Here is a 228,390-nt window from a genome sequence, read left to right as displayed (position 1 = left end):
GGCACGAAAAAGATCGCCAGCACCGTGGCCGAGATCATCCCGCCCACCACGGCTCGGCCAATGGCGTTCTGTCCGCCGGCACCGGCGCCGTTCGCCACCGCTAGCGGCAGGACGCCGAACACGAACGCCAGGCTGGTCATCAGGATCGGCCGCAGGCGCAGGCGCGCCGCCGATACGGCTGCCTCGAACGCGCCCATGCCGTCGCGGATGCGCTCCTGCGCGAATTCCACGATCAGGATGGCGTTCTTGGCGGAAACGCCAATCGTGGTGATCAGCCCGACTTGCAGATAGATGTCGTTGTTGAGACCGGTCAGCGTTGCCGCCAGAAGCGCGCCGACCACCCCCAGCGGCACCACCATGATCACCGCCAGCGGCACCGACCAGCTCTCGTAAAGCGCCGCAAGGCACAGGAACACGAAGAGCAGCGACAGCGCATAGAGCGCCGGGGCCTGCCCGCCGGACAGGTTTTCCTCATAGGACAGGCCGGTCCATTCCAGCGCGGTGCCCGGCGGCAGCTTGGCATGGATCGCTTTGATCGCGGCCATGGCGTCGCCGGTCGACGTGCCGGGGGCGGGGGCTCCCAGGATCTCCATGGCTGGCGAGCCGTTGTACCGGGTCAACTGGGTTGGCCCCCTGACCCAGGTGATGGTCGAAAACGCGCTGAAAGGCACCATGCTGCCGTTGCTCGACCGCACGAACAGCTTGTCCAGGTCTTCGGGTGCGGTGCGGTAAGGCGCATCGGCCTGGATGAACACGCGCTTGACCCGCCCGCGATCGACGAAATCATTGACGTAGCTGCCGCCCCAGGCCGTGGCTATCGTGCTGTTCACGGTGGAAAGATCAAGGCCCAGCGCGCCTACCTTGTCCTGGTCGACAGTGACTTTGAGCTGCGGCGCATCGTCAAGCGAATTGGGACGCACGCCCACCAGGCGCGGGTCCTTCATGGCCATGCCCAGCATCATGTTGCGAAGCCCCGCGAGACCCGCGTGACCGATGCCGGCCTGATCGACCAGTTGCAGGTCGAACCCGGTGGCATTGCCCAGTTCCTGCACGGCCGGCGGGGTCACGGCAAAAATCAATCCGTCGCGATAAGCGCCGAACGTGCCCATCGCGCGTCCGGCGATGGCCTGTGCCCGGTTGGCATGGCCCGGACGCTCGGACCAGGGCTTGAGCGGCACGAAGGCAATGCCGGTATTCTGGCCCGCCCCCGCAAAGCTGAAGCCGCCGACGGTGAACACGCCTTGCACGTTGCCCGCTTCCTGTTTCAGGAAGTGGTCGCGGATCGCGCCGAGGCCCTTGTCCGTGCGCGCAGAGGTGGAGCCGGCGGGTCCCTGGACCAGCGCGATGACGATGCCCTGGTCCTCGTCGGGCAGGAACCCGCCCGGCAGCCGCCAGAACAGCAGCACCAGCCCGCCGATGATCAGCGCATAGACCGCCATCGAGCGTTTCCAGTTGCGCACGGTCGATTGCACGCCGTGTTCGTAGCGGCGCTGGCCATTATCGAACTTTTCGTTGAACCAGCGGAAGAACCGCGCCAGCACGCCGTTGCTTTCGCTGTCCTGCTGGCGGTGAGGCCTGAGGATGGTGGCGCAGAGCGCCGGCGTCAGCACCAGGGCAACCATCACCGAAAGCACCATGGCCGAGACGATGGTGATGGAAAACTGGCGATAGATCACCCCGGTCGATCCGCCGAAGAACGCCATCGGCAGGAACACCGCCGCCAGCACCATGGCAACGCCGATCAGCGCGCCCGATATCTCGTCGATGGATTTGCGCGCGGCGTCGATCGGGCTCAGATGCTCGGTCACGATCAGGCGTTCGACGTTCTCGACCACCACGATCGCGTCGTCCACCAGAAGGCCGATCGCCAGCACCATGCCGAACAGCGTGAGCGTGTTGATGGAATAGCCGGCGGCGGCCATCACTGCGAACGTGCCGAGCAGCACGACGGGAACGGCAATGGTGGGGATCAGTGTCGCGCGCCAGTTCTGCAGGAACAGGAACATGACGAGGAACACCAGGATCACCGCCTCGACCAGGGTCTCGACGACCTGCCGCACCGACAGCCGCACGAAAGGCGTGGCATCGTAGGGGTAGATGACTTTGACGTCCGACGGGAACTGTCTGGAAAGCTCCGCCACCCGCGCTTTGACGGCATCGACGGTGCTCAACGCATTGGCACCGGGCGCCAGCTTGATCGCCACGCCTGCCGCCGGCTTGCCGTTCCATTTGGAATCGAAGCCATAGTTTTCAGCCCCGATCTCCACCCGGGCCACATCGCTCAGCCGCACCACGGCGCCGCCGGTGCCGGTCTTGAGGCGGATCGCGGCAAACTGGTCGGGCGTGGCGAGGCGCGACTGCACGGAAACCGTCGCATTGAGCATCTGCCCCTGCGGTGCGGGAAGGCCACCGATCTGTCCCGCGGAAACCTGGGCATTCTGCGCCCTCAGCGCGCTGGTCACATCCGCGATCGAAAGGCCGTACTGGTTGAGCTTGAGCGGATCGACCCACACCCGCATCGCGTATTGCGAACCGAACACCTGCGTGTCGCCCACGCCCGAAACGCGCGAAAGCGGATCCTGCAGCTTGGAAACGACGTAATCGGCAAGATCGGGGGCGTTGTGCGCGCCGTTTTCGGAATAGAGGCCGATCACCAGCAGAAAGTTCTGCGTCGCCTTGGCCACCTGCAACCCCTGCTGCTGCACTTCCTGCGGCAGCAGGGGCGTTGCGGCCTGCAGTTTGTTCTGCACCTGCACTTGGGCGATATCGGGATTGGTGCCCTGCTCGAAAGTCATCGTGAGCGTCACTGTCCCGTCCGATGACGAGGACGAGAAATAACGCAGATGATCCAGCCCTTTCATCTGCTGTTCGATGATCTGGGTGGTGGTCTTTTCCAGCGTTTCGGCGTCGGCGCCGGGGTAGGTGGCGGTGATCGAGACTGCCGGCGGCGCGATGGCCGGGAATTGCGAGATCGGCAGCGAACGGATCGCCAGCACGCCCGCAAGCATGAGGACGATGGCGATGACCCATGCAAAGATGGGCCTGTCGATGAAAAAGCGGGCCATGGCGCGGTTACTTCCCCTTGGCCGGTGCGGCCGGCAGGGCGGGGGCGTTGGGATCCCATGGCCGCGGGGTTACCGTCATGCCCGGTTGCAGCAGCATGCCGCCTTCGACAATCACCCTGTCGCCGGGGCGCAGTCCGCCGGTCACGATCCACTTATCCGCCGCGGTCCCCGCCGTCTGGATCTTGCGTTGCTCAGCCTTGTTCTGCGCGCCCACGACCATGACCACCGGATCGCCGTGCTCGTCACGGTTGACCGCCTGCTGCGGCACCAGCATGGCATTCTGCACCGTGCCCTGGGTCAGTCTTGCCCGCACGAACATCCCCGGCAGCAGCAGGCTGCGCGGGTTGGGAAAGACCGCGCGCAACACTTGCGAGCCAGTGGCCTCGTCAACGGTCACATCGGTGAACAGCAGATCGCCCTTGAGCGGATAGGTGCTGCCATCCTCCAGGATCAATTGCACTTTGGCCTTGCCGTCCTTCGTCAATTTGCCTTCGATGATCCGGCGGCGCAGCTTCAGCAACTGGGCGCTGGATTGCGGAATGTCGACAAAGACCGGGTCGATGCGCTGGATCGTGGTGAGCGCCGTCGTCTGAGCGGCCGAAGCCAGCCCGCCGGTGGTGGTAAGCGAGCGGCCGATGCGTCCGCCGATCGGCGCGCGGATCGTGGTGCGCGCCAAGTCGATCTCCGCCGAACGCAGCGAAGCCTGCTGTGCGGCCACTTCGGCACGGGCCTGGCCGGCAGTGCTGACCGCGTTGTCATAATCCTGGCGGGAAATCGCGTTGATCTTGACAAGATCGCCATAGCGGCGTGCCTGGGCCTCTGCGGCAACGATAGAGGCCCGGGCCTTGGCCAGCGCCGCGCGCGCGCTCATCACCTGGGCCTGATAAGGCGCGGGATCGATGCGATAGAGCGGCTGCCCGGCGCGCACCGTATCACCTTCGGTAAACAGCCGCGCCTGGATCAGGCCGTTGACCTGCGGACGCACGTCCGACGTCTCATAGGCGACGGTGCGGCCGGGAAGGTCTTCGGTAACCGATACGGCTTCGGGCTGCACCGCCAGAACCGCCACGGGCGGTGCGCCTTCATTGCCAGGTCCGCCCGGGCCACCCGCTCCTGGAGGCGGCGATCCACAGGCTGCCAAAGCGAGTGCCAGTGCCGGAGTGATGTGCCGCAAAAATGTCATGCAAAACCCTGCCGATATGTGTATGAGAGTGAGCGATCACTCACAGGTCGCTACTGCGCCGGGGGGCCAGCGGTCAATAAGGAAAATGCGGGAAGAGAGACTGGTCATGATTGCAGATTGCGCAACAGCGTGCCTGCCGGGGGGAAAAGCGGCAGAGCGGCGCAGAAGGATTATCTGCGCGGCACGCAAACTTTTCAGACAACACGGCTTTCATGCCACTGGCGTTGCCCAGATCGCCAAGGAATCGGCGGTTGCCATAGGCCAGATCTACCGCGATTTCGAATCCAAGGAAGCGATCATCGCGGCAATCGCAGGCGAAGACTGCCTCGCATTTCTGACGGAGGGCGATATCGTGCGCGGCGTTGCCGATCGGGACGAGGCGGCCGTGTGGCAGTGGTTGCGCGACTTTCTCGATGGCGATCCAGACGGCGCCAATCTCCTGATCGTCGATATCGTGGCCGAAGCCGCGCGCAATCCGACAGTGGCCGGCATTTTCGACCAATGTTATCAAAGAGTCCGCGCCGGGCTGCTGTGCGCCGTCGAAGTGCTTCTGCCCGGCGATGCGCTGGACGATCAGCGCGACACCATCGCCGACATGATCCTGATGCTGTCGCTGGGCTTGCTTCAGCATGACGTGATTCGCGGGCCGACCGAAGCGCGGCGGCTTGCCGATGTGGCCTTTGCGTCTCTCAGGGCGCAGATCCTCGCCATGCGCGACCGGCAGGCCGACGATGGGCCGGCAACCCAGGCCCGATGCCCGGGCAGCAGCGGCCGGGACCCGGGCACCGTTGCCGGAACGATCGCCGGCACCATCGCCAAATCCGGGGGCTGACCGGCGCTGCGGGTTTTCCGGTTATGCTGTAAAACATTGCTAAAAGCATATTTACCATCTCCCATCGGGCCTGCGCCTTGCTATGGAGGCGGGGAACCGACCCGATTTCAGGGCGAAAAGGGCTGATGTGCGCATAGCGATCCTGGAAGACGACGTGGCTTTGGCGGGGCTGGTGGAAATGACCCTGGCCGAAGCGGGGCACAGCTGCGAAGTGTTCGGGGACGGACAACTGCTGACGCGTGCGCTCCACCGGGTGACTTACGATCTGCTGATCCTGGACTGGACCGTGCCCGGCATGAGCGGTCTTGCCGTTCTCGAATGGATGCGGGGCAATCTGGACGTGCCACCGCCCTCGCTGATGCTGACCAGCCGTTCGGCCGAGGAAGACATCGTGACCGGCCTGTCTGCCGGTGCGGACGATTACGTGATCAAGCCGATCGCGCCAGCCGTGCTCAAGGCGCGGGTCAACGCCCTGGTCCGCCGCGCCTATCCGGCCGCCATCCCGGTTGTCGAGCAGTTCGGCCCCTACAGGTTCGATACGCGCGCCGATACCGTGGAACTGCACGGGCAGCCGGTGGCCCTTACCGCAAAGGAATTTGCGCTGGCGCTCCTGCTGTTTCGCAACATGCACCGCGCGCTGTCCCGGGCCTATATTTTCGAGGCGCTATGGGGCCGCAATCCCGATCTGCCCACCCGTACGCTCGACGCGCACATTTCCAACATTCGCACCAAGCTGAACCTGCGGCCGGACAACGGCTTCAAGCTGGCGCCGATCTATGCCTATGGATACCGTCTTGAAGCGCTTGCGAACTGAAGCCTTGCGCCCGGTTCTGGGCTTGGGCTTGGGCTTGGGCTTGAGACTGGCCCTGGCGCTGTTCGCAGCGCCCGTTCTTGCCGCGCCTCCGGCTGCGAGGCCGGCCCGGCCGCCCGCCCCGACGATGGCGGCGTCCGAGGACATGATCCGCTATCGGGTGCGGCCGGGTGATACCCTGTTCCGTCTGGCCAGTGACTATCTCGTCCGCACCGAAGCCTATCGCACGGTCCAGCAACTCAACCAAGTGGCCGATCCGATGCGCCTGCCGATCGGCAAGACACTGCTGATCCCGCGTGTCCTGCTCAGGCGCGAGGCCATACGCGGCACGGTATCGAGCTGGCGCGGCACCGTTCGCATCGATGGCCGCCCGGCGGAAGAGGGCATGCCGATCGGCGAGGGCATGCTGCTGGAAACCGGGCCAAAATCGTTTCTTGCCATCACCCTGCCGGATCAGACCAGCATCGCCCTGCCATCGCAGTCTGCCGTGCGGATCCAGCGTCTGCGCAAAGTCGTTCTCGATCGCCATATCGAAAGGCTATTTGCGATCGAGCAAGGCCGGGCGAGCGCGACCGTCACGCCGATGACCGACCCGACAAGCACGTTCCAATTCGCCACGCCCGGTGCGGTCACTTCGGTGCGCGGCACTCATTTCCGGATGCGTTACGACGCTGCAAGCCGGCGCGCGACCAGCGAGGTTCTGGAAGGCAAGGTCACGTTCGATCCGGCCGGGCGGCCCATGCAGCAGCTTCCGGCCGGGTATGGTTCCGCCAGCGATCTCGATGCGCCGATCGCTCTGCTCGCACCTCCGCCATGGATCGACGCGGGTGCCCCGCAAACCGGACCCGGCTTGCGCTTCGCCTGGCAGGCACTCGCCGGCGCGCAGACCTATCACGTTCAGATCGCGGGTGATGCGCAGTTTCTCAAAGTGCTGGATGAAACCACCGTGGCAGAACGCGCTGCCCGATTGGTCGCCGTGCCCGATGGCCACTATTTCGTGCGGGTCACCGCGATCGACGGGCATGGCCTGGAAGGCAGGCCCGCGGTCGCCGAATTCGATCGTCGGCGCGAAAACGGCCTGCGTCTGTGGGTGGACGAGACCTGGAACGGCCCGGTGCGACAATATCTGTTCCATTGGGAGCCGGCCCACGAAAGCCGGGCAACGTTCCGGTTCCAGCTGGCGCGGGCGGGGCAGGAGGACCGGCCGATGATCGACCGGCCCGATCTTTCCGGTCACATGCTTGTTGGCCTTGCCCTGCCGGCCGGCCGTTATCGCTGGCGGGTGCTGATGAACGAGATTGTCGATGACCGGACGATCGCCCGGTGGAGCGATTACCACGACGTGCGGATCGAGGCATCCTGGTGAGCCTTGCCCACCAGCGCAACCTGCGCGCTCAATGGTGGCTGATCCTGGTGGCGATCAGCGCTGTGGTCGTGGTGCTCACGCTCGATCGCACCATGCTGCGGCTCGACCATGCGGTTTACGATCATTTGCTCGATCTGAGCGCACCGGCGCCGGCGCAATCGGTCCTGCTGGTGAGAATCGATGACGAAAGCCTGGCCCGCCTGGGGCGCTGGCCCTGGAACCGGGCGACTCATGCCGCTCTGATCGATGCGCTAAAGGCCGGCCGGCCCCGGGTCATTGCCTATGACGTGCTGTTTACCGAGCCCGGCGATGCCCGAACCGATGCCCGTCTGGGCCAGGCGATCGCTGCGGCGCGGCCGATCTTTCTGCCGATGATTCCGCCCATGCGCGGGGATGGCGGCTTCGTAACGGCGCCGGTTTTTCCGATCGGCCCGGTGCGCAGGGCGGCCAGCGGAATCGGCCATGCCGGGATCGATCCCGATACCGATGGCGTGGTCCGTTCGGCCAGCGTGGCAGCTGCGGACGGGCGCGCGCGCCACCTGATGGCGCTGGCGGCGCAGGCGGCCGCTGGCCCGGCGCCGGGGCCTTTGCCGGTGGGGCCGCGGCTTGTGCCGTTCACCGCAGGCAGCGGCCCCTGGCAAGAAGTGTCGGCCGCATCGGTTCTCGCCGGGCATCTGCCGCGGGCGCTGCTGCGCGATCGCGTGGTGCTGGTGGGGGCGACGGCAACGGGGCTGGGCAGCCGCTACTCGACGCCCGCTGGGCGCGTCATGTCGGGGCTGGAAATCAACGCGCACCTGCTGCAGGGGCTGATGAGCCGGGCCATGATCCGGCCGGGCGGCCAGCCGGCCACGCTGGCGCTCGGCCTGGTTCCGCTGTGGCTGGCGATGCTTGCTCTGGGGCCGTTCCGCCGCTGGCCCGCGCTGGTGGTGGTGGCTTTGTGCGCCGGCGCGGTGCTGCTCGTCACCGCGCTCTGCCTCACCGTGCTGCGGCTGTGGCTGGCCCCTGGCGCGGCGCTCGCCGGCCTTGCCATGGTCTATCCGCTGTGGGGCTGGCGGCAACTGGCGGTGATCGAACAGTTCATGCGCGCGCAGTTGCAACGCCTGAACGACGAACCCTCTATCGTGCCGCGGCTCGTGCATTCGGCGCGGGCCAGGCAGGGCGTTGCCGGAACGCTCGCCCTGTTGCACGCGGCCATTGCCCGTAACCGCGAGATGCGCCATTTCGTGGCCGATCGGCTCGACCAGTTGCCCGATGCCATGTTCGTGGCCGATTTACAGGGCTGCATCGTGCTGGCCAACGCGGCGGCGCACCGGCTGTTTGCCGGGTTCGGACTGGATATCGCGCCCGGCGTCACGCAGGCGCAAGACTTGCTGATGGCTCTGAGCATGGCCGACAGCGGCAATCCACCGCCCTTTCCACCGCCCGTCGACACGCCCGCGACGTACGAAGTGCAGCGCGACCAGACACAATTCTATCTCGTCGGTATCGCCCCGCAAACGCAGGCCGATGGCTGGCGGGCGGGCTGGATCGTCCGTTTTGTGGATATCAGCGAGGCAAAGGCCGCACAGCGCCAGCGCGAAGACGTTGTGCAACTGCTGACGCACGACATGCGTTCGCCGCAAGCCTCGATCCTGGCGATTCTGGAAATGGCGGCGCCCGACCGCATCCATCCGGTCGAGGCAGACGCCATTCGCCATTATGCCGAACGCACGCTGCGCCTTGCGGATGGTTTCGTGCAGCTTGCCCGGGCCGAAAATCTGGAATTCGCGCGCGACGAGCTGGACCTTGGTGATATGTTGATCGACGCGGTTGACGATCTCTGGCCGCAATCCCGGGCCAAGGCGATCGAGATCGGGATCGTGCGCGAGGGGCAGGGGCCGATGCTCGTGCTGGGCGAACGCTCGCTCCTGACCCGCGCGCTTGTCAACGTGATCGACAATGCCATCAAATACAGCCCCAACGGGACGACCATAACCTGCACGCTCGCGCATGAACGGCGCGCCGGGGGCGGCGCATGGGGCCTTTGCGCGATTGCCGATCAGGGCTGTGGCATGGACGAAGACTTGCGGAGCCGGATATTCGAACGGTTTGCCCGCGGCCCGGTAGGGCTGGGATCGGACTCCAGCGGCGCGGGCCTCGGGCTAAGCTTCGTCCGCACGGTGATGATGCGCCATCAGGGGACGATCGCCTGCCAAACCGCACCAGGCCGCGGGACCACGTTTACCCTGGCGCTTCCGCTTAAGGCCTGAGCATACCTGCGTCACATCATGCGATGCAGCACCAGCCAGCCGATCGTAATCACGCCAGCCCACAGCAAGCCGTTGATTGTCATGATATAAGCCATTTTGCGACCACGGTCTTCTGCAACGGAACGATTCGCCCCGTCCCGCAAACACGCCCCTTCGATATTTGTATTCACCGCCCTTGTCCGCACCGCCAATACCCCGAGACCATCCCCCTCCGGTATCGCACATCGGCGCGCGACTTGCTTGTAAAATATGGTTAATTATTTTTTAAAGTCGATGATTTGCATCCGTTACGGTCAGGTTTTCCGCAAGGTGTGCGCTCAGGCTGGAACCTGGCGTGGTCTGCATCCTGCCGCCCTCAACGGCCATGAACACGCCTTCGTTCTGCGCCCGGCGCAGCAGGCCGCGCGCTCTGCGATCCGCTCGATCGAAACCACGATCATGATGCGGGAAGCTGTTCTGAAATGACCGCGCAAGGGGTGGGCGCGCAAGGGCGTCGCCCGCCCCGGCTTTGCGCCAGGAGCCGGAACCAGACGGCCCGCGCGGCGTAGTGGACCGGGCAGCCGCCCGCACTCCTGCCGTCTTTCCGGAGCCGCCGATGCGCCCGTTTGCCTGCCCCAGTTGCCGGCGTCTCAATCATTTCGAAGTGCGGGTCTGCCCCGATTGCGGAGCCACGCTGGGCTATGACCCGGCGATGGATCGCTTCCGCTATCTGGCGGACGAAGGCACGACGTGGAAAGACCGAACCGATAGCGCCGCGGATCTGGTCGTCTGCGCCAACAACAACGCTTTCGGGATCTGCAACTGGCTGACCACGCGCGATGCGCCGGACGGCATGTGCCGTGCCTGCCGCCACAACCGCACGATTCCCGGCCTTGCCGATCCGGCGGTACCGCCGCTCTGGGCCAGGATCGAAGAAGCCAAGCGCCGGCTGTTCCACACCCTGATCCGCCTCGGATTGCCTCTGGAGACCAAGGACCGGGAAAGAGAGGGCGTCCAAGGACTGGCCTTCGATTTCCTCTATGATCCGGCCGCCATGCGCGGCGGGGAAAAGAAGATCGTCACCGGCCATGACGAAGGCCTGATCACGCTTGACGTGGCCGAGGCCGACGATGCCCATCGCGAACGGATCCGGCTCGACATGGGAGAGCCTTATCGCACTTTGCTGGGGCATTTCCGCCACGAGGTCGGGCATCATTTCTGGTCTCGTCTGGTGGCGATCGATCCCGGCCGCCTGGACCGTTTTCGCGGGGTTTTCGGTGATGAGCGGGCCGATTATGCCGCCGCGCTGGCGGCCCACTATGCCGGAGGGGCGCAGCCCTGGACCGAGGATTTCGTCAGCGCCTATGCCACGAGCCATCCGTGGGAGGATTTTGCCGAAACCTTTGCCCACTATCTGCATATCGTCGACGTGCTGGCCACCGCGCGCGGTTTCGATCTTTCGCTGACGGCCTTCGGCGGCGAAAAAGGCGATGGCCAGGTGGCGGTCGATTTCGATCCCTATCGTGCCGATGCAGCCGCACTGGCGGCGGAAATGGCGCCGGTGTCCTTTGCGATGAACGCGGTCAACCGGGCGATGGGGCAGGCCGATCTCTATCCGTTCCACCTGTCCCCGGCCATTATCGGCAAACTGGCTTTCATTCAGGAAACCGTTGTGTCCAGCCGCACAGGCTGACCGGGGCGCCGGTCAACACTTCGAGGGCGTCATCTGCGGCGCAGGGTTGGCAACGCCGTCGCTCGAAGTGCTGCCGCCGGTGAGGTCACGGTCGTCACGCACGTACATGGCGGCATCCTTGCGGATCACCATCGGCGAAAAGATCGTGCCGAAAAATATCGGCCGATAGCGATAGGCCACTTCGGCAAACATGATGGCGTTGGGCTTTTCCACGGTCACCACGCTGCCGGTCTGGCCCATGCCCGGAAAGGCCGTGCCCGTGGCGCCGGTTCCCTGCACGCCGTAGCGCGAAACATAGGTCTTGCTTCCCCAGCAGCGCTGCCAATGGATCCATTGGCCGCCCGCCGAATTTACTTCCAGGCTGGAAAGGATGATACGGCCGTTCTTCGCGAAATCGAGATCGCGAGCGGTCAAGTCGGCGCCGGTAAAGACCTGGTTGACATCAAATTCGCGAAACAGCGCTGCGCCGCCCACGACCGATTGCTTCGCGCGCGAGGCATTGTCGGCCACCGAGATCGCCAACTGGTTGAGCCGCACGTGCAGGATCGCTAGGTTGACCATCTCCATGGAGCCGAGCGCAATCACCATCAGGAAAGGCAGGCTCACGCCGAGTTCCACGACGGTGACCGCGCTGCTGTCGCGGCAAAGACGGCCCAGCGGAAATTGGAGCAAAAGGCGCTTTAGCATATCTTTGCCACCGCGCGCATCGTCTGCGTGGCAAAAGGCTGGTTGCGCATGATCGTGTTCGCGCTCGCTGCCATGCTGGAAGGCAGGCCGAGCATGGAGGTAAGTCCGAACATCGGCCGATAAGTGACTGTCACGGTATAGAGGACGACGTCATTGGCGCCGCCCAGCCCGGTTGCGCCCATGTCGGCGTCCCAGATGCCGTTGCCATTGGCATCGTTGAAGCATTCGCCCAAGTCGTACTGCCCGTTCTTGTTGGTATCGGTAAAGTCTTCGGGCTGGCCGATATTGGTAAAGTCAGTGTAGTTCTTGCGGCTGAATCCAACTTTTGCCCAGGGGATCACGTGATGGATGCGTTTGGTGACCTGGGCATCGATGGTGCTCGATGTCGTTTGCGCGCTTTGCATCGAAGACGCTCGGCCCGCGGCATTGACGGTACCGGTCAGCACTGCCTGAAGGTAGAACGCCAGCCCCAGTTCGATCAGCACGACCATGATTAGCAGCAGCAAAGGCGCTGACAGGGCGAATTCCAGGGCGGTCACCCCTCGGGTGTCATGCCGCAGACTGCGCGCCCACAAGGAAAGCTTTTGCCGCATCACTTGTTCAACCGCAGATCGGCCACCTGGCCGGCGATATACTGGAACGTCTTGGTCAGTCCCGAGGTGTCCGCTGCATAGAACGCCTTGTCGGTCGTGCTGGCACAGGCCAGCATCTGCGGGGTCAACGACTGGCCGAAGCCAATCAGCCAGACGGTATAGCCCATGTTCTTGGCCAGCGTGCAGGCCGCGACGAAGCGGTTGTTGTGATAATTGATAAGGGTGTTCAGGTTCGAGGATTTGGGGGCTTCGCGTCCGTCATACTGGGGAACGCCCCACGCCGAGTATGCATCGGGCAAGGTATACATGTCGCCGTCGGTCATAAAGATGATGTGACGGCTGACCGAAGGCAGGCCTCCCGCATTGACGTTGCTGGCAAAAATCCCGTTGGGGTTGCCCAGGCGCGCGCCCCAGATCATGCCGATGTCATGAAAGGTATTGCCGTTGGCCTGCAGGCTGCTGATGTAGGTATCAAGCCAACTGGGTACTGTGTTGGGTTGAGTCGTGTCCACGGTGCTGAACAATCGCATTGGCTGGGGGCAGTAGTTCTCTTCGCCTGATCCTGCCGATGTCGTCGTCCAAGGCAGGGTATTGTTACCGATGTTGAACCTGAGTGCCGAAAGATAAGGTTTCCACTGCGTGGCATCGTTGCTGGGATCGGGGGCGGTGGTCACGTCCATATCGCGCGCGCCGGAAGGAATTGGCGACATCGACAATTGGCTCACCGTGGCGCGCTCTTCCAGGCAACCGGCCCAGGTCACGTTGCTGGTGGTCAGATTTCCGGCCGTGCCTGCGGCCGACATCGACGCCAGTTGTCGGGCATTATAATATGGCGCCGCGCTGGGGGGCTGGGCCGTCACATACGTGGCCGTGGTCTGGTTGAGCAAATTGGACAGCGTGATGCCCGTGGCCAGTGGCACCGGACTCAGGCTCTTGAACGCGGAAACGTCGATTGCACTGTTCATGAAAATATAGTTAGTAGCGAGATAGCGCGTCTGAGGTCCGGTTACGGTTACCGTTTTATTACGCACGCAAGTGCCCAGGGAGGAGCTGCCATTACCAGATGTTTTGCTCCATGATTTGAAGGAGTATGTAGTGATGGTCAGATTGGGCGATATACCAATCTGGACAGGATTTGAGGCTGAGGTTGGATACTGGTTGTTGCCATAACTGTTGCAGTTCGATTGTGTAATGTTAGAGCTGTATGTTTCGGTAGTGGCCGAAGACTGTATCGGGATGCTGGCGATTGTCGGCGTCGTGCTGAACTGCACCATCCTGGCAAGATATGGCGCACTATCGGCGAAATAGTTCGATGGCATCGCGCCCGATGTCAGCAGATCGCTGGCATTGACCGTTACCGAATACGGCACGAAGCCAAAGCGGATGCGGGTACGGTCCTTGTCGGTCACGGCTGTTGCCACCGTGGTATAGAACGCCCGGATTGCGCTGCGCAGACCCGCAATCTTGGAACCCGTTCCGCTCGTGCAGTTTGACCCGTCCGGCGCGCAGGCCATGGATGCGGTTGTATCCAGCACGAACATCACGTCGGCATTGGCCATCTGCAATTCGGCGCTGCACTGCACCGTGATAGGGATGCTGGTATAGCCGAGCAGTTTCATGATCGTGGTCGGCATCGTCGTCGTGGCCGTGCCGTTGACATGGCCGGTGGCGTCGGTCGTACTGGTGAGCACCCCCTGGCTGGCGTTGGTGGTGCCTTCCTTGAAATTGAAATCAAACATCTTCTTGGCTTTGGCCTGCTCAAGCGTGCCATATTGGCCCGACGCTGCCATGGCCTTGCGCCCGGCGAGTACGCCGGCGTCGCAAGCGTTCTGCAGGCTGGTTTTCGTAAGGTAAGCGCGCCCGATATCGGTCCCCAGGCCCGCCAGGGTGATCACCATGAAAGCGGTAAGCGTGACGATGGCCAGGGCGTTCCCGGCCCGGTCGGTCGCCAGGCGGCGCAGAACGCCGGGGTGGCGGCGTGGCCGGCCACTGGCCCGGTGATCGCGCCTGCCATTGCCCACATCGTGCCCCCAACGTTGACGCAACCACCTGAAACGCATAGCGAAATCCAAGCCTTCCCGCTGCCTTGGCGCACCGGACGCCACGCCTCGGGCCGATCATGCATCGGCAAGTGCTGCCGACCGGTTAACGACAGCGGAAGTTTTGGAAGGGATTATCATGCGGGAACAGGCGGTCGGGCGGCGAGCCGGGGTTCCGGTGGTTAACGGCGCCAAGCCCCGACAGTCGCGGCGTTGCCGGCACCGTCTTGCCCGGGCGCGTGCTTATCTGCCCGATCGTACCGGGTCGCCCTTGCAATCCCCGGTCAAATATGATTCTTGACAATATGAAACGACGCCGGCCCAATCTCAAAATGCCTCGTAACAGCGTGACGGAATCGCTGGCGCTCGTTGCGTTGCTGCTGATGGGTGCCTGGGCGGTTGCCGGGCCTAGCGGCCTTCTGGCGTGGAGCGAAAACGCCCATATGCTGGAAGCGCGACAGAAAGAGGTGGCGCGCCTGACGGCGGAGCGTGACCGGTTGCAGAACCGTGTCGATCTGCTCGATCCACGCCATGCCGATCCCGATCTGGTGGGCGAACTGCTGCGGTCCGATCTCAACGTTGCCCATCCTGACGAGATGGTCATTCCCCGCCAGGGAGCCATGCCCGCTCAATAATGCGCCCACCCAATACGCAGGCGCCAGGAACCGGCCGGCATGGCTTGCGTTGCGCGGGTATGAACGCATCAGACGGGCCAGGCGCACCCCCTTCGAGCATGCCGCGCCCGTCGGCCGAATGCGCCATCGAGAGCGGTGGCGAGAACGAAGCCAGCGTGGAACCGGGTGTCTGGTGCTATGCGCGGGCCACGCGTGCGCACGCTGTGGTGGATGCTGCCGATTACTTTGCCCTGATGCGCGATGCGATGCTGGCCGCGCGCCAGCGCATCCATCTGATCGGCTGGGATTTCGATACGCGCATCCTCATCGGCGACGGGCGGCGCTGGTGGAACCTGCCGCGCAAGCGCGTCGCCCCGGCGCGGCTGGGGGCTTTCGTGGTCTGGCTTGCCAATCGCCGCAGGAACCTCGACGTGCTGGTGCTGAAATGGAATTTCGGCGCTTTGAAATCCTTGCTGCGCGGTTCGATGGTGTTGGACCTGATCCGCTGGTGGCGCCATCCTCGCATCGGCTTCAAGCTGGACTCGGCTCATCCGCTGGGATGCAGCCACCATCAGAAGATCGCCGTCATCGATGATCAGTTTGCCGTGTGTGGCGGGATCGACATGGCTGGCGACCGATGGGACACGCGCGCTCATCTCGATCTCGATCCGCGCCGGCGCCGGCCGGGGGGGCAGCCCTACGGCCCGTGGCACGATTGCACTATGCTGCTCGAAGGGCCGGTGGCCGGCGCGCTGGGCGAACTGGCGCGGATGCGCTGGCACCAGGCGGGCGGGCGGGCGCTCGAACCTTGCCGGCCACAATCCGAAAGCGTCTGGCCCAACGGCATCGTCGCGCAATTCACCGACGTGGAAGTGGGCATCGCCCGCACCCGTGCCGCCTATGGCGGCATGGCCGAAGTGCGCGAGATCGAAACGCTGTTCTGCCGGCAGATCGCCGCATCACGCCATTTCATCTATGCCGAAAACCAGTACTTCGCGTCACGCCGGGTGGCAGAGGCGCTGGTCGAGCGGCTGGAGCGGCCCGATCCGCCGGAAATCATGCTGGTCATGCCGCAGGCTTCGGACGGCTGGCTTGAGCAGACGGCGATGGACCCGGCCCGGGTGCACCTGTTCGAAGCAGTGAAAAGCCACGATCTGCAAGGGCGTTTTTCGATCTGGCATCCCTTCACCCGGGGCGGCACGCCGATCTATGTCCATGCCAAGCTGATGATCGTGGACGACATGGTGCTGCGGATCGGTTCGGCCAACATGAACAACCGCTCGATGGGGCTCGACAGCGAATGCGATGTGTTCATCGATGCCGGGCGCCCCGGCAATGCCCATGCCGTGCCGGCAATCCGGGCGTTGCGCCATTCCCTGCTGGCAGAGCATTGCGGACTGTCGATGGAGCGGGTAGCGGCTGCTCTGGCCGGCGTTGGCGGCATGACCGCGCTTGCGGCCGAGTCGGCCAAGGGAGGGGGGCGGCACTTGCGGCCTTTTTCTCCCCGCGCGTTGACCGAGGCGGAACTGGCCTTGGCCAATTCCGAGGCGCTCGATCCCGAGCGGCCCGAAGAAATGCTTGCGTTCTATCGGCGCGGGCGGCTGTGGCGACGCGGCTGGGGCAAGCTGGCACGGTTCAGGTCCCGGCGTCACCGCGCGGCAAAGGATTGAGGGACGGGGTGATATGACCAATCTGCCTGGCTGCGGCCAAGATGATGATGCTGACGACGATAATGCCCGGGGCAAGGCGCCGGTGCCACCGCACGTGCAACAGGCGATCCGTACCTTGATCGAATGGGCCGGCGACGATCCCACGCGCGAAGGGCTTGTCGATACGCCCAAGCGCGTGGCGCGGGCCTGGCTGGAATATTGCCAGGGTTATGCCGAGGAGCCTTCGATCCACCTGACGCGCACGTTCGCCGAAGTTGGTGGCTATGACGAGATCGTCGTGCTGAAGGACATCCCGTTCCAGTCTCACTGCGAACATCATATGGCGCCGATCACCGGCAAGGCCTCGATCGCCTATCTGCCGCAGAACCGCGTCGTCGGCATTTCCAAGCTGGCGCGCGTGCTGCATGGCTATGCCCGCCGGCTACAAATCCAGGAACGCCTGACGGCAGAGGTTGCCCAGTGCATCTGGGACCATCTCCATCCCCAGGGCGTGGCCGTGGTGATCGAGGCGCAGCACGGCTGCATGACGGGGCGTGGCGTGCGCACACCCGGCGTCGGCATGGTGACCAGCCGGTTGCTGGGCTGCTTCCTGGCGGATTCGCGCAGCCGCAAGGAAGTGATGAGCCTGATGGGCTATTGATAAGGCCCAAGGACAGCGCCGGCCTTCGCACAAAAGGCCGGCGCATTCCCAAGTCTAGAAAATCAAAGCTTCTCGAGCAGGTATTCAGCGGCGCTGACTTTGAAATCGCCCGGCGCTTCCACGAACAGCTGCTCCACCTTGCCGTCGTTGATCAGGGCGGAAAAGCGCTGGCCGCGCAGGCCCATGCCATAGCCGGTGCCGTCCATGGTAAGGCCAAGCGCCTTGACAAGATCGCCATTGCCGTCTGCCAGCATCGTCACGTCGGACGAACCGTTGGCTTCCCCCCAGGCTTTCATCACGAATGCATCGTTGACGGCGGTGCAGGCGATTTCGTCGATACCCTTGGCCTTGAGTTCGGCCGCCTTTTCCACGTAACCCGGCAGATGCTTGGCCGAACAGGTGGGAGTGAATGCCCCGGGAACCGAGAACAGCGCCACGCGCTTGCCTTTGAAATAATCGGCCGATTGCACCGCCTCGGGGCCATCTTTCGTCGCCTTGACCAGCTTCACATCGGGCACGGTTTCGCCAACGGTGATCGTCATCCCCAAATTCCTTTCCATGGTCGCGCGCGCCACAAGGGCGTGGCGGCGTGCCGGATATAGGTGCCGGGCCGAACCGCGCAACCGCCCGGGGCGGCAGGGCGTGGCGAAATTCGCCTGTCGCGCGGTGCTGCCTGCAAGGCCACCCGGCGGATATAAAGAAGTCTTTATATAAACATTGCCCTGCGCCGGCGGACCGGCTAAGAGCAGCCCGTCAACGGGCCTGCGCGGCAGGCCCCTTCGCGTGAAGACGCTTATTGAAACGGAGATACCTCGTGGCCAGCGCGCTCGAAGCCAACAAGGATTATGTAATTGCCGATCTTGGCCTGGCGGACTTCGGCCGCGCCGAAATTGCCATTGCCGAAACCGAAATGCCCGGACTCATGGCGTTGCGCCAGGAATTCGGCGCGTCGCAGCCGCTCAAGGGCGCGCGCATCACCGGCTCGCTGCACATGACGATCCAGACCGCGGTGCTGATCGAAACCCTGGTTGCGCTGGGCGCCGACGTGCGCTGGGCCACGTGCAACATCTATTCGACGCAGGACCACGCCGCGGCCGCCATCGCCGCGCGGGGCATTCCCGTCTTCGCGGTGAAGGGCGAGAGCCTGGCCGACTATTGGGACTATGTCGGCCGCATTTTCGACTGGGGCGATGATACCGCCAACATGATCCTCGACGATGGCGGCGATGCCACCATGTTCGCGCTGTGGGGCGCGCGCGTGGAAGCGGGCGAAGACCTGTTCGAGCCGGGCAATGTCGAAGAGATCGAATTCTGCCGCGCGCTCAAGGCTTTCCTCAAGGCCAAGCCGGGCTACCTGACGCAGAGCGTGAAGGCCATCAAGGGCGTTTCGGAAGAAACCACCACCGGGGTGCACCGCCTGTACCAGATCGCCAGGGAAGGCAAGCTGCCGTTCCCGGCGATCAACGTGAACGACTCCGTCACCAAGTCGAAGTTCGACAATCTCTATGGCTGCAAGGAATCGCTGGTCGATGCGATTCGCCGTGCCACCGACGTGATGCTGGCGGGCAAGGTGGCCTGCGTTGCCGGTTTCGGCGATGTGGGCAAGGGTTCGGCCGCGTCGCTGCGCAACGGTGGCGCGCGCGTGATGGTAACGGAAATCGATCCGATCTGCGCGCTCCAGGCCGCAATGGAAGGCTATGAAGTGGTGACGATGGAAGACGCCGTCACCCGCGCCGATATCTTCGTCACTGCCACCGGCAACGAAGACGTGATCACGGCCGAACACATGAAGGCCATGAAACCCATGAGCATCGTGTGCAACATCGGCCACTTCGACAGCGAAATCCAGATTTCGGCCCTCTCGAACTACAAGTGGACCGAAGTGAAACCAGGCACCGACCTGGTCGAATTTCCCGATGGCAAGCAGATCATCGTGCTTGCCAAGGGCCGTCTGGTCAATCTGGGCTGCGCCACCGGCCACCCCAGCTTCGTGATGAGCGCCAGCTTCACCAACCAAACCCTGGCCCAGATCGAATTGTTCACCAAGAGCGAGCAATACCGGAACGAAGTCTATGTGCTGCCCAAGCATCTCGACGAAAAGGTGGCCGCGCTGCACCTTGAAAAGCTGGGCGTGAAGCTCACCACCTTGAGCGACAAGCAGGCCAGCTATATCGGCGTCACCCCGCAAGGCCCGTTCAAGCCGGACCACTATCGTTATTGATCGCAATTGATCACCTGGGCAGCCGCCCCGGTCACCAGCGCCCCGCATCCTTACCGATGCGGGGCGTTTCGCCGTGCCGCAGCGCCGCGCAATCGGGCCAAATTCTCTGTACGCCCGGTTGTGTTTCGGCCGGTTGCGGCCTAGCCATGGCGTGATGTTGCCCCATTCGCCCGCTGCCGATGCCATGACCGTTGCCGTGGCATTGCTGCTGGCCGGCTGGACGCTGGCCGCTGCCTGGGCGGTATTGGCCGCCCGCGCCCGCATGCGGCGGGCCGAACAGGCCGAGCGGCTGGCCCGCAAACTGGCCCGCATGGTCGACGAGGCCCCGGCGCTGCCCCTGCTGGTGCGGGCCGACGGGCGGATCGAAGGGTCCTCCCGCCTGGCCGGCTGGATGGGGCTCGATGCCATGCCCGGTTACCTGACCGAACTTGACGCCGGAGAAGGCCGGGGGCTGGATGCGGAAACGGTCGCCCATCTGACCCAGGCCGTGCGCCACACGCAGAAAACCGCGTCGCCTCTCGCGCTGTCCCTGGTGCCGCGCAGCGGCGCGACTGCCCTGGCAGTGCGCGGCAACCTTGCCGATCCCCGCATCGCGCCGGGCGGCTCGGCCTTGCTGTGGTTTTTCGATGCAAGCGACAGCGTGGCCGAAATTCGCGCGCTGCGGGCCGAGGCGGCGCAGGCCCATGCCGACTTTTCCGGGCTGGCCGGCCTGATCGAAGCCGCGCCGCTGCCTATGTGGTTTCGCGATCCGGCCATGCGGCTGCGTCTGGTCAACACCGCCTATGTGCGCGCGGTGGGCGCGGCAAGTGCGGCCGACGTCGTTGACAAGGGGATCGAACTGGTAGAGCCGGTCGACGGATTGAGCGCGGCGCACATTGCCGCCGATGTCTTCGCCCAGCGCCGGCCGGCCGAACGGGTGGTATCGGCCACGATCAACGGCCAGCGCCGCACCATGCGGGTCAGCGATCTGCCCATCGCCGGTGAAGGCGTGGCGGGCTATGCCGTCGATATCGAGCAGATGGAGGAGTTGACCCGGCAGTTCCGCCGCTTCCGCGACGCGCAGCGCCAGATGCTCGATACGCTCTCGGCCGGAATTGCCCAGTTCGACGCCGGCCGCAACCTGGTCTTTGCCAACCAGCATTTCCTGCGCATTTTCGGCATCAACACCGCCTGGGTCAACGATACCCCCCCGTTCGACCGCGTGCTCGATCGGCTGCGCGACGGCGGCCGGCTGCCCGAAGTGCGCGACTTCCCGGAATGGCGGCGCGAGCGCCAGGCCTGGTTCCTGGCGCGCGAGCCACGGGAAGAGCCCTGGCATCTCCATGACGGCACCCACTTGCGCGTGGTGGGACAGCCTATGCCCGATGGCGGGCTGTTGCTGATTTTCGAAGACCAGACCGAGCAACTGCAGCTTTCCGCCACGCGCGATACGCTGTTGCGCACCCGCACCGCCACTTTCGACAACCTGTTCGAATCGCTGGCCGTGTTCGGGCCGGACAGCCGCCTGCAATTGTGGAACCGCCGCTTCATTCACGATTGGGCGCTGGACGAGGAATTCCTGGCTACGCATCCGCGGGCCGATGCCTTGCTCAAACGGCTGGCCGGGCTGCTGCGGCGCCCGGCACAGGTTGGCGCCATCGGCCAGGTGATTCAGGCCGCCACGCTGGAGCGCAAGCAGACCACGGGCCGCCTGGCGCTGGCCGATGGGCGGCATCTCGAATTCGCTGGCGTGCCGCTGCCCGATGGCAATGGCCTGCTCACCGTGCTCGACATCACGGATTCGCAGAAGGCCGAAGCCGCGCTGCGTGAACGCAACGCCGCCTTGATGGAGGCGGACGCCGTGAAAACGCGGTTCATCGCCAATATGAGCTATGAATTCCGCAATCCGCTCAATTCCATCGGCGGCTTTGCCGAAATGCTGCAATCCGGGCTGGCAGGCGAATTGACGCCGCAAGCGCGCGATTATGTCGCGGCGATCCTTTCCTCGGTCGAACGGCTTGGCGAGCAGATCGAGAACGTCCTCGATCTGTCGCAGAGCGAGGCCGGCATGCTGCCCCTCGCGCGCGATCCGGTGGATATGTTCCCGCTTCTGGCCGATGTCGTGCGCGAACGGGCAGACCGGATCGGCCATGCAGGTCTCACGCTCGATCTGCGGGGAAGCACGGCTGTGGGCAAGGTGACGGGAGACGCGCGCCGGTTGCGCCGCGTGTTCGGCCAGTTGATCGACAATGCGATCGCCGCCACGCCCGGCGGCGGGCGCATTCTGGTGGAATGCACGCGCCGCGCGCATGATTTGCGCGTGGTGATTTCCGACAATGGCCGGGGCATGGACCCGGCAGCCCTGGCCCGCGCGATGGAAGGGCTGAAGATCGCTGCCGATGGCCGCACCGCGGAACGGCGCCAGGGGCTTGGCCTGCCATTGGTGCGCCAGCTGATCGATGCCCATGGCGGGCAGTTCGAGCTGGTTTCCGAACCTGGTATCGGCACCAGTGCCATCGTGACGCTGCCATGATGGCGCTTCCGCTTCCCGATCTGGCCGCCACGGCGGCGCTTGCCGGCCGGATCGCCACACGGCTGCGCGCGGGCGATGTCGTGGCGCTGGAGGGAACACTGGGCGTTGGCAAGACCACGCTGGCCCGCGCTTTGCTGCGCGCGCTGGGGCACGAGGGCGAGGTGCCGTCGCCCAGTTTTACGATTATCGAAACCTATGATCCGCCGCTGGTTCGACTGCCGGTGGTCCATGCCGATTTCTATCGCCTGCAAGACCCGGCAGAGGCGGCGGAAATCGGGCTGGACGACTATCGCCAGGACGCTGTGTTGATTGCCGAATGGCCGGATCAAGCCGGCGGTTTCGCGCACGAGGCCGATTGCCTGACGCTGCGTCTGGAAATCGCGGAAAACGGGCGGCGGGCCATTGTCTTGCCCGGCAAGGGATGGTTAGAGCGGCTGCCATGACCAGCGATCTTCCTGCCGGAATCGATGCCTTTCTGGCCCGTGCGGGCTGGGCGGGCGCCATGATCGATCCTCTGCCCGGCGATGCTTCGTTCCGCCGCTATTTTCGCGTGCGGCGCGGCGATGGCACGGCCATGCTCATGCATGCGCCACCGCCGCAGGAAGACCCGCAGCCTTTCCTCCGCGCGGCGCGCTGGCTGGATGGCAACGGCCTGCGCGCACCGCAGATCCTGGCCGATGATGCGGCGCAGGGGTGGGTCCTGCTGGAAGACTTCGGTACTGTGCGCATGCGGGAATATGTCGATGCCTGGCCGCAGGACGAAGAAGCGGTCTATCGCGCCGCCATCGACACGCTGGTGCAGCTTGCGCGCCTGCCAGCCGGGCCGTTCACGGCCTATGGCATGGCCGAATATCTGCGCGAAGCGCGCCTGTTCATCGATTGGTTCTGTCCGGCAAGGGGCCTTTACGTCGATGGTGCCGGCTGGCAGGGCGCGTGGGAACAGGTGCTTCGCCCGCTGCTGCCGGCGCAACGCCCCGGCGTGACCGTGCTGCGCGATTATCATGCCGAAAACATCATGCTGCTGGGCGGGCTCGATGCCCAGGGTCTGCTCGATTTCCAGGATGCGCTGGCTGGCCATCAGGCCTATGATCTGGTCTCGTTGCTGCAGGATGCCCGGCGCACGGTTTCACCCGAACTGGAAGCGCGGATGTTCGACTATTACCTGTCGAAAGTGCAGCCGGAGGGCGATTTCCTGGCAGACTATGCGCGGCTGGGCGCGCAGCGCAACGCCAAGATCGTGGGCATCTTCGTGCGCTTGTGGAAGCGCGACGGCAAGCCGCGCTATCTCGACTACATCCCCCGGGTCTGGGCGATGCTGGAACGCGATCTGGCCCATCCCGCGCTGGCTCCGGTGGCGGACTGGTTCGATGCCAACATTCCGGCAGAGCTGCGCGATCCGGCTGGCTGCCTTGGCGGAACTTTCGCGGCATGAACAGCGATGCGCGAAAGGCGCTGGTTTCCGACACGGCCATGGTGCTGGCCGCGGGGATCGGCAAGCGCATGCGGCCGCTGACCGTGACGCGGCCCAAACCGCTGGTGCGCGTGGCCGGAAAGGCCCTGATCGACCACGCGCTCGACAAACTCGCCGAAGCGGGCGTCAGCCGGGCGGTGGTCAACGTCCACTACCTGGCCGATCAGCTCGAAGCGCACGTACGCTCCCGTCGGATGCCCAGCGTTCTGGTTTCCGACGAGCGCGCGCAATTGCTGGAAACCGGCGGCGGGTTGATCAAGGCCTTGCCGCTGATCGACCGCGACACGTTCTTCTGTCTCAACAGCGACAATATCTGGCTCGATGGTCCGCGCAACGCTTTCGCCGCGCTGGGCGATTTCTGGGACGAGGACCGCATGGACGCGCTGCTGCTGCTGGTCAGCCACGCCCGGGCGTTCAACTATACCGGGCTGGGCGATTTCCATATCGATCAGATGGGCGTGGTTTCGCGCCGCGCCGCCGGCCGGGTGGCACCTTACATCTTCACCGGCATCCAGATCGTATCGCGGCGCCTGCTGCGCGATCCGCCGCAGGGCAGCTTTTCCACCGGGCGCCTGTGGGACCGGGCGATTGCGGAAGGGCGCCTTTACGGACTGCCGCACACGGGGTTGTGGTATGAAGTCGGCGCGCCTGAAATGATCGCGCCTACCCAGGCCGCGTTGACGCATTCCTGATGGCCGGCGCGATGGCAGAAAAAGGCCGCCCGCGCATCTATACCATCGCCGCGCATCGGGGCTTTGCCGATGCGCTCGTCGCCGGGCTGATCCCGCGCTATCGCGAGGATGGCTTCGGTCTCGCCCGGCTCACCCTGCTGCTGCCCAGCCAGCGCGCGGTGCGCAATCTGACCGAGGCATTCGTCCGCGCATCCGGCGCCGGGCTGCTGCTGCCGCGCATGGCCGTGGTGGGCGATCTCGATCTTGACGAAACGCTTGGCGCACTGCTCGATCCGCTCGGCGGCGGCGCGGTGGCGCCCCCTGCCTGCGATCCCGCCTTGCGCCTTCTTCGCCTGGCCGCGATCCTGCGCGAGGAACTGGCCACCATCGGCATCGTGCGTGGCGAGGCCGGCCTTCTGCGCCAGGCGCGCAGCCTTGCCCAGTCGCTCGACAGGCTGGCGGCCGAAGACGTGACCGCCGAACAGCTGCTGTCGGTCGACATGGTGCCCGACCTTGCAGAACATTGGCAGGAAAGCCTGCGCCTGTTCGCCCGGGTGCAGGTGCGCTGGCAATTCGAACTGGAGGCGCGCGGCCAGGTGGACGCCCCGGTGCGCCGCAACCTGCTGCTTTCCCATGCGGCACAACGCTGGCGGGCCGATCCTCCGGCGTTTCCGGTCATCGCCGCAGGGGTTACTTCCGCTGCGCCGGCGATTGCCCGTCTGCTGCGCAGCGTGGCCGATCTGCCCCAAGGCGCGGTCATACTGCCCGATCTCGATCTGGCGCTGGACCCGGCGGTGTGGGATGCCCTGGGCCAGGCCGGTGCCAGCGCGGAACCCGGCGGCGCGCCTTTCGGCCGGGGCGATCAGGTCACCCATCCGCAATATCATCTCAAGCTGCTGCTCAATCGGATGAGCGTTTCGCGCGATGAAGTGCGTCCCTGGCATCGTGCCGGCATGGCGGCCGCCCCGCCGGCGCGCAGCCGGGCGATTTCCAGCCTGTTTCTGCCGCCCGACGCCAGTACCGCCTGGGTTGCGCTGCCCGCCGGCGAGCGGCGCCTTTCCGGCGTGCGTTTGATGCACAGCGCCCATCCTGAAGAAGAAGCGCAAGCGATTGCCGTGCTGGTGCGGCAGGCCCTGGCCACCCCGGAGCGCCGCGTCGCGGTGGTGACGCCCGATCGCGCGCTGGCCCAGCGTGTGATCGCCCATCTCGGGCGCTGGAACGTCGTGGCCGACGATACCGCCGGACGGCCCCTGCCGCAAACGGTGGCCGGCCGCTTTCTGCTGCAACTGGCACAGGCCTGGGCCGAGCGCGCCGCGCCGGTCGCGCTGCTGGCCTTGCTTGGTCATCCGCTGGTCATGGCGGGCGAAGCGCGGGGCGCTTGGCTCGAACGGGTGCGCCAGCTCGATCTGGTGCTGCGCGGCCCGCGGCCCGGCCCGGGTCTTGCGCCGATCCGCGATGCCGTGCGGGCCACCGAAAACCGCCATCCCGGCCTTGCGGACTGGTGGGACGGCGTCGAACTGCTGCTGGCGCCATTGTTGGCAGGGCATGATGCGCTGCCGCTTGCCGCCACGCTGACACTGCTGGCCGACCTGGCGGAGGCACTGTGCGGCCCCGCGATCTGGGCCAATGCCGACGGGCGCTGCCTGGCGCAGTTCATGGAACAATGGCGCGACGCGGCGGCACAGGCCGGCGGCCTGCCCGTCGAACCGGCGGAAGTGCCGGCCCTGCTGCGCGATGCGATGGACGAGATCGCGGTGCGTCCGCCCTATGGCGGCCATCCGCGCCTGGCGATCTATGGCCTGATCGAAGCGCGGATGAGCAGGGCCGATCTGGTGATCTGCGGCGGCCTGACCGAAGGATCGTGGCCGGCCGCGCCCGCGCCCGATCCGCTGCTGGCGCCGCCCGTGCTGCGCGCGCTGGGCATTCCCGGCGCCGATTTCCGCATCGGCCTTGCCGCGCATGATCTTGCCGCGATGCTCGGCGCGCCAGAGGTGGTGCTGAGCTTTGCCGGGCGCGATGCCGCGGGGCCGGCCATACCGTCGCGCTTTCTGCTGCGCATCCGCGCCATGCTGGGCGAGGAGGGCGTGGTGTGGGAACGCGAGGCCGTAACGCTTGCCCAGGCGCTCGACACCGCACCCCAGGCTGCCGCCTATCCACGACCGCGGCCCAGCCCTTCGCCCGAACAGCGGCGGGTGGACATCGCCGTGACCGCCCTCGATCGCCTGCGGTCCGATCCCTATCAGTTCTATGCCTCGGTCATCCTCGGCCTCAAGAGCCTGGATCCGCGCGATGCCGATCCCACCCCGGCCTGGCGCGGCACGGCGGTGCACGCCATTCTTGAAGCCTGGCATCGCGCGGGCGCGCCGCCGGGCGAACTGGTGCCGCTGGCCGAGCGTGCTCTTGCAGAGATGAGCGCGCATCCCTTCATGCGCAGCCTGTGGCGCCCGCGGCTGACCGCCGCCCTGGCCTGGATCGAGGCGGAGCAGGAAGATTTACGGCGCGAGGGCCGCGAAGTGGCCGCGTTCGAATGCTGGGGCGAAACCCGGATCGACGGCATCCGCGTTTTCGGCCGCGCGGACCGGATCGATCGCCTGGCCGATGGCACCCTGGCGATCGTCGATTACAAGACCGGCACCCCGCCGTCGGGCCGGATGGTGCAGGAAGGCTTTGCCCTGCAACTGGGCCTTGTCGGCCTGATCGCGCAAGCCGGCGGCTTTCGCGACAAGGCTGGCCGCGTGACCGTGGAGGGCGAACCCACGCGGTTCGAATACTGGTCCCTGGCGCGCAATCGGGAGCGCGGGTTCGGCTATCGCGACGAGCCGATCCTTGAAGGGCGCAAGAAATCCGGCATTCCGCGTAGCGATTTCCTGCCCGAAACCCGGCGTTTCCTGAACGATGCCCTGGCGCGGTGGATTTTGGGCAGCGAGCCGTTCGTCGCGCGGCTCAACCCCGATCTGCCCGGCTATGCCGATTATGACCAGCTCATGCGGTTGGAAGAATGGCAGGGTCGCGATTTCCGCGGCAATTCTGGCGCAGCATGAGCCAGGTCTATCCGCTGGCCGGCAATCAGGCCCGCGCCGTGGCGCCGCACCGCACCGTGTGGCTCAGCGCATCGGCCGGCACAGGCAAGACGCAGGTCCTGTCCGCGCGCGTGCTGCGTCTTCTGCTGCAGGACGGGGTAGAGCCTGAAAACATCCTGTGCCTGACGTTTACCAAGGCCGGCGCGGCGGAAATGGCCACCCGCGTCAACGATGTGCTGGCGCGCTGGGTGCGGCTTCCCGAGGTTGAGTTGTTCCAGGAACTGTCTGCCATCGGCGCTGACGCCCGGCCCGAGATCCTGAAGCGGGCGCGCAGCCGCTTTGCCGCCGTGCTCGATTGCCCGGGCGGCGGCCTGCGGATCGAAACGATCCACGCCTTTTCGCAGTGGCTGCTGTCCGCCTTTCCGGTCGAATCCGGCCTCTTGCCCGGCACCCGCGCCATGGAGGACCGGGACCGCGACCTGCTGGTGCGCGAAGTGCTGGCGCAGATGCTGGTCGAGGCCGAGGAAGCGGGCGATGAAACCCTGCTCGATGCCCTGGCGCTGCTCGCGCTGCGCATGGACCAGGGCGCGGTCGTCGGCTTCCTGCTGCGCTGTGCCGGGTTGATCGATCTGTGGCAGGAACCAGGCGCCTGGCGCCCGCCGCTGCGGCCGCGCGTCAACCAGATGCTGGGCCTTGCTGCCGATGAAGACGGCAGCGGCATCGCCGCGCTTTGCGCCGACGAAGCGTTCGATATCGCTTCGGTGCGCTGCTGCATGGCGGCCAATGCCGCCTGGGGCACTGCCAGCGGCGCCGATGCGGCCAATGTGATGGGCGATTGGCTGGCGTCCGCGCCGGAAGCGCGCCTTGCCGGGCTGGACGATTTTGCCAGGCAGTTCCTAACCGCCAAGGGCGAGGCGAAATCGACCCGCAATCTCGAAAGGCACGAGCCCGCCTATGGCGATTACCAGGCCCGCGTGATTGCCGGGATCGCCGCGGTGCGCGAGCGTATCGCGCTGGTCAATCTCGCTGCGCTGCTCGATCCCGCGCTCACCGTGGGGCGGCGTTTCGCGCTTGCCTGGGAAGCGGCCAAGGCCCGCGAAGGGTTCATCGATTTCGACGATCAGATCCGCGCCGCCGCCGCCCTGCTGACCGAGCGCACCACAGCCGACTGGATTCGCTACAAGCTTGATCGCCGGTTCGATCATGTGCTGGTCGACGAAGCACAGGACACCAACGAGGCGCAATGGCGCATCGTTCTCGATGGTCTGGTGCAGGATTTCTTTGCCGGCGAGGGCCAGCGCGAACGCGATCCGCGCACGCTGTTCGTGGTGGGCGACTACAAACAGGCGATTTTCCGCTTCCAGGGCACCAGCCCGGAAAACTTCGCCAGGGCGCGCGAGCGGGTACGCCGCGAACTGGCGGGCCTGGCCGATGTGACGGCCGACCCCGAACGCGCGCTGCTTTCGCTGGGCCTGGGGCAATCCTATCGCACGGCAATGCCCATCCTGGCGTTCGTGGATCGCGCCATTGCCGCGATCGGGCCGGAACGGTTTGGCCTGCCCGAAGCGCCGGAACCGCATGTGGGCGATATGCGCCCTGGCCTGGTCCGGCTGTGGCGGCCGGTGGGCGGCCTCGCCGATGCGGGGGAGGACTTGCCTGACGCGGGGGAGGAGGGGGCCGAAAACTGGCTGTCGCGCCCCGATCGCGATCTGGCCGACAGGCTGGCACGCCAGGTGCGGCATTGGCTCGACATCGGCTTTCCGTTGCACAAGGGAACGCCGCGCAATGCCCGCGCCGGCGACGTGATGATCCTGGTGCGCAAGCGCAAGGACCTGGCCGGGCTGATCGTGGCGCGATTGCATGCGCGCGGCGTACCCGTGGCAGGCGTCGATCGTCTGCGCCTGGGCGCGCCGCTGGCGGTCAAGGACCTTATCGCCGCGCTGCGCTTTTGCGCGCAGCCGTTCGACGATCTCAATCTGGCCAATTTGCTGGTTTCGCCGCTGGTCGGGTGGAACCAGGACGATCTGCTGGCGCGGGCCTATCGCGCGCCGGGCGTGACGCTGTGGGCTCATCTCGTGCGCAGCCGCGAACCCGCCACGGTGCAGACGGTGGAACAGTTGCTGGAACTGTTGCGCCGGGCCGATTTCGAGCCGCCGGCGCAGTTGCTGCACTGGCTGCTGGTAGGGCCGTGGTCGGGCCGCTTCCGACTGGTGGCGCGGCTCGGGCGCGAGGCGAACGACCCCATCGACGAGTTGCTGAATGCGGCCATGGCCTATGCCACGGGCCAGGTGCCCAGCCTTGTCGGCTTCCTCCGCTGGTTCGACAGCGGCGATGGCGAATTGAAGCGGGAAGCGGGTCAGGCGGCCGATCTCGTCCGGGTGATGACCGTGCATGGCGCCAAGGGGCTTCAGGCGCCCATCGTGATCCTTGCCGATGCGGCCGACGATCCCGATGCCGCCATGGCGCGGGGCGTGGAACTGACGGAAGAAGGGCCGGGTCAGCGCCCGCGCGTGGTGCCGCTGCCGGTTTTGCGCAAGGAAGAGAAAGCCGCACGCGTTCGCGCGGCCGAGGAGCGGGTCCTGCAAGAGGAGCGGGCAGAGCACTGGCGCCTGCTCTATGTGGCGCTCACGCGTGCCGAGGAAGCCCTGTTCATCGCCGGGGCCTGGCCACCCGCGCGCAAGGAACTGCCGGTCGATAGCTGGTATGCCCGCCTGCAGCCGCTGTTCGGGCAAGACGATGGCGCGGACGGGAACGGGGGCTGGACGCATGATCCCGTCTGGGATGGCGCGTGCGACATCGGCGCGCTGGGTCCGCCCGTCTTGCAAGTGGCGCAAAAGGGCGAGACGGTGGACCTGCCACTGCTGCCGCCCTGGCTTACCACGCCGGTCGGCGCGGAACCGCGGCCTCCGCGGCCGCTCGCGCCATCGACGCTGGGAGAGGAAGACGCGCCCGATCCGCCCACGCGCCCTGGCCCTGGCGCCTTGCAGGCGGCACGGCGCGGCACCTTGATCCACAAGCTGATCGAGCGCCTGCCGGCCGTCCGCCCGCCCGAACGGGAAGCGGCTGCGCAGGCCTGGCTTGCACGGCAAGGCGCGGATTTCGATGCAACTGACCGGGCCGACATGCTGCGGGCCGCGCTCGCGGTGCTCGATCATCCCGACTGGCAAGCGGTGTTCGGTCCGGCTTCGCTGGCGGAAGTGCCCGTCGCTGCTGTGGTGGAAGGGCGCGTGGTATCGGGCACGATCGATCGCCTGCTGATCGCGCCCGACCGGATATTGATCGTGGATTTCAAGACCGCGCGGCGCCCGCCGGCAGACCTTGCCGAAGTGCCGCAGGCCTATCTGCGCCAGATGGCCGCCTATGCCGCCGCGCTCGCCGCGATCCACCCCGATCGCCCGGTCGAAGCGGCCCTGCTCTATACCCATGCGCCGCACCTGATCGCCATTCCGGGCGAGGTGCTGGCCCGGCACCGGCCGGCGTTGTCATAGCGGCGCGAGGTGGGCATAGCTTTGCAAGGGATACACGCAGCAAACCTTTCAGCCGCGCCCGTTGCCAAGCGCCGGGCACACCCTAGATAGTCAGCCAACCCAGCAACGGAGTTTCGTTCATGTCCACCAAAGCCGTCACCGACGCCAGCTTCTCTGCCGAAGTCCTTCAGTCCGACAAGCCCGTGCTGGTGGATTTCTGGGCCGATTGGTGCGGCCCGTGCAAGATGATCGCCCCGGCGCTGGAGGAAATCGCCGAGGAACTGGCCGACAAGGTGACCATCGCCAAAGTGGACATCATGGAAAACACCAATACCGCCAGCGATTTCGGCGTGCAGTCGATCCCGCTGCTGATCCTGTTCAAGGATGGCAAGCCGGTGGCGCAAAAGCTTGGCGCTGCCCCCAAGAGCCAACTCAAGGGCTGGCTCGAAAGCGTCCTGTAAGCTGGCGCCTTGTTCCTCCCCGTCATGCGGGGAGGCGGGCCAGGTTGCAGGCTGGTGTCGGGGCGGTTCAAAGCATCGCCAGTCGCGCCGCCATGGCCTCGAACAGGAACGGGCTGCTTGCCGCGATCAGGCCTTTCTCGTCCACCTGGTCCACGCGATAGGGGCGCCCGTCGGGCCGGGCGGCCTTGCCGCCCGCTTCGTTCACGAACAGCACGCCGGCGGCATGATCCCACGGCAAAGTGCGCTCGAAAATCGAAACGTCATTCATGCCCAGTATCAGGCGCGGATACTGTTCGGCTGCGCAGCGGGGAATGTCGACCACGTCGTAATGCGGCAGGATGTGCCGGCGCATGGCGTCGCGCCGGGCCGGGTCCATGAAGACAGTGGATATGGCCGCGACGGCTGGGTTGCGCCCGGTCGCCTGCGCCTGCACCGCCGTGCCGTTGACGAAAGCGCCGCGCCCTTGCTGCGCGGTGCACATCCTGCCCGAAAGCACATCGTAGATCCAGCCGGCCACGCACCGGCCATGCATGGCCAGGGCGATCAGCACGCCGAACGGCGGGCGCCCCGCGGCGAAATTGTTGGTGCCGTCAAGCGGGTCGATGATCCAGCACGGCCCCTTGCCCAGGCGGTCGAGCACGGCGGTGTCGGCATGGGCCGCCTCCTCGCCGACGATCGCCGCCTCGGGCAGAATGGCGGCCAGCCCGTCGCTCAGCAGGCGTTCGGCATGGGTATCGGCAACTGTCACCACGTCATCGGCCGCCTTGGCAATCACGTCGGCTTCGGCCAGCTGGCGATAGCGCGGCACGATCGCCTGCTGCGCCGTGCGGACGATCAGCGCGGCAACGGCGGCGTCGATCTCGGCCGACCAGCTCATGCGGGCGACCGGTTCACGTGAACGGCACGGCCGCGATAGCCTGGAAACCCGGGCGCGCCCGCAGGCGTTCCATCCAGGCTTCCACATGGGGCAGGGCCGGACGTTCGATAGGCAGGCTGAACCAGGTGTGGGCATAAGTGCCCATGGGAATGTCAGCCACGCCAAAGCCCTGGCCGGAAAGGAACGGCCGGCCGGCCAGCTCGGCATCGACCATGGCCATCAACGCGGCACAGCGCGCGGCGGACTGTGCGACCACGGGATCGCTGCCGTCCTTGCCGCCGCGCACGCAGCCCAGAAAGGCGTCGCGCTGCGCGTCGGCATAAAGAAACTGCCAGTCCATCCACCGGTCGCCCAGCGCGCGTGCCGCCGGATCGGCCACCCACATCTGCGGCGCGCGGGCGGCAAACAGATAGCGCAAAATCGCGTTCGATTCCCATACCGCCACTGTGCCGTCCTCGATCATCGGCACCAGGCGATTGGGGTTTTTCGCCAGGTATTCCGGCGTATAGCCAAACGGCCCGCCCATATCGCGGCGCTCGAAAGGCACGCCGCACTCGTGCGCCCCCCAAACGACCTTTTTCACATTGTGCGAGTTTATCCGCCCCCAGATGGTCAGCATGGCGGCTCAGCTCCGATAGTCGGCGTTGATCGAGATATAGCCGTGCGTCAGGTCGCACGTCCACACCGTGGCGCGCCCGTCGCCGAGGCCAAGATCCACTTCGATGGAAATGTCGCGACTTTTGAGGTGCGCGGCCACGGGGGCTTCGTCGTAATCGGCAAGCGGCTGCCCTTCGCGCGCGGCCCATGCGCCGCCGAACCCGATCGACAACCGGTCGCGGTCCGCTGGCTCGCCAGCTTTGCCCACGGCCATGACCACGCGCCCCCAGTTGGCATCTTCACCGGCAATGGCGGTCTTGACCAGAGGCGAATTGGCGATGGCCAGCCCGACGCGCCGTGCGCTGTCATCCGAAACCGCGCCGGAAACGCGCACGCTGATGAATTTCTGCGCGCCTTCGCCATCCCTCACCACCAGGTGGGCCAGTTCGCGGCAGACCTGTTCCAGTGCTGCGGCAAAGGCCTCCGCGCCGGTGTCGTCATAGTCGGTCAGCTGGGCATTGCCGGCCTTGCCGGTGGCAAAGGCCAGCACCGTGTCGCTGGTCGAGGTATCGCTGTCCACGGTGATGCACGAGAACGTACGCTGGTTCGCCGCCGAAAGGCATTGCTGCAGAAAGGCCGGGGCCACCGCCGCATCCGTGAAGATATAGCCCAGCATTGTTGCCATGTCGGGCGCGATCATCCCCGAGCCCTTGATGATGGCTGCCAGCGTCACTTCCCGGTCGCCGACCACGGCCGTGGCAGTGGCGCCTTTGGCAAAGGTATCGGTCGTGCCGATCGTTCTCGCCGCCTCTTCCCAGGTGCATGGCGTCGCCAGCAGCGCCGCTTCGATCCCGCTGCGGGCCTTGTCCTTGGGTAGCGGCACGCCGATCACCCCGGTCGACGAAACGAACACCTGTTCCGCCGCGCAGCCGAGATGGGCGGAGACCTGGGCCATGATCGCTTCCACGGCCTCGCGTCCGCGATACCCGGTAAAGGCATTGGAATTGCCGGCATTGACCACCAGCGCCCGTGCGCGACCCTGCGCCACGTTCCGCCGCCCCAGTTCCACTTCGGAAGAACAGCAGACATTCCGCGTGAACACGCCGGCCACGGCGGTGCCTTCGCACAGTTCCACATAGGTAAGATCGCAGCGGCCCCAGTCCTTGTACCCGGCACGCGCCACGCGCGGAGTCACGCCGGCAATGGCGGGTAAAGCCGGAAATGGCGAAGCGAGGGGGGAGACGGCGTCTGACATGGCCCGGTTCCCTAGCGATTTGGAACGCCTGCGTCCATTGCGGAGCGGGACCAACGTACCTTGCCGCGCCATTGACGCCAGCGCCGGCGAACGGCATCAAGCGGCGGTGCGGCAAGGGGTGGAACAAGCATGCGGCGTATGATGCGTCGGGCGGCCTGGCTCGGCGGGATGGCGGCCTGGGCCGCGGCTGCCCCCGTTCTGGCAAGTCCCGCCAGCGGCACTTATGGTCGCCCGGCAGGCGATCCCGGGGAATGGGTCACGCCAAACGACTATCCGGCGCGGGCCTTGCGCAACAACGAGACCGGTACGGTCGGCTTTCTGCTCAGCTATGATGCGCAGGGCAGCGTCAAAGGCTGCGAGATCATGGCCAGCAGCGGCTCGGCCGATCTCGATCAGGTTACCTGTCAGTTGCTTCTGGCCCGCGCTCGCTTCGTGCCCGGCGTCAAGGATGGCAAGCCGCAGAGCGGCACCTATCGAAATTCGGTGCGCTGGCGCATTCCCGAAAAAGAGACTGACGATCTGCCCGACCCAGGCAGCTATATCTTCTCCTATGTCGTCAATGCCGATGGCCGCGTTTCCGATTGCGTTTCCATTGCTCCTGACGGGAAACGAACGGCGCTTGGCCCGGGCGAAGGGCCGCCGTCCTGTGCCGACGGTACACCACTGCGGCCGGCGAAGGATGCCGCCGGCAAGCCAGTCGGCAAATGCGTGACAGTGACGACCTCCACGAAAGTCGAGGATTTGCCTTGAGCATTGTCTGGAAAACCGCCGATTGCGCTTTACGCGCGGCGAGGCGTTCCCTATCTCGGCACGCAATGCGTTTCCTGCTTGTCCTGTTTGCCCTGCTCAGCGGCCTGTCGCTGCCCGAAGTGGCCAATGCCACCACGCGTACCGAGGTTGCGGGCACGGCACAGGCCGGATTTGCGGTGGCCCCGGCCGCCGCGCATTGCGTCGTGCAAGCCGCGCGCGTGCAGGCCGCGCGGCCCGCGTTCGATGCGGCGCAGCGGTCCGTTGCCACCGCATTTGCGCCGCTGTTTCTGGCCCGGCCCACCACGTACCGCGGCGATCGCGCCCGCGAATAGGCCGCGCTGTTGCCCCGCTGCGGGCACCAACACCCGATTTTCGCGTTGCCGGCCAATGCGCGCTGATGGCGCCCGGCACTTGCCATACCCCTTCGCACGATAGGAAACCCGCCATGCTCGGCGCTCTCGCCAAGTCCATTTTCGGCTCGTCCAACGATCGTTACGTCAAGTCGCTCGACAAGCTGGTGAAGAAAATCGCCGCGTTCGAACCCGAAATGCAGGCGATGAGCGATACCCAACTGGCCGCGCAGACGGTCAAGTTCCGCGAAGCGCTGGCCAATGGCGCCGCGCTCGACGATCTCCTGCCCGAAGCTTTCGCCACCGTGCGCGAGGCGTCGGTGCGGACGCTGGGACTGCGCCACTTCGATGTGCAGATGATCGGCGGGATCGTGCTGCACCGTGGCGAGATTGCGGAAATGCGTACCGGCGAGGGCAAGACTCTGGTGGCGACGCTGGCGGTCTATCTCAACGCGCTGGAAAGCAAGGGTGTCCACGTCGTCACCGTCAACGATTACCTGGCCAGGCGCGATGCCGAAACGATGGGCGTGCTGTACAATTTCCTGGGCCTCAGCGTCGGCGTGATCGTGCCCAACCTCAACGAATACGAGCGGCGGCAGGCCTACGAGGCCGATATCACTTATGCCACCAACAACGAGCTCGGCTTCGATTACCTGCGTGACAACATGAAGCACGAACGCGCGCAGATGGTGCAGCGCCCGTTCAGCTATGCCATTGTCGATGAAGTGGACTCGATCCTGATCGACGAGGCGCGCACGCCACTAATCATTTCCGGCCCCACCGACGACAAGAGCGACCTTTACATTTCGGTCGATGCGGTGGTGAAGCAGATCGATCCGGCGCTTTACGAAGCGGACGAAAAGACCAAGAACATCACGCTCACCGAAGATGGCGTGGAATGGGTGGAGCGCGCGCTGGAGGCTGCGGGCCTGCTCGTCGGCTCCAATCTCTACGATGTGGAAAACACCATGGTGGTCCATCACCTGGACCAGGCCTTGAAAGCCAATGTCATGTTCAAGCGTGACATCGACTATATCGTCAAGGACGACAAGATCATCATCATCGACGAATTTACCGGCCGCATGATGGATGGCCGGCGCTGGTCGAACGGGCTGCACCAGGCGGTCGAGGCGAAAGAGGGCGTGAATATCGAGCCCGAAAACCAGACCATGGCCTCGATCACGTTCCAGAACTATTTCCGCATGTATCCCAAGCTTGCGGGGATGACGGGCACAGCCGCGACCGAAGCGACCGAATTCTTCGAAATCTACAAGATGAATGTAGTGACCATTCCCACCAACGTGCCGGTGCGGCGTGTGGACGAGGAGGACGAGTTCTACAAGAACACCGCCGACAAGTTCGGCGCCATCGCCCGGCTGATCCGCGAAAAGAACGAGATCGGCCAGCCCGTGCTGGTGGGCACCGTGTCCATCGAAAAATCCGAACTGCTGAGCGAATTCCTCAATCGCGAAGGCGTCAAGCACGCCGTGCTCAACGCCCGGTTTCACGAGATGGAAGCCCATATCGTGGCCCAGGCCGGGCGGCTGGGCGCGGTTACGATCGCCACCAACATGGCTGGGCGCGGCACCGACATCAAGCTGGGCGGCAATCTGGAATTCCGCATCGACGACGAACTGCGTGATCTGCCTGCCGGGCCGGGGCGGGACGCGGCGGTCGCCCGCATGGCGGCCGAGATCGAGGCCGAAAAGGCGCAGGTGCTGGCTGCCGGCGGCCTCTGCGTGATCGGTACCGAACGGCACGAGAGCCGCCGCATCGACAACCAGCTGCGCGGCCGCTCCGGCCGCCAGGGCGATCCGGGGCTGTCAAAGTTCTACTTGTGCCTGGAAGACGATCTGTTGCGCATTTTCGGGCCGGACACGCTTTTTGCGCGAATGATGAATTCCAACCTGGCCGATGGCGAGGCGATCGGTTCCAAGTGGCTTTCCAAAGCGATCGAGACGGCGCAGAAGAAAGTGGAAGCGCGCAATTATGATATCCGCAAGCAGGTTGTCGAATACGACGATGTCATGAACGATCAGCGCAAGGTGATCTATGAACAGCGCGCCGATATCATGGACGCCGAAGCGGTGGACGACGTGGTGGTGGACATGCGCCACGATACGATCAACGCGCTGGTCGGCGATGCCTGCCCGCCCGGCTCCTATCCCGAGCAATGGAACGTCGCGGGCCTCAAGGAACGCGTGGCCGATGTGCTCGGCCTGGCCCCCCCGCTCGACGATTGGCTCGAGGAAGACGCGGTGGAAGCCGAACTCATCAGCGAGCGGCTGATCGCGCTGGCCGATGCGCACATGGCGGCCAAGCTCGATACTGTCGATCGTGCCGCCTGGGCGAACCTGGAAAAGTCGATCCTGCTCGAACGGCTCGATCATCACTGGAAGGAACATCTTGCCACGCTCGATGCCCTGCGCCAGGTGGTGTTCCTGCGCGCCTATGCGCAAAAGACGCCGATCAACGAATACAAGCAGGAAGCGTTCGGGCTGTTCGAAAAGATGCTCGACGCGATCCGCGAAGACGTCACGCGGATCCTGATGATCAGCGAAATCCGCATGCAGCCGGTGCAGGATTTCCAGCTGCCCGAACTGCCCGATTTCCTGACCAGCCATATCGATCCGTTCACCGGCGAAAACGATGCCCTGCCCCCGGTGCCGGGCGCGGCGGCCATGCTCGGCGCGCTGGGCGGCGCGCAGCGTATGGCACCGGCAGGGGGCGAAAATCCCTATGCCGATCAGGGCATCAGCCGCAACGCGCCGTGTCCCTGCGGTTCGGGACAGAAGTACAAGCACTGCCACGGAATGGCGGCCTGACCGGAGGAATTGATCTTGGACAAGACCATCAAGCTCACGCTGAGCGAGGACGAAGTCGAAATGATCGTGGACGCCCTCGAGGTGGACCTAGAAGGCTATCTCGAATCCGCCAAGGAAGCGCGCGGCAACGGCAACCGCGCCGATGTCGAGACATTCACCGAGGCGGCCGACCGCATCGCCAAGCTGATCGCCAAGATCCGCGCCAAGCTGGACTGATCAGGGCCTCTCGACCACGTCGTTCCCTGACGTGATCCGGGATCCCGCTGCTTGAAATGAAAAAGCCGACCCGAAGGCCGGCTTTCGCGTCACTGGAACCAATGGCGGTCCAGAAATCCGCATGGTCGGGGAGAGAGGATTCGAACCTCCGGCCCCTGCCTCCCGAAGACAGTGCTCTACCAGGCTGAGCTACTCCCCGACCGGCGCGGGTTGGCCTAGGCCATCCCCGTTGGGCAGGGCCGCCCTATATGCGGGGGCTTGGGGCCGCGCAAGCCTTCTTTCGAAAACTTCTCCGCAGATGGCCTCCCTTCATGAAAAATCGATGGTGCACTCCATTCGGCACGATTTCCCCTGGCTTCGGATCGCCGATGGCATCTTGGCGGCCGGGCGGTTAAGGCTGGTGGCATGACAGCGCCTGGCGAATCCCGTACCGATCACTTCGAATGGCAATACCTGGACCTGATGCGCCGGATCTGGACTCAGGGGGACGAGCGGACCGACCGGACCGGCGTGGGCACGCGGGCGATATTCGGCACGCAATTGCGGTTCGATCTGGCGGAAGGGCGGGTGCCGCTGCTTTCGACCAAACGAATCTTCTGGAAAACCGCCACCCGGGAATTCCTCTGGTTCCTGACCGGCGACACCAATATCCGCAGCCTGTGCGCGCAGGGCGTCGAAATATGGACCGACTGGCCGCTCGACCGCTATCGCCGCGAAACCGGCCACGCGATCAGCCGCGCCGATTTTTCCGCGCGCATCGTCGCCGATGCCGCCTTTGCGGCGCAGTGGGGCGATCTTGGCCCGGTCTATGGCAAGCAATGGGTGGACTGGCCGGTTTACGAGCCGGCCGGCACCGACGGGCTCTATCGCCGCCGTGCCCAGGGCGTGAACCAGGTTGCCCAGCTTGTCGACGGCCTGCGCCGCAATCCCGGCGGCCGTCGCCATATCGTGGAAGGCTGGAACGTGGCCGAACTCGATGCCATGGCCTTGCCGCCCTGTCACAAGACCTATCAGTTTCACGTGGCCGGTAACCGCTTGTCCTGCGCGCTCTATCAACGCAGTTGCGACGTCGTGCTGGGCCTGCCATTCAATTTGTGGAGCGCGGCCCTGTTCGTGCACATGCTGGCCCAGCAATGCGATCTCGAGCCGGGCGAACTGGTCTGGATGGGCGGGGATACGCATCTCTATCTCAACCATGCCGATCTGATCGCCGCGCAGTTGCAGCGCGTGCCCTCGGGCGATCCGCGGCTGATGATCGCCCGGCGCCCGGAATCGATGTTCGCTTATGCGATCGAGGATTTCGAGGTGGCCGGTTATCATCCGCAGGGACACCTGGCGGCGCCGGTCGCGGTCTGACGGTGCCGCCGTTTCGTGCGGCTCTGCCGGTATCCACAACGGCGCACGAAATTTCTGCGTGGCGGTTTGTTGACACCCGCCGTTCCCCGGCATAGAGGCGCGTCACCCCAAGGGGAACGCGGGTGTAGCTCAGTCGGTTAGAGTGCCGGCCTGTCACGCCGGAGGTCGCGGGTTCGAGCCCCGTCACTCGCGCCACCCTTGGGGAAGGTATTGTTTATCAAGGGAAACCCGCTCGACCGCGGTTTTCTTGCCTGGCCCGCCAGCGGGAGATTGGCAATTGACAGCATAACCGCCGCGTCTTAGAGGCGCTTACCCCAAGCATGCGCGGGTGTAGCTCAGTCGGTTAGAGTGCCGGCCTGTCACGCCGGAGGTCGCGGGTTCGAGCCCCGTCACTCGCGCCACTTGGTCAATGTCTCAAAAGGCCTTCTTCGGAAGGCCTTTTTGCATGTCGTGGCGCTGAATATGGCGCCGCGTCAGCCCCAGTGGCCGGTTTCCATCCAGATCAGAAACCGGCGCAATGGCAAGAGCCACACCGTGCCCAGTACCAGATAGACCGGCACTTGCGCCAGAACCGGCAGGCGGCCGATCCATTCGCCCAGGCCCATGATCGCCCCGCCATAGATCGCCAGGGCAATGATCAGCGCCAGAATGCCGATCGGCTTGCGCCAGGTGGGCGGCGGCGGCGGGTTGAAGTGGGGGCGCCGCTCCATCAGAACGGACCGTAGAGCCGCGTGGGCGTTACCACCGCGCGCAGCGGGCGATCGTGCGGTTCGCGGGACAGATCGTCCAGGCATTGCGCGTCCCAGGCAAGGCCGATGGGCAGGGCGGCGGGATGGGCCGCCAGCCAGCGATCGTAATGTCCGCCCCCCTGGCCCAGCCGCGCGCCATCGGGGGCAAATCCCAGCAGGGGCACGAACAGAACCTCTGGCGTCAGTTCCGGGGCATCGGCGCCCGGCTGAAGAACCCCCCAAGGATCGGGTTCCAGCACCGTATCCAGCGGTGGCACCAGCCATTGACGAAAGCGCATCGATGCCGCAGGCCCGGCAAACCACGGCAGCGCAACGGGGTGCCCGGCTTCGTGGAAGAACGCGGCATAAGCGCTCGCCGGGGCTTCCCACGCGCTGGCGCTGTACAGGGCGACTACCGCACCGGCCGGGATCAGGTCCATGAGCGGAGCGGGCGGGCGGCGAAACAGCAAGGCGCGCGTGCGCGGGTCCAGGCTTTCGACATGGGCGCGGCGGCGCGCGCGCAGTTCCCGGCGCAGCGCCTGCTTGGCCGCAGCCCGGGTGTCGTCGCCGGGGGATCGCACTTCCGGGAATGGGGGTGACGGGCCCACCATGGGTCGTTCTCCGGGAAAATCCTCCGACGCCTCAACGTCAGGTGGGGACCATATGCCTGTGCCAGGGCCCAGGTAGGGACAGCCCCCTTGGATTTGCTTATAGCCTCAGGGATGTTTCATGCGGCACGTGCCGGGCAGAACCCGTCTCTTGCAATCTAGGGACTCGTGTCATCCCGCTCAAGGGGCGGGACCAGTTTTTGCGCTAGCTTTTCGATCCGCTCCGCCAGGCCTGCCATGCGCGCAGCAAGTTCGGGCGAAGGCCCGGATGGCGGCATGATCGGCACGGCTTCCGGGGGCGGGGCGGCAGGCGGCGCCGGGCGGCTATGGGCCTCGTGCAGTTCGTCGGCCAGCATCAGCGCGGCGAACAGCAGCATGCGCGCCTCGCTCTGGGTGGCGATATTGCCGATGCGGCGCACGCGATCGTCGATCATCCGGCCCAGCATTTCGGCGTGGCCCTCTTCGCCCGCGGCAACCGAGACGGTGAGCGAGCGTCCGCCAATGGCTAGAGTAACGTTCGTCATCTGCATGCTTGGTTTCCTGGTGCCTGGGGCCATGCCCTGTGCGTCATTGCGGGAGGCTGGAAAGCAGCAGGTCGAGCTGCTGCAATTCCTGGGTCACCCGCTCGCGCAATTTGCGATGACGCGATTTCAGCTCGCTGAGTTCCGCCTGCGCCGCGTTTTCGGCCTGCGTTGCACGCGCGGCTGCAATCTCCTCCAACCGGGCCAGCGCCCGCTCGATCCGTTCGATCGCGGTGATCAGATCGGCCGTGCCGTCGGCCGCGTTGCTGTCCAGGGTTGCCATAACGCACCCCGGTATCACACTGGCGGCGCCCTGCAAGGCTCTCGGGCCAGGGCGGCGGCAGGTTTGCGTGCTGGTGGTCCGAACCGCGGAACCGCGGCGTCCCGCTGGCGTAGCTTATGGCAGGACAAGGGCATATTCGCGGGGCGCGGCGGACGCTACGCTTGACGCTGGCAGGCCGGAGACCCAAAGAGGCCCCGATTTCCCCGAATCAGACGTGTCCGCCGGCCGGACGCGCGCGTAAGGAGACCAACCCGAATATGACAAGCGATCCGACCGCGCTGGCACCGATGGCCAACGCGATCCGCGCGCTGGCGATGGACGCAGTCCAGGCAGCGGAATCCGGCCATCCCGGCATGCCGATGGGCATGGCCGATGTCGCCACGGTGTTGTGGTCGCGCTTTCTCAAGTTTGATCCTGCCGCGCCCAAATGGGCGGACCGCGATCGCTTCGTGCTTTCGGCGGGGCATGGCTCGATGCTGCTATACGCGCTTTTGCACCTTTCCGGTTACCAGCAGCCGACGATGGACGACATCCGCAATTTCCGGCGCCTGAACAGCCCCTGCGCCGGCCATCCGGAAAACTTTCTGTTGCCCGGCGTGGAATGCACCACCGGCCCGCTCGGCCAGGGCTTTGCCATGGCGGTCGGCATGGCGATGGCCGAACGCCACCTGAATGCCCGGTTTGGCGATGATCTGGTCGATCATCGCACCTGGGTGATCGCGGGCGACGGCTGCCTGATGGAGGGTGTGAACCACGAGGCTGTCGGCCTGGCTGGCACGCTTGGTCTGGGGCGCCTCGTAGTGCTGTGGGACAACAACAAGATCACGATCGACGGCGATACCTCGCTGTCCACCAGCGAAGACATCCTGGCTCGCTATCGCGCCAGCGGCTGGCATACCGAGGATTGCGACGGCCACGATTTCGGCGATATCGAGCGGGCTATTGCCGCGGCCATGGCCGATGACCGCCCCTCGCTGATCTCGTGCCGCACGGTGATTGGCAAAGGCGCGCCCAACAAGCAGGGCGGGCACAACGTGCACGGCTCCCCGCTCGGCAAGGATGAAATCGCCGCCGCGCGCGAATTCCTGGGCTGGACGGCCGCGCCGTTCGAAATTCCCGAAGACATTCTGACCAACTGGCGCGCCACCGGCGATGCCGGCCGCGATCTGCGCGCCGAATGGGAAGCGCGGCTGGCGGTCCATCCGCAGGGCGGAGAACTGATGCGCCGCATGGCCGGTGCGCTGCCTTCGGGCGAAGAGGCAGGCCGGGCGTTCAGTGAATGGCTGGGCAAGAGCCAGAACATCGCCTCGCGCAAGGCGTCGGAACTCGCGCTCGAGGTATTGACTCCGCTGATCCCCGAAATGGTCGGCGGTTCGGCCGATCTCACCGGGTCCAACAACACCAAGACCAAGGCCACCACGCCGTTCGGCCCGGCCGATTACGCCGGCCGCTATGTCTATTACGGCATCCGCGAATTCGGCATGGCCGCGGCGATGAACGGCATGGCCCTGCATGGCGGGATCATTCCCTATGGCGGCACGTTCCTGATCTTTGCGGATTATTGCCGCAATGCCATCCGCCTTTCGGCGCTGCAGCACGCGCGGGTGATCTATGTGCTGACGCACGATTCCATCGGCCTGGGTGAAGACGGCCCGACGCACCAGCCGATCGAGACGGTGATGAGCCTGCGCATGATCCCCAATCTCCAGGTCTTCCGGCCGGCCGATGCGGTCGAAACCGCCGAATGCTGGAACCTGGCGCTGTCTTCGCCGCATACGCCCTCGGTTCTGGCGCTTACCCGTCAGAATCTCCCGCAACTGCGTCACGATGGCGCGATGCTCAGCGCGCAAGGGGCCTATCGCCTGGCGGCTGCCGTCGCTCCGCGCAAAGTGGTGCTGCTGGCCACCGGTTCGGAAGTGTCGATCGCGGTCGACGTGGCCAAAGCGCTTGAGGAACAGGGCATCGGGGCGGATGTCGTGTCGATGCCCAGCTGGGAATTGTTCGAGCGTCAGGATGCGGCTTACAGGGCCGATCTCATTCCCGCCGATGCGCTCAAGGTTTCGATCGAGGCCGGCACGACGTTCGGCTGGCAGAAATACGTAGGCGATGGCCTTGCCATCGGCATCGACACTTTCGGCGCGTCGGCATCGGCGCCGGTGCTTTACGATCACTTCGGCCTCACGGCGGCCAAGATCGTGCCGCAGATCCTCGCGCGGCTTGGATAGGGCCGGCGTCGCGCGCTTTATCCATCCTCACCCAATTCAGTTACCAATCTGAGGGAGTAAGAACATGGCGACCAAGGTTGCAATCAACGGTTTCGGGCGTATCGGCCGCAACGTGGCCCGCGCCATTCTCGAGCGGCCAGACTGCGGCCTCGAACTGGTTGCCATCAACGATCTGGCCAGTGCCAAGGCCAACGCCCTGCTGTTCAAGCGCGACAGCGTGCACGGGGCCTATCCCGGCACCGTGGACGTCGATGGCAACGATCTCGTGATCGACGGCAAGCGCATCAAGGTGACGGCAGAGCGCGACCCGGCCAAGCTGCCGCATGCGGAACTGGGCATCGACATCGCTCTTGAATGTACCGGTTTCTTCACCGATCGCGAAGGTGGCCAGAAGCATATCGAAGCGGGCGCCAAGCGTGTGCTGATCTCGGCCCCGGCCAAGAACGTCGACCTTACCGTCGTGTTCGGAGTCAACCATGACAAGCTCACCGCCGATCACGTGATCGTGTCGAACGCGTCGTGCACCACCAACTGCCTGGCACCCTTTGCCAAAGTGCTCAACGATACCGTCGGCATCGAGCGCGGGCTGATGACCACCGTGCACAGTTATACCAACGATCAGAAGATCCTGGACCAGATCCATTCCGATCCGCGCCGTTCGCGTGCCGCGGCGATGAGCATGATCCCGACCACCACCGGCGCCGCCCGTGCGGTGGGTGAAGTGCTGCCCGAACTCAAGGGCAAGCTCGACGGTTCGGCCATCCGCGTGCCCACGCCCAACGTTTCGGTGGTGGACCTGACGTTCCAGCCCAAGCGCGATACGACCAGGGACGAAATCAACGCGCTGCTCAAGGCCGCTGCCGATGGCCCGCTCAAGGGCGTGCTGGCGTTCAGTGAAGAGCCGCTGGTGTCGATCGACTATAACCATGACGCGCATTCTTCCACGATCGACAGCCTTGAAACGGCGGTGATCGACGGCAAGCTGGTGCGCGTCCTGTCGTGGTATGACAACGAATGGGGTTTTTCCAACCGCATGGTCGATACCGCCGGCGCGATGGGCAAGCTGATCTGATTGCCTGAATGATGGCCCGGCGCCGGCACTTCCGTTCCTGAGCGGACGCTGGCTGGCACCGGGCCTTTTCCTTGTCGGACAGGGAGATGAAGCCATGACTTTCAAGACTCTCGATGATCTGGGTGACATTGCCGGCACGGCCGTGCTGGTGCGCGAGGATCTAAACGTGCCGATGGCTGAAGGGCAGGTGACCGACGATACCCGCCTGCGCGCCGCGGTGCCGACATTGACGGAACTGGCCGACAAGGGCGCCAAAGTGCTGATCCTGGCTCATTTCGGCCGGCCCAAGGGCGAGCGTGGCGAGGCCAATTCGCTCAGGCAAGTGGTTCCGGCGCTCAGCCACGTGCTGGGCCGTCCGGTTGTGTTCATCGCCGATTGCGCCGGGGCAGAGGCGGAAGCCGCCGTGGCGGCCCTGGCCGATGGCGCGATCGCCGTTCTGGAAAACACCCGTTTCCACAAGGGTGAGGAAAAGAACGATCCCGCTCTGGTCGTCGCCATGGCCCGGCTGGGGCAGGCCTATGTCAACGACGCCTTTTCCGCCGCGCATCGGGCCCACGCCTCTACCGAAGGGCTCGCCAAGGTGCTGCCCGCCTATGCCGGGCGCGCCATGCAGGCCGAACTCGAAGCGCTGGAACGGGCGCTGGGCAAGCCGGTCAAGCCGGTGGCCGCCGTGGTCGGCGGGGCCAAGGTTTCGACCAAGCTCGACGTGCTGAAGCACCTTGTCAGCAAAGTCGATCATCTGATCATTGGCGGAGGCATGGCCAACACGTTTCTGGCCGCGCGCGGCGTGAACGTGGGCAAATCGCTGTGCGAACACGATCTGACCGGCACGGCCGAAGCGATCCTCGATGCCGCAGACAGCGCGGGTTGCACGGTCCATCTGCCTTACGACGTTGTCCTGTCAAAGGAATTTGCCGCCAATCCACCCAGCTTGCGCACCGCCAACGTGCACGAAGTGGGCGCCGAGGAAATGATTCTCGATATCGGCCCGGCCGCCGTCGAGGCCCTGGGCGACGTGCTCAAGACCTGCCGAACCCTGGTATGGAACGGGCCGCTCGGCGCGTTCGAGATCGCCCCGTTCGACGCTGCCACCGTGGCGCTGGCCAAGACGGCGGCGGCACTGACCAAGGAAAACTCGCTGGTTTCCGTGGCAGGGGGCGGGGATACCGTCGCCGCGCTCAACCATGCCGGCGTCGCGGCAGACTTCTCCTATGTGTCGACGGCGGGCGGGGCCTTTCTGGAATGGATGGAAGGCAAGGAACTGCCGGGCGTTGCGGCGCTTCAGGGTTGATTGCAACTTTTTTGCAGGCGCGTGTTGCGGTGCAGCGCGCGCCTGTTTATGGCGGTGTTCTGCATAGGTATGCACAACCGGATTCGCTCACAGCGGTGCAACGCGCCCGGCGCAGCCCACCAAACCGACAGGATCGATCATGAACCACGCTGAAATGACCGAGAAGATGGCCGCCGGACAGGGCTTCATCGCCGCGCTCGACCAGAGTGGCGGATCGACCCCCAAGGCGCTCAAGGGCTATGGCGTCGAGGAAAGCGCCTATGGCAGCGAAGAGGAAATGTTCGGCCTGATCCACGAGATGCGCTGCCGGATCATCCGTTCCTCGGTTTTCAACGGTGACAAGGTCATCGGCGCAATCCTGTTCGAACGCACGATGGATGGCACGGTCGATGGTCAACCTGTGCCCGCCGCGCTGATCGCCAAGGGCGTCGTCCCTTTCATCAAGGTGGACAAGGGCCTGGAAGACGAAGCCGACGGGGTGCAGCTGATGAAGCCGATGCCCGGGCTCGACGCCCTTGTCGCCCGGTCGAAAGCGCTGGGCGTGTTCGGCACCAAGGAACGCTCGGTCATCAACTCGGCCAACCCCGAAGGCATTGCCGCCGTGGTCAAGCAGCAGTTCGCCGTGGGCCGGCAGATCCTGGCCGGCGGGCTGATGCCGATCATCGAACCGGAAGTGAATATCAAGAGCGCCACTCGCGCGGCGTGTGACACGATCCTGCGCGATGAAATTCTTGCCGCGCTCGATGCGCTTCCCGAAGGCGCGCAGGTGATGCTCAAGCTTTCGCTGCCCAAAGTGCCGGGCACGTTCGACGCGCTTGTCGATCATCCCAAGGTGCTGCGCGTGGTCGCGCTGTCGGGCGGTTATGCCCGTCCCGAGGCCTGCGTGGAACTGGCCAGGAACAAGGGCATCATCGCCAGCTTCAGCCGGGCCTTGCTGGAAGACCTGCGCTACCAGATGAGCGATGCGGAATTCGATGCCGCCCTTGGCGGGGCGATCGACGAGATTTTCGCCGGGTCGACCCAGAAGCTGGTCACCGCCTGACCGCCCGCGGCGGTCGGGCCTTGTGCCCGTTGCCGCGGAAGTGGACGGGGAACGGCGAAGCGGTTACGGGCTGCGCCATGACCGACCTTGCCAGCCAGCTCTATCTTATCTCGCCGCTCGACGTCGGCGGCCGTTTTCCCGATCGCCTGGCCCGTGCGCTCGATGCCGGGCCGGTCGCGGCGTTCCAGTTTCGCGTCAAGGATATCGACGAACATGCCGCGGCAAAGCTGGCCGCGCCGCTTCAGCAGATCTGCGCAACGCGCGATGTGGCGTTCATCGTCAACGATTCGGTCAGCCTCGCCAAGCGGCTTGGCGCCGACGGGCTCCACTTGGGACAGGACGATGAAAGCCTTGCCGATGCCCGCGAGCGCCTTGGCCGCGGCGTGCAGATCGGTGTGACTTGCCACGATAGCCGCCATCTGGCGATGGAAGCAGGCGACACCGGGGCCGACTATGTGGCCTTCGGCGCGTTCTATTCCAGTGGCACCAAGCAGACCAAGCACCAGGCGCAGCCCGATCTGCTCGCCTGGTGGTCCACCTTGTTTGAGTTGCCCTGTGTCGCCATCGGCGGCATCACGCCAGAAAACTGCGCGCCTCTGGTCAGCGCCGGGGCCGATTTCCTGGCGGTGAGCGGGGCGATCTGGGCCAATGCCCAGGGTCTTGACGAAGCCGCCGCCGTGGCCGCGTTCCTGCACGCCATCGCCGATGCGCCGTCTCGCGGCGCAGGGGTGGACCAGGACTGATCGTACGGGCGGGAACCGTGGGCATTGCCGTGGGTTTGTTGCGCAGCAGCGCCGCGCAATTTGGACCGGTCTGCCACAACAGACCTGCCCCACGGAGATGCGATGATCTGCAATTGCCGGCTTGCCCCTGTCACAGCCGTTGCCCTGGCCGCATTCGCCCTTGCCACGTCCGCCTGCAGCCCGTCCGCACCCGATGCGGGAAATTCCGCCACTCCGAGCGCCACGTCCGCACTGCCCGGTGCTGACAGCATGGCTTCTGCCGATTCCGGCCCGGGCGAGGCTGCCAGCATGCACGACGATCGCCCGCGCCCGGAAATGCAGATGCAGGTCGTGCTTGAGCGCGCGGGCTTTGCGCCGGGCGTGATCGACGGCGCGCTTAACGAAGCAACGCGCAACGCCCTGCGCGCCTTTCAGCAGGCCCACGATCTTTCGCCGACAGGCGCGGTCGATGATGCCACGCGCGCGATCCTGGCACGCCACAGCAACATCCCCGCCACCCGCGTGGTGACCGTTCCCGCCAGCTTTGCCGCCGGGCCTTTTGCCCCGTTGCCGCGCGATCCCGCGGCACAGGCCAGGCTGCCCGCGCTCGGCTATGCCTCGCTCGATGAAAAGCTGGCCGAACGGTTTCACACCACCCCGGCGGTGCTTCACGCGCTCAACCCCGGCGCGCCGCCTTTTGCCGCCGGGGCAAAGCTGCGGGTGCCCAACGTCGGCGCCGACGCGATCGATCCGACAGCGGCATCCGACGCCACCTGGCGGCAGACCCTGGCAGACCTTGGCGTCGGTACCGATCAACCACAGGCCGCCCGCGTCGTCGTCAGCCGCGAGGCGGGCACGCTTTCGGTCTATGACAAGCAGGACAAGCTCGTCGCGCTGTTCACCGTCACCACCGGATCGCAGCGCGACCCGCTGCCGCTGGGCAAATGGAAAATCCTCGGCATCGACCGCAATCCCGATTTTCACTACAATCCCAAGTTGTTCTGGGACGTTTCGGATGCCAAGCCTAAAGTGCTGCTGCCACCCGGCCCCAACAGCCCGGTGGGGGTTGTGTGGATCGACCTGTCCAAACCGCATTACGGCATCCACGGTACGCCCGAGCCAGAGGCCATCGGCAAAAGCGAAAGCCATGGCTGCGTGCGGTTGACCAACTGGAATGCCGCGCGCCTGGCGCAGATGGTCGGCCAGGAGACCCGCGTCGAATTCGTTGCCTGATCTTTCCTTCGCCGTCTGCCCGTGCCAAACCCGCCCGCGAACAGCGGAAGGATGAACGGATCGTGGCAGACGGGTTGAGCCCCAGGGAACTGACGACCAGGGAACTGACAATACGCGGCGTGGCACTGGGCGCGGCCCTGACCGTGATCTTTACCGCGGCGAACGTCTATCTGGGGCTGCGCATCGGCTTGACCTTTGCCACGTCCATCCCCGCGGCGGTGATTTCCATGGCGATCCTGCGCATGCTGCCGGGATCGACCATTCAGGAAAACAACATCGTCCAAACCATCGCGAGTTCGGCCGGCACGCTTTCGGCCATCGTCTTCGTTCTGCCCGGCCTCGTCATGGTCGGGTGGTGGAGCGGGTTTCCCTATTGGCAATCGGTGGCGGTCATCGCCATCGGCGGGGTGCTGGGCGTGATGTATTCCGTGCCGCTGCGCCGCGCGCTGGTGACCGGATCGGGCTTGCCTTATCCCGAAGGCGTCGCTGCTGCCGAAGTGCTGAAAGTTGGCGCGGGCGAGGGTGGAAAGGAAGAGAACCGGCGCGGCCTTGCCGCCGTTGCCACGGGCACGGGGCTTTCCGTCGCTTATCCGCTGCTGGCCAAGCTGGGGCTTGTGGCCGAAGAGGCCGGCGGCGTTTTCCGCTTTGCCGGCGGGGCCACCATGGCGGGTGGCGGTCTTTCACTGGCCTTGGTCGGCGTCGGCCATCTTGTCGGCCTGGCCGTGGGTCTGGCGATCCTGGTCGGCGTGATCATCGGTTTCGGCGTGCTGCTGCCGATCTACACCGCCGGTGGCCCGCCCGCGGGCACCGATCTTGCCGATTTCGTTTCCGCGGTGTTCCGCAGCAGGATCCGCTTCATCGGTGCGGGCACGATCGGTGTCGCCGCGATCTGGACTTTGCTGCGCGTCATCGGGCCGATCATGCGCGGTATTGCCGGCGCGCTTGCCGCCAGCCGCGCCCGCGCGGCCGATGGCTATGCCGGATTGGCACTGACCGAGCGCGACCTGCCCATCGGGTTCGTGGGTGGCGCCATTCTGGTCCTGATGGTGCCGATCGCCTTGCTCCTGGCTGATTTTGCCGCCGGTAGCCCGATCGCGGCCCATCTTGGCACCACGCTGGCGGCGGCGGTGGTCTATGTTCTGGTGGCAGGTGTCTTCATTGCCTCGGTCTGCGGCTATATGGCCGGGTTGATCGGCGCATCGAACAGCCCGATTTCGGGCGTGGGCATTCTTGCCGCGCTGGGCATTGCGCTTGTCCTGCTCGCGCTGTTCGGCCACGTGACCGATCCCGCGGCGGGCAAGGCGCTGGTGGCCTTCGCCCTGTTCGTGACCGCGCTGGTCTTTGGCGTGGCGACCATTTCAAACGACAATCTTCAGGATCTCAAAACCGGCGAGCTCGTCGGCGCCACGCCGTGGCGGCAGCAGGTGGCGCTGGTGCTGGGCGTGCTGTTCGGGGCCATGGTAATCCCGCCGATCCTGACACTGCTTAACGGTACATTCGGCTTTGCCGGGGCACCGGGCGCTAGCCCCGATGCATTGGCCGCGCCGCAGGCCGCGTTGATCTCCGCGATCATCCAGGGCGTGCTGGGCCAGGGGCTGGACTGGAACCTCATCGCCCTGGGCGCTGCGATCGGCGTGGGCGCCATCGCCCTGGACGAAGCGCTGCGCGCCACTGGCAAGGGGGCGCTGCCGCCGCTTGCCGTGGGCATGGGCATGTATCTGCCGATGCCCACCACGCTGCCGGTGGTGGCCGGAGCGGTGCTGGGGCATCTCTACAACCGCTGGGCCCTGCGCCAGCGCGACCCGGCCTTGGCAGAGCGCATGGGCGTGCTGACCGCGACGGGTCTGATCGTGGGTGACGGGCTGTTCAACATCGCTTTTGCCGCGATGGTGGCCGGCAGCGGCAAGGCCGACGTCATGGCCGTGATCGCGGGCAACCCCTGGGCCATGCCCATGGGCCTGGCGCTGTTCGGCGCGCTGGTCGCTTTCGCCTATGCCCGCATGGCGCGCGGCGCCAGGGCCTAGCGCGTCCTGGCCGTGAGGTCCCGTCAGTTCGCGTCGTCAGCGTCGGCCTGCGGCACGTCGGCAGAACCGCCGCGCACCGCGCCCTTGCGGGTGCAGCGCAGGCCGGTGCGCGAACCGCGGGCATCGCGTTCCAGAACCGTGTTCGCCCCTTGCGCTTCGTAACGGCGGCCGTTCAGCGGGCCGGAGGTAAACCCCATGGCATTGCCCAGCAGCAGATAGGTGCCGCCGCCCGTGTCGTCGAGCGTGCGATAGCTGGAATCCGGCATGATGCGAAAGCCCTGGCCAGGCGCCGGCCGGGGCTCTGCCGCGGCATTACCCGGGTATTCGCAGGTCCACATGCCATTGTGCAGGGTCGCTAGATCGCCCCCGGGCACGGCCCGCGCCGCGGATGCCGTCAACGTCAGGGAAAGGCCCGCCAGAAGGATGGGGAACGCGCGCATGGCAATCGCCTAGCATGCAACAGCGGCTTGAAGCAATCGGCCGCCTCGGCTAAGGCGCGGCCTTTCCTACAGCGGTCAGGGCTCTTTCCATCATGAAGATCAGCGGCGTGGACATTCGTCCGGGCAATATCCTGGAATACGAAAACGGCATCTGGAAGGTCGCCAAGACCCAGCATACCCAGCCCGGCAAGGGCGGCGCGTTCATGCAGGTCGAAATGAAGAACCTGATCGACGGCCGCAAGACCAACGTCCGCTTTCGCAGCGCCGATACGGTCGAGCGCGTGCGCCTCGATACCAAGGATTTTCAGTTCCTTTATGCCGAAGGCGAGGATCTGGTGTTCATGGATGTCGAAACCTATGATCAGATCACCCTGCCGCGGGATCTTCTCGGCGATGCCGCCGCCTTCCTGCAGGACGGCATGACCGTCCTGCTCGAAATGTACGACGAACGCCCGATCTCGGTGGAATTGCCCGAAACCGTCGAAGCCACGATCGTCGAAGCCGACGCCGTGGTCAAAGGCCAGACCGCTTCGTCGTCCTACAAGCCCGCCGTGCTCGACAATGGCGTGCGCATCCTGGTGCCGCCGCATATCGAAAGCGGCACGCGCATCGTCGTGGACGTTTACGAACGCTCCTACGTCGGCAAGGCGGGCTGATCCCATGGCGATTTCCGGTCTCGTCCGGGTCATGGAACGTGCCGCCCGCAAGGCTGGCACGCGCCTGCGCCGGGATTTCGGCGAAGTGGAACACCTTCAGGTCAGCCGCAAGGGACCGGCCGATTTCGTCTCCAAGGCCGACAAGGCCTCGGAGCGCACGATTTTCGAAGAATTGCGCGCCGCCCGGCCCGATTGGGGCTTCGTGATGGAAGAGGAAGGCGTGGTCGAAGGCGATCCCGCCAAGCCACGCTGGATCATCGATCCGCTCGATGGCACCACCAATTTCCTGCATGGCATTCCACATTTCGCGATTTCCATCGCGGTGCAGGAGCCCGCGCTCGACAGTTCGGGCTGGGGCGACGTCATCGCCGGCATCGTCTATCAACCGATGACCGACGAAAGCTTCTGGGCCGAAAAAACCCGGGGCGCCTGGCTTCAGGACCGGCGCCTGCGGGTATCCGCGCGGCGCAGCCTCGACGAGGCGGTCATCGCCACGGGCATTCCCTTTCTCGGCTATGGCGACAAGGGCGAATGGACGCGCATCTATGACGAGATCGGGCCACGCGTTGCCGGCATTCGCCGCTTCGGCTCGGCCGCGCTCGATCTCGCCTGGGTGGCGGCGGGCCGCTATGACGGCTTCTGGGAAAGCAATCTCAAATCGTGGGACACGGCCGCCGGTTGCCTGCTGGTGCGCGAAGCCGGGGGCTTCGTGTCCGACTATCGCGGGCGTTCGCAGCCGATCTGCGACGCAACCGTGCTGGCCGCCAACGATGCCCTGCATTCCAAGCTTCACAAGCTGGTGGCCACGGCTATCAAAGGCTGACCGGGCCGGCAATCGCCGGTTGAACCTTTCTGCCGGGGCGGCTAAAGCGCCCCGGCAAACCGCAGTGCCCCTGTGGTGGAATGGTAGACGCGACCGACTCAAAATCGGTTGTCGAAAGACGTGCCCGTTCGAGTCGGGCCAGGGGCACCATTTTCACCGCCGCGCCGTGCTGGTTTCGTCGTGCTGGTTTCGCCGTGCTGACTTCGCCATGCTGGCTTCGATCGCGGGTTGAACGATGCCCCATTCCAGCTCTTCTCCTTCGCGCCGCGGTCTGTCCCACATGCTGACGGTGTTCGCGATCAAGGCCATGGTGCGCTTTCGCCGCCTGCTGCGCGAGCGTGAGGCAGCGTTCATTGCGCTGGCGGCACTGGCAGGCGTGCTGGCCGGGCTTTCGACCAACCTGCTCGGTTTCCTGGCCCACGCCTTGCAGCAGGTGTTCTACGGCCTGGAAGGCAACCGGCTGAGCGCGCTGGCGGAAATCCGCCACCCTTGGCGGTTGCTGGCGCTGCCGTCGGGCGGGCTGGCACTTGCGCTATGGGCACGCTGGCTGCGCCGCCGCAATCGTCCGCTGATCGACGTGGTCGAGGCCAACGCCCTGCATGGCGGCCGCATTCCTCCGACCGACAATCTGATCATTGCCGGGCAGACGGTCCTCTCCAACGGGGTCGGCGCCTCGGTCGGGCTCGAGGCCGCCTATGCCCAGATGGGCGGAGGAATGGCTTCGATCCTGGGCCAGGCGATGAAGCTGCGCCGCAACGATCTGCGCACGCTCGTAGGGGCAGGAGCCGGTGCGGCGGTGGGCGCCGCGTTCAATGCGCCGCTCGCCGGTGCATTCTATGCGTTCGAAATCGTGATCGGGTCGTTCGTGCCCGGGGCGGTGGCGCCGGTCATCGCGGCGGCGCTCGCTGCGGCGGGCATGTCGCGCCTGATGGGCAGCGAGCCCTGGCTCATTGCCACCACGGCCGCGGGTCGCACGCTGACCTTCGAACAGTACCTGGCCTTCGGCGTCCTGGGCCTGGCGGCAGCGGTCGTGGGCATCGTCGTGATGCGGCTGGTCACCGCGGCGGAGCTCGTTCTGGCAAAATTCAGGTGGCTTGCCCGCTGGCGCCCCGTGCTCGGCGGCTTTCTGCTGATCCCTCTTGCGCTTGTGACGCCGCAATCGCTTTCCGCCGGCCACGGGGCCTTGCATCTCAACCTGGCCTTGCGGCCGGGTCTCGATTTCCTGGGCATCGTGCTGCTGGCGAAGATCGCCGCCTGCGTCGTGGCGTTGTCCACCGGGTTTCGCGGCGGCCTGTTTTTCGCCTCGCTGTTCCTGGGTTCGGTAGTGGGCCAGGTGTTCTCGATCGTGGCGCGTCAGCTGATGCCGGGGCTGGACATCGATCCTACCGACGCCGCGCTGGTCGGCATGGCCGCGCTCAGCGTGTCGATCGTCGGCGGGCCGATGACATTGGCCATGCTGATGCTGGAAATCACGCACGATTTCGCGTTGATGGGCGTAGTGCTCACGGCCGCGCTGATATCCGGCACGCTTACGCGCGAAGTGTTCGGCTATTCGTTCTCCACCTGGCGTCTGCATGTGCGCGGCAGCAACATTCGCGGCCCGCGCGATATCGGCTGGATGCTCAATCTTTCGGCCGGGCGCATCATGCGGCGCGATTGGGTGGCCATGCCCGAAGACCTGACCGTCGCCGAGTTCCGCCTGCGCATGCCGCTTGGCGCAGGAAGCAAGGCCATTCTGGTTGATGACCATGGCCACTATCGCGGCATCATGGCAACGTCAGCCGCCTATCGTCCCGACCTCGCGCCCGAAACGCGGCTCCATGCCCTGGCCGGGCTTGCCGAGGTGACGCTTTCACCCGCGTCCGACATCAAGGCCATTCTGGCCCTGTTCGATGAATATGCCGCCGACGAGATTGCCGTGGTCGACGGCCTGGGCACGGTCCTGGGGGTGATCACCGAACGCCATGCCCGCCGCCGCTATCTCGAGGAAGTGGAAGCCGCGCAACGCTCCACGTTCAGCGAATAGGCGCCGCGTCCTGCAACAGGGCTCGCACCGCAGTCACGCGGGTCCGGCTGATCGGCAAGCGCGCGCCATCGGTCATCACCAGCAGGGCGCGCCGCTGCTCCATCACCACGGCGGCCATGGCCGCTCGCGCCACCCAATGTGACCGATGCACTTGCATCCCCGGTATGCATCCAAGTTCCTTCACTGCGTCGGCCAGGCGCAGCAAGAGCAGAGCCTTGCCCTGTCGGGTCTGCACTTCCACGTAATGGTCGCAGGCGCTGACCCGTACCAGATCCGTCCCCAGGCCGGGTGGCAGCCGGCGCAGCAGAGCCGGCTCTGACGTGTCTGTCATGGGCTCAGAGGCCGAACCATTCTGCCCCGAACGGTCCCCAGCGCGGCGATCACGGTCGGCGCGAAACAGGCCGACCACCATGGCAACCGCGATGACGATGATCGCATCACGGGCCAAGGGCCATGGGGCAAAAGCCCAGCCTGGCCAGGCCCCGGCAGCCAGGGCCGTGCAGGCGGCAATCGTCGCATGAACCAGTGGCGCGGCGATAGTGCCGGCCAGCGCCAGGCGGGGAAGCAACCCCAGCCTGGCCGGGCCCAGTTTGGCCGGAATGGCGCGCGCACCCACCACGATCGTCATCGTTCCGACCGCCGCGCTGGCAAGGTTACGGACCAGATGCTGGGCAAAACCGGCCACAAGCGCCGCATCGCTCTGGCCCGAGGCGGCCGTCAGGCTCGCGACGAGCGTAACCAGCACGACAAGCGCCAGGAAAGGCGGCGCTATCACCATCCGGTACCCTTGGCGAAGCGCCGGTTGTGCATCACGCCATTTCACGAACGCCTCAACACGTTTGCCGAATCTCCGTTAGCGCCGACTGCCCTTTCCAGATAGCCGATCGGCCGTTCTTGTCGTGCCGAAATGCGGAGATGCAAAGTCATGTCATACAGCGCGATGGCGATCGTTTCGCACACGCCGGTCTACGTCTGGTTCATCCTCGCGCTGGTGCTGCTGCGCGCCTGGCAGGCCACGCGCCCGCGCCGCAGCCGTATCTACGGGCCGCTCGTGCTGCCCGGCCTGATCGTGGCGCTAGGGCTGGCCGCATTGCTGGCAACGCGCGCTTCGGCAATGGAATGTGCCGTCTGGGCCGCAACGCTCCTCTCGGGCGCAATGCTGGGCGTCCGGCTGGGCCATGCCTTGCTGAAAGATGTGGAGGCCGGGCCGCCGGTGTGGCTGCATCTGCGCGGCAGCTGGATGATCTTCTGGCTGGTGATCGTGATCTTCTGCCTGCGCTATGGCATGGCGGTATTCGACGCGGCCGATCCAGCCGCGGCCCGGCTCCCGGCGCTGCGCCTGGTGGAAGCGGCAATACGAGGCAGCTTGTCGGGCATCGTTGCCGGCCGCGGGTTGGGCATCACCGTGGCCGCATGGCGGCGGCTGCGCTTGCTCAAAGGCCGCGAGGCGCCGCGCCGGTAAGGTCGCAATGGCGGCAAACGCGCTTGCGTTCCCGCTCTGTTCGCGTTAGCGCGAGCCATGGTCAAGCCCAAACGCCGCTATGTCTGCCAGGCCTGTGGCAGCGTCTCTTCGCGTTGGCAGGGGCAATGCCCCGATTGCGCGGAATGGAACACTCTGGCCGAAGAAGCGCCGCAAACGGTTTTTTCCGCCAGGCACGATCTTTCCAGCGGCGGCCGCGCGGTGCCGTTCGTTTCGCTCGACGCGCCCGTTGCCCTGCCGCAACGGCGCAGGACCGGGCTTGCCGAATTTGATCGTGCGCTGGGCGGGGGCCTGGTTCCCGGCTCGGCCATTCTGATGGGTGGCGATCCCGGGATCGGCAAATCCACGCTGCTGTTGCAGACCGCGGCCAGCATTGCCAAGGCCGGCGGTGGTGTCGTCTATATCAGCGGCGAAGAAGCGTCGGACCAGATCCGCTTGCGGGCCGATCGGCTGGGGCTCGGCGCGGCGCCGATCCGCCTGGCCTCCACCACGTCGGTGCGTGACATTCTCACCACGCTGGGCGGCATGGAAGCGCCGGCGCTGCTGGTGATCGATTCGATCCAGACGATGCATTCCGACCAGATCGAAGGCGCGCCCGGCACAGTGAGCCAGGTGCGTGGCTGCGCTTTCGAACTGATCCGCTATGCCAAGGAAAGCGGCGTCGCGCTCGTTCTGGTCGGCCATGTCACCAAGGACGGCGCGATCGCCGGGCCGCGCGTGCTCGAACACATGGTCGACGTGGTGATGAGCTTCGAGGGCGAGCGCAGCCATCAGTATCGCATCCTGCGCGCTATCAAGAACCGCTTCGGCGCCGTTGACGAGATCGGCGTGTTCGCGATGGCCGGTGCAGGGCTTGAGGAAGTGGGCAATCCGTCGCTGCTGTTTCTTTCCGGCCGGGAAGAGCAGGTGGCAGGCAGTGCCGTCTTTCCCGCCCTGGAAGGCACACGGCCGGTGCTGGTGGAAATCCAGGCGCTCACCGTGCGGCTGGCCAGCGGCGCCACCCCGCGCCGCGCCGTGGTCGGTTGGGACTCCGGGCGTCTGGCCATGCTGCTCGCCGTGCTCGAGGCGCGCTGCGGCCTCAGTTTTTCTTCTGCCGAAGTCTATCTCAACGTGGCCGGCGGTTATCGGCTGACCGATCCGGCGGCCGATCTTGCCGTCGCCGCCGCACTGGTTTCCGCCCTGGCAGACCGGCCGCTGGCCGCGGCCACCGCATGGTTCGGGGAAGTTTCGCTAGCAGGCGAGGTGCGCCCCGTCGCCCATGCCGGCTTGCGCCTGCGCGAGGCGGCAAAGCTTGGCTTTCGTCACGTCCACGGCCCCGACGGGGCGGCTGAAAAGGTGGACGGGCTACGCTATGCGCCGGTTCGCCTGCTCCCAAATCTCGTTGACCGGGTGATGAGCGGGGCCTAATTGCCCAGATCATGACCGGCTTCGATTACGTTGTCTTCCTGGTCGTCGCGGTCGGCGCGATCGGCGGTTTCTTTCGCGGTTTCGTGGAGGAAGTGCTCTCGCTCGCAGCCTGGTGCATCGTGCTTGCCGCCGTGCATTATGGCCTTGAACCTTTGACCGAGGTGATCAAGCCCTACCTCAAGACCGATACCGGCGCCGGGGTTCTGGCCTATGCCCTGCTGATGATCGTGCCTTGGGCGCTGACGCGGCTTCTGGCGCGCCGGCTGGGCGCGGCCAGCCGCGACTCGGTGCTTGGGCCGATTGACCGCCTGCTCGGCTTCGGCTTCGGCGCGGTCAAAGGCGCGGTACTGATGGTGCTGGGCTTCTCGCTCGTGGTCTTCGTCTATGACGTGGTCTGGGGTGTGAAGGGCCGCCCCGACTGGATCACCGAGGCGCGCACCTATCCTTTCCTCAATGCCGCAAGCGAGGAACTGGTCGCGATGATCGCCAAGCGCCGGGACGAGGCCGCAGATGCCGCCGATGCCGACGCAACCGATGCGCCCGCCGCGTCGAAGTCGTCCACCACCCGCAAACGGACCGGGCACCACAAGCGCGCTGCCACGGCGGACTGATCGTGTCCGCCGCCGTACTCTACACGCCCGAAGTGCTGGCAGCCGCCGTCGCCCTGGCCCAATGGCCGTGGGACGAAAGCCTGCCTTTCGTGGGAGAGGCGCGCTCGCGCGCCTGCGGCAGCACGTTGCGTCTCGGGCTTTCCCTCGATGATCATGGACGGATCGTGCGCTTGGGCCTGCGGCCCAGCGCCTGTGCCGTGGGCCAGGCCGCCGCCCAGGTTTTCGCGACCGCGGCAACGGGGCGCGATCGCGCCGATCTTGTCGCCGCGCGGGCCGCCATGGCCGCCTGGCTGGCGGGCGAGGGGGACGAGCCCGAATGGCCGGGCATCGGCCTGCTGCGCGCGGCCAGAAGCTATCCTGCCCGCCATGGGGCGATCATGCTTGCATGGGATGCCGCGCTGGTGGCGCTGGCGGAGCCTGCGAAGGCAGGCTAAGGCTAACCCCATAAAGCATCCGGGGGAACGTTTCGCGCCATGGACACCACCACGACAGAGCCGAACCCGGCCGATATCCGCCTGGTCATCGCCGCCAGTTGCGCAGGCACAGTGTTCGAATGGTACGATTTCTTCATCTACGGCACATTGGGGACAATCCTGTCCAAAGTGTTCTTCCCGACCGGGAACGCGACGCTAGAACTGCTGCTGTTCTGGCTGGTTTTCGCCGTGGGCTTTGGCTTTCGGCCGCTGGGCGCGGTGCTGTTCGGCTTTCTGGGTGACAGGCTAGGGCGCAAGTACACGTTCCTGGCCACGGTCGCGTTGATGGGCGTGGCAACGGCGGGTGTCGGTCTGGTGCCGTCCGCCGCGAGCATCGGCTATCTCGCCCCCACGATCGTCATTCTGCTGCGCGTGGCGCAGGGTCTGGCGCTGGGCGGCGAATATGGCGGCGCCGCCGTTTATGTAGCCGAACACTGCTCCCCCGCGCGGCGCGGTTTCTATACCAGTTTCATCCAGGCCGGGGTCGTCGGCGGCTTCATTCTCAGCCTCGTCGTGGTGCTGGCCTGCAAGGCGGCTTTCGGGCCAGAGCTGTGGGCGGCATGGGGCTGGCGCGTGCCGTTCGTGCTGAGCCTCGTGTTGCTGGGAATTTCGCTGTGGATGCGTTTCAAGCTTTCGGAAAGCCCGGTATTTCAGGCGATGAAGGCCGAAAACGAGCTCGCCGGCAATCCGCTGGTCGAAGCGTTCACCGCGCCCGGCAACCGCAAGCGCCTGTTCGTCGCGCTGTTCGGCATTGCCGCGGGGCTGACGGTGATCTGGTACACTGCCATGTTCAGCAGCCTCAATTTCCTCAAGACCGCGATGCGGATGGACGATATCGCCGCCGAAGTGATCATCGGCCTGGGTGCGCTGCTGGGCCTGGGCATGTTCCTGCTCTTCGGGCATCTTTCCGACAAGATCGGCCGCAAGGCGCCGATCGTCTGGGGCTATATCGGTACGCTGGTACTGCTCTTTCCGCTCTATTGGGCCATGGGCGCCTTCGCCAATCCGCACCTTGCCCGCCAGGCGCGCGAACTGCCTGTGGTCGTCGCCGGGCCGGACTGCCGCTTCGATGCCTTTGCCGCCGATCAGGCCAGCCCTTGCGCCAAGCTCTTGTCAGACCTTACCGCCACGGGCGTGTCCTATCGGCTTGAAAATGCACCCGCGCTCAGCCTGCACGCCGGCGCCGCGCGACTGCCGCTCGACGGCTATCCCTGGGCCGACAAGCAGGCCCGGGGCAAGGCCCTGGAAGCGCTTCTGGCCAAGGCCGGATACAAGCTGGAACGCATCAATCCGTCGCCGGGCCGCGCGGCGCTGGTCGTGCTGGTCCTGCTCGGGCTGATGGTCCTTTCGGGCGCTACCTATGGCCCCGTCGCCGCACTGCTCAGCGAGATGTTCCCGCCCCGCATCCGCTATTCGTCGCTGTCGATCCCCTATCACATCGGCACTGGCTATTTCGGCGGTTTCCTGCCGTTCATTTCGACGCTGATCATCGCCAAGACCGGCAACCCCTATGGTGGCCTGTGGTATACCTGGTGCGTTGTCCTCATGGCCTTGATCGTATGCATCTGGGGCCTCAAGGGTGGTCTTCCGCAAGACGAACCAGCCTGAGCAGATCGGCTTTTCCGTGTTCCAATCCGAAGGAAACGACCAAACGTTGTCCGTGTTCGCCCCAGCCGCCACCGCAGTTCCCGTCCCGCCGCCGGCGCTGCGGCTGGCGATCGACGCCCCGGCTCTGGCGGCCAACTGGGCTGCGCTCGACCGGTTGAGCGGCGCGGCAACGGCGGGCGCGGCAGTCAAGGCCGATGCCTATGGCCTGGGCGTCGCCAGTGTCGTGCCGGTTCTGGCCGCGGCCGGTTGTCGGGAATGGTTCGTGGCGCATTGGTCGGAAGTGCCCGATATGCTCGCTTACGCCGCACCCGAAACGGTGCACGTGCTGCACGGGCCGATGAATGCGCAAGAGGCCGCCTATGCGCGCGCCGTGGGCGTAACGCCGGTGCTCAATTCACTGGCGCAGGTGCAGCGCTGGCACGCCGCGGGGGGCGGGCGGTGCGATCTCATGGTCGATACCGGCATCAACCGGCTGGGTGTGCCGCTTGCCGATCTGGGCGATCCGGTGCTGCAGTCGCTCGATATCGATTGCTGCATGTCGCACCTTGCCAGTGCGGATCAGGACGTGGCGCAAAACGCACGGCAACTGGCGCGGTTCGCTGCCGTACGGACCCGCATTCCCGCGCGGCGATACAGCCTGGCCAACAGCGCGGGCATTGCCCTTGGCACCCCCTGGCATGCCGACCTGACGCGCCCGGGCATTGCGCTGTATGGCGGTGTTGTGCGCAGCGAACTTGCCGGTGTGATCGCGCCCGTCGCCCGGCCCCAATCGGCCGTGATCCAGCTTCGCCAGCTCGCACCCGGCGATCATGTCGGTTACAACGCCACGTTCACTGCCCATCGGCCGGTGAGGGCGGCCGTGCTGGCGCTTGGCTATGCCGATGGCTATCTTGTCGCCTGGTCCAACAAGGGGGCTTTCAGCTGGCACGGCGTGGCATTGCCGGTGATCGGGCGCGTCTCGATGGATATGACCATTGTGGACGCAACAAATGCGCCGAATCTGGCTGAGGGCGATTGGCTCGATCTCGAATACGATCTGCCGAAATCCTCTAAAATCAGCGGATTGTCCCAATATGAACTGCTTACCGTGCTCGGTCGGCGGTTTCAGCGCCAAACGAGCGGCCTGCCCACCGGTTAACCCATATTGCGCTGCACATACTGCGTCTGCTAATCTTCCGGATCATTCCCAGCGGGGTCCGATAACGATGGCAAATCAGGCTAAGGACGGCGATACCGTCATCATCAAGAAGTACGCCAACCGCCGGCTTTATAACACGCGGACGTCCAGCTACATCACGCTCGACCATCTTGCACAGATGGTTAAGGACAATGTCGAATTCAAAGTGATCGATGCCAAGAGCGGTGCCGATCTGACGCACTCCATTCTCACCCAGATCATCATGGAAGAGGAAGCGACGGGCGAGCAGATGCTGCCGACGAACTTCCTGCGCCAGCTTATCGCGATGTATGGCAATTCTATGCAGGCGCTGCTGCCTGGCTATCTCGAAGCGTCGATGGAGCATTTCCGGGAAAACCAGAACAAGCTGCGCAAGGCGATCGAGGAATCGATCGGCGCCAATCCGCTGGCCCAGATCGCTCAGCGCAACATGGAAATGTTCAAGGCGGCAGCGGCCGCTTTCGTGCCGGGCGCCACCCCGCGCGAGGACGAGAAGCCGGCCGGCGGGGAAAATGAGCTTTCCGAACTGCGCAGGCAGATGGCCGAAATGCAGAAGAAGCTCGACCAGCTCGGCAAGTGAGCGTGATTTTGCCGGCGCGCTTGCATTGGGGCGTTGCCCCGATCCATCGCACCGGCTAACCGGCAGGGCATGACCCAGCCCACCATCAAGCACGCGCTGCCGATCAAGCGCGACGAAGACTTTGCCCAGTGGTACCAGGTGTTGATCGCCGAGGCCGATCTTGCCGAGGAATCGGGTGTGCGCGGCTGCATGGTGATCAAGCCGTGGGGTTACGGCATCTGGGAACGCATCCAGAAACTGATGGACGCGCGCATCAAGGAAGCGGGCGTCGACAACTGCTATTTTCCGCTGTTCATCCCGCTGTCGTACTTCGCCCGGGAAGCCGATCACGTCGAGGGTTTTGCCAAGGAAATGGCGGTGGTCACCCATCATCGCCTGATTGCCGATCCCAAGGGTGGCCTCGTCCCCGATCCCGAAGCCAGGCTGGAGGAGCCGCTGGTCGTGCGCCCGACATCGGAAACCGTGATCGGCGCGGCAATGGCCCGCTGGGTGCAATCGTGGCGCGATCTGCCCCTGCTCACCAACCAGTGGGCCAACGTGGTGCGCTGGGAAATGCGCACCCGCATGTTCCTGCGCACCAGCGAATTCCTGTGGCAGGAAGGCCATACCGCCCATGCGGACGAGGCCGATGCCATGGCCGAAACCCTGCGCGCGCTGGAAATGTATCGCAGCTTTGCGCAAGACGTGCTGGCGCTGCCGGTGATTGCCGGTGCCAAGCCCGAGAACGAGCGTTTCCCCGGTGCGGTGGCCACTTATTCGATCGAAGCCATGATGCAGGACGGCAAAGCGCTTCAGGCCGGCACGTCGCATTACCTGGGCACGACCTTTTCGCGGGCAGCGGGCATCCGTTATCAGGATAGGGACGGCCAGCAGGCCTTGTGCCACACCACCTCGTGGGGGGTGTCCACCCGGCTGATCGGCGGCGTGATCATGACGCATGGCGATGACGATGGCCTGCGCACCCCGCCGCAGGTGGCGCCGCACCAGATCGTTATCCTGCCCATGCTGCGCGATAACGAGGGCGACGCAGCGCTGCTCGCCTATTGCGAAAGCCTGCGCAAGGCGCTGGCCGGGCAAAGCGCCTTCGACGAAAAGCTGCGCGTGCTGCTTGACAAGCGCCCCGGCAAGGCCACGGCAAAGCGTTGGGCCTGGGTCAAGAAAGGCGTGCCGCTGATCCTTGAAATCGGCGGCCGCGATGCGGAAAGCGGCCAGGTTTCGGCCCTGCGACGCGACCGTCTGTGGCGCGAGGACGGCAAGGTCGCGTTTGTCGCCCAGTCAAGCGAAGCGTTCGTGGCAGGCGCCGCGGCAGAACTCGAATCGATCCAGGCGGCCTTGTTCGCACAGGCCGCTGCCCGCCGCGATGCGCAGATCGAGCGCGGCGTGACCGGTCTTGATGGCCTTGCCGCCTATTTCGCCGAAGACCGCAAGTTTCCCGGCTGGGTCGAACTGGGCTGGTCGCGGCCGACCGGTCCAGCGCTCGATAAAGTGGTGGAACAGTTGAAAGCCTTGAAACTCACGATCCGCAACACGCCGCTCGATGCGCCGGCGCCAACCGGCACATGCCCGTTCACAGGGGACGCGGCGGTCGAGACCATTCTCATCGCGCGATCGTATTGAGCTCTGGCATCTCACGCCAGTTGGTTTAGCTTGCGCCGGATGATCCGCGCCTCGCTTGCCCTTCCGCTCATGCTTCTGGCCTTGCCGCTGCAGGCGCAGACGGTTTCGCCAGCCCGCCTGAAATCCGATGTCGAGGCTTTGGTGGGTTTCGGCACGCGCCATACGATGTCGTCCACCACCGATCCCCGGCGCGGCATCGGCGCGGCCCGCGCCTGGGCGCAGGCGCAGCTTAGCCAGACGAGCGTGGCTTGCGGCGGATGTCTGGATATCGCGTTGCCGGAAACCACCGTGACGGGCGAGCGCCTGCCCGTGCCGACCAAGATCGTCGATGTCGTGGCGATCCAGCGTGGCACCGACCGGCCCGACGAAGTGGTGATCGTGGCCGCGCATATCGACAGCCGCGTGTCCGACGTGATGAACGCCACGGCCGATGCGCCCGGCGCGAACGACGACGGTTCGGGTACCGCTCTCGTCCTCGAAGCCGCGCGCGTGCTTTCGCAACGCCGCTTTCCGACCACGATCGTCTATGCCGTGCTGAGCGGGGAAGAGCAGGGCCTTTATGGCGGCAAACTGCTGGCCGATTATGCCAAGGCCCGCGGCTGGACCGTGAAGGCCATGTTCAACAACGATATCGTCGGCAATTCCCGCGGATCGGACGGGCGTGTCGAAGACCGGCATGTGCGGGTTTTTTCCGAAGGGCCGCGCGGCGACGGCGATGCCGCCCTGACCAGCGCCCAGCGCGCCCTGGGCGGCGAGAACGACAGTCCGTCGCGCAATCTGTCGCGTTGGCTCGCCGGCCTGGCAGCGGCCGACCGTCAGGGGCTCGCCGTGCGCCAGGTCTGGCGGGCCGACCGCATGGGCCGTGGCGGCGATCATCTGCCCTTCGCGGCCATGGGCTATCCCGCCGTGCGCTTCAGTGTCGCCGTCGAGAATTACGATCGCCAGCATCAGGATCTGCGCACCGAGCAGGGTCGCGTTTTTGGCGACACGGCCGAAGCCATGGATTTCGGCTATCTCGCCAAAGTCACGCGGCTCAACGTGGCTGGGCTTGCCGCGCTGGCCAAGGCGCCCATGCCGCCAGCCGGCACGGTCAAGGCTGCGGTGCAGACCGATACCGAGGTTTCCTGGCAATACGTGCCCGGCGCAGTCCGCTATGCCCTGTGGCAGCGGGCCACCGATGCGCCAGGCTGGCCTGCCCGCCCGGTGCTGGAAACCACGCAGACCCGCGTGATACTGCCGGGCGTACGGGGTGACGACTGGTTTTTCGGCGTAAGTGCCATTGCCGCAGACGGCAGCGCCAGCCCGGTGGCCTCGGCCCTGCCGGGTGGCGCTTTCCTGCCAGTTTCGCGGAAGTGAAAGGATCGATCGATGCTCCAGGCGATAAGGCGCGGACTGGGCAACCTGCTCAACTTCCATGGGCGGGACGCGCGGCAGACATTCTGGCATTATGCGCTGTTCCTGCTGCTGCTGCGCTGGGGGATCAACATCCTGGTCGCGGTCCCGCTGATGAGCCGAGTGGTCGCTACCGCGATCGCGGGAACGCGCCATAGTACCGATCCCCATGCGATCAACGCCGCGGTTCAGGCGCAGATGGCCGCCGTGCTTCCGCAAATCATGGTGTTTTCGATCGTGATCAGCCTGGCGACCATGGCCTTGCTGCTCGCCAGCCTGGTGCGCCGGCTGCACGACAGCAACCTGTCGGGCCGGTTCGTTCTGCTCCCCGGCGTGCCTTATGCCTTGACGCTTCTGGCCGCGCCGCGCGAGGTGGCGCATACCATTGCCGTCGTTCAGGCTGGCGGGCAGGGCGCGGGGCGGATGCTGCGCGAAACCAACTGGTCGCTTGCCGCGCTGGGCTGGCTGGCGCTGGCGCTGATGGTGGGGCTGGCGGTGCGCCGGTCGACGCCGGGCACCAACCGGTTCGGGCCGCCGCCGGCCGCCGCCTGATCAGGTCGCCACCGCTTCGATCAACAGCGTGTCGAGCGTGAAGCTTCCGTCGCTTTCGATGGCAAAATGTCGCTGCACCTCTTGCGGGGCGTTTTGCTGCAAATGCCGGATAGCGGCGGCAGGTATTGGCGGCGTGTCCATGCGCAGGGTCCAGGTGGTGAAATCCATGCGCAGACGCCCGGTCGAGATGACGGTCACGGCAAAGCCGGCATGGCCAAGGGCGGAGATCCATTCCGCAATGCCGTAATCGCGGACATGCGATGGATCGCGCAGCAGTTCCACCGCCTGGAGATGCGTGTCGCTCAGCGCGTCGGGCGGGGCGACGATATCGGCGAACAGGGCAAGGCCGCCAATGGCGCAGACCCGCCGCGCTTCGGCAAGGCCCAGGGCCAGGCTGCCCCAATGGTGCGCGGAAAAGCGGCTGGTCACGGCATCGGCGTGGCCGGCTGCGAATGGCAGCGCTTCGGCCGCGGCAGTGCAGGTCGTGATATTGTTCAGGCCCCGGCGCCGGCTTTCCGCCTCCACCGCCGCCAGCATGCCGGGGGCAAGGTCGGTGGCGATCACGTCTGCGCAATGCGGTGCGGCAGCATAGGCGACATGCCCGCCGCCGGTGCCCAGGTCGATCAGGCGGGCGGGTCGCCGTTCGGCCAGTACCTGGGCCATCCGTGCCAGGTCCGCGCCATGGGCGTGGACGGCGCTGGCCACATAGGCTGCGGCGCGGGTGCCGAACTGGCGGTCGGCATGCTGATCGTGGGTCAAACGGGTCATGGCTTTGTCCTTTCGCTGGCGGCGGTGTGACCCGTAAGCTCACCCTGTTACAAGATTGGACGTTATCCTGTTATAACGAGTGCCATGACCGATACGAGACATGACCTGGGCCGCTTTCTGCGCGCCATGCGCGAACGCAGCCCTGCCGAAGCCGGTGGCCGCCGCCGGACTCCCGGCTTGCGGCGCGAGGAACTGGCCGTCCGTGCCGGGATCAGCACGACCTGGCTGGCCTGGCTCGAACAAGGGCGCGAGGCCAATCCTTCCCCCCATGCCCTTGCGCGGCTGGCACGTGCGCTGGCGCTTTCGATGGCCGAGCGGGCCTATCTGTTCGAGCTGGCCGGGCGAATCGATCCCGAGGCCCCGCTTGCCGCCGCGCAGGACGATGCGCCGGAATCGGTGCGCGTGCTGGTCGAATTTGCGCCTGGCCCGGCCTATGGCCTCGATCGCACCTGGCGCGCCACATGCTGGAATGCCGCCGCCGAGCGGCTGTTTCCCGGCTGGCTCGACGATCGCGGAGAGCGCAATCTGTTGCGCTATATGTTCCTGCGCGCCGAAGCGCGGGCGATGCTGCCCGATTGGCGGGAGCGCGCGCGACGTCTGATCGCCGAATTCCGCGCCGATCATGCCGGGCGTCATGGCGATCCTGTCAGCGAGCGGCTGGTGGCCGATCTGAAGACGGAAAGCGGCGATTTTTCCACCCTCTGGAACGAGCAGGTGGTGCAAGGTCGAGAGGGCGGCCTGCGCCGGTTCGATCATCCGTGGGATGGCCACCTGGCTTTCCGCCAGTTCACCTGGATTCCGGCCGACCGGCCCGATGCCAAAGCCGTGGTGCTGCACCCGGCGTGATGCTGGCGATGGTTGCGCTTTGCCGTGCAAAGGCCCACATGCCGGGGAATGGCCAAGACCGCATTGCCCCCGGGGCTCCCCTCGCGCCAGCAGGTGCTCGATTTCATCGCCCAAAGCGCCGAACCGGCGGGCAAGCGCGAAATTGCCCGGGCTTTCGGCCTCAAAGGCGCTGAGAAGATTGCGCTCAAGGCCCTGCTCAAGGACATGGCCGAAGAGGGCCTGATCGATGGCAACCGTACGGCTTTTCATGCCATGGGCGGCGTGCCGAAAGTCACGGTGCTGCGCGTGGTGGAGATCGACGAGGGCCACGTTCTGGCCATTCCCGATAGCTGGCAACCCGATGATGCCAGCCCGCCGCCCCGCCTGCGCGTGATCGAACCGAAAGGCAAGGCCAGGGAGCGCCAGGCCGCGCTCAGGCCCGGTGACCGCGTGCTTGCCCGCACCGAGGAAGTGGGTGGCCCGGGCAGTGGCAAGTGGCTCGCCCATCCGATGAAGAAGCTGCCGCAGCAGAGCGAGCAGGTTATGGGCGTCGTCGAACTGGATGGCGCTGGCAAAGGCTGGCTCGCCCCGATCGACAAGCGCGAACGCCATGCCGCGCCGATTTCCGATCTTGGCGGGGCAGAAGCCGGGCAACTCGTTCTGGCCGAGCCGGCGGGGCGCTCGCCGCGCTCCGGGCTGCGCGTCACGGCGGTGCTGGGCGATCCGCTGGCACCCCGTTCGTTCAGTCTCATTGCCATTCACAAGCATGGCATTCCCGTGGCTTTCCTGCCCGAGGCGCTGGAAGAGGCCCAGGCCGCCGCGCGCCTGCCGTTGGGCGCGGAGCGGCGCGAAGATCTGCGGGCTTTGCCGATCGTGGCGATCGACCCCAGCGATGCCCGCGATCATGACGATGCGATCTGGGCCGAACCCGATGGCGAAGGCGGCTATCGCGCCGTCGTCGCCATTGCCGATGTCAGTTTCTACGTTCGGCCGGGCGGTCACATCGATCGCGATGCGCGCAAGCGCGGCAACTCGGTCTATTTTCCTGACCGGGTCGTTCCGATGTTGCCCGAAGTGCTGAGCGCGGATGTCTGCTCGTTGAAATCGGGTGCCGACCGTGCGGCGATGGCCTGCCATCTGCATATCGCGGCCGATGGCCGCATCACCGATTTCCGTTTCACCCGCGCGCTCGTGCGCATCGACGAGGTCATCGCCTATGAAGAGGCGCAGGCCCGCATCGACGAAGGCCGCGCTGCGCCGCATCTGCAAAACCTGTGGTCTGCCTGGCGCCTGCTGGAAAAGGCCCGGTCCAGCCGCGATCCGCTCGAACTGGAGTTGCCCGAGCGCCGCGTGATGCTCGACGAGCAAGGGCGCATCACCCAGATCGCCCTGCGCGAGCGACTCGATGCGCACCGCGTGGTCGAAGATTTCATGATCGCCGCCAACGTTGCCGCGGCCAAGGCGCTGGAAGCCAAGGTCGCCCCGGTGGTCTATCGCATCCACGAGCCGCCCAGCCGCGAGAAGCTGCTGGCGCTGAAGGATTATCTTGCCACGTTCGGGCGCAAGCTGGCGCTGGGGCAGGTAATCACGCCGGGCCTGTTCAACCGCATGCTGAACGACGTGACCGACGAGGCCGAGCGTGCTCTGGTGATGGAAGCCGTGCTGCGCAGCCAGACCCAGGCTTACTACGGCCCGCGCAATGCCGGGCATTTCGGCCTGGCGCTGGGGTCTTACGCTCATTTCACCTCGCCCATCCGCCGCTATGCCGATCTGCTGGTCCACCGCGCGCTGGTCGATGCCTATGGGCTGGAACAGCCGCGCCCCGAAGATCGCGCCATTCCCGCCACGTCCGGCCTATCCGATCGCGATCGCGGCGATCTTTCGCGCGTGTCCGATGCGATCAGCGCGGCCGAGCGCCGGGCGATGGAGGCGGAGCGCGAGACGACCGACCGCTATGTCGCCGCCTGGCTTTTCACCCGCGTGGGCGAGGTGTTCGATACGCGGATCACCGGCGTGCAGAAGTTCGGCCTGTTCGCCACGATCCTGGGCCTGGGCGGCGATGGCCTGGTGCCGGTCTCCACGCTGGGCGCCGAACGCTTCAACTATGATGAAAAGGCGCAGCGGCTGATCGGCGAACTAAGCGGCGAGGAATTCGCCATGGGCATGATTGTCAAGTTGCGCCTGGCCGAGGCCAATCCGCTGACCGGCGCGCTCAAGTTCGAACCGGTCGACGTTGCCGAAGGTGTCCAGCGCATCGAGCGGCGCGGCGGCAAGCTGGACGCGAAGCCCAAATTTCGCGGCAGGCACATGGCCGGCCAACGCGGCCGCCCCGGCAATATCCGCCATCAAGGCAAACGGCGATAACGCGCTTTCGGCTGGGCGGGGAAGGACATTCAGCTTACTGCGTCGATCGCCTGATCGCTCGCGCCGCCCGGCACGATCATCAGCACGCAAGGCAGCGTGCCCGCCGCGGCGGCAAAGTGGCTGATCAACGGCCCGGGATTGTCTTTTCCGGCACCCAGCACCAGGGCCGATACTTCGGGGTGTTCTTTCAGGTATTCGCGCACCACGTGCGGGCCATCGCCTTCGCGCACGTTGATCAGCGGGGCAAGGCCGGATTCGCTGGCGAGGCTGCCGGCGGCGGCCGTGGCGAGAACTTCGGCGCGGTCACGCGCTTCCTGCTCGATAGTCGCCTGAACGCCGCCAAAGGCAACGAACTCCTGCCGCGGCACCAGTGCCAGAATATGAACGCCGCCACCGGTACGTACCGCCCGGCGCGCGGCAAAGCGCAAAGCGCGCGCGGCCTCGTCGGTCTCGTCCATGATCACCAGATAGATCCGCTGCTGGTCTGGCATGTCGCGTATCCGCCCCCGTCCTGCCTCCTGTGGTATCGCGATCCCGGGCCGCTGGCAAATAAGCAAGCCGCATGCATATGGCAGTGCCCGCCAGAGGGCATGGTCCGGCCTGTCGCATGCGCACTTGACCCGGAATGCGATAATGGTGAAAAGGCGCGGTGAACGAAAGCATCATTTAACCAGAATTTTTGCTTATTAACCGGCATATGTAACCATATTGACACTTTTCATCCAGGATACGGAAACCGCCCATGCCCATCGCGATCAAGATGCCCGCTCTGTCTCCCACGATGGAAGAGGGCACGCTGGCCCGCTGGCTCGTCAAGGTCGGCGACAAGGTTTCCTCGGGTGACATCATGGCGGAAATCGAGACCGACAAGGCCACGATGGAATTCGAAGCTGTCGACGAAGGCACGATCGTTTCGATCGACGTAGCCGAAGGGAGCGAAGGCGTGAAAGTCGGCACGGTGATCGCCATGATCGCCGGCGAGGACGAGGATGCGCGCGCTCCGGCTCCGGCGGCGCCTGCATCCGCGCCGGCCCAAGCCTCGCCTGCCGACCCCGCTCCTGTCGCCGCCACTCCCGTTGCTGCAGCCGCTCCTGTCGCTACGCCCGCGCCCAAGGGCGATCGCGTCATTGCCACGCCGCTTGCCCGCCGCATCGCTGCCGAACAGGGCATCGATCTTGCCGCCGTCAAGGGCAGTGGCCCCAATGGCCGGATCACCAAGGCCGACGTGATGGGCGCCCGCGCAGCGGCCCCGGCCTCCGCGTCTGCCGCCGCCCCGATAGCTGCGCCCGCTGCTGCACCTGCACCTGCACCTTCAGTTGTACCTGCACCGGCCGTGCCCGACTTCGGCATTCCCTACGAAGCGCAAAAGCTCAACAATGTGCGCAAGACCATTGCCCGCCGCCTGACAGAAGCCAAGCAGACCATTCCGCACATCTATCTCACGCTCGACGTGCGCCTTGATGCGCTGCTCAAGCTGCGCGGCCAGCTCAATGCCGCGCTCGAAGCGCAGGGGGTCAAGCTGTCGGTCAACGATCTGCTGATCAAGGCGCTGGCCAAGGCGCTGGTCCAGGTGCCCAAGTGCAATGTCAGCTTTGCCGGTGACGAGCTGCGCAGCTTCACCAGGGTCGACGTGTCGGTAGCCGTGGCCGCGCCATCGGGCCTGATCACCCCGATAATCAAGGATGCCGGGGCTAAATCGGTTTCTGCGATCGCCACCGAAATGAAGCAGCTCGCCGGCAAGGCCCGCGATGGCAAGCTGCAGCCGCACGAATTCCAGGGCGGCACCGCTTCGCTGTCGAATCTCGGCATGTTCGGCATCAAGCAGTTCGATGCCGTGATCAACCCGCCGCAGGGCATGATCCTGGCTGTCGGCGCGGGCGAGCAGCGCCCCCACGTGATCGACGGCGCACTGGGCGTGGCCACCGTGATGAGCGCCACGGGCAGCTTCGACCACCGCGCGATCGACGGGGCCGACGGTGCCGAACTGATGCAGGCGTTCAAGCAGATCGTCGAAAACCCGCTGGCGTTGGTGGCATGAGCCTGCCGCCCCGCGAACCGGCCATCCGCGTCACCGCGATGCCGGCCGATTGCAATGCCTATGGCGATATCTTCGGTGGCTGGTTGCTCAGCCTGATGGACAGTGCCGCCGGCCTGATCGCATCGCGTCGTTGCCGCGGCCGGGCGGTGACCATCGCGCTCGACGGGATGCAGTTCCTGCAGCCGGTCAAGGTGGGCGACGAGGTTTCGGTCTATGGCGAGATCGTGAATACCGGGCGCACGTCGATGACCATCGCCATCGAGGCATGGCGACGCGAACGGCACAGCGAGCACGTTTCGATCGTCACCCAGGCCAAATTCACGTTTGTTGCCATCGATGGCACTGGCCGGCCGCGCCCGGTTGGCGAATAAGGAGAATTCCCAAGTGGCTGATCAATATGACGTGATCGTCCTCGGTTCCGGCCCCGGCGGCTATGTGGCCGCCATCCGCTGCGCGCAGCTTGGCCTCAAGACGGCCATTGTCGAACGCGAGCTGCTCGGCGGCATCTGCCTCAACTGGGGGTGCATTCCCACCAAGGCCCTGCTGCGTTCGGCCGAAGTGCTCAATCACATGAAGCATGCCGCGTCCTATGGCCTTGCGGCCGACAACATCCGCGCCGATCTCGATGCGGTGGTCAAGCGCTCGCGCGGGGTGGCCAAGCAGCTCAACCAGGGCGTCACGCACTTGATGAAGAAGAACAAGATCGCCGTGCACATGGGCACGGGCGTCTTGAAAAGCGCGACTAGCGTTGACGTGACGGGCGAGAAAGGCACCGAAACGATCACCGCCAGGCACGTGATCGTCGCCACCGGCGCCCGCGCCCGCGATCTGCCCTTTGCCAAGGCCGATGGCAATCGTGTGTGGACCTATCGCCACGCCATGACCCCCAGGGAAATGCCGGGCAAGCTGCTGGTGATCGGCTCGGGTGCGATCGGCATCGAATTTGCCAGCTTCTACAACGATATGGGCTCGCAGGTTACTGTCGTGGAAATGCTCGACCGCATCGTGCCGGTGGAAGATGCCGATGTTTCCGCCTTCCTGGAAAAGGCGCTCACGAAGCAGGGCATCACGATCATGACCGGCGCCGGCGTGGAAGACCTGACCATCGGCGACAGCGGCGTTCACGCCCGGATCAAGGGTAAGGACGGCAAAGTGGTCGAGGCCGATTACAGCCATGTGATCGTCGCCGTGGGCATCGTGCCCAACACCGAAAACATCGGCCTCGAAGCGCTGGGCGTAAAGACCGAGCGCGGCTTCATCCAGATCGACGGCTATGGCCGCACCGGCGTCGCGGGCCTTTGGGCGATCGGTGACGTGACGCCGGGTCCCTGGCTTGCACACAAGGCCAGCCACGAAGGCGTGATCGCGGCCGAGGCGATTGCTGCCGAGTTGGGCAACAAGGACGTCCACCCGCATCCGATGGACCGCGCCAATATCCCCGGCTGCACTTATTGCCATCCGCAGATCGCCAGCGTCGGGCTGACCGAGGCCAAAGCAAAGGAAGCCGGTTACACGGTGAAAGCCGGCACGTTCCCGTTCATCGGCAACGGCAAGGCTATCGCGCTGGGCGAGGCGGAAGGTTTCGTCAAGACGGTGTTCGATGCCAAGACCGGCGAACTACTGGGTGCGCACATGATCGGCGCGGAAGTAACCGAGATGATCCAGGGTTTCGTCATCGGCAAGACGCTGGAAACCACCGAGGCCGAACTGATGCACACCATATTCCCGCACCCGACGATCAGCGAGTCCATGCATGAGTCCGTTCTGGCCGCCTATGGCCGGGCCCTGCATATCTAGCCACTGCGTCCCGCCACCGGCTGCCCCTTGCCAAAGGCGGCCCTATCGCCCACGGCGCGGGGCATGACGCATGACGTGATCGTTCTGGGCGCCGGCGCAGCGGGCCTTTTCTGCGCGGCCACGGCGGCCGCGCGGGGGCGCCGCGTGGTGGTGCTCGATCACGCGGAAGCGCCGGGAAAGAAGATCCTGATCTCCGGCGGCGGTCGCTGCAATTTCACCAATCTGCACACTGCACCCGATCGGTTTTTGTCCGAAAACCCGCATTTCGCCCGATCGGCGCTGAGCCGTTATACGCCGGCCGATTTCATCGTGCTGGTCGACGCGCACGGCATCGCCTGGCATGAAAAAACGCTGGGCCAGTTGTTCTGCGACGGGTCCGCGCGCCAGATCGTCGCCATGCTGCTGGCACAGTGCGCGGCCGGCGGCGCGCAGATCCGCTGCAACAGCCCGATAAAGCTGGTCCGCCATGCCGACGGTCAATTCCACGTCACGGCCGGGGAAGGGGTCTTTGCCGCGCCCTCGCTGGTCATCGCCACGGGTGGCCCGTCGATTCCGAAGATCGGGGCCACCGGCTTTGCCTATGATCTCGCCCGCCAGTTCGGGCTCAAGTTCGTCCAGCCGCGCCCGGCGCTCGTGCCGCTCACGCTACCGCCCGCTGCCGCGCTGTTTCGCGAGTTGTCGGGGGTCGCCGCCCCGGTCGAAGCCGCTTGCGGCAAGGCCCGCTTTGCCGAAGCGGCCTTGTTCACTCATCGCGGCCTGTCCGGCCCGGCGATTCTGCAGGTCTCGTCCTACTGGCAGCGGGGCGAGGCGGTCCGTATCGATTTCCTGCCTGGGCAAGCTCCTGATTGGCTGCTGGCCGCCAAGCGCCAGCGCCCCCGCGCGCAGTTGCGCAGCATCCTGGCCCAGGCCCTGCCGGAAAGGCTTGCCGCCGCGCTTGCCGATCAGATCGGCCTGCCGTCTGAACTGGGCAATCTGCCCGACAAAGCCCTGCGCGCGGCCGAGGCGCGCCTTCGCGGCTGGGAATTCCTCCCCGACGGCAGCGAAGGCTTTGCCAAGGCCGAAGTGACGGCCGGCGGCATCAGCACGGCCGAATTGTCCTCGCGCACGATGGAATCGCGCAAGCTGCCGGGCCTGTTCGCCATCGGCGAGGCGGTTGACGTAACCGGCTGGCTGGGCGGCTATAATTTCCAGTGGGCCTGGGCCAGTGGCCATGCTGCGGGATTGGCGGCGTGAGTCCAAGGCACGGGCTGTGCCCTGGCAAGTACCGGCAAATCTCTGCCGGATAACGGCAGAATAACGCCGCATGGTGGCCAATACGTGCCGCGGAGCATACCCGGCGTTGACAGTCGGTATGGCCTTCTCGTGCCCCTGGCCCGGACCGGGCGTTGCGCGATCAAGGACACCTCGCCCATGCCAAGCTTTACCGATGCGTCGGTCGTTTCCCGTTACAATCTGACCGGCAACACCTATGTCAATTCGCTGCTCTATGCGCAGTCGGCGTTCCGGTCGAAATGGTCCACGGTGGTCGACGGCAAGACCGCCATCACCTACAGCTTTCCCTGGCAGGACGGCGTCGCCAGCAAGTTTGCCAGCGGCTATGGCAGCGAGCCCGTCGCGGCCACGCGCGGCGCCATGCCGGCGGGCGAAACCGCCAATATCCAGGCGGCGTTCCAGGCCTGGGCCAACGTCGCCAATATCACGTTCACGCAAGTCACCGAAACCGAAAGCGGCACGGTGGGCGATATCCGCATCGCGCAGTCCTCCACGGTCGGCGGACGATACTGGGGCTATTGCAAGATCGTTTCCAACGGCGCGGCCAATGCCCACGGCGATATCTGGATCTCGCCCAGTTATGGCAGCGGATCGTTCGCTGTCGGCACGTACAACTACATGGCCATGATGCACGAGATCGGCCACGCCCTGGGCCTTGATCATCCGTTCGAGGGCAACAAGATCCCCGCCGGATACGATGCGCGCAATTACACCATCATGTCCTACACCGATCCCAAGAACGTGTGGTGGTACAACAGCGCCACTGGCCAGACCGAATACCTGATCAAGACGCCGATGGTCTATGACATCGCTGCAATCCAGGCGATCTATGGCGCCAATACCGGCTACCATGCGGGTAACGATACCTACAGCTACTCCGCCACCGCGCCCTTCTTCGCTTCGATCTGGGACGGTGGCGGCAACGACACTATCGACGTTCAGGGCTTTTCCAGGGGTTGCCGCATCAATCTCAACCCCGGCACGTATTCCACCTTGGTGTTCGACAACCTGCAGACGCTGACCAACAACCTGGGCATCGCGTTCAACTGCACGATCGAAAACGCCACCGGGGGCAGCGGCAACGACACGCTGACGGGCAATAGCGTGGCAAACACGCTCAACGGTGGCAGCGGCAACGACACGCTGGTCGGCAACGCCGGTGCCGATACACTGAACGGGGGTGTCGGCAACGATACGCTGTCGGGCGGGGCAGACGGCGATGTGCTGAACGGCGGTGACGGCATGGACAGGCTGACCGGCGGCGTGGGTGCTGATAAGTTCGTTTTTGCAGCCATTTCCGATTTTGGCGGGCTTGCTCTTGCCACGTGCGACACGATCAACGATTTCGCCAAGGTGCAGAAGGACGTGATCGATCTGAGCGGGATCGACGCGATCAGCGCCACTGCCGGCACCAACGATCCTTTCACGTTCATCGGTACGGCCGGTTTCCACAAGGTCGCGGGCGAACTGCGTTACATGTACAGCGGCACGTCCACCGTCATTCAGGGCGATGTCAACGGCGATGGGGTGGCCGATTTCTGGCTGCGGGTCGCCGGCAAGGTTGCCTTCGCGGCCAGCGATCTCGTGCTCTAGCATAGGCTTCCGGCGCGGCGAGGGCGGCGTCTCGCCTCCACTTTGAACCTGTCATGCCTGCCGTGATCTGCGCCGGGCGGCTATCCCGGCAGTCTACGCTTTCATGGGAACGCGCGCGTGGCTCTCTATAACCAGGCATCGCCGGTCAAGACTTATACCCTCACGTCCGATGCCCGGTTCAACGGGTTGCTTCAGGCCGATCCTTCCTATCGCCTGGCCTGGTCCGTCACGTCGGGCAGCAAGACGGTCGTTTCGTACAGCTTCGTCTGGGGCGGGGGCGTCGCATCCGCGTTCGCCGGCGGCTATGGCAGCGAGCCGACCGCGGCCACCGTGGGCGCGGTGCCCTCGGGCGAATACGCCAATGTCGCCCTGGCGTTTCAGCAATGGTCCAACGTGGCCAATATCACGTTCAAGCAGGTAAGCGAAACGGCCGGCGGCACTGTGGGCGATATCCGCCTGGGCCTCTCCTCGAGCGTGGGAGAATCCTGGGGCTATACCAGGGTCGCCGCGAATGGGGCGGCCAACAGCCACGGCGATATCTGGATCAGCCCGGTCTACGGCACCGGTTCCTATGCCGTGAACACTTACAATTTCACCGCCCTGATGCACGAGATCGGCCACGCCCTGGGGCTGACCCATCCGTCTGACGGCAACGGCATGCCGTCGGGTTATGACAGCCGCACCTATACGATCATGTCGTACAACGATCCTGCCGGGGTCTATGCCTATAACCCCGCCAAGGAAAACTTCGACTACATCATACAGACGCCGATGGTCTACGATATCGCCGCGATCCAGGCGATCTACGGCGCCAACATGAGCTATCGCACGGGTAACGACACTTACGTTTATTCGCCCGAAAAGCCGTTCTTCGCCACGATCTGGGATGCCGGCGGCAACGACCTGATCGATCTGCGGGCGTTCAAGCTCGATTGCTGGGTCGATCTGCACCCCGGCGCCTATTCGATGCTGGGCTTCACCAATGCCAGCGTGGCCGACAATCTCGGCATCGCCTATAACGTCACGATCGAAGACGCCTATGGCGGGGGCGGCAACGATACCCTGGTGGGCAACGAGGCGAACAACCGGCTCTATGGCTATGCGGGAAACGATCGCATCTATGGCTATGGCGGGAACGACAGGCTTTCGGGCGGCCGGGGAGACGACATTCTGTCGGGTGGCGATGGTGACGATACGTTCGTGGCGGGCGATGATGTCGGCAATGACCGTTACGTCGGCGGGCCGGGGCTCGATATGGTCAATTATGCCGGGGCCAAGGCGGGCGTCACGGTCAATCTCGCCACCGGTGTCGGCGATGGCAGCGCCGCCGGCCTGGGCCGCGATACCATTTCCGGGGTAGAGCAAGTTACGGGATCGGCCAATGGCGACGTATTGACCGGGGATGGCTATGACAACGTCCTCCTGGGTTACGGCGGCAACGATACGATTGTCGGCGGGGCGGGCAAGGATACCCTGCGCGGGGGTTCCGGCCAGGACAGGTTGACCGGCGGCAGTGGCGCCGACCGGTTCGTGTTCGAAAGCGTGTCGGAATTCAACGGCATCAACGCCGCCACCTGCGACGTGATTACCGATTTCCGCCGCGCCGATGGCGATCGGATCACGCTGTCGCGGATCGACGCCAACACGCTGACCCCGGGCAACGATGCCTTCAAGTTCATCGGCGCTGCCCCGTTTCATCGCGTGGCGGGCGAATTGCGCACGATGTCATCCGGCAGCGATACGCTGGTGCTGGGCGACGTAAACGGCGATGGCGTCGCCGATTTCGCGCTGCTGCTCCTGGGCAGAGTTCCCCTCGCCAACGGCGATTTCGTGCTCTAGGGCTGGATGTTCCGCAGCATGCCCGCGATCGTCAGCCGCGCTTCATCGCGGCTCGCGCGCCACAGCGGGCGCCCCGTGTTGCGGGCATAGAGTGCCCCGGCACGGGCCAGCGCCTGCGCATCCCGGTCATACCGCGCCGTCACCGCGCGCGCTTCGGGCACGATCACCACTTTGATCAGCGCCAGCGTGCCCAGCCACAGCGGCAGCGACAGTGCGATGGAGCCAGCCAGGCGGGCCAGCGCCTTGGCACGTGCGGCGCCGCGAAAGAGCGCTTGCGGGTTCCAGGCCATGATCCATCCTTTCGTCAGGCTGCGCTCGGTCCCCGCAAAGGCGGTTAGGCGCGCGTGCCTGACAGTATGATGAATGGGCGGGCGATGCACGGGCGGGCGATGCACGGGCCGGCGATGAACGGGGCGCGGGCAGTGGGTGTCGTCGCCCTCCGCCCGCGAACCGTCTCAGGCGGTGTAGTGCGCCGTGGTCTTGGCGGCCACGTCTTCCGCGCTCACGCCAGGGGCCAGTTCCACCAGGCGGAACGGGCTGTCGTGATCCGGGCGCTGGAATACGGCAAGGTCAGTGATCACCATGTCGACCACGTTCTTGCCGGTCAGCGGCAGCGTGCAGGCGGGGACGAACTTGGGGCTGCCGTCCTTGGCGCAGTGTTCCATCACCACGATGATGCGCTTCACGCCCGCCACCAGGTCCATGGCGCCGCCCATGCCCTTGATCATCTTGCCCGGCACCATCCAGTTGGCGATGTCCCCGTGTTCGGAAACTTCCATCGCGCCCAGCACGGTCAGGTCGATATGCCCGCCGCGGATCATGGCAAAGCTTTGCGCGCTGTCGAAATAGGCGGTCTGCGGAAGTTCGCTGATCGTCTGCTTGCCGGCATTGATCAGGTCGGGGTCCACTTCGTCGTCGAACGGGAAAGGGCCAATCCCCAGCATCCCGTTTTCCGATTGCAGCGTCACTTCCATGCCATCGGGAATGTGATTGGCCACCAGCGTCGGGATGCCGATGCCCAGGTTCACATAGAACCCGTCTTGCAGTTCGCGCGCGGCGCGCGCAGCCATTTCGTCACGAGTCCAGGGCATCAGGCGTTCTCCCGGGCGCGGGTTGTGCGGAATTCGATCTTCTTGTCATATGGCGCGCCCAGCACCAGCCGCTGGACATAGACGCCGGCCAGGTGGATGGCATCGGGATCGAGGCTGCCGGTCGGCACGATCTCTTCCACTTCCACCACGCAGACTTTGCCGCAGGTGGCCGCCGGCACGTTGAAATTGCGCGCGGTCTTGCGAAAGATCACGTTGCCGCTTTCGTCGGCCTTCCATGCTTTCACCAGCGAAAGATCGGCAAAGATCCCGCGTTCCAGGATGTAATCCTGCCCGTCGAAGCGCTTCACTTCCTTGCCTTCGGCCACCAGCGTGCCCACGCCCGTCTTGGTGTAGAATCCTGGAATGCCGGCGCCGCCGGCGCGCATGCGCTCGGCCAGCGTGCCCTGCGGGCAGAATTCCACTTCCAGCTCGCCGGCAAGATACTGTCGCTCGAATTCCTTGTTTTCGCCCACATAGGACGAGATCATCTTCTTCACCTGGCGCGTGCGCAGCAGCTTGCCGATGCCCTCGTTGTCGATGCCGGCGTTGTTGCTCGCAAAGGTCAGGCCTTTGACACCCGAATCGCGCACCGCATCGATCAGCCGCTCGGGAATGCCGCAAAGGCCAAAGCCCCCGCAGGCGATCAGCAGATCATCGCGCAGCAAACCGTCAAGCGCGGCCGCGGCGGAAGGATAGATCTTGTTGGCCATAGGCACCTCTCCATAGGATGCTTTCTGTCTACGCAAAATGATCGATCAAAACCAGCGATACATCGTTATCTTTTATGATAAGTAACAGCCATGAAACGTTTGGCCATCTATCACCTCGAAACGCTGCTGTGGATTGCACGCCTGGGCACGTTCCGCGCGGCGGCTGACCGGCTCAACACCACGCAGCCCGCCATTTCCGCCCGCGTGCGCGAGATCGAGGAGCAGCTGGGGGTGGAACTGTTCCGCCGCGAAGGGCGCAACATGGTGCTTACCGCGCGGGGCCGCGCGCTCGTCGCCGATTTCGAGCCGCTATGGGCCGGTTTCGAGCGCGCGCTGCTGCGGGCCAGCGATTTCGCCGGTGCCACGGGGGTGGTACGCATCGGCACGGGCGAGATCGCCGCCGCCAGCTGCCTGCCCGTCTTCGTCGCCGCGGTGGAGCGCGATCTGCCCGGCGTGATCCTAGAAGTGGAGTTGGACCTGACCGCCCGCATGCTCCAGCAACTGCTGGCGGGCACCACCGATATGGTGTTCCTTGCCGGCCCGGTCGCCAGCCCCGGCGTGCGCACCACGTCGCTCGGCAGCGTAAGCCTCGCGTGGGTCGCCAGCCGCGCCACGGCCGATGCGGGCGGCTTCAGGCAGCCGCTGCCCGTCTGGTCGATCCCGGAACATTCGCCGATCCACGGCATCATGCGCGAATCCCTGCGCGCTCACGGTATCAACCCGCCCGTCATCCGCACCTGCAACAACGTGCGCGCCCTGGTCGAATTCATCCGCCAGGGCACCGGCGCCGCCCTGCTGCCCGAAACCATGATCCGGGGTGAACTGGCCAGCGGAGACCTGGTCGCCGTGCTGCCGACGCCCAGGCGGCAGATCCGGTTCGAAGCCGCGATCCGCAACACCGAGCGCGACCCGCTGATTCTGGAGCTGTTCAAGCGCGTCGGCGGGTTGCGGGTGGGGTAAAAGAGAAAAGCGATCGTCAGGCCAAGGGGTTTCTCAAGCCGCCTTGCCAAAGTTGGGGCGGATGACCGTGTCATTCGATCGCGGAAGGTCAAATCGCGATACGAGCGCAGAGAGGGCCTTGGCTGATACCGACAAACTGCTTGCGGCCGCATTGCTCTGTTCCGCCATCGCGGCGTTCTGCTGCGTCATGCGATCCATGTCCATCACCGCTTTGGAGACCTCGTTGACGCTCATGTTCTGACGTTCGCTGGTTTCGGTGATCTTCTCGACCATCTGCATGCTGTCAGTCAGAGCCTTGGAGATTTCCTGAAGGCGCTCGCCGCTCCGCGTTACAAGAGACACCCCGGTGCTTACGTGCCTGGTGCTGGTGCCGATGAGTTCTGCGATCTCCTTGGCTGCGTCGGCCGAACGCTGCGCGAGGGCACGCACCTCGTTGGCAACAACGGCAAAGCCCCTGCCGCTCTCGCCGGCGCGTGCCGCTTCTACACCTGCATTGAGAGCAAGCAGGTTGGTCTGAAAGGCGATCCCGTCGATAAGACTGACGATCTGCGAGATCATCTTGGAGCTCTCTTCGATCTGGTGCATCGCCGTCATGGCTTCGCCAACGACCGCTTCGCCCTCGCGCGCGCTCTCCGCCACGCCCGAGATGGACTCATGCATGTGCCGAGCCTCGTGCGCCGAAGTGTCGACAGACTTGGCGACGACCTGCATCGCGCCGCTGGTTTCCTCGAGCGAAGCGGCCTGGGACATGTTCCGGTTCGCCAGATCCTGGCCCGCAGAAAGGATTTCGGTCGCGCCCATCTCAACTTGATCCGCCGTTTTCGCGACCATGGCCAGGCTCTCTCCAAGCCCCGCGACAGCTTGATTGAACGAGAGCCGAAGCGTCTCGTATTGCTTGTCGAACGGACTTTCGATCGAAAATGCGAGATTGCCTGCCGCCATCTTCTCAAGGCCTTCCGTCAAGGCCCGGACGACTTCGGCAAGCGCCGCCTGTTCCCGCATCTGTTCTTTGCTGGCAACGCGCGATGCATCCAGCGCCCGGGCCAGCTCTCCCACTTCATCGTGTTGGTCGGTGCGGGCAACGCTGGCGTCGATATCGCCATTCGTGACCGCCTTGACGGACTGGATGAGTTCGGCGATGGGCACGATCACCCGATTGCGGGCAACGATGCCAACCGCCGCCGCGCAGGCGACGAGCACGAGGCTTCCCACCACGCCTCCCGCGATGGCGATGTTGCGATAGAAGCTGCCGACTGCCGCACTTTCGGCGCCCATCATCGTGTTGTATTCCGTGATGCGCTTGAGCGCGTCGTTAAGCTTCGCATTGGCCGGCTGAAAGCTGTCGTTGAAAAGCGCCGTGGCAACGTTCGTGCGCAAAGCCAAAGACTCTGCGCGCAGCCGCGGCGTCATTGCGGTCATGGTTTTCCAGTCAGTGATTATTGCTTGGTAAAGCGCCTCTTCATGCTCGTCGCTTACCAAGGCACGATATGCGCCGATATCGCGGTCGATAGCCGCAATGGCGTCCTCGATCTGCGAGTCGACATCACGTTTCTGGTCCGGGGAGCTCGCCAAGATATGCGCGCCGATACGCCCTGACAATTTGCCCACGTTCGTCGAAATTTTGCCTAACGCATTCACACTTGGAATAGTATTCGAATAGGCGTCTTCGGCTTGATTTGCCGTTACGAGTATACCCCCGCACAAACCTACCCCTACAAGCAGCGAGATACACAGTGTTGCCCGGCTCAGGCGCATAAGTGCGGCTTGAAGAGAGGTTTTCCCAAACATATACATTCTCGCTATTATGTATTAACAGTATATAGCAGTATTTTTCTATTCAGAACTTCTGGAAAGATATAGGTATCTATCGTTATAACCTCATTAACTTGAGGTTCTGCATGGTGATGGCGGTGGTCGGGAGACTCGCTTGCCCAAACATCGCATAATTTCTTGATGGCCTTATAGCTGGTTTGGCAAAGGCTTGCAGGACGGCACCTGCCACAACGAATTCCCAATCCCCCCGTTCAAAGTCGGTGCGAAAGGCCCAGGCCAACTGCAACATCGGGCGAAGTGGCGTTGAGGCCAAGGCTCGCACCCACATCGATCTGCCATTCGGGCGTCACCTCATACCCGATACTGGCACTCACGATTGCGAGGTGGTTTTGCACGCCCGCATGCGAGTCCCTGATAAACTGCGCTTCCAGCGCAAGTCCTACGGTGTCTCCCAATGCGATGCCCAGACCGCCAGCAGCGCCATACGCGATGTGGTGGCTTGAACCGGCATCGTCGGTAACGAGGTCGACCTGGGGGGTCGCTTGCAAGGTCAGTCCTTGACCGATGTCATAGGATACCGCCAGAAGCGCGCCACCGCTCCACCCGCGGCTGCCGATATTGCCCCCGATACCCAAGGTGGCGTAAGGCATCACCGCTATCGAAAGTCCGCTCCCATCGGGGTTGAGCAGGTTATGACGCACACTGAACTGCACATCGCCTGTTCCCGTACCGCCGTCGATGTCGGGAGTATCGTGCTGGCGAGTCACTGCGCGGCCAAACGTCGTCCAATTCACGCGCACTTCCGTGGTGTGGGTCAGGCCATAGCGTAACATGACGTCGGCGACCGTCCACGAGGTCGCGCGGGCGACATCGTCCTGTTGGAATGCCCAGTCACCGACTCCCAGTTCAAGTTGCACCCGGCCTTTGTCGAGAACGCAGGGTGGCGTATCGAGGCCCGGCCGCTCCGCACAGAACTCCCGCTCGCTCGGCTCTGCCCTTACGGGGTGCTGCATGCAGATGCCCGCCGCTATAATGGCGCCTGTTGCGAGTCTGTTCATTGGCCTTCCTGCATAGGGCTGGATCGAGCCGATCCGTGATGCAGGACTGCCGTTAAAGGTCATGCCAAGCGTCGGTCCGTAGCTCTGCGGTCCGTAGAGATACGCCTGCTCGTTGAAGATCTGCGATGGACCCGCCTGGAGGAAACAGTCGGCAGATGGCGCGCTTCAACGATCGGCTTCGGCCAAACCCTCCCGCTCCCGGATAACCCCTTTCAGGCCCAGATGCGCCGCCAGGGCTTTCAAATCCCGTCCCACACTGTCGTTGATCAGCACAGTGTGGCGGTCTTCCACTTCCATTGCCAGCGCATCGGCTTCGCGGCGCAGGGCGCTGCCGTTGAGGGCGGCGGGGGCGGCGACGGTCAGGCGGCGACACAGGCGCGTGGCAAGGCCCCAGGTCTGCGCCTCGCGCAGGGCGGCGGGGGTGGCGAGCTGGGAAAGGTCGGCCGGCAGAGTGAGCTTGCCGGTATTGGCGATCATCGCGGCGGCAAGCATCGCGCGGTCGCGCGCGGTGGCGCCGATCCAGCGCTTGCGCAGCGCCCATTCGTGCGCCAGGTCACCGCGCAGGTTGGGCTCCACGGTGGCCGAGGCGAGGCATAGCAGCGTTGCGGCCAGGCGCAGGCGCTCGCGCCGGTCCGGCCCGTCGGTCGGGGCGATGCCGGCGGTCCAGCCGGCCACCATGCTGGCGGTGTTGGCGGCGATGCCATGATCCTGCGCAAAGGCAGAGGCGCCGGCCACCAGCGGGTCCTGTCCGCGCACGGCGGCCGGCATCGCTTCCCACAGCACCCCCTCGCGCAGGCCCCAGGCGGAAAAGACCAGCCGCGCCGGGCTGAGCCGCGCGATCAGAACCGCGAGCAATGCCGCCGTATCGGGCAGGCTGGCCAGGCGCCCGCCGGATACCCCGTCGATCGGCAAGATCGCTTCGCCCTTGCGCCGCGCCATGGCCTTGGCCAGTTTCAGCGCCACGGCCGGATCGGCCTCGTATCCATGCGGATCGTCGATCGGAAAGTGCGTTTCCACCATCACGTGGCGGGCAAAGGCGCGCAGCGATCCGCCCACCAGATAGAGCGTCTGCCCCGGCGTCGCTTTCCATTCCGCCTTGGCCAGCGCCTTGGCGATCTTCTGCCCGAACGCGCGCTGCCCCTGCGCGCGCAGGGCCGGCAGGCGCAGCGTGCCCAGCGGCAGGCTCACCCCATGGGTGCAGCGCTCGCCGTCCACGTCCACCAGTTCCAGGCTGCCGCCGCCCAGGTCTCCCACCACGCCCCGTGCACCCGGAAAGGCGCCCAGTACGCCATGCGCGCTGGTGACCGCTTCTTCCTCGCCGCTCAACAGGCGCGGGGTCAGCCCCAGGGCGGCGATCGCTTCCAGAAACGCCGGGCCGTTGCGCGCGTCGCGGCTGGCGGCAGTGGCCACCACGTCCACCTCGCTCACCCCCTGCAGCGCCAGGATCGCTTTGAACCGAGCGAGCGAGGCCAGCGCCAGGGCCATGGCCTTGGGCGAAAGGTCGCCGGTTTCGGCCACGCCTTTGCCCAGGCGGGCCGTCACTTTCTCGTTATGCAGCACTCTGGGCGCGCGCAGCGGCTGGCCATAGATGACCAGGCGCACGGTGTTGGAACCGATGTCGATGATCGCGCGGTTGCGCGTTTCCCTGCCGCGCGGCACTGCCCGATCAGCCCGCGGCCACGCCGCCGCGCCGCAGCGCCAGTTTGGGCACCTTGCGTCCCTTGGTAAGGGCCGCGCCCCGGCCCGACAGCGAAGGGTTGGTCATGAAATAGCGGTGCACGTTGAAAGGTTTCTCGCCGGCTTCGGATTGACAGGACACGCGCTGATAGGCGCCATCGGCGTTCAGTGTCCAGCTTTGCTCGGTATCGATCAGGTTGGCCAGCATCACCTGGGTCAGGATCTGGTCGTGCACCGTCCGGTTGCGGATCGGCACCAGCACTTCCACCCGCCGGTCAAGGTTGCGGCTCATCCCGTCGGCCGACGAGATGAAAACACGGGCACGGCGATTGGGCAGGGCGGCGCCGTTGCCAAAGGCCCAGATGCGGCTGTGTTCCAGGAAGCGGCCGATGATCGATTTGACCGTGATCCGTTCCGAAAGCTCCGGGACACCGGGCCGCAGGCAGCACACGCCGCGCACCACCAGGTTGATGATCACCCCTTCCTGCGCGGCGGCATAGAGCCGTTCGATCAGCCGGCTGTCGGTCAGCGAATTGAGCTTGGCCCAGATCATCCCCGGCCGGCCGGCGCGAGCCACGGCGATTTCCCGCTCGATGCAATCGTACAGCTTGCGGCGCAGCCCGTTGGGCGAGATCGAAAGGAACTCGGTGTTGCGTGGCTCGACATAGCCGGTGATGAAATTGAACAGCTGCCCCGCATCGCGCCCCGCCTTGGGATCGGCGGTGAAGAACGACAGATCGGTATAGATGCGCGCGGTGACCGGATGGTAGTTGCCCGTGCCGAAGTGGCAATAGGTGCGATAGCCGCCGCCTTCGCGGCGCACCACCATCGAAACCTTGGCGTGGGTTTTCCATTCCACGAAGCCATAGATTACCTGCACCCCGGCGCGTTCCAGCTGGTTGGCCCAGTGCAGGTTCTGCTCTTCGTCGAACCGGGCTTTCAGTTCGACCACCGCCGTCACCGATTTGCCCGCCTCGGCCGCGGCGATCAGCGCGGCGATCACCGCCGATTGCTTGCCCGCGCGATAGAGCGTCTGCTTGATCGCCACCACGTCGGGGTCTGCGGCCGCCTGTCGCAGAAAATCGACGACCACGTCGAAACTTTCGAACGGGTGGTGGATCACCAGGTCCTTTTCCCGGATCGCGGCGAAGCAATCGCCGTCGTGCTCGAGAACGCGTTCGGGATAACGGGGGTTGTAGGGTTCGAATTTCAGCTCGGGACGTGGCATGTCCACGATCTGGGAAAGGCCGTTCATGGCCAGAAGACCCGGCGATTTAACCACCAGCGCATAGTCCATGCGCAGCTTTTCGCGCAGCAGTTGTTCCGCCGCGGGATCGAAATCGTCCTGCAGTTGCAGCATGATGACTTTGCCGCGCCGCCGCCGCTGAATGGCCGTGCGAAAATAGCGTACCAGGTCCTCGGCGTCTTCCTCGATTTCCATGTCGCTGTCGCGCAGCACGCGGAACGTGCCCGAGCCCTGGATGCGGAATCCGGGAAAGACGCTGGCGGCGTTGCGGCGCACCAGTTCCTCGATCGCGATCCAGCCGCCATCGTCGGGCAGGGGCACGAACCGCGGCAGGGCCGGCGGGATCAGGATCATCGCGGTGACCGGGGCATTGTCGGCCACGCGCAGCATCGAAAACAGGATGCCGGTGCCCTGGTTGGCGATGAAGGGAAACGGATGCGCCGGATCGATCGCCTGTGGCGTCAATATCGGGATCACGTGTTCGCTGAAGTAACGCGCCAGCCAGTCGGTCTGCGCGCGGGGCAGCGGCCTGTCGCCCACCAGATGAATGCCCGCTTCAGCCAGCAAGCCCGAAAGCTCGCCCAGCACCGCATGCTGCGCTTTCACCAGGTCTTCCACCGGCCGGCGGATCTGCGCCAGTTGCTGGGCCGCGCTGAAACCGTCGATCGAAACCTCGTCGATCCCGCGCCGCACCTGGGCGGCGAGGCCGGCCACGCGCACCATCATGAACTCGTCGAGATTGGTGCCCGAGATCGAAAGGAAGCGTAGCCGCTCGAGCAGGGGATAATTGGCGTTCTGCGCTTCGGCCAGAACCCGGCGGTTGAACGTCAGCCAGCTCAATTCCCGGTTGAAATAGCGCTTTTCCGGTGCCCCGTCGGCCGCAGGGGTCTGGTTGTTTACCGTCAGCCGGTCGATCGGGGCTGCGCCTTGTTCCGCCGCTTTAACTGTCCTGCCTGCTGGTTTTGCTGTCCCGTGCGCCATTATTCCGCTTTGCTGCTGCTATGATGGCCCGTACCCTAGCACCCGGCGGGGGCGGCCTGGCAAGCGCAAAGCGGCGCAGTCAGGAAATGTTACGGATCAGCCAAAATACCGGCCAGCCGAAAATCTCTACTCGTTTTGTCGAGAATCGGATGCGTTCTGCCGCCCCCGGCTCGCCAGATCATGCCGCCACGTTATTTTCGGTGGCGGCCGACGTGACTCGCAATCCCCGCCTCACGCCTCCCCCCTCGGCCGATCCGCAGCGGGCTGGACGCGCATGCCCACGCCCGCTGCGGACTTCATTAACCAAGGTATATCATACGCTTGCGAGCGATATCGCCGGGTTTGCACGCGCTCGCGCGCCGATCTTTGCCACGAAAGTTTCACTTTGTGCCAGGCAACAAGTCGTTTAATGTCTATCGCATGAGTTGAGTATAAGACGGTCATCACCGGAAACGGACCGGGTGCCCTGGCGCCCGGCTGCGCTGCCCGGTTCGAAGTTCACGCGTTTGCAAGAGAAAGCCGATGCCCACCCCGCCTGTCACGCCCGATCCGGAAAGCGCGCGCCTGATCGAGCAATCGCTCGAAAGCGTGCGCGAGGCGCTGGGCAGCCTGCGTTACGGCCATATCGGCCTTACCGTGCACGAAGGGCGCGTGGTGCAGATCGACGTAACGGAAAAGCGCCGCTTCAAGAACGACTGACCGACCATCGAGCATTCCACATCGGCATCCGGCCCAAGGGGAGAGCCGCCGCATGTGGCAAGATCACAAGAAAAACCATGATCGCCGCCGCCACGGAACCCCTCCGCGCGCGCAGGCAGCATGGCGAAAAGGGGACAATACCATGCCTATTCGCGCCAACCTTTCTGCCTCCGCGGCTTTTGTCGGCCTTGCCGTTGCGTTTGCCGTGCCCGCCCGCGCTGCCGATGCCGCGCCGGCAGAACCGGCCGCTGCCGATGCCGCTGCCGCTGCCGATGCCGGTGCGGCGGTGCCCGACGACAGCATCGTCGTCACCGCCCGTCGCCGCGCGGAAACGGTGCAGACAGTGCCGCTCGCGGTCACCGTGGTGGGTGGCGCGCATATCGACAATACCGGCGCATTCAACGTCGGCCGCCTGACCCAGCTTACCCCCACGCTGCAGTTCTATTCCTCCAACCCGCGCAACACCTCGGTCAACATCCGCGGCCTGGGCGCGCCGCTCGGTCTCACCAACGACGGCATCGAACAGGGTGTGGGCATCTATATCGACGACGTGTTCTATGCCCGCGCGGCATCGTCCACGTTCGATTTCCTCGACGTCAGCCGCATCGAAGTGCTGCGCGGCCCGCAGGGTACGCTGTTCGGCAAGAACACCACGGCCGGCGCGCTCAACATCACCACCCGCGCGCCCACTTTCGATCCCGAGGCCCGGCTCGAGGCGAGCGCCGGCAATCTCGGTTTCGTGCAGGTGAAAGGCGCGGTGTCCGGCCCGCTGAGCGAAACGCTGGCCCTGCGACTTGCCGGCTCGTTCACGCACCGCGACGGCACGATCTACAACGTCAGGCAGCGCCTGTGGGTCAACTCGCAAGACAACACAGGCCTGCGCGGGCAACTGCTGTGGCGGCCATCGGCGGGGGTCGAAATCACGCTGGCCGGGGATTACAACCGGCAGAACCCCCAATGCTGCGCGCTGATCTACGTGCGCACCGGCGCCACCCAGCGCCCGTCCAACCGCCAGTATGCCGAGCTTGCCGCGGCGCAGAACTATGCCGTGCCCAGCACCAACCCGTTCGATCGGCTGACCGATCAGGACGTGGTCGCCCGCGCCAAGAACGAAACCGGCGGCATCTCGCTACGTGCCAAGGTCGAAACCGGGATCGGCACCGTCACCTCGATCACGGCATGGCGCTATTGGGATTGGGACCCGTCGAACGACCGCGATTTCCTGGGCCTGCCGATCACGGTCAAGTCCAACAACCCCTCGACCCAGAACCAGTATACCCAGGAACTGCGCCTGACCGGCCAGACCGGCCGCTTCGATTACACCGTGGGCGTTTTCGGCTTCTATCAGAAGATCCGCACCAGCGGCGTGCAGCAGCAGGGTTCGGCCGCCAGCAGGTTCCTGATCGCGCCAAGCAACGCGTTCTCCAACGATCCTTCGGTTCTGGACGGCCTGACCGCCAACAACGACATCTCGCTCAAGAACACCAGTGCCGCGATCTTCGGCAAGTTCGGCTATAAGTTCAGCGACACGCTCTCGCTACAGCCCGGCGTGCGCCTGAACTATGACAAGAAGGATGGCGTCTACAACTCGGTGGTCACCGACGGCAGCGGCAATCTCGTGACGTTCGCGGCCAATAACAGTGCGCGGCAACGGGCGCAGCTCGCCGTCCTCGCGCCGCAGTATTTCGTCGCCAATTTCAGCGACTGGAACCTGTCGGGCGACGTGACGCTGGCCTGGGACCCCACCAGCGACATCCATCTCTACGGCACTTATGCACGCAGTTTCAAATCGGGGGGCATCAACCTCAACGGCGTGCCGGCCAACACCGACGGCACCCCGCTGACGCAGTTCGCCACGGTCAAGCCCGAGCGCGTCAACCATTTTGAACTGGGCATCAAGACCCAGTTCTGGGGCCGCAAGGGCACGTTCAATGTCGCGGCCTTCCGCACCGACATCAACGATTATCAGGCCCAGGTCTCGAACTACACGGTCGGCGCGCTGCGCGGCTATCTCGCCAATGCCGAGAAAGTGCGCACCCAAGGCGTGGAAATCGATTTCGCCCTGCGCCCCAGCGAACGGTTCAGCGTCTATTCCAACGCCGCCTATACCGATGCCAAATACGTGCGCTTCAAGAACGCGCCATGCCCGCCCGAGCTTTCTGGCGGCACGACGCAATCGGTCGATGCCAACGGCAATCCGGTCGGAACGACGGCCGCCCCCGGAACCTCGGGCACCAGCCCGCTTTCGTGCGACATTTCGGGCCAGGTCCTGCCCGGCGTCTCGAAGTGGTCGTTCTCCTACGGCGGGGAAGTCAACCTGCCGATCCAGGCTTTCGGCGGGGAAGGGCAGGTCTATCTCGGCATAGACGGCAATTATCGCTCGCGTTTCTCGTCCAACCCCACGCCCTCGGCCTATACCTGGGTCGAAGGCTATGCGCTCACGAACCTGCGCTTCGGCCTGCGGCGCGACAGCAGTTTCGACATCTACGGCTGGGTGCGCAACGCTTTCGACGTCAAGTTCTTCGAACAGCTCTCGGTCGCTTCGGGCAACACCGGGCTGATCGTCGGCCAGGTGGGCGATCCGCGCACTTATGGCCTGACAGTGCGCACCCAGTTCTGATGCACCCGGTTCCGATGCGCCCCGTTCCGGGCGCATCAGACCGGGGCGGACGGAATGCCTCTCCCCCGTTTCGCCCCGGACCCGCCGTGCATGCGGGCCTGCGCACCGTTCCTTCGTTTGTCTGCCCCTGATCGAAAACATCGGTATAATCGGCGTTCTGGCAGTACCAAATCGTGACCCCGGCTGATACAGACAGCCCGGGATGTCGATAAGGACGCAGGAGCACGCGGGGATGAAGAACAGGTTGTCGCAGGGGCTTTCGCCGCGGCGCTATGCACTTGGCGCGATCGTGCTGCACTGGGCCATCGCCGCGTTGCTGCTGTTTCAGGTCTCGCTGGGTGTCGGTCTGGAAAGCCTGCCGCAAGGCACGCCCCGGTTTGCCGGATACCAGTTCCACAAGTCGGTCGGCTTCCTGATCCTTGCACTCAGCCTCGCCCGCCTGGGCGTGCGCCTGATCGCGCGGCGGCCCGCGCCGGCGGAAGGCCATCCGGCGGTAAAGCTGCTCGCCAAGGCCGTTCATGTCCTGCTTTACGTGATCATGATCGGCGGCCCCCTGTCGGGCTGGATCATGATATCGACATCGAAGATCCGCCTGCAGACGATGTGGTTCGGGCTGTTTCCGGTGCCCAACCTGCCGCTGGGCCAGGCCTGGCACATGCCCGCCGATGCCGTCCACAGCCTCCTGGCGCCGATCACCATGACTCTGTTCGCGCTGCATGTCGCGGGCGCGCTGCGGCATCATTTCCTGGGCGACGATCTGATGGCGCGCATGATTCCGGTCCGCTCGCGCCGGGCGCTGACGGTGGCAATGCTGGGCGCACTCGTGCTGGTGGTGGCCATGATACCCCTGGCGCGCAGCCTCCGCTTCGACGGCAGCACCGCTTCCGCTGTCGCACCCACCGCAACGGACAGCGGCGCGGCCAGCGCGGCGGCATTGCCCGGCAATGATGTGTCCGCTGCGGCCGCGCCGGATGACGGCGCCAGCGCTGCGCCTGCCGCCGATGCTTCGGCCGCGGCCACGCCGCAGGGCGCGGTGGCATGGCAGTTGATGCCGGGCGGCAAGCTGGGTTTCCATGCCACCTATTCCGGCGAAGCCGTCAACGGCAGCTTTGCCCGCTGGGACGCGCGCATTCGCTTTTCGCTCGATGATCTCGCCGGGTCCAGCCTGCGCGCCACGATCGATCTTTCGTCGGTGGCAACCGGCGATGCCCAGCGGGACGACATGCTGAAGGGCGACAGTTTCTTCGCCACGGCCGCGCATCCCCAGGCGGTCTATACGGCGTCACGCTTTCGCGCCCAGTCGCCGGGCCGTTACGTGGCCGAAGGCACGCTGTCGCTGGGCGGACGGATACGCCCAGTGCCCCTGGCGTTCGTTCTCACGATCGATGGCGATCGTGCCAGCGCACGCGGCACCGCCACGCTGTCACGCACCGCGTTCGGGGTGGGGACGGGGGAATGGGGCAGCACCGATACCCTGCTCGATGGCGTGACGGTGGATTTCGCGCTCAAGGCCAGACGCCAGCCCTGAAAGGTGCGGAGCGAACGGCGCGGGCTGCCGGGCATCAGCCGATCGGCGCGCCCGGCGATCCCTGCAGGCGCACGCCGGCCAGGAAGAACCCGACATAGCGATCGGCCCAGCGCAGGTGCTGGGCGCGGTCTTGCTGGCTTTCCGAACTGGCCATCTTGGCATGTCCGATGATGCCTTCCAGCCAGAACCGCGCGGCGCTTTCGCAATCGCCGATCACGATGTCGCCGCGCTGCTGGGCCTGCTCGAACGCCTGGCGGATCGAATCGACGGCCGTGCGATAGACCGTTGCGCGATAGCCGCCCCTAGGGCTGCCAGCCTCGGTATCGAGCCAGTCGATCAGCCGCTCCATCAGCTTGCCATCCGGCGACAGCAGCAGTTCCAGCGTCTCGACGGCGCGGATACGAAAATTTTCGACCGGAGAGGCCGCATTGCTCATCGCCGCGATGGTCTGCGTGCGGTTGGTCACGCAGTGATGGATCAAGGCCGCCAGCAGTTCGCGCTTGCCGGCAAACCGCGCATAGATCGTCGCCTTGCCGATGCGCGCATGGCGGGCCACCCGGTCGAACGTGAAGGCGTCCAGCCCGCTTTCCAGCAGAACATTCCAGCTGGCGTCCAGTATCCGGTTGTAAAGCTGTTCCGCGTCGGCCGTCGAAGGGCGGCCGCGTTTCACGGCCCCAGGCGCAGACGTATCTTCGGCAGAAAAATCCTGTGGCGCAGACGCGAAAGGGCCGTTGTCGTCGATCAGAGGATCAGTGCCGTCCGGCTGGCCCCGGCCCGGGGAAACAGGCGCCGTCATGGTTCGCGTCTCCGCCATGCCGCAATTCGGCGGCGCTTTGCGGCATGGCCGATGCGCTGTCGCGCGCCGCGATCTGCGTCGGGAATTTCACGCAATCGCGGTGCGCCGGGCAGGCGAGCACCAGCCCTTCCTGATACGCAAGCCACACGCGGCGGCCTATGCCCGAAAGCCAATCCATCCTTCCCGGCCCTCTTCAAGAGCGGATGGCGCTTTTGCAGCGCCTTGCCGAAACAAGGTGACATAAAGAGAGCCTGTCGCAAAGCCCCATAAACAGAACGCGAACGGTTCATTTTCAGCTGCCCTGTTGCGGGGCTTGCCAGCCCAGGCCAAGCGCCTTTTCCACGGCGATGAAATTGGTGGTCAGTTCTGCCGCCGCCGTGGCCGTTGCCTGCGCCGCCAGGATCTGCTGGCGCTGCGCCGTCAGCGCATCGGCCCGGCCCACGGTGCCCGCATCGGCGCGCTGCTGCTGCAGCGCCTGCGCGCGCGCCGCCTGCGCCTGGCTGTCCAGGGCGCGGCCATAGACCTGGCGCTGGCTGCCGAAACGGGCCAGCGCCCCTTCCGCATCCTGCAGCGCGTTAAGCACGGTATTGCGATAACCGGCCTCAGCCTCGGCATAGGCCTGGCGCCGGCTTTGCACCTGGGCGCGGTTGCGCCCGCCGTCGAACAGGTTCCAGCGGATCTGGGGCAGACCCAGTCCGATCAGCTTTTCCGGATCGATCACGTCGCCCACCTCCGTTCCGCCCAGGCCCAGCAGGCCGATGAAGCTGATCCTGGGCAGCCCCGCGGCAATCTGGGCACCGATGTCGGCATTGGCGGCGGCAAGCTGGCGTTCGGCCATGCGAATGTCGGGGCGGTTGCGGAGCAGCGTGGCCGGATCGCCCACGGCCACGCTGGCAGGGGGCAGGGGCAAGGGTGCGGGCGCGCCCAGCATGGCATCGAGCGCGCCCGGTTCCTGGCCGGTCAACACCGCAAGCTGGTCGGTCAGCACGACGATCTCGGCTCGGGTCCGCGCGCGGTCGCCCTCGGTCTGGGCCGCTTGGCCGCGCGCCTGGGCCAGCGGCTGTTCGGGCGCGGTGCCCCGGTCCAGGCGTTGCTGCGCCAGGCTTACCAGTTGCGCATCGACCGCCGCCTGTTGATCCAGCAGTGCCAGCACGGCCTGGCGCGCGCGGAGGGAGACATAGGCACGGGCGATTTCCGCCGAAAGCGTCACGCGCGCATCATCGGCGCTGGCCTGTTGCGCTTCGGCCCGGGCGCCGGCCGCGGCGATCTTGCTGCGCGTGCCGCCGAACAGGTCGAGCTCCCAGCTGGAATCGAACGCCGCGTTATAGATCGTAAGATCGGTGCGGCCCGGCGCGTCGCCGCCCAGAATGTCGGCCGGCACATTGACGTGCGGCACCGCGCCCGACACGTTGAGCGTGGGGGTCAGCGCCGTCCGGTTGGCGGCCAGTCCGGCGCGGGCCTGCGCGATGCGCGCGTTGGCAGCGGCGATGCCGGGCGAACCGGCCAGCCCCTTGTCGATCAGGGCGCTCAGCACGGGATCGTCGAGCGCATCCCACCAGCGCGCGGCCGGGGCGGCCGGGGTGGCGCTGCCATTGCCGCGCAGGAACGCGGATCGGGCGGCCGCAACCGGGGCGGCATCGGGCGCGCCCGTGTACTTCGGGCCGACGGTGGTGCAGCCGGCCAGCACGGCAGAAGCCAGCAGCGCCGTGGCAAGGGGGTGGAGGGATCGTTGCATCAATGCGTCGCCATGTTCTGATGCCCCTTGGGCAGGGGGCGGAGAAGAAAGATCAGCGGCAGAACCACGCTGATGCCAACCATCAGCGCGATGAATTCATCGGTATAGGCCATGACCATGGCCTGCCTGGTCACCGCGCCGTCGATCGCGTGCAGCGCCGCACCCAGGCCTTCGGGTCCGCCGCCGAACGAGGCCGCCTGGCTCGAAACCCAATCCTGCACCGCGGCGCTGTTGGCGGGCAAGGCCTCGTGAATGGTCCAGCGGTGATATTCCTCGCGCCGTTCCTGCAAGGTGGCGAGCAGCGCCAGGGCGATGGAGCCGCCCAGGTTGCGCGCGGCGTTGAACAGGCCCGAAGCATCGCTTGCCTCGTCGGGCCTGACGCTGGCGATCGCCGCCTGGTTAAGGAACAGCAGCGACAGCGCCTGGCCCACGCCGCGCAGCAGTTGCGAAATCACGAAATCCGACCCATCGGAATTGACGGTCAGTGTCGTATCCAGCCAGCAGGAGGTGGCCATGATCATCATGCCGGCCAGAACCACGTAGCGCACGTCGAACCGTTTCACCAGAATGGGGAAAAACGGCATGATCATGGCCGCGGGAATGCCCGAAAGGAACACGATCTGGCCCGATTGCAAGGCGTTGTAGCCGGCGATCGCGGCCAGGAACTGCGGAATGACATAGGCCGTGCCATAAAGCACCGCGCCGATCAGCAGCCCCAGCACGAAAACGGCCGCGAATGCGCGGTTGCGCAGCAGGGCCAGCTTGATAACCGGGCGCCGGGCAAACATCTGCCCCAATCCGATAAGCACGAAGCCCACGACGGTCATTGCCGAAAGCTGCCAGATCAGGGTGGACTCGAACCACTGCTCGCGGTTGCCTTCCTCCAGCACCACGGTCAGCCCGCCCAGGCCCAGCGCCATCCCGGCAATCCCCAGCCAGTCCGCACCGAACAGCTCTTCCGGGCGCATCCTGCTGTTGGGCAGGCCCACCAGCAGGAACACGATGAGGACGATGCAGATCGGAACATTGACGAAGAAGGCATAGTGCCAGGACAGGTTCTCGGTCAGCCAGCCGCCGGTCAACGGCCCCAGCACCGGGCCCATGATCAGAGTCGATCCGAACAGCGCCGTGCCCATCGGCTGCTGGTGCGGCGGCAGGCGCGTGGCAATGATGGTCATGGCGGTGGGGATCATCGCTCCCCCGGTAAAGCCCTGGCCGACGCGGCCCACGATCATCATCGTCAGCGTGGTGGAAAGCCCGCAGACGATCGAGAATGCCGTGAACAGGACCGCCGCGATCAGCAGAAAGCGCTTGAGCCCGAATACGCGCTCGAACCACCCGGTCAGCGGAATAATGACGATTTCGGCAACCAGATAGCTGGTGGCGATCCACGTGCCCTCGGTCGAAGACGCGCCGATTTCACCCTGGATCGTGGGCAGGGCCGAATTGACGATCGAGATATCGAGCGTGGCCATCAAGGCGCCAATGGCCCCTGCCACCACCGCGAGCCAGGCCGTGAGATCGGCTTTGGCGGGCGCCGCCGCGCTCTGGCCGTCCGCCAGGTCTGCGGAGAGGGTTGCGGCCGCCATTATCTGGCTCCCTGGTCCTGCTCGGCGCGGATCTGCCTGATGGCGCCCTTGGCCCCCCGGGTATCGACATCGACTGTCAGCGAAAGGCCCGGCACCAGAACCTTGCGCGATTCCTCGCCGGCGTTGATGCGGATGCGCACGGGCACGCGCTGCACGATCTTGGTAAAGTTGCCCGTGGCGTTCTGCGGCGGGATCAACGAAAAATTGGCGCCCGTGCCCGGCGTGATCGATTCCACCACGCCGTGGAAATCCACGCCCGGCAGTGCGTCGACATGCATGGTCACTGGCTGGCCGGGGCGCATCAGGCCGATCTGGGTTTCCTTGAAATTGGCTTCGACATAAAGCGCCTGGGTCGGAACGATCGTCAGCAGACGCTGGCCGGGCTGCACGAACTGCCCCAGCCGCACCGCCGAAGACCCGACCTTGCCGGCGATCGGTGCAACGATGCGCGTCGTGTTGACGTCGTTGCGCGCCGCCTGCCGCGCCGCTTGCGCCGAAGCGATCTGCGCGCCAGCCTGATTTACCTGCGCCTTGATCGTGGCGATGCGGGAACGCGCGGCTGCCACCATGGCCTGTTTTGCCCGCACATCGGCGGCGGCCTTGTCGCGCGCGCTGGCCAGCTGGTCCAGCTGGGTCCGCGGCTCGGCGCCGCTGGCCGCGAGCGGCGCATAGCGTGCCGCTTCGGCGCCGTAATAGGCCAGATCGCGCTGTGCCGCCGCCAGGGCCGCGCGCGCCTGGTCGAGGCTGGCCTGCGCTTCGGCAATCCCGGCCGCGGTGGCTTCCCGGGTGGCCTGCGCGACATCGACCTGCGCTTCGGCCTGGCTCAGCCTGGTGCTGTAATCGGTAGGATCGACCTGGACGAGGAACGCGCCCGCGCGCACGTCCTGGTTGTCGACAACCCCGATCTGCCGGACATAGCCAGCCAGCTTGGAACTGACGGTCACGCCGTCGGCGCGCACGTAGGCGTCTTCCGTCGATTGGAAATACTGGCCGTTGTTGCGGTAATCGACAAAGGCATAGATGCCGTAAAGCAGGCCCACCAAGGCAACGCCGATCGCAATGCGGCCGATCGTCTTCCGGCGGCTGCTCCCGCCCGCCGTGCCATGCTCGGCCAGGGTACCGGAAGCGGACTGATCGGGGTTTTCGACGGACGTGTCGGGGGCGGGCATCGCAATATCCTGTCTGACCAAAAAATGAAACGAAACGGTTCAGTTCTATAATTGCACATGGTTTGACGACATTGCCCGCGCAAGTGCAAGTTTCCCAAATGGAAGTGCGGAAATTGCAAGCCAGGGGCGCGCGTCGCATCGAAACCCGCGCCGGCGTGACGGGCCCAAAAACGGTGCAAACGCCCATCCGGCTGGATGGTTCCACGCCAGAATAACGCAAGGGTGGGACGCGCTCTTATCGAAATGATCAATCAATCTGGCCGGAATTGATCATTGGCAATCACGCTTTGTGGCGCCTAACTGCATGCTTGCAACAAGCCAGGCATGTGCCAGCGTGCCATGCCAGCGTTGCCCGCATGCCTTTTCAACGACCAACCACAAGGAAGTCGAACTCATGTCGATCGTCGGAACCAAGCTCAAGCCGTTCCAGGCCACCGCCTTTGTCCAGGGCAAGTTTGTCGATGTCAGCGATGCTGACGTGCTGGGCAAGTGGGCCGTGTTCTTTTTCTATCCGGCCGATTTCACGTTCGTGTGCCCGACCGAGCTGGAAGACCTTGCCGACAAGTACGAAGAGCTCAAGAGCCTGGGCGTCGAAGTCTATTCGGTGTCGACCGACACGCATTTCAGCCACAAGGCCTGGCACGATTCCTCGCCCGCCATCGGCAAGATCAACTATTACATGCTTGGTGACCAGAACCACAGCATTTCCAACAACTTCGGCATTCTGCGCGAAGGCGTCGGCCTGGCCGACCGCGGTACCTTCGTGGTCGATCCCGATGGCGTGATCCAGCTCGTCGAAATCACCCCCGAGGGTGTGGGCCGCAATGCCACCGAACTGCTGCGCAAGATCAAGGCGGCCAAGTACTGGCGCGAAAACCCCGGCCAGGTCTGCCCGGCCAAGTGGGAAGAAGGCGCCCAGACGCTTGCCCCCTCGATCGATCTTGTCGGCAAGATCTGACGTCTGCCCGACCGTTTACCGGGGTGGGCGCCAAGCCCGCCCCGGACCCGGCGGATGGCCGGCCGGCCGCGACCGCGAATTCGAACGCACCGCTTTTCCGCCGTCCGTACCGCCCTATATCGAAATTCATCGCCCATCCCAGGCGTGAGGCCGTCCATGGCCCCACGCGGCACGCACCCTCCTGCCTGAGAGATTTGTCCCATGCCTGTTCTCGATGTCCCCACCACCGCCCAGCTCAAAGGTCTGCTCGGCAACCTGCGCCGGCCGATCGAACTGATCGCCAGCCTGGACGAAAGCCCCAAATCGCAGGACACGCGCAGCCTGGTCGAAGAGATCGCGGCGTTGAGCGACAAGGTGTCGTTCCGCCTCGACGGGCAGGACGTGCGCCGGCCCAGCTTTGCCATCCGCGGCGACGAAGGTCGTGCCGAGGCGATATTTGCCGGCCTGCCGCTGGGCCATGAATTCACCTCGCTGATCCTGGCGCTGCTGCATGTCGGCGGCCATCCGCCCAAGGAAGATGCAGACCTGCTCGACACGGTACGCGCCCTGGAAGGGCCGCTGCATTTCGAAACGTTCTTCTCGCTGTCGTGCCAGAACTGCCCCGATGTGGTGCAGGCGCTCAACATCATGGCCGCGCTCAACCCGGCCGTGACGCATGTCGCCATCGACGGCGCGCTGTTCCAGGACGAGGTCGAGCGGCGCAAGGTCATGGCCGTGCCCACCGTCTATCTCAACGGCGAAATCTTTGCCCAGGGGCGCATGGACCTGGCCCAGATCGTGGCCAGGCTCGACACCGGCGCCGTGGCCCGCGCGGCGGAAAAGATCGCCGCCAAGGACCCGTTCGACGTTCTGGTGGTCGGCGGCGGCCCGGCCGGTGCGGCGGCCGCGATCTATGCGGCGCGCAAGGGCATCCGCACCGGCGTCGTGGCCGAACGCTTTGGCGGCCAGGTGCTTGACACCATGGGCATCGAGAATTTCATTTCGGTGCCGCATACCGAAGGCCCGAAGCTGGTTGCCCAGCTTGAGCAGCACGTGAAGGATTATGAAGTCGACGTGATGAACGTGCAGGCGGCGATCAAGCTCAAGCCCGCGAATGGCGACGGTTTGCATCACATCGAACTGGCGAGCGGGGCAAGCCTCAAGGCCAGGACGGTGATCCTGTCCACCGGCGCGCGCTGGCGCCAGATCGGCGTGCCGGGCGAAGAGGAATACCGCAACAAGGGTGTCGCCTATTGCCCGCACTGCGACGGTCCGTTGTTCAAGGGCAAGCGCACGGCGGTGATCGGCGGCGGCAATTCTGGCGTCGAAGCCGCGATCGACCTTGCCGGGATCGTGGCCCATGTGACGCTGATCGAATTCGACAACCAGCTGCGGGCCGATGCCGTCCTGCAGAAAAAGCTGCGCAGCCTGCCGAACGTGACGATCGTGACCTCGGCCATGACCACGCAGGTGCTGGGCGACGGCGCCAAGGTGACCGGCCTTGCCTACAAGAACCGCGAAACCGGCGAAGAGCATACGGTGGAACTGGAAGGCATTTTCGTGCAGATCGGCCTGGTGCCCAATACCGAATGGCTCAATGGCAGCATCGCCTTGACCAACCGGGGCGAGATCGAGGTGGACGCACACAATGCCACGAGCCTTGATGGCGTTTTCGCCGCCGGGGATTGCACCACGGTGCCCTACAAGCAGATCGTCATTGCCATGGGCGAAGGCGCCAAGGCCTCGCTTTCCGCGTTCGACTATCTGATCAGGCATTGAAGCCGTTGAAAAGCCCCCTCCTCTTCAGAGGAGGGGGTTTGGGGGTGGTGGAAACCTTGCGCCGGGCATCGCACCACCCCCCGGCCCCCTCCTCTGAAGAGGAGGGGGAGAATGCGGCCAAGCCCACCGCGCAATCGACAGCCTTTTCCGAGCATCCCCTTGCCGCCATCGCCCCGCGCGCTAAGAGCCGGGGGGTGAGCGCATCCATCGTCATCGGCGCCGACGAACGGTCGGGCGCTGCCGTCCGCATCGACGTCGAAGAACTGCTGGCCACGCGCCTTCTGGTGCAGGGCAACAGCGGTTCGGGCAAATCGCACCTGTTGCGCCGGATTCTCGAACAGAGCGCCAGCCTGGTCCAGCAGGTGGTGATCGATCCCGAAGGCGATTTCGTCAGCCTGGCGGCGCCGTTCGGCCATGTGGTGGTGGATGGATCGGCCTATGACGGGGCGGAGATCGTCAAGCTGGCCGCACGCATCCGCCGGCACCGCGCCTCGGTCGTCCTGGCGCTCGACGGGCTGGAACTGGAAGCGCAGATGCGCTGTGCGGCGGTGTTCCTGAACACCCTGTTCGATGCCCCGCGCGAACAATGGTATCCCGCGCTGGTCGTGGTGGACGAGGCGCAAGTGTTTGCGCCAGCCGCCGCGGGCGACGTGGCCGACGACGTGCGGCGCCTGTCGCTGGCGGCGATGACCAACCTGATGTGCCGGGGGCGCAAGCGCGGCCTGGCCGGCATCATCGCCACGCAGCGGCTGGCGAAGCTGGCCAAGAACGTGGCGGCGGAAGCATCGAACTTTCTGATGGGGCGCACGTTCCTGGATATCGATATGGCGCGCGCCGCCGATCTTCTGGGCATGGAACGGCGCCAGGCCGAACAGATCCGCGATCTCGAGCGCGGCCATTTCCTGGCGCTCGGCCCGGCAATCTGCCGGCGCCCGGTGGGCGTGAAAATCGCCGATGTGCAGACCCGCGCCCGCAACGTGGTACACGGCTTGATGCCGATGCCGCATGCCGCCGGCGAGGCGATGGAAGCGTTGCTGATGGCCGAGCCGCTGAGCTTCGAGGCGCTGCCGGCGATGCCGCAGCCCGAGGAAGCCGTGCCCGACAGCGGCGCGCTGATCGAGCGGATCGAAAACAGCGTGCCGGCGGCCGAAGCCGTTGAGCCGCCGGCCGAGCCGCAATTGTTCGCGGCAGAGGAAACCGCGTCTGCCATTGCGGCGATCCTGGCCGAGATGGTGGCCGAGCCCGATTGCACGTTTCAGGCCGCTTCGCAGCTATACCAGGATTTCACCGTGCGGTGCCGGATGCAGCGGCTGGGCCGCGTGGACCTGGATCTGGCGCAGTTCCGCCGCCGTTTCGCCCTGGCCGTGGCCGGCATTCCCGACGATCGCGCCCCACGCTGGCAGAGCGTGCTCAAGCTGGCAGCCAGCGTTGCCGACGATGTGCTGGCGCCGTTCCTGGTGCTGGCCGTGGCCGCTGTGGAGGGGCAGCCGTGCCCGGATGACGAGCGACTGGCCGATATCTATGGCACGCGCAGCCCAGGGCGCATCCGCCGCCTGCTCGATCATCTGGAAAAGAGCGGCCTCATCGTGGTGCGCACCGATTACGGCGGGCGCCGGTCGATCGGCATTCCGGGCCTTGGCATGACAACGGCACCGGTGGATGGCTGACGTTGCATGATGGCCGCGGCGCGAGCGTTTTCGCCCGGCGCATGGCAAAACGATTGCACGCGTTCGGTTCGTATGCCTAATGAACCCGTTACGATAACGGGGCATCGTCTCACGCGCCGGGAAGGGCCTGGTTTTGTCATCCGCAGTCCTCACGCAGCTGTCAACCGGGCCGGCACTGGCGCTGGACGGGCTGGATTCGGTGCTGAGCTTTCAGGTGGGCACCACTAACGCGCTGTGCGTATCGTGGCTGGAACGCCAGTTCGAACCGATGCGGGTTACGCCCAAGCAGATTGCCATTCTCTGGGTCATCAATGCCAACCCCGGCGTCAAGCAAAGCGACCTGTCGCGCTTTTTCAAGATCGAACGCCCGACCGTGCATCAGTTCGTGCGGCAATTGCTGAGCAACGGCTACGTTATCAACGAACCGTGCAAACTCGATCGGCGGGCCGGCGGCCTGTGGGTCACACCGCAAGGACAGATCGTGCTGGCCGAGGCGCGGCGCCTGGTTGCGGCGCAGGACGACGCGCTAACCGCATGCCTTTCCGCCCGGGAACGGTCCGAACTGTTCCGCATCCTGGCCAAGGTCTGCCTGTCGGCGCCATCGCGGGACGGATGAACGGGGCATGCAGCCGCGCGACCCAGGCCGTTCAGCGCCATGTCAGCCGCGTTTACTATATGATCGCGTAAGGGGCGCCGTGTCGGTCGCCTGTCGGAGACCGTCATGAAGCTTGCTTTTCTGGGAATGGCCGTGGGTATCGCTGGCTGGGCCGTGACCGCTGCAGCGGCCGATGGCGATCCGGCGCGGGGCCGCACGGTGGCCGCCCGCTGCCTTGCCTGTCACGATCTCAACACCGGGATGACGCGCGTTGGCCCGTCGTTGAAAGGCGTGTTCGGGCGCCCGGCCGGCAGCATCCCCCGCTATGCCTATTCCGAGGCGATGAAAACGCGGGGCGTGACATGGACGCCCGAAACGCTCGACGCCTATCTCAAAAGCCCGACGACTTATGTCAAAGGCACCAGGATGGCGTTCGTCGGCCTGCCCGATGCGAGGGACCGTGCCGACGTGATCGCCTATCTGCAGCAAGCCACGAAGTAAGCGTCGGGCGCGCGATGGCACTGGCAAAGGGCCGCCGCTGGTGCGCATGGGTGCTGGCAAGCCCGTTCGCCGGGCTGGCCGGCGCCGCCTTGGCAGAGCCCGTGCAACCGATGGCATCGCCCGTCACGCCGTCGGCGCAGGGCGGCACTGCGGTGCCGCTGGAACTGCGGTTCGGTAATCCGCCGGCCTCGGCGCGGCCGCGCGTCCTGTGGCCGTGGCTCGACGGCAACGTCACGACGGATGGCATCGCCAAAGATATCGACTGGATGAGCCGGATGGGGATCGGCGGCCTTCAGGTCTTCGATATCGGGACACCGGTTCCGCCGGTGGTTGATCGCCGCCTGGTGTTCATGACCCCGGAGTGGAAAGCGGCGATCCGCTTTGCTGCCCATCGCGCCGATGCGCGCGGGCTGGAACTGGCGATTGCGTCATCGCCCGGGCTCTCGTCGACCGGTGGGCCCTGGGTCTCGCCGGCCGATGCCTTGAAGAAGCTGGTGTGGAGCGAAACCCTGATAGCCGATGGCGCCGCTCTCGCCGGGCCACTGCCCATGCCGCAAGCGACGCTGCCAACGATGCCGTCAACGACACCGCAGCCGGCGTTTCATGCCGATGTCGCGGTCGTGGCGGTGCCGGTCGATCCGGCCGGGTCCGCGCCGATGGTCAGCGGGCCAGATGCGGCGCGCGTTGTCATCCTGACGGACAGGCTGCGCGCCGACGGCACGCTGGACTGGACACCGCCCCCAGGCGGCGCCTGGCGCATCCTGCGCTTTGGTGCCGGCCTTGTCGGCACTACCAACCGCCTTGCGATGCCCGCGGCGACGGGTCTTGAAGTGGACATGCTCGATGGCGCGGCGGTGCGGCGCTATATGATGCGTTACCTCGCGCTCTATCGCGATGCGGCGGGCGCCGATCTTTTCGGACGGCGCGGAGTTACGGCCTTTTCCGTCGGCCCGATCGCGGTGGATGGAGCCAACTGGACGCCCCGGATGATCGACCAGTTCATCCGGCTGCGCGGTTACGATCCCCGGCCGTGGCTGCCGGTCCTGGCCGGAGTGCCGATCGGCGCGCGCGGGGATGCCGACCGCTTTCGGGATGATTGGCGGCGGACCCTGGCAGACCTGCTCGCCTCGGAACACGATGGCATGATCGCGCAGATTGCGCACGAAAACGGCCTGAAAGTCTATGCCCAGGCATTGGCGCGCGCTCGCCCGACGCCGGGCGACGAAATGGCGATGCGGGTACGCATCGACGTGCCGATGGCCGCCCTGTCAAGGTTCGACCGCAAGGCCGGACCCGATCCCGCCGATCTGGCCGATATCAGGGGAGCCGCCTCGGTCGCGCATATCTATGGCCAGAATCTGGCGGCGGCCGCTCTGCCGCGCTCGACGCTGGCGCCCTGGGCCGAGGCGCCGGCAGACCTGCGCCGCATTGTCGATCTGGCTTTCGTGAACGGGGTCAACCGGCCGGTGATCGATGCTTCTGTCCACCAGCCGGCGGACGGCAGGCTGCCAGGTCTGGCGGTGGACGGCGCGGGGCAGTTCTTCAACCGGCACGAAACCTGGGCGGACATGGCGCGGCCTTGGGTCGATTACCTGGCGCGTAGTGCCCTGCTGTTGCAACAGGGGCGCAATGTGGCCGATGTCGCCTATTTCTATGGCGAGGATCAGTCGCTGGCCGGGCTTTACGGCAAGGCATGGGTTGCGGACGCGCCACGGGCCAACGGGTATGATTTCATCAACGCCGATGTGCTGGCCGGGGTGTTGCTCAACCAGGGTAACGCGCTCGTCAGCCAGGGCGGGGCGCGCTATCGCGCGGTCTACCTGGGAGGCACTTCGCGGATGATGACGCTCAGGACGTTGCGCCGGCTGGCGGAACTGGTCGATGGCGGGGCAAGCATCATCGGGCCGGCGCCGCGAGGTTCGCCCTCGCTGGATGACGGGCAAGGCACCAGGGCGGCCGAATGGCGCCAACTGGTGGCGCGCCTGTGGCCGGGCGGCGACGATGCCCTGGTCGGCAAAGGGCGCGTGATCGCATTGGCCGATGTCGATGCCGGCCTGGTGCGCCTGGGCGTGGCGCCCGATTTCCGCCTGCGCGGGGCGGGCGATGCGCAGGTGCCGTTTGTTCACCGCCAACTGGCAGATGGAGAAATATGGTTTCTGGTCAATCGCTTGAACCGTGAGGAGGTGTTCGAAGGCCACTTCCGCGTGACGGGCAGGCAACCAGAATTGTGGCATGCCGACAGCGGCAGGATGGAGCCCGTCAGCTATCGCAGCGAGAATGGTGAAACGATCGTGCCGCTGCGTCTGGCGCCGGAATCGTCGGTCTTCGTCGTTTTCCGCAAGGCTGGCACGGCCAGCCATGCCGAGGTGCCGGCCGCCCGCGACGTTCCGCTGGGAGAGATCGCCGGCGCGCCGCGTTCGGGTGGCTGGAGCGTGACATTCGAAGCGGGGCGGGGGGCGCCGGCCAGCCTGACGCTGCCGGCGCTGACGCGTTTCGATCGGCATGAAAATCCCGGGGTGCGCTATTTTTCGGGCATCGCGACTTATAGCCGCACGTTCCGCGTTCCCAGGGGATGGCAACCACGGGGCAGGCAGGTCCGGCCGCTATGGCTTGATCTCGGGGAAGTGCACGATATCGCGCAGGTGACGGTCAATGGCCATGACCTTGGCACGCAATGGCATGCGCCCTATCGCTTCGATCTAGGTGCCGCGGTGCGGAACGGCACCAACACCATCACGGTGCGCGTGGCCAACGGGTGGGCCAACCGGCTGATTGGGGATGCCCAGCCGGGCGCTGCACAAGTGACCTGGACCGCCGTTCCCGCCTATGGTGCCGATGCCCCGCTGCGCCCTGCGGGCCTGGTCGGCCCGGTCGTGCTGGGCACGACGCGCTGAATCCTTGCGGCGTTGCCCGGCCGGGCAGGCGGCCTGGCAATGCCCACCGGATATTCAAGTTGCTGCGTTGACATTCGGCTGCAACGGGCTTTTTGTAGGATCATGCTTTCGCAAAAAACGCGATATACGATCCGCGCGCTGCAGCATTTGGCCGATACGTTCGGCCATGGTCCGGTGCGGCTTGACGCGATTGCCGAGGCGCAGAATATCCCGCGCAAGTTCCTGACCGTGATCCTTTCGGAAATGGCGCGCGAAGGCGTGGTCGTTTCGCAGCGCGGGCGCGACGGCGGCTATGAACTGGCATTGCCGCCGGTGGACATCCGCTATGGCGATATCATCCGGCTGACTCGCGGCAGCCTGGCGCTGGTGCCCTGCGCCAGCCGCAACGCGCACGAACATTGCGCCAATTGCCTGCCCGAGGCCGAATGCCGCCTGCGCGGGCTGATGATCCGCCTGCGTGACGAGATGGCGGATATGCTCGACAAGGTGACGCTGGCCGACGCGATCGACCTGGTGCCCCCGTTCGACGAGGCTGTCGGCGCCTGATCCCCCCGCGCGACGCCCCTTGCCGCGGGTGCTTCGCCACATCCGTGCAATCGACAGCAACTTTCGCGCGACGGTTCAACCTTCGCTTGGCGAGTGCCGAGGCGCTGGTTATAGGACGGCGCATGACCCTTCCTGTTTCCGGCCGCAGCACGCTGCGCATCGCCATCCTTGCCGCCGCCACCGTTGCCCTGGGCCTGACCGCGGGCTGTGGCGGTGGCAGCAAGGCCAAGAAGGACGTGGCCTATGTGGCCCGCGATGTGGACACGCTGTACATGACGGCCAAGGACCGGCTGGACAAAGGCGATGCCAAGCAGGCCGCCGCGCTGTTCGACGAAGTGGAGCGTCAGCACCCCTATTCGCCGTGGGCACGCCGTGCGCAGCTGATGGGTGCGTTCAGCTATTACGTGGCGCGCGACTATGCCAAGTCGGTCCAGACCGCGCAGCGCTTCCTGTCGATCCACCCCGGCAACAAGGACGCGCCCTACGCCTATTATCTGGTAGCGCTGTGTTATTACGAGCAGATCAGCGACGTGACGCGCGACCAGAAGATCACCCAGCAGGCCTTGACCGCGCTGACCGAAGTGATCCGCCGCTATCCCAATACCGATTACGCCACCGATGCCCGCCTCAAGCTTGACCTGGTGAACGACCACCTGGCCGGCAAGGAAATGGAAGTGGGCCGTTTCTATGAAAGAAGCGGCAAATGGCTGGCCGGCACCCTGCGCTTTCGCGTGGTGATCGACAAGTACCAGACCACAAGCCACACGGCCGAGGCGCTGTTCCGCCTGGTCGAATGCTATCTGGCCCTGGGCATTCGCGACGAGGCGCAGAAAGCCGCCGCCGTTCTGGGCAGCAACTATCCCGGCAGCGAATGGTACAAGCGCGCGTTCAAGCTGATGAACGCTAAGGGCGACGATATCACCGCGGCTTGATTTAAGGTCGTTGCGGACGGAGAAGAGAGCCCGCGCGCCAGGCGGATCGGTAGACGTGAATTTGCCGGCATGGCCGACCTGCATTGATCCGGACGGACGAGCAGCGATATTTCCCTGAACGCGCGTCCCGATCTTGCCGCCCCGGCATAATCCTGAGTCAGTCGGAGCAGCGGGACACCGACGCGATCGTTGGCCAAGATTCTGTACAAGCGCGCCTTTATCGAGACCGGGGTGGCATACGGTTATGCCGCGCCACCGGCAGCGACGTGCCCGCGGTTGAAATGGCGCTTGCGGCCGGCGCGTACGCCAAGAATCGCGATATCAATATTGCGAGTAGTTTGCATTTGCGTTAGACGCGGCCTCCCAACCAGAGGATACCATGCGTCAGATCGTGAAATGTGGGTTGCTTGCCTCCACCCTGTTCATTGGCCCGGCCGCCTTTGCCGAAACCACTTCCCCCCTTCCCGGAAGCATGGAAGGCGAAGAGATCGTGATTACCGCGACGCGTTCGGGCGCCTCGATCGAGCAGTTGCCCATTTCGGTTTCGGTGGTGGACGAAAAAGCGGTGGGCGACCAGTTGCGGCAGAACCGCAACATCCTCTCCGGGCTGGAATTCATCGTTCCGGGTCTCAGCGTTCAGGACAGCGAGAGCCGTAGCAGTTGCAGCAGCGCCATTCGCGGCCGCACCGCCTCGTTCCAGATCAATGGGGTGCCCGTCAACGAGGACCTGCGGCCCGGATCGTGCACCGGTCCGTTCACTATCTCGCCCTTTTCGGTGGAGCGCGTGGAAGTGGTGCGGGGCGGCACGGCGCTTTATGGCGCGGGCGCGCCGGGCGGCATCATCAATCTGATCACGCGCCGCGCCAAAAGCGATCGCCTGGAAGTGGACGCGACGGCGCAGACAAGTTTCAATACGGCAAAGGCCCGGGATACGTTCACGACAGATCTCTACGCCGGGATCGGGCAAAAGCGCGGCAGGTTCGATTATTATCTGGGCGCGGCCTATACCGACGGTGGGCGGGTGCGCAGCGCCAGCGGCGCGCCGGTCTATTCCGGGGCTTACAAGTCGTTAGATCTGCTGGGCTCGTTCGGGCTGGACCTCGGCGCCGGGCAGGAATTGCGCTTTACCGGCACGTTTCACAACGAGGATGTCGGTCCGCAGTTCTATCCCGATGGCACGATAAACCCCGCCAACGGCCTGTCCAGCGTCGTCGAAGTCGCACCGCATCCCCAGGTCGATCAGGGGCGGGATCGCAATGTGACGATGTCGCTCGGTTATCGCCATCCCCACCTGCTGGGGCATGATGTATCGCTCAGCCTGTTCTGGCAGGACCAGTCGATCAAGCAGCGCGACAATTTCTATTCGGCCGCCGACGGCAACGATTTCTTCGCATCGAACCGCAAGAACAGCCGCCTGGGCTTTCGCTCCGCGCTGACGCGCAGCTATGCCGTTGCCGGCGCAAGCCTCAAGACCACGTACGGCTTCGACTTCACCCGCAACGACTTCCTTCGCTTTATCGTCGATGCGGCCAATGGCGAAAAGGTCACCGGCTACATAACACCGTCCTTCTATCTCAACACGTATGCGCCCTTTGCCCAGTTGGAATTCGTTGCAGGCCGGTTCACCGTAACGGGCGGGGTGCGGGGCGAATGGTATCGCGGCGCGATAAAGCGGGAGGGCTACGACCCCGCAATTTCGCGCGCGGCAACGCCCGGTGCCTTTGGCAAATCCGATCTGGCGCTGTGGAATGCCGGCGCAGTCTATGCGCTGACCCCGGCAATCCAGCTTTACGCCAGCTTCAGCCAGGGCGCCGAGTTGACCCAACTGGGCCGCGCGGCCCGGGGCGCGACCAATCCGGCGCTGGTGTCCGTCGAACCGGCAACATCCGATCAATATGAAGCCGGCCTGCGCGGCCGCGCCGGGCCTGTCACGTTCGGGCTGGCCGGATACTATTCGCGTTCGAGTTCGTCTTCGCAGGTTCAGCCCGATCCCAGCTGCGCGGGCGAAAGTTTCTGCCCGCTGATCCCCCTGCGCGTGCCGCAGCGTTTCCACGGAATCGAAGCCAACGCCAGTTGGAAAGCCGCCCAGAACCTTACCCTGGCAGGCGTGTTTACGCTGCAGCGGGGCAAGGTCTTCGACGAGGATCTTGGCCGCTTCGTTGCCTATGGCACGGATGTGGCCGTGCCGTTGCGCGTCACCGGGCGGGCGGAGTGGCAGCCGGTCAAGCCGCTGTCCGTCAATTTCCAGCTCACCCACTATGGCGCTTCGTCGTTCTTCAGTCCCGGCGAGGAGGCGGTCGGTTTTGTCGATACCGCGGCCGTCACGCTGGCGAGCGGCAGCATCCGCTATCGCCTGGGGCCGGTCGATCTCTATGTGGCCGCCGACAATCTGTTCAACAAGAGCTATGTCAGCGTTGCCAACCAGGTTCAGGGGCAGGGCGGTTTCACCTATATGGAAGCCGCAGGCCGTAGAGTGACGCTGGGTGTCGGCGGCCGCTTCTGACACCGCGGCGCGCAGCGGGAAGGCCCAGCGCCGCAAGCCGGCGCCGCTGGCCTTCTGGCTGCATTCGCTGATTGGGCTGAAACTGAGCCTGTTGCTGGGCTTCGTCTGCCTGACCGGCACGATCGCCACGGTCAGCCACGAGATCGAATGGCTGTACAAGCCCGCCGTCCGTGCCACGATCGTGGACCGCGCGCCGGACTGGGGCCGGATGTGGGATGCGGCCCGGCGTGCCTATCCGGCCGCCGCGCTCCACGGCATCGGATCCTATGACCGCAACGATGCGCCCTATTTCGTCAAATCCGTAGCGGCGACCGATGCGATGGGCAGGGACTTTACCATCTATGTCGATCCCGGCACGGCCCGGGTGACCGGGCACGAATATGGTCGCAGCTTCCAGGACGCCATGCGGGCGCTGCACTATTACCTGTTCCTGCCCGGGCGCCTGCCGGTCTATTTCGTCACGTCGCTGGGCTTCGTGCTGATGCTCTCGCTGGCGACGGGTCTGATCGTCTATCGCAAATTCTGGCGCGGATTCTTTCGCAGGCCGCGCTGGAACAGAAACGCGCGCACGTGGGTGGGCGATCTGCACCGGCTGGCGGGGCTGTGGGCCGCGTGGTTCGTTGCGATCATCGGGTTGACCGCGATCTGGTACTTCGCGGAACATGCCGGGGTGGAGTGGAATACCCCCCCGCCCGTGGCGACGCGCATGGCCGGGCAGATCGTCACGGGTGATCAGGTTCGTCGTTGGACCGGGCTGGCGCGGCGTGCGATGCCCGGCTTGGCGATCACCGCCGTCACCCTGCCATACGCGCCCGGCGATCCGGTCATCGTGCAGGGGCAATGGCAGGCCGTGCTGGTGCGCGAGCGGACCAACGCGGTGTTCATCGATCCGGTGACGAACGCGGTGCTGGGACAGCGCGTGGCCCATGCGCTGGGCGCGGGCGAGCGTATCGTCCACACCGCCGATCCCCTGCATTTCGGTACGTTCGGCGGACTTGCCACCAAACTGGTGTGGTTCCTGTTCGGCCTGCTGCTGGTGGGCATGTGCGCCAGCGGCGCCTATATCCACGTCAGGCGGATGCGCCAGGCGCTGGGCAGGGGCCATGCCGCGTTCGGCTATCTGGGCGCCTGGAAATGGCCAAGCCTGGCGATCGTGACTCTGGTTCCGGCCATCGCCTTTCTGTTCTGGTAGAGCGATGGCGTGATCCGCCCGTGGCCGGGCGGGGCGCTCGATCAGGCGGCGCGCGGAATCCTTCCGCCGGCAGCGGTGGCCAGCGCCATCTCGAACTGGTCGGTCGCCGCTTCCCACGAATAGCTGGCGCCATAGGCGGCGGCATCGGCGCGGCTGCAGGCCAGAGCCTGGCTGATGGCCTGGGCCAGGTCCTGGTGGCAGGCGCCGACCGGGCGGGGCAGGGTTCCCTGCGCACCCAGGCCATCAAGGCCGACAACGTCGAGCGGCCCGTCCACGGGAAAGGCTGCCACGGGCACGCCGCAAGCCATGGCCTCGATCATGACGAGGCCGAACGTATCGGTGCGGCTGGGAAAGACGAAGCAATCGGCGGCGTTATAGGCCTGGGCCAGCGCCACGCCGGAAAGTGCCCCGGTGAAACGGGCACCGGGATAGCGGGCTTTGAGCATGGCCAGATCCGGCCCGTCGCCCACCACCACTTTGCTGCCGGCCACCGGGCAATCGAGAAACGCGCCCAGATTCTTCTCCACTGCCACGCGGCCGACATAAAGCAGCACCGGGCCGGGCAGGGCGGCAAGCTGCGGCAGCGGCTGATGGCCGGGATGGAACAATTCGGCATCGATCCCGCGCGACCACAGCCGGGTCTGCCGGATGCCATGTCCGGCCAGTTCGCGCGCCAGGCTGGGCGTGGAAACCAGCACCGCGGCGCTGCGCGCATGAAAGCGGCGCATCAGCGGCCAGAACGTATCGGCGCTCAACCCCGTGCGCATGGCGGCGTAATCGGGAAAACGGGTGTGGAAAGCGCTGGTGAAGGGCGTGCCGGTGGATTTGCACCAACTGCGCGCCGCCCAGCCGATCGGCCCTTCCGTAGCGATATGAACGATGTCAGGCGCGAAATCGTGCAGCGTGCGCCGCGTGCCGAAGCGCGGTGCCATCGCCAGGCGTATTTCACCATAGCCGGGCAGCGCGCAGGTGCGAAACTGCTGGGGGGTAAGCAGTTCGACCACGTGTCCGCGGGCGCGCAGATGGGTGACCGTGGTGGTCAGCGTGCGGACCACGCCGTTGACCTGCGGGGTCCAGGCATCGGTCGCCAGGGCAATGCGCATCAAACGGCTTCCACCGGCGCCGGGCCGGTCAGTTCCGGCAGGGCGGTGGGGACGAACGCTGCGTGCTTCTTCTGTTCTTCCACCCAGTCCACAATGCTCATCGCGCCATTGAGATCTTCGACCAGCGCGGTGCAGCTTTCCACCCAGTCGCCATCGTTGTAATAGGTGACATCGCCGATCTGGCGGATTTCGGCGCAGTGGATGTGGCCGCAAACCACGCCATCCACGCCCATGTCGCGCGCGGCGTGGGCCACGGCTTCCTCGAAATCGCAGATGAACTGCACCGCGTTCTTCACGCGTTTCTTCATGTAGGCCGAAAGCGACCAGTAGGGCATGTTGAATTGCCGGCGCACCAGGTTGACCCAGCGATTGGCGCGCAGCAGCACCGCATAGGCCGTGTCGCCAAGGAACGCGAGCCAGCGGGCATAGAGCACGACGCCGTCGAACCCGTCGCCATGGGTGACGAGCAGGCGGCGGCCGTCTGCCGTTTCGTGGATAGTGTCGAGGGCCAGCTCCACCCCGCCGAAGGTCATGCCGGCATAGGGGCGCAGCATTTCGTCATGGTTGCCCGCGATCAGCACCACGCGCGTGCCGCGATGGGCCATCTTGAGTACCCGGCGCACCACTTCGTTGTGGGCATCGGGCCAGTACCACCCGCGCGAAAGTCGCCAGCCATCGACGATATCGCCGACGAGGTAGAGCGTCTCGCATTCGATCGAGGCCAGGAAATCGAGCAGCATGTCGGCATTGCAGCCGCGCGTGCCCAGGTGAAGATCGGAAATCCATACCGTGCGTACCCGCCGCTTGGGCCGGAAACCGCGCGGTTCGGGCAGATCAAGCCAGTCCGGGGCGCCCTTGATCCATTCACTGACGGGGGCAAAGCTGCGTTCGCTTGGGCGGTCCATGACCCGATCCCTTCCTGTGCTGCCATTGTCTTGCGACTCTCATGCCATCGTCACATTGCGACGAAACGACACAGTGTCATCGATGTGAAACAAGACGTGAACGAGGCCGGTGACGGGGCAGGTGACGGCCGCGCTGCAAAGCGCTAGGAAACGGTGATGCTGACCGGGCTTTCCATCCGCAATGTCGTTCTGATCGAGGCGCTGGACCTGGCGTTTCCCGGCGGTCTCGGGGTTTTGACCGGCGAAACCGGGGCCGGCAAATCGATCCTGCTGGATTCGCTGGGGCTGGTTCTGGGCGACCGGGCCGACAGCGGCCTGGTGCGCGCGGGGGAAGACCTGGCGAGCGTGACCGCCACGTTCGAGTTCGGGCAGCGTCCCGATGGCATCGAGGCCATGCTGGCAGAGGCCGCGATCGACTGGGAACCGGGCGAACCGCTGCTGGTGCGCCGCCGCCTGCGCGCCGATGGCGGCAGCCGGGCCTATGTCAACGATCAGCCTGTTGGCGTGGCGCTGCTGCGCGAACTGGCACGGTTCCTGGTGGAATTGCACGGGCAGCACGACGATCGCGGGCTGGTCAATGCGCGCGGGCACCGCGCACTGCTCGATCGCTATGCGCGCGCCGATGCGGCCGCCGTGGCGCGGGCCTGGGACGTCTGGCGCCACGCCGAACAGGCGCTGGCCGAGGCGCGCGCCCGCGTTGCCAGCGCGGCGGCCGAGCAGGATCTGATCGCGGCGCATCTTGCCGAGCTTGATGCGCTGAGGCCGGTTGCGGGGGAGGAAGAGGAACTCGCCCTGCAGCGCGCGGCCATGCAGAAGGGCGAGAAGCTTTCGGGCGATCTGGGCGAATTGCAGCATTTGTGGACCGGGTCGGACGCCCCCCTGGCGCAGTTGCGGGGCGCCGCGCGGCGGCTGGATCGCATTGCCGGCGAACACCCCCTCCTGGCCGAGGCGCTCGACGCGCTGGACCGCGCGGTGATCGAGGCGGGTGAGGCCGAAGACAAGCTGGCGGCGGCGGCCGAAGCGCTGGCGCACGATCCGCAGATGCTCGACCGGATCGAGACGCGGCTGTTCGATCTGCGCGCCGCCGCGCGCAAGCATGGCTGCGCGGTCGATGATCTGCCGGCCCGGCAGGAGGCTTTGCGGGCCGCGTTGCAATCGATCGAGGGTGGCGAGGCACAGATTGCCGGCCAGGCCCGCGCGGCGATGGAGGCCGGCCTGGATTACCGGGCCAAGGCCGAAGCGCTTTCGGTGCAGCGGGCCGAGGCGGCGCGCCGGCTGGACAAGGCCGTGGCAGCCGAACTGGCTCCGTTGCGGCTGGATGCGGCGCGGTTTCACACCGCCGTGGTGCGCCTGCCCGAGGACCGCTGGAGCGGGCAGGGGATGGATGCGGTGGAATTCCTGATTTCCACCAACCCCGGCAGCGATTTCGCACCACTGGGCAAGATCGCTTCGGGCGGGGAGCTTTCGCGCTTCATCCTGGCGTTGAAAGTGGCGCTGGCCGAGGAAGGGGGCGCGGCCACGGTCATTTTCGACGAGATCGACCGCGGCGTTGGCGGCGCCGTGGCGAGCGCCATCGGCGAACGGCTGGCGCGGCTGGCGCGGGGCGGGCAACTGCTGGCCGTGACGCACAGCCCCCAGGTGGCGGCGCGCGGCGACGTGCATTACCTGATCGCCAAATCGAGCGAGGGCACGGTGACACGCACATCGGTGACGATGCTCGATGCAGCCGGTCGCCGCGAGGAAATCGCCCGGATGCTGTCGGGTGCGGAAGTCACCAGGGAAGCCCGCGCACAGGCCAGGCGTTTGTTGGAACAGGCGTGACCGAGCCGCTCGATCGGCCGGTCTGGCATGCCTTGAACGGGCCGCAACGGGCGCTTGCGCGCTGGGCCGGAAGCGGCGCCTGCCGGATCGATCCCGGTTATGGCCCTTTCGCGGCTGCCGCGCCGGGCATGGAGGACAGGCTTGCTACATTGCTGAGCGGGCCCGATGACGCGCTCTGGATGGTGGAACCGCAGGCCGTGTCTGCGCCCCCGGGGCTCGTGGTGCGCCGTGCCGCGCCGCTCGTCCAGATGGTGGCAGAGCGTATCGTGCGCCGGCACGGGCATGCGGGCGGCGCCGACGAACCGGTGATCGTCCCGCTGCGCAAGGCCGACGTGCCGGCGATGACGGCCCTGGCGCTCGCGACGCGACCTGGGCCGTGGGGGCCGGACACCTGGCGATACGGTCGGTTCTACGGCATTTTCGCGGACGGGCGGCTGGCCGCAATGGCGGGCGAGCGAATGCGCCCCGCGCCCGGCCTGGCCGAAGTGAGCGGCGTTGCCACCTGGCCCGAATTTCGCGGGCGTGGCTGGGCCGCGCGGCTGATCGTGCGGGTGATGGAGGGACTGCTGGAACGGGGGGACATGCCGTTCCTGCACAGCTATGTGGAGAATGCGGCAGCGATCCAGCTTTACGAAACGCTGGGATTTCGTATCCGCCGCCAGGTCTGTGCAACGGTGATCGGAAAGTAGCCCGGGATGAGCGATCGAGCGGAGATGGACGAAGCGGCCGCAGCCAACGAAATGATGCGGCTGGCAAAGCAGATCGCCTATCACAACCGGCGCTATCATGCTGAAGACGCGCCGGAAATATCCGATGCGGCGTACGATGCGCTGGTGCGGCGCAACGCCGAGCTGGAAGCTGCATTTCCCCATCTGATCCGCGCCGACAGCCCGTCGCGGGCAGTGGGCCATGACGTATCGTCCTCGCCTTTGCGCAAAGTGACGCACGAGGTTCGGATGATGAGCCTCGACAATGCGTTCACAGCCGAAGAGGTGGCGGAATTCTTGGCGCGGGTGCGACGCTTTCTGGCCCTGCCGTCGGACGCGCAAGTGGTAATGACAGCGGAAGACAAGATCGACGGGCTATCCTGCTCCTTGCGTTACGAGGACGGAAAACTCGTGCGTGCGGCCACCCGCGGCGACGGTCAAGTGGGCGAGGACGTGACAGCTAATGTCCTTTACATCAGGGACATACCGCAGGAACTTGACACCGGTTCGGGAATGGTGCCGCCCGCCGTGTTCGAAATCCGGGGCGAGGTCTACATGGCGAAGGCCGATTTTCTGGCATTGAATGCGGCACAGGCGGAAAAGGGCGAGAAGATCTTTGCCAACCCTCGCAACGCCGCCGCCGGTTCGTTGCGCCAGAAGGATGCCAGCGTCACGGCCAGCCGGCCCTTGCGCTTTCTGGCGCATGGCTGGGGGGCCGCCAGCGCGGTGCCGGCGCAAACCCAGTGGGACATGATGCGGCAGATCGCGGTCTGGGGCCTGCCGGTCTCCCCGTTGCTGGTACGCTGCGAAAGCGCGGCCGAGATGCTGCGGCATTATGCCAGCATTCAAGCGCAACGCGCTGAAATGCCTTATGACATAGATGGCGTCGTCTACAAGGTAGACAGTCTGGAATGGCAACGGCGGCTGGGATTCGTGGCCAAGGCGCCGCGCTGGGGCATGGCCCACAAGTTTCCGGCGGAGCGCGCCGAAACGACCGTGGAGGCAATCGACGTTCAGGTGGGTCGCACCGGCAAGCTGACGCCCGTGGGCCGGCTGCGCCCGGTGCTGGTGGGCGGCGTCACGGTTACCAACGTCACTTTGCACAACCGCGACGAGATCGGCCGGCTCGGCATGCGGGTGGGCGATCGCGTGGTCTTGCAGCGGGCGGGCGACGTTATTCCCCAGGTGGTCGAAAACCTGACGCGGGACGAAGCGCGCCCGGCCTTTGCCTTTCCCGATCACTGCCCCCAGTGCGGCAGCGAGGCGGTGGCCGAAGAAGGCGAGGTAGACGTTCGCTGCACCGGTGGCCTGATCTGCCCGGCCCAGCGCACCGAGCGGCTGCGGCATTTCGTCAGCCGCGGCGCGCTCGATATCGAAGGCCTGGGGGAAAAGACCATTGCCGAATTCTTTGCCCTGGGCTGGCTGGAAAGCCCGGCCGACATCTTTCGCCTGCGCGGGCGCCGCAACCAGATCCTGGAGCGCGAGGGATGGAAGGACAGATCGGTCGACAATCTGCTGGCGGCGATCGAGGCCAAGCGGCGGCCGGACGCGGCCCGCCTGCTGTTCGGCCTGGGCATCCGCCACGTTGGCGCGGTGACCGCGCGTGACCTGATGAAGCGCTTCGTCACGCTGCCGGCCCTGCGTGCCGCGGCCGAAAAGGCGCACGGCGGCGACGCGGACGCCCGGGCCGATTTGCTGGCCATCGACGGCGTGGGCCCGGTGGTGATCGAAGCTTTGGGCAGCTTTTTTCATGAAGCCCACAACGTTGCCGTCTGGGACGATCTGCTGGGCGAAGTGAGCCCGCCCGATTTCATCGTGGAAACGCGCGCCAGCGCCGTGGCCGGCAAGACGGTGGTGTTCACCGGCAAGCTGGAGACCATGAGCCGCGATGAAGCGAAAGCCCAGGCCGAGGCGCTGGGCGCGCGCGCGGCCGGCAGCGTCTCGCCCAAGACCGATCTGGTCGTGGCGGGGCCAGGCGCGGGCAGCAAGTTGAAAAAAGCTGCGGAATTGGGCATAGAGGTGATCGACGAGGCCGCCTGGGCCGCGATTTTCAAAACAGCGGGATAGCCGACAATGGCATTGCACACCTGGTGGCTGTTTGTGGCCACCGTGTTTTTCATCTCGATCTCGCCTGGCCCGAACATGCTGCACGTGATGACTCGCAGCGTCACCGTCGGCTTTGGTCGCGCCGTTTTTGCCATGGCCGGCTGCTTTCTGGCCGTGCTCACGCTGCTGAGCCTTTCGGCTGCCGGTCTTTCCGCCGTGCTGGTGGCAATGCCCGAGGTTTTCACGACGCTCAGGATCGCGGGCGCGGCCTATCTGCTCTATCTGGGGTACAAGGCCTGGACGGCCGAAAGCGCCGCGATCACGGTGGAAGGCGGCGTGCCGGCCGCGGCCCCATCCGCGCTCGCGCTGTTCCGCACTGGATTCCTGGTGGGTATCAGCAATCCCAAGGCCCTGCTGTTTGCCGGGGCCTTCTTCCCGCAGTTCATCGATCCGGCCCGGCCCGAGCTTACCCAGTTTGCGGTGATGGTGGCGACATTCGGGGTAATCGAGATCACCTCGTACATGATTTATGCGCTGGGCGGGCGATCGATGGCGCGCTGGCTGGACAAGCCTTCGCCGCGCAAGCTGTTCAACCGCGTGACCGGGGGCATTTTCGTGGCATTCGGCCTGGCGATGGTGGGCAGCCGGGCGTGATGGCCGGCGGGCGTCACCACTTTTGCGACCAGGCCGGCAGTGCTCCGGGCCTGCTGGCGCGGATGCGCGGGGTGGCGCGGCGCCGCAGCCAGAGGATCGACCAGTCGCCGCGCACCTGGCGCGCGGCCAGGCGCAGCCCGGCGCGGGCATAGGCGGCGCGCACGGCCGCTTCCTGGGTCGCGAGCAGGCCGGCAAGCAGGACATGGCCGCCGGGCTTGACGGCGGCGGCAAATTCGGGCGCCAGTTCGATCAGCGGCCCGGCGAGGATGTTGGCGATCAGCAGGTCATACGGCGCCGAGAGGCACAGCAGCGGGTGATCCATCCCCGGCGCGATCACCATGGCCAGCCTGCCCGGCCCGTCGCCCAGCTGCACGCCGTTGGCATCGGCATTGGTGGCGACCACCGGGCCGCACACGGCATCGATGTCGCTGGCGATGGCGCGCGCGCCGGGCCAGAGATGCAGCGCGGCAAAGGCCAGCAGGCCCGTGCCGGTGCCGATATCGGCCAGGTTGCGCACGGCCGCGCCATTGGCTTTCATGTGCGCCAGCATGGCCAGGCACCCGGCGGTGGTGGCATGCTGGCCGGTGCCGAACGCCTGGCTGGCGGGAATCAGGAAATTGCGGATACCGGGCGTGCCCGATGCCGGATGTTCGGGCGTATGGACGTGGAACGGGCCTTCGCGGATCGGCTCCACCCCGTTCTGGCTGAGCGTGACCCAATCCTGATCGGGCAGCTTTTCCACTTGCATAAGGGGTACGCCGTCAGCGAACAGCGCGGCGATGGCCGCGCGCGCGGCCTTGCCCGGCTTGTCGGCCAGCCAGGCTTCGAGCTGCCAGTCGTCGGGCCGGTCTTCGGCGATCTCGCTGCCGGCGATGACGATGCCGGGGTCCCAATCGATAACGTCTTCGTGCGCGACGAGCGCTGCCTGAACCACGTCGCGCGGGGCAAGGATAGTGATTTTCCAGCTCATGGCGCGCTTTGCGGGGCGGCGGCTTCCTTGGCAAGCGTTTCGTCGAGCAGCCTGCCGCCGCGTTCGGCATAGGCGCGGCAGGCATCGGGCGCGGGCGCGGGCGGGCCGGCCGCGACCCGCGCGAAAAGGTCGCTCGCCCCCGGGTGAGGCGTAATCAACAGCGTGCAAGGCAGCCGCGCGATCCGGCCGAGCGAGGCACGGAACATGGCAACGTAGGCGGGGTGCTCGCCAAAGCGCCACCCCGGCGCGGCAATCGCGGTGACGCTGTCCACATAGGCCACGGCGCGGCAATCGCGGCGCACGCAGCTTGTCCAGGTCCAGCTGGTGGAGCCCGGCGAGTGGCCGGGCGTGGCATGGGCCGTCAGGCGCAGCGGACCGAGCGCCAGCACGTCAGCATTGCGCAGCAGGCGATCGACGGCGACTTTGGGAAAGGGCTTGAGTTGCAACGATTGCGGATCGTCGCGTGGCACCTGGCCGCTTTCCAGCACGCGCGCGGCGGCCGGCCTGGCGGCGAGGCGTGCGCCGGTCATCCGCTTGAGCCTGGCCAGGGCGCCGGCGTGGTCGAAATGTTCGTGGCTGGAAACGATCCAGCGCACGTCGGCCAGGCGAAAGCCGGCTGCCTCGATATTGCGAGCCACGATTCCGGCCGCCTCCGGCAGGCCGCCGTCGATCAGGATATGGCCTTGGGGAGACGTGATGAGAACGGCGCTGATCCCGCACGTGCCGACATACCAGGTGTTGGCGAACAGGCGTTGCGGCGGGGCCGGATCGGCCCAGCCATCGCGCCCCGCACAAACCGTCTGCAATGTCGGCGCAGGCAGCGCAGTTTTTCGGACAGGCCGCGCATGCGTGGCCGCAGGGGCGAAGAGCAGTGCCGCCAGTGCGGCTGCGAACGGAACTTTGAACCACATGCGCACGGGTTTGCGCGCCAATTTGCCGCATGACAACATACGAATTCACCTTCCCCGTTTCGCCGGCTTGCGCCCCGGGGCATTTCGACTAATAGCGACTCGTCCCGGCCGGAAACCTGATACCGGCCGGCCTTGCGAAAAGAAGGGGAAGTTTCATGGCGCTGGCGCGCGGCAACCGGCCACTTTCGCCGCACCTTCAAATCTGGCGTTGGGGCCCGGGCATGCTGGTCTCGATCCTCCATCGCGTGACGGGCAACGGCCTGGCCTTTCTGGGAACGGCGCTGCTGATCTGGTGGCTGGGCGCGATCGCCAGCGGCCCGGAAGCCTATGACACGTTCATGACCTATGTGTGGACGGGTGCTGCCGGCGGGCTTTCGGCGCTGACCGCGATCCTCGGCAGGATCGTGCTGGTGGGCCTTTCCTGGGCGTTCTTTCAGCATGCCTGCTCGGGCATTCGCCACCTGGTGCTGGATATCGGCGTCGGATACGAGATTTCGGGCAATGCCCGTTGGTCGGTCTTCACGCTGATCGCTTCTGTCGGTCTTACGGCCCTGTTCTGGGGTTTCGTGCTGCTGCGCTGAGCGCCGGCACGCCCACTGATTTTCGGAGGTACCATGGGTAACGGAACTTCGATCGGTCGCGTCCGGGGGCTGGGCTCCAGCCACGCCGGCACGCACCACTGGCTGGCCCAGCGCCTGACGGCCGTGGGCAACCTGATCCTCATCCCCTTCCTCGGTGTGAGCCTGGCTCTGCTGCCCGCGCACGATTTCATCACCGTGCATGGCTGGCTGGCCCGTCCGCTTCCGGCCACGATGCTCGTTCTGCTGATCATCAACACCCTCTATCACGCGAGGCTGGGCGTGCAGGTGATGCTCGAAGACTATGTCCATGGCGAAGGGGGCAAGGTCGCTTCCTGGCTTCTGATCAACATCGTGCCCGCCGCCGCTGCCGTGTTCGGCATCGTCTCGATCATCCGCATCGCACTCGGGGGCGCTTGAGCCATGTCTGCTGCCTACAAGATCATCGACCATACCTACGACACCGTGGTCGTCGGCGCCGGCGGTTCGGGCCTGCGCGCCACGATGGGTTCGGCCCAGGCCGGCCTGCGCACCGCCTGCATCACCAAGGTTTTTCCCACGCGCTCCCACACCGTGGCGGCGCAGGGGGGCATTGCCGCCTCTCTGCAGAACAACACGCCCGATCACTGGACGTGGCACATGTACGACACCGTCAAGGGGTCAGACTGGCTGGGTGACCAGGACGCCATCGAATACATGGTGCGCGAGGCGCCGGCCGCGGTCTATGAGCTGGAACACGCCGGCGTGCCGTTCAGCCGCAATGCCGATGGCACGATCTATCAGCGTCCGTTCGGTGGCCACATGCAGAACATGGGCGAAGGCCCGCCGGTACAGCGGACGTGCGCCGCGGCCGACCGTACCGGCCATGCCATGCTTCACGCGCTCTATCAGCAGAGCCTGAAGTACGACGCCGACTTCTTCATCGAATATTTCGCCATCGACCTGATCATGGAAAACGGTCAGTGCCGCGGGGTGATCGCGCTGTGCATGGACGATGGCTCGATCCATCGCTTTCGTGCCCATGCGGTAGTGCTGGCGACCGGCGGCTATGGCCGCTGCTATTTCACCGCCACGTCGGCCCATACCTGCACCGGCGATGGCGGCGGCATGGTGCTGCGGGCCGGTCTGCCGTTGCAGGACATGGAATTCGTCCAATTCCATCCGACCGGCATCTATGGCGCCGGTGTGCTGATCACAGAAGGCGCCCGCGGGGAAGGCGGCTATCTCACCAATTCCGAAGGGGAGCGCTTCATGGAGCGCTATGCCCCTTCGGCCAAGGACCTGGCGAGCCGCGACGTGGTTTCGCGCTCCATGGCGCTGGAAATCCGCGAAGGGCGCGGGGTGGGGCCGCACAAGGACCACATCTATCTGCACCTTGACCACATCGATGCCAAGGTCCTGGCCGAACGCCTGCCCGGCATTACCGAAAGCGGCAAGATCTTTGCCGGGGTGGACCTGACGCGCCAGCCTCTGCCGGTGGTGCCGACGGTGCATTACAACATGGGCGGCATTCCCACCAATTATCACGGCGAAGTGGTGACCATCGGGCCGGACGGCAATCCGGAAACCGTGGTGCCGGGGCTGTTCGCAGTGGGCGAGGCGGCCTGCGTTTCGGTACACGGCGCCAACCGCCTGGGGTCCAATTCGCTGATCGACCTGGTGGTGTTCGGCCGCGCGGCCGGGCTGCGTCTCAAGGAACTGATCAAACCGGGCACGGCGCACAACTCGCTGCCCAAGGACAGCGCGGACCTGGCGCTGACCCGCCTCGATCATTTCCGCCACGCCAAGGGCGGATCGCCCACCGCCGGCATCCGCACCGAAATGCAGCGCGCGATGAGCCAGCATGCCGCCGTGTTCCGCACCGACGACCTGATGGCCGAGGGCAAGCAGAAACTGAGCACGATCTACGCGTCGATGCAGGACATCGGCATTTCGGATCGCTCGCTGGTCTGGAACACCGATCTTGTCGAAACGCTGGAACTGGACAACCTGATCAGCCAGGCCGCCGTGACCATGCATTCGGCCTTCAACCGCAAGGAAAGCCGCGGTGCCCATGCGCACGAGGATTTCCCCAACCGTGACGATGCCACCTGGATGAAGCACACCGTGGCATGGTTCGATGGCTGGGGCGGCACGGACGGCGGCATCAGGCTGGATTACCGTCCGGTCCACGAATACACGCTGACCGACGACGTGCAGTACATCAAGCCCAAGGCGCGCGTGTACTGATCCACGCCTGACAGCCACGCGTGCCGTAATCGGCAAGATGGCCGGGGTTGGCAAAGCCCCGGCCATTTCTGTTTGTCCAAACCGGGGATTGTTGCACTGTCGCGGACCGATGCACTGCCATAGGCCTGGCCGGTGCGCTCTGACGATCGGAGCAACCGGGAGGCTGAACATGACGTATTATCGGGACGGGGCGGAAGTGGCATTAGACCAGGCACCGGCTCAACGGCGTATCCCGTCCTCCACGTTCCTGGCCAACGGAAAAGTGCTGGTCATGAACGAGGGCCAGCAGAATTCGGGAAACTATGTTTACGCCGTGTTCGGCACCGACGGCGCCGCCACCGGCGTGGACGTCACGGCACGCGCCTATAACGTCTTCGCCCTGGCAGATGGCAATGCCATTACGGCAACCGATCCATCGACCGGGGGCGAGGGCATCACGCTGTCTTTTCTCGATACGGACCCGACCGACGGCGTGACCACCGGCAGCATCACCGTTTCCGCGCCCACCGGCAACAGCCTCTATACCGGAACTTCCGTGCTTGCCCTTACCGGCGCCAATCTGGGCAAGGCCGCCGTCGTGAGCAACATCGGTTTTGGTGGCAGTACGGCGAACGTAATGGTCAATATCGTTGATCTGGCGACCGGCACCGTCAGTGCGCGGTTCGTCAGCGCCAATTCCAACCGAGACGTTTCGCCGGTCGCGACGCAACTGGCCGACGGCACGCTGCTGACATTGGCGCGGGACGATCACGACGGCTATGTCTATGCGATCAACGCCATAGACGGCGCCACGATCCGGAGCGGCACGCCGCTTTCGCTTTCCACCAGATGGGGCAACGCCGTGGACGTGCAGGTTGTCGGCCTTGCCGACGGCGGCTTTGTCGTCGTTTGGGCGGAGAACCATGGCAGTGGCGGCTTCACCTCTCCGGGGACGTTGCACGCGCAGGTCTATGATAGCGCCGGCGTGGTGACGCAGCCGGATATGATCGTCAGCGAGGCCGGCCCTCGCTTCGTCGGCTCCACCGATGTCGTCGCGCTTGCCGATGGGGGTTTCGCAATTGCCTGGGCCAGCGTCAACGCCACGACCGACGCCAACGGGGCAAGCGAGATCGCGCTGCGGACCTATGACGCCGCAGGCATCGAAACAGGCCGGGAGCAGATCGTCAACACCACGACAGCAGGAAGCCAGGATTCCACGCGATTGACAGTGCTGTCCGATGGCGGCCTTGCCGTGTTATGGCGCGATCAAGACGGCCAAGTGCATACCCAGACGTTCCACACCCGCCCGGGCGAAACTCTCGAGGGCACCGACGGCGCAGACAGGCTGGTCGGCACCGACAAGGACGATCTGTTCCTGGGTCACGGCGGCGACGATACGTTCTTGGGTGGGGCCGGGAACGACACCGTGAGCTTTGCCGATGCAGACCAGGGCATCTTTGTAACGCTGGCAACGGTCAGGCCGGTCGACACGCTCGGGGCGGGCACGGTCAGGATCAAGGGCATCGAAAACGTCATCGGCTCCGGGTTCGACGATACGCTTTATGGCAACCGGGAGGCCAACCGCCTGGAAGGGGGCGCGGGCAACGACCGGTTGAACGGCGGCTTGGGGGACGATCATCTGCTGGGCGCCGAGGGTAGCGACAGGCTCTATGGCCAGGGCGGGGCCGATCTGATGGAGGGCGGATCGGGCAGCGACACATACTATGTGGACAATGCCGGCGACAAGGTGATCGAGCGCGGCGACGATGCAGGGATCGATCAGGTCTTTGCCACGGTCAGCTATGCGCTGGGTGCTCATGCGGAACGGCTGAGGCTGGTAAACGGGGCCGGCAACATCGATGGAGCCGGCAACAATGCCGCCAACGTCATCGTGGGGAACGATGGCGACAACGTTCTGAGCGGCGGGGGCGGGGTGGATTCGCTGCGCGGCGGGGCCGGTCATGACACGTTCCTGTTCGATGCCGGCCCCTATGCCGTCGGGCGTATGGTGATCGGTGACTTCGTTAGCGGGGAGGACAAGATCGCCCTTTCCCTCGGCGCCTTCGGTGCAGGTTTCTATGGGCAGTCCACGGGCGCTCTTTCGGCGGCGGAATTCGGCTACGGCACCAGGGCGCTGACCGCCGAACAGAGCCTGATCTATGACAGAGCAAGCGGCAATCTCTTTTACGACAGCGATGGCAACGGCGCGGAAAAGGCTGTGCGGATCGGCGTCCTGAAGGGGGCACCCGATCTGGACCTGGCGGACATCATCCTGATCTGACGTGGTTCCAATCCGTTCGGCCAGACCCATGCGCCGGTCGCATGCCCTAGCGTAACCGGCACCGGGACGTAACGGTCAGGGATTATCCCTCTGCTGTTCTTTCTGCTTCTCTTTCGCTGCCTTGGGGGCCGCCTCCTGGCGCGCGCGGCTGGCGGCGATCGCCTTTGCGTCTTTCGCGCTGGCGGCTCGGGCAGGATAGGGGCAGCCGCGCGACTGGCCCACGCCTTTGAGAAACGAACGACGCGCGGTGCCGGCGAACAGCGCCACCTGCCATTGCCGCTGCGCCGCATTGGCGCCCGAGATTTCGCGGATGATGCCGCCGAACGGAATCAGCGAGCCGACGATGGATTTTGCCGTGTTGCCGACCATGATCCCGCCCTTGGTCTGGGCGGCAAGATCGATATCGTCGCCCAGAGCCGCATCGAGCCGGCGGATTTCAGCCGCGAGCGCGGAGCATCCTTTAAGCCCGGCCAGGGCATAAGGCGATTCGCGCGCCCGTTCGAGGATAGGCGGAATATCTTCCTTCTTGAGGTTGACCGTTTCCAGCGGCGCGGCAACGACATCGCCGACCTTGGCATCCTTGGGCGCGACGACCGTTTGCGCGCGGGCGGGAAAGGGCGAGAGGGCGAGCGACGCCATTGCGCCGATCAGCGCGGCGCGGGCGGCAAGGCGGCGTGGTGACATGATTGGCAAACTCCCCGGTGTGCCGGCATTACGCGGGAAACCGGGCAAGGTTCCTGATTGGTTATACCGCGCCCTGGGCAAACGTGTTGCACGCGCCGGGATCGCCGCTATCAAGCCCCCTGCGCAGCCAGGCCATGCGCTGCGCGGCGCTGCCATGCGTGAAAGCCGCTTCCACCGGAGCGCGGCCCGCCGCTTTCATCAATGTGTCATCGCCGATCTGATGCGCGGCACGCAGCCCTTCTTCCACATCGCCGGTTTCGATCCGCCCGCGGTTCTGGGCGGCCCAGACCCCGGCATAGCAATCGGCCTGCAGTTCGAGCCGCACGGAGAGGGCATTGGCCGCGTCGGGATTGGCCCGCTGCGCGCGCGAAACGCTTGCCGACGTGCCGGCAAGGCTTTGGACGTGATGGCCATATTCATGGGCCATGACGTAGATCCGGGCGAAATCACCGCCGGCGCCCATCTTGCGATCGAGCTCGGTGTAGAAATCGGTATCGATGTAGATGCCCCGGTCGGACGGGCAATAGAACGGGCCCATCGCGCTTTGCGCCGCGCCGCAGCCCGAGGTGCCCTGGCTGGAATAGAATACGAGCTTGGGGGCCCGGAATGCGACGTTCCCGGCCTTGAGCAGCGGTTGCCATGTCTTGTTGAGCGACGATAGCGCGTTGCAGCTTTCGCGGCTGAACGCATTGGCGTTGCAGACATCGGCCAGTGTTTCACCGTCGGGACGGCCGATCTGCTGCGATGGCGTTTCCCCGACGGGACCGGCCAGCTGCTGCGGCAGCCCGCCGAACAGGAACGAGGCGCCAACAACCACGATGATGCCGACAATGCCGAAGCGCGAGCCGACCAGGCTGAGGATCAGGCCAAGCGGAAAGCCGCCCCCACCCCCGCCGAACGAAAAGCCGCCGCCCCGGCCGCGCTGGTCTTCCACATCGATGTCGTTGTCGTAATCGTCGAGCCGCATGGCCTGCCTGTCTTTGCGTTGCGGCCGCGTACGGCCTGACCCTGGGTGGCTTGTAGCCGAACTGGCAAGCCACGGCATGCGACAATGTTCCGGAAGAGAGGCAGGAAAAATGCGACGTTCTGTCGGTTCATCGCGCTTTGTAACATTGGGAACTTGCGTGCGGACGCGGCTTTTGTCAGCAGAAGGCCTGCGCTGAAGCGTTTGGGGACTTCGATGAGTCGTGGCGCATGGCCGATGGGGGCACCGGCCCTGATCCTGCTGGCAACCGTGTTGCTGGCAGCCGCACCGCGCCTTGCCGCGGCGCCTGCGCCCGCTGCCCCCACGCTGGAGCAACGGCTGCATGCGCATGTCGAAATCCTGGCCAGTCCGGCCCTGGGCGGCCGCCGTCCCGGCACCGAGGGCGAGTCGCAAACCCTGCGTTATCTGGCCAGGCAGTGGTTCGAGATCGGCCTGGAATCGGGCACCAATATTCCCGGCAGCCCGTGGTTTGCGCCGGTCGATCTGGTGGCGCGCGAGCCGGTGCTGTCGCGCGCGACGTTCATGCGCGGCCGCCGCCGCCTGATGGCCGACGAACGCGACGTGTTCGTCATCACGTCCGGCGTGCGCAATCTGGTGGAAAGCGCGCCGGTGCTGTTCGTCGGGCATGGCATCGTTCCCTCGCGTACCGAACTGGCAGGGCGGGTGGCCCTGCTGCTTGACAGCAAAGCCCCGCCGGTTGCCAACACGATGCGCGGCGCCGGCGCCAACGGGCGCGGCGCGGCGGAACGTCTGCTGGATGGCGGGGCCATGGCGGTGGTGACGGTGCTTGACGGCGTGCGCAGCCTGGAAGACGTGGTGACGCGGCGGCGCAAGGCCGAAATGGCCCTGGCCGGAGAGCGGACGGACAACGAGATCGAGGCTTTCATTACCCCGGAGATGGCCGACCGCTTGCTGGGCGGCACGCCCGCGGCCCCTGGACAGGCGTTCGTCGCCGCCCGGCATGAGGCCGATCAGCCCGATTTCAGCCCGCGGCTCATCGGCGCAACCGCCAGCCTGGAAGCAACGAGCAGGGAAACGCGGGTGCGCACCCACAATCTGCTGGGCCGCATATCCGGCCGCTCGCCACAGACCGGCGCGGTCCTGCTGGTAGCGCATTGGGATCATTTCGGCATCTGCACCGATACGGGCACCATTTGCCCGGGCGCCGTGGACAATGCCAGCGGTGTGGCGGTGATTACCGAAGTGGCGCGCCAGATCATGGCCGCGGGGCCGGCGCGCGCACCCGAACGCGATATCTATCTGCTGGCCACCACGGCCGAGGAAATGGGCTTGCTTGGCGCGCTGGCCTTTGCCGAAAACCCGCCTTTGCCGCTGGGCCGCGTTGTGGCGGCGTTCAACGTGGACAGTACCGGCCTGGTGCCGCCGGGCGGCCCGGTGGCCATCGTGGGGCGGGGGATGACCGGGCTGGACGACGGGGTGGCACGCGTGCTGGCGCGGATGAAGCGCAAGCTCTCGCCCGGTCTGGCTGCCAATGCCTTTGTCCGCCGGCAGGACAGCTGGGCGCTGCTGCAGCATGACGTGCCCGCGATCATGGTCAGCAGCAGCTATGCCGACGAGGCGCGGCTGGGCCGCTTCATGGACAGCGCCTATCACAGCCCGGCCGATACGGCCGACAAGGTGAATTATGCCGGGCTGGCCGATGAAGTGCAGATCATGGCCGAACTGGTGCGCGATTTCGCCGATCCGCGGCGCTATCCCGGCGCCGCCCCGGCCGCCCCGCCCGCGATTGCCGCAAGGCCGGTTCCCGGCCCGGCAAATAGCCCGGGAACCCCCTAGCCAATTGTTCCCGGCTTGATTACATGGGCCGCCACGATTCCCCTCCCGACAGGAAGTGGCAGCTCTCATGGATATTCCCCTCGGCCTTACTTTTGACGACGTCTTGCTGCGTCCGGCCGAGTCAGACATCCTGCCTTCCCAGGCCGACACCCGCACGCGCCTGACCAAGGCGATCGCTCTCAACATTCCCGTGCTGTCTTCGGCGATGGACACGGTGACCGAGGCCGACATGGCCATCGTCATGGCACAGCTGGGCGGGATCGGCGTGCTGCATCGCAATCTCACTATCGAGGAACAGGCAGCCGCCGTGCGGGCGGTCAAGCGTTATGAAAGCGGAATGGTCGTCAACCCGATCACCATTTCGCCCGACGCCACGCTGGGCGATGCGCAAGCGTTGATGAGCACCCACCGCATCAGCGGCATTCCCGTGGTGGAAGCGGGCGGCCGGCTGGTCGGCATCCTGACCAACCGCGACGTGCGCTTTGCCGACAATCTTTCGCAGCCGGTGCGCGAGTTGATGACGCACGATAACCTGGCGACCGTCAAGCTGGGCACCAGCGGCGAGGAAGCGCGGCGCCTGCTGCACCAGCGCCGCATCGAAAAGCTGCTGGTGGTGGATGACGCCTATCGCTGCATCGGCCTTATCACCGTGAAGGACATCGAAAAGTCGGTGACCTATCCCAATGCCACCAAGGATGCCGCCGGACGGCTGCGCGTGGCGGCGGCCACCACCGTGGGCGAAAAGGGCATGGCCCGCACAATGGCCCTGATCGAAGCGGAATGCGACGTGGTGATCATCGACACGGCCCACGGCCACAACCGCGACGTGGCCAGGGCCGTGGAAGCGGTGAAGACTCTGTCCAACGCGGTGCAGGTGATTGCCGGCAATGTCGCCACGGCCGAGGCGACCCGCGCGCTGATCGATGCCGGTGCCGATGCGATCAAGGTGGGTATCGGGCCAGGCTCGATCTGTACCACCCGCATCGTTGCCGGCGTCGGCGTGCCGCAGCTGACCGCGATCATGGAATGCGCGGCAGAGGCTGAGAAATCGGGCGTTCCGGTGATCGGCGACGGCGGCCTGCGTACCTCGGGCGATGCGGCCAAGGCGCTGGCGGCAGGCGCCAGTTCGATCATGGTCGGCTCGATGCTGGCCGGAACCGAGGAAGCGCCAGGCGAAACGTTCATCTATCAGGGCCGCGCCTACAAGGCCTATCGCGGGATGGGTTCGGTAGGGGCCATGGCGCGCGGATCGGCCGACCGCTATTTCCAGCAGGACATCAAGGATTCGATGAAACTGGTGCCCGAAGGCATCGAGGGGCAGGTGCCCTACAAAGGCCCCGCCAAGGACGTGGTCCACCAGCTTGTCGGCGGCATCAAGGCCGCCATGGGCTATACCGGCAGCAGCACGATCGAGCACTTGCGCAAGAACGCCCGGTTCGTGCGCATCACCAATGCGGGCCTCAAGGAAAGCCACGTTCACGACGTAACGATCACGCGCGAGGCGCCGAACTATCCCACGCGGTGACGCCGGCTGCGCGCGTTCAGGCCGCAATCGACATCCTTGACGGGGTGATTGCCGCCGCGCGCGGGCAGGGCGCCTCGGCCGACCGGCTGATCGCGGAGTGGTTTCGCCACCGCCGTTTCGTGGGATCGAAAGACCGCCGCGCCATTCGCGAGCTGACATGGGCAGCGATCCGCGCCTGTGGCGAGGTGCCCGAAAGCGGCCGCGCCGCCGTGTTGCGCCTGGCGCAAGACGATTCCGGCCTGGCCGCGCTGTTCGACGGATCGCCCTATGGCCCGGCGCCGGTTCGCGCGGGAGAGCCGGTAGCGACCGGCGGCGCCATGCCGGCGTGGCTGGCGCAGCGCATGAACGCTTCTGGCCTCGATGCGGCCGAGCAGGCCGCACTGCTGGGCCGCGCGCCGCTGGACCTGCGCGCCAATGCACTCAAGATCGATCGTGACGGCCTGGCCGCACGCCTGCCGGTGGCGGCCACGCCCACGGCCGCGCCCGATGGCCTGCGGTTGCCGCCCGGCACGCCGGCGGAAAGCTGGCCGGAATTTGCCGAGGGCCTGTTCGAAGTGCAGGACACCGGCAGCCAGATCGCCTGCCAGGCACTGGACGCGCAACCGGGCGAATCCGTGGTGGACCTGTGCGCCGGCGCGGGCGGCAAGACCCTGGCTCTGGCCGCTGCGATGGGCAATACCGGCCGGCTGCTGGCTTGCGACATCGACCGCGCCCGCCTTTCGCGGCTGGCCCCTCGCGCCGGGCGGGCCGGCGCGCTGGTGGAAACCCGGCTGCTCGACCCCGGCCGGGAAATGGCCATGCTGGCCGATTGGCAGGGCCTTGCCGATGCCGTGCTGGTGGATGCGCCCTGTTCGGGCACAGGCACCTGGCGGCGCAATCCCGAGGCGCGCTGGCGGCTGGATCCGGCGGCGATTGCCCGTTACGGCAAGATGCAGGCCCATGTTCTGGATGTGGCGGCCGGGCTGGTGCGGCCGGGCGGGCGCCTGGTCTTCGTCACCTGCTCGCTGATCGATGCCGAAGGTGCCGATGGGCTGGAAGCCTTTCTGGCCGCTCATCGCGGGTTCAGGGTCGATTCGCTGAACTGTCTGCCTGGCGGTCGCCCGCATCGGGGTGGCTGGCGTTTGTCTCCGTATCATGACGGCACGGACGGCTTTTTCTTCGCGCGGCTGGTGCGTCTGTGATAGACCATCTGCCATGAGGGTGGTCTATCGCCGTGGGGAACAGTCCCGGCTGAAGGAGTTCTTGATGCGCTATTCGCCGGCGGCCGTTGCGCTGTCCCTGGTTGTGGCCGTGACGGGCAGCATGGGTTCGGCGCGCACCAGCGATCCGCTCGATCCCCGCGCCCAGGCGCTGTTGTACGATGGCCGCGCGTTGCTCGCCAAGGGCGAGGTGAACGCCGCGACCGACAGTTTCGAGGCGGCGCTGGCGCTCGATCCGGCCAATGCGGCGATTCTGGTGGCCCTGGGCGATGCCTCGCGCCAGGCGGGCCTGCAAGGCAAGGCCATCCATTACTATCGCAATGTGCTGGACCGCGAACCCAACAACCTTTCGGCCATCGCCGGCGAGGGGGCGGCGCTGGCGGAAAAGGGCGCGGTGGACAAGGCGAAAGCCACGCTGGCCCGGCTGGAAAACCTGTGCGGGCGCAATTGTCCGGAAACGGCCGTCGTCAGCCGGGCTTTGATCGCCGGCCCCAAACCGCAAGTGGCGGCTGCCGAAACGGTTAAGCCCAAGCCCGAAGTCCAGGCGAACTGACGCCGGCGTCCTTCGGGTCGGCGGCGGCCTGGTCCGGTCAGATCAGAGCCCGGAATTCGTCGACCACCTGGCGATAGACGCGCCGCTTGAACGGGACGATCAGATCGGGCAGCTGGTCGGGATCGACCCATTTCCATTCGCAGAATTCGGGCGGATCGTGGGCATCGAGCACCACGTCGCTGTCCTGGCCGTTGAAACGCAGCAGCAACCAGGCCTGGCGCTGGCCCCGATAGCGCCCACCCCACAGCTTGCCCACCAGCTCGGGCGGCAGATCATAGAAATGCTCGTCGCGGCTTTGCGCCAGCACCGTAACATGCTCTGCAGCCAGACCGGTTTCCTCGAACAGCTCGCGCATGGCGGCGGGTACCAGTTCCTCGCCATCGTCGATGCCGCCCTGGGGCATCTGCCAGGCATCGCCTTCCTTGTTGTCGATGCGCTTGCCGACGAACACGCGGCCTTGCGCGTTCACGATCATGAGGCCCACGCACGGGCGATAGGGCAAAGCGACAAAAGGGTCCGCGCTCATCGCTGGAGGATCCTTGTTCGCAAGCGGAAATTTGCCGTGGGTAGGGTGTGGATGCCCACAGCGGCATTGAGCGATTCGGCCAAAGCCAGTTCTCCAGACAAAGACGCACGGGGCGCCGGCAAGGGCAGACCCTGTACCAAGGGGCAGGGCGGCGGCCATGGCCAAGTGCGCCAATACCATTCACATAGCAAGCCATGACGAGCCCAACAATTGTCTGGCTGCGCCGGGACTTGCGGTTGCAAGACCAAGCGGCATTCGCTGCGGCGGCCGCCACCGGCGGCCCGGTCATTCCGGTCTACGTGCTGGACGACGAGACGCCCCGGCACCGCCGCATGGGCAGCGCATCGCGCTGGTGGTTGCACCATAGCCTCAAAAGCCTCGATGCGCAGTTGCGGGCGATGGGATCACGCCTGATCCTGCGGCGCGGCAGATGCGATGCGGTGCTGGCGGCACTCCGCCGGGACACCGGCGCGCGCGTGGTTCATGCGCTGCATCACTACGAACCGTGGTGGCGCATGGCCGAGCGGGCCGTGGCCAAGGCGTTCGACCTGCGCTTGCACCATGGCAACTTTCTGCTTCCGCCCGGCAGCGTTACCACCGGCGGCGGACAACCCTACAAGATCTATACGCCGTTCTGGCGCGCCAGTCTGCAGCAGTTGCCACCCCCCCGCCCGCAAGAGGCCCCCGCCAGCCTGGCCCCTCCGCAATTCTGGCCGGACAGCGACCGGCTTGACGATTGGCGCCTGCTGCCGACGCAGCCCGACTGGGCTGGCGGGCTGCGCGAGACCTGGACCCCGGGGGAGGCCGGCGCCCATGCCCGGCTGGATGCATTCGTGGCGCAGGCCCCGCGCTATGAAGCACAGCGTAATCTGCCTTCGTGCGCGGGAACTTCGATGCTTTCCCCGCATCTGCATTTCGGCGAGATATCGCCAGCCGCGGTATGGCACGGAGTGGCCCATGCCGGCGGCAGTGTGAGCGTGTTCCTGGGCGAACTGGGCTGGCGCGATTATGCCCAGAACCTGATTTTGCAATGTCCCGAATATGGCGCCCGCAATGGCCGGGCGGCCTTCGACGCCCTCCCCTGGCGAGAGCAGCCGGCGGAACTGGCGGCCTGGCAGCAGGGCCGCACCGGCTATCCGATCGTCGATGCCGGGATGCGCCAGTTGTGGCATACCGGGTGGATGCACAACCGGGTGCGGATGATCGCCGCCAGTTTCCTGATCAAGCACCTGCTGATCGATTGGCGGCTGGGGGAGCAATGGTTCTGGGACACCCTGGTCGACGCGGATTACGGCGCCAATGCCACCAACTGGCAATGGGTGGCGGGCAGTGGCCTCGATGCCAACATGTTCGTACGGATCATGGCGCCGCTGTCACAATCGGCGAAGTTCGATGCCGCGGGTTACATCCGCCTATGGGTGCCGGAACTGCGCGATCTCGACGATACCGAGATACACGATCCGCAACGCCCGCCCCCGGGCTATCCGGCCAAGATCGTGGACCATGCGGCCGCGCGGGCGCGGGCATTGGCAGCCCATGCGCAGATGAAGACATTCGCCTGATCGCGGAAGCTGGGTATCAGCCGGCGTTGCGATCCGCTTCGCCGCCATAGCGGATCAGCAGGCTGTCATGCTCGCGCTGGGTCAGGAGGTTGGAAAAGGCGCAGCCCACCAGGCCGGCCTGCCACCACACCACTTGCGCCTCGCGCGGTTCGAACCCGGGCAGCGTCAGATAAATCTTGCTGCCCGGCTCCAGCCGCGCCGAAGCCAGCGCGGAGAATCCCGCAAGCGACAGATCGAGCACCAGCGTCTGCACCGCGCGGGTGCCGTTGCGGCGCAGCTTGGAAGGGATGACCAGGCGCGAGCGCGGGGCACAGCGATCGTCGCTGGCGGCTGCCTCGTAACTATCCTGCCAGTTGACCGTGGGCATATGGCGTGACCCGCTGAAACAACGCGTTACGGGCAGTGCAAACCCTGCCCTTGTGGAAGAATGAGGAAATTGGCTTACCACCAGGTTAACGCGCGGCGTGAACAGTTAAGTTTTTATGCGGGGTCAGCGAAAACCTTGCTGCAATATCAGTAGGGTTGCTCAACCCGTTCACGGTGAGGGCTCTCGAACGGCCCCGTCGCCAATGCGACGATCCGTGCCGCAACCGCTTCGGGCGGTTTCACGCTGGCCGGGTTTTCGCCCGGATAGGCCTTGGCCCGCATTTTGGTGCGCGTGGCGCCGGGATCGACAATGGCCACCCGGATGGCGGACACCGCAGCGACTTCCTGCGCATAACTGCCCAGCAGGTTGTCGAACGCCGCCTTGGTCGCACCATAGGCGCCCCAATAGGCGCGCGGCGCGGCGCCCACGCTGCTGGTCAGGCCGATCACGCGAGCATCCTGGCTGCCTTTCAGCAACGGATGAAACGCGCTGATGAGCGAATGCGTGGCCAGCACGTTGAGCGTGATCGCGCGGCTGAAATCGCGTGGTTCGATCTGCCACACTGGCGTGAGCGCCGGCAGGACGGCGGCATTGATCACCAGGATATCGAGCGCGACCCAGCGTTCGGCAATGGCCGCGGCCAGGCGTGCCACGCCGTCGGGCTCTGCCAGATCGACCGGCGCGATCGTGGCATGGCCGCCGGCCTGGAAGATCGCGTCTTCCACCTGTTCGAGTTCCGGCGCGGTGCGGGCCACCAGCACCACGTGCGCGCCCTGTGCAGCCAGGGCCTTGGCGGTGGCTGCGCCGATGCCCCGGCTGGCCCCGGTGACCAGCGCGACGCGCCCGGCCAGCGGGCCGGGCACCGGCGTCGCGGCGTCCGTCGATGCCATGTCAGGCAACCTTGGCCGGCTTGGCCTTGATGCTGACCGGCGAACACCCCGGCGTCCGATCGCCGAAATCGGTCAGCCGGGTGGGATAATCGCCGGTGAAGCAGGCATCGCAATATTGCGGGCAGGCGTTGTTGCGCTGCGTTTCGTCAACCGCGCGATAAAGGCCGTCGATCGAAACGAACGCCAGGCTATCGGCCTGGATGAATTCGGCCATAGCCGCGACGTCCATCCGGGCGGCCAGCAGCTTCGATCGCTCGGGCGTATCGACGCCATAAAAGCATGAATGCTCTGTCGGCGGGCTGGCGACGCGGAAGTGCACTTCGCGGGCACCGGCTTCACGCATCATCTGCACGATCTTGAGGCTGGTGGTGCCGCGCACGATCGAATCGTCGATCAACACGATCCGCTTGCCGGCCACCAGCGCACGGTTGGCGTTGTGCTTGCGCTTGACATCGGCATGGCGCGCGCCGTCGGACGGCTGGATGAAGGTGCGGCCGACATAGTGCGAACGAATGATGCCAAGCTCGAACGGCAGGCCCGATTGCTGGGCATAACCCAGGGCAGCGGGAACCCCGCTATCGGGCACGGGGATCACCAGATCGGCATCGGCAGGGCTTTCGATCGCCAGTTGCACGCCGATCGCCTTGCGCACTTCATAAACCGAGCGGCCGCCCAGGATCGAGTCCGGGCGGCTGAAATAGACATGCTCGAAAATGCAGGGGCGTTGCGGGGTTTCGCCGAACGGGCGGTGCGACCGGATCGAACCGTCGAGCGCGACGTGGATCAGTTCGCCCGGAGCCACTTCCCGCACCATGTCGGCCCCGACGACGTCGAGCGCCACGCTTTCGCTGGCAAAGACCACCGCATCGCCCAGCTTGCCCATGACCAGCGGGCGGATGCCCAGCGGATCGCGGCACGCGATCATGCCTTCGGGCGTCATGCAGATCAACGAGTAAGCCCCTTCGACCAGGCGCAGCGCATCGACGAAGCGATCGAGCAGCGTGGGATAGCGGCTGGTGGCGACAAGGTGGATGATCACCTCGGTATCCGACGTGGACTGGAAGATCGATCCACGTTGCACGAGGTCGCGCTTGAGGAACATCGCATTCGAGATGTTGCCGTTGTGCGCGATGGCAAAGCCACCCGAAGCCAGATCGGCGAAAAGCGGCTGGACATTGCGCAGGCCCGATCCGCCCGTGGTGGAATAGCGGACGTGGCCGGCAGCCATCATGCCCGGCAGCTCGGCGATCGCCTGGCCGCTGGAAAAGTTCTGCGCCACATGGCCGATACCGCGGCGCGAATAGAATTCCTGGCCATCGAAGCTGGTGATGCCGACTGCTTCCTGCCCGCGATGCTGCAAGGCATGGAGGCCCAGCGCGGTCATCGCCGCGGCATCGCGCGCGCCCAGCACGCCAAAGATGCCGCACTCCTCGCGCAGCTTGTCGCCGTCGCGCTCCTCGAAGGGGTTGGTGGTGATCATGTGTCCCGCAAGCGCTCGCGCCAAAGACTCGCACCGGTGCCAAGCGCGCCGGCCAAGGATTGCCGCCCATGTGGCGAGATTTGTCGGCAAAGGCAAGGGCGTGCGCGCGTGGACCTTCAGGCCTGTCTTCGTTCTGTAAAATTTATCCTGCGCCGCCATATGGTTGATGCGCAGTGTCCGACACGGAGCTCTGGTTAGAGAATTTTTACTACCGGAATAGAGCATTCGCGCGCTTCTTAGAGTGGAATTAACCATTTTGACGCTAATGTTTCAGTCATGCAGATGACCGCTTCCCCCCGGCCTCGCCGCGCGATTACCTCAGGCGCTTCGGTGCGCGCCGCCATCGTCACCGGACTTCTCTTCTTCATCAGTGCTTTCCTTGCGGTGCATTACAGCCGGCTGAGCGGGGGCGTGGCTCTGGTATGGATCGCCAACGCGATTCTTGCCGCGCGCCTTTATGTTCTGCCGGTCAGGGTGTGGCGCACCACGGTTTTCGCCGCGGCCCTGGCCAGCCTGCTCGTCACCGGATCGTTCGGGTTGGGGTGGCGGGCGGCGCCGTTCATCATGGCGGTCAACATGTTCGAAGGCGTGGCCGCGGCAACGATCCTGCGGCGGATCAACCAGACGCTCTGGCCCGAGGACATCGTCGGATGGATGATCGGCTATAGCTTGGGCATCGGCCTTGCCGTGCCGACGGTCGGCGCGGTCCTTGCCGCCATGGTCGGCATGCTGTCGCAGGGGCAGCCGCTCAATGCCAATTTCGGCGACTGGCTGCTGGGCCATTCGCTGGGGCTGCTGATTTTCCTGCCGGGCGCCAGCCTGTTGTGCCAGGCGATCGAGACCCGCGAACGCTTGCTGCCAGCGGGCACCGTCCTGCGGGCCGCGCTGCTGGCGAGCACGATGGCCCTGCTGACCGTTCTGGTATTTTCGCAGAATGCGCGCCCGCTCCTGCTGTTTCCGCTGCTGCTGGTGCTGTTCGGCGCGATCTGGGCCAATGCCTTCGTCGCGCTTACCTTGCCGATGATCCTGGCCACGGTGGGCGGCTGGCTGACGCTGCAGGGGCATGGTCCCATCGCCACCATGACGGTCGCGGCCACCGATCTGCACGTGCTGGCCGGGCGTCTGCAATTCTTTCAGGTCTATCTGGGCGTCACCGTGCTGTGCGCCCTGCCGATCGTGGCCGAGCAGGAACGCCGCCGCCGCCGGATGCAGGATCTGACGCACAGCGAGGCGCGCTATCGCCTGCTGTCAGACCATGCCAGCGACGTGATCATCCACATGGGATGCAGTGGCACGATCCGCTATGCCTCGCCGGCTATCGCGAATCTCACCGGCCATGTGCCCGAACAGCTTGTCGGCGTGGATTTTCGCGAAATCGCATCGGAAAGCCATCGTGCTGCCGTGGCCGCCGCATGGGACGCGGCCGTGGCCGCCCCCGGCGAACCGGTGGGCGTGGAATATCTCTGCCTGCCGCTGACCGGGCAGAGCCGCTGGTTCGAAACCCATTTCCGCGCCGTCACCAACGAAAAGGGCGAGGTGGACGGGTTGGTCTGCGTGACGCGCGACATCGCGCAGCGCAAGCGGATCGAAGAGGATCTGGCCCGCGCCGCGCTGACCGATCCGCTGACCGGCATTCCGAACCGCCGCGCGTTCTTCGAAATGGCGGAGCAGATGGGGACGGGCGATCTGCCATGCTCTCTCGCCGTGATCGATATCGATCATTTCAAGCAGGTCAACGATCGCTATGGCCACCCGGTGGGGGACGAGGTCCTGCGGGCCTTTGCCGAAGCGGCGCTGGCCGCCTTGCGTTCGACAGACGTGGTTGCCCGCATCGGCGGGGAAGAATTTGCCGTGCTGCTGCCCGATACCGGGCTGGCCGATGCCGAAAAGGTGTGCCGCCGCCTGGCCCGGGCGGTCAGCGCCATGGCGGTTGAAACGCCGAAGGGGGCAGTGAAGATAACGGTCAGCGCGGGCATTGCCCGCCTCGACGCACAGCCCGATGCGGCGCTGGCGGCGGCCGATGCCGCGCTTTACCAAGCCAAGGCCGAAGGCCGCGCCCGCCTGCGCGTGGCCGCCTAACCGCCCCGGAACGGAAGGCATCGGCGCCGGCAGGGCGATGGGGCACGGCGCCTTGCCGTAGGGCGCGCGCCGCCCTAAAGCGTGCGCCCGACAGTCCGTTCCGCTCCAGCGCGAAAGTGCCGCCTTTGATCCTCACGCCATTCGAATGGACCATTGCCAAGCGCTACATGCTGCCTGGGCGCGGCGAAGCGTTCATTGCCATGGTCGCCGGTATCAGCCTGGTGGCCGTGACGCTGGGCGTGGCTGCGCTTGTCATCGTCATGAGCGTGATGAACGGGTTTCGCGCGGAACTGCTCGACAAGATCGTGGGGCTTAACGGCCATGCGGTAATCCAGGCCTATGGCGGGCGGCTCGACGATTGGCAGGCCATCCTTACGAAACTCGAAAAGACGCCCGGCGTCACGCGCGCATCGCCGTTGATCGAACAACCGCTGCTGGCCAGCTTCAACGGCCGGGTGGAAGCGATCGTGGTGCGCGGCAATACGGCCAGGGACATCGCGCGCCTGTCCGACAAGCGCAAGGCCGGCAGCCTTGCCGCGCTGCAACCGGGCAGCAACAACGTGGCGATCGGATCGCGCCTGGCGGAAAGCCTGGGCGCCCAGGTGGGCGATACGATCACGATCATCAATCCCGCCGGGCGCTCCACGCCGTTCGGCACGGTGCCGCGCCAGGTGGGCTATCAGGTTGCCGCGATTTTCGAAATCGGCGTGTATGACTATGACAATGCCTTCGTCGTCATGCCCATTCCCGATGCGCAGACGCTGCTGCTGGCGGGCGATTCCATCGGCATGATCGAGGTGACCACCACCGATCCCGACACGGTGACGACCACGCTGGGTCCGCTCAAGCAGCAACTGGCCGGCCGTGCCCAGGTGACCGACTGGAAAAGCATCAACGCCAGCCTGTTCGAGGCTCTGGCCGTAGAGCGGGTGGCCATGTTCGTGGTGCTTTCGATCATCGTGCTGGTGGCGGTGTTCAACATCCTGTCCTCGTTGATCATGCTGGTGCGCGCCAAGACGCGCGACATTGCCATCCTGCGCACCATGGGCGCCTCGCGTCGCAGCCTTCTGACAATCTTCATGGCCATCGGTTTCGTGATCGGCGCGCTGGGCACGGCTGTCGGCCTCGCGCTGGGGTTCGTGTTTCTCTATTTCCGTCAGTCGATGGTACACCTGGTGGAAATGCTGACCGGGCAGAACCTGTGGGATCCTTCGATCCGTTTCCTGACCGAATTGCCCAGCCGCAGCGATCCGGTGGAGATCGTCGCGATCGCGCTCATGGCCCTGATCCTCAGCTTTCTTGCCACGCTCTATCCCGCCTTTAAGGCGGCGAGCACCGATCCCGTGCAGGTGTTGCGCTATGAATGATGCGGTCGTCAGCCTGCGCGACCTGCGCCGCAGCTTCGAACAGGGCGGAGTGCGCATCGACGTGTTGCGCGGCGTGAACCTCGACATTCGTCCGGGCGAGATCGTGGCCCTGCTGGGTCCGTCGGGATCGGGCAAATCCACCATGCTCCAGGCTGTGGGCCTGCTCGAAGGCGGTTTTCAGGGCACGATCGAGATCGCCGGCACGGATGCCGCGCGGCTCGATGGCGATGCCCGTACCGTGCTGCGCCGCGATCACCTGGGCTTTGTCTATCAATTTCATCATCTGCTGCCCGATTTCAACGCCATCGAGAACGTGATCCTGCCGCAGCTTGTCTCGGGCGTGGCCGAACCGGCGGCGCGCGCGCGGGCGACCGAACTGCTCACGGCGCTGGGGCTGGCACATCGTCTCGATCATCGGCCCAGCCAGCTTTCCGGCGGGGAGCAGCAGCGCGTGGCCGTGGCGCGCGCGCTGGCCAATCGGCCGGCGCTGGTGCTGGCCGACGAACCCACCGGCAATCTGGACGAGAGCACCGCCAACCGCGTGCTGGACGAATTCCTGAAGCTGGTGCGGGGCGAAGGGAGCGCGGCGCTGGTGGCCACCCACAACGAGCGGCTGGCCTTTCGCATGGACCGGGTCCTCCGCCTGCACGAGGGCATTCTGCAATAATCGCAGGTTAAGATCGGACGTGCTTCCTATAGGAACCCCGCAAGCAAGACGCCGGCGGAGGCCCATAAGAAAAGAGGATGTCCGATGAACACCACGATTCGCGCTGAATCCCGCGGCAAGACTCGCAGTTTCTGGAACGATCATGCCACGATCGTCCCGCGCAGCGCCGCGGGCAGCTTGCTCCATGGCTTTGCCGTGCTGCATTCAGGGTCTTTTGCCGAGATGGTGCGGCTGATGAGCCAAATGCCCGAGGCCGACCGCGCCGAACTGATCATCGAAAAGTCGGGCGATCGCCACTATGGTCCTTCCGAAGCGCTGCAGATGTTGCAGCGGCCCGATTTCCCGCGGTAAGATCAGCGTGCCGGACGCTGCGTCGATTTCCGGCAGCGGTCCATGGCATCGTGCCATGGACACGGAAGCCCATGGAAAGCGATGCGATGACCCGGACCGGAACCAGCCCGAAGACGATCGCCGATTTCGATGCCCGCTTGCCCGATGGTAAGCGGATCAGCCTGGCCGATCGGTTGGGCAAGGTTGTACTGGTGGTGAACACCGCATCGAGATGCGGGTTCACCCCGCAATACGAAGGGCTGGAAGCGCTGTGGCGCCGGCACGGCGGGGCGGGATTCGAAATCCTAGCCTTTCCCTGCAACCAGTTCGGCGGGCAGGAGCCGGGCAATGCGGACGAGATCGAAAGCTTCTGCAAAGTGAATTTCGGCCTGAGCTTTCCATTGATGGCCAAGATCGACGTGAACGGCAGGGATGCCGAGCCGCTGTTCGCATGGCTCAAGGCAGAGGCGCCCGGCGTGCTGGGCACCACGGCGATCAAGTGGAATTTCACCAAGTTCCTGATCGACCGCCAGGGCCGCGTCGTTCGCCGCTATGCCCCGACGGACAAGCCCGAGGCGATCGAGGCGGATATCGTCGCCTTGCTGTGAGGGAGCATGCCGGCGCGAACCTGTTGATGAGCGCGCCAGGCCACTAAAAAAGCGGTCCGGGCCATGCTATCTGCCCACCATGGCCTTCGCATCTTTCGTTCCGTTGCGCGTCTTTTCATCCTATACGATGCTGGACGGGGCAATCGATCCCAAGGCGATTGCCAAGACGGCGGAAAAACGCGGCTTTCCGGCCATCGCGATTACCGACCGCAACGGTCTTTACGGCAGTGCCGCCTTTGCCAAGGCCTGTATGGACGCGGGTGTGCAGCCGGTGATCGGCACGATGCTCGCCGTGGCAAGGCCCGAACGCGATGGTGCGTCCGGCTTCGGCCCCGGCTCCGGCTTCGGCTTCGGTTCTCAGGCGCCCACGATCGACTGGCTGGCGCTCTATGCCCAGGACGCGCGCGGTTACGACAACATCTGCCACCTCGTCAGCCGCGCGCATCTCGATCGGCCGCTGGAGCATCCGCCGCATGTGCTGCTCTCGGATCTGGAAGGGCATACCGAAAGCCTGCTGTGCCTGACGGCGGCCGGGGAAGGGGCGCTGGTGCGCCTGCTGGCGGGCGATCAGCACAGCGCGGCGGAACGCTATCTCGATCGGCTCGAGACGCTGTTTCCCGGTTCGCTTTATCTCGAAGTGGCGCGCCGCAACGACGCGGGCGAGGAAGCGGCCGAAGACGCGCTGATCGCCCTTGCTTATGCCCGCGATCTGCCACTCGTGGCCACCAACCCGGCCTGCTTTGCCGAGGCTTCGTTCCATGATGCGCACGATGCCATGCTGTGCATCGCCAGCGCCACGCATGTCGACAGCGCCGACCGGCCGCGATCCTCTGCCCATTGGTGGATCAAGCCGGCCGAGGCGATGCAGGACCTGTTCGCCGATCTGCCCGAAGCGCTGGCCAATACGCTGGTCGTGGCGCAGCGCACCGCCTGCGTGCCACCCAGGCGCAAGCCGATCCTGCCGAGCCTCGCCGGCGACAAGGAAGGGGAAGCGCAGGCCTGTGCCCGGGACAGCCGCACCGGCCTTGTCGCCCGGCTCAAGCCCTATTACCCGGACGCCTGCCATGGCGAACTGGCGCAGGTGCTGTGCCTGGGCCCGGACGTGGAGCCGGATGCCGCGGCCTATCCCGAACTGGCGGCGGCGGGCGCATGGGACGAAGTGCTCGATTACCGCAAGCGGCTCGAATTCGAAATCGCGATCATCAACCGCATGGGTTTCGGCGGCTATTTCCTGATCGTCGCCGATTTCATCAAATGGGCCAAGGACAATGACATTCCGGTCGGCCCGGGCCGCGGCTCGGGCGCCGGTTCGCTGGTGGCCTGGGCGCTGACCATCACCGATCTCGATCCGATCAAATTGGGCCTGCTGTTCGAACGTTTCCTCAATCCCGAACGCGTGTCGATGCCCGATTTCGATATCGATTTCTGCGAAACGCGGCGTGGCGAAGTGATCCGCTATGTCCAGGCGAAATATGGCACCGATCACGTGGCGCAGATCATCACTTTCGGCAAATTGAAAGCACGCGCCGTGCTGCGCGATACCGGCCGCATCCTGCAGATGAGCTATGGCCAGACGGACCGGCTGTGCAAGATGGTGCCCAACCATCCCACCGACCCCTGGACACTGGAGCGCGCGCTGAACGGCGTGGCAGAACTCAAACGTGAATATGACCGCGATCCCGAGGTCAAGCGGCTCATCGACCTGGCACGCCAGCTCGAGGGGCTGCCGCGCAACAGCTCCACCCACGCGGCGGGCGTAGTCATTGGCGACCGGCCGCTGGCGCAGCTCGTGCCGCTTTATCGCGATCCCCGGTCAGACATGCCGGTGACGCAGTTCGACATGAAGTATGTCGAGGATGCGGGCCTGGTGAAATTCGACTTCCTGGGGCTCAAAACGCTGTCGGTGCTCCGCAAGGCGGTCGATCTTCTGGGCAGACGCGGGATCGCGATCGATCTTTCGCGGCTCGCCCTCGATGACGGCGATGTCTATCGCCTGCTGCAGACGGGCGACACGGTGGGCGTGTTCCAGCTGGAATCGGAAGGGATGCGGCGCACGCTGGCGGCGGTGAAGCCCACCAATTTCGGTGACATCATCGCACTCGTCTCGCTTTATCGCCCTGGCCCCATGGACAATATCCCCCTGTTCGGGCGGCGCAAGAACGGGCTGGAAAAGATCGAGTTTCCGCACGAGAAGCTTTCCGGCATCCTGGCCGAAACCTATGGCATTTTCGTCTATCAGGAGCAGGTCATGCAGGCCGCGCAGATCCTGGCCGGCTATTCGCTGGGCGACGCGGACCTGCTGCGCCGGGCAATGGGCAAGAAGATCCAGGCCGAAATGGACCAGCAGCGCGCCCGTTTCGTGGCCGGCTGCGCGGAAAATTCGCAGATCGGGTCCGACAAGGCCAACGAACTTTTCGACCTTATCGACAAGTTCGCCGGCTATGGCTTCAACAAGAGCCACGCTGCTGCCTATGCCCTGCTGGCCTATCAGACCGCCTGGTTCAAAGCGCACTACCCCCACGAATTCTATGCCGCGTCGATGTGCTTCGACATGCATCAATCGGAAAAGCTAAACGTGTTCGTCGACGACATGCGGCGCAACGGGGTGGCACTGGCCGGGCCGGACATCAACCGGTCGGAAGCCGAGTTCACGGTGGAACGCACCGAAGAAGGGCACGCCGTGCGTTACGCCCTGGCGGGCCTGCGCAACGTGGGCGAAAAGGCGATGGAGGCGATCGTGGCCGAGCGGGAAGCCAACGGGCCTTTCGCGTCGCTCGACGATCTCTTCCGCCGCATTCCCGCCGGATCGATGAACCGCCGGCAGCTGGAAGCGCTGGCAGCGGCGGGCGCGCTCGACAGACTGGAGCCTAACCGCGCCAGGATCATCGCCAATGCCGAGCTGCTGATGGCGGTGGCGGAAGAAGCGGCACGCAGCCGCACGTCGGGGCAGGGCGGGCTGTTCGGCGGCGACGGGCACGACCAGCCCGCCACCCGCCTCGCTGAAACCGCGCCGTGGAGCCGCGCCGACCAGATGGCGGCCGAACGCGAGAATTTCGGCTTTTATTTCGCGGCCCATCCGGTGGAGGAGTACCGCACGGTGGCGACCGCCAACGGCGCGCGCACCTATGGCAGCCTGATGGCCGGATCGGGCGATGGCGGCCCGGGCGGGGCGGCGGCGGCACGTTCGGGCGCGGTGATGGCGGCGCTGGTGGAAAACGTCCAGAAGCGCAAGACCAAGCGCGGCAAGGACTTCATCATGGCCGATTTTTCCGACAGCAGCGGGCAATTTTCGGCATCGTGCTTTGAAGAAGGGCTGGTCGACGATTTCGTCACCTGGGCGCGGGAAGGCACATGCGTGCTGCTCCACGTCGAACTGGACCGCCCCAATGCCGACGAGCCGCCCCGGGTGACCGTGCGCGGCGCGCGGCCGCTGTCGAGCGTGACCAGCGCGGCGCGCATGCACCTGACGCTGGATGTCACCCGGGAAGAGGCGATCCGCGAACTGGCCTTGCTCTTGCCGCGTGCCGCCGATGCCAAGGGCGAAGTGATCGCGCGCCTGCGCACGGCATCGGGCGTGGCGCCGCGCCTGTGCCTGGGTCGCAATTTCAGGCTCGACAGCGACCTGGTCGAACGGCTCATGCCGATCGAGGGCGTGGCCAACCTGGCGCTGACGGCCAAGGCCGATCTGCGGCTGGTGAAATAGCGACGGGCGCGCACAAGCCGCATGGAAAGGGCAAAGCGATGATGCTGGGCGGAATGCAGGACTGGCCGCTGCGCGTTGGCCGGCTGATCGACCATGCCGCGCGACAGCACGGGCAACGGGCCATTATCAGCCGCTGGGCCGATGGCAGCGAAACGGAAACCACCTGGCAGGGCGTGCATCACGATGCGCGCCGTCTGGCCGCCGCGTTGTCTCGCATTGGGGTCAACCCCGGCGATCGCGTGGCCACGCTGGCGATGAACCATGCGCGTCATCTGGTGGCCTGGTACGGGGCGTGCGGCGCGGGAGCGGTGCTGCATACGATAAACCCCCGCCTGTTCGACGATCAACTGGCGTTCATCGTCAACCATGCGCAGGACCGCGTCTTGCTGTTCGACGCGGTCTTCGCGCCTCTGGTGGAGCGCATGAAGCCGCAATGGCCATCGATCGAACACTACATCTGCTTTGACAGCGGCGTGCCCGCGCCCGCGTTCGAGAACTGGATCGGCAGCGAAGTGGCCGACTGGCTGGAAGGTGACGAGCGCGAAGCCTGCATGTTGAGCTATACCAGCGGCACGACGGGCAACCCCAAAGGCGTGCTCTATTCGCACCGGTCCACCGTGCTGCATGCGATGGCCGTGTTGCAGCCCGAGGTTTTCGGCATGGAAAGCCGCACCGTGGCCCTGCCGGTGGTGCCGATGTTCCATGCCGCATGCTGGGGCCTGCCCTGGGCGGCGGCAAGCGTGGGGGCCAAGCTGGTGCTTTCCGCCGTGGCCGACCCTGCCGTGCTGTGCGATCTGATCGACCGCCACGGCGTAACCGCGATGGCTGGGGTGCCGACCGTGTGGCTGGCCGTGGCGCAGCATGTCGACATCACGGCCGATGGCGCTTTCCCGCCTTCGCTCAAGGACGTGCTGTGCGGCGGATCGGCCCTGCCGCGCGTGCTGGTGGAGCGCTTCATGACCGCCGGCCTGCGCGTCAACCACGCCTGGGGCATGACCGAGACATCGCCGGTGGGCACGGCCGGGGGCGAGCCGTGGAACTGGAACGATCTGGATTTTCTTGCCCGGGTCGATCTCAAGGTCAAGCAGGGGCGCCCACCCTTTGGCGTGGACATGCGCTGCGTCGATCTGGCCGACCCTGCGCGCGTGCTGCCCACCGATGGCACGACGGCAGGTGCCTTGCAGGTGCGCGGGCCCTGGGTCATCCAGCGCTATTACCGGGCCGACGCCGACACGGTGGACGCGCAGGGCTGGTTCGACACCGGCGATGTGGCAATCCTTCACCCCGACGGCACCATGCAGATCACCGATCGGACCAAGGACGTCATCAAATCCGGTGGCGAATGGATCAGCTCGGTGGAACTGGAAAACGCCGCCATGGGCCATCCCGCCGTGGCCGAAGCGGCGGCAATCGGCGTTGCCCACCCCAAGTGGGGAGAACGCCCGCTGCTCGCCATCGTTCTGAAGCCCGGGCAGGCCGCCGGCGTGCAGGACCTGCGCGATCATCTTGCCGCGCATGTCGCCCGCTGGTGGTTGCCCGATGCGGTGATTTTCCTCGAAAAGCTGCCGCACACGGCCACGGGCAAAGTTTCGAAGAAGGATTTGCGGCAACAATTTCATGGATTTTCGTGGGATCAGGCGTAAACTTTGCCCATCGAAAAAGGGGGGAGATGCGCGATGATCGTTACGACCACGGAGAACATCGCCGGCCACGAGGTGGTCGAAAGCCTGGGGCAGGTCTTTGGTGTCGTCGTGCGCAGCCGGGGCCTTGCCGGCAATATCGTGGCCGGCTTGCGCACGATCATCGGCGGGGAAATCAAGGAATATTCGGCGCTGGTGGAAGACACGCGGCGCCATGCGATCGACCGGCTGGTGATGAATGCCCGGCTGATGGGGGCGGATGCGGTGGTGATGATGCGCTTCGATTCGGGCGCCATCGGCCAGACCATGAACGAAGTGGTCGCCTATGGCACGGCCGTAAAGCTGGCCCGGCCATGAGTGGCGCGGCCCGTGGTGCCGCGCTGATCGTTGCCGGCCTGATCGCCGCCGCGGGGCTGGCCCTGCATTACCATTCCGAAAGCGGGTGGGGGCTGATCGGCCTCGGCGCGGTAATCGCGCTCGCCACGCTGTTCGACACCCGCTATCGGGCGCGCCAGCCCGAAGGGGACGTACGATGGCAACGCACCGGCGAATGCGAGGTGGACGTGGAGACCGGCGCTGTCGTGGAAGTCTGGTACGATCCGGTCACCGGCGCGCGCAAGTACGAACCCGTGGCCGATTGAGCGGCGGGTGAAGCGCGGACGGCCACCGGCCTGGCCCCGTGCTTATAACAGGTGCATCTGGCCATCGCGCGATGGGGGGCGGAACTGGCTGCAATCAAGGTCTGGCTTGTCCTGCGGGATGCCGGCACGGCGCAGCGCGATGCGGAAGCGGTTGCGCACCAGGTCTGCCCACACGCCGTCGGGCTTCATCCGCGTGTGGAAACTGGCCTCGTAATCCTTGCCGCCCCGCATCGATTGCACCGTATGCATCACTTTGGCCGCGCGATCGGGGAAATGGACATCAAGCCATTCACGGAACAGCGGCGCCACCTCGTGTGGCAGGCGCAGCATGACCCAGCTTGCCGAGCAGACCCCACGCGCGCCGGCTTCCATCAGGATCTCTTCGAGACAGGCATCGGTGACCGCCGGAATGATGGGTGATACCCCGACATGTGCGGGAATGCCCGCCTCTGCCAGCCTGCCCAGTGCCGCCAGGCGCTTGGCCGGGCTTGAGGCGCGCGGTTCGAGCAGGCCCGACAGGCGCGGATCGAGGCTGGTGATCGAGATGCCCACCGCCACCAGCCGGCGCGCGGCCAACTGGCGCAGCAGATCGAGATCGTCGAGCACGCGGGCAGACTTGGTCGTGACCGTCACCGGATGGCCCACTTCGAGGCACAGTTCCAGCACCTGGCGCGTGATGCGATAGTCCCGCTCGATCGGCTGATAGGGATCGGTGTTGGTGCCCAGCGCCAGCGGCCGGGGGCTGTAGCCGCGCCTGGCAAACGCGGCGCGCAGGAGCGCGGCGGCTTGCGGCTTTGCAAACAGCTTCGTCTCGAAATCCAGACCTGGCGACAGATCGTGATAGGCGTGCGTCGGCCGCGCATAGCAATAGATGCAGCCATGCTCGCAACCGCGATAGGCGTTGAGCGAACGGTCGAAGGGAATGTCGGGCGAGGCGTTGAACGTAAGGATGGTTTTGGGGAATTCCTGTGTCACCGTGGTGCGCAGGCGCGCAGGCTCCCCATTGATGCTGACAGCCATGTCACGCCAATCGCCATCGGCCTCGCGCTGCGCCAGCCCGAAACGCGTTGGCACTGCGCCGGATTGCGCGCCCCTGCCTTTGATCGGTTCCATGGCCGGAACATATCAAGAACATGATTGCTTGGGAAGCAGATCGTCGTCTTGTTGGAGAGGAAGCGCTACCGTTCCAGCAGTCTCGGCATCAGCTCCACGAAATTGCACGGGCGGTTGCGGCTGTCGAGCTGTTCGGCAAGGATTCCATCCCAGCCGTCTTTCACCGCGCCGTTTGAGCCGGGAAGGGCGAAGATATAGGTGCCACGGGCCACCACGGCGCAGGCGCGGGACTGGATCGTGCTGGTGCCGATAGTCTTGTAGCTAAGCCAGCGGAACAGCTCGCCAAATCCCGGAATATCGCGCGTCTTGACGCGGTCCAGCGCTTCGGGCGTGACATCGCGGCCGGTAAGGCCCGTGCCGCCGGTGATCACCACGGCATCGATAGCGGTATCGTCGATCCAGCCATTCAGCCGCGCGGCGATGCGGTCGGCATCGTCCTTGTCGATCGCACGGGCCGCCAGCGTGTGGCCGGCATCGCGGATGCGCTGGGCAAGGATGTCGCCAGAGGTGTCGTCTTCCGGCCCGCGCGTGTCGGAAACGGTCAGCAGAGCGATCGCGATCGGCTTGAAAGCGCGGGATGGGTCGATCGCCATGATCAGTTGCCGTTTATGGCCACGCGCACGTTATCCGCCCCGGAAAGGCCGGGAAACCTGGGCCACAGGCCCTGGACCAGCCCGACGCGGCTGTCCGAAGTGCCGCCGGCCTGGCGTTCGTACATCCAGTAATTGCGCATGACGGCCGCCACATAGCCCCGGGTTTCCCAGTAGGGGATCGATTCCATCCACAGCAGCGGGTCGCCCTGGTCCTTCACCTCGGTGTTCCACCGCGCCACCGGCATCGGCCCGGCGTTGTAGGCGGCAATGACTTTGGGCAGCAGGCCGCCCGTCGCCCCATTGTCGCGCAGACGGGTGAGGTAGGTCTGCCCGAAGGCAAGGTTCACGTCGGGCAGATCGAGCTGGCTGTCGCGCCCCTGCATCACCGGGTCCACGCGCGCCATGTCGCGCGCCGTGCCGGGCAGAACCTGCATCAGGCCCCTGGCGCCGGCCGGGCTGGTGACAGCCGTGCGAAAATTCGATTCCTGCAGCGAGTGGGCAAACAGCAGCGCCGGATCGACTTTCCAGCCATTGGCCGGAACCCACTTGGGCGCCGGAAACCGTGCGGCTTCGTCGGCCCGGGCGCCGGGCGGGGCGTTGTAGGCCATCCACAACTGCGTTGTCGGCAGGCCCAGATCGCGGGCCAGGCGGGAAAGCGGAGCATACTGGCCGGGCGAGCCGATCCGCGCCTGATAGCGCAGCATATCGTCGGCCAGGCCATCGGCGCCGATTTCCGCCAGTTGCACGGCGACGCGCACATTGTTGAGATCGCGCAGGGCCTGCCAGTCGCTGGTCGAAAAATCGGGCGTGGCGGGGGGCGTCGCGCTGCGCAGACCGAGCGCCTCTGCCGCCATCATGCCATAAAGCGTATCGCCGTTGCGCGCGGCGGAACGAAGCAGGCCAGCCACCTTTTCCGGCTGTCGGCAGCGCACCGCGGCACGGCTGGCCCAGTAATATCCCGCCGAAACGAGTTCGGGGTTGGTGCCCTGCCTTGCCGCCTGGGCAAAGGCATCGGCGGCGGCCATGCAATCATCCATCCGCCAGGCTGCAAGGCCTGCCGTCCACAGGGCTTCGGCCACCCACGGGCCTGATCCGCTCTGCGCAGCGGACAAGGCGACGAGCCGCGCATTGGCATCGTCGTTTTCGATGTAGAAGCCCCAGCCGACCTTCTGCCGCCATTCGGCGCGGGCTTCGGGCGAAAGGGCCGCATCGATGCCGTCGAGCAGCACGCGGGCGCCCAACGGATCATCCGCCTTGATGCGATCCTGAATCGCCTGGGCCACCGTATCGGGCATCGTGCCATCGGCAATGCTGCGTGGCCGGGTGCGGCGCGGGGTTGCAGGCAAGGCGGCCAACGATTGCGCGCTGGGAGCGACCGGCAGGGCGACCGCGCCGCGCTTGAGCGCGAGGCGGCCGAGCTGATCGGCCCAAGGCAGATCGGGCGCCCGCGACAGGAGATCGGTAAGAGAGGCAAGATCGGCTTTGGGGGAGGTGGCGGCAAGATAGAATTGTGCACGGGCCACGGCATGGAGCGGGCCATCGCTGCGCTGGGACAGCATGGCCTGGACATTGACCCAGTCCTGCCGTTCGATCGCGGCGAAAAGCCGCGTGTAATAAGTGCGGTCTTCCTGGTTGAGCAGGGTAGGCACGGCCGTGCGATCGGCCCGCGTGCGGAAGTATTCCACTGCCGCGCTGCTGGCATGAGCCGGCGTGGCGAGGCTCGCCACAGTCATGCCATAGACGCAGGCGGTTGCCAGCACCGGCCGGCAAGCGCGATAGAAGCGCCGGATTATCACGTCTGATCTGTTCCCGTCCATTCGAGCAAGCGGTTCCACAACGCGGCCTTGTGCGCCGGACGAGCCATAAGCGCGGCAAGATCGTATGCGAAAACCGCCGGTACGCTTCCAGCGTCATGGTAAAGCTCTCGTAAATCGGCAGCGTTTTTCGGCGAATCGTGGCTGATAAGCGTTGAAACGCCGTTCTGGCCCAGCACCAGCACGCGTTGCGGCGCAGCCAGCGCCACATGGTGCGCCAAGAGCGCGCCCATGCCCTCGTTCCGCAATTGCGTCCAATCGGGCAAGGGCACGTGCATCGGCAGGGCTGCCGCCAGATAGACGGCGCCGCGATCCAGGCCGAGCGCGGCCAGAATACCGTCGACCAGCCGGCCGCCGCGCCCGGTCAGCAATCCTTGCCCGTCGTCGTCCTCGGGCATGGGCAGCAGGACCATCAGCGGCGCGGCAGCCGGGCCGGACGGCGCGATGCGGCGCGGCGCGGGGAACGGCAGCGTGGGCGTTTCCATCCACCAGTGCGCGAAAGCGTCGAGCGTTTGCGGCCAGTCTTGCGCCGGGCCGCCCATGGCTGGCGGCGGAAGCCGTTGGGCAGCGGGCGATGCGGTGGCCCTGGCCTTGGCATGGGTATCGCCGGCAACCTGGCGCCCGCGATCGCGCCATGGCTGTGGCGCATCGGCAAAGACACCGTCCACTCCCGCGTCGCTCCACCAGTCGAACGCGGCTTCCACCAGCGCGGCAAGAGAGGGACCTGGCGACGGGCTCATGCGCCTGCCCGGTGAAAAGCGTCTTTTTCGATCGGCGGCGCGTTGTTCATGTGCACCCTATTGACCTTGGGCGCCGCAGCTTTCAAGGCTGCGCGGCATAATCGCGTGATTAACAGCCCCGCCGCGGCAGGGGCGATGGAGCCGGACGATGAGCGAACGGGAATCGATGCCTTATGATGTGGTGATCGTCGGCGGCGGGCCGGCGGGCCTTGCCGCGTCGATCAGGGTGAAGCAGCTCGATCCCGGTCTTTCGGTCTGCATCCTGGAAAAGGGATCGGAAATCGGTGCCCACATCCTGTCCGGCGCGGTGGTCGATCCCAAGGCGCTGGACGAGCTGCTGCCCGAATGGCGCACGATGGATTGCCCGATGGCGCAAGTGCCGGTGACCGACAACTGGCACTGGGTGCTGAGCAAGACCCGGAAATATGCGCTGCCGCACTGGCCGATGCCGCCGTTCATGTCGAACAAGGGCAATTATACCGGCAGCCTGGGCAACCTGTGTCGCTGGCTGGCCGATCAGGCCGTCGAACTGGGCGTGGAAATCTTTCCCGGCTTCCCCGCCGCGGAAATCCTGTTCAACGAGGCCGGGGCCGTCATCGGCGTCGCCACGGGCGACATGGGCGTGGCAAGGGATGGCAGCCGCAAGCCCGATTACCAGCCCGGCATGGAACTTCATGCCAAGTATACCCTTTTTGCCGAAGGCGCGCGCGGGCACCTGACCAAGCGCCTGAAGCAGCATTACGATCTCGAGCGGGATTGCCAGCCCCAGGTCTATGGCCTGGGCATCAAGGAACTGTGGGAGATCGCGCCCGAAAAGCACGTGCCGGGCCGGGTGATCCACACCCAGGGCTGGCCGCTTTCGGAAAGCGATTCCTGGGGCGGCGGGTTTCTCTATCACCAGGCCGACAACCAGGTTGCCCTGGGCTTCGTCACGGCGCTCGATTACGCCAACCCTTACGTTTATCCGTTCGAGGAATTCCAGCGGTGGAAGCAACACCCGGAAATCCGTGCCATTCTGGAAGGCGGGCGCCGCGTGGCCTATGGCGCGCGGGCGATCAACGAAGGCGGCTGGCAATCGGTGCCGCGCCTGTCGTTCCCGGGCGGAGCGCTGATCGGCTGTTCGGCCGGCTTCGTCAACGTGCCGCGCATCAAGGGCAGTCACACCGCGATGAAAAGCGGGATGCTGGCCGCCGAGGCGATCGTGGCGGCGGCCGCGGCCGGGCGCGAGCATGACGACATGGTGGAATACGATGCCGCCGTGCGCCAAAGCTGGATCGCCAGGGAATTGAAGCTGGTGCAGAACGCGCAGCCGCTCGTTTCGAAATTCGGCGGATCTTGGGGCACGATCTTTGCCGGGGCCGACATGTGGGCACGGGTGCTCAGGATCAATCCGATCAAGGGCCTGGCCCATCACTCCGATGCCGAGGCGACCCAGCGCGCCGATCTTTACCGGCCGATCGCCTATCCCAAGCCCGATGGCGTGATCAGTTTCGACCGGCTGACCAGCGTGTCCTTCTCGTATACCAATCACGAGGAAGACCAGCCGTGCCATCTGGTGTTGAAAGATCCCGAAGTGCCGACGCGCGTCAACCTGCCGCTCTATGCCGGGCCCGAGGCACGCTATTGCCCGGCCGGGGTCTATGAGTTCGTGGGTCTCGAGGAAGGCACGCCGCGCCTGCAGATCAACGCGCAGAACTGTGTGCATTGCAAGACATGCGACATCAAGGACAAGACCCAGAATATCGACTGGGTTACGCCCGAAGGCGGCGGCGGGCCCAATTATCCCAATATGTAACGGCGGTTTGTTCGCATCATGCGCGAAACGGCCTATGCCAAGATCAACCTGGCACTGCACGTGCGCACGCGGCGGCCGGACGGCTACCACACGCTTGAAACCGCGTTCGCTTTCGTCGACGTGGGGGACGAACTGGCGGTAAGGCCGGCGCCGCAGGACAGCCTGCGGATAACGGGTGCGTTCGGTAACGATCTGGCCGATCCGCCTGGAAATATCGTGTCTCGCGCGCTGACCGCGCTGCCGCGCAGCCGGGGCTGGGCCGTCACGCTCGAAAAGCGCTTGCCGGTGGCCGCGGGCCTGGGCGGGGGCTCGGCCGACGCGGGGGCCGTGTTCCGGCTGGTGGATCGGGCGCAGGGTCTGCCCGAAGACTGGCACGCCCGCGCCGCCGCGCTGGGTGCCGATGTTCCGGCCTGCGTGGCGAGCCGCGCCTGCATCGGGCGCGGCACGGGAACGGAGCTTGACGCGGTGGGCAACGATCTGGCGGGCTGCCCGGTGTTGCTGGTCAATCCACGCATTGCCTTGTCCACCGGACCCGTGTTCACGGGATGGGACGGTGTGGATCGCGGGCCTCTGCCAGCCGGAAACCTGCGGGCGATTGCCGGCGAAGGGCGCAATGACCTGGAAGCGCCGGCACGGTGCCTGGTGCCGCAGATTGGCGACGTGCTGGCGGCATTGCGCCAGACGGGCGCGTGGCTGGTGCGCATGTCCGGCTCGGGCGCGACCTGCTTTGCGCTTTATGACGATGCCACGCTGCGCGATCGCGCGCTGGCGGCCATGCCCCGCGACTGGTGGACGCTGGCCGGGGCTTTGCGATGAGCGAGGAGGCCTGGATGGTGCTGGGCACACCCGTTGCCGGCGGGGTGCTGATCGTGTCCGATCATGCTTCTGCCCACGTGCCGGCCGATATCGATCTGGGCATCGATCCGGCCTTGCTCGCACAGCACGTGGCCATCGACATCGGTGTGGCGGCAATCGGCGCCCTCTTGGCCCGCAAGCCCGGCGTGGCTGCCTTTCTGGGCGGCGTGAGCCGCCTGGTATGCGATTTCAACCGTAGCGAAGAGGCCCCGGGGGTCGTCCCCGTGGCGAGCGATGGCCATGCCATTCCGGGCAATGACCTTGACGAGGCCGGGCGGGAAGCGCGGCTGGCGCGGTTCTTTCGCCCCTATCATGCTGCGCTGGATCGGCTTCTGGCCGCTTATGAACCAGCACTTATTCTTTCACTGCACAGCTTTACGCCCCGTCTTTCGAGTGATCCCGCACAAGCCCGCCCCTGGCATGTTGGCGTTCTGTACAACGAAGATGCCCGTGCGGCCCGTCTGGCGCTGGATTGGCTCCATGCCGAGCCCGATCTGTGCGTGGGCGATCAGCAACCTTATTCGGGGCGCCTGCTCAATGCGACGATGAACCGTCATGCCGAAGCGCGGGGCCGGCCCTATCTGGGCCTGGAATTGCGCCAGGATCTGATCGCCGATGCCGCCGGGCAGGCGCAGTGGGCCGATCGGCTCGCGCATCTTTTGCCCGTATTGCTGGCCGGCCTCGCGCAAAAGTCGCAAACGTAACCTTGGACGCGTGCCGCGTGGTGGAGTAGTGGGATCGCCTCGTGCTTTGCGCGTGCCCGCGCGGCGCCCGAACTTCGCACCCCTGGAGACCCGCAAATGCCCGCCTATCGTTCCCGCACTTCAACCCACGGCCGCAACATGGCTGGCGCGCGTGCGCTGTGGCGCGCGACGGGCATGAAGGACGGCGATTTCGGCAAGCCGATCGTCGCGGTGGTCAATTCCTTCACGCAGTTCGTGCCAGGGCACGTTCACCTCAAGGACCTTGGCCAGATGGTCGCGCGCGAGATCGAGGCCGCCGGGGGTGTAGCCAAGGAATTCAATACTATAGCTGTGGATGATGGTATCGCCATGGGCCATGACGGCATGCTTTATTCGCTGCCCAGCCGCGATTTGATCGCCGACAGCGTCGAATACATGGTCAACGCCCATTGCGCCGATGCCATGGTCTGCATTTCCAACTGCGACAAGATCACCCCCGGCATGCTGATGGCCGCGATGCGGATCAACATTCCGGTCGTGTTCGTTTCGGGCGGCCCGATGGAGGCCGGCAAAGTGGTGCTGCGCGGCAAGGAGCATGCGCTCGATCTGGTCGATGCCATGGTCGTGGCCGCCGACGACAATTACAGCGACGAGGAAGTGGCCGATATCGAACGCTCGGCCTGCCCGACCTGCGGTTCGTGCTCGGGCATGTTCACGGCCAATTCGATGAACTGCCTGACCGAGGCGCTGGGCCTGTCGCTGCCGGGCAATGGATCGACTCTCGCCACGCATGCCGACCGGCAGCGGCTTTTCCTGGAGGCCGGACGCCTGGTGATGGACCTGTGCAAGCGCTATTACGAAGAGGGCGACGAGAGCGCCCTGCCGCGCTCCATCGCCAACTTCCGCGCGTTCGAAAACGCCATGAGCCTGGATATCGCCATGGGCGGTTCGACCAACACCGTGCTGCACCTGCTTGCCGCCGCGCAGGAAGCGGGCGTGGATTTCACCATGGCCGATATCGACCGCCTGTCCCGCCGCGTGCCGGTGCTTTCCAAAGTGGCGCCTGCCAAGAACGACGTGCACATGGAAGACGTTCACCGCGCCGGCGGCATCATGGCGATCCTGGGCGAGCTGGATCGGGCCGGCCTGCTGCACACCGATACGCCTACCGTGCACAGCCGCACGCTGGGCGAGGCTCTGGCCCATTGGGACATCGCGCAGAGCGACGCGCCTTCGGTTCGCGAATTCTATCGCGCCGCGCCTGGTGGCGTGCCCACGCAGACCGCGTTCAGCCAGAGCCGCCGCTGGGCGGAACTGGATCTCGATCGCGAAAAGGGCGTGATCCGGAGCGCTGCCCACGCGTTCAGCCAGGATGGCGGCCTTGCCGTTCTGACCGGCAACATCGCCCGTGACGGCTGCATCGTGAAGACCGCTGGCGTGGACGAAAGCATCCTGACGTTCACGGGGCCGGCCAAGGTCTATGAAAGCCAGGATGCCGCGGTTACCGCCATCCTTACCGGCCAGGTGGTGGAAGGCGACGTGGTGCTGATCCGCTATGAAGGGCCCAAGGGCGGGCCGGGCATGCAGGAAATGCTCTATCCCACCAGCTATCTGAAATCCAAGGGGCTGGGCAAGGCCTGCGCGCTGGTGACCGACGGGCGCTTTTCGGGGGGCAGTTCGGGCCTTTCCATCGGCCATATCTCACCCGAGGCGGCAGAGGGCGGCGATATCGGCCTGGTGGAAAGCGGGGACATGATTGCGATAGACATTCCCCGCCGCACGATCGACGTGCAGGTGCCGGCCGAGGAATTGGCGCGTCGTCGCGCCGCGATGGAAGCCAGGGGTGCCGACGCGTGGCAGCCGGCCAAACCCCGCGCGCGCCGGGTCTCGGTCGCGCTTCAGGCCTATGCCGCGATGACCACGAGCGCTTCGCGCGGGGCGGTGCGCGATCTTTCGCAATTGAAGCGGGGCTGATGCGTCGGGCCGGCGCCCTGTTGCCGCTCGCGGCGCTGGCGGCCTGCGGAAGAGGCGCCCCGGAAACGCCCATGGTGACGATCGACTGCGCGACCGACGACGATACCGCCTTTGCGCATGGCTGCAAAGTGGAGCCGGCGACCGAGGGCGCGCGGCGCCTGCTGGTGGTGCATCATCCCGGTGGCGGATTTCGGCGCCTGCTCAAAGTGGATGACGGGCGCGGCGTGGTGGCGGCCGATGGCGTGCTGCCGGCGCGCGTCGCCTGGCTGGCCGACGGGCGCCTGGAAGTGGCCGTTGGAAGCGACCGCTATCGCTTTCCGGCAAAAGTGAAAGCCGATGCCCGGCAGCAACGCTGATCAAGCGCAGGTTTTGACCGTCGCGCAGATGCGCGCGGCGGAGCATGCCCTGATCACCGCCGGCAGCGGGGTTGACGCGCTGATGGAGCGAGCCGGGCGCGGCGCAGGGGAATGGGTGCGCCGCGTGGCGGCCGGACGGCGCGTGACCGTGCTGTGCGGGCCAGGCAACAACGGCGGCGATGGCTATGTCATCGCACGCTATCTGGCCGAAGCGGGCCTGCCCGTGCAGGTGGTGGCACACAGCGCACCGCGAACCGACGCGGCGCAGCGTGCGTACAGTCTCTATGCCGGGCCGATTGGCGACGGGGCGGCGCGGCCTGATGGCGGCGTGCTGGTCGATTGCCTGTTCGGCAGCGGCCTGACCCGGCCTTTGCAACCCGATGCGCTGGCTGTGCTGAACGGGCTGGCGGCAACGCACCCCTATCGCATCGCGGTGGACGTGCCGAGTGGGGTGGACAGCGACAGTGGCGCTTGCCTGAACGAAGGCCTGCCGGATTGGCACCTCACGCTGGCGCTTGGCGCGTGGAAGCATGCCCATTTCGCTATGCCGGCGTGCGCCACGATGGGGGCGATGCGGTTGGTGGACATCGGCATCGAGGGCGTGCCCGGCGCGGCACGCGTGCTGGAACGGCCCGTTCTGGCGCCCCCGGCCGCGCACGCGCACAAGTATCGGCGCGGTTTGCTGGGCATCGTGGCGGGCGCCATGCCCGGGGCGGCCCTTCTGGCTGCCAGCGCGGCCCAGCGCGCGGGCGCCGGCTATGTTCAAGTGCTGACCGGTCACCCAGAATTGCCGGGAGTGCCGCCGGAACTGGTGGTGCGCCATGAACCTGTCCACGAGGTGCTGGCCGACGATCGTTTTGCCGCGGTGCTGGTAGGGCCAGGGCTGGGGCGCGACGATGCCGCGCGTGAACGCCTGGCCGCCGCGCTGGCAGCGGCACTCGCAGCGGGCCGGCCGCTGGTGATCGATGCCGATGCGCTGGTCTTGCTGGTGCCGGGCCAACTGCGGGAAGGAACGACGGTTTTGACGCCGCACGAGGGAGAGATGCAGGCACTGGAGCGACGTTTCGGGCTTTCGGGCCAAGCGAGTCGCCCCGCGCGCGCCGTGGCGCTGGCCCGGGTTACCGGCGCCGTCGTCGTGTTCAAAGGGCCCGATAGCCTGATCGCGGCGCCAGATGGCAGCGTGACAGTGGCGCCGCGCCCGCCGTCGTGGCTGTCCGTGGCGGGAAGCGGCGACGTGCTGGCGGGCGCGGTGGCAAGCCGCCTTGCCGTGTCGCGCGATCCCCTGCGTGCCGCACGCGAAGGGTTGTGGCTGCATGGCGAGGCCGCCCGACTTGCAGGGCCTGCTTTCACCAGCGGCGAACTGGCCCATGCCGTGACGGGCGCCGTGCAACGGGCGCTGGCATGACGGGGTCCCCGATCGTGCGCGTTGCCGCCAAGGGCGAGGGGGCTACGGCCGACGGGCGCTATGTCCCCCTGTCGGCCCCCGGCGATGTCCTCGAAGCCGACGGCACGCTTACCCACGGGCCTGATCACGTCGATCCGCCTTGCCGCCATTTCCCGGCCTGCGGGGGATGCCAGTTGCAGCACTTGTCCGAACACGCCTTGCGCGCCTATGTTGAAGAGCGGGTGCGCGGCGCGGCTCGTGGACAGGGCCTCGATCCCGGTGCGCCGGCACCGGCCCATCTTTCGCACCCGCGCACCCGCCGTCGTGCCACCCTGCATGCGCAGGCGATCGGCCGCCGGGTGGTTTTGGGCTTTCGTGAAAGCGGCAGCCACAAGATCGTCGACATGCGCGAATGCCATGTGATCGCTCCCGCGCTTTTCGCCCTGGTGGCGCCGTTGCGCGGCCTGCTGGAAAGCTGGCAGGACCGCAAGCTGGCCGTGGACGTGACCATGACCCTTGCCGATCAGGGCATCGCACTGGGCTTTTCCGGGCTGGCGGCCGACAGCCTGGCACGCACCGAAGCATTGCTCGACTTTGCCCGCGCGCACCGGCTGGCGCGGCTGGCACTGGACAGCGGCTATGGTCCGGAAACCCTGTGGGAGCCCGATCCGACGACGATAACCCTGGGCGGGACGGCCGTAAGCCTGCCGGTCGATGCGTTTCTGCAGGCGACGGCCGACGGCGAGGCGGCATTGCTGGCCGCGGCGCGCGAATGGCTGGGCGGAGCCGCAACGGTGGCCGACCTTTTTGCCGGGCTGGGCACTTTCGCGTTCGGGCTGGCCGGACCCGGCACCAAGGTGCTGGCGGTGGAGGCTGCACGCGAGGCGCATCTCGCCTGCCAGGCGGCGGCGCGGATGCAGGGGCGCCCGGTTCACGCGCTGCATCGCGATCTGTTCCGCAATCCTCTGCGCCCCGAAGAGCTTGATCGCTTTGCCGCCGTGCTGCTGGATCCGCCACGGGCCGGCGCGCGCGAACAGGTGGCCCAGATCGCCGCATCGACCGTGGGACGCGTGGTCTATGTCAGCTGCAATCCGGCCAGCTGGGCGCGCGATGCAGCCACGCTGACAGCCGGGGGTTATCGCCTTGCCGCGCTCAAGGCGGTGGGACAGTTTCGCTGGTCCACCCATGTCGAGCTTGCCAGCCTGTTCGTGCGCGGGGGCTGAGCCGGGTTATCGGCCGCTCAAGGCCAGCGTCGCCGCGCGCACGGCCAGAGCGCCGAGGCACAGCGTCGACAGGCCAAACAGCGACAGGCGCACCGGAATGGTATTGATCCGCGCCTGCCATAGCGAGTGGATCACGCGCAGCAGAACATAAGCCCAGGCCAGCACCACGTCCGCCCGCCCGGCACCCAGCACGGCGAGGATCAGCGACACGGCGTAGAACAGCGTGGGCTGCTCCATCAAGTGGCTGTAATTGTGCGAGGGCCAGACGGCATGTGGCGGCAGGATGCGGTCGAGATCCTGGCCCCGCCCACCCGGCGTCAACTTGGGTGGATTGCCCATGCGCTTGACGGCCACGGCACGGCCGACGGCCAGCCATACCAGCATCGCCAGCGACCATAGCACCAACACGGCAGCGGGCGCGAGCATTGGCGCGTGCATTGCGTTCCTTTCCTTCCCGGCAATGCCGGTTGGATTAGCGCGGCCGGCTCAGCACCACCAGGCGATAATATCCAAACCGTCCGGTGTGCACCGTGCACGACAGACCGGCATGGGCCGCAAGAGCCTGGCAGACTTCTGCAAGATCGACGCGGGGCGAAACGTGGAACCGGGCGAGCCAGGCTTGCAAGGCGCGGCGGAGCGGGCCGGGTAGCCCCTGGGCATCGTGGAAATCGACGATGTGCAACGATCCGCCGGGGGCAAGAAGATCGACCGCGTGGGCGATCGTTTCGCGCCAGGGCGGGATCATCGACAGGGCAAAGGAAATCACCACCCGGTCGAACAGCGCCGTGCCGAGCAGACCAGCCGCATCGAAACCGCTGGCATCGGCAAGAGCAAGGCGCGCCTCATGGCCCAGCCGGGCCGATGCCGCAGTCAGCATTTCGTTGGAGATATCGATGCCGTGCAACCGCATGCCGGGCCAGCGCCGGGCGATCAGTGCGAGATTGCGGCCGGTCCCGCAGCCCAGTTCCAGAACACGCGCGCCGGGCGGCGCGTCAAGCTGGCGGATCAACCGGTCACGACCGAACAGATAGTATTTGCGCGTGGCATCGTAAATGCGCACCTGCCGGCGATAGATCGCGTCCATGAGCGCGGCATGGTCGCGCCCCGAGCCTGGCCCCGGATCTGCCCCTAGATCTGCCCCTCGATCTGCCCCTAGATCTGCCAGCGTGCTCACGCGTCAAGCTCGTAGAGGTGAACCCCGCCATAGATGGAGGACCGGTCGCGGGCGGTGAAACCGGCGCTGGCCGTTTCGTGATAGGTCCAGCGATCCAGCACGTCGGGCGTGACGCGGCCGGGCAGCAGCGTGGGCTGGGCGGCCGTGCGGAACAGCACGCGCGCGCCCGGGCGGGCGGTGCGGGTGATCTCGCGCCACAGGGCATTGAGCTGGTCGTCGGTCATCCAGTCCTGCGCATCGAGCAGGACATAGCGATCGCGCGAGGCATCGGGCAGAGTGGCGAGATGTTCCGTGAAATTGGCGTGAAGCACGGTGACCCGCCCGGCCCGCGCACGCACGGTTTCCCAGTTGGCGGCGCGCAGATAGGGCGGCAGCGGCCCTTGGCTGTCGCGGGCATAGCCGCGGGCAAAGGCCTGCCAGGCGAAATAGTTTTCCTCGACGGGGAAGTCGCAGGCCAGCTTTTCCAGGCGGCGGCGCAGGACCTGGGCCATCGGCTCGTCGCCGGCCAGCGCGTCGAACTGGGCGGGCGGAATGCCAAGGCCGAAAAGCGCGGCGGGCTGATCGGTCAGCCAGCGGACGAAACGCTTGTCGAACACCGGCGCCAGCTCGCGCTCGAAAACGGCACGCTGGGCTTCCTGCGTGGGCGCGGCGAGAATCTGGGCCAGGTCGATGCGATAAAGCTTGGCCAGCAGATGGGCGACGCCGATGAAATTGCCAAGCAGGCCCCGCTTGTAGATGCCCTTGGTGAAACCGCCAATGCGCCGGCGGCCGATCAGATCGCGGCCTTCCCAATAGCGCCGCGTCGGCTCGTCGAGCAGGGGCACCAGGTGTTGGCGATAGGCGGCGATATTGGCCGGGCTGTCGGCCTGGGCGAAAAAGCGGTGGAACTGCGCATGATCGGGCAGGCCCTGCGCGGCCGCAAGCTTGAGCTTGTTGAGCGCGATGTGCGCCGTGTTGAGATCGACGGCCGTGATGCTTTCGGGATCGGCCACCAGATACGATAGCACGTTGCAGCCGCCGCTGGCGATCGCCACGATGCGGCTGTCGGGGCGGATCTGCAAAGCCTCCATGTCCACTTCCGGGTCTTCCCAGATCTGGGCATAGACGAGGCCGCGAAAGGCAAAGGCGAACGCGTGGTCAAGCAAGCGGTGAGCCACGCCCGTACCCTTGCGGACGACGGAGCGGGTGATCGGGTTGCTGCTATTGGTATCCGCCCGATTCTTTTGCAATTCCATAAGCTTGTCTTTCACGTTCGAAAGGGTTGCGGCGGTTTTAAGGCAGTGGCGTTGCGGTTATATGGCAATTTTGGCGGGATGCGCGGAAAACCGCCGCCGGGCAGCGGACGAATGCCGCTTTGGCGCGCAGCCCGCGGCATGAATGAGGACTTGGGTTTGTCATTTCCTTGTCCTATTGCGGCGTGCCACGGCCGCCCGGCCCATACCGGGCGGGCCGATACCCTGTTTTTGCGAATGATGGAGTGACCATGGCTCAGGTTCTTGTGATTGGCGCCGGCGGCGTCGGCTCGGTCGCGGTTCACAAGATGGCGATGAATACCGATATCTTTACCGGTATCGCGCTTGCCAGCCGCACCAGGAGCAAGTGCGATGCGATCGCCGCCTCGGTAAAGGAACGCACCGGCGTCGATATTGCCACCTATCAGATCGACGCGGACGACGTGGCGGCCACAACCGCCCTGATCCGCGAAGTGAACCCGGTGCTCGTCGTCAACCTGGCGTTGCCTTATCAGGATCTTGCCATCATGGATGCCTGTCTGGCGGGGGGCGTCCATTACATGGACACTGCCAACTACGAGCCCCGCGACGAGGCCCGGTTCGAATACAAATGGCAGTGGGCCTATCAGGACCGGTTCAGGGAAGCGGGTCTGATGGCTCTCCTGGGATCGGGTTTCGATCCGGGCGTCACGTCTGTCTTCGCCACGTGGCTCAAGAAGCACAAGCTCGACACGATCCGCACGCTCGACATTCTCGATTGCAACGGCGGCGACCATGGCCAGGCTTTCGCCACCAACTTCAACCCCGAAATCAACATCCGCGAAGTGACCGCCCCGGCGCGTCACTGGCTGAACGGCGAATGGGTGGAAACCCCGGCCCTGACCATTCGCCAGCAATTCGATTTCGAAGGGGTCGGCCCCAAGAACATGTATCTCATGTATCATGAGGAAATCGAAAGCCTGAAGACGCATCTGCCGGAAATCGAGCGGATCCGGTTCTGGATGACGTTCGGCGATGCCTATATCACCCATCTCACCGTGCTGCAGAACGTGGGCATGACGCGGATCGATCCGGTCGTCTATGAAGGCAAGGAAATCGTTCCGCTCCAGTTCCTCAAGGCCGTGCTGCCGGAACCGGCCTCGCTCGGCGCGACGACCAAGGGCAAGACCAACATCGGCGATATTGCCACGGGCACCAGGGATGGCGTCGAAAAGACGTTCTACATCTACAACATCTGCGATCATGAAGAGGCCTATGCCGAAACCGGCAACCAGGCGATCAGCTATACCACCGGTGTTCCGGCGATGATCGGCGCGGCGCTGGTGGTGCAGGGGCTGTGGAAGGGGGAAGGGGTGTTCAACATCGAACAACTCGATCCCGATCCGTTTATGGACATGCTCAACCGGCACGGGCTGCCCTGGCAGGTGAAGGAACTGGCGGGGCCGCTGCCGTTCTGATCGCCCGACCAGGTCTTGCGGGATCGCCCTGATCGACTGCTGGCGTGGCGCGTTGCCATTCCTGCCAAATGAAAGGCCAGTATCCAGTGGAAACCAGAGCCGGCGATCCGGGCGCCTTTGCCCATTTCGACCTGGGGCGGGTCGATAGCCCCGCATTCGTCGTGGATGTCCAGGCATTGCGCCGCAATCTGGCGACGCTTGCCGACATCCGCGATCGCGCGGGCATCAAAGTGCTCGCCGCGCTCAAGGCCTTTTCGATGTGGCAGGTGGCGCCGATCGTGGGCGAGTACCTCGATGGCGTGTGCACGTCCGGCTTGTGGGAAGCCAAGCTGGCGGCCGAGCATTACCGGGGCGAGATCGCCACTTATTGCGCGGCTTACAAGGCAGAGGACCTGCCCGAGATCTGCGCGCTTTCCGATCACGTCATTTTCAATTCACCGTTCCAGATCGCGCGGTTCGCGCCCGTGCTGGAAGCGGCGCGTGCCGCCGGCAAGCGTTTCGACGTGGGCCTGCGCATCAATCCGCTCCATGCCGAGGGCGAAGTGCCGCGCTATGATCCTTGCGCGCCGCATTCCCGGCTGGGCTTTCCGGTGGACCAGTTGCGTGCCGAGCATCTGGAAGGCGTTTCGGGCCTGCATTTCCACACCCTGTGCGAGCAGGACTTCGCGCCGCTGCGCCGCACCTGGGACGCGCTTCATCCGTGTATCGCACCGTTTCTGGACCGGTTGACCTGGCTTAACTTCGGTGGCGGCCACCACGTGACGCGGGCCGATTACCAGCGTGACGATCTGGTGGAATTTCTGCGCGATGCCAAGGCGCGAACCGGCTGCGAGATCTATCTCGAGCCGGGAGAAGCGGTGGCTCTCGACGCCGGCATTCTGGTGGGCACGATACTCGATCGGCATTGGAACGGCATGGATATCGCCATCACCGACATATCCGCCACCTGTCACATGCCCGACGTGATCGAGGCGCCCTATCGCCCCGCGATGCTCGGCGAACTGCCGATCGACGAATACGAGGACGGGGCAGGGGACGCCCCGGTACGGCTGGGCGGGCCGTCGTGCCTCGCCGGCGACGTGATCGGCGACTACCGGATGAGCGTGCCGGCCGAGCCAGGCACGCGTTTCGCGTTTCTGGATCAGGCGCATTACTCGATGGTCAAGACCACCACGTTCAACGGCGTCCCGTTGCCTTCGATCTGGCTGTGGGACAGCGCCAGCGACCAGCTCGATCTCGTCCGCAAGTTCGCTTACGAAGATTTTCGCGATCGCTTGAGCTGATGGGGAAATAGCATTGAAAATCAAAATTTTGAGCGTTTCCATCAACTGATCCCCTGCGACTGGCCGGGGCTTGGCCGCGCCGATCGGCGGAAGCGAATGTGACAGATTTGTGAAACGGGAATTTTTTCGCTTGAAGTTCCCCCCCTTCGCCTTATTTAGCGCTTCCTCGCTGCCCCATGGGGACTTCCAAACCGCAAGGCAGCTTTTGTTCAACGTTCCGTTTGGGGGTCCCTTGAGTTGCACATTCATCCTGATGCACGGGCTGTAGTTCGCGCCACCGCGCCTGACCAACCCGCCATTCTGAACCGCCCGCATGCAGCTGCGCGCGCCGCCCGCTTCTTTGTCGAGAAGTTTCCGGGCAAGTCGCTCTATGCGGTCAAGGCCAACCCTTCGCCCGATCTCCTGCGCGTGCTGTGGGATGCCGGCGTGACGCATTATGACGTGGCCTCGATCGCCGAGGTCAAGCTGGTGCGTGCAACGCTGCCCGATGCCACGCTGTGCTTCATGCACCCGGTCAAGGCACCGCGGGCCATTGCCGAGGCCTATCATACGTTCGGCGTGCGCACGTTCAGCCTCGATTCGCTCGACGAGCTGGAGAAGATCCGCGAAGCGACCGGCAATGCCAGCGACCTTACGCTGTGCGTGCGTCTGCGCGTTTCGTCGGAACATTCCGAGTTGAGCCTGGCTTCCAAATTCGGCTGCGATCTGGTCGACGCGCGCGAGCTTTTGCAGCAGACGCGCCAGCTTGCCGATTGCCTGGGCGTCTGCTTCCATGTCGGCAGCCAGGCGATGAGCCCGCATGCCTATGTCCTGGCTCTGGAAAAGGCTCGCGCGGCGATCGTCGATGCAGCGGTGACCGTGGACATCATCGATGTCGGCGGCGGGTTCCCGTCGGTCTATCCCGGCATGGAGCCGCCGCCGCTCGAAGACTATTTCGCGCTGATCGACCGCACGTACGAATCGCTGCCGGTGTCCTATTCGGCCGAACTGTGGTGCGAGCCGGGCCGTGCGCTCTGCGCCGAATACAACTCGATGATCGTGCGCGTGGAAAAGCGCCGCGAGAACGAGTTGTTCATCAACGACGGCGCTTATGGCGCGCTGTTCGATGCCGCGCACGTAGGCTGGCGTTTTCCCGTGCGCCTGCTGCGCGACGGGGCGGACATCGATGCCGGCGGACTGGTCCAGGCGGAAGATTTCAGCTTCTATGGCCCCACCTGCGACGACATGGACTATATGGAAGGGCCGTTTCCGCTGCCCGCCGACGTCCGCGTGGGCGACTATATCGAGATCGGCATGCTCGGCGCCTATGGCGCGGCAATGAAGACGGCGTTCAACGGCTTCGAAGCGGTGGAAACCTATACCGTTGCCGACGAGCCGATGGCCAGCCAGTACAACGGCACCCGGCGCACCAAGCGCGCCGGCGACAACGTGGTGTCGTTGCGCTGAATAGGCAAATTGCGTCGTAGGAGAAAAGCCCTGCCGGGGATGTTCGGCAGGGCTCTTTTCATTCTGCGCGGCAGGCTGGCCTCCGCGCAGAACGATTTTCAGAATTTCACCCCCGTCGTAATACGGAAATACCGGCCCATGATCGCGTCGAAATAGCGGGTCGTGCTGGTGGTGGTAATGCGATAGGGGAACGGCACGTTACGGTTGAACACGTTGTTCACGTTAAGCCTGATGCTGAACCTGTCGTTTACGTTGACGCCAAGCGCGGTGTTGAACAGCACATAGGCGTTGACTCTTGAATACTCATAAACCGAGTCATCGGAATTCACGGAAACGCGCGACGGGCCATAGTACGTTGCCTGCCACAGCCAGTTGAACTTGCGCGTGACGTAGTTTGCCGTCGCCGTAAAATTGTCCGTTGGTTCGCCGATCGAGCCTGATGTTCTGGTCAGGTCGCCCTCGCCAATCTGATAATAGTGGCGGAACGTGTGCAGATAATTGAAATCGAACATCAATGTGCCGGCAGACGCCCTCAGGCCCAGTCGTTCGAGCGGCAGATTGAACTTGGCTGAGGTTTGCAGGCCGCGAAACACTTCCAGCCCAATGTTGTAATTCCCCTCGGTAAAGCTGGTCACCTGGCCGTTGGCGTCGCGGGTGAAGGTGTTGCAGTAGCTGCTCGATCCGGTGGCCGAGTCATAGCAGGCGTTCATCAGGTCAGTCAGGCCCAGGTTCTCGATCTTGTTGCGGAGCTTGATGTTCACGTAATCCGCGGTGATCGAAAGACCGGGTATGAAGCTGGGCTGGAAGACCCCGCCAATAGTCCAGCTGTTTGCCACTTCGTTCTGCAGATTGGGATTGCCGCCCGAAGTACCCTGGGCCGTGTAATCGGCTACATTCGACGTGAAGTTGGCGGGAAGGCCGGCCGCTGCGCAGTTTGCCGCGCGCCGCGTCGGGTTGGGACCTTGATTGATGAAGCGGGCATCGCAGGGGTCGTCGGCCGTGTTGAAGATCGAACTGGTGGGTGCAAATAGCTCGGTGATGGCAGGCGCGCGGAACGATCGGGTATAGTTTCCGCGCAATGTCAGCGCCTGAACCGGGGCATAGGTGGCGCCGCCGGTATAGGTCCAGAACCCGCCGGTCATGCTGTTGTTCACGTAACGCCCGGCAGCATTGAGATCGAGCCGGTAGACCGCCGGCACGTTGTTGTCGGCCGAAATGACCGGCAGATCGAGTTCTGCGAATCCTTCGTTGGTGTAGTAGCTGCCCGCGACAGCCTCGATCGGGATGGAGTTGCCGTACTGCGTCCGGGTGCCATCGCCATTGTCCTGACCTCTGTAAAAGGCGCCAGGTTCGAAACTGGCGCTTTCATAGCGGCGTTCGTACCCTAGCACGAACTTGACCAATCCGCCCGGCAGCTTGAACATGTCGCCCTTGATATCGGCGATAATGTCGGACTGCTTGTTGATCTGGCGGGTCTGGGCGATCGCCGTGATGTAATCCCGTGCCGCCTGGCTTGCCTGATTCACGCCGAAAACGTTCAGCGGCGCACAAGTGCTGCTGATCGTGGGATAAGGCGAATTGGTATAGCCCGGGGCGCACACAATGTTGCCGCTGGCATCGGTAGTGGCATTGAGTGCATTGTTGTAATTCTGGGTCACGATTTCACGCGATGTTGTGCGAGATATGACACGGCCATAAGTCGCATTGATTTCCCAAGAGAACTTGCGGTCGCCAAGCGTGAAATCGCCACTCACGCCACCCACGAACCGCAAGAGATCAGTGCCGGTACGGAACGCGCCGGTGGCAAGATCGGTATTCGCGCGGGCGAGGTAAAACGTGCCGGTGTCCTGTCCCGCTGCTGCAAGGTTGCTGATAATCGTCGCACGATCGGCAGCGCTCAGATAGGGATTGGCCGTGCTGAGAACGAGGTTTCCGTTGGTCTCACCGGCGTTCGCGAATAACGCCGTATTGTAGAACGGCTGGTCCGCCACGTTCGTGGCATAGTTGCGGCTGAACCAGACTTCGCCGTTGAAATGGATATTGTCGCTGAAATCGTAGTGTGCCAGCACGGTGCCCTGATAGCGTTCCGAATCGACCAGGAAATTGCTGTAATCGCTGATCGCGAAACCGTCCCCGCCGGCTTGATAGAGGCTGCTACCGGTCAACTGGCCATTGCCGAACGGAACCAACTGGCCCGAACGGTTGAAATAGAGCGCCTGACCGGCGGAATTGGTGATTGCCCCGAATGACTGCCCGCTCAGAACGGGCAGGCTGTCGCTGACCATGGGCATGCCGGTGTTGGTGAAGACGTTGTAGCGCTGCCCACCGCCATAAAGCTGCTGGGCATAGTTCGACGGCTGAACGGAGGTGCCGAAGAACGAGGACGAGCCGCCGAAATTTGTCGGGCGCTGATAGCCAGCGATGCCGTACTGGCGATCGTAGAAGAAGTTGGCGGTGATATTGCCGCGGCCTTCGCCGAAGTTCTTTCCAACAAGAGCGGAAAAATTATAGTTCTGCCCGTCGCCATGTTGCGAGATGCCGGTCGAAGCATTGAGTTCGGCCCCCTGATAGTTCTTCTTGAGCAGGACGTTGACAGTGCCGGCGATTGCATCCGAGCCATAGATCGGCGCACCGCCGACCGAGACCACTTCGATCCTATCCACCAGAGAGGGCGCGATCTGCCCAAGATCGACAGGGTTGCCGGCCACGGCCCCGAAAATCGAGGAGGACGCCGGGCTGACGAAGCGCATGCCGTTGACCAGCGTGAGCGTGCGCTGCGAACCCAGGTTGTAAAGGTTGGCAAACGTCTGGCCGGCGCCATAGCTACCTTGCGTGCCGGCGACACTATTGGCGGGCACGCCGAAACCGGGCAATTGCAACAATGCCTGGCCAACGTTGGTAAAGCCGCGCTGTTCGATCAGCGTGCTGTCCAGTGTTGCGACCGGCTGATCGGTGATCGGCGCCCTGGCGATGCGCGATCCGGTGACGACGATTTCCTCCGCCGGCGTCGGGGCTGGCGGTTCGCCGGGCATGGATCGTGGAGCAGGTACGGCGTCGGTGGATTGCGCTTGCGCCATGCCACTCCATGCCAGCGGCAGGACCATCGACACTGTGGCAGCCAAAGCGCGCAGACGGCGCTGCGAGAAGGACATCGCGATCATAAAGCCCTCATGTTGTTACATGTGGGACTAAATTTGACGCACAGATGTTCGAATGCAACAATTTTATGGAATTTCTTCCATAGCTTACCAGGCTGTTGTGTTTATGTTACACTACATTATGATTTGTTAATTGGAGACGCAAACCGTCATAATGCAGCACGGACATGCCGAACGTACGGCGGAGGGCGGGCGTTATCGGTGCGCCAATATTTTACAGCAGGGATGGATGGCCAGGGCGCGCGCTCGACGCGCCATTTCCCTGCTTGCGTCGGCAGATCGAATCAGGCCGCCCGGCGTTGCGCCGTTTCCAGTTCGAGTCGCTCCCAGATCTCGACCAGAGCGCGCGTCAGGTCTTCCATCATTGTCTCGGTATGGGCAGGCCCAGGGGTGAAGCGCAAACGCTCGGTGCCGCGGGGAACGGTGGGGAAATTGATCGGCTGCACGTAGACGCCGTATTCGGCCAGAAGAATGTCGGATACCTTCTTGGCGCGAACGGGATCGCCCACCATCAGCGGCACGATATGCGTGGTGCTGTCCATCACCGGCAGCCCGGCATCGCGGAACAGGCGCTTGAGCGTCGCGGCGGCGGCTTGCTGGGCCTCGCGTTCCACGCTCGAGGACTTGAGATGGCGCACCGAGGCGAGCACGCCGGCGACCAGGACGGGCGAAAGCGAGGTCGTGAAAATGAAGCCGGGGGCATAGGAGCGGATCACGTCGATGATCCGGCTGTCAGCGGCGATATATCCGCCCATCACGCCAAAGGCCTTGCCCAGCGTGCCTTCGATGATGTCGATGCGGTGGGCTGCCTCGTCGCGATCGGTAATGCCGCCGCCGCGCGGGCCGTACATGCCCACCGCGTGCACCTCGTCGATGTAGGTGAGCGCGTTGTACTTTTCGGCCAGGTCACAGATCGCGTGGATCGGCGCCACGTCGCCATCCATCGAATAGACGCTTTCGAACGCGATCAGCTTGGGCAGCGCCGGGTCGGTCTCGGCCAGAAGCTGCTCAAGGTGTTCGACGTCGTTATGGCGGAAAACACGTTTCTCCGCCCCCGAGTTGCGGATGCCGGCGATCATGCTGGCATGGTTCAGTTCATCGGAAAAGATCACGCAGCCGGGCAGGATCTTGGCCAGGGTCGACAGCGTCGCGTCGTTGGAAACATACCCCGACGTAAACAGCAATGCCCCCTGCTTGCCATGCAGATCGGCCAGCTCAGCCTCGAGATCGACGTGATAATGCGTGTTGCCGCCGATATTGCGGGTGCCGCCCGAACCGGCCCCGACGTCGTGCAGCGCTTCTTCCATGGCGGCGACGACTTTGGGGTGCTGACCCATGGCGAGATAATCGTTGGAACACCAGACGGTGATGGGCTTGGGGCCGTTGTGGCCGGCAAAGCAGCGCGCGTTGGGATAGGCGCCCTTGTTGCGCAGGATATCGATGAAAACACGGTAACGACCTTCGGAATGCAGGCGATCGATGGCAGCATCAAAAATCTGGTCGTAATTCACTGCCTGCTGCTCCTTCACGCCCGGATCGCTCTGCTTGGAAGCGCGGCCGGGCGGCCGTATCCTTGCCAGGTTTTCCTGCCGCTTTACCGCAATCGAACCCGCCCAGCGATGAACGACCTGGGCTGATCCTGGTTAATCCCGTCCTTTGTTCGCGGCCTTTCCTCATAAGCATCCGGCGCGATCATTTGATCGGGCTTCTACTCTCCCAGACGAAGTCTTGCCAAGTGACTTTTGCGCCATCTGTGATCGGGGCTGTCATACTTCGGTATCGGATAAGCGCAAAAGCGGCCGCCGCCCCCGGGCTTCAGGCCTTACCCCCGAGCGCAAGCCCATAGCCCGAGAGGACCGGAGCCAGTTCCGCAACCGCATCGTCCATAAGGGTAAACAGTGCGATATCGGCCGCACGCCGGGCAAAGGCCTGGCCCTGGGTGAGAAAGGCGATCCGCCGGGCAATGCCGTCCGAACCATCGACAAAGCGCACGCCCGGGCCGAATGCCTGCGCCAGTTCCGGCTCGATCAGCGGGAAATGCGTGCAGGCAAGCACGACCGTATCGATGGCGCGGCCGCCGTCCTGATCGTGCAGGGCCTCTGCCGCGCGGGCAAAGACGGCTGGATCGGCGATGTGCCCGCGCAGCCGCGCTTCGGCCGCAGCGACCAGTTCGGGCGCGCCATGGCGCAACAGGCGCTTGTCTGCCGCAAATTCGGCCTCCAGCCGATCGACATAGCCCTGGCGAATGGTGGCTTGCGTGCCCAGCAGCCCGATCACGCCGGTCCTGGTCATGGCAGCGGCCGGCTTGATCGCCGGCACGGTGCCGACGATCGGCACTTCCAGCACATCGCGCACCGAGGCAAGGGCGATCGTGGAAGCCGTATTGCAGGCAATGCAGACCAGGCGCGGTCGCAGCCGCTCGGTCAGCCGGCCCAGCAGCCCCGAAACGCGCGCAGCGATCTGTGCCTCGGTCTTGGTGCCATAGGGCAGGCCGGCATTGTCGGCCACATAGATGACCGGCGCCTGGGGCAGAACCTGGCGCAGCCTGGCCAGAACGGACAGCCCGCCCACGCCGGAATCGAACAGAAGGATCGGCGCATCGGCCGATGGCGGCACGGCGGGAACGGAGGCTGTGGCATTCATCGGCGCGGTTCTAGCGATAGTGGTGGCAAAAAGGGAAGGCCTGCCGCCTTGTGCCACCTTCCGGATGGCTGCGCGCGCGGCTAAGAGCGGCAGCGTGACCCACTATTTCGTCCTTGCCGCCTGCGCGCTCGCCTATCTGCTCGGCTCGATCCCGTTCGGCCTGATTCTTACCCGCGCAACCGGCGTGGGCGATCTGCGTGCCATCGGATCGGGCAATATCGGCGCCACCAATGTCCTGCGCACGGGGCGCAAAGGGCTGGCGGCCGCGACACTGCTGCTCGATCTGCTCAAAGGTGCGGCTGCGGTGTGGCTGGCACGGGCGCTGGTGCCCGGCAGCGAAGGGCCGGTGGCGCTGGCGGCGGTGCTCGGCCATTGCTTTCCGGTCTGGCTGCGGTTCAAGGGCGGCAAAGGCGTCGCCACCACGATGGGCGTGGCTCTGGGCCTGGCATGGCCGATCGGTCTTGCCTATGCGGCGGTGTGGCTGGGCGTGCTGGCCCTGGTGCGGATTTCCTCGGTCGGCGGAATGGCGGCCGCATGCGTCGCGCCGCTTGCCGCGCTGGCCACCGGTAACGCCCGCCATGCCATGGTGCTGGTGCTGATCGCGGTGTTGGTGGTGTTCCTCCATCGCGCCAATATCGCCCGCCTTCTTGCCGGTACGGAGCCGAAAGTGGGCGGGAAGAAAAGCCGAGGCGAAAGCGGGGCATGACGGCCGGCATGGACGAAATCCCGGCAGCGACGCTTTCCGCCGACGAGGCAATGGCGCGGCTGCGCCTGCTGCGCTCGCCCAACGTGGGGCCGGTTTCCTATTATCAGTTGCTGCGTCGCTTCGGCACGGCGGGCGCGGCGGTGGAGGCCTTGCCCGGTCTGGCGGCGCGTGGGGGCGCCCCCTATCGACCTGCCGATGCCGCGCGCGTGGCGGCCGAGACGGCAAAGGTGCGCGCGCTGGGCGGGCGTTATCTTTTTCACGATTCGCCGCAATATCCCGCCCTGTTGCGGCAGACCGACGCACCGCCACCGATCCTGACCATGCGTGGCGACGCGGCGTTGCTCGCGCGGCCGGCCGTGGCACTGGTGGGCGCACGCAATGCCTCTGCCGGGGCGATGCGCCTTTCGCGCGAATTCGGCGCGGCGCTGGCAGCGGCCGGTTTTGCCGTCGTATCCGGCCTGGCGCGCGGGGTGGACGCGGCGGCGCACAAAGGTGCGCTGGTATCCAGCGCGGCGGCACGGGGCGGCGGCACGATCGGCGTGATCGCGGGCGGCCTCGACACTAGCTATCCGCCTGAAAACGCAGATCTTCAGGCCCAGATCGCGGCGCAAGGCATCCTGCTGGCGGAGATGCCCCCGGGCACCGAGCCACAGGCGCGCCATTTCCCGCGCCGCAATCGCATCATTGCGGGCCTGTGCGCCGGCACCGTGGTGGTGGAAGCCGCACCCAGATCCGGGTCGCTGATCACCGCGCGCCTGGCAGCAGAGGCGGGACGCGAGATCATGGCCATTCCCGGCTCTCCGCTCGATACGCGTAGCCAAGGCTGCAACCAGCTTATCCGTGACGGCGCGGTTCTGGTGCAAACCCCGGAAGACGTGATCGAACTGCTGGAAAGCTTCACCGGCACGCCGCGCTCCACCTTCCACGAACCGCCGACGCTGCCCATGGATGCCGATGCCCTGGCCGATGACGCGCCCGCCGATATTGCCGCCTTGCTGGGCACGGCACCGGTGGCGGTGGATGAAATCGTGCGGCAGAGCGGCGCGCCGGCCGGATCGGTGCAGCTTGCGCTGATCGAACTGGAACTGGCCGGGCGCCTGGTTCGCCACGCCGGGGGACGCGTTTCGCTTGCCTGAGCAAATCGTGAAACGCGGGTCTTGACGCGACGGGCCACCCGCCTCCACCCTCGCACGTACGTATACGCGTAAGGACGCTTCGCCAGTCGCCATGCAGCTTGTCATCGTAGAATCCCCGGCCAAGGCCAAGACCATCGAAAAATACCTGGGCCCCGGTTACAAGGTCCTGGCCTCGTACGGCCATATCCGCGATCTGCCGGTCAAGGACGGGTCGGTGCGCCCGGACGAAGACTTTGCCATGGATTGGGAGCTTTACGGCGACAAGCAATCGCGCGTGAAAGCGATCACCGATGCCGCGAAAGAGGCCGACGGCCTGATTTTGGCGACCGACCCCGACCGCGAGGGAGAGGCGATTTCCTGGCACGTGCGCGAGCTTCTGGCCAAGCGGCGCGCGCTGCCCAAGGCCGTTTCCCGGGTCACGTTCAACGCCATCACCAAGCAGGCGGTGACATCGGCGATGACCGCGCCGCGCGATCTCGATCAGGATCTGATCGATGCCTATCTGGCGCGCCGTGCGCTGGATTACCTGTTCGGCTTCACGCTTTCGCCGGTCTTGTGGCGCAAGTTGCCGGGGGCCAAGTCTGCCGGGCGGGTGCAATCGGTGGCCTTGCGCCTGATTGTGGAGCGCGAGCGCGAGATCGAGACGTTCAAGGCACAGGAATACTGGTCGGTCGTCGCGCGGATGGAACACGACGGCACCGCTTTCGTGGCGCGGCTCGTCAAGTACGACGGCGCCAAGCTCGATCGTCTTTCGCTTGGCGACGAAGGCAGCGCGATGGCGGCGCGAGCGGCGGTGGAAGCGGCCACGTTCCGGGTGGAAGAAGTTGACGTACGCCCCACGCGGCGCAATCCGTCGCCGCCGTTCACCACGTCGACCCTGCAACAGGAGGCTGCGCGCAAGCTGGGCTTTTCAGCCAGCCATACGATGCGCGTGGCGCAGACACTGTATGAAGCGGGCGCCATCACTTACATGCGAACGGATGGCGTGCAGATGGACCCGAGCGCCATCGACGCTGCCCGCCGGGCAATTTCCGAGCGCTATAACGGGCATTTCCTGCCCGAAAAGCCCCGCCTTTACGAAACCAAGGCGAAAAACGCCCAGGAAGCGCACGAGGCGATCCGCCCCACCGATTTCATGCGCGATCGCCACGGCAGCGGCGACGAGGCGCGGCTATACGATCTGATCTGGAAGCGTGCGCTGGCCAGCCAGATGGCCTCGGCCGCGATCGAGCGCACCACCGTGACTTTGCGCGAAGGGACGGGCAGGCACGAATTGCGCGCCACCGGCCAGGTGGTGAAATTTCCGGGCTTCCTGGCGGTTTACGAAGAAGGCCGCGATCAGAAACCCGATGCCGACGATGACGAGAGCAGCCTGCTGCCGATGCTGAACAAGGGCGATTGTCCGGTCAAGCACGGGGTCGACGCCGCGCAGCATTTCACGCAGCCGCCGCCTCGCTATTCCGAAGCGAGCCTGGTCAAGCGCCTGGAGGAGTTGGGCATCGGGCGGCCTTCAACCTATGCCGCCACGCTCCAGGTGCTGAAAGACCGCAACTACGTGCGGATCGAGAAGAACCGGTTCTTTGCCGAGGAAAGCGGGCGCATGCTGACCGCGTTTCTCGAACGATTCTTCGAGCGCTATGTGGCCTATGACTTCACGGCCGGAATGGAGGACGAGCTGGATGATGTGTCTGGCGGTCGCGCCGCGTGGAAGCAGGTGCTGGCGGAATTCTGGCGCGATTTCAAACCCAAGTCTGACGAAGTGATGGAGAAGAAGCCCAGCGAGGTGACCGCCGAGCTGGATGTTTTCCTGGAAGAGTACCTGTTCCCGCCACGCGCCGACGGACACGATCCGCGCGAATGCCCGAAATGCGGCGTGGGGCGCCTGTCGCTGCGTGGCGGCCGGTTCGGGGCTTTCATCGCCTGTTCCAACTATCCCGAGTGCAAGTTCACCCGCAAATTCGCCCAGCCCGGCGGCAACGGGGAAGGCGGCGAGGGTGAGGATGGAGCGCTGGGCAAGGACCCGGAAAGCGGCCTTGAGATAACCCGCCGATCCGGCCGCTTCGGCCCGTACATCCAGCTTGGCGAGGGGAGCGAGGCCAAGCGTGCCTCCATTCCCAAAGACATTCCCGAACTGGATCTGGACTGGGCACTGAAGCTGTTGAGCTTGCCGCGCGAAGTGGGGATGCATCCCGAAACCGGCAAGCCGATCACTGCCGCGATCGGGCGTTACGGCCCCTATCTGGCGCATGACGGCAAGTATGCCCGCCTGAAATCGACCGCAGAGGTTTTCGACACCGGCATGAATGCGGCCGTGGTGCGCCTTGCCGAAGCGGCCAACGGGGCTGGAGGGCGGGGCGCCCGGACAGCGGCCGAACCGCTCAAGACCTTTGGGGCGCATCCCGTTTCTGGCGGAGAGATCAAGCTGATGGCGGGGCGTTACGGCCCTTATGTCACCGATGGAACGACCAATGCCACGCTGCCGCGCGACAAGCAGCCGGAAAGCCTTACGGCCGAGGAAGCGGTCGCGCTGATCGACGAGCGCGCGGCCAAGGCTCCGGCCAAGGGGAAAAAGAAAGTCGCGGCGAGGAAGCCCGCCGCGCCCGGCAAAGCGGCAGCAAAGGCGGCAGCAAAGAAAGACGGTGCTTCGCCCAAAGCCCCCGCTGTCAGAAAGAAGAAGGTCGCGGCCGAATAAGGCCTGCTTTCCGCGCCGGACGGCAAAGGCCCCGGGCGCGTCAGGCGCCGTGGCGCGGCACGAACAGGCCGAAGGAGCGGGTGCCCAGGTTCAGCGTGGCGACGCGCGCATAATGACGCGAAAGGGTTTGCAGCACCATGGCGCGGGTGCGCAGGTTTGGCGCATAAGGATCGGGCGCCTCGTTGATCACGACCGCGCCGGGGCGGCTGGCCATGATCCGCTGCACTTCGGTCAGCGTGTCGATACCCAGCGCGTGTTCCTCGAAGCGGCTGGATAAGTGCGCGGGAAAGGCATAGCGGGTGGGCAGGCACGATCCGGTTGCACTGTAAAGCGCGCTGTCCCCGTCATAGACATAGAGGCAATGGCCGGCACGGATATAGGGACGGATCGCCGATGCCGCACGATCGAGATCGGTGTTCGATCCGAACTTCTGGGCCTGCACGGCCGTGGCCCCCAGGCCTGCGCCCAACCCCACGATGAACAGCACGCGGCGCAGCCGGCCGGTCCGGCGACAGGTGCCGTCGAGCGCCGGCGCGGCCAGAAGGGCCAGCGGGATAAGCACGGGCGCGGCATAATGATCGTACCAGGTGCCCGGCGCGAGCACGCCGACGACCGCGAAGCCGAGCCACAGCCACAAGGCCCGGCGAACCGGGGTGTTGCCGGGCCGGGCCGTGCGCATCCGGTGGCCAAGGACCAGGGCGACGTAGAACGGGGTAAGGGCGACCGCCACTTTGAACAGGCGGAACGACGCTTCGCCCCAATCCTGCCCGCGGCCGAGGATCGAGAAGAAGTTGGCAACGATGAATGCATTCGCCTGGCCGTCTGCGGCATAGGCGGCAAAGGTTATGGCGGTGGGCAGCAGGGCCAGCGCTATCCAGACCGTCGCGGCGAGGGCGATACGGGGAACGTTCCAGCCCGCCCGCCATGCCGCCCACAGCAGCATGACGCCGAATCCGCTGCCTTCCACCACCACGCTCGTCTTGATCTGCAGGGCAATGCCCACCAGCGCCATGGCGGTGCAGCCGCGCCGCATCAGGGCCGGGTCGTGCGGGGGAGCCATGCCGGGCACTGTCTGTTCCGGCAGGCGTGCCAGTGCATCGAGTACCAGCATGGCCGCCAGGATCATCGGCAGATTGTAGAACACCGGCGTCTGGCCCATGCCGCAGTTGAACGCCATCAGATAGATCAGATAGGCAGCGCCGGCGAACATCGCGCCGCGTGGCCCGGAAACGTGGCGTGCAACCCGTGCGATCGCCACCGCCGTGGCCGCGGCGGCGGCAATGCCGATCAGTTGATAGGCCAACACGCCGTTCCCCGGCAAAGCCCGGGCCAAGCCAAAAATAAGGAACAGGCCCAGCGGTTTGCGATCCCAGAGGTCGACGTAGGGGATCATCCCGTGCCACAACTGGTCTCCCATCAGCAGGTAGAACTGTTCGTCGGTGTGAAACAGCGGATCGCCCAGCCAGGGCGCGCGGAGAATTACCGCCATCAGGAAAAACAGCGCAAAGGCCCGCATTTGCGACGGTTCGTTCAAAGCAGAGCCAGTACGACGGTATCCGCCAGATCCGCCGGCGCAGGCGTGAACGGCATCGCCACCCCGACGATCGTCTGGTTTACAAAGATCATGCGTCCCGTCATCGTTGCCTTGCGCGGTATGATCCGGTGCAGGATCAAGCGCGATCACTTGACCCAGTCAAGACCGATTTCCTCGTAGATTTCGCGGCTCTCGGCCCAGTTCTCTTCCACCTTAACGTGGAGGAAGAGATGAACCTTCGCGTCCAGCAACTGGGAAAGCTCTTTTCTAGCCGCTTCGCCGATGGCCTTGAGCTTGGCCCCGCCTTTGCCCAGCACGATCCCACGCTGGCTGTCGCGGGCGATCACGATCTGCTGATGGATCTCGATCGAGCCATCCTTGCGGTGCAGGTAGCTTTCGGGCCGCACCGCGCTGTCATAGGGCAGTTCGTCGTGCAACTGGCGGTATAGCTGCTCGCGGGTGATCTCTGCTGCCAGCAGGCGTTCCGATGCGTCGGAAACCTGATCTTCCGGATAATGCCACGGACCGTCGGGCATCAGCGCGGCAAGACGGGCTTTCAGTTCCGGCACGCCGTCGCCGGTCAGGGCGGAAACGAAAAACACTTCGTCGAACTGGCCCTGACCGCTCAATTCTTCGGCCACGACCAACAGTGGTTCCTTGGGCGTTGCATCGACCTTGTTGAGCACCAGCATCTTGCGTTCGGGCCGGGTGGCCAGCGATGCCAGGATCGGTTCGAGATATTCGCGCTTCTTCTTGCGGGCATCGACCACCAGCAGGATCGCGTCGGCGGCGCTGGCGCCTTCCCAGGCCGCGTTCACCATCGCCCGGTCCAGCCGGCGGCGCGGCTCGAACAGGCCGGGCGTATCGGCCAGCATGATCTGGGCACGTCCTTCCAGGGCAATGCCCATCAGGCGCGCGCGGGTGGTCTGCGCCTTGGCCGACACGATAGCGACTTTCTGCCCGACCAGCGCATTGACCAGCGTGGACTTGCCGGCATTGGGCGCGCCGATCACGGCCACCAGCCCGCAGGACTGGTCTGCGATCGCATCGCCGGGGCTGGAAACGGGATCTGTCATCAAACCAGAATGAACCTTATGACGTTGGCGAACAAGCGCCAGGTGCTGCGGACAAAGGCAATGCCGATCGGTCGGTCAGGCAAACTGCATCAGAAAATCGCGCGCGGCCGCCGTTTCGGCTTCCTGTTTGCTCGATCCGCGCGCCTGGGCAAGACCCACGCCTTTCACTTCCACGCTCACTGTGAACGTTGCGGCGTGATCCGGCCCTTCGCGGCCGATCAGGGTATAGACAGGCGGGCGGCGGCGGTTGCCTGCGGCCCATTCCTGTAACGCTGCCTTGGGATGTTTGCGCTGCCCCGCGCCGGCACGCATCGGCTTGTCCCAGCAGCGGCGCACGAAATCACGTGCGGCGGCAAAGCCGCGTTCCAGGAACAGGGCGCCGATCAGCGCTTCCATCACGTCGCCAAGGATATTGTCGCTTTCGATGCCGCCATCGTCGCGCGCCTGCTTGCCCAGGCGGATATGCGCCGGGACGCCCAGCGCGCGCGCGACATCGGCGCAGGTCTCACGGCTGACCAGCGCGTTCAGCCGCTGCGACAGCTTGCCTTCGGCGGCATCGCTGTCTTCGTGCAGCCATTCGGCCACGGCCAGGCCCAGCACGCGGTCGCCCAGGAACTCCAGACGCTGGTAATCGCGTGCCTCGCCCAGCGAACCGTGGGTAAGCGCGTCGAGCCAGAGAGTGGGCTGGCTGACTGGTGCGGCCGTCAGTTCCGCCAGGAAAGCGGCGGTATCGGGGGACAGCGAGGTGGTCAGAACGTGCCCCCGATGCGGTGCCAGCGCAGCGCCGTGAACCAGGTCCAGGGGAGGAACCAGTTCGCGGAACCGTCGGTCGACCACATCACGATCGTGGCGCGGCCTACCAGGTTGTCCTGCGGCACCAGGCCGATGCCGCCTCCTTCGATCGCGGGGAAGCGGCTATCCATCGAATTGTCGCGATTGTCGCCCATCAGGAACAGCTTGCCTTCCGGCACGATCACCGGCGGCGTATCGTCCTGCGGGCGATAGCCCAGATCGAGCACTTTGTACGTCCTGCCGCCGGGCAGCGTTTCCTGAAACTGCGGATAGTGGCAGGTCTGCCTGCCATCGGCCTCGGTCACCGCGAAATCGGGCGAGATGCAATCGGTGTTGGCCGAGACCGGGATGACGAAATCGACCACTTTCACTTTGGGCACGGCCTTGCCGTTGAGATGCAGCACGCCGCCGATCATCTGCACCGTATCGCCCGGAACGCCGACCACGCGCTTGATGTAATCCACGTCATTGCCCGGTGGCGCTTTGAAAATCACCACGTCGCCCCGATTTGGCTGGCTGGCGAGAATGCGCCTGGGCAGAAGCGGCAGGCTGAACGGCAGGGAATAGCTGGAAAACCCGTAGGGCCATTTTGCAGCCAGCAGATAATCGCCGTTTTCCAGGCGGGGCAGCATCGATTCCGAAGGAATGTTGAACGGCGAAAAGAAGAAGCTGCGGAAGATCGCCACGATCAGCACCAGCTTCACCAGAAAGACCGGAAAACTGTCTTCCTTTTTCTGTTTCTTCGCCGGCGGTGCCGCGGGGGCCGGGCCTGCGGGCGTTTCTTCGGGGGAGCCGGTGGGTTCGGGCGTCTGATTCATCGGATGGGTCATGTGGAGGGTCAAGGCATCCGTCAAGCGGGAATGCACGTGCCATAGCGCCAGGTCAAAGCGTTTGCACGATGCGTTCGTCGAGCGATGTCCCGGGTTGGAAGATCGTGCGCAAGCGGGCATGACAGGGCATCCCGCAACCGCGCAGAGGACAGCATACAATGGCAGGACAGGACGCAGCAAACGAACGCGCCGCGCTGTGGCGGGCGCTTGAGGCGCTGGAAGTGCCGACGCTTTCCGCGCTTTTCGCCGATCCTGCGCGCCTTGATGGCTATGCGACGACGCTCGACCTTCCGGGCGGCCCGATTCGCTTCGACTGGTCCAAGACTCATCTTTCCGCACCGGCAGAGGCCGTTCTGCGCGAACTGGCCAATGCGGCGGATTTCGCGGGCAAGCGGAACGCGCTGCTGTCGGGCGCGAAAATCAACAATACCGAAGGGCGCGCCGCCGAACACACCGCGCAGCGCGGCGTGGGGGCCGAAGCCAGCGTGGAAGAAGCGCAGGCCCTGCATGCCCGGATGGCGCTTCTGGTCGATGCCATCCACGAAGGCGTGCTGGGCGAGGTCAAGAGCCTGATCCATATCGGCATCGGCGGTTCGGCGCTTGGCCCGGCGCTGGCGATAGACGCCCTGGCACGCGACGAAGCCAAAGTGGCCGTGCACGTGGTTTCCAACATCGATGGCTGCGCGCTGGAAGCGGCCATGAAGCAATGCGATCCGGCCACGACGCTGATCGCTATCGCTTCCAAGACCTTTACCACCACCGAAACCATGACCAATGCCGCGAGCGCGCTGGAATGGTTGCGCGAAGGCGGCGTGGCCGATCCCTATGGCCGGATCGTGGCCTTGACCGCGGCGCCTGAAAAGGCGGTGGAATGGGGCGTTGACGAAACCCGTATCCTGCCCTTTTCCGAAACGGTCGGCGGGCGCTACTCGCTGTGGTCATCCATCGGGTTTCCGGTGGCGCTGGCGCTGGGCAACGAAGCGTTCGCCGCGTTTCTCGACGGCGCGCGCGCGATGGACGAGCATTTTCGCGACGCCCCGATCGGCGAAAACGTGGTGATCCGCGCCGCCTTTGCCGACTTGTTCTATGCCCAGGCGATGAAATGCCAGACCCGCGCGGTCTTCGCCTATGACGAGCGGCTGGCGCTGCTGCCCGACTATCTGCAGCAGCTTGAAATGGAATCGAACGGCAAGCGCGTGCTTGCCGACGGTTCGCCGCTTGACCGGCCCAGCGCGCCGGTGACGTGGGGCGGGGTGGGCACCGACGCGCAGCACGCCGTGTTCCAGTTGTTGCATCAGGGCACGCATCTGATCCCGGTCGATTTTCTGGCGGTGAAAGTGCCGGGCCACGATCTCGACCCGGTGCATCACCAGATCCTGCTGTCCAACTGCTTTGCGCAAGGGGCAGCCTTGATGGCGGGCCAGGCGAGCCACGACGGCGCGCGCGCCTATCCCGGCAATCGCCCTTCGGCCACGATCCTGTGCGACGATCTCAATCCCGCAACGCTAGGGGCGCTCATCGCTTTTCACGAGCATCGCGTTTTCGCGTCGGCCATGGTTCTGGGCATCAACCCGTTCGATCAGTTCGGTGTGGAACTGGGCAAGGCGATTGCAAAGAAGATCGACGCCGGGGGCGGCGAGGGATTTGACGCCAGCACCGAAGCGCTGCTTGCCGAGGCCGGGATCGGCGCGGCCTGACATTTGCCGGCCTGATGGATTTTGCGCCGATGAAGGGCTGGCGCCGGGCCGGCTTCGTCGCCATATCCGGCGCCGGTATCGCTCTGCCCCGTGAAAGGCCCGTGTCATGCAGGAACCCGCTTACGATTATGACCTGTTCGTGATCGGAGCCGGATCGGGCGGCGTACGCGCCAGCCGCATCGCTGCGGGATATGGCGCGAAAGTGGCCATTGCCGAAGAGTATCGCATCGGCGGAACCTGCGTGATCCGCGGCTGCGTGCCCAAGAAACTGCTCGTCTATGGTTCGCATTTTGCCGAGGAACTGCAGGACGCGGCCAATTACGGCTGGACCGTGGAGAAGATGACGTTCGACTGGCCAACCTTGCGCGATGCGGTGGCCAGGGACGTCGATCGGCTGAACGCGGCCTATACCAGCACGCTCGACTCCAACCAGGTCGAGCATTTTCTCGAACGCGCGACGATCACCGGGCCTCACAGCGTAAGGTTGTCGGGCGGACGGGAGATCACTGCCAGGATCATTCTGGTGGCGGTGGGCGCCTGGCCGGTGATGCCGGAGTTCGAAGGTGCCGAACACTGCATCACTTCGAACGAGGTGTTTCACCTGGAAAGCCTGCCGCGCCGCGTGGTCATTGCCGGGGCCGGCTATATCGCGCTTGAGTTTGCGGGCATTTTCAACGCCCTTGGCAGCCATGTCACCGTCGTCAACCGCAGCGAGACGGTGTTGCGCAGCTATGACGCGGCGCTGCGCGACAGACTGCTGCAGATCACCATGGCCCGCGGCATCGAATACAAGTTCAACTGCGGTCTGGAACGGGTGGAAAGGCACGACGACGGGCGCCTGCTCGTCCACATGAAAGGCCAGCCCGATCCGCTGCCGGCCGATGCGGTTCTCGTGGCCATCGGGCGCCGTCCCAAGACCGACGGGCTGGGTCTGGAAAACGCCGGGATCGTGCCGGGCGAACATGGCGAGATCGTGGTGGACGATACCGGGCAGACCTCGTGCCCCAGCATCTATGCAGTGGGTGACGTGACCGATCGCGTGCAGTTGACGCCGGTTGCCATCCGCGAAGGGCATGCCTTCGCTGATCGCGTGTTCGGCGGCAAGGACACGCGCGTTTCCTATGACTGCATCCCCAGCGCGGTGTTTTCGCAGCCGCCGCTGGCCAGCGTGGGATTGACCGAAGCCCAGGCCCGCCAGAAGCTGGGCAACAACGTCAAGGTTTTCACCTCGGATTTCCGCCCGATGAAAAACGTCTTTGCCCATCGCCACGAGCGCGGGCTTTACAAGCTGATCGTCGATGCGCAGACCGACCGCGTGCTGGGCGTTCACCTGATCGGTCCGGAGGCGCCCGAAGTGCTGCAGGCGGCGGCGATCGCGGTGAAAGCCGGGCTGACCAAGGCCGATTTCGATGCCACCGTGGCGTTGCATCCCTCGATGGCCGAGGAACTCGTGCTGATGCGCTGATCCCGCCACTTTGGCGTTGAACTGTGGCGCAGGTGCGATAAACTGCGCGACGGGACGGGCGGGGTTTGGAATCATGAACGATGGCAGCGGGACCGTGCTGGTCACGGGGGGATCCGGCTATATCGCGGGATATGTAATTCGGGCGCTGCTCCAGGATGGCTGGACCGTCAACACGACGGTGCGCGATCTGGCATACGAAGCGCCGTTGCGGGCGCAGCTGGGCGGTACCTATGCCTCATTGCGGTTCTTTCAGGCAGATCTGCTTAACGATGGCGGATGGCGCGCGGCCATGGATGGCTGCAGCCACGTCTGCCACGTCGCTTCGCCATTGAGCGTCGATGCACCGCGTCACGAAGACGAACTGATCCTGCCCGCGCGCGAAGGGGTGCTGCGCGCCTTGCGTTTTGCCCGCCAGGCCGGGGTACGCCGCTTCGTGCAGACCTCTTCGACCGCAGCCATCGCCTATGGCCACGGCAAAGGCACCCGCCGCTATACCGAAGCGGACTGGACCGACCTGGAGGGGCCGGGCGTCTATGCCTATGCCAAATCCAAGACCGTGGCCGAGCGTGCCGCGCGCGCATGGATCGCGCGTGAAGGCGGGGGCATGGAATTCGTTTCGGTCAACCCTTCGGTTGTCTTGGGGCCGGTGTGGGGCCACGACTATTCCGCCTCGATCGAGGTGGTGCGCCGGCTGCTGGCGGGGGCCGTGCCGGGATGCCCCGATCTGGGCTTTGGCGTGGTCGACGTGCGCGATGTGGCGGCCTTGCACGTGCGCGCGCTGACCGAGCCGGGGATCGACGGAGAACGCTTCATCGCGTCCGGCCCGTTCCTCAAGATGATCGACGTGGCTCGCATCCTGCGCCAGGAACTGGGGGGCCAGGCGCGGCGCGTGCCGATGCGGCACTTGCCCGACTGGATGGTTCATGCCCTGGCTCTGGTAAGCCCGATGGTGCGCCAGATCACGGGCGAACTCGGCAACGTGCGCGACGCCGATGCCACCCATGCGCGGACGCGGTTGGGCTGGGCCACGCGGCCGGTGGAGCAGACCATCGCCGATTGCGCGAACAGCCTGATTGCGACCCGCGTGGTGCCGGCCTGAACCGGGATCAGATTCCCGCCCACCATTGATAGCCCGACCGGTCTTCCCAATAACCGCCCTTGCCGCCGTAAAGCGCGTCAAGGGCGGCGACCAGTTCCACCCGCATCACGTATTTTGCCTGCTTATAGCCCAGTTGCCGCTCCACCCGCAAACGCAGCGGCGCGCCATGGCCCACGGAAAGCGGCTGGCCGTTCATGGTGTGGGCAAGAATCGTCTGCGGATGCAGTGCCTCGCTCAGATCGATCGATTCGTAATAGGGCGTACCCGAAAAATCGTCGGCGCAGTGGAACACGGCATAGCGGGCCTGGGACAGGGCACCGGCGCCTTGCAGCAGCAGTGCCAGCGGCACGCCGGTCCATTGCCCGATGGCGCTCCACCCCTCGACGCAATCGTGGCGGGTGATCTGCGTGCGCTGGGGCAGGGCGCGCAGCTGCGCCATGCCCAGTGCCAGGGGCCGCGCCACCAGCCCGTCGATGCGCAATTGCCAGTCGGCAAAGCCGCGATCGAGATGAGCAAGGTATGCGGCGGCCGTCGGCCGGATATTGCCGTTGACGCGGAATACGGGCGAAATGTCCGCCGCGGAATATTCGGGCGCCAGTGCCTGGCCGGCGATCAGCCGCTGCGCGCTGCGGTTGGCCTTTTCGCCCAGCGAAAGCACCGAGGTTGCGGTGGGCGAGGCGACGATGCGATCGCATCCCGATAGCAGCAGTCCGCCCGAGCCGGCCAGCATCGCACGGCGCGAAAATACCGTCATGGCCGACGCTCGGGCGGCAGGCGATACCAACCGGTAATCATCGCGCGCAATTCGTTCAACGGCCCGGCAAGCATCACCATGGCCAGATGCAAGGCGATGAACAGCGCCATTCCCAGCGCGCAGAGAAAATGGATCGAACGGGCCGATTGCCGCCCGCCCAGCATCTCGAGCAGCCAGGGGAAGGCCGCGTTCATGGCCGGCGACATGGCAAGGCCGGTCGCGATCAGCAATGGCAGGATGCCGAGCAGCACGGCAAGATAGGCGATTTTCTGCAAGGGGTTGTAATGCCGCGCGGCTTCTCCGCGAGGCAGGCGCAGTCGCAGGTGCTGTTTCAGATCGTGCAGCAGCGCGCCGATCCGCCGCTCCTGGCGCGAAAGCGCAAGATCGCGGCGAAAGTGCCCGGAAACCAGAGCATAGACCAGGAAGCACAGGAGACTGAGAGTCAGGGTCCAGGCGCCAAGGAAATGCCAGCCCCGCGCCAGCGAAAGGTTATAGTGGGACGGCAGCGTGACGAGCGGCGGAAAAGCCAGGGCGGTGTTCTGCGCATAGCCGACCAGGCCGGTCGTCGGCCATTCGCGGCCGGCGAGCAGCAGATAGCCGCGCGTGCCGTGGTTGCCGATTTCCAGCCAGGCCGGATCGAAGTTGGCACCCTGCTTGCCCCAGTAGAGCCGCGGGTGCGCGTTGAAGATCATCATGCCGCTCATCAGCATGACGAACACGCACAGCGCATTGATCCAGTGCCAGACCCGCACGGGCCAGCGGATGCGCAGAATGAGTGGAGATCGCTCCATCAGCCGATCATGCCCGAAATCGGCGCTCGCGTCTCATGGAAACGACCCGGCCGGACCGCCCGTCAAGCCTGTGGCCTGGCCTTGGCCATGGCCATGAGGGAGCGACGCGTGTGCCGGCGGTCCTGCGCGCCATGGTGGCAATAGGCGGGCACCGGGCGGATCGCCTGCCAGGCGGCGCGGCCGATCCAGGCGAGCTTGGCCTTGCTCGAAACCACCGTACGGCTGTGCCAGGCCTTGTCGCCGCGCGCCGCCACTTTGCGGGCGATGTCGCCATAGATGCCCGCGGCGGCCAGGATGGCCCAGCGCTGGCGCGGGCGCAGCCGGGCCGCGCCGATGCGGGCCGAACATTCATGGGCGCGGGCCATGGCGCAAAGCCGCCCGGCAAGCCGGGCCAGCGTGGCGCGGTGATGCGGTTTCAACTGCTCGCCCGGCGGCAGGTCGGCTTCGGCCAGCCATTCCGCCGGCAGATAGCAACGGCCGGCCGCATCGTCTTCGGCAAGATCGCGCGCGATGTTGGCCAGCTGAAACGCAAGACCAAGATCGGCGGCATGGTCAAGCGTGTCCTCGTCATCGGGGGCAACGCCCATGACGACGGCCATCATCACCCCCACCGCGCCCGCCACGTGCCAGCAATAGCGCATCATATCGGCTTCTGTGCGGGGCTGCCAGTCGGCCGCATCCAGCGCAAAACCTTCGATCACCGCATCGGCCATGGCCATGGTCAACCCGGTTTCCCGCGCGACGAGGCCCAATGCGTCGAACGAAGGGGTGCCGGTGGATTGCCCCGCCATGGCGCCGGCTGTCAGGCTGCGTACCAGAGCCAGCCGCTCGGCCGCCCCCGATTGATCGCCCAGTGCGCCGCCCATGTCCTGCGCATCGACGATATCGTCGCAGGCACGGCACCAGGCATAGAGCAGCCAGACGCGTTCACGCGTGGTCCTGTCGAACAGCGTGGAGGCCGCGGCAAAGCTTTTCGAGCCGCGCCGGATCGTCTCGCGCGCGGATGCCACCAGCGCGGCGCGGTGTGCGGTGGCCTGCGGCATCGGGCCTTACAGGTCCGAGGCCTGCATCGCGATGATCGGCCGCGGCGGCTCATGCGCCGCCATGCGCGCCAGCAGCAGATCGAGATCGTGTTCGGCCACCATGATCCCGGCGTGGACCGGGCGGATGAAGCCCGTGTCGATCATGTGGCGGTTGAACGCCAGCAGATGATCGAAAAAGCCCAGGGCGTTGAGCACGCCCACCGGCTTGGCATGATAGCCTAGCTGCGCCCAGCTGATCGCCTCCCACAGCTCGTCCATCGTGCCAACGCCGCCCGGAAGGGTGAGAAAGGCATCGGCCAGATCGACGAAAGCCTGTTTGCGCGCATGCATGCCGGGCACGATCTCGAGCCGGGTAAGCCCGCGGTGCGCCACTTCGGCACCGACCAGTGCCTCGGGGATCACGCCGATCACCTCGCCACCCGCGGCAAGCGCGGCATCGGCCACCGCGCCCATCAGGCCCAGCCGCCCGCCGCCATAGACGATGCCGATCCCGCGCTCGGCAAGTTGCCGCCCGACGTCTGCCGCCAAGCCGATATAGCGGGGATCGGCAGGGGTGGCCGACCCGCAATAGACGGCAACCCGTTTCACGCCAGGTCCTCCAGCATCAGCCTTGCGGTGGCCTTGGCGCTGCCGACCACGCCGGGAATGCCGGCCCCGGGATGGGTGCCAGCTCCCACCAGATAGAAATTGGCGATATCATCGTCGCGGTTGTGAGCGCGGAACCAGGCGCTTTGCGTCAAAAGCGGTTCCAGGCTGAACGCCGCGCCCTGATAGGCTGCAAGATCGGCCGCGAAATCCGTGGGCGCATAGTGGAACTTGGTGACGATGCGGCCATGAATGTCGGGAATCAGGCGCCGCCCCACTTCATCGAGAATGCGCTTTTCCAGAATCGGTCCCACTTCCGCCCAATCCACCGGCAGCTTGCCCATGTTGGCCACGGGCACCAAGGCATAGAACGTGCTCATTCCCTCAGGCGCGACGGAGGGATCGGTGATCGTCGGGTGGTGCAGATAGATCGAGAAATCCTGCGGCAGCACCCCATGCTGATAGATATCGTCGAGCAGTCCTTTGTAACGCGGGCCGAACAGGATCATGTGGTGGGGAATGCCCGGCCAGGTGCCTTCGATGCCGAAATGGACGACGAACAGGCTTGGCGAAAATTTCTTGCGTTTCAACGCCCGCGCACGCTTCTTGCCTACTGGGCTGTCACCCAGCAGATCGCGGTAAGTATGCATGATATCGCCGTTCGAAGCGACGGCATCGAAATTGCCGTGCCAGCCACTGGTGGTGCGAACGCCCGTGATGCGGTTGCCCAGGGTTTCCACCCGCACGACCGGGTCGCCCAGGCGCACTTCGCCGCCAATGCGCTGGAACTGGGTGACCATGCCGGCGATCAGGCGGTTGGTGCCGCCCTTGGCCCACCACACCCCGCCATCCTTTTCCAGCTTGTGGATCAAGGCATAGATCGCGCTGGTGCTCATCGGGTTGCCGCCCACCAGCAGCGTGTGAAAACTGAACGCTTCGCGCAGTTTCTCGCTTTCGACGAACTTCGACACCATCGAATAGACGGGACGCCATGCCTGATACCTGGCGAGCGCCGGCGCGGCCTTGATCATGCTGGCGAAATCGAGGAACGGCACTGCCCCCAGCTTGACATAGCCTTCCTGGAAAACCCCCGCCGAATAAAGCAGGAACTCTTCATAACCGGCAACGTCGCGCGGCGAGATCTTGGCGATTTCCGCGCGCAGCGAGGCTTCGTCGTTGGAATAATCGAAATTGGTGCCGTCGGGCCAGTTGAGGCGATAGAACGGCATGACCGGCATCAGTTCGACATCGTCGCCCAGATGATGGCCGGTCAGCCCCCACAATTCGTCGAGGCAGGCCGGATCGGTGATCACCGTTGGCCCGGCATCGAACGTAAAGCCGTCGCGCTGCCAGTGATAGGCGCGACCCCCCGGCTTGTCGCGCGCTTCGACCAGTGTTGTCTGGATGCCGCCGGCCTGAAGCCGGATGGCGAGGGCCAGTCCACCGAAGCCCGCGCCGATCACGCATGCCTTTTTCATTTACTTGCGCATCCCTGCCAGAGTGAGAGGCCGCGGCCGTGGCCCCGATCGGGTCAGCACCGCCAGCGCGCGCATGACCGGAACGGGCGGACGCCCCGCGAAAATGCGCACGCGATCGAGCATCGTGCTGCGGCCTGCGTAGAAACGTTCGATCAGCCGCCGATCCAGGCGATAGAAATGCTCCATCATCCGGTAGCGCGCCAGGGGTTCCGCCGCCTGGAACAGCATGGCCGAAAGCAGGCGGCCGAAACGCCCGCGCTGCCAGTGGCGGCGTGCCCAGGCCTCGCTGAACGTGGCGAGCGCGCCATGGTCGAGCGCGGGCTGCCGGGCCAGGGCCAGTGCGAACCGCACCGCATCGGGCACGGAATAGCTCGTCACCGGATGGAATAGCCCGGCACGCGTGCCGGCGCGTGCCGTTTCCCCGCCCGAAGCGCGCCAGAACGCATCCCAGTCTCCTGCCGAAACAACCGGCAGAACGCCCTGTTCCTCGTGCAGCACCTGGGTGATCGTCCATCCCTGGCTTTGCGCATAGGCGGCGATCCGGCTGGCCAGGGCCTGATGATCGATGGCCGGGTTGTCGCTGTAATAGGTATCTTCGATGAACACTTCGTCTGGCCCGAAGGGCAGGCAATAGACGAAGCGGTAGCCATCGATCTGTTCGACCGTGGCATCCATGATGATCGGGCTGGCAAGGCCATGCGGCCCCGCGAGCCTCACGCGCTGCCCCAGGAACTTCTGCCACCCGCCGCAAAGCTGGCCCTGCAGGCGGATGCCGCGCGCATCGATCACTGCGTCGCATTCAATCCGTGTGCCGTCAGCCAGCGTCACCGCGCCCGTGCCTACCGCCAGGACCCGCGCACCGGTCAGGATCGCCTCGGCCGGCAAGGCTGCCCGGATGGCGGCATCGAAGCGGGCCGATGTCATGGCGTAGTAGCTTGTCTGAAGATCGCGCCGATACTTGGGAAACCGCACCGCGTAATGCGCCCAGGCCCCGTCCACCATCGGGGCCAGCAGGTCCCGCCCCGCCTTGCCGACGTCCGACCCGAAGAACGACCACACGTGATTGCCGCCCAGCGCCTGGTCCTGCTCGACAAGCAGCACCCGGCAATCGGGCCGCGCCTTGTTGAGGGCAAGCGCGACCAATCCGCCGGCAAGGCCCCCGCCCAGGATCGCGATGTCGGCATGGCGAATGCTCATTGGCATGGCGTTAGGCCAGGCGGGGCGCCCATGCAACCGCCCCTAAGGGTCTTGGCATGCGGCGGGCGCGTTTACGGATCGAAGGCTGGCGAAGGCGGGGGCGCAAGGGCTTGCGAGGCGTGGCGGTTGAACGTATCAAGGAACCACCCCGGGGAGCCAGTGGCCGCGGCCGCGCATGCGCGCTGTCAGGTTGATCAATGGCTGAGAGGGGCTGGTCACGCAGCCCGACCCGTCGAACCTGAACCCGTTAGCACGGGCGGAGGGAGGGCCGGCCAAGCGTTGTCGCGCATGCCATCAGCCTTTCGTTCGTCCACACGAAAGGAACCTCGTGCATGGCCGATCTCAATTCTCCGCTGAAAATCGGTGTCACCACCGGCCCGATCCGCGGCAGCCGCAAGATCCACGTGGAATCGCCGCGTTTTCCCGGCCTGACGGTGGCCATGCGCGAAATAGCGCTGGAACCCGCCTGTGGCGAAGCGCCGCTGCGCGTCTATGACACGTCGGGTCCCTATACCGATCCGGCATGCACGATCGATATCCATGCCGGTCTGCCGCGCCTGCGCCATGACTGGATCGTGGGCCGGGGCGATGTGGAAAGCTATGCCGGGCGGGCGGTGAAGCCCGAGGACAACGGCCTCAAAGGGCCGGATCGTTCGGGCGGGGTGCCGGCGTTTCCCAACGTCAATCCCACCCCGCTGCGCGCCCGGGCAGGCGGCAACGTCACGCAGATGCATTACGCACGGCAGGGCATCGTCACGCCCGAAATGGAATATGTCGCCATTCGCGAGAATCTGGGGCGCAAGCAACTGAAAGACGCGCTGGCCCGCGATGGCCATGACTGGGGGGCAAGCATTCCCGACCACGTCACCGCAGAATTCGTGCGCGACGAAGTGGCGCGCGGGCGGGCGATCATTCCCAGCAACATCAACCATCCTGAAAGCGAGCCGATGGCGATCGGGCGCAATTTCCTGGTCAAGATCAATGCCAATATCGGCAATTCCGCCGTCGCGTCGGACGTGGCGAGCGAAGTGGACAAGATGGTCTGGGCGATCCGCTGGGGTGCCGATACGGTGATGGACCTTTCGACCGGGCGCAACATCCACGACACGCGCGAATGGATCCTGCGCAACAGCCCGGTGCCGATCGGGACCGTGCCGATCTATCAGGCGCTGGAAAAGGTGGGCGGCGTGGCCGAAGACCTGACCTGGGAGATTTTCCGCGATACCTTGATCGAACAGGCCGAACAGGGCGTCGATTACTTTACCATCCATGCGGGGGTGCGGTTGCCCTACATCCCTCTCACCGCCCGGCGCGTGACCGGCATTGTCAGCCGTGGCGGCTCGATCATGGCCAAGTGGTGCCTGGCGCACCACAAGGAAAGCTTCCTCTACGCGCATTTCGACGAGATCACCGAAATCATGAAAGCCTATGACATCGCCTATTCGCTGGGTGATGGTCTGCGCCCGGGATCGGTGGCCGATGCCAACGACGAAGCCCAGTTCGCCGAGCTTTACACGCTGGGTGAACTGACCCGGCGCGCCTGGGCGCAGGACGTGCAGGTGATGATCGAGGGACCTGGCCACGTGCCGATGCACAAGATCAAGGAAAACATGGACAAGCAGCTCGCCGCCTGCGGCGAGGCGCCGTTCTATACCCTGGGGCCGCTCGTCACCGATATCGCGCCGGGGTATGACCATATCACCAGCGGCATCGGCGCGGCGATGATCGGCTGGTTCGGCACGGCGATGCTCTGCTATGTCACGCCCAAGGAACACCTGGGCCTGCCCGATCGCGACGACGTGAAAGTGGGAGTCGTGACGTACAAGCTGGCCGCCCATGCCGCCGACCTTGCCAAGGGCCACCCGGCGGCGAAGCTGCGCGACGATGCATTGAGCCGCGCCCGTTTCGAATTCCGCTGGCGCGACCAGTTCAATCTCAGCCTCGATCCGGAAACGGCCGAGCAGTATCACGATCAGACGCTACCTGCCGAAGGGGCCAAAACGGCGCATTTCTGTTCGATGTGCGGGCCCAAGTTCTGTTCGATGAAAATCACCCAGGAAGTGCGCGCGTTCGCCTCGCGGCAGAACCAGACGCCCGAAGCGTTCCTGGCTACCGAGGAAGCCGAGGCGGGCATGCGCGCGATGAGTGAAAAGTACCGCGAGGCGGGAAGCGCGCTCTATCTGCCGGCCAGCAGCTAGGCAGCGTGGACAGGAATTTGTCCACGCTGCCTAAAACCAGCTCAGGAACCGGAGTGGTTCCCGCGCATTGCCGCTCTGTTGCAGAACATGGCACGCCCCCGGCGGGCGCGCCGTATTTCATCGATGGAGAGGAAGCCATGAAGAAGGCTTTGCTGGCTATGGCGCTGGCCGCGTCCGGCCTGACCGCCGCCTGTGCCGACGATTATGCTTATGGCGGCCGGCCCGGATATGGCGGCGGCCCCTACGGCGGCGATTACGGCGGCGATTACGGCGGCTGGGGCTATCGCGACGATCGGTTCTATCGGCGCTATGGCGCTTATGATTACAACCGTCCCGACCCCCGCTATGGCGGCTATTACGCCGACCGGTACTATCGCAACGATCCGCGCTATGGCGAACGCCGTATGGGCGCGGACGATCGCGTCTATCGCGGCCGCGACGGTCGCTATTACTGCCGCCGCTCGGATGGTACCACCGGCCTGATTGTCGGCGGCGTGTCGGGCGCGGTGCTCGGCTCGATCATCGCGCAAGGCGACTCCCGGCCGCTTGGTGCGATCATCGGAGCCATTGGCGGGGCCGCGGCGGGGGCGGCCATCGACAGCAACAACGTCCGCTGCCGCTGATCAGCCGCACGGGCATGGAAAAAGGCCCTTTCGCAGCGATGCGAAAGGGCCTTTGAGCAGGTCGGGTGCGGCAGGGTTGTCCCTGCGCCAGAGCGCCGATTACTTGGAAGCGACGTCGATGCCCAGCTTCTTCACTTCATCGAGCGAGAAGGTAACCGGGCGGTTGTTGAACGTGCCTTCGACCGACTTCTTGCGGATGTGCAGTTCGAACGGAACCTTGCCGGCATAAGCAGTGCCGCGGACGATCTTTTCTTCGCCGTTGACTTCGGTGGTGTAGGAATAGCTCACGCCCTTGTAGGCGAAGTTATCGGCACGCGTTTCGGCCGAAGCCATGGCGGGAGCGGCAACGAGCAGCGCGGCGGCAATCGAGATAGAAAAACGAAACATGGCAATTTCCCCTGGTGAATAAGGCGAGATTGCCTTCGGACACCCGTCTGTTGTGTTCTTGTTACGCCCCATTTCGCTCATGCTGCGACTGCGAGCAATTGATTAGGTTGCGACCCCGATTGCATGAAATGCAACTGCTGTGAAAAGCGAGAGAAAGACGTTGAATTTCAGCTTTCAAAAAAGCGGTTCGGGCATCGCCGTGGCCCTAACGGACAGGTCATTTGAACGATTTCCGTCCGCACAAAGGCATACTGAATGCGCATGAGCCGTCGCGAGACGGATTGGTTTACCCCGCCTTGGACACAAGGCTTGTGCAAGTTTGCGGCATAGGTTCGAAGCGAATTGCTTGTCATGCAAGTTGGCATCGGCATCGGCGCCGGACGCCATGCGCGGCGTTCCGGCGCCGTTTCCGGCCGGGGCATGTGCGCGGGGACCGATCAGGGTGCCGGCGTGGCCTGGCCGCTCACTATCCCCTGGCGATCGGGCTGCGCGCTGTTCAGCGCCCCGGTGATCCATATTGCCGAAAGGGCAACGATCGACAGGACCAGACTGATCAGCAGCACCCAGCGAACGACGTTGAGGCCGGTGCCGCTGCGTGCTTCTTCGGTCGAAAGGTGCGCGCGGGGCGGTTGTCCGGGCGTATGTTCGTTGTGCATGGCGGCGCTCTCCTGCATAGCGTGCGGGTGGGCATGCCTGGCATGCCCTTTCCGGTTCTACGTTCGGAGAAGCCGCGTGTTCCGCGCTCAGTCCCGCAGCAACTCGTTGATGCCGGTCTTGCTGCGGGTCTGCGCATCGACCGTCTTTACGATCACCGCGCAATAGAGCGAGGGGCCGGGGGTGCCATCGGGCAAGGGTTTGCCGGGCAGCGCGCCAGGGACAACCACCGCATAGGGCGGAACGCGGCCGATGTGCACCACGCCGGTCGCGCGATCGACGATCCTGGTGCTCGCGCCCAGGAACACGCCCATCGACAGGACAGCCCCTTCGCCCACGATCACGCCTTCGGCCACTTCCGAACGCGCACCGATGAACGCGCCGTCCTCGATGATCACCGGCCCGGCCTGAAGCGGTTCCAGCACGCCACCGATCCCCGCGCCGCCCGAAATATGCACGTTCCTGCCGATCTGCGCGCACGATCCGACAGTGGCCCAGGTATCGATCATGGTGCCTTCGTCCACGAACGCACCGATATTGGTGAAGCTGGGCATCAGCACCACGCCTTTGCCGATGAACGCCCCGCGGCGCGCCACCGCGCCCGGCACCACGCGAAAACCGGCCGCGCAAAAGGCCGCGTCGTCCCACCCTTCGAACTTGCTGGGCACCTTGTCGAACGCCGGGGCGCCGCCGGCACCGTTTTCGACCACGGCGTTGTCGTTCAGCCGGAACGAAAGCAGGACGGCCTTTTTCAACCACTGATTGACGCGCCATTCCCCGTCGATCTTTTCGGCTACGCGCGCCTGGCCGGCATCGAGCAGGGCCAGTGCCTGTTCCACCACGGCGCGCACATCACCGCTTGCCGGCGTCACGTCCGCGCGATGGTCCCACGCGGCCTCGATGGCGGCTTCCAGCTGTGCGGTCATGCGTCATGTCTCCCGAAATAGGCGTTCCCTTTGCCCGGCGCGCCTAGCTCAGGCGGTCGTTCTCGGCAAGCGCATCGAGCCACGCGGCAAGGTCGTCGATGGTTTCGTCGATGGCGCTTTCATCCCTGGCGCGGGCGCCCCAGTCGGTTCCGAAATCTAGCCAGATGGTCTGCATCCCCAAAGCTTTCGCCGGCGTGAGATTGCGCGCGGAATCCTCGAAAAACACCGCCCGCGCGGGATCGATGCCGAACGCCGAGACGATGCCGCGATAGGCCGATGGCTCTGGCTTGGGCTTGTATTCCATCGCGTGAATGTCCCACATGCCCTCGAAACAGTGGGTGATGCCAAGAGCATCGAGCACCCGCGTGGCATAGGCGGCATCGCCGTTGGTGAAGACCAGACGGCGCCCCGGCAGGCGCATCAGCCGGTGGGCGAGGCGCGGCGCGCAGGCCAGCGGCGTCATGTCCACGTCGTGAACATAGCCCAGGAATTCATAGGGATCGACGCCGTGAAAATGCATCAGACCGGCAAGCGTGGTGCCATGATCGTGAAAGTACATCTTCTGCACACGCCGCGCTTCGACATGATCGCAGCCCAGCAGATCGGCGATGTAGGCACCCATGCGAACGTCGATCTGATCGAATAGACAGGTTTCGGCCGGGTACAGCGTGTTGTCCAGATCAAATATCCAGCAATCGACACGCGAAGGATCAAAGGGCATTCGTCATCCTTGAGCATGGCCCTTGGTTGAGAGCACGGCCACGCCGCCTGCCTGCAAATTCACCGCGGGGCAAGCTTCCTCAGCCGGGCGTTCTTACGATCTTCCAGGATCCATAGCGTGCCGTCGCCCGCTTCGCGAATCTCGCGAATGCGCGTGCCAAGATCGATCCGCCCCAGTTCCCGGCCGACCATGCGCCCGTCCGGCCCCTTCTCCAGGGCCACCCGCACGATGCCGTTGCTGACCAGCCCGGTGATCAGCGCCTGGCCACGCCATTGCGGAAAGGCCTTGCCCGAGTAGAAGATGAAATCGCCCGGCGCGATCACCGGGTTCCAGCTGATCGCCGGCGCTGCCAGATCGGGCCGCGTCGCGTGGCGCGCAATGGGCCGGCCATCGTAATGATCGCCATCGGAAACCAGGGGCCAGCCATAGTTCCTGCCCGGCTCGATCAGGTTGATCTCGTCGCCACCGGCCGGGCCATGTTCCAGGTTCCACAGCCGCCCTTGCGCATCGAACTGCAATCCCAAGGTGTTGCGGTGGCCCAGGGTCCACACTTGCGCCGCCACCCCGCCGCGCGCGGCAAAGGGGTTGCCGGGCGCGGGCTGGCCGTCGAGCGTCAGGTGCAGGATCTTGCCCAGATTGCCCTCCATGTCCTGCGCGGGAGTGAACTTCTGCCGGTCTCCGGAAGCCAGGAACAGGCTCTTGCCGTCCGGCGCAAAAGCGATGCGGTGGCTGAAATGGCCCCGCCCGGTCACTTTGGGCACCTGCCGCCAGATCACCTCCAAGCCGTCCAGGCGCGGCGCGCCCTGATCGAGGACCAGCCGCGCCCGGCCAAGCGCAGCCCCGCGGGTGTCGTGCGGCCCGGCTTCCACCCAGGTCAGGTAGATCAGGCCGCTTCGCGCGAAATCGGGGGCCGGCACTATGTCGCCCAGGCCGCCCTGGCCACCGGCATCCACTTTGGGCGTGCCCGCGACGATCCGGGCTTGGCCGCCTTCGCGCCACAGCTTGAGCGCGCCGGTGCGTTCGGTCACCAGCACGTCGGGCCGGCCCGGCAGGAACGCCAGTGCCCAGGGGTCGTCAAACCGCGCCAGATCGGTGATGACGATGCCGTCGCGCTGCTCGGGCGTTGCCTCGCCGGATTGGGCTTGCGAACCACAGCTTGCGGCCAGCAGCGCAAGCGGCGATAGAAGGGTGAGGATCGTTTTCGTTTTCATGCCGCATACAATGCCCAAATCCTTGCCTTGTGCCACCAGGATCGCCCATTTTTCGGGGTACATCATCGGTGTCGATGAAGCCGGGCGTGGCCCGCTTGCCGGCCCGGTGGTGGCCGCGGCCGTCGTGCTCGGCCGTCGCCCGCCCGAAGGTCTGGCCGATTCCAAGAAATTGTCGGCCAGGCGCCGCGCTGACCTGGAAACCCGGATCAAGGCCGGCTGCGTCTGGTCGGTGGGGGTGGTCGAGCCCGAAGACATCGACCGGATGAACATTTTCGGCGCTACGATGCTGGCCATGACTCTGGCGGTCAAGACCCTCGTGGCGCAGTTCGAGGGAGTGGTCGGCGAAGTGCGCGTCGATGGCAATCTCACGCCCCATGGGCGCCAGGCCGAATGGTGCTGGCCCGCGCGCCCCATCGTTGGCGGCGACGGCAGCGAGCCCTGCATTTCGGCCGCCTCGATCATCGCCAAGGAACACCGTGACCGCCTGATGCGCGCCGCCGCCGAAATCCACCCGCATTATGGCTGGGACCGCAATGTCGGCTACGGTACGGCAGAGCACCTTGCGGCGCTGCGCATGCACGGACCGACGCCTTTGCATCGCCGCAGTTTTGCGCCTGTCGCGCAATTGCTGCTGCTGTAGGTGGCCCGGTCAAATAATTTTCGGTCGGGCACAACCTACCACATGTTGAGTCATCCCTGGTCGCAAGGGCTCTACATATGGCTTCCGGACTCGTTCCGTTCTGCTTTCCGCAGGGCGCGACTCGCGGTTAGTCGGCGAGTCGCGCCTTGACCAGAGGCACTGGATGATTCAGATTCGCACTGGCACGGCCACAAGCGGAAGGAATGATGATGACCACGGCAGCAACGATGCGCACCGGCCCCTTGCGGGGAAAGCCGGCCCGCACGGCAACGCCCGTGGCGCTGCCCGTCAACCGCATCCTCAAGGGCGATTGCATCGAATTGATGCGTGCGCTGCCGGCCGCGTCGATCGACATGATCTTCGCCGATCCGCCCTACAACCTGCAACTGGGCGGCGATCTGGCCCGGCCCGACGGCAGCCATGTCGATGCCGTGACCGATCATTGGGACAAGTTCGACAGTTTTGCCGTCTATGATCGCTTCACCCGCGAATGGCTGAGCGAAGCCTATCGCCTGCTGAAGCCGGACGGTGCCATCTGGGTGATCGGCAGCTATCACAACATCTTCCGCCTGGGGGCGATGCTTCAGGACATGGGGTTCTGGATTCTCAACGACATCGTCTGGCGCAAGACCAACCCCATGCCTAATTTCAAGGGCACCCGCTTTACCAACGCGCACGAAACCCTGATCTGGGCGGCCAAGAGCGAAAAGGCGAAGTACACGTTCAACTATCGCGCGATGAAGACGCTGAACGACGAACTGCAGATGCGCTCGGACTGGGTGCTGCCGATCTGTTCGGGCAAGGAGCGGCTCAAACGCGGCGGTGCCAAAGCGCATCCGACGCAAAAGCCCGAAGCCTTGCTCTATCGCGTGATCCTGGCGACTACCAGCAAGGGCGACGTGGTGCTCGATCCGTTCTTTGGCACGGGAACGACCGGTGCGGTTGCCAAACGCCTGGGCCGCAACTGGATCGGCTGCGAACGCGAAGACGATTACATCGCGGTTGCGCAGGAACGGATCGAGATGGCCTTGCCGCTCGACGAAAGCGCACTCCAGACCATGCAATCCCGCCGCAGTGCGCCGAAAGTGCCGTTCGGATCGCTGGTCGAAAGCGGCTGGCTGGTGCCCGGCACGGTGCTGGCAGACCGGAAACGCCGATGGCAGGCCGTGGTCCGCGCCGATGGCAGCGTGGCCGTGGGCCAGGACAGCGGCTCCATTCACGCCATGGGTGCCAAAGTGCAGGACGCCGCTTCGTGTAACGGGTGGACGTTCTGGCACGTGATGGACCAGGGCACGCTCACGCCGATCGACGTGCTGCGCCAGCGCTATCTGCTGGCGGTGGAGGATTGATCGCAGGGGCATGACCCGGACCGTCTATCTTCGCCCGATCGTGCTGGGCGAAAGCCCCCAGGCCGATGGCGGGCAGACCGTCAGGCTGGCCGGTGGCCTGGCCTGCGCCAGCCGCTTTGCCCTGATGGTGCGCGCCGATGGCCGGATCGTCTCACGCCATGTGCTCGGCGCGGCAGAGGTTGCGAGCACCATTGCCACGCTGCCCGATGCCCTGGCGCAGGAGGCGCACGCGCAATGGGACAATCTGCGCAAAAGCCACGCGCCGATCGGCTGCGGAGAACGGGTGCTGCGGTTGGACCAGCCCATGGTCATGGGCGTTCTCAACGTCACGCCGGACAGCTTTTCCGATGGCGGCCAGTTCCTCGACAAGCCGGAAGCGGCGCTCGATCATGCCGCCGGCATGTTGCAGGCGGGGGCGGCCCTGATCGACGTGGGCGGCGAATCCACCCGCCCCAATGCCGCCGCCGTCTGGGAGGGGGATGAATTGAAGCGCGTGGTGCCGGTGATCGAACGGCTGGCCGCCGCGGGCGCCGCCATATCGATCGACAGCCGCCGCTCCACCGTCATTGCCGCGGCGCTTGCCGCCGGCGCCCACATCGTCAACGATGTTTCGGCACTGCGCCATGATCCGCGCAGCGCGGAAATCGTCGCGGCCAGCGGCGTGCCGGTGGTGCTGATGCACGCACCGGGCGGTGCGCAGGATCTGCACGCCGACGGGCATTATGGCGATGTCGTGCTCGACGTGTTCGACGATCTGCGTGCCCGGCGCGATGCGGCCATTGCCGCGGGCATCGCGCAAGACCGGATAGTGCTCGATCCAGGGATCGGCTTTGGCAAGACGCTGGCGGAAAACCTGTCTTTGATCAATGCTTTGCCCTTGTTTCATGCGCTGGGCCAGCCGATACTGTTCGGCGCCAGCCGCAAGCGCATGATCGGCGCGCTGTCAAACGAGGCCCCGACGCATCAACGGTTGGCAGGATCGGTGCTGCTGGCGGCCAGGGCGTTCGACGCGGGATGCCAGATCGTGCGTGTGCACGACGTGGCCGAAACGGTGCAGGCCATGCGCGTGTGGCGCGGCCTGCGCGATGCGGCGCTGATGGATTTTTCGCAAGTCCCGGACTGAAGCAGGCATCGCGGCCGGTTGCGTCCAAGCCGGCTGAGTCCAAGCCGGCTGGGGCCAGGCCTCAGGCCGCGTTGTCGATCCCCAGTTCCGACAGCTTGCGATAGAGCGTCGATCGGCCGATGCCCAGGCGCCGCGCCACTTCGGTCATCCGCCCGCGATAATGGCCGATGGCCAGGCGGATCACGTCGGCTTCGATCTCTTCCAGCGGGCGCAGGTTGCCATCGGGCGTGAACAGCATCACGCCCGCCCCGTCGCTGATCGGCGCCGGGCTGCGCGGAGCTTCGCCCACCATCGTCGAGAGATTGGGGAAATCCTGCGCCGTCAGCGTTTCGGCATCGCAGAACACCGCGGCACGAAACAGGGTGGCCTGCAATTGCCGTACATTGCCCGGCCAGTCATAGGCCTTGAGCAGGGCAAGGGCCCCGTCGGTGATGCCCAGCGGGCGCAGTCCCGGCTGTTCGCCGATCCGCGCCAGGAAATGCCGCGCCAGGGCGGCAATGTCGCCAGCCCGCTCCCGCAGGGCCGGCAACTGCACATGCACGGCGCTCAACGCGTCGACCAGCGGCGGATGATAGAAGCCGCCATCGGCCAGATCGCGCAGCGGGGCATTGCTGCACACCAGCAGGCGGACGTCGATGCGGAACGAATGGCGCGCGCCGATCGGCTGCACGTCGCCCCGGTTCAGGAACTGGGCCAGCCGTTCCTGAACATGGTCGGGAAGGCGGTCAACCTCGTCGATCACCAGCGTGCCGCCATCGGCATGCTGAAGCGCGCCGATATGCCGATCGAAAGCGCCGGGGAAAGCGCCTTTTTCGTGGCCGAACAGCACGCTTTCGATCTGGTTGGCGGGAATGCCGCCCGCATTGACGATGCGCAGCGGCGCTTTGCTGCGCGGGCTGGCGGCGTGCATCGCGCGCACCAGCATTTCCTTGCCGGTGCCGCTTTCCCCCTCGATCAGCACGGTCTGCTGGGTGCGCGCTGCCTTGGCGGCCACGGCAAGGGCGGCACGGAATGCCGGCGCCGCGCCGATCATCGAATCGAAATCCAGCGTGGTGCCGATCTTTTCTGTCAGGGGCTGCAGTTCGGCCACCGGCGCCTCGCGCATCGTCGCGCTGCGCAGTGCCTGCAGCAGCCGATCCGGCGCGACGGGCTTGATCAGGTAATCGGTGGCACCCGCGCGCATGGCTTCCACGGCGAGCAAGGGCGAAGCGCTGGTGGTCAGCATCAGGATCGGCAATGCCGGGCGCCGCGCTTTGAGTTCGGCGATCAACGCGCAGGCGTCGTCTCCCGGAACCCATTGATCGAGAATGATCGCGCCAAGCTGCATGCCCTGCCGGGTGCCGAGCGTGGCGATCGCGGTCTCGGAATCGCGGGCCACGATCGTGCGCCATCCTTCGCGGGCCGCCAGTGCCGTGATCAACCGGCATTGGGCGGGCTCGTCATCGATCAGCATCAGCAGGCGGTCGTTGGCGTCGGCCATGGTTTTCCCGTCATTGCAACGTGCTTGGCTTAGGCAATTCTGGTAAAAAGCTGATTAAACAATCAAGCCCCGTAATGGGCCTTGAGAGGCACCCGTCCCCGGGATAAGGTAGACGGAAGTACGAGAACAAGGGGTGAGCAAGAATGACGTCGGCCAACGATATGAAGGCAGCGCGCGAAACGTACGAAGGGTTTATCTCTCTGATCAAGATTTCCGTGCCGATAATCGTGGTTATCGTCGCGTTCGTCCTGCTGATCATCCAGTAAGGAATGACCCAGAGCCTGACGATCGCCGTTCTTGCCGAACGCGCGACGGGAGAGACCCGCGTTGCCGCAACGCCGGAAACGGTGCGCAAATTGGCGGCGCTGGGTGCAGTGCTGGTGGTGGAAAGCGGCGCGGGCCATGGCGCCGGCATTGCCGACGACGATTACCGCGCGGCGGGTGCGACCATCGCCGGTGCCGACGCCGTCGCCGGCGCGCAGATCGTGCTGGGCGTCCAGGGACCGGATCCGGCACGCGTGGCAGGTGCGGCACCGGGCGCGTGGATCGTCGCCGCGCTCGATCCGTTCGGGCAGCGCGCCCGCGTCGATGCCTATGCCGCCGCCGGGTTCGAAGCTTTGGCAATGGAATTCATGCCACGCATCACGCGCGCCCAGTCGATGGACATTCTCTCGTCCCAGGCAAATCTTGCCGGCTACAAGGCCGTGCTGGTGGCGGCCAATCTTTATGGCCGGGCCTTTCCGATGATGATGACCGCTGCCGGCACCGTCAGCGCCGCGCGCGCTTTCATCATGGGTGTCGGCGTTGCCGGGCTCCAGGCGATCGCCACCGCACGCCGCCTCGGCGCGCAGGTTTCGGCCACCGACGTCCGCTCCGCCACCAAAGAGCAGATCCAGTCGCTGGGCGCCAAGCCGATCTTCGTCGAAAACGTTTCGGGGATAGAAGGCGAGGGCGCCGGCGGCTATGCCACCGAAATGAGCCCGGAATACCAGAAAGCGCAGGCAGAACTGGTGTCCAGCCACATCGCCAGGCAGGATATCGTGATCACCACCGCGCTGATCCCCGGCCGCGCCGCGCCGCGCCTGATCAGCGATGCGCAGATCGCCACGATGCGCCCGGGTTCGGTGATCTATGATCTGGCCGTGGCGCAGGGCGGCAACGTGGAAGGCAGCGAGCCCGACCAGGTGGTCGAACGGCACGGGGTGAAGATCGTCGGCTATGCCAACACGCCCGCGCTTCTGCCGGCCGACGCATCAGCGCTCTTTTCGCGCAACCTCTACAATTTCCTCTCCGCTTTCTGGGACAAGGAACAAGGCCGTCCGGTGCTGGACGCGGAAATCGGCAACGCCATCCGCCTGACCCAAGGCGGGCAGGTCGTCCATGAAAGGCTGCAGGGATAGCGCAGAGCGAGCGATCCTCCCCCGGCGGGGGAGGGGGACCGCCCGCAGGGTGGTGGAGGGGGATTAATGCGCGATCATAGCTTGCCGGCACTGAAGAAAGCCAGAAACCTACGCAAAACGATGAGTTTGCCGGAAGTCTTACTATGGCAGCGTCTGCGGCGCTGCACGGATGACGTAAAGATCAGGCGTCAGCACCCGGTAGGACGCTACGTCGCGGATTTCTTTTGTGCAGCCTCGGGCGTTGCCATCGAAATCGATGGTGTCGGCCACGACATGGGCCCTAGGCCCGAACGAGACGCACGCCGAACTGCCTGGATGGAAAGCATCGGTTTGCGTGTCGTTCGCATTCCGGCCATGGACGTCCTGCGTGATCCCGACGGAGTTGCCCAGGCCATCGTAAGCGCATGCCGCGTCGCACTCCCTCCGACAGCCCTGCGGGCTGCCACCTCCCCCGTCGGGGGAGGATCTGAAGGTATCTGAAACCATGGACTTCATATCGATCCTGAGCATTTTCGTGCTCGCCTGTTTCGTCGGCTATTACGTCGTCTGGTCGGTCACGCCGGCGCTGCACACGCCCCTCATGGCCGTCACCAATGCCATTTCCTCGGTCATCATCGTGGGGGCGCTGGTGGCATCGGCGGCGACGGGATCGTCGTGGGCCAAGTGGCTGGGGCTGGGCGCGGTCGTGCTGGCCTCGGTCAACATCTTCGGCGGCTTTGCCGTGACCCAGCGCATGCTCGCGATGTACAAGAAGAAGGAGAAGAAGTGATGGAGCACGCTTCCTCCTCCTGGGCTTCCTCCCCCTGGGTGGGCCTGGCCTACCTCGTTTCGGGCGTCCTGTTCATCATGGCGCTGCGCGGGCTTTCTTCGCCGGGCACCAGCCGGGCGGGCAACCGCTATGGCATGATCGGCATGACGATCGCCGTGGTGACCACGCTGGTCACCCATTCCATCGCCAGCCTGCCGGAAATCGCCGTGGCCATCGCCATCGGCGGTGGCCTCGGCTTCTTGATCGCCCGCCGCATCCAGATGACGGCGATGCCGCAACTCGTCGCCGCATTCCACTCGCTGGTCGGCCTTGCCGCCGTCATGGTGGGCCTGGCCGCCTATGCCAACCCGGATGCGTTCGGCATTCTCGATGCCCAAGGGCTGATCGAGCCGCAGAGCCGGGTGGAAATGGGCCTGGGCATCGCCATCGGGGCGATCACCTTTTCCGGCTCGATCATCGCGTTCCTGAAGCTGGCCGGCAAAATGAGCGGTGCGGCCATCCTGCTTCCCGGACGGCACGTGATCAACCTTGCCACCCTGATGGCGATTCTGGGCCTGGTGGCCTGGTTCACCCAGGATGAAAGCCTCTGGGTCATCGCCACCATCACCGTTCTCGCCTTTGCCATCGGCTTTCTGCTGATCATTCCCATCGGCGGGGCCGACATGCCGGTGGTCGTCTCGATGCTCAACAGCTATTCCGGCTGGGCCGCCGCCGCCATGGGCTTCACCTTGCAGAACACCGCGATGATCGTGACGGGCGCGCTTGTCGGCTCATCGGGGGCGATCCTTTCCTATATCATGTGCAAGGCGATGAACCGCTCGTTCCTGTCAGTCATCGCCGGCGGTTTCGGCGCAGAAGCAGCCAGCGGGGATGGTGCCGCCAGGGAGCAGCGCCCGTGGAAGCGTGGCTCGGCCGAAGACGCGGCCTTCCTGATGAAGGAAGCCGAGAACGTGATCATCATCCCCGGCTACGGCATGGCGGTGAGCCAGGCCCAGCACGTGCTGCGCGAGATGGCCGACGTACTCAAGGCCAACGGCGTCACCGTCAAATATGCCATACACCCAGTGGCCGGGCGCATGCCGGGGCACATGAACGTGCTTCTGGCCGAAGCCAACGTCCCTTATGACGAAGTCTTTGAACTGGAAGACATCCAGGGGGATTTCGCGCAGGCCGACGTGGCTTTCGTGATCGGCGCCAACGACGTGGTCAATCCTGCTGCCAAGACCGACAAATCGAGCCCGATCTACGGCATGCCGGTGTTCGACGTGGAAAAGGCCAAGACGATTTTCTTCGTCAAGCGTTCGATGGGCGGCGTGGGTTATTCGGGCGTGGACAACGATGTCTTTTACATGGACCAGACGATGATGCTTCTGGCCGATGCCAAGAAGATGGTCGAAGACATCGTCAAGGCGTTGCAGCACTGAGGCAGGCATGAAACGCAGCGCTTTTGCTCTTGTCGCCGCGCTGGCGGTCCTTTCGTCTGCTTGCGTGTCAAAGCTGGCCGAAGGCCGCGTGCGCACCGCGCTGGTCAACGCCGGGCTTTCACCTGCCAATGCGGCCTGCATGGCCGAGCGGATGACCGACCGCCTGTCCATCGGGCAATTGCGCCGGCTGGAGGCCCTGCAGGCGCCCAAGCGGACGCTCGCCGATTACGTCTGGACAGTGCGGCGGCTCGATGATGCGCAACTGGTTGACGTGACGGTCAGCTCTGCCGCGCTCTGCACCTTGGGACTGGCTCCCGAAAAGCGTTGAAACGTGCAGCGGCGGCGGGCGGACTGGTGCTCGCGCCTGCTGGACCTGCGGCTGCGCCTTGCCTAAGGCTGGTGGCCGACCGGAACGGACTGACCGGCAGGAGACACGGTTTGCGCAAGATCGGCTTTATCGGCGGGATGAGTTGGGTCTCCACCCGCACTTATTACGAACATATCAACAGGTTGGTCCAGGCTCGCACCAGCGCGCTGGCGAGTGCGCCGATGATCATCGAGAATCTGGACTTCACCGGCCTTGCGAAGCTTTCCACGCCCCATGAATGGGCCCACGCGGCGGCCGTGCTGACCGACAGCGCGCGGCGCCTGGAAACGGCCGGCGCCACGGCCATCGTGATCGGCGCCAATTCCATGCACAAGGTCTATGATGCGGTGACTCAGGCCATTGCGGTGCCGGTTATCCATATCGCCGATGCCGTAGGCGCGCGGATGCAGGCCAACGGGGTGAAAACCGCGGCTCTGATCGGATCGCGCAACGTCATGGTGGAAAGCTTCTATCGCAAGCGGCTGGTGGCCCATGGCGTGACGCTGCTGCCCCCGGTGATGGACAATGTCGAAGAGATCGACCGCATCATCTACGAAGAACTGATGCAGGGCCGTGCCACGCGATCGGCCGAACGGACGTTCAAGACGTTGCTGACCAGCATGGACCAGGCCGGCGCGGAAGGCGTGGTGCTGGGCTGTACCGAGCTGGACATGGTCATCGATGTCGATGCCAACGTGCTGCCCATCTATGACGGCACGCGCATTCATGCAGAGGCGGCGGTGGACTGGATCCTGGGCCCGGCATGAGCCCGGGCTTGGCGATGATGCGCGCGCCCTGGGCCTGCGATCCGGCCGCGTCGCGCGGGCGCGAACACGCGCTGGGGCAGGGGGGCGTGCGCGGGCCGCGCAGCGATTTCCAGCGCGATCGCGACCGGGTGATCCACTCCATCGCTTTTCGCCGTCTGCGCCACAAGACCCAGGTGTTCATTGCCCCCGATGGCGATCATTACCGCGTCCGGTTGACCCACAGCCTGGAAGTGGCGCAGATCGGCCGGGTGATCGCCCGCGCACTGGGCGCCGACGAGGATCTGACCGAAGCCCTGTGCCTGGCGCACGATATCGGGCACCCTCCGTTCGGCCATGCCGGCGAAGCCGCGCTCGAGGAAGCCCTGGCCGGTTGCGGCGGTTTCGATCACAATGCCCACACCTTGCGCGTGCTGATGCGGCTCGAAAGCCCTTACGTGGAACACGACGGCCTCAACCTTACCTGGGAAACTCTCGAAGGGCTGGCCAAGCACAACGGCCCGGTGACGCGGCCGCCCTGGGCCTTGGCCGAACTCGATGCGGCCTTTCCGCTCGATCTTGCCAGCCATGCCTCGCTCGAGGCGCAGATCGCCGCGATTTCCGACGATATCGCTTATGACAACCACGATATCGACGATGGCCTGCGTGGCGGCTTTCTGACGCTGGACGATCTGCTGGCGCTGCCGTTCGTGGCCGATCAATGGTACGCGATCGAGGCGCGCCATCCCCATGCGCCGCGCGAACGCCTGCTGCGCGAACTGGTGCGCGGGCAGATCGGGCGCATGGTCAACGACGTGATCGAGGAAACCCGGCACCGCCTTGCGGCAAGCGGGGTCGACAGCCCCGATGCGGTGCGCGCTGCCGGGCGGGCGCTTTGCGGTTTTTCCGAAGCGGTGCGGCGCGAGGAACGCACGCTCAAGCAATTCATGTATGCCCGGCTCTATCTGCACCCGGAACAAGTGGCCGCGGCCGACCGCGCGCGGCATGTGGTAGAGACCCTGTTTGCGGCCTTCCACGCCGATGCGGCACTGATGCCGGCCTCCTGGCAGGCCCGCGTGGCTGTCCACGAGCCGGCGCGCAGCCGGGTGATCGCCGATTTCATCGCAGGCATGACCGATCGCTATGCCATCGACAACTTTGCCCGGGTAACCGGCCACCTGCCCGAGGGTCTCAAGAATGTCTGATCCCGTTCGCGTGCTGCTGACGGGGGCGACGGGCCTGATCGGACAGGCCGTGTTGTCTGCCGCGGTAGACCGGCCCGGCTTGCGCATGGTGGCGCTGGGCCGCCGTGCCGCGCCGTTGCCGCCCGGCGCGCAGATGGAGCAACTGGTGATCGATCCGGCGCAATGGCCGCAGGCGATCGCCGCCGCGCGGCCCAAAGCGATCGTTCTGGCGCTGGGCACCACGATTGCGGCCGTCGGTGGAGATCGGGCGGCGTTCCGGGCCATCGATCATGGGTTGACGCTGAACTGCGCCCGCGCGGCGCGGCACAGCGGGGTGGAGCATGCCATCCTTGTTTCGTCCCTTGGCGCCGATCCGGCCGCCCGCGCATTCTACCTTGCCACAAAAGGCGAAGTGGAGCGCGACCTGGCCGCGCTGGGCTTTGCCCGGCTCGATGTGCTGCGCCCCGGCCTGTTGCGCGGCGCCCGCCATGGGGCGCCACGACCGGCCGAGCGGATGGCCATGGCCATCATGCCGTGGATCGATTGGGCGCTGGCCGGTGGCTTGTCGCGCTATCGCTCCATCTCCTCGATCACGGTGGGCCGCGCGATCGTGGCCCTGGCGCGGGCCGAGGCCAGCGGGCATTTCATCCACCACTATCGCGAAATCCACAACGCCGCGCAGAATAAGGCTCAGGCAAACGGTTGACTTTTCCGCGTGCCTTGCGCGAAACAGACATCCTGTCGCTGACCCGCGCGGGAGAGTTCGCTATCGATTCGCCAAGGTGAAGCGTTAGCGGCGCCGAAGGAGCAACCGCCCCGGAATCTCTCAGGCCAACGGACCGCACGGGGTCTATAGCGGCACTCTGGAAAGCGCTCCGCCTTCATTCTGGAGGAGGGGCCACCGAAGGGGTAACCCCGATATGCGCGGCGAAGCGGCGCGGGGGAAAGCTCTCAGGTTTCCGTGACAGAGGGGGCACCGTCTGGTGCGTCTCTGTGCGGAGTTCAAACTTGTGAGTGACACATACGATCCTGCCTGTCCTGCAAGCCTAACGCCGGCTGTCCTGCCGCTGCCGCTCGATGCCTGGCACCGTGCCCGCGGTGGCCGGATGGTGGAATTTGCCGGTTATCACATGCCCGTGCAGTACGAGGGCATTCTGGCCGAACACCTGTGGACGCGGACTCACGCCGGGCTGTTCGACGTGTCGCACATGGGGCAGTTGGTCGTGCGGGGAGACGATGCCGCGCAGGCGCTGGAAAGCCTGCTGCCCGGCGGTTTCACCACGCTCGGTCCCGGCAAGCAGCGCTATTCGCTGCTGCTCGATGACCATGGCGGCATTCTCGACGATCTGATCGTCACCAATCGCGGCGATCATTTCTACATCGTGGTGAACGGCGCCACCAAGCACGCCGACATTGCCCACATCGCCGCGCGCCTTGCGCACGGCGTGACACTCGAACATCTGGCGGGGCATGCCTTGCTGGCTTTGCAGGGCCCCGAAGCCGCTTCGGCGCTGGGCGCGCTGGGCCTGGTGCCGGCAAGCGATGCCGGTTCCGCACTCGATACGCTGGTGTTCATGGAAGCCGCCACTTTCCTGTGGAACGGCATCGCGCTGAGCGTCAGCCGCTCGGGCTATACCGGGGAAGACGGCTTCGAGATTTCGGTACAGGCCGATCATGCCCAAGCACTGGCCGATGCGCTGCTGGCGCAGCCACAGGTCAAACCGATCGGGTTGGGCGCACGCGACTCCCTGCGCCTCGAAGCCGGGTTGCCGCTCTATGGCCATGACCTTTCGCCGGCGATCGATCCGGTGGAAGCCGATCTGGGATTTGCCATTCCCGCCCGTCGCCGCGTCGCCGATGCCGGTTTTCCCGGCGCCGCCCGCCTGGCGCAGGTCTTTGCCCAGGGCCCGGCGCGCCGCCGCGTGGGCCTGTTGATTGATGGCCGGATGGCCGCGCGCGAGGGGGCTGCCGTGCTTGCCGAGGGCCGCGACGTCGGCGTCGTCACATCCGGCGGGTTTGCCCCCAGTCTCGAACGCCCGATCGCCATGGCTTTTGTCGAAGCCGCGCTGGCCGCTCCCGGCACACGCCTTGCCCTTTCGGTGCGCGGCAAGGCGCTTGCTGCCACGGTCGCCCCGCTTCCCTTCGTCCCCCACCGCTATGTGCGCAAAGGAACTGTCCGATGACCCGCTATTTCACTGCCGATCATGAATGGATTGCGGTCGAAGGCCGTGCCGCGACCGTGGGCATTACCGATTATGCGCAAGGCCAGCTGGGCGATATCACTTTTGTCGAGCTGCCTCTCGTCGGCGCGTCGCTCACCAAGGGTGACAGCGCGTCGGTCGTCGATTCGGTCAAGGCGGCTTCGGACGTCTATGCGCCCGTATCGGGAGAGGTCACCGAAACCAACCCGGCTTTGGAGGATGCGCCGGAGCTGATCAATTCCGCGCCGGAAAGCGAGGGCTGGCTGTGGCGGATGGCGCTGGCCGATCCGGCGGAGCTGGCCGGGCTGATGGACGAGGCGGCCTATGCCGCCCATGTCGCGGGGCTGTAAGACCGTGCGCTATCTTCCTTTGAGCGATCACGATCGCGGCGCGATGCTTGCGGCGATCGGGGTTCCCGATGTCGATGCCCTGTTTGCCGATGTGCCGGCCGAGGCACGGCTTGCCGGCCCGATTGCCGGTCTGCCCGGCCATGCAAGCGAAATGGCGGTGGAACGGCACATGGCGCGGCTTTCGGCCGAAAGCCTTGCCGCCGGCCAGGTGCCGTTCTTCCTGGGGGCAGGCGCTTATCGCCACCACGTGCCCGCCAGCGTCGATCACCTGATCCAGCGCGGCGAGTTCCTGACGGCCTATACCCCCTATCAACCCGAAATCGCGCAAGGCACCTTGCAGGTTCTGTTCGAATTCCAGACCCAGGTCGCGCGCCTGTTCGGCACCGACGTGGCCAATGCCTCGCTTTACGACGGTTCCACCGCCTGCTGGGAAGCGATTGCCATGGCCGGGCGCATCACCCGCCGCAACCGGGCGGTGCTTTCGGGCGGCCTGCATCCGCATTATGTCCGCACGGCGCAGACGATGGCGCGGTTCACCGGCGACATGCTGATCACCGCCCTGCCTGAACTGACGGCTGCGCCCGACGATGCAGCGCTGATCGCCGCGATCGACGCCGAAACCTCGTGCGTGCTCGTGCAATATCCCGATGTGCTGGGCCGTATTCCCGATCTGCCGCGCATTGCCGCTGCGGCGCAGGCCCATGGCGCGCTGCTGGTAGCCGTGGTGACCGAGCCGGTGGCCCTCGGCCTGATCGAAAGCCCCGGCACGCTGGGCGCCGACATCGTGGTGGGCGAAGGCCAGTCCCTGGGCGTCGGCCTGCAGTTCGGTGGCCCCTACCTGGGGCTGTTCGGCTGCCGCGAAAAGTTCGTGCGGCAGATGCCGGGCCGGCTCTGCGGCGAAACGGTCGATGCCGATGGCAAGCGGGCATTCGTCCTGACCCTTTCCACGCGTGAGCAGCATATCCGGCGCGAAAAGGCGACAAGCAATATCTGCACGAATTCAGGGCTTTGTGCGTTGGCGTTCAGTATTCACCTGAGCTTGCTGGGCGGGAAGGGGCTGGCCAGCATGGCGCGTGCCAGCCATTTGCGTGCGGTGCAGGCGGCCCAGGCCCTGGCCGGGGTTCCCGGCGTTTCGCTGGTCAACCAGACTTATGTCAACGAATTCACGGTGATCCTGCCGCGCGCGGCGGCCGACGTGGTGGATGCCCTGGCAGTGCGGCGGGTGCTGGCCGGCGTGCCGTTGTCGCGTCTTTTTCCCGCCGAACCGGCCTTGGCCAATGCGCTGGTCGTGGCGACCAGCGAATTGACGCGCGAGGATGATATCGCGGCCTTGGCGTCAGCGCTTGCGGAGGAATTGGCATGACCGTTCTCAATCCTGCAGGGTGGCGGCCCGAACCGGGCGAACGGACGCGCGCCTTGGACGAAGTGCCCGAAACGGTGACCGGCAACCGGGCGCTCCATCTGGAAGAACCGCTGCTGTTCGAAGTGGGCCGCAACGATCATTGCGGCGTCGATTTCGATGCGGTGCCGGGATCGCCGCTGGCGGCCCTCGCCCTGCGTGACCGTCCGGTAGACCTGCCCGGGCTGAGCGAGCCGGAAGCCGTGCGCCACTACACGCGCCTGTCCCGCCAGAACTATGCGATCGACCTGGGGCTGTTTCCGCTGGGCAGTTGCACGATGAAGCATAACCCGCGCCTTGATGAAAAGGTGGCGCGCATGGCTGGTTTTGCCGATGTGCATCCGCTTCAGCCCGTGGCGACGGTGCAGGGCGCACTCAAGGTGATCGAGCAACTGGCCGACTGGTTGATCAAGCTGACGGGCATGGCCGCCGTGGCGATGACGCCCAAGGCCGGCGCCCATGGCGAACTCTGCGGCCTTCTGGCAATCCGTGCCGCGCTCGATGCACGTGGCGATCGGCGCGAGGTGATCCTGGTGCCTGAAAGCGCGCACGGCACCAACCCCGCGACCGCCGCGTTTGCCGGCTTCAAAGTCGAAGCGATCCCGGCCTCGGCCGATGGCCGCATCGATACGGCCGCGCTGCTGGCAAAGCTGGGGCCACATGTCGCCGGGGTCATGATCACCAATCCGAACACCTGCGGCCTGTTCGAACGCGATCTCAAGGTCATCGCCGATGCCGTGCATGGCGCCGGTGGCTATGTCTATTGCGACGGCGCCAATTTCAACGCCATCGTCGGCCGGGTGCGACCGGGCGATCTTGGCGTGGATGCCATGCACATCAACCTGCACAAGACCTTTTCGACACCGCATGGCGGCGGCGGGCCGGGCGCCGGGCCGGTGGTTCTTTCGCCGGCACTTGCCCCGTTCGCACCGTTGCCTTTCGTGGCGCGAAGCGGCGATGGCACGCTGCGCCTGGTGGAAGAGGCCGACGGCGCCGGTCTGGCGCCAGGCGCGTTCGGGCGGATGTGCGCGTTCCATGGCCAGATGGGGATGTTCACCCGCGCCCTGGCCTATATTCTGAGCCACGGCGCAGACGGCCTGGCTCAGGCATCGGGCGATGCCGTGCTCAATGCCAATTACGTGCTGCGCCGTCTGGAACACGTGCTCGACGCGCCGTTCGGTGCGTCGGGGCCGTGCATGCACGAGGCGCTGTTCAGCGACGAAGGCTTTGCCGAAGGCTTTTCCACGCTCGATCTGGCCAAGGGGCTGATCGACGAAGGCTTTCACCCGATGACGGTCTATTTCCCGCTGGTGGTGCATGGCGCGATGCTGGTGGAACCGACCGAAACAGAAAGCAAGGCCGGCATCGATCAGTTCATCGCCGCGATGGAAAGCCTGGCCATCCGCGCGCGGGCAGGCGATGCGGCTTTGAAAAGCGCGCCGCATTTTGCCCCGCGCCGGCGCGTGGACGAAACCCGTGCCGCCCGCAAGCCGCGCCTGGCATGGACCCCGCAACACACCTGAAAGCTTTGACCCCGTGATGAAAAAGGCGTGGCGGAGAAAAATCCCGCCACGCCTTTTCAATCGACGCGAGCCAGCCGGTGCAAAGCGACAGCTTACTTGTTGATCGCGTCAGACCCGGCCTTGCCGACCGATTCGATATCCCGGCCAGCACCCTTCACGGTGTTGCAAGCCGTGGTGCCCAGCAGCAGACCGCCCATGGCCGCCGCGATGATGATCCTGCGCATCATGCCAATGCTCCGTTCCTTAGGGGATAAGCGACGGGCTTCGCCGCCTTTCCGAACCCGCTCAGAACGTATCAGCATGCGCACGGTTCCGCGCTGCCGGAGGCGGACGGCGGCGGGTGCAGCGCCATGCGGCATGTCACGCTTGCGCCCTGCGCGAAGAGCCGGCATGCGCCGCCGATGAGTGAATTCCGGCGCGCGATCGATTGGCCAGGCCCTTGGCAGGGCATTGCGGCGGCCGGTTGCGCTTTGCTGGCCATCGCCGTCTGGGCATGGCTGGCCGAGCGGCGACGGCAGATGCGGCACGATCCTGATCGCGTGGGCTGCATGCCGTGGACGCTGATTTTTGTGCTGAGCTTTTTTCTGGCCTGCGTGCTGCTGGGCGGCGCGTTGCGCACCGCCCTTGGCTGAACCGCTCTGGCCACCGGGCCGCAGGTTTTACAGGCAAGCCTCGAGATAGGCTTGGTCAAAACCAAATTGACGAGCTTTTTCAAGCGTATAGGGGCGAAGGCCGGAAGGCCGGAACTCACCGATGATCTTGCCGTCTTCGGTTTCATCCAGATATTCGAACTTGAACAGCTCCTGGGTGACGATCACGTCGCCTTCCATGCCGATCACTTCGGTGATGTTGGTGGTGCGGCGCGAACCGTCGCGCAGGCGCTTGACCTGGACGATCAGATCGACCGATTCGGCGATCTGCCGGCTGATGGCTTCCTTGGGGATCTTGATGTCGCCCATCATGATCATGTTTTCCATGCGGCCCAGGCATTCCCGCGGGGAATTGGCGTGCAGCGTGCACATCGAGCCGTCATGGCCGGTGTTCATGGCCGCCAGCAGGTCAAAGCATTCCGCGCCGCGAATTTCGCCCAGGATGATGCGATCGGGGCGCATGCGCAGGGCGTTCTTCACCAGATCGCCGATCGTGATGGCGCCCTGGCCTTCCAGGTTCGGCGGGCGGGTTTCCAATGGCAGCCAGTGGGGCTGTTGCAGGCGCAGTTCGGCTGCGTCTTCGATCGTCAGTACGCGCTCGCCGGGGTCGATCATCTTCGAAAGGGCATTGAGCATGGTGGTCTTGCCCGAACCCGTACCACCGGAAATGACGATGTTCATGCGGCAGGCGCCCGCGATCTTGAGCGCGGTGCACATCTTTTCGCTCATCGAGCCGAAATCGCGCAGCATGTCGAGCGTGATCGGCTTTTCGGAGAACTTGCGGATGGAAATCGCGGTGCCGCGCAGGGACAGCGGCGGGACGATCACGTTGACGCGGCTGCCATCCTTCAGGCGTGCGTCGGCCAGCGGCGTCGTCTGATCGACACGGCGCCCCACCTGGTTGACGATGCGCTGGGCAATCTGGAAAAGATGGCTTTCGTCGCGAAAGCGGATCGGGGCGATCTGCAGCTTGCCCCTCTTTTCGATATAGGTCTGCTCCGGCCCGTTGACCATGATATCCGACACGTCGGGATCGTTGAGCAGCTCTTCCAGCGGACCGAAGCCCAGCAATTCGTCGATCAGCACTTTTTCCAGCGCGAACTGTTCGCGCCGGTTCAGCGTGACTTTCAGCTCCGCCAGAACTTCCATGATGATCGGGCGGAATTCTTCCGACAACTCGTCCTTGGTCAGCGTGGCGGCCGCTTCGGGATCGACTCGCTCGAGCAGGCGCGGCAGCACCTGTTCCTTGATCTTGTGAACCGAGGCTTCGAAACCTTCGGCGTGATAGCTGCCGTCCACCACGCCGTTGCTGCGTTCCGCCAGGCGGTTCATGGCATCGGCGTGCTTGGGCCCCATGTGATCGTTCGCGCCGGGCAGCGGCGGCGATTCGGCAAGGCCTACAGGTACGGAATTGGCCGGCTCGCCCGCTTTCATGGGGCGTGCCACACCGAACGAGGGGCGTGCGGCAGCAGTTCCGCCCAAACCTGTCTTTCGGCCAAAAGCGCTCATGCGTCTTTCCTGTCAACTCGTTCGATCAAGGCCTGTCCAGGCGATGGCATGGGCCAGCCTGGTGCCCGTAACGAATACGGGCGAAACCTTCAGGATTTCCTAAAGTGGCACAAAAGGTCCGACAGAGAGGTAAAGGATTGGTTATCCCGATGCCGGGCGGGGATCAGGACTGGTGCTGACTGTGCGACCGGCCCCGGGGCGCACGGATCGAATGGCACCACCCCGTGCCCAAAAGCAGAGGCGGGCGCGATGTCGTGGCCTTGCACCCGATCTGTCACGCACGATCCACGCCTGCTTCGACAACGCTGCGCCGGCGCGGATGGGATGGAACAAAGCCGCGCTGGTGGAGAACGCGGCCCTTTCTCGATTTTTGCAATGACCCGGCTTTTGCAATGGCCGGTTTTTGCGATGAATCGCCAGCAAGCCTGCGGACTTCGATGTCCGCACCGCCCCGCGGCGGTGACGGTGCGGACATGAGGCCGGGAGCTGGCTTGGTCAGATCCGCGCCGCGAAAAGATAGCCTTCGCCGCGCACCGTGCGGATCAGCGCGCCGCCGCCATGGCGCACCAGCTTGGCACGCAGGCGCGAAACGGCAACGTCGATGGCCCGGTCAAAGGCTTCGGCCTCGTCACCGTGCACCAGGCGCAGCAGCGCCTCGCGGCTGACGACATGGCCCGCGTGCATGGCCAGCGCATGCAGCAGCTTGAATTCGCCGCTGGTCAGATCGACGTCACGCCCGGCAGGGTCGCGCACCACATAGAACGTGGGATCGAGCATCCAGCCGGCGAAAGTCAGCCCTGGCGATGCGGCGGCGCGGGCGCTGGCGACATGGCCACGGCGCAGCACCACGCGCAGGCGGGCCAGCAGTTCGCGCGGGTTGAACGGCTTGCCCAGGTAATCGTCGGCGCCCAGTTCCAGGCCCACGATGCGATCGACGTCGCTGGCCGCAGCCGAAAGCAGCATGACCGGCGGCGTACCGGGCTGTTCGGCCATTTCGCGCAGCAGGCCGAGCGAGTCTTCGCCGCGCGCCATGACGTCGAGAATTACCGCGTCGATCGGCTCCAGCGCCACAAGCTGCCGCAGCTCGGTGCCGTCGGCCACAGATATGACATGCATGCCCTGGCCTTCCAGATACTCGCGCAGCATGTCGCGGGTTTGCTGGTCTTCATCGAGCAGGGCAATGCGCGACTCATGCTTGCGGTGAAGCGCAGGCTCATAGCTGCCGGCTGACGCAGAGGCTGCCAACACGGCGTCGTTGCGGGCAAAACGCAGGCCGGCGTTGGGATTGTGGCGGAGTTCGGGGTTTGCAAGGGCCATTCGTCGGGGTCCATCGGTGAGAGGGGAGGGAGAGGGACACCCGCCTAACGGGTGGCAGAGTAAAACCCTTCGCCCGAGATTTCTTTTTCTTGCGACTTGCGCGTCCTTCGTGTCGCGACCGGCAGATGCTGATGCAATCGATTGTTGTAACCCCTTGAACTCTGTGTCATGGTGATGGCGAAGGGCCTGTGAAGTCCGCGGGGAGAGCGCGATGGAGATTGCCGGCAATCCGGCCAAAGCGGGGCCTGGTCCTGGCAAGGCCGCCATGCCGGAGCCGGCAAGGCCCCGCTTGTCGTTGCGCCGCATTCTGGAAATGAACCTGGGTTTCCTGGGCCTGCAATTCAGTTTCGGGCTTCAGCAGGGCAACATGGGCCCGATCTACAGCTATCTGGGGGCGAACGAGGCGCAGTTGCCGTTGCTCACCCTGGCTGGCCCGATCACCGGCCTGCTGATCCAGCCGCTGATCGGGGTGCTGTCCGATCGCACGGCAGGGCGCTGGGGGCGGCGCACGCCCTATTTCCTGATCGGTGCGGTGCTGTGCGCGCTGGGCCTGCTGTTCATGCCGCTGTCGTCATCCCTCTTGATGGCGGTCTCGCTGCTGTGGTTGCTCGATGCGGGCAACAACATCACGATGGAACCCTACCGGGCTTATGTGTCCGACCGCCTCGATCCCGGGCAGCGGCAGACCGGCTTCCTGTCGCAAAGCGCGTTTACCGGCCTTGCCCAGATGCTGGCGTTCCTGACACCGTCGGTGCTCGTCGGGCTGGGGATGAACCAGGACTGGGTAGATGCCCACGGCGTTCCCTATACCGTCCGGGTGGTGTTCATGCTCGGGGCAGTGCTGTCGCTGGCGACGATCCTGTGGTCGGTGTGGCGCGTGCCGGAACTGCCGTTGACCGCGCAGGAACGCGCGGCCATCGCCGCCGCGCCCAAGGGCCTTGGTGCCGCGCTTGCCGAAATCGCCGATGCCATGCGGGTCATGCCCATGGCCATGCGCAAGCTGGGGTTGATGAGCCTGTTCCAGTGGTCTGCCATGTCGGGTTACTGGCTTTATGTCACCTACGCGATCGCGCGGGGCGTCTATCATACGGCCGACGCGCACAGTTCCGCCTTTCACAGCGCGGTGCTGGCCAACGGGGAAATGGCCGCATTCCATAACGGCATTTCGTTCTTGGCGGCCTTTGCCATGGTGCCTCTGGTGCGCCGGATCGGGCCGGGCCCGCTGCACGCGTTGTGCCTGATGGCCGGCGGCCTTGGCATGCTGGCGCTGCCGCATGTGACCGAAAAGGCCCTGCTGTTCGTGCCGGCGGTGGGCGTGGGCCTGGCCTGGGGCAGCATCATGGGCAATCCCTACGCGATTGTCGCCAATGCCATCCCGCCCGCACGCACTGGTGTTTACATGGGCATTTTCAACATGATGATCGTGATCCCCATGTTGCTGTTCGCGGTGGTGATGAGCGAGCTTGACCTGGGCTTCGTCAAGCTGGGCTTTGGCGTCTATGCCCATGTGCTGCATAACGATCCGGGTCACATGCTTTCGCTGTGCGGCGGCTTGCTGATCGCGGCGGCATGTTCGGTCTTATGGGTGCGCGAGGGTCGCCCGCAGGCACAGCGTCTCGCCGGGGCCAGCGCATGAGCCAGCCCCTTGCCGGCCCGCCGCTGCCGCCGATCAACGCCCAGAGCGTCGCCATATTCCACGTCGCGGCCGGTTCGGCGGCGTGCCGGCACCGGTGTTCCATCCGGCGTTCGCGGGAGACCGGGCCGCTCGCGGCTTGAGCCCGACGCGCGGCTGCGTCAGGCGCTTTCGCGCACGACCAGTTCGGGGACCATTACCGTGGACGGGGTTGCAACCCCGGCAATGCGCTGCGTGAGCATTTCGACCATCAGCCGTGCCCCGCCGGCAATGTCCTGGCGCACGGTGGTCAGCCGAGGAACGGTATGGGTGGCAACGGGCAGATCGTCGAACCCGATGACGCCCAGATCGTGCGGTACGCGTATGCCGCGTTCGTGCAGGATGCGCAAAGTGGTCATGGCGATCACGTCCGACGCGCAGACGATCCCATCGACACTGCGGCCCAGGCGGTCGAGATGCCCGGCCACCTGTTCGGGAAGTTCGTCGTTCGACAGGTGGGTGGAACAGGCCTTGAGATCGCTCGCGCCCGCGCATGCGCGCACTGCCTCCTGTGCGCCGGCCAGGCGATCGGCAATCTCGGGGGCGCCGGGATCGCCAAAGAACACTAGGTTGCGCTTGCCCTGATCGAGCAGTCGCTGTGCCGCCATGCGGCCGCCCAGGCGGTTGTCGGTGCCCACCGTGCAATGGATCTGGCCAGGGCGATGGCTGCCCCACACCACAAGCGGCAGATACCGTCCGGCCACGTGGTCGATCGTTTCCATCTGGTTGGATTGGCCGATCACCAGCGCGCCGTCGAGCATGCCGGAATCGACGATGCGATCCAGCCATTCGTCATCCCCCGGAATGACGCGCGACAGCATGAGATCGTGCCCACTTTCGGTGAGGACATCGGCCAGATGGCCGAACAGCGTCATGAAGAACGGATCGGAGATGTGCTGGCGCCGTTCGTGACCCAGTGGAATGACCACGCCGATCACGCCCGTGCGCTGCGTGCGCAGGCGGCGGGCCATCTGGTTGGGGCGGAAGCCGTGATCGCGGGCGATCGCCTGGATACGCTCGCGTGTTTCGACATTGACCAGGCTTTTGCCGGCCAGCGCGCGCGAAACCGTGCCGGCCGAAACGCCCGCCATGCGCGCCAGTTCCGCGATATTGCGGATGCGGGGCTTGCCTTCTCGCGCGGTCTTGTCGTTGGTGGCATCGCTCATGCCGCTGCTTTTAACTGGCGGGAACCCGAAAGCAAGGACACCCGCATGGCCGCTCCATCGCAAAAACAGACACCGTGCGGCTGGTCGGGTGATGCACGTCTGCCACATCGCGCAACAATCCGCCGCGTGGCTCTGCAATCCTTTGCAGAAGCATGGATCGATGCATTTCAAACCACTGCAGTGGAGCATATTGCCATGCCTAGCCGGACGATTGCCGCTACGGTCCGCTACCGGTCCTGGTCCGCTGTCAAACAATCAGACAAGATTAGGGCAGACCCGCCCTGTCAGCCCGGCTGGCTTGCCGCCAAGGCCTGGCACCCCAGCGCGATCGCCCCGGTGATGCCGGCATCGTCGCCCAGGCCGGGCGTGACGATGTAGGTTTCAAGGCCAGGGTCGAGGCGGGGATGGCGAACATAGCCGTTGAGCCTGGCCTGCGTCTGACGGCGCACCGATGCGATAAGCCCGGGCGCTTTCATCACCCCGCCGCCGAAAATCAGGCGATCGGGCATGTGCAGCAGCACCAGGCTGGCCGCCAGGTGCGCGATATAGCCGCCGATCAGGTCGATCGCGATGGGATCGTCCGCCAGCTGGTCGAGGCTCCTGCCCCAGCGCTTTTCGATCGCCGGGCCGGATGCCAGCCCTTCCAGGCAATCGCCGTGATAAGGGCAGGACCCGGGGAAGGGATCATGGCCGGGATCGCGGGGAGGCATGATATGCCCGCTTTCGAAATGCGAGATGCCCATCAGCGGGCGGCCGTTGCCGACCACACCCGTGCCGATCCCGGTGCCGATCGTGGTATAGGCCAGCGTGCGGCAGCCCTGGCCCGCGCCTTTCATCCATTCGCCAAGGCACGCGCCGTTGACATCGGTATCGACGACGATGGGCGCGCCGAACCGGCCCAGCACATCGTGAAAGCGCGCGCCCTGCCAGCCCGGCTTGGGCGTGGTGGTGAAGGTGCCATAGGCGGGCGAGGCGGGATCGATGTCGATCGGGCCGAAACTGGCAATGCCGAAGGCCGCGATCGGGCCATGCTCGTTTCGGGCGCGAGCAAAGAAATCGGCAAGCGCTGGAAAACAGGTTTCAGGGGTCTGCGTGGGGATCCGCGTTCGCGTCAGGATGTCGCCCCCGGAGGTGGCGAGCGCGGCGATGAACTTGGTTCCACCCGCCTCGATCGCGCCGATCAAGGGAGTGCCGGTTCGCGGGGCGGGGGGCATCGTTCTCTCCCTGTTGGTTTTCGAACGTCAGTTTTCGAACGCCGATTTTCGCAAAGCGTCCTTCCTTGAAGGCGGGGACGATGGCTCGGTCAACCCTTTTTGCAATCGAATTACCCGGTCCCGCTACCGCAAACCTGCTTGCATACTTATGCAACGTGCATCCGCCCTTTCGAGCGACTAGGGCTGGACCGATCACGGACCTTTCGAAGGGGCCACACGTTGCCATGCACGACCGCGCGGCTGCGTGAACAAGAGGAGACCGCCGATGGCCGACAGTTGTTCTGCGCTTTTGCTTTTTGGCGCGACTGGCGATCTGGCCCGGCGCATGCTGCTGCCGTCGCTCTATGCCCTGCATGAGGACGGCCTGATCGATCCGGACCTGCGCATTGTCGGCACTGCCCGATCGGAACACGACGATGCCGAATTCCGCGAACTGGCCAAGGCCGCGCTCAACGAGTTCCTGCCGGCCGACCGCAAGGATGAAGGCAGGCTGGCAAGCTTTCTGGCGCGGCTCGAATATCAGACGCTCGATGCCGCGAACGTCGATGGCTTTTCGGCGCTGACTGCCAAGCTCGGCGATACGAGTTGCGGCCTGTCGATTTTCCTTTCGACCGCGCCGGCCCTGTTCGAACCGACGATCGAAGGGTTGCGCCGCGCCGGCCTGGCGCACGATAACGTGCGGATCGGCCTGGAAAAGCCGCTGGGCAACGATCTGGCGTCCAGCCGCCGCATCAACGGCGCGGTTGCCGCCGCCTTTGCCGAGAACCAGATTTTCCGCATCGACCATTATCTGGGCAAGGAAACCGTGCAGAACCTGATGGCGCTGCGCTTTGCCAACATGATGTTCGAGCCGCAATGGAACGCCGGTAATATCGATCACGTTCAGATCACGATCAGCGAAACCGTGGGCCTTGAGGGCCGCAAGGGGTTCTATGACGATACGGGCGCCCTGCGCGACATGGTCCAGAACCATATGCTCCAGCTTCTGGCGTTGACCGCGATGGAGCCGCCGCGCGATTTCGACGCCACGTCGATCCGCGACGAAAAGGTCAAAGTGCTGCGCGCGCTGCGGGCCGTGAAAGCCGAGGAAATGGTGCGGGGGCAGTATCGCGCCGGTGCCGTCAAGGGCGAAAGCGTTGCCGGCTATCAGGAAGATCTGGGCACTGCCTCGGGCACCGAAACCTTCGTGGCGATCAAGGCGCATATCGACAACTGGCGCTGGCAGGGCGTGCCGTTCTACCTGCGCACCGGCAAGCGCCTGGCCGAGCGCCGTTCGGAAATCGTGGTGCAGTTCAAGCAGGTGCCGCACAACATCTTTGCCGGCCGGGGTGGCCGTTTGCAGGCCAATCGCATGGTCATCCGCCTTCAGCCCGAGGAATACGTGCGGCTTCAGGTCATGGCCAAGGAGCCGGGGCTGGATCGCAACGGGGTGGTGCTGCGCGAGGTGAACCTCGACCTGTCGTTGACCCAGGCTTTTGCCAAGGCGCGCCGCCGCATCGCCTATGAACGCCTGCTGCTCGACCTGATCGAGAGCGAGCAGACGCTGTTCGTGCGCCGCGACGAGGTGGAGGCCCAGTGGCGCTGGGTCGATGCCATCCGCGCCGTCTGGGCGGGCGACGAGACGGAGTGCAAACCCTATGCCGCCGGCAGCTGGGGGCCGAACGCCGCCATCGCCCTGACCGAACGCGACGGAAGAAGCTGGAATGACTGACCGCGCGCATCCTCGCGTGCGCTGGGCGCAGCCCGGAGACGCGGCCGCCGTGGCCGACCGCATTGCCGCCGAACTGGCGCGGCCGGGCGAAAAACGCCTCGCAATGACCGGGGGCTCCACCCCGCTCGGGGTTTTGGCCCTGCTCAAGGAACGCGGGCTGGATTGGCGCGGGGCGACCCTTGCCCTGACCGACGACCGCCGGGTGCCGGACGATCATCCTGCCAGCAATTTCGGCAAGCTTTACGCCGCCCTGGGTGACAGCGGCGCCCGGTTCGAACGCCTTGAAGAAGGCGCGCGCGTGGCGCCGTTCGATCTGGTTTGGCTGGGCATGGGCGAGGATGGGCATGTCGCCTCGCTGTTTCCCACCATGCAGGCGCTGCTCCGCCCCGGCGCCACGGTCATCGCCACGACACCGGTTCCCCTGCCGCCCGAAGCGCCGTACGATCGGCTCACGCTGACAGCGCGCGCACTCAAGGCGACGCGCGAGATCATTCTGGTGGTGACCGGCGCGGCCAAGAAGGCGCTGATCGAAGACGTGCTGGCGGGCAATGCCGATTACCCCGTTTCCGAGTTCCTGCGCGGTGCCGACGGCCCGCCAGTCACCATCTACTGGAGCGAATGATGGCCCTTCATCCCACCGTGGCCAAAGTCACGGACCGCATCGTCGCGCGCAGCCGCGATACCCGTGCCGCCTATCTCGACCTGATCGATCGCGCGCGCGAGGCTGGCGTCAACCGCGCCAACCTTTCCTGCGGCAATCTGGCGCACGGCTTTGCCGCTGCCGGAGACGACAAGCCCGCGTTGCGCGCCGGCAAGGCGCTGAACATCGGCATTGTCACGGCCTATAACGACATGCTGTCTGCCCATCAGCCCTATGGCCGCTATCCCGAACAGATCAAGGTCTTCGCCCGTGAAGTGGGCGCAACCGCGCAAGTGGCGGGTGGCGTTCCGGCCATGTGCGATGGCGTGACCCAGGGCCAGGATTCGATGGAGCTGTCTTTGTTCAGCCGCGACACGATCGCGATGGGCGCGGCCGTCGGCCTTTCCCACGGCATGTTCGAAGCGGCGCTGTTTCTGGGCATCTGCGACAAGATCGTGCCCGGCCTGATCATCGGCGGCCTGCGCTTCGGCCATCTGCCGACTATCCTCGTGCCGGCCGGGCCGATGCCGTCGGGCCTTGCCAACAAGGAAAAGGTCCGCATCCGCCAGCTCTATGCTGAAGGCAAGGTGGGGCGCGAGGAACTGCTTGAATCCGAAAGCGCCAGCTATCATTCGGCGGGCACCTGCACGTTCTATGGCACGGCCAATTCCAACCAGATGATGATGGAAATGATGGGCCTGCACATGCCCGGGTCCAGCTTCGTGCTGCCCGGCACCAGGCTGCGCCAGGAATTGACGCGCGCGGCCGTGCACCGCGTGGCGCAGATCGGCTGGGACAGTGACGATTATCGCCCGCTGGGGCGGTGCGTCGATGAAAAGGCCATTGTCAATGCCGTGGTCGGCCTGCTCGCCACCGGCGGATCGACCAATCACGTGATCCATCTGCCCGCCATGGCGCGCGCGGCAGGCATACAGATCGATTGGGACGACATGGACGAGCTTTCGCGCGTGGTGCCGCTGATCGCGAGCATCTATCCCAACGGCGCGGGCGACGTGAACTATTTCCATGCGGCGGGCGGCATGCCCTATGTCATCCGCGAACTGCTGGACGCGGGCCTTGCCCATGGCGACATTCGCACCGTCTATGGCGCCTCGCTGGCTGAAGGCGCGCAGGAGCCGGTGATGGACGGTGACAGGCTGGTCTGGAATCCGGCCCCGCAGGCAAGCGGCGACGATAGCATGTTGCGCCCGGTTTCCGCGCCATTCCAGCCCGAGGGCGGCCTGCGCCTGCTGCAAGGCAATCTGGGGCGCGGCACGATCAAGGTCAGTGCCGTCGATCCCGCGCGCTGGACGGTCGAAGCACCAGCCCGGATCTTTGCCGATCAGAACGACGTGCTCAAGGCTTTCAAGGCCGGCGAGCTGGAGCGCGACGTGATCGTCGTGGTCCGGTTCCAGGGGCCGGCGGCCAACGGCATGCCCGAACTGCACAAGCTGACGCCGCCGCTGGGCGTGTTGCAGGATCGGGGTTTTCGCGTGGCGCTGGTCACCGATGGCCGCATGTCGGGCGCATCGGGCAAAGTGCCGGCCGCCATCCATGTCTCGCCCGAAGCGAAACAGGGCGGCCCGCTCGCCAAGCTCCGCGATGGCGACATGGTGCGGGTCTGCGCCGTGACCGGCCGGCTCGATGCGCTGGTCGATGCCGCCGAATGGGCCGCGCGCGAAACCGTTTCGGCCCCGCCTGCGGCGATGGGCGTGGGGCGCGAACTGTTCACCCTGATGCGCCATCATGCCGATCCGGCCGAACGCGGTGGCTCGGCCATGCTGGCTGTGGCGGGTCTTTAGATACCGGCGGATTCGGGGGAGGCTGTCATGGAACTGGTTGCGGTCGATATCGGCGGAACGCATGCACGCTTTGCCCTGGCGGGCGTCGCGGGCGGGCGGGTTACCCGCCTTGGTGAAGCGGTCACGCTCAAGACGGCGGAACATGCCAGCTTTCAATTGGCCTGGGAGGATTTCGCCCGCCAGCAGGGCGGATCGTTGCCGCCGGCTTGCGCCATCGCCGTGGCCGGGCCGGTGGGGGGCGAGGTGATCCGGTTCACCAACAACCCCTGGATCATCCGCCCCGCGCTGATCCCTCAGAAGCTGGGGACTGACCGCTATGTCGTGGTCAACGATTTCGCCGCCGTCGCCCATGCCGTGGCCCAGGCCGGGCCGGACCATTTCATCCACCTTTCCGGCCCCGATGCCGCCTTGCCCGAAACTGGCGTCATCAGTGTCGTCGGCCCCGGCACCGGGCTTGGCGTCGCCCAGCTTTGGCGCCACGCCCAAGGCTATCAGGTGCAGCCGACGGAGGGCGGGCACATGGATTATGCCCCGCTCGACGGTATCGAGGACGCCATCCTGGCGCGGCTGCGCAAACGTCACCGCCGCGTCTCGGTGGAACGCGTGGTGGCCGGCCCAGGCATCGTCGATATCTATGAAACGCTGGCCCAGATCGAAGGCACCCCTGTCGTTCCGCGTGACGACAAGGCGATCTGGACTCTGGGCAGCAGCGGCGAAGACAGCCTGGCCGCCGCGGCGATAGACCGGTTCTGCCTGTCGCTGGGCAGCGTGGCGGGCGATTTGGCCCTGGCACATGGCGCCTCGGGCGTGGTGATGGCGGGCGGGCTTGGCCTGCGCATAAGTGACACGCTGGTGCGCTCGGGCTTTGCCGAACGCTTTCGCGCCAAGGGGCGGTTCGAACAGATCATGGCGCAGATGCCGGTCAAGCTGATCACCCACCCCCAGCCGGGCCTGTTCGGCGCTGCCGCCGCCTTCGCGCAAGCCAATCGGAGTTGATCGGCCATGCACGTCGTTCACGATCCTGCGCGCAGGCCGGAAGGGACCATCGCTTTTGACGACTTTCTGAAAGTGGATATCCGCATCGGCACCGTTCTCTCGGCCGAGGAGCTGGCGGGCGCGCGCAAGCCGTCGGTCAAGCTGATGATCGACTTCGGCCCCGGCGTGGGCCATCGCAAAAGCTGTGCCCAGGTGGCCGCGCTCTATGATCCGGCCGGGCTCGTCGGGCGGCAGGTTGTCGCTGTCGTGAACTTTCCCCCGCGCCAGGTCGGCAAGGCCATGTCCGAAGTGCTGACGCTGGGCTTTGCCGACGAACAGGGCCGCGTGGTTCTCGCCGGTCCCGAACGGCCGGTTCCCAACGGCGCGCGGCTGCTGTGACCGTGCCCACGATCTGGACCATCGGCTATGAACAGGCCACGCTCGATGGCGTGATCGGCGCGCTCAAGCGGGCAGGGGTCGAAGTTCTGGCCGATGTGCGCGCCTTGCCCCTGTCGCGCCGCCCCGGGTTCTCCAAGACGGCGCTGGCCGGCGCCCTGATGCAGGCGGGCATTGCCTATGCCCATTTCAAAGCACTCGGCACGCCGGCAGAGGGCCGCGCGGCGGCGCGCCGGCACGATCATGCCGCGCTGGAACGCATCTATGCCGGCCAGCTCGAACTGCCCGAAGCGATCGCCGCCGGCGCGCAGCTTCACGCCCTGGCCCGGGAACAGCGCGTAGCACT

199 protein-coding genes, 4 tRNA genes and 2 riboswitches (2 of these 205 running past the window's edge) are annotated in these 228,390 nt (G+C 65.4%); of the genes, 131 read left to right on the top strand and 72 right to left on the bottom strand.

The annotated features are described in order from the left end of the window. On the bottom strand, positions 1 to 3,065 hold the 5' portion of the coding sequence (locus AC3EDY_RS02075) for an efflux RND transporter permease subunit (protein WP_488570777.1). Its footprint begins 103 nt before the window's first position; only the first 3,065 of its 3,168 coding nucleotides appear in the window; it begins with the start codon at positions 3,063 to 3,065; its stop codon lies beyond the left edge, outside the window. Positions 3,066 to 3,072: 7 nt separating this feature from the next. Continuing rightward, entirely contained in the window at positions 3,073 to 4,248 is a 1,176-nt protein-coding gene (locus tag AC3EDY_RS02070; RefSeq protein ID WP_488570776.1) for an efflux RND transporter periplasmic adaptor subunit, read from the bottom strand. 106 nt (positions 4,249 to 4,354) lie between these two features. On the opposite strand from AC3EDY_RS02070, the gene AC3EDY_RS02065 reads away from it, so the two are divergent. The 4 genes from AC3EDY_RS02065 to AC3EDY_RS02050 all read left to right on the top strand — a co-directional run bounded on the left by AC3EDY_RS02065 (position 4,355) and on the right by AC3EDY_RS02050 (position 9,506). Continuing rightward, complete coding sequence (locus AC3EDY_RS02065; protein WP_488570775.1) at positions 4,355 to 5,080, top strand: TetR/AcrR family transcriptional regulator; 726 nt, start codon at positions 4,355 to 4,357, stop codon at positions 5,078 to 5,080. 127 nt (positions 5,081 to 5,207) lie between these two features. After that, entirely contained in the window at positions 5,208 to 5,894 is a 687-nt protein-coding gene (locus AC3EDY_RS02060) for a response regulator transcription factor (RefSeq protein WP_488570774.1), read from the top strand. A gap of 142 nt (positions 5,895 to 6,036) precedes the next feature. After that, complete coding sequence (locus tag AC3EDY_RS02055; RefSeq protein ID WP_488570773.1) at positions 6,037 to 7,257, top strand: FecR family protein; 1,221 nt, start codon at positions 6,037 to 6,039, stop codon at positions 7,255 to 7,257. Then, on the top strand, positions 7,254 to 9,506 hold the full coding sequence (locus AC3EDY_RS02050) for a CHASE2 domain-containing protein (RefSeq protein WP_488570772.1): 2,253 nt from the start codon (positions 7,254 to 7,256) through the stop codon (positions 9,504 to 9,506). The genes AC3EDY_RS02055 and AC3EDY_RS02050 overlap by 4 nt, the downstream gene beginning before the upstream one ends. 11 nt (positions 9,507 to 9,517) lie before the next feature. Here the strand turns inward: AC3EDY_RS02050 and AC3EDY_RS02045 are convergent, their stop codons facing one another. Beyond that, entirely contained in the window at positions 9,518 to 9,676 is a 159-nt protein-coding gene (locus AC3EDY_RS02045) for a hypothetical protein (protein ID WP_488570771.1), read from the bottom strand. A gap of 79 nt (positions 9,677 to 9,755) precedes the next feature. Between AC3EDY_RS02045 and AC3EDY_RS02040 the strand changes: the two genes are divergently transcribed. After that, positions 9,756 to 9,971, top strand: a complete 216-nt coding sequence (locus AC3EDY_RS02040) for a hypothetical protein (protein WP_488570770.1) — start codon at positions 9,756 to 9,758, stop codon at positions 9,969 to 9,971. 130 nt (positions 9,972 to 10,101) lie between these two features. Next, on the top strand, positions 10,102 to 11,178 hold the full coding sequence (locus tag AC3EDY_RS02035; RefSeq protein WP_488570769.1) for a zinc-binding metallopeptidase family protein: 1,077 nt from the start codon (positions 10,102 to 10,104) through the stop codon (positions 11,176 to 11,178). Positions 11,179 to 11,190: 12 nt separating this feature from the next. Here the strand turns inward: AC3EDY_RS02035 and AC3EDY_RS02030 are convergent, their stop codons facing one another. The 3 genes from AC3EDY_RS02030 to AC3EDY_RS02020 are packed head-to-tail and all read right to left on the bottom strand — an operon-like array spanning position 11,191 to position 14,518. Beyond that, positions 11,191 to 11,865 carry a TadE/TadG family type IV pilus assembly protein gene (locus AC3EDY_RS02030; protein ID WP_488570768.1) on the bottom strand — a complete coding sequence of 225 codons (675 nt, stop codon included), beginning with the start codon at positions 11,863 to 11,865 and terminating at the stop codon, positions 11,191 to 11,193. Next, positions 11,859 to 12,404, bottom strand: coding sequence for a TadE/TadG family type IV pilus assembly protein (locus AC3EDY_RS02025; RefSeq protein WP_488570767.1), 546 nt, complete (start codon positions 12,402 to 12,404; stop codon positions 11,859 to 11,861). Before AC3EDY_RS02025 ends, AC3EDY_RS02030 begins: the two co-directional genes overlap by 7 nt. Positions 12,405 to 12,457: 53 nt before the next feature. Beyond that, positions 12,458 to 14,518 (bottom strand): TadE/TadG family type IV pilus assembly protein, encoded by a 2,061-nt coding sequence (locus tag AC3EDY_RS02020; RefSeq protein WP_488570766.1) that lies wholly within the window; start codon positions 14,516 to 14,518, stop codon positions 12,458 to 12,460. 311 nt (positions 14,519 to 14,829) lie between these two features. Here AC3EDY_RS02020 and AC3EDY_RS02015 point away from each other — a divergent pair, with 311 nt between their 5' ends. From AC3EDY_RS02015 to folE, 3 genes are all read left to right on the top strand, one after another. Further along, complete coding sequence (locus tag AC3EDY_RS02015; RefSeq protein ID WP_488570765.1) at positions 14,830 to 15,132, top strand: FtsB family cell division protein; 303 nt, start codon at positions 14,830 to 14,832, stop codon at positions 15,130 to 15,132. Positions 15,133 to 15,230: 98 nt separating this feature from the next. Next, complete coding sequence (locus tag AC3EDY_RS02010) at positions 15,231 to 16,781, top strand: phospholipase D-like domain-containing protein (RefSeq protein ID WP_488570764.1); 1,551 nt, start codon at positions 15,231 to 15,233, stop codon at positions 16,779 to 16,781. A 13-nt stretch (positions 16,782 to 16,794) separates the two neighbouring features. After that, positions 16,795 to 17,421 (top strand): GTP cyclohydrolase I FolE, encoded by a 627-nt coding sequence (gene folE, locus AC3EDY_RS02005; protein ID WP_488570763.1) that lies wholly within the window; start codon positions 16,795 to 16,797, stop codon positions 17,419 to 17,421. Positions 17,422 to 17,483: 62 nt separating this feature from the next. On the opposite strand, the gene AC3EDY_RS02000 is transcribed toward folE, so the two are convergent. Beyond that, complete coding sequence (locus tag AC3EDY_RS02000) at positions 17,484 to 17,963, bottom strand: redoxin family protein (RefSeq protein ID WP_488570762.1); 480 nt, start codon at positions 17,961 to 17,963, stop codon at positions 17,484 to 17,486. Positions 17,964 to 18,235: 272 nt separating this feature from the next. Here AC3EDY_RS02000 and ahcY point away from each other — a divergent pair, with 272 nt between their 5' ends. From ahcY to trxA, 8 genes are all read left to right on the top strand, one after another. Beyond that, complete coding sequence (gene ahcY / locus AC3EDY_RS01995) at positions 18,236 to 19,642, top strand: adenosylhomocysteinase (protein WP_488570761.1); 1,407 nt, start codon at positions 18,236 to 18,238, stop codon at positions 19,640 to 19,642. A 154-nt stretch (positions 19,643 to 19,796) separates the two neighbouring features. Continuing rightward, on the top strand, positions 19,797 to 22,154 hold the full coding sequence (locus tag AC3EDY_RS01990) for a sensor histidine kinase (RefSeq protein ID WP_488570760.1): 2,358 nt from the start codon (positions 19,797 to 19,799) through the stop codon (positions 22,152 to 22,154). Further along, positions 22,154 to 22,597 (top strand): tRNA (adenosine(37)-N6)-threonylcarbamoyltransferase complex ATPase subunit type 1 TsaE, encoded by a 444-nt coding sequence (gene tsaE / locus AC3EDY_RS01985; RefSeq protein ID WP_488570852.1) that lies wholly within the window; start codon positions 22,154 to 22,156, stop codon positions 22,595 to 22,597. The genes AC3EDY_RS01990 and tsaE overlap by 1 nt, the downstream gene beginning before the upstream one ends. Then, positions 22,594 to 23,586: an aminoglycoside phosphotransferase family protein gene (locus AC3EDY_RS01980; protein ID WP_488570759.1), complete on the top strand. Its 993-nt coding sequence runs from the start codon at positions 22,594 to 22,596 to the stop codon at positions 23,584 to 23,586. The genes tsaE and AC3EDY_RS01980 overlap by 4 nt, the downstream gene beginning before the upstream one ends. Further along, positions 23,583 to 24,317, top strand: coding sequence for a nucleotidyltransferase family protein (locus AC3EDY_RS01975; protein WP_488570758.1), 735 nt, complete (start codon positions 23,583 to 23,585; stop codon positions 24,315 to 24,317). Before AC3EDY_RS01980 ends, AC3EDY_RS01975 begins: the two co-directional genes overlap by 4 nt. An 11-nt stretch (positions 24,318 to 24,328) precedes the next feature. Then, the gene (gene addB / locus AC3EDY_RS01970) at positions 24,329 to 27,337 is read left to right on the top strand and encodes a double-strand break repair protein AddB (protein ID WP_488570757.1); all 3,009 of its coding nucleotides are present in this window, start codon (positions 24,329 to 24,331) and stop codon (positions 27,335 to 27,337) included. Further along, positions 27,334 to 30,804, top strand: a complete 3,471-nt coding sequence (gene addA, locus AC3EDY_RS01965; RefSeq protein WP_488570756.1) for a double-strand break repair helicase AddA — start codon at positions 27,334 to 27,336, stop codon at positions 30,802 to 30,804. Before addB ends, addA begins: the two co-directional genes overlap by 4 nt. A gap of 119 nt (positions 30,805 to 30,923) precedes the next feature. After that, positions 30,924 to 31,244, top strand: coding sequence for a thioredoxin (gene trxA, locus AC3EDY_RS01960; protein ID WP_488570755.1), 321 nt, complete (start codon positions 30,924 to 30,926; stop codon positions 31,242 to 31,244). A gap of 67 nt (positions 31,245 to 31,311) precedes the next feature. On the opposite strand, the gene AC3EDY_RS01955 is transcribed toward trxA, so the two are convergent. From AC3EDY_RS01955 to argJ, 3 genes are read right to left on the bottom strand one after another with little or no spacing between them, the layout of a single operon-like run. Continuing rightward, entirely contained in the window at positions 31,312 to 32,121 is an 810-nt protein-coding gene (locus AC3EDY_RS01955; protein ID WP_488570754.1) for an inositol monophosphatase family protein, read from the bottom strand. Between the two features lie 13 nt (positions 32,122 to 32,134). After that, positions 32,135 to 32,740, bottom strand: a complete 606-nt coding sequence (locus AC3EDY_RS01950) for a glutathione S-transferase family protein (protein ID WP_488570753.1) — start codon at positions 32,738 to 32,740, stop codon at positions 32,135 to 32,137. A 6-nt stretch (positions 32,741 to 32,746) separates the two neighbouring features. Beyond that, the gene (gene argJ, locus AC3EDY_RS01945) at positions 32,747 to 33,973 is read right to left on the bottom strand and encodes a bifunctional glutamate N-acetyltransferase/amino-acid acetyltransferase ArgJ (RefSeq protein ID WP_488570752.1); all 1,227 of its coding nucleotides are present in this window, start codon (positions 33,971 to 33,973) and stop codon (positions 32,747 to 32,749) included. A gap of 129 nt (positions 33,974 to 34,102) precedes the next feature. On the opposite strand from argJ, the gene AC3EDY_RS01940 reads away from it, so the two are divergent. The 4 genes from AC3EDY_RS01940 to AC3EDY_RS01925 all read left to right on the top strand — a co-directional run bounded on the left by AC3EDY_RS01940 (position 34,103) and on the right by AC3EDY_RS01925 (position 38,114). After that, positions 34,103 to 34,723 (top strand): energy transducer TonB, encoded by a 621-nt coding sequence (locus AC3EDY_RS01940; protein WP_488570751.1) that lies wholly within the window; start codon positions 34,103 to 34,105, stop codon positions 34,721 to 34,723. A 65-nt stretch (positions 34,724 to 34,788) separates the two neighbouring features. Then, positions 34,789 to 35,055, top strand: coding sequence for a hypothetical protein (locus AC3EDY_RS01935; protein WP_488570750.1), 267 nt, complete (start codon positions 34,789 to 34,791; stop codon positions 35,053 to 35,055). Between the two features lie 113 nt (positions 35,056 to 35,168). Then, positions 35,169 to 37,898, top strand: coding sequence for a preprotein translocase subunit SecA (gene secA / locus AC3EDY_RS01930; RefSeq protein WP_488570749.1), 2,730 nt, complete (start codon positions 35,169 to 35,171; stop codon positions 37,896 to 37,898). 15 nt (positions 37,899 to 37,913) lie between these two features. Continuing rightward, positions 37,914 to 38,114 (top strand): hypothetical protein, encoded by a 201-nt coding sequence (locus tag AC3EDY_RS01925; RefSeq protein ID WP_488570748.1) that lies wholly within the window; start codon positions 37,914 to 37,916, stop codon positions 38,112 to 38,114. Between the two features lie 122 nt (positions 38,115 to 38,236). On the opposite strand, the gene AC3EDY_RS01920 is transcribed toward AC3EDY_RS01925, so the two are convergent. Next, a tRNA-Pro gene (locus tag AC3EDY_RS01920) sits at positions 38,237 to 38,313 on the bottom strand. A 206-nt stretch (positions 38,314 to 38,519) separates the two neighbouring features. Between AC3EDY_RS01920 and thyA the strand changes: the two genes are divergently transcribed. From thyA to AC3EDY_RS01905, 3 genes are all read left to right on the top strand, one after another. Further along, the gene (thyA, locus tag AC3EDY_RS01915) at positions 38,520 to 39,470 is read left to right on the top strand and encodes a thymidylate synthase (RefSeq protein ID WP_488570747.1); all 951 of its coding nucleotides are present in this window, start codon (positions 38,520 to 38,522) and stop codon (positions 39,468 to 39,470) included. Positions 39,471 to 39,588: 118 nt separating this feature from the next. Beyond that, positions 39,589 to 39,665, top strand: a tRNA-Asp gene (locus AC3EDY_RS01910). Positions 39,666 to 39,794: 129 nt separating this feature from the next. Beyond that, positions 39,795 to 39,871: transfer RNA gene (locus AC3EDY_RS01905), tRNA-Asp, on the top strand. 72 nt (positions 39,872 to 39,943) lie between these two features. Here the strand turns inward: AC3EDY_RS01905 and AC3EDY_RS01900 are convergent. The 4 genes from AC3EDY_RS01900 to AC3EDY_RS01885 form a co-directional block, all read right to left on the bottom strand. Beyond that, positions 39,944 to 40,180, bottom strand: a complete 237-nt coding sequence (locus AC3EDY_RS01900) for a DUF2842 domain-containing protein (protein ID WP_488570746.1) — start codon at positions 40,178 to 40,180, stop codon at positions 39,944 to 39,946. After that, complete coding sequence (locus AC3EDY_RS01895; RefSeq protein WP_488570745.1) at positions 40,180 to 40,779, bottom strand: 5-formyltetrahydrofolate cyclo-ligase; 600 nt, start codon at positions 40,777 to 40,779, stop codon at positions 40,180 to 40,182. Before AC3EDY_RS01895 ends, AC3EDY_RS01900 begins: the two co-directional genes overlap by 1 nt. Before the next feature lie 185 nt (positions 40,780 to 40,964). After that, a complete protein-coding gene (locus tag AC3EDY_RS01890) occupies positions 40,965 to 41,336 on the bottom strand; it encodes a cell division protein ZapA (RefSeq protein ID WP_488570744.1) in 372 nt (123 codons plus the stop codon). A gap of 37 nt (positions 41,337 to 41,373) precedes the next feature. Next, complete coding sequence (locus AC3EDY_RS01885) at positions 41,374 to 41,610, bottom strand: hypothetical protein (RefSeq protein WP_488570743.1); 237 nt, start codon at positions 41,608 to 41,610, stop codon at positions 41,374 to 41,376. Positions 41,611 to 41,867: 257 nt separating this feature from the next. Between AC3EDY_RS01885 and tkt the strand changes: the two genes are divergently transcribed. The 7 genes from tkt (at position 41,868) to AC3EDY_RS01850 (ending at position 51,219) form a co-directional block, all read left to right on the top strand. Further along, the gene (gene tkt, locus AC3EDY_RS01880; protein ID WP_488570742.1) at positions 41,868 to 43,835 is read left to right on the top strand and encodes a transketolase; all 1,968 of its coding nucleotides are present in this window, start codon (positions 41,868 to 41,870) and stop codon (positions 43,833 to 43,835) included. Positions 43,836 to 43,899: 64 nt separating this feature from the next. After that, positions 43,900 to 44,907, top strand: coding sequence for a type I glyceraldehyde-3-phosphate dehydrogenase (gene gap, locus AC3EDY_RS01875; RefSeq protein WP_488570741.1), 1,008 nt, complete (start codon positions 43,900 to 43,902; stop codon positions 44,905 to 44,907). 94 nt (positions 44,908 to 45,001) lie between these two features. Next, positions 45,002 to 46,198, top strand: coding sequence for a phosphoglycerate kinase (locus AC3EDY_RS01870; protein WP_488570740.1), 1,197 nt, complete (start codon positions 45,002 to 45,004; stop codon positions 46,196 to 46,198). A 139-nt stretch (positions 46,199 to 46,337) separates the two neighbouring features. Beyond that, on the top strand, positions 46,338 to 47,240 hold the full coding sequence (locus AC3EDY_RS01865) for a fructose bisphosphate aldolase (protein ID WP_488570739.1): 903 nt from the start codon (positions 46,338 to 46,340) through the stop codon (positions 47,238 to 47,240). Between the two features lie 77 nt (positions 47,241 to 47,317). After that, on the top strand, positions 47,318 to 47,983 hold the full coding sequence (gene thiE / locus AC3EDY_RS01860) for a thiamine phosphate synthase (protein WP_488570738.1): 666 nt from the start codon (positions 47,318 to 47,320) through the stop codon (positions 47,981 to 47,983). Between the two features lie 249 nt (positions 47,984 to 48,232). Beyond that, positions 48,233 to 49,195, top strand: a complete 963-nt coding sequence (locus AC3EDY_RS01855; protein WP_488570737.1) for a L,D-transpeptidase family protein — start codon at positions 48,233 to 48,235, stop codon at positions 49,193 to 49,195. Between the two features lie 62 nt (positions 49,196 to 49,257). Further along, on the top strand, positions 49,258 to 51,219 hold the full coding sequence (locus tag AC3EDY_RS01850) for an OPT family oligopeptide transporter (protein WP_488570736.1): 1,962 nt from the start codon (positions 49,258 to 49,260) through the stop codon (positions 51,217 to 51,219). Between the two features lie 23 nt (positions 51,220 to 51,242). On the opposite strand, the gene AC3EDY_RS01845 is transcribed toward AC3EDY_RS01850, so the two are convergent. After that, complete coding sequence (locus AC3EDY_RS01845) at positions 51,243 to 51,659, bottom strand: hypothetical protein (protein ID WP_488570735.1); 417 nt, start codon at positions 51,657 to 51,659, stop codon at positions 51,243 to 51,245. A gap of 92 nt (positions 51,660 to 51,751) precedes the next feature. On the opposite strand from AC3EDY_RS01845, the gene efp reads away from it, so the two are divergent. The 4 genes from efp to AC3EDY_RS01825 all read left to right on the top strand — a co-directional run bounded on the left by efp (position 51,752) and on the right by AC3EDY_RS01825 (position 55,164). Then, entirely contained in the window at positions 51,752 to 52,315 is a 564-nt protein-coding gene (efp, locus tag AC3EDY_RS01840) for an elongation factor P (protein ID WP_488570734.1), read from the top strand. Positions 52,316 to 52,319: 4 nt separating this feature from the next. Next, positions 52,320 to 53,138, top strand: coding sequence for an inositol monophosphatase family protein (locus AC3EDY_RS01835; RefSeq protein ID WP_488570733.1), 819 nt, complete (start codon positions 52,320 to 52,322; stop codon positions 53,136 to 53,138). 66 nt (positions 53,139 to 53,204) lie between these two features. Next, positions 53,205 to 53,288, top strand: a tRNA-Leu gene (locus AC3EDY_RS01830). 130 nt (positions 53,289 to 53,418) lie between these two features. Further along, entirely contained in the window at positions 53,419 to 55,164 is a 1,746-nt protein-coding gene (locus AC3EDY_RS01825) for a chloride channel protein (protein WP_488570732.1), read from the top strand. On the opposite strand, the gene AC3EDY_RS01820 is transcribed toward AC3EDY_RS01825, so the two are convergent. Continuing rightward, positions 55,154 to 55,942: a LytTR family DNA-binding domain-containing protein gene (locus AC3EDY_RS01820; RefSeq protein ID WP_488570731.1), complete on the bottom strand. Its 789-nt coding sequence runs from the start codon at positions 55,940 to 55,942 to the stop codon at positions 55,154 to 55,156. The two genes, AC3EDY_RS01825 and AC3EDY_RS01820, sit on opposite strands and share 11 nt — an antisense overlap. 147 nt (positions 55,943 to 56,089) lie before the next feature. On the opposite strand from AC3EDY_RS01820, the gene AC3EDY_RS01815 reads away from it, so the two are divergent. The 10 genes from AC3EDY_RS01815 (at position 56,090) to AC3EDY_RS01770 (ending at position 66,061) form a co-directional block, all read left to right on the top strand. Beyond that, complete coding sequence (locus AC3EDY_RS01815) at positions 56,090 to 56,626, top strand: hypothetical protein (RefSeq protein WP_488570730.1); 537 nt, start codon at positions 56,090 to 56,092, stop codon at positions 56,624 to 56,626. Between the two features lie 57 nt (positions 56,627 to 56,683). After that, positions 56,684 to 58,051, top strand: a complete 1,368-nt coding sequence (radA, locus tag AC3EDY_RS01810) for a DNA repair protein RadA (protein WP_488570729.1) — start codon at positions 56,684 to 56,686, stop codon at positions 58,049 to 58,051. Between the two features lie 11 nt (positions 58,052 to 58,062). After that, positions 58,063 to 58,662: a CvpA family protein gene (locus AC3EDY_RS01805; RefSeq protein WP_488570728.1), complete on the top strand. Its 600-nt coding sequence runs from the start codon at positions 58,063 to 58,065 to the stop codon at positions 58,660 to 58,662. A gap of 2 nt (positions 58,663 to 58,664) precedes the next feature. Beyond that, positions 58,665 to 59,096 (top strand): iron-sulfur cluster assembly scaffold protein, encoded by a 432-nt coding sequence (locus tag AC3EDY_RS01800; protein ID WP_488570727.1) that lies wholly within the window; start codon positions 58,665 to 58,667, stop codon positions 59,094 to 59,096. A gap of 39 nt (positions 59,097 to 59,135) precedes the next feature. Further along, positions 59,136 to 60,743 carry an MFS transporter gene (locus tag AC3EDY_RS01795; RefSeq protein ID WP_488570726.1) on the top strand — a complete coding sequence of 536 codons (1,608 nt, stop codon included), beginning with the start codon at positions 59,136 to 59,138 and terminating at the stop codon, positions 60,741 to 60,743. 52 nt (positions 60,744 to 60,795) lie between these two features. Then, positions 60,796 to 61,881 carry an alanine racemase gene (locus AC3EDY_RS01790; RefSeq protein WP_488570851.1) on the top strand — a complete coding sequence of 362 codons (1,086 nt, stop codon included), beginning with the start codon at positions 60,796 to 60,798 and terminating at the stop codon, positions 61,879 to 61,881. 67 nt (positions 61,882 to 61,948) lie between these two features. Continuing rightward, positions 61,949 to 62,500, top strand: coding sequence for a polyhydroxyalkanoate synthesis repressor PhaR (gene phaR, locus AC3EDY_RS01785; RefSeq protein WP_488570725.1), 552 nt, complete (start codon positions 61,949 to 61,951; stop codon positions 62,498 to 62,500). Positions 62,501 to 62,569: 69 nt separating this feature from the next. Further along, complete coding sequence (locus tag AC3EDY_RS01780; RefSeq protein WP_488570724.1) at positions 62,570 to 64,117, top strand: aminoacyl--tRNA ligase-related protein; 1,548 nt, start codon at positions 62,570 to 62,572, stop codon at positions 64,115 to 64,117. A 39-nt stretch (positions 64,118 to 64,156) separates the two neighbouring features. Further along, a complete protein-coding gene (locus AC3EDY_RS01775; protein WP_488570850.1) occupies positions 64,157 to 65,473 on the top strand; it encodes a M28 family peptidase in 1,317 nt (438 codons plus the stop codon). A gap of 12 nt (positions 65,474 to 65,485) precedes the next feature. Continuing rightward, positions 65,486 to 66,061: a DUF805 domain-containing protein gene (locus tag AC3EDY_RS01770; protein ID WP_488570723.1), complete on the top strand. Its 576-nt coding sequence runs from the start codon at positions 65,486 to 65,488 to the stop codon at positions 66,059 to 66,061. Here the strand turns inward: AC3EDY_RS01770 and AC3EDY_RS01765 are convergent, their stop codons facing one another. After that, positions 66,062 to 66,829, bottom strand: a complete 768-nt coding sequence (locus tag AC3EDY_RS01765; RefSeq protein WP_488570722.1) for a class I SAM-dependent methyltransferase — start codon at positions 66,827 to 66,829, stop codon at positions 66,062 to 66,064. An 84-nt stretch (positions 66,830 to 66,913) separates the two neighbouring features. On the opposite strand from AC3EDY_RS01765, the gene AC3EDY_RS01760 reads away from it, so the two are divergent. Both AC3EDY_RS01760 and AC3EDY_RS01755 read left to right on the top strand, forming a co-directional pair. Beyond that, positions 66,914 to 67,675: a helix-turn-helix domain-containing protein gene (locus AC3EDY_RS01760; RefSeq protein WP_488570721.1), complete on the top strand. Its 762-nt coding sequence runs from the start codon at positions 66,914 to 66,916 to the stop codon at positions 67,673 to 67,675. A 48-nt stretch (positions 67,676 to 67,723) separates the two neighbouring features. Next, on the top strand, positions 67,724 to 70,018 hold the full coding sequence (locus AC3EDY_RS01755; RefSeq protein WP_488570720.1) for a ribonuclease R family protein: 2,295 nt from the start codon (positions 67,724 to 67,726) through the stop codon (positions 70,016 to 70,018). A gap of 29 nt (positions 70,019 to 70,047) precedes the next feature. Here AC3EDY_RS01755 and AC3EDY_RS01750 read toward each other — a convergent pair whose 3' ends face one another. Further along, complete coding sequence (locus AC3EDY_RS01750) at positions 70,048 to 70,509, bottom strand: universal stress protein (protein WP_488570719.1); 462 nt, start codon at positions 70,507 to 70,509, stop codon at positions 70,048 to 70,050. 251 nt (positions 70,510 to 70,760) lie between these two features. Between AC3EDY_RS01750 and AC3EDY_RS01745 the strand changes: the two genes are divergently transcribed. From AC3EDY_RS01745 to AC3EDY_RS01720, 6 genes are all read left to right on the top strand, one after another. Beyond that, positions 70,761 to 72,056 carry a pyruvate dehydrogenase complex dihydrolipoamide acetyltransferase gene (locus AC3EDY_RS01745; RefSeq protein ID WP_488570718.1) on the top strand — a complete coding sequence of 432 codons (1,296 nt, stop codon included), beginning with the start codon at positions 70,761 to 70,763 and terminating at the stop codon, positions 72,054 to 72,056. Further along, positions 72,053 to 72,427 carry an acyl-CoA thioesterase gene (locus tag AC3EDY_RS01740; protein WP_488570717.1) on the top strand — a complete coding sequence of 125 codons (375 nt, stop codon included), beginning with the start codon at positions 72,053 to 72,055 and terminating at the stop codon, positions 72,425 to 72,427. Before AC3EDY_RS01745 ends, AC3EDY_RS01740 begins: the two co-directional genes overlap by 4 nt. A gap of 13 nt (positions 72,428 to 72,440) precedes the next feature. Then, complete coding sequence (gene lpdA / locus AC3EDY_RS01735) at positions 72,441 to 73,853, top strand: dihydrolipoyl dehydrogenase (RefSeq protein WP_488570716.1); 1,413 nt, start codon at positions 72,441 to 72,443, stop codon at positions 73,851 to 73,853. A 63-nt stretch (positions 73,854 to 73,916) separates the two neighbouring features. After that, a complete protein-coding gene (locus AC3EDY_RS01730) occupies positions 73,917 to 75,086 on the top strand; it encodes a BaiN/RdsA family NAD(P)/FAD-dependent oxidoreductase (RefSeq protein WP_488570715.1) in 1,170 nt (389 codons plus the stop codon). 177 nt (positions 75,087 to 75,263) lie between these two features. After that, complete coding sequence (locus AC3EDY_RS01725) at positions 75,264 to 76,718, top strand: M10 family metallopeptidase (RefSeq protein WP_488570714.1); 1,455 nt, start codon at positions 75,264 to 75,266, stop codon at positions 76,716 to 76,718. A gap of 117 nt (positions 76,719 to 76,835) precedes the next feature. After that, positions 76,836 to 78,557 carry a M10 family metallopeptidase gene (locus tag AC3EDY_RS01720; protein WP_488570713.1) on the top strand — a complete coding sequence of 574 codons (1,722 nt, stop codon included), beginning with the start codon at positions 76,836 to 76,838 and terminating at the stop codon, positions 78,555 to 78,557. Here the strand turns inward: AC3EDY_RS01720 and AC3EDY_RS01715 are convergent. From AC3EDY_RS01715 to AC3EDY_RS01705, 3 genes are all read right to left on the bottom strand, one after another. Next, positions 78,554 to 78,847, bottom strand: a complete 294-nt coding sequence (locus AC3EDY_RS01715; RefSeq protein ID WP_488570712.1) for a hypothetical protein — start codon at positions 78,845 to 78,847, stop codon at positions 78,554 to 78,556. The two genes, AC3EDY_RS01720 and AC3EDY_RS01715, sit on opposite strands and share 4 nt — an antisense overlap. Positions 78,848 to 79,012: 165 nt before the next feature. Beyond that, the gene (locus tag AC3EDY_RS01710; RefSeq protein ID WP_488570711.1) at positions 79,013 to 79,648 is read right to left on the bottom strand and encodes a CoA transferase subunit B; all 636 of its coding nucleotides are present in this window, start codon (positions 79,646 to 79,648) and stop codon (positions 79,013 to 79,015) included. After that, entirely contained in the window at positions 79,648 to 80,358 is a 711-nt protein-coding gene (locus AC3EDY_RS01705) for a CoA transferase subunit A (protein ID WP_488570710.1), read from the bottom strand. Before AC3EDY_RS01705 ends, AC3EDY_RS01710 begins: the two co-directional genes overlap by 1 nt. 90 nt (positions 80,359 to 80,448) lie before the next feature. On the opposite strand from AC3EDY_RS01705, the gene AC3EDY_RS01700 reads away from it, so the two are divergent. Next, entirely contained in the window at positions 80,449 to 81,318 is an 870-nt protein-coding gene (locus tag AC3EDY_RS01700) for a LysR family transcriptional regulator (RefSeq protein WP_488570709.1), read from the top strand. Between the two features lie 33 nt (positions 81,319 to 81,351). Here AC3EDY_RS01700 and AC3EDY_RS01695 read toward each other — a convergent pair whose 3' ends face one another. The 4 genes from AC3EDY_RS01695 to AC3EDY_RS01680 all read right to left on the bottom strand — a co-directional run bounded on the left by AC3EDY_RS01695 (position 81,352) and on the right by AC3EDY_RS01680 (position 88,053). Further along, a complete protein-coding gene (locus tag AC3EDY_RS01695) occupies positions 81,352 to 83,073 on the bottom strand; it encodes a methyl-accepting chemotaxis protein (RefSeq protein WP_488570849.1) in 1,722 nt (573 codons plus the stop codon). Between the two features lie 269 nt (positions 83,074 to 83,342). Further along, positions 83,343 to 84,149: a transporter gene (locus AC3EDY_RS01690; protein WP_488570708.1), complete on the bottom strand. Its 807-nt coding sequence runs from the start codon at positions 84,147 to 84,149 to the stop codon at positions 83,343 to 83,345. A 165-nt stretch (positions 84,150 to 84,314) separates the two neighbouring features. Then, complete coding sequence (locus AC3EDY_RS01685; RefSeq protein ID WP_488570707.1) at positions 84,315 to 85,808, bottom strand: Ppx/GppA phosphatase family protein; 1,494 nt, start codon at positions 85,806 to 85,808, stop codon at positions 84,315 to 84,317. A gap of 7 nt (positions 85,809 to 85,815) precedes the next feature. Next, positions 85,816 to 88,053 (bottom strand): RNA degradosome polyphosphate kinase, encoded by a 2,238-nt coding sequence (locus tag AC3EDY_RS01680; protein WP_488570706.1) that lies wholly within the window; start codon positions 88,051 to 88,053, stop codon positions 85,816 to 85,818. A gap of 522 nt (positions 88,054 to 88,575) precedes the next feature. Here AC3EDY_RS01680 and AC3EDY_RS01675 point away from each other — a divergent pair. The 3 genes from AC3EDY_RS01675 to AC3EDY_RS01665 all read left to right on the top strand — a co-directional run bounded on the left by AC3EDY_RS01675 (position 88,576) and on the right by AC3EDY_RS01665 (position 92,900). Next, positions 88,576 to 88,752 (top strand): YezD family protein, encoded by a 177-nt coding sequence (locus AC3EDY_RS01675; RefSeq protein WP_488570705.1) that lies wholly within the window; start codon positions 88,576 to 88,578, stop codon positions 88,750 to 88,752. 142 nt (positions 88,753 to 88,894) lie between these two features. Beyond that, complete coding sequence (locus tag AC3EDY_RS01670; protein WP_488570704.1) at positions 88,895 to 91,372, top strand: TonB-dependent receptor; 2,478 nt, start codon at positions 88,895 to 88,897, stop codon at positions 91,370 to 91,372. Between the two features lie 232 nt (positions 91,373 to 91,604). Next, positions 91,605 to 92,900, top strand: coding sequence for a cytochrome b/b6 domain-containing protein (locus AC3EDY_RS01665; protein WP_488570703.1), 1,296 nt, complete (start codon positions 91,605 to 91,607; stop codon positions 92,898 to 92,900). Between the two features lie 34 nt (positions 92,901 to 92,934). Here the strand turns inward: AC3EDY_RS01665 and AC3EDY_RS01660 are convergent, their stop codons facing one another. The 5 genes from AC3EDY_RS01660 to AC3EDY_RS01640 form a co-directional block, all read right to left on the bottom strand. Continuing rightward, positions 92,935 to 93,570 (bottom strand): TetR/AcrR family transcriptional regulator, encoded by a 636-nt coding sequence (locus AC3EDY_RS01660; protein WP_488570702.1) that lies wholly within the window; start codon positions 93,568 to 93,570, stop codon positions 92,935 to 92,937. A 79-nt stretch (positions 93,571 to 93,649) separates the two neighbouring features. After that, positions 93,650 to 93,874 (bottom strand): hypothetical protein, encoded by a 225-nt coding sequence (locus tag AC3EDY_RS01655; protein WP_488570701.1) that lies wholly within the window; start codon positions 93,872 to 93,874, stop codon positions 93,650 to 93,652. A 114-nt stretch (positions 93,875 to 93,988) separates the two neighbouring features. Further along, positions 93,989 to 95,431 carry an efflux transporter outer membrane subunit gene (locus AC3EDY_RS01650; RefSeq protein ID WP_488570700.1) on the bottom strand — a complete coding sequence of 481 codons (1,443 nt, stop codon included), beginning with the start codon at positions 95,429 to 95,431 and terminating at the stop codon, positions 93,989 to 93,991. After that, the gene (locus tag AC3EDY_RS01645) at positions 95,431 to 97,020 is read right to left on the bottom strand and encodes an MDR family MFS transporter (protein WP_488570699.1); all 1,590 of its coding nucleotides are present in this window, start codon (positions 97,018 to 97,020) and stop codon (positions 95,431 to 95,433) included. Before AC3EDY_RS01645 ends, AC3EDY_RS01650 begins: the two co-directional genes overlap by 1 nt. Further along, complete coding sequence (locus tag AC3EDY_RS01640; RefSeq protein ID WP_488570698.1) at positions 97,020 to 98,189, bottom strand: HlyD family secretion protein; 1,170 nt, start codon at positions 98,187 to 98,189, stop codon at positions 97,020 to 97,022. Before AC3EDY_RS01640 ends, AC3EDY_RS01645 begins: the two co-directional genes overlap by 1 nt. A 394-nt stretch (positions 98,190 to 98,583) precedes the next feature. Between AC3EDY_RS01640 and ahpC the strand changes: the two genes are divergently transcribed. The 10 genes from ahpC (at position 98,584) to AC3EDY_RS01590 (ending at position 111,735) form a co-directional block, all read left to right on the top strand. After that, positions 98,584 to 99,147 carry an alkyl hydroperoxide reductase subunit C gene (ahpC, locus tag AC3EDY_RS01635; RefSeq protein ID WP_488570697.1) on the top strand — a complete coding sequence of 188 codons (564 nt, stop codon included), beginning with the start codon at positions 98,584 to 98,586 and terminating at the stop codon, positions 99,145 to 99,147. Positions 99,148 to 99,348: 201 nt separating this feature from the next. Then, positions 99,349 to 100,905, top strand: a complete 1,557-nt coding sequence (gene ahpF, locus AC3EDY_RS01630) for an alkyl hydroperoxide reductase subunit F (RefSeq protein WP_488570696.1) — start codon at positions 99,349 to 99,351, stop codon at positions 100,903 to 100,905. Positions 100,906 to 101,099: 194 nt separating this feature from the next. Next, complete coding sequence (locus AC3EDY_RS01625; RefSeq protein WP_488570695.1) at positions 101,100 to 102,572, top strand: helicase HerA domain-containing protein; 1,473 nt, start codon at positions 101,100 to 101,102, stop codon at positions 102,570 to 102,572. A gap of 133 nt (positions 102,573 to 102,705) precedes the next feature. After that, positions 102,706 to 103,188 (top strand): MarR family winged helix-turn-helix transcriptional regulator, encoded by a 483-nt coding sequence (locus AC3EDY_RS01620; RefSeq protein ID WP_488570694.1) that lies wholly within the window; start codon positions 102,706 to 102,708, stop codon positions 103,186 to 103,188. Between the two features lie 105 nt (positions 103,189 to 103,293). Beyond that, entirely contained in the window at positions 103,294 to 103,668 is a 375-nt protein-coding gene (locus tag AC3EDY_RS01615; protein WP_488570693.1) for a c-type cytochrome, read from the top strand. A gap of 14 nt (positions 103,669 to 103,682) precedes the next feature. Then, positions 103,683 to 106,562 (top strand): glycosyl hydrolase, encoded by a 2,880-nt coding sequence (locus tag AC3EDY_RS01610; RefSeq protein ID WP_488570692.1) that lies wholly within the window; start codon positions 103,683 to 103,685, stop codon positions 106,560 to 106,562. Between the two features lie 102 nt (positions 106,563 to 106,664). Beyond that, entirely contained in the window at positions 106,665 to 107,108 is a 444-nt protein-coding gene (locus AC3EDY_RS01605; RefSeq protein WP_488570691.1) for an RrF2 family transcriptional regulator, read from the top strand. 122 nt (positions 107,109 to 107,230) lie between these two features. After that, positions 107,231 to 108,040, top strand: a complete 810-nt coding sequence (locus AC3EDY_RS01600) for an outer membrane protein assembly factor BamD (RefSeq protein WP_488570690.1) — start codon at positions 107,231 to 107,233, stop codon at positions 108,038 to 108,040. A gap of 379 nt (positions 108,041 to 108,419) precedes the next feature. Continuing rightward, positions 108,420 to 110,543 (top strand): TonB-dependent receptor, encoded by a 2,124-nt coding sequence (locus AC3EDY_RS01595; protein WP_488570689.1) that lies wholly within the window; start codon positions 108,420 to 108,422, stop codon positions 110,541 to 110,543. Next, a complete protein-coding gene (locus AC3EDY_RS01590) occupies positions 110,524 to 111,735 on the top strand; it encodes a PepSY-associated TM helix domain-containing protein (protein WP_488570688.1) in 1,212 nt (403 codons plus the stop codon). The genes AC3EDY_RS01595 and AC3EDY_RS01590 overlap by 20 nt, the downstream gene beginning before the upstream one ends. 41 nt (positions 111,736 to 111,776) lie before the next feature. On the opposite strand, the gene AC3EDY_RS01585 is transcribed toward AC3EDY_RS01590, so the two are convergent. Both AC3EDY_RS01585 and AC3EDY_RS01580 read right to left on the bottom strand, forming a co-directional pair. Then, positions 111,777 to 112,838, bottom strand: coding sequence for a glycosyltransferase family 4 protein (locus tag AC3EDY_RS01585; RefSeq protein ID WP_488570687.1), 1,062 nt, complete (start codon positions 112,836 to 112,838; stop codon positions 111,777 to 111,779). After that, positions 112,838 to 113,743: a UDP-2,3-diacylglucosamine diphosphatase gene (locus tag AC3EDY_RS01580; protein WP_488570686.1), complete on the bottom strand. Its 906-nt coding sequence runs from the start codon at positions 113,741 to 113,743 to the stop codon at positions 112,838 to 112,840. The genes AC3EDY_RS01585 and AC3EDY_RS01580 overlap by 1 nt, the downstream gene beginning before the upstream one ends. A 156-nt stretch (positions 113,744 to 113,899) precedes the next feature. On the opposite strand from AC3EDY_RS01580, the gene recN reads away from it, so the two are divergent. Genes recN through AC3EDY_RS01560 form a run of 4 tightly spaced genes read left to right on the top strand, consistent with a single transcriptional unit; the run spans position 113,900 to position 118,971 of the window. Next, positions 113,900 to 115,564 carry a DNA repair protein RecN gene (gene recN / locus AC3EDY_RS01575; protein ID WP_488570685.1) on the top strand — a complete coding sequence of 555 codons (1,665 nt, stop codon included), beginning with the start codon at positions 113,900 to 113,902 and terminating at the stop codon, positions 115,562 to 115,564. Beyond that, positions 115,561 to 116,253, top strand: a complete 693-nt coding sequence (locus tag AC3EDY_RS01570; RefSeq protein ID WP_488570684.1) for a GNAT family N-acetyltransferase — start codon at positions 115,561 to 115,563, stop codon at positions 116,251 to 116,253. The genes recN and AC3EDY_RS01570 overlap by 4 nt, the downstream gene beginning before the upstream one ends. Positions 116,254 to 116,259: 6 nt before the next feature. After that, entirely contained in the window at positions 116,260 to 118,338 is a 2,079-nt protein-coding gene (gene ligA / locus AC3EDY_RS01565; RefSeq protein WP_488570683.1) for an NAD-dependent DNA ligase LigA, read from the top strand. Between the two features lie 6 nt (positions 118,339 to 118,344). After that, on the top strand, positions 118,345 to 118,971 hold the full coding sequence (locus tag AC3EDY_RS01560; protein WP_488570682.1) for a LysE family translocator: 627 nt from the start codon (positions 118,345 to 118,347) through the stop codon (positions 118,969 to 118,971). Between the two features lie 13 nt (positions 118,972 to 118,984). Here AC3EDY_RS01560 and AC3EDY_RS01555 read toward each other — a convergent pair whose 3' ends face one another. Beyond that, positions 118,985 to 119,941, bottom strand: a complete 957-nt coding sequence (locus AC3EDY_RS01555; protein ID WP_488570681.1) for a 50S ribosomal protein L11 methyltransferase — start codon at positions 119,939 to 119,941, stop codon at positions 118,985 to 118,987. Beyond that, entirely contained in the window at positions 119,938 to 120,747 is an 810-nt protein-coding gene (gene bla, locus AC3EDY_RS01550) for a subclass B3 metallo-beta-lactamase (protein ID WP_488570680.1), read from the bottom strand. Before bla ends, AC3EDY_RS01555 begins: the two co-directional genes overlap by 4 nt. A 260-nt stretch (positions 120,748 to 121,007) precedes the next feature. On the opposite strand from bla, the gene sdhC reads away from it, so the two are divergent. The 4 genes from sdhC to AC3EDY_RS01530 all read left to right on the top strand — a co-directional run bounded on the left by sdhC (position 121,008) and on the right by AC3EDY_RS01530 (position 125,919). After that, entirely contained in the window at positions 121,008 to 121,433 is a 426-nt protein-coding gene (gene sdhC / locus AC3EDY_RS01545; RefSeq protein WP_488570679.1) for a succinate dehydrogenase, cytochrome b556 subunit, read from the top strand. A gap of 33 nt (positions 121,434 to 121,466) precedes the next feature. Next, the gene (gene sdhD / locus AC3EDY_RS01540) at positions 121,467 to 121,850 is read left to right on the top strand and encodes a succinate dehydrogenase, hydrophobic membrane anchor protein (protein ID WP_488570678.1); all 384 of its coding nucleotides are present in this window, start codon (positions 121,467 to 121,469) and stop codon (positions 121,848 to 121,850) included. 3 nt (positions 121,851 to 121,853) lie between these two features. Further along, the gene (gene sdhA, locus AC3EDY_RS01535; RefSeq protein WP_488570677.1) at positions 121,854 to 123,659 is read left to right on the top strand and encodes a succinate dehydrogenase flavoprotein subunit; all 1,806 of its coding nucleotides are present in this window, start codon (positions 121,854 to 121,856) and stop codon (positions 123,657 to 123,659) included. Between the two features lie 169 nt (positions 123,660 to 123,828). Next, on the top strand, positions 123,829 to 125,919 hold the full coding sequence (locus tag AC3EDY_RS01530; RefSeq protein WP_488570676.1) for a calcium-binding protein: 2,091 nt from the start codon (positions 123,829 to 123,831) through the stop codon (positions 125,917 to 125,919). A 75-nt stretch (positions 125,920 to 125,994) separates the two neighbouring features. Here the strand turns inward: AC3EDY_RS01530 and AC3EDY_RS01525 are convergent, their stop codons facing one another. Together AC3EDY_RS01525 and ypfJ are read right to left on the bottom strand one after the other, a co-directional pair. Beyond that, positions 125,995 to 126,603: a hypothetical protein gene (locus tag AC3EDY_RS01525; RefSeq protein WP_488570675.1), complete on the bottom strand. Its 609-nt coding sequence runs from the start codon at positions 126,601 to 126,603 to the stop codon at positions 125,995 to 125,997. A 61-nt stretch (positions 126,604 to 126,664) separates the two neighbouring features. Continuing rightward, a complete protein-coding gene (gene ypfJ / locus AC3EDY_RS01520; RefSeq protein ID WP_488570674.1) occupies positions 126,665 to 127,570 on the bottom strand; it encodes a KPN_02809 family neutral zinc metallopeptidase in 906 nt (301 codons plus the stop codon). Between the two features lie 234 nt (positions 127,571 to 127,804). On the opposite strand from ypfJ, the gene AC3EDY_RS01515 reads away from it, so the two are divergent. The 4 genes from AC3EDY_RS01515 to AC3EDY_RS01500 all read left to right on the top strand — a co-directional run bounded on the left by AC3EDY_RS01515 (position 127,805) and on the right by AC3EDY_RS01500 (position 132,662). Beyond that, positions 127,805 to 129,385, top strand: coding sequence for a M28 family metallopeptidase (locus AC3EDY_RS01515; protein WP_488570673.1), 1,581 nt, complete (start codon positions 127,805 to 127,807; stop codon positions 129,383 to 129,385). A gap of 67 nt (positions 129,386 to 129,452) precedes the next feature. After that, on the top strand, positions 129,453 to 130,910 hold the full coding sequence (guaB, locus tag AC3EDY_RS01510) for an IMP dehydrogenase (protein ID WP_488570672.1): 1,458 nt from the start codon (positions 129,453 to 129,455) through the stop codon (positions 130,908 to 130,910). Next, entirely contained in the window at positions 130,907 to 132,091 is a 1,185-nt protein-coding gene (locus AC3EDY_RS01505) for an RsmB/NOP family class I SAM-dependent RNA methyltransferase (protein ID WP_488570671.1), read from the top strand. The genes guaB and AC3EDY_RS01505 overlap by 4 nt, the downstream gene beginning before the upstream one ends. Positions 132,092 to 132,155: 64 nt before the next feature. Then, positions 132,156 to 132,662, top strand: coding sequence for a tetratricopeptide repeat protein (locus AC3EDY_RS01500; RefSeq protein ID WP_488570670.1), 507 nt, complete (start codon positions 132,156 to 132,158; stop codon positions 132,660 to 132,662). 37 nt (positions 132,663 to 132,699) lie between these two features. Here the strand turns inward: AC3EDY_RS01500 and AC3EDY_RS01495 are convergent, their stop codons facing one another. Beyond that, entirely contained in the window at positions 132,700 to 133,188 is a 489-nt protein-coding gene (locus AC3EDY_RS01495) for an RNA pyrophosphohydrolase (RefSeq protein ID WP_488570669.1), read from the bottom strand. A 194-nt stretch (positions 133,189 to 133,382) separates the two neighbouring features. Between AC3EDY_RS01495 and AC3EDY_RS01490 the strand changes: the two genes are divergently transcribed. After that, positions 133,383 to 134,750 carry a cryptochrome/photolyase family protein gene (locus tag AC3EDY_RS01490; protein WP_488570668.1) on the top strand — a complete coding sequence of 456 codons (1,368 nt, stop codon included), beginning with the start codon at positions 133,383 to 133,385 and terminating at the stop codon, positions 134,748 to 134,750. 16 nt (positions 134,751 to 134,766) lie between these two features. On the opposite strand, the gene AC3EDY_RS01485 is transcribed toward AC3EDY_RS01490, so the two are convergent. From AC3EDY_RS01485 to purF, 3 genes are all read right to left on the bottom strand, one after another. Then, a complete protein-coding gene (locus AC3EDY_RS01485) occupies positions 134,767 to 135,117 on the bottom strand; it encodes a PilZ domain-containing protein (RefSeq protein ID WP_488570667.1) in 351 nt (116 codons plus the stop codon). A gap of 146 nt (positions 135,118 to 135,263) precedes the next feature. Then, entirely contained in the window at positions 135,264 to 136,007 is a 744-nt protein-coding gene (locus AC3EDY_RS01480; protein WP_488570666.1) for an SDR family NAD(P)-dependent oxidoreductase, read from the bottom strand. Position 136,008: 1 nt separating this feature from the next. Next, positions 136,009 to 137,487 (bottom strand): amidophosphoribosyltransferase, encoded by a 1,479-nt coding sequence (gene purF / locus AC3EDY_RS01475; RefSeq protein WP_488570665.1) that lies wholly within the window; start codon positions 137,485 to 137,487, stop codon positions 136,009 to 136,011. 282 nt (positions 137,488 to 137,769) lie between these two features. On the opposite strand from purF, the gene AC3EDY_RS01470 reads away from it, so the two are divergent. From AC3EDY_RS01470 to AC3EDY_RS01430, 9 genes are all read left to right on the top strand, one after another. Next, positions 137,770 to 139,566: a sensor domain-containing diguanylate cyclase gene (locus AC3EDY_RS01470; RefSeq protein WP_488570664.1), complete on the top strand. Its 1,797-nt coding sequence runs from the start codon at positions 137,770 to 137,772 to the stop codon at positions 139,564 to 139,566. Between the two features lie 125 nt (positions 139,567 to 139,691). Continuing rightward, positions 139,692 to 140,933, top strand: a complete 1,242-nt coding sequence (locus tag AC3EDY_RS01465; RefSeq protein ID WP_488570663.1) for a lipoprotein-releasing ABC transporter permease subunit — start codon at positions 139,692 to 139,694, stop codon at positions 140,931 to 140,933. Next, complete coding sequence (locus tag AC3EDY_RS01460) at positions 140,926 to 141,600, top strand: ABC transporter ATP-binding protein (protein WP_488570662.1); 675 nt, start codon at positions 140,926 to 140,928, stop codon at positions 141,598 to 141,600. The genes AC3EDY_RS01465 and AC3EDY_RS01460 overlap by 8 nt, the downstream gene beginning before the upstream one ends. An 84-nt stretch (positions 141,601 to 141,684) precedes the next feature. Further along, entirely contained in the window at positions 141,685 to 141,951 is a 267-nt protein-coding gene (locus AC3EDY_RS01455; RefSeq protein WP_488570661.1) for a hypothetical protein, read from the top strand. An 86-nt stretch (positions 141,952 to 142,037) separates the two neighbouring features. Then, positions 142,038 to 142,538, top strand: coding sequence for a glutathione peroxidase (locus tag AC3EDY_RS01450; RefSeq protein WP_488570660.1), 501 nt, complete (start codon positions 142,038 to 142,040; stop codon positions 142,536 to 142,538). Positions 142,539 to 142,617: 79 nt separating this feature from the next. Continuing rightward, positions 142,618 to 146,241, top strand: a complete 3,624-nt coding sequence (dnaE, locus tag AC3EDY_RS01445; protein WP_488570659.1) for a DNA polymerase III subunit alpha — start codon at positions 142,618 to 142,620, stop codon at positions 146,239 to 146,241. A 41-nt stretch (positions 146,242 to 146,282) separates the two neighbouring features. Next, positions 146,283 to 147,884: a long-chain fatty acid--CoA ligase gene (locus tag AC3EDY_RS01440; RefSeq protein ID WP_488570848.1), complete on the top strand. Its 1,602-nt coding sequence runs from the start codon at positions 146,283 to 146,285 to the stop codon at positions 147,882 to 147,884. A gap of 33 nt (positions 147,885 to 147,917) precedes the next feature. Then, positions 147,918 to 148,238, top strand: coding sequence for a YbjQ family protein (locus AC3EDY_RS01435; RefSeq protein WP_488570658.1), 321 nt, complete (start codon positions 147,918 to 147,920; stop codon positions 148,236 to 148,238). After that, positions 148,235 to 148,522 carry a hypothetical protein gene (locus AC3EDY_RS01430; protein ID WP_488570657.1) on the top strand — a complete coding sequence of 96 codons (288 nt, stop codon included), beginning with the start codon at positions 148,235 to 148,237 and terminating at the stop codon, positions 148,520 to 148,522. Before AC3EDY_RS01435 ends, AC3EDY_RS01430 begins: the two co-directional genes overlap by 4 nt. Positions 148,523 to 148,564: 42 nt before the next feature. Here AC3EDY_RS01430 and AC3EDY_RS01425 read toward each other — a convergent pair whose 3' ends face one another. From AC3EDY_RS01425 to AC3EDY_RS01410, 4 genes are all read right to left on the bottom strand, one after another. Continuing rightward, positions 148,565 to 149,635 carry a PA0069 family radical SAM protein gene (locus AC3EDY_RS01425; RefSeq protein WP_488570656.1) on the bottom strand — a complete coding sequence of 357 codons (1,071 nt, stop codon included), beginning with the start codon at positions 149,633 to 149,635 and terminating at the stop codon, positions 148,565 to 148,567. A gap of 65 nt (positions 149,636 to 149,700) precedes the next feature. Further along, positions 149,701 to 150,228: a molybdenum cofactor biosynthesis protein B gene (gene moaB / locus AC3EDY_RS01420; RefSeq protein ID WP_488570655.1), complete on the bottom strand. Its 528-nt coding sequence runs from the start codon at positions 150,226 to 150,228 to the stop codon at positions 149,701 to 149,703. Between the two features lie 2 nt (positions 150,229 to 150,230). Next, complete coding sequence (locus tag AC3EDY_RS01415) at positions 150,231 to 151,961, bottom strand: lytic transglycosylase domain-containing protein (protein WP_488570654.1); 1,731 nt, start codon at positions 151,959 to 151,961, stop codon at positions 150,231 to 150,233. 59 nt (positions 151,962 to 152,020) lie between these two features. Beyond that, positions 152,021 to 152,782: a uracil-DNA glycosylase family protein gene (locus AC3EDY_RS01410; protein WP_488570653.1), complete on the bottom strand. Its 762-nt coding sequence runs from the start codon at positions 152,780 to 152,782 to the stop codon at positions 152,021 to 152,023. A gap of 148 nt (positions 152,783 to 152,930) precedes the next feature. Here AC3EDY_RS01410 and AC3EDY_RS01405 point away from each other — a divergent pair, with 148 nt between their 5' ends. From AC3EDY_RS01405 to AC3EDY_RS01375, 7 genes are all read left to right on the top strand, one after another. After that, positions 152,931 to 154,577, top strand: coding sequence for an electron transfer flavoprotein-ubiquinone oxidoreductase (locus tag AC3EDY_RS01405; RefSeq protein WP_488570652.1), 1,647 nt, complete (start codon positions 152,931 to 152,933; stop codon positions 154,575 to 154,577). An 18-nt stretch (positions 154,578 to 154,595) separates the two neighbouring features. Then, positions 154,596 to 155,393, top strand: a complete 798-nt coding sequence (locus AC3EDY_RS01400) for a 4-(cytidine 5'-diphospho)-2-C-methyl-D-erythritol kinase (protein WP_488570651.1) — start codon at positions 154,596 to 154,598, stop codon at positions 155,391 to 155,393. Beyond that, the gene (locus AC3EDY_RS01395) at positions 155,390 to 156,136 is read left to right on the top strand and encodes an N-formylglutamate amidohydrolase (RefSeq protein WP_488570650.1); all 747 of its coding nucleotides are present in this window, start codon (positions 155,390 to 155,392) and stop codon (positions 156,134 to 156,136) included. The genes AC3EDY_RS01400 and AC3EDY_RS01395 overlap by 4 nt, the downstream gene beginning before the upstream one ends. 96 nt (positions 156,137 to 156,232) lie before the next feature. After that, positions 156,233 to 158,089, top strand: a complete 1,857-nt coding sequence (gene ilvD / locus AC3EDY_RS01390; protein WP_488570649.1) for a dihydroxy-acid dehydratase — start codon at positions 156,233 to 156,235, stop codon at positions 158,087 to 158,089. Beyond that, positions 158,089 to 158,445, top strand: a complete 357-nt coding sequence (locus AC3EDY_RS01385) for a hypothetical protein (RefSeq protein ID WP_488570648.1) — start codon at positions 158,089 to 158,091, stop codon at positions 158,443 to 158,445. Before ilvD ends, AC3EDY_RS01385 begins: the two co-directional genes overlap by 1 nt. Then, complete coding sequence (locus AC3EDY_RS01380; RefSeq protein ID WP_488570647.1) at positions 158,426 to 159,850, top strand: NAD(P)H-hydrate dehydratase; 1,425 nt, start codon at positions 158,426 to 158,428, stop codon at positions 159,848 to 159,850. The genes AC3EDY_RS01385 and AC3EDY_RS01380 overlap by 20 nt, the downstream gene beginning before the upstream one ends. After that, positions 159,847 to 161,052, top strand: coding sequence for a class I SAM-dependent RNA methyltransferase (locus tag AC3EDY_RS01375; RefSeq protein WP_488570646.1), 1,206 nt, complete (start codon positions 159,847 to 159,849; stop codon positions 161,050 to 161,052). The genes AC3EDY_RS01380 and AC3EDY_RS01375 overlap by 4 nt, the downstream gene beginning before the upstream one ends. Positions 161,053 to 161,058: 6 nt before the next feature. Here the strand turns inward: AC3EDY_RS01375 and AC3EDY_RS01370 are convergent, their stop codons facing one another. From AC3EDY_RS01370 to AC3EDY_RS01360, 3 genes are all read right to left on the bottom strand, one after another. Beyond that, positions 161,059 to 161,478 (bottom strand): MAPEG family protein, encoded by a 420-nt coding sequence (locus AC3EDY_RS01370; RefSeq protein WP_488570645.1) that lies wholly within the window; start codon positions 161,476 to 161,478, stop codon positions 161,059 to 161,061. Positions 161,479 to 161,524: 46 nt separating this feature from the next. Next, positions 161,525 to 162,136 carry a class I SAM-dependent methyltransferase gene (locus AC3EDY_RS01365; protein ID WP_488570644.1) on the bottom strand — a complete coding sequence of 204 codons (612 nt, stop codon included), beginning with the start codon at positions 162,134 to 162,136 and terminating at the stop codon, positions 161,525 to 161,527. A gap of 86 nt (positions 162,137 to 162,222) precedes the next feature. Continuing rightward, on the bottom strand, positions 162,223 to 163,461 hold the full coding sequence (locus AC3EDY_RS01360; protein WP_488570847.1) for a BtaA family protein: 1,239 nt from the start codon (positions 163,459 to 163,461) through the stop codon (positions 162,223 to 162,225). Positions 163,462 to 163,709: 248 nt separating this feature from the next. Between AC3EDY_RS01360 and AC3EDY_RS01355 the strand changes: the two genes are divergently transcribed. The 3 genes from AC3EDY_RS01355 (at position 163,710) to AC3EDY_RS01345 (ending at position 167,644) form a co-directional block, all read left to right on the top strand. Further along, on the top strand, positions 163,710 to 164,915 hold the full coding sequence (locus AC3EDY_RS01355) for a saccharopine dehydrogenase family protein (protein WP_488570643.1): 1,206 nt from the start codon (positions 163,710 to 163,712) through the stop codon (positions 164,913 to 164,915). Positions 164,916 to 165,001: 86 nt separating this feature from the next. Continuing rightward, positions 165,002 to 166,198 carry a carboxynorspermidine decarboxylase gene (locus AC3EDY_RS01350; RefSeq protein WP_488570846.1) on the top strand — a complete coding sequence of 399 codons (1,197 nt, stop codon included), beginning with the start codon at positions 165,002 to 165,004 and terminating at the stop codon, positions 166,196 to 166,198. Between the two features lie 237 nt (positions 166,199 to 166,435). Further along, positions 166,436 to 167,644, top strand: coding sequence for a type III PLP-dependent enzyme (locus AC3EDY_RS01345; protein WP_488570642.1), 1,209 nt, complete (start codon positions 166,436 to 166,438; stop codon positions 167,642 to 167,644). Between the two features lie 98 nt (positions 167,645 to 167,742). On the opposite strand, the gene AC3EDY_RS01340 is transcribed toward AC3EDY_RS01345, so the two are convergent. The 3 genes from AC3EDY_RS01340 to murI all read right to left on the bottom strand — a co-directional run bounded on the left by AC3EDY_RS01340 (position 167,743) and on the right by murI (position 173,445). Beyond that, complete coding sequence (locus AC3EDY_RS01340; protein ID WP_488570641.1) at positions 167,743 to 170,805, bottom strand: TonB-dependent receptor domain-containing protein; 3,063 nt, start codon at positions 170,803 to 170,805, stop codon at positions 167,743 to 167,745. A 281-nt stretch (positions 170,806 to 171,086) separates the two neighbouring features. Further along, positions 171,087 to 172,313, bottom strand: a complete 1,227-nt coding sequence (gene hemA, locus AC3EDY_RS01335; protein ID WP_488570640.1) for a 5-aminolevulinate synthase — start codon at positions 172,311 to 172,313, stop codon at positions 171,087 to 171,089. A 304-nt stretch (positions 172,314 to 172,617) separates the two neighbouring features. Further along, positions 172,618 to 173,445: a glutamate racemase gene (gene murI / locus AC3EDY_RS01330; protein ID WP_488570639.1), complete on the bottom strand. Its 828-nt coding sequence runs from the start codon at positions 173,443 to 173,445 to the stop codon at positions 172,618 to 172,620. A gap of 64 nt (positions 173,446 to 173,509) precedes the next feature. Here murI and plsY point away from each other — a divergent pair, with 64 nt between their 5' ends. From plsY to topA, 3 genes are all read left to right on the top strand, one after another. Beyond that, positions 173,510 to 174,151: a glycerol-3-phosphate 1-O-acyltransferase PlsY gene (plsY, locus tag AC3EDY_RS01325; RefSeq protein ID WP_488570638.1), complete on the top strand. Its 642-nt coding sequence runs from the start codon at positions 173,510 to 173,512 to the stop codon at positions 174,149 to 174,151. 8 nt (positions 174,152 to 174,159) lie between these two features. Further along, positions 174,160 to 175,287, top strand: a complete 1,128-nt coding sequence (dprA, locus tag AC3EDY_RS01320; RefSeq protein WP_488570637.1) for a DNA-processing protein DprA — start codon at positions 174,160 to 174,162, stop codon at positions 175,285 to 175,287. Between the two features lie 91 nt (positions 175,288 to 175,378). After that, on the top strand, positions 175,379 to 177,979 hold the full coding sequence (gene topA / locus AC3EDY_RS01315; protein WP_488570636.1) for a type I DNA topoisomerase: 2,601 nt from the start codon (positions 175,379 to 175,381) through the stop codon (positions 177,977 to 177,979). A 40-nt stretch (positions 177,980 to 178,019) separates the two neighbouring features. Here the strand turns inward: topA and AC3EDY_RS01310 are convergent, their stop codons facing one another. From AC3EDY_RS01310 to lepB, 4 genes are all read right to left on the bottom strand, one after another. Beyond that, on the bottom strand, positions 178,020 to 179,495 hold the full coding sequence (locus AC3EDY_RS01310; RefSeq protein ID WP_488570635.1) for a hypothetical protein: 1,476 nt from the start codon (positions 179,493 to 179,495) through the stop codon (positions 178,020 to 178,022). 164 nt (positions 179,496 to 179,659) lie between these two features. Then, positions 179,660 to 180,589 carry a GTPase Era gene (gene era, locus AC3EDY_RS01305; protein WP_488570634.1) on the bottom strand — a complete coding sequence of 310 codons (930 nt, stop codon included), beginning with the start codon at positions 180,587 to 180,589 and terminating at the stop codon, positions 179,660 to 179,662. A 75-nt stretch (positions 180,590 to 180,664) separates the two neighbouring features. Further along, on the bottom strand, positions 180,665 to 181,366 hold the full coding sequence (gene rnc / locus AC3EDY_RS01300) for a ribonuclease III (protein WP_488570845.1): 702 nt from the start codon (positions 181,364 to 181,366) through the stop codon (positions 180,665 to 180,667). After that, positions 181,339 to 182,199: a signal peptidase I gene (lepB, locus tag AC3EDY_RS01295; protein WP_488570633.1), complete on the bottom strand. Its 861-nt coding sequence runs from the start codon at positions 182,197 to 182,199 to the stop codon at positions 181,339 to 181,341. Before lepB ends, rnc begins: the two co-directional genes overlap by 28 nt. A gap of 170 nt (positions 182,200 to 182,369) precedes the next feature. Here lepB and pgi point away from each other — a divergent pair, with 170 nt between their 5' ends. The 3 genes from pgi (at position 182,370) to AC3EDY_RS01280 (ending at position 186,472) form a co-directional block, all read left to right on the top strand. Continuing rightward, complete coding sequence (gene pgi / locus AC3EDY_RS01290) at positions 182,370 to 183,908, top strand: glucose-6-phosphate isomerase (RefSeq protein WP_488570632.1); 1,539 nt, start codon at positions 182,370 to 182,372, stop codon at positions 183,906 to 183,908. 106 nt (positions 183,909 to 184,014) lie between these two features. Beyond that, positions 184,015 to 185,373 carry a glutathione-disulfide reductase gene (gene gorA / locus AC3EDY_RS01285; protein ID WP_488570631.1) on the top strand — a complete coding sequence of 453 codons (1,359 nt, stop codon included), beginning with the start codon at positions 184,015 to 184,017 and terminating at the stop codon, positions 185,371 to 185,373. Between the two features lie 73 nt (positions 185,374 to 185,446). Further along, positions 185,447 to 186,472, top strand: coding sequence for an NAD-dependent epimerase/dehydratase family protein (locus AC3EDY_RS01280; RefSeq protein ID WP_488570630.1), 1,026 nt, complete (start codon positions 185,447 to 185,449; stop codon positions 186,470 to 186,472). Positions 186,473 to 186,479: 7 nt separating this feature from the next. Here the strand turns inward: AC3EDY_RS01280 and AC3EDY_RS01275 are convergent, their stop codons facing one another. The 6 genes from AC3EDY_RS01275 to crtY all read right to left on the bottom strand — a co-directional run bounded on the left by AC3EDY_RS01275 (position 186,480) and on the right by crtY (position 192,320). Beyond that, complete coding sequence (locus AC3EDY_RS01275) at positions 186,480 to 187,226, bottom strand: molybdopterin-binding protein (RefSeq protein ID WP_488570629.1); 747 nt, start codon at positions 187,224 to 187,226, stop codon at positions 186,480 to 186,482. Then, a complete protein-coding gene (locus AC3EDY_RS01270) occupies positions 187,223 to 188,017 on the bottom strand; it encodes a cytochrome b/b6 domain-containing protein (protein ID WP_488570628.1) in 795 nt (264 codons plus the stop codon). Before AC3EDY_RS01270 ends, AC3EDY_RS01275 begins: the two co-directional genes overlap by 4 nt. A gap of 62 nt (positions 188,018 to 188,079) precedes the next feature. After that, positions 188,080 to 189,060 carry a phytoene/squalene synthase family protein gene (locus AC3EDY_RS01265; RefSeq protein WP_488570627.1) on the bottom strand — a complete coding sequence of 327 codons (981 nt, stop codon included), beginning with the start codon at positions 189,058 to 189,060 and terminating at the stop codon, positions 188,080 to 188,082. A gap of 6 nt (positions 189,061 to 189,066) precedes the next feature. Further along, complete coding sequence (locus AC3EDY_RS01260) at positions 189,067 to 189,648, bottom strand: LOG family protein (RefSeq protein ID WP_488570626.1); 582 nt, start codon at positions 189,646 to 189,648, stop codon at positions 189,067 to 189,069. Continuing rightward, entirely contained in the window at positions 189,645 to 191,123 is a 1,479-nt protein-coding gene (locus AC3EDY_RS01255; protein WP_488570625.1) for a phytoene desaturase, read from the bottom strand. Before AC3EDY_RS01255 ends, AC3EDY_RS01260 begins: the two co-directional genes overlap by 4 nt. Further along, positions 191,124 to 192,320, bottom strand: a complete 1,197-nt coding sequence (gene crtY / locus AC3EDY_RS01250; RefSeq protein WP_488570624.1) for a lycopene beta-cyclase CrtY — start codon at positions 192,318 to 192,320, stop codon at positions 191,124 to 191,126. Positions 192,321 to 192,652: 332 nt separating this feature from the next. Here crtY and thiC point away from each other — a divergent pair, with 332 nt between their 5' ends. After that, on the top strand, positions 192,653 to 194,518 hold the full coding sequence (gene thiC, locus AC3EDY_RS01245; RefSeq protein WP_488570623.1) for a phosphomethylpyrimidine synthase ThiC: 1,866 nt from the start codon (positions 192,653 to 192,655) through the stop codon (positions 194,516 to 194,518). 137 nt (positions 194,519 to 194,655) lie between these two features. Continuing rightward, the gene (locus AC3EDY_RS01240) at positions 194,656 to 195,141 is read left to right on the top strand and encodes a glycine zipper 2TM domain-containing protein (protein WP_488570622.1); all 486 of its coding nucleotides are present in this window, start codon (positions 194,656 to 194,658) and stop codon (positions 195,139 to 195,141) included. Between the two features lie 99 nt (positions 195,142 to 195,240). Here AC3EDY_RS01240 and AC3EDY_RS01235 read toward each other — a convergent pair whose 3' ends face one another. From AC3EDY_RS01235 to AC3EDY_RS01215, 5 genes are all read right to left on the bottom strand, one after another. Further along, entirely contained in the window at positions 195,241 to 195,528 is a 288-nt protein-coding gene (locus AC3EDY_RS01235) for a hypothetical protein (RefSeq protein ID WP_488570621.1), read from the bottom strand. Positions 195,529 to 195,965: 437 nt separating this feature from the next. Next, positions 195,966 to 196,184 (bottom strand): hypothetical protein, encoded by a 219-nt coding sequence (locus tag AC3EDY_RS01230; RefSeq protein ID WP_488570620.1) that lies wholly within the window; start codon positions 196,182 to 196,184, stop codon positions 195,966 to 195,968. An 87-nt stretch (positions 196,185 to 196,271) separates the two neighbouring features. Next, the gene (dapD, locus tag AC3EDY_RS01225; RefSeq protein WP_488570619.1) at positions 196,272 to 197,108 is read right to left on the bottom strand and encodes a 2,3,4,5-tetrahydropyridine-2,6-dicarboxylate N-succinyltransferase; all 837 of its coding nucleotides are present in this window, start codon (positions 197,106 to 197,108) and stop codon (positions 196,272 to 196,274) included. Positions 197,109 to 197,151: 43 nt separating this feature from the next. Next, the gene (locus AC3EDY_RS01220) at positions 197,152 to 197,829 is read right to left on the bottom strand and encodes a pyrimidine 5'-nucleotidase (protein WP_488570618.1); all 678 of its coding nucleotides are present in this window, start codon (positions 197,827 to 197,829) and stop codon (positions 197,152 to 197,154) included. Positions 197,830 to 197,888: 59 nt separating this feature from the next. Beyond that, positions 197,889 to 199,040, bottom strand: coding sequence for a PQQ-dependent sugar dehydrogenase (locus AC3EDY_RS01215; RefSeq protein WP_488570617.1), 1,152 nt, complete (start codon positions 199,038 to 199,040; stop codon positions 197,889 to 197,891). A 10-nt stretch (positions 199,041 to 199,050) separates the two neighbouring features. Between AC3EDY_RS01215 and rnhB the strand changes: the two genes are divergently transcribed. The 3 genes from rnhB to folP all read left to right on the top strand — a co-directional run bounded on the left by rnhB (position 199,051) and on the right by folP (position 202,152). After that, entirely contained in the window at positions 199,051 to 199,680 is a 630-nt protein-coding gene (rnhB, locus tag AC3EDY_RS01210) for a ribonuclease HII (RefSeq protein WP_488570616.1), read from the top strand. Positions 199,681 to 199,907: 227 nt separating this feature from the next. Beyond that, the gene (locus AC3EDY_RS01205) at positions 199,908 to 201,029 is read left to right on the top strand and encodes a DNA methyltransferase (protein WP_488570844.1); all 1,122 of its coding nucleotides are present in this window, start codon (positions 199,908 to 199,910) and stop codon (positions 201,027 to 201,029) included. A gap of 10 nt (positions 201,030 to 201,039) precedes the next feature. After that, the gene (folP, locus tag AC3EDY_RS01200; RefSeq protein WP_488570615.1) at positions 201,040 to 202,152 is read left to right on the top strand and encodes a dihydropteroate synthase; all 1,113 of its coding nucleotides are present in this window, start codon (positions 201,040 to 201,042) and stop codon (positions 202,150 to 202,152) included. A 61-nt stretch (positions 202,153 to 202,213) separates the two neighbouring features. Here the strand turns inward: folP and AC3EDY_RS01195 are convergent, their stop codons facing one another. Further along, positions 202,214 to 203,632 (bottom strand): sigma-54-dependent transcriptional regulator, encoded by a 1,419-nt coding sequence (locus AC3EDY_RS01195; RefSeq protein WP_488570614.1) that lies wholly within the window; start codon positions 203,630 to 203,632, stop codon positions 202,214 to 202,216. Between the two features lie 143 nt (positions 203,633 to 203,775). On the opposite strand from AC3EDY_RS01195, the gene AC3EDY_RS01190 reads away from it, so the two are divergent. The 13 genes from AC3EDY_RS01190 to gcvPB all read left to right on the top strand — a co-directional run bounded on the left by AC3EDY_RS01190 (position 203,776) and on the right by gcvPB (position 214,992). Then, positions 203,776 to 203,898, top strand: a complete 123-nt coding sequence (locus AC3EDY_RS01190) for an aa3-type cytochrome c oxidase subunit IV (RefSeq protein ID WP_488570613.1) — start codon at positions 203,776 to 203,778, stop codon at positions 203,896 to 203,898. Between the two features lie 3 nt (positions 203,899 to 203,901). Beyond that, positions 203,902 to 205,032: an NAD(P) transhydrogenase subunit alpha gene (locus tag AC3EDY_RS01185; protein ID WP_488570612.1), complete on the top strand. Its 1,131-nt coding sequence runs from the start codon at positions 203,902 to 203,904 to the stop codon at positions 205,030 to 205,032. A 66-nt stretch (positions 205,033 to 205,098) separates the two neighbouring features. Beyond that, a complete protein-coding gene (locus AC3EDY_RS01180; RefSeq protein ID WP_488570611.1) occupies positions 205,099 to 205,512 on the top strand; it encodes an endonuclease domain-containing protein in 414 nt (137 codons plus the stop codon). A 4-nt stretch (positions 205,513 to 205,516) separates the two neighbouring features. Further along, complete coding sequence (locus AC3EDY_RS01175; protein ID WP_488570610.1) at positions 205,517 to 205,801, top strand: proton-translocating transhydrogenase family protein; 285 nt, start codon at positions 205,517 to 205,519, stop codon at positions 205,799 to 205,801. Continuing rightward, positions 205,801 to 207,225, top strand: a complete 1,425-nt coding sequence (locus AC3EDY_RS01170; RefSeq protein ID WP_488570609.1) for an NAD(P)(+) transhydrogenase (Re/Si-specific) subunit beta — start codon at positions 205,801 to 205,803, stop codon at positions 207,223 to 207,225. Before AC3EDY_RS01175 ends, AC3EDY_RS01170 begins: the two co-directional genes overlap by 1 nt. Positions 207,226 to 207,232: 7 nt before the next feature. Continuing rightward, a complete protein-coding gene (locus AC3EDY_RS01165) occupies positions 207,233 to 207,553 on the top strand; it encodes a hypothetical protein (protein ID WP_488570608.1) in 321 nt (106 codons plus the stop codon). A gap of 110 nt (positions 207,554 to 207,663) precedes the next feature. Beyond that, a complete protein-coding gene (locus AC3EDY_RS01160) occupies positions 207,664 to 208,359 on the top strand; it encodes an aspartate/glutamate racemase family protein (protein WP_488570843.1) in 696 nt (231 codons plus the stop codon). Next, positions 208,356 to 209,540 (top strand): deoxyguanosinetriphosphate triphosphohydrolase, encoded by a 1,185-nt coding sequence (locus tag AC3EDY_RS01155; protein ID WP_488570607.1) that lies wholly within the window; start codon positions 208,356 to 208,358, stop codon positions 209,538 to 209,540. The genes AC3EDY_RS01160 and AC3EDY_RS01155 overlap by 4 nt, the downstream gene beginning before the upstream one ends. Next, positions 209,533 to 210,225 carry an NAD(P)H-binding protein gene (locus AC3EDY_RS01150; protein ID WP_488570606.1) on the top strand — a complete coding sequence of 231 codons (693 nt, stop codon included), beginning with the start codon at positions 209,533 to 209,535 and terminating at the stop codon, positions 210,223 to 210,225. Before AC3EDY_RS01155 ends, AC3EDY_RS01150 begins: the two co-directional genes overlap by 8 nt. A 38-nt stretch (positions 210,226 to 210,263) precedes the next feature. Then, positions 210,264 to 210,371, top strand: a riboswitch (glycine riboswitch). 1 nt (position 210,372) lies between these two features. Next, a riboswitch (glycine riboswitch) is annotated at positions 210,373 to 210,497 on the top strand. A 32-nt stretch (positions 210,498 to 210,529) separates the two neighbouring features. Next, entirely contained in the window at positions 210,530 to 211,702 is a 1,173-nt protein-coding gene (gene gcvT, locus AC3EDY_RS01145) for a glycine cleavage system aminomethyltransferase GcvT (RefSeq protein WP_488570605.1), read from the top strand. Continuing rightward, entirely contained in the window at positions 211,699 to 212,070 is a 372-nt protein-coding gene (gcvH, locus tag AC3EDY_RS01140; RefSeq protein ID WP_488570604.1) for a glycine cleavage system protein GcvH, read from the top strand. The genes gcvT and gcvH overlap by 4 nt, the downstream gene beginning before the upstream one ends. Before the next feature lie 4 nt (positions 212,071 to 212,074). Then, the gene (gene gcvPA, locus AC3EDY_RS01135) at positions 212,075 to 213,433 is read left to right on the top strand and encodes an aminomethyl-transferring glycine dehydrogenase subunit GcvPA (protein WP_488570842.1); all 1,359 of its coding nucleotides are present in this window, start codon (positions 212,075 to 212,077) and stop codon (positions 213,431 to 213,433) included. Then, complete coding sequence (gcvPB, locus tag AC3EDY_RS01130; RefSeq protein WP_488570603.1) at positions 213,430 to 214,992, top strand: aminomethyl-transferring glycine dehydrogenase subunit GcvPB; 1,563 nt, start codon at positions 213,430 to 213,432, stop codon at positions 214,990 to 214,992. The genes gcvPA and gcvPB overlap by 4 nt, the downstream gene beginning before the upstream one ends. A 92-nt stretch (positions 214,993 to 215,084) precedes the next feature. Here gcvPB and AC3EDY_RS01125 read toward each other — a convergent pair whose 3' ends face one another. After that, positions 215,085 to 215,189, bottom strand: coding sequence for an entericidin A/B family lipoprotein (locus AC3EDY_RS01125; protein WP_488570841.1), 105 nt, complete (start codon positions 215,187 to 215,189; stop codon positions 215,085 to 215,087). Between the two features lie 204 nt (positions 215,190 to 215,393). On the opposite strand from AC3EDY_RS01125, the gene AC3EDY_RS01120 reads away from it, so the two are divergent. After that, positions 215,394 to 215,624 (top strand): hypothetical protein, encoded by a 231-nt coding sequence (locus tag AC3EDY_RS01120; protein ID WP_488570602.1) that lies wholly within the window; start codon positions 215,394 to 215,396, stop codon positions 215,622 to 215,624. Positions 215,625 to 215,651: 27 nt separating this feature from the next. Here the strand turns inward: AC3EDY_RS01120 and AC3EDY_RS01115 are convergent, their stop codons facing one another. After that, positions 215,652 to 217,151, bottom strand: coding sequence for a TadA family conjugal transfer-associated ATPase (locus AC3EDY_RS01115; protein WP_488570601.1), 1,500 nt, complete (start codon positions 217,149 to 217,151; stop codon positions 215,652 to 215,654). A 495-nt stretch (positions 217,152 to 217,646) separates the two neighbouring features. Then, positions 217,647 to 218,468, bottom strand: a complete 822-nt coding sequence (locus tag AC3EDY_RS01110) for a winged helix-turn-helix domain-containing protein (RefSeq protein WP_488570600.1) — start codon at positions 218,466 to 218,468, stop codon at positions 217,647 to 217,649. A gap of 265 nt (positions 218,469 to 218,733) precedes the next feature. Between AC3EDY_RS01110 and AC3EDY_RS01105 the strand changes: the two genes are divergently transcribed. Beyond that, positions 218,734 to 220,104, top strand: a complete 1,371-nt coding sequence (locus AC3EDY_RS01105; RefSeq protein ID WP_488570840.1) for an MFS transporter — start codon at positions 218,734 to 218,736, stop codon at positions 220,102 to 220,104. A gap of 158 nt (positions 220,105 to 220,262) precedes the next feature. Here AC3EDY_RS01105 and AC3EDY_RS01100 read toward each other — a convergent pair whose 3' ends face one another. Both AC3EDY_RS01100 and AC3EDY_RS01095 read right to left on the bottom strand, forming a co-directional pair. Next, entirely contained in the window at positions 220,263 to 221,306 is a 1,044-nt protein-coding gene (locus AC3EDY_RS01100) for a LacI family DNA-binding transcriptional regulator (protein WP_488570599.1), read from the bottom strand. A 284-nt stretch (positions 221,307 to 221,590) separates the two neighbouring features. Next, a complete protein-coding gene (locus tag AC3EDY_RS01095; protein ID WP_488570598.1) occupies positions 221,591 to 222,520 on the bottom strand; it encodes an ROK family protein in 930 nt (309 codons plus the stop codon). Between the two features lie 265 nt (positions 222,521 to 222,785). Here AC3EDY_RS01095 and zwf point away from each other — a divergent pair, with 265 nt between their 5' ends. The 6 genes in view from zwf to AC3EDY_RS01065 are tightly spaced (at most 27 nt apart) and all read left to right on the top strand, a layout consistent with a single transcriptional unit that may run on beyond the window. Further along, positions 222,786 to 224,231, top strand: a complete 1,446-nt coding sequence (gene zwf / locus AC3EDY_RS01090; RefSeq protein WP_488570597.1) for a glucose-6-phosphate dehydrogenase — start codon at positions 222,786 to 222,788, stop codon at positions 224,229 to 224,231. Beyond that, positions 224,224 to 224,853 carry a 6-phosphogluconolactonase gene (locus AC3EDY_RS01085; RefSeq protein WP_488570596.1) on the top strand — a complete coding sequence of 210 codons (630 nt, stop codon included), beginning with the start codon at positions 224,224 to 224,226 and terminating at the stop codon, positions 224,851 to 224,853. Before zwf ends, AC3EDY_RS01085 begins: the two co-directional genes overlap by 8 nt. Then, complete coding sequence (gene edd / locus AC3EDY_RS01080; RefSeq protein WP_488570595.1) at positions 224,853 to 226,673, top strand: phosphogluconate dehydratase; 1,821 nt, start codon at positions 224,853 to 224,855, stop codon at positions 226,671 to 226,673. Before AC3EDY_RS01085 ends, edd begins: the two co-directional genes overlap by 1 nt. Before the next feature lie 27 nt (positions 226,674 to 226,700). Continuing rightward, positions 226,701 to 227,669: a glucokinase gene (locus AC3EDY_RS01075; RefSeq protein ID WP_488570594.1), complete on the top strand. Its 969-nt coding sequence runs from the start codon at positions 226,701 to 226,703 to the stop codon at positions 227,667 to 227,669. A gap of 6 nt (positions 227,670 to 227,675) precedes the next feature. Beyond that, entirely contained in the window at positions 227,676 to 228,047 is a 372-nt protein-coding gene (locus AC3EDY_RS01070) for a tRNA-binding protein (protein WP_488570593.1), read from the top strand. After that, on the top strand, positions 228,044 to 228,390 hold the 5' portion of the coding sequence (locus AC3EDY_RS01065; protein ID WP_488570592.1) for a DUF488 domain-containing protein. The gene runs 103 nt beyond the window's last position; 347 of the gene's 450 nt are visible here — the first part of the coding sequence; the start codon lies at positions 228,044 to 228,046; its stop codon lies beyond the right edge, outside the window. Before AC3EDY_RS01070 ends, AC3EDY_RS01065 begins: the two co-directional genes overlap by 4 nt.

This window comes from Novosphingobium sp. DS6-6 (assembly GCF_057784975.1).
Note: the sequence above shows the minus strand (reverse complement) of the source record. Positions and strands in the feature narration are given on the sequence as shown.

Bases quoted from the DNA above. Each gene is read 5' to 3' on its own strand.
- AC3EDY_RS02070 (WP_488570776.1), bottom strand. From the start codon at position 4,248: ATGACATTTTTGCGGCACATCACTCCGGCACTGGCACTCGCTTTGGCA.
- AC3EDY_RS02065 (WP_488570775.1), top strand. From the start codon at position 4,355: ATGATTGCAGATTGCGCAACAGCGTGCCTGCCGGGGGGAAAAGCGGCA.
- AC3EDY_RS02055 (WP_488570773.1), top strand. From the start codon at position 6,037: ATGATCCGCTATCGGGTGCGGCCGGGTGATACCCTGTTCCGTCTGGCC.
- AC3EDY_RS02040 (WP_488570770.1), top strand. From the start codon at position 9,756: ATGGTTAATTATTTTTTAAAGTCGATGATTTGCATCCGTTACGGTCAG.
- AC3EDY_RS02035 (WP_488570769.1), top strand. From the start codon at position 10,102: ATGCGCCCGTTTGCCTGCCCCAGTTGCCGGCGTCTCAATCATTTCGAA.
- AC3EDY_RS02030 (WP_488570768.1), bottom strand. From the start codon at position 11,865: ATGCTAAAGCGCCTTTTGCTCCAATTTCCGCTGGGCCGTCTTTGCCGC.
- AC3EDY_RS02020 (WP_488570766.1), bottom strand. From the start codon at position 14,518: ATGCGTTTCAGGTGGTTGCGTCAACGTTGGGGGCACGATGTGGGCAAT.
- AC3EDY_RS02015 (WP_488570765.1), top strand. From the start codon at position 14,830: ATGCCTCGTAACAGCGTGACGGAATCGCTGGCGCTCGTTGCGTTGCTG.
- AC3EDY_RS02010 (WP_488570764.1), top strand. From the start codon at position 15,231: ATGCCGCGCCCGTCGGCCGAATGCGCCATCGAGAGCGGTGGCGAGAAC.
- folE (WP_488570763.1), top strand. From the start codon at position 16,795: ATGACCAATCTGCCTGGCTGCGGCCAAGATGATGATGCTGACGACGAT.
- AC3EDY_RS02000 (WP_488570762.1), bottom strand. From the start codon at position 17,963: ATGACGATCACCGTTGGCGAAACCGTGCCCGATGTGAAGCTGGTCAAG.
- AC3EDY_RS01990 (WP_488570760.1), top strand. From the start codon at position 19,797: ATGTTGCCCCATTCGCCCGCTGCCGATGCCATGACCGTTGCCGTGGCA.
- tsaE (WP_488570852.1), top strand. From the start codon at position 22,154: ATGGCGCTTCCGCTTCCCGATCTGGCCGCCACGGCGGCGCTTGCCGGC.
- AC3EDY_RS01980 (WP_488570759.1), top strand. From the start codon at position 22,594: ATGACCAGCGATCTTCCTGCCGGAATCGATGCCTTTCTGGCCCGTGCG.
- AC3EDY_RS01975 (WP_488570758.1), top strand. From the start codon at position 23,583: ATGAACAGCGATGCGCGAAAGGCGCTGGTTTCCGACACGGCCATGGTG.
- addB (WP_488570757.1), top strand. From the start codon at position 24,329: ATGGCAGAAAAAGGCCGCCCGCGCATCTATACCATCGCCGCGCATCGG.
- addA (WP_488570756.1), top strand. From the start codon at position 27,334: ATGAGCCAGGTCTATCCGCTGGCCGGCAATCAGGCCCGCGCCGTGGCG.
- trxA (WP_488570755.1), top strand. From the start codon at position 30,924: ATGTCCACCAAAGCCGTCACCGACGCCAGCTTCTCTGCCGAAGTCCTT.
- AC3EDY_RS01955 (WP_488570754.1), bottom strand. From the start codon at position 32,121: ATGAGCTGGTCGGCCGAGATCGACGCCGCCGTTGCCGCGCTGATCGTC.
- AC3EDY_RS01950 (WP_488570753.1), bottom strand. From the start codon at position 32,740: ATGCTGACCATCTGGGGGCGGATAAACTCGCACAATGTGAAAAAGGTC.
- argJ (WP_488570752.1), bottom strand. From the start codon at position 33,973: ATGTCAGACGCCGTCTCCCCCCTCGCTTCGCCATTTCCGGCTTTACCC.
- AC3EDY_RS01940 (WP_488570751.1), top strand. From the start codon at position 34,103: ATGCGGCGTATGATGCGTCGGGCGGCCTGGCTCGGCGGGATGGCGGCC.
- AC3EDY_RS01935 (WP_488570750.1), top strand. From the start codon at position 34,789: ATGCGTTTCCTGCTTGTCCTGTTTGCCCTGCTCAGCGGCCTGTCGCTG.
- secA (WP_488570749.1), top strand. From the start codon at position 35,169: ATGCTCGGCGCTCTCGCCAAGTCCATTTTCGGCTCGTCCAACGATCGT.
- thyA (WP_488570747.1), top strand. From the start codon at position 38,520: ATGACAGCGCCTGGCGAATCCCGTACCGATCACTTCGAATGGCAATAC.
- AC3EDY_RS01900 (WP_488570746.1), bottom strand. From the start codon at position 40,180: ATGGAGCGGCGCCCCCACTTCAACCCGCCGCCGCCGCCCACCTGGCGC.
- AC3EDY_RS01890 (WP_488570744.1), bottom strand. From the start codon at position 41,336: ATGCAGATGACGAACGTTACTCTAGCCATTGGCGGACGCTCGCTCACC.
- AC3EDY_RS01885 (WP_488570743.1), bottom strand. From the start codon at position 41,610: ATGGCAACCCTGGACAGCAACGCGGCCGACGGCACGGCCGATCTGATC.
- tkt (WP_488570742.1), top strand. From the start codon at position 41,868: ATGACAAGCGATCCGACCGCGCTGGCACCGATGGCCAACGCGATCCGC.
- gap (WP_488570741.1), top strand. From the start codon at position 43,900: ATGGCGACCAAGGTTGCAATCAACGGTTTCGGGCGTATCGGCCGCAAC.
- AC3EDY_RS01870 (WP_488570740.1), top strand. From the start codon at position 45,002: ATGACTTTCAAGACTCTCGATGATCTGGGTGACATTGCCGGCACGGCC.
- AC3EDY_RS01865 (WP_488570739.1), top strand. From the start codon at position 46,338: ATGAACCACGCTGAAATGACCGAGAAGATGGCCGCCGGACAGGGCTTC.
- thiE (WP_488570738.1), top strand. From the start codon at position 47,318: ATGACCGACCTTGCCAGCCAGCTCTATCTTATCTCGCCGCTCGACGTC.
- AC3EDY_RS01855 (WP_488570737.1), top strand. From the start codon at position 48,233: ATGGCTTCTGCCGATTCCGGCCCGGGCGAGGCTGCCAGCATGCACGAC.
- AC3EDY_RS01845 (WP_488570735.1), bottom strand. From the start codon at position 51,659: ATGCGCGCGTTCCCCATCCTTCTGGCGGGCCTTTCCCTGACGTTGACG.
- efp (WP_488570734.1), top strand. From the start codon at position 51,752: ATGAAGATCAGCGGCGTGGACATTCGTCCGGGCAATATCCTGGAATAC.
- AC3EDY_RS01835 (WP_488570733.1), top strand. From the start codon at position 52,320: ATGGCGATTTCCGGTCTCGTCCGGGTCATGGAACGTGCCGCCCGCAAG.
- AC3EDY_RS01825 (WP_488570732.1), top strand. From the start codon at position 53,419: ATGCTGACGGTGTTCGCGATCAAGGCCATGGTGCGCTTTCGCCGCCTG.
- AC3EDY_RS01820 (WP_488570731.1), bottom strand. From the start codon at position 55,942: ATGGTGATAGCGCCGCCTTTCCTGGCGCTTGTCGTGCTGGTTACGCTC.
- AC3EDY_RS01815 (WP_488570730.1), top strand. From the start codon at position 56,090: ATGTCATACAGCGCGATGGCGATCGTTTCGCACACGCCGGTCTACGTC.
- radA (WP_488570729.1), top strand. From the start codon at position 56,684: ATGGTCAAGCCCAAACGCCGCTATGTCTGCCAGGCCTGTGGCAGCGTC.
- AC3EDY_RS01805 (WP_488570728.1), top strand. From the start codon at position 58,063: ATGACCGGCTTCGATTACGTTGTCTTCCTGGTCGTCGCGGTCGGCGCG.
- AC3EDY_RS01795 (WP_488570726.1), top strand. From the start codon at position 59,136: ATGGACACCACCACGACAGAGCCGAACCCGGCCGATATCCGCCTGGTC.
- phaR (WP_488570725.1), top strand. From the start codon at position 61,949: ATGGCAAATCAGGCTAAGGACGGCGATACCGTCATCATCAAGAAGTAC.
- AC3EDY_RS01780 (WP_488570724.1), top strand. From the start codon at position 62,570: ATGACCCAGCCCACCATCAAGCACGCGCTGCCGATCAAGCGCGACGAA.
- AC3EDY_RS01775 (WP_488570850.1), top strand. From the start codon at position 64,157: ATGATCCGCGCCTCGCTTGCCCTTCCGCTCATGCTTCTGGCCTTGCCG.
- AC3EDY_RS01770 (WP_488570723.1), top strand. From the start codon at position 65,486: ATGCTCCAGGCGATAAGGCGCGGACTGGGCAACCTGCTCAACTTCCAT.
- AC3EDY_RS01765 (WP_488570722.1), bottom strand. From the start codon at position 66,829: ATGACCCGTTTGACCCACGATCAGCATGCCGACCGCCAGTTCGGCACC.
- AC3EDY_RS01760 (WP_488570721.1), top strand. From the start codon at position 66,914: ATGACCGATACGAGACATGACCTGGGCCGCTTTCTGCGCGCCATGCGC.
- AC3EDY_RS01755 (WP_488570720.1), top strand. From the start codon at position 67,724: ATGGCCAAGACCGCATTGCCCCCGGGGCTCCCCTCGCGCCAGCAGGTG.
- AC3EDY_RS01750 (WP_488570719.1), bottom strand. From the start codon at position 70,509: ATGCCAGACCAGCAGCGGATCTATCTGGTGATCATGGACGAGACCGAC.
- AC3EDY_RS01745 (WP_488570718.1), top strand. From the start codon at position 70,761: ATGCCCATCGCGATCAAGATGCCCGCTCTGTCTCCCACGATGGAAGAG.
- AC3EDY_RS01740 (WP_488570717.1), top strand. From the start codon at position 72,053: ATGAGCCTGCCGCCCCGCGAACCGGCCATCCGCGTCACCGCGATGCCG.
- AC3EDY_RS01730 (WP_488570715.1), top strand. From the start codon at position 73,917: ATGACGCATGACGTGATCGTTCTGGGCGCCGGCGCAGCGGGCCTTTTC.
- AC3EDY_RS01725 (WP_488570714.1), top strand. From the start codon at position 75,264: ATGCCAAGCTTTACCGATGCGTCGGTCGTTTCCCGTTACAATCTGACC.
- AC3EDY_RS01715 (WP_488570712.1), bottom strand. From the start codon at position 78,847: ATGGCCTGGAACCCGCAAGCGCTCTTTCGCGGCGCCGCACGTGCCAAG.
- AC3EDY_RS01710 (WP_488570711.1), bottom strand. From the start codon at position 79,648: ATGCCCTGGACTCGTGACGAAATGGCTGCGCGCGCCGCGCGCGAACTG.
- AC3EDY_RS01705 (WP_488570710.1), bottom strand. From the start codon at position 80,358: ATGGCCAACAAGATCTATCCTTCCGCCGCGGCCGCGCTTGACGGTTTG.
- AC3EDY_RS01700 (WP_488570709.1), top strand. From the start codon at position 80,449: ATGAAACGTTTGGCCATCTATCACCTCGAAACGCTGCTGTGGATTGCA.
- AC3EDY_RS01695 (WP_488570849.1), bottom strand. From the start codon at position 83,073: ATGCGCCTGAGCCGGGCAACACTGTGTATCTCGCTGCTTGTAGGGGTA.
- AC3EDY_RS01690 (WP_488570708.1), bottom strand. From the start codon at position 84,149: ATGAACAGACTCGCAACAGGCGCCATTATAGCGGCGGGCATCTGCATG.
- AC3EDY_RS01680 (WP_488570706.1), bottom strand. From the start codon at position 88,053: ATGGCGCACGGGACAGCAAAACCAGCAGGCAGGACAGTTAAAGCGGCG.
- AC3EDY_RS01675 (WP_488570705.1), top strand. From the start codon at position 88,576: ATGCCCACCCCGCCTGTCACGCCCGATCCGGAAAGCGCGCGCCTGATC.
- AC3EDY_RS01670 (WP_488570704.1), top strand. From the start codon at position 88,895: ATGCCTATTCGCGCCAACCTTTCTGCCTCCGCGGCTTTTGTCGGCCTT.
- AC3EDY_RS01665 (WP_488570703.1), top strand. From the start codon at position 91,605: ATGAAGAACAGGTTGTCGCAGGGGCTTTCGCCGCGGCGCTATGCACTT.
- AC3EDY_RS01655 (WP_488570701.1), bottom strand. From the start codon at position 93,874: ATGGATTGGCTTTCGGGCATAGGCCGCCGCGTGTGGCTTGCGTATCAG.
- AC3EDY_RS01650 (WP_488570700.1), bottom strand. From the start codon at position 95,431: ATGCAACGATCCCTCCACCCCCTTGCCACGGCGCTGCTGGCTTCTGCC.
- AC3EDY_RS01645 (WP_488570699.1), bottom strand. From the start codon at position 97,020: ATGGCGGCCGCAACCCTCTCCGCAGACCTGGCGGACGGCCAGAGCGCG.
- AC3EDY_RS01640 (WP_488570698.1), bottom strand. From the start codon at position 98,189: ATGCCCGCCCCCGACACGTCCGTCGAAAACCCCGATCAGTCCGCTTCC.
- ahpC (WP_488570697.1), top strand. From the start codon at position 98,584: ATGTCGATCGTCGGAACCAAGCTCAAGCCGTTCCAGGCCACCGCCTTT.
- ahpF (WP_488570696.1), top strand. From the start codon at position 99,349: ATGCCTGTTCTCGATGTCCCCACCACCGCCCAGCTCAAAGGTCTGCTC.
- AC3EDY_RS01615 (WP_488570693.1), top strand. From the start codon at position 103,294: ATGAAGCTTGCTTTTCTGGGAATGGCCGTGGGTATCGCTGGCTGGGCC.
- AC3EDY_RS01610 (WP_488570692.1), top strand. From the start codon at position 103,683: ATGGCACTGGCAAAGGGCCGCCGCTGGTGCGCATGGGTGCTGGCAAGC.
- AC3EDY_RS01605 (WP_488570691.1), top strand. From the start codon at position 106,665: ATGCTTTCGCAAAAAACGCGATATACGATCCGCGCGCTGCAGCATTTG.
- AC3EDY_RS01600 (WP_488570690.1), top strand. From the start codon at position 107,231: ATGACCCTTCCTGTTTCCGGCCGCAGCACGCTGCGCATCGCCATCCTT.
- AC3EDY_RS01595 (WP_488570689.1), top strand. From the start codon at position 108,420: ATGCGTCAGATCGTGAAATGTGGGTTGCTTGCCTCCACCCTGTTCATT.
- AC3EDY_RS01585 (WP_488570687.1), bottom strand. From the start codon at position 112,838: ATGCGCATTGCCCTGGCGACCGATGCCTGGACCCCGCAGGTCAACGGC.
- AC3EDY_RS01580 (WP_488570686.1), bottom strand. From the start codon at position 113,743: ATGGACCGCCCAAGCGAACGCAGCTTTGCCCCCGTCAGTGAATGGATC.
- recN (WP_488570685.1), top strand. From the start codon at position 113,900: ATGCTGACCGGGCTTTCCATCCGCAATGTCGTTCTGATCGAGGCGCTG.
- ligA (WP_488570683.1), top strand. From the start codon at position 116,260: ATGAGCGATCGAGCGGAGATGGACGAAGCGGCCGCAGCCAACGAAATG.
- AC3EDY_RS01560 (WP_488570682.1), top strand. From the start codon at position 118,345: ATGGCATTGCACACCTGGTGGCTGTTTGTGGCCACCGTGTTTTTCATC.
- AC3EDY_RS01555 (WP_488570681.1), bottom strand. From the start codon at position 119,941: ATGAGCTGGAAAATCACTATCCTTGCCCCGCGCGACGTGGTTCAGGCA.
- sdhC (WP_488570679.1), top strand. From the start codon at position 121,008: ATGGCGCTGGCGCGCGGCAACCGGCCACTTTCGCCGCACCTTCAAATC.
- sdhD (WP_488570678.1), top strand. From the start codon at position 121,467: ATGGGTAACGGAACTTCGATCGGTCGCGTCCGGGGGCTGGGCTCCAGC.
- sdhA (WP_488570677.1), top strand. From the start codon at position 121,854: ATGTCTGCTGCCTACAAGATCATCGACCATACCTACGACACCGTGGTC.
- AC3EDY_RS01530 (WP_488570676.1), top strand. From the start codon at position 123,829: ATGACGTATTATCGGGACGGGGCGGAAGTGGCATTAGACCAGGCACCG.
- AC3EDY_RS01525 (WP_488570675.1), bottom strand. From the start codon at position 126,603: ATGTCACCACGCCGCCTTGCCGCCCGCGCCGCGCTGATCGGCGCAATG.
- ypfJ (WP_488570674.1), bottom strand. From the start codon at position 127,570: ATGCGGCTCGACGATTACGACAACGACATCGATGTGGAAGACCAGCGC.
- AC3EDY_RS01515 (WP_488570673.1), top strand. From the start codon at position 127,805: ATGGGGGCACCGGCCCTGATCCTGCTGGCAACCGTGTTGCTGGCAGCC.
- guaB (WP_488570672.1), top strand. From the start codon at position 129,453: ATGGATATTCCCCTCGGCCTTACTTTTGACGACGTCTTGCTGCGTCCG.
- AC3EDY_RS01500 (WP_488570670.1), top strand. From the start codon at position 132,156: ATGCGCTATTCGCCGGCGGCCGTTGCGCTGTCCCTGGTTGTGGCCGTG.
- AC3EDY_RS01495 (WP_488570669.1), bottom strand. From the start codon at position 133,188: ATGAGCGCGGACCCTTTTGTCGCTTTGCCCTATCGCCCGTGCGTGGGC.
- AC3EDY_RS01490 (WP_488570668.1), top strand. From the start codon at position 133,383: ATGACGAGCCCAACAATTGTCTGGCTGCGCCGGGACTTGCGGTTGCAA.
- AC3EDY_RS01485 (WP_488570667.1), bottom strand. From the start codon at position 135,117: ATGCCCACGGTCAACTGGCAGGATAGTTACGAGGCAGCCGCCAGCGAC.
- AC3EDY_RS01480 (WP_488570666.1), bottom strand. From the start codon at position 136,007: ATGGCATCGACGGACGCCGCGACGCCGGTGCCCGGCCCGCTGGCCGGG.
- purF (WP_488570665.1), bottom strand. From the start codon at position 137,487: ATGATCACCACCAACCCCTTCGAGGAGCGCGACGGCGACAAGCTGCGC.
- AC3EDY_RS01470 (WP_488570664.1), top strand. From the start codon at position 137,770: ATGACCGCTTCCCCCCGGCCTCGCCGCGCGATTACCTCAGGCGCTTCG.
- AC3EDY_RS01460 (WP_488570662.1), top strand. From the start codon at position 140,926: ATGAATGATGCGGTCGTCAGCCTGCGCGACCTGCGCCGCAGCTTCGAA.
- AC3EDY_RS01455 (WP_488570661.1), top strand. From the start codon at position 141,685: ATGAACACCACGATTCGCGCTGAATCCCGCGGCAAGACTCGCAGTTTC.
- AC3EDY_RS01450 (WP_488570660.1), top strand. From the start codon at position 142,038: ATGACCCGGACCGGAACCAGCCCGAAGACGATCGCCGATTTCGATGCC.
- dnaE (WP_488570659.1), top strand. From the start codon at position 142,618: ATGGCCTTCGCATCTTTCGTTCCGTTGCGCGTCTTTTCATCCTATACG.
- AC3EDY_RS01440 (WP_488570848.1), top strand. From the start codon at position 146,283: ATGCTGGGCGGAATGCAGGACTGGCCGCTGCGCGTTGGCCGGCTGATC.
- AC3EDY_RS01435 (WP_488570658.1), top strand. From the start codon at position 147,918: ATGATCGTTACGACCACGGAGAACATCGCCGGCCACGAGGTGGTCGAA.
- AC3EDY_RS01430 (WP_488570657.1), top strand. From the start codon at position 148,235: ATGAGTGGCGCGGCCCGTGGTGCCGCGCTGATCGTTGCCGGCCTGATC.
- AC3EDY_RS01425 (WP_488570656.1), bottom strand. From the start codon at position 149,635: ATGGAACCGATCAAAGGCAGGGGCGCGCAATCCGGCGCAGTGCCAACG.
- moaB (WP_488570655.1), bottom strand. From the start codon at position 150,228: ATGGCGATCGACCCATCCCGCGCTTTCAAGCCGATCGCGATCGCTCTG.
- AC3EDY_RS01415 (WP_488570654.1), bottom strand. From the start codon at position 151,961: ATGACTGTGGCGAGCCTCGCCACGCCGGCTCATGCCAGCAGCGCGGCA.
- AC3EDY_RS01410 (WP_488570653.1), bottom strand. From the start codon at position 152,782: ATGAGCCCGTCGCCAGGTCCCTCTCTTGCCGCGCTGGTGGAAGCCGCG.
- AC3EDY_RS01405 (WP_488570652.1), top strand. From the start codon at position 152,931: ATGAGCGAACGGGAATCGATGCCTTATGATGTGGTGATCGTCGGCGGC.
- AC3EDY_RS01400 (WP_488570651.1), top strand. From the start codon at position 154,596: ATGCGCGAAACGGCCTATGCCAAGATCAACCTGGCACTGCACGTGCGC.
- AC3EDY_RS01395 (WP_488570650.1), top strand. From the start codon at position 155,390: ATGAGCGAGGAGGCCTGGATGGTGCTGGGCACACCCGTTGCCGGCGGG.
- ilvD (WP_488570649.1), top strand. From the start codon at position 156,233: ATGCCCGCCTATCGTTCCCGCACTTCAACCCACGGCCGCAACATGGCT.
- AC3EDY_RS01385 (WP_488570648.1), top strand. From the start codon at position 158,089: ATGCGTCGGGCCGGCGCCCTGTTGCCGCTCGCGGCGCTGGCGGCCTGC.
- AC3EDY_RS01380 (WP_488570647.1), top strand. From the start codon at position 158,426: ATGCCCGGCAGCAACGCTGATCAAGCGCAGGTTTTGACCGTCGCGCAG.
- AC3EDY_RS01375 (WP_488570646.1), top strand. From the start codon at position 159,847: ATGACGGGGTCCCCGATCGTGCGCGTTGCCGCCAAGGGCGAGGGGGCT.
- AC3EDY_RS01370 (WP_488570645.1), bottom strand. From the start codon at position 161,478: ATGCTCGCGCCCGCTGCCGTGTTGGTGCTATGGTCGCTGGCGATGCTG.
- AC3EDY_RS01365 (WP_488570644.1), bottom strand. From the start codon at position 162,136: ATGGACGCGATCTATCGCCGGCAGGTGCGCATTTACGATGCCACGCGC.
- AC3EDY_RS01360 (WP_488570847.1), bottom strand. From the start codon at position 163,461: ATGGAATTGCAAAAGAATCGGGCGGATACCAATAGCAGCAACCCGATC.
- AC3EDY_RS01355 (WP_488570643.1), top strand. From the start codon at position 163,710: ATGGCTCAGGTTCTTGTGATTGGCGCCGGCGGCGTCGGCTCGGTCGCG.
- AC3EDY_RS01340 (WP_488570641.1), bottom strand. From the start codon at position 170,805: ATGATCGCGATGTCCTTCTCGCAGCGCCGTCTGCGCGCTTTGGCTGCC.
- murI (WP_488570639.1), bottom strand. From the start codon at position 173,445: ATGAATGCCACAGCCTCCGTTCCCGCCGTGCCGCCATCGGCCGATGCG.
- plsY (WP_488570638.1), top strand. From the start codon at position 173,510: ATGGCTGCGCGCGCGGCTAAGAGCGGCAGCGTGACCCACTATTTCGTC.
- dprA (WP_488570637.1), top strand. From the start codon at position 174,160: ATGGACGAAATCCCGGCAGCGACGCTTTCCGCCGACGAGGCAATGGCG.
- topA (WP_488570636.1), top strand. From the start codon at position 175,379: ATGCAGCTTGTCATCGTAGAATCCCCGGCCAAGGCCAAGACCATCGAA.
- AC3EDY_RS01310 (WP_488570635.1), bottom strand. From the start codon at position 179,495: ATGCGGGCCTTTGCGCTGTTTTTCCTGATGGCGGTAATTCTCCGCGCG.
- era (WP_488570634.1), bottom strand. From the start codon at position 180,589: ATGACAGATCCCGTTTCCAGCCCCGGCGATGCGATCGCAGACCAGTCC.
- lepB (WP_488570633.1), bottom strand. From the start codon at position 182,199: ATGAATCAGACGCCCGAACCCACCGGCTCCCCCGAAGAAACGCCCGCA.
- pgi (WP_488570632.1), top strand. From the start codon at position 182,370: ATGGCAGGACAGGACGCAGCAAACGAACGCGCCGCGCTGTGGCGGGCG.
- gorA (WP_488570631.1), top strand. From the start codon at position 184,015: ATGCAGGAACCCGCTTACGATTATGACCTGTTCGTGATCGGAGCCGGA.
- AC3EDY_RS01280 (WP_488570630.1), top strand. From the start codon at position 185,447: ATGAACGATGGCAGCGGGACCGTGCTGGTCACGGGGGGATCCGGCTAT.
- AC3EDY_RS01275 (WP_488570629.1), bottom strand. From the start codon at position 187,226: ATGACGGTATTTTCGCGCCGTGCGATGCTGGCCGGCTCGGGCGGACTG.
- AC3EDY_RS01270 (WP_488570628.1), bottom strand. From the start codon at position 188,017: ATGGAGCGATCTCCACTCATTCTGCGCATCCGCTGGCCCGTGCGGGTC.
- AC3EDY_RS01265 (WP_488570627.1), bottom strand. From the start codon at position 189,060: ATGCCGCAGGCCACCGCACACCGCGCCGCGCTGGTGGCATCCGCGCGC.
- AC3EDY_RS01255 (WP_488570625.1), bottom strand. From the start codon at position 191,123: ATGAAAAAGGCATGCGTGATCGGCGCGGGCTTCGGTGGACTGGCCCTC.
- crtY (WP_488570624.1), bottom strand. From the start codon at position 192,320: ATGAGCATTCGCCATGCCGACATCGCGATCCTGGGCGGGGGCCTTGCC.
- thiC (WP_488570623.1), top strand. From the start codon at position 192,653: ATGGCCGATCTCAATTCTCCGCTGAAAATCGGTGTCACCACCGGCCCG.
- AC3EDY_RS01240 (WP_488570622.1), top strand. From the start codon at position 194,656: ATGAAGAAGGCTTTGCTGGCTATGGCGCTGGCCGCGTCCGGCCTGACC.
- AC3EDY_RS01235 (WP_488570621.1), bottom strand. From the start codon at position 195,528: ATGTTTCGTTTTTCTATCTCGATTGCCGCCGCGCTGCTCGTTGCCGCT.
- AC3EDY_RS01230 (WP_488570620.1), bottom strand. From the start codon at position 196,184: ATGCACAACGAACATACGCCCGGACAACCGCCCCGCGCGCACCTTTCG.
- dapD (WP_488570619.1), bottom strand. From the start codon at position 197,108: ATGACCGCACAGCTGGAAGCCGCCATCGAGGCCGCGTGGGACCATCGC.
- AC3EDY_RS01220 (WP_488570618.1), bottom strand. From the start codon at position 197,829: ATGCCCTTTGATCCTTCGCGTGTCGATTGCTGGATATTTGATCTGGAC.
- AC3EDY_RS01215 (WP_488570617.1), bottom strand. From the start codon at position 199,040: ATGAAAACGAAAACGATCCTCACCCTTCTATCGCCGCTTGCGCTGCTG.
- rnhB (WP_488570616.1), top strand. From the start codon at position 199,051: ATGCCCAAATCCTTGCCTTGTGCCACCAGGATCGCCCATTTTTCGGGG.
- AC3EDY_RS01205 (WP_488570844.1), top strand. From the start codon at position 199,908: ATGCGCACCGGCCCCTTGCGGGGAAAGCCGGCCCGCACGGCAACGCCC.
- folP (WP_488570615.1), top strand. From the start codon at position 201,040: ATGACCCGGACCGTCTATCTTCGCCCGATCGTGCTGGGCGAAAGCCCC.
- AC3EDY_RS01195 (WP_488570614.1), bottom strand. From the start codon at position 203,632: ATGGCCGACGCCAACGACCGCCTGCTGATGCTGATCGATGACGAGCCC.
- AC3EDY_RS01190 (WP_488570613.1), top strand. From the start codon at position 203,776: ATGACGTCGGCCAACGATATGAAGGCAGCGCGCGAAACGTACGAAGGG.
- AC3EDY_RS01185 (WP_488570612.1), top strand. From the start codon at position 203,902: ATGACCCAGAGCCTGACGATCGCCGTTCTTGCCGAACGCGCGACGGGA.
- AC3EDY_RS01180 (WP_488570611.1), top strand. From the start codon at position 205,099: ATGCGCGATCATAGCTTGCCGGCACTGAAGAAAGCCAGAAACCTACGC.
- AC3EDY_RS01175 (WP_488570610.1), top strand. From the start codon at position 205,517: ATGGACTTCATATCGATCCTGAGCATTTTCGTGCTCGCCTGTTTCGTC.
- AC3EDY_RS01170 (WP_488570609.1), top strand. From the start codon at position 205,801: ATGGAGCACGCTTCCTCCTCCTGGGCTTCCTCCCCCTGGGTGGGCCTG.
- AC3EDY_RS01165 (WP_488570608.1), top strand. From the start codon at position 207,233: ATGAAACGCAGCGCTTTTGCTCTTGTCGCCGCGCTGGCGGTCCTTTCG.
- AC3EDY_RS01155 (WP_488570607.1), top strand. From the start codon at position 208,356: ATGAGCCCGGGCTTGGCGATGATGCGCGCGCCCTGGGCCTGCGATCCG.
- AC3EDY_RS01150 (WP_488570606.1), top strand. From the start codon at position 209,533: ATGTCTGATCCCGTTCGCGTGCTGCTGACGGGGGCGACGGGCCTGATC.
- gcvH (WP_488570604.1), top strand. From the start codon at position 211,699: ATGACCCGCTATTTCACTGCCGATCATGAATGGATTGCGGTCGAAGGC.
- gcvPB (WP_488570603.1), top strand. From the start codon at position 213,430: ATGACCGTTCTCAATCCTGCAGGGTGGCGGCCCGAACCGGGCGAACGG.
- AC3EDY_RS01125 (WP_488570841.1), bottom strand. From the start codon at position 215,189: ATGGGCGGTCTGCTGCTGGGCACCACGGCTTGCAACACCGTGAAGGGT.
- AC3EDY_RS01120 (WP_488570602.1), top strand. From the start codon at position 215,394: ATGAGTGAATTCCGGCGCGCGATCGATTGGCCAGGCCCTTGGCAGGGC.
- AC3EDY_RS01115 (WP_488570601.1), bottom strand. From the start codon at position 217,151: ATGAGCGCTTTTGGCCGAAAGACAGGTTTGGGCGGAACTGCTGCCGCA.
- AC3EDY_RS01110 (WP_488570600.1), bottom strand. From the start codon at position 218,468: ATGGCCCTTGCAAACCCCGAACTCCGCCACAATCCCAACGCCGGCCTG.
- AC3EDY_RS01105 (WP_488570840.1), top strand. From the start codon at position 218,734: ATGCCGGAGCCGGCAAGGCCCCGCTTGTCGTTGCGCCGCATTCTGGAA.
- AC3EDY_RS01100 (WP_488570599.1), bottom strand. From the start codon at position 221,306: ATGAGCGATGCCACCAACGACAAGACCGCGCGAGAAGGCAAGCCCCGC.
- AC3EDY_RS01095 (WP_488570598.1), bottom strand. From the start codon at position 222,520: ATGCCCCCCGCCCCGCGAACCGGCACTCCCTTGATCGGCGCGATCGAG.
- zwf (WP_488570597.1), top strand. From the start codon at position 222,786: ATGGCCGACAGTTGTTCTGCGCTTTTGCTTTTTGGCGCGACTGGCGAT.
- AC3EDY_RS01085 (WP_488570596.1), top strand. From the start codon at position 224,224: ATGACTGACCGCGCGCATCCTCGCGTGCGCTGGGCGCAGCCCGGAGAC.
- edd (WP_488570595.1), top strand. From the start codon at position 224,853: ATGGCCCTTCATCCCACCGTGGCCAAAGTCACGGACCGCATCGTCGCG.
- AC3EDY_RS01075 (WP_488570594.1), top strand. From the start codon at position 226,701: ATGGAACTGGTTGCGGTCGATATCGGCGGAACGCATGCACGCTTTGCC.
- AC3EDY_RS01070 (WP_488570593.1), top strand. From the start codon at position 227,676: ATGCACGTCGTTCACGATCCTGCGCGCAGGCCGGAAGGGACCATCGCT.